Annotated in this window: 209 protein-coding genes, 1 other RNA gene, 2 pseudogenes and 1 riboswitch (2 of these 213 only partly in view); of the genes and pseudogenes, 88 read left to right on the forward strand and 124 right to left on the reverse strand. The window is 36.9% G+C overall.

Features of this window, described 5'->3' with window-relative positions:
* From rpsA to GZH82_RS07660, 24 genes are all read left to right on the forward strand, one after another.
* Positions 1-1,147, forward strand: the 3' portion of a protein-coding gene (gene rpsA / locus GZH82_RS07545) for a 30S ribosomal protein S1 (protein ID WP_162683028.1). Its footprint begins 35 nt before the window's first position; only the last 1,147 of its 1,182 coding nucleotides appear in the window; the start codon falls outside the window, past its left edge; it ends in the stop codon at positions 1,145-1,147.
* A gap of 379 nt (positions 1,148-1,526) precedes the next feature.
* On the forward strand, positions 1,527-2,837 hold the full coding sequence (der, locus tag GZH82_RS07550; protein WP_162681972.1) for a ribosome biogenesis GTPase Der: 1,311 nt from the start codon (positions 1,527-1,529) through the stop codon (positions 2,835-2,837).
* A 15-nt stretch (positions 2,838-2,852) separates the two neighbouring features.
* On the forward strand, positions 2,853-3,851 hold the full coding sequence (locus GZH82_RS07555) for an NAD(P)H-dependent glycerol-3-phosphate dehydrogenase (protein WP_162681973.1): 999 nt from the start codon (positions 2,853-2,855) through the stop codon (positions 3,849-3,851).
* Positions 3,852-4,021: 170 nt separating this feature from the next.
* Complete coding sequence (locus GZH82_RS07560) at positions 4,022-4,294, forward strand: HU family DNA-binding protein (RefSeq protein WP_162681974.1); 273 nt, start codon at positions 4,022-4,024, stop codon at positions 4,292-4,294.
* Positions 4,295-4,771: 477 nt separating this feature from the next.
* Positions 4,772-5,341, forward strand: coding sequence for a heptaprenyl diphosphate synthase component 1 (locus tag GZH82_RS07565; RefSeq protein WP_162681975.1), 570 nt, complete (start codon positions 4,772-4,774; stop codon positions 5,339-5,341).
* A gap of 9 nt (positions 5,342-5,350) precedes the next feature.
* Positions 5,351-6,064 carry a demethylmenaquinone methyltransferase gene (locus tag GZH82_RS07570; protein WP_162681976.1) on the forward strand — a complete coding sequence of 238 codons (714 nt, stop codon included), beginning with the start codon at positions 5,351-5,353 and terminating at the stop codon, positions 6,062-6,064.
* 17 nt (positions 6,065-6,081) lie between these two features.
* Positions 6,082-7,038 carry a polyprenyl synthetase family protein gene (locus tag GZH82_RS07575; protein WP_162681977.1) on the forward strand — a complete coding sequence of 319 codons (957 nt, stop codon included), beginning with the start codon at positions 6,082-6,084 and terminating at the stop codon, positions 7,036-7,038.
* A gap of 81 nt (positions 7,039-7,119) precedes the next feature.
* Positions 7,120-7,572 carry a nucleoside-diphosphate kinase gene (gene ndk, locus GZH82_RS07580; RefSeq protein ID WP_162681978.1) on the forward strand — a complete coding sequence of 151 codons (453 nt, stop codon included), beginning with the start codon at positions 7,120-7,122 and terminating at the stop codon, positions 7,570-7,572.
* Positions 7,573-7,853: 281 nt separating this feature from the next.
* On the forward strand, positions 7,854-9,020 hold the full coding sequence (aroC, locus tag GZH82_RS07585; RefSeq protein ID WP_162683029.1) for a chorismate synthase: 1,167 nt from the start codon (positions 7,854-7,856) through the stop codon (positions 9,018-9,020).
* A 16-nt stretch (positions 9,021-9,036) separates the two neighbouring features.
* Positions 9,037-10,110, forward strand: a complete 1,074-nt coding sequence (gene aroB, locus GZH82_RS07590) for a 3-dehydroquinate synthase (RefSeq protein ID WP_162681979.1) — start codon at positions 9,037-9,039, stop codon at positions 10,108-10,110.
* Positions 10,111-11,400, forward strand: a complete 1,290-nt coding sequence (aroA, locus tag GZH82_RS07595) for a 3-phosphoshikimate 1-carboxyvinyltransferase (RefSeq protein ID WP_162681980.1) — start codon at positions 10,111-10,113, stop codon at positions 11,398-11,400.
* Position 11,401: 1 nt separating this feature from the next.
* Positions 11,402-12,643 (forward strand): tetratricopeptide repeat protein, encoded by a 1,242-nt coding sequence (locus GZH82_RS07600; protein WP_162681981.1) that lies wholly within the window; start codon positions 11,402-11,404, stop codon positions 12,641-12,643.
* Positions 12,644-12,654: 11 nt separating this feature from the next.
* Positions 12,655-13,212, forward strand: a complete 558-nt coding sequence (locus tag GZH82_RS07605) for a YpiB family protein (protein WP_162681982.1) — start codon at positions 12,655-12,657, stop codon at positions 13,210-13,212.
* Between the two features lie 28 nt (positions 13,213-13,240).
* Positions 13,241-13,834 carry a DUF1405 domain-containing protein gene (locus GZH82_RS07610; protein WP_162681983.1) on the forward strand — a complete coding sequence of 198 codons (594 nt, stop codon included), beginning with the start codon at positions 13,241-13,243 and terminating at the stop codon, positions 13,832-13,834.
* Between the two features lie 38 nt (positions 13,835-13,872).
* A complete protein-coding gene (locus tag GZH82_RS07615) occupies positions 13,873-14,571 on the forward strand; it encodes a zinc metallopeptidase (RefSeq protein ID WP_162681984.1) in 699 nt (232 codons plus the stop codon).
* 181 nt (positions 14,572-14,752) lie between these two features.
* On the forward strand, positions 14,753-15,076 hold the full coding sequence (locus tag GZH82_RS07620) for a nucleotide pyrophosphohydrolase (protein WP_096541089.1): 324 nt from the start codon (positions 14,753-14,755) through the stop codon (positions 15,074-15,076).
* A gap of 15 nt (positions 15,077-15,091) precedes the next feature.
* Positions 15,092-16,216, forward strand: coding sequence for an N-acetyl-alpha-D-glucosaminyl L-malate synthase BshA (bshA, locus tag GZH82_RS07625; RefSeq protein ID WP_162681985.1), 1,125 nt, complete (start codon positions 15,092-15,094; stop codon positions 16,214-16,216).
* A 3-nt stretch (positions 16,217-16,219) separates the two neighbouring features.
* Positions 16,220-17,422 carry a CCA tRNA nucleotidyltransferase gene (locus GZH82_RS07630; RefSeq protein ID WP_162681986.1) on the forward strand — a complete coding sequence of 401 codons (1,203 nt, stop codon included), beginning with the start codon at positions 16,220-16,222 and terminating at the stop codon, positions 17,420-17,422.
* Positions 17,406-18,377, forward strand: a complete 972-nt coding sequence (locus GZH82_RS07635) for a biotin--[acetyl-CoA-carboxylase] ligase (protein ID WP_162681987.1) — start codon at positions 17,406-17,408, stop codon at positions 18,375-18,377. Before GZH82_RS07630 ends, GZH82_RS07635 begins: the two co-directional genes overlap by 17 nt.
* Before the next feature lie 27 nt (positions 18,378-18,404).
* Positions 18,405-21,107, forward strand: a complete 2,703-nt coding sequence (locus GZH82_RS07640; RefSeq protein ID WP_162681988.1) for a helicase C-terminal domain-containing protein — start codon at positions 18,405-18,407, stop codon at positions 21,105-21,107.
* Between the two features lie 67 nt (positions 21,108-21,174).
* Positions 21,175-22,467 carry an asparagine--tRNA ligase gene (gene asnS / locus GZH82_RS07645; RefSeq protein WP_162681989.1) on the forward strand — a complete coding sequence of 431 codons (1,293 nt, stop codon included), beginning with the start codon at positions 21,175-21,177 and terminating at the stop codon, positions 22,465-22,467.
* 185 nt (positions 22,468-22,652) lie between these two features.
* On the forward strand, positions 22,653-23,345 hold the full coding sequence (locus GZH82_RS07650; protein WP_162681990.1) for a DnaD domain-containing protein: 693 nt from the start codon (positions 22,653-22,655) through the stop codon (positions 23,343-23,345).
* Positions 23,335-24,009, forward strand: coding sequence for an endonuclease III (nth, locus tag GZH82_RS07655; protein WP_019165308.1), 675 nt, complete (start codon positions 23,335-23,337; stop codon positions 24,007-24,009). The genes GZH82_RS07650 and nth overlap by 11 nt, the downstream gene beginning before the upstream one ends.
* Positions 24,006-24,341: a YpoC family protein gene (locus GZH82_RS07660; protein WP_162681991.1), complete on the forward strand. Its 336-nt coding sequence runs from the start codon at positions 24,006-24,008 to the stop codon at positions 24,339-24,341. The genes nth and GZH82_RS07660 overlap by 4 nt, the downstream gene beginning before the upstream one ends.
* Before the next feature lie 115 nt (positions 24,342-24,456).
* Here GZH82_RS07660 and GZH82_RS07665 read toward each other — a convergent pair whose 3' ends face one another.
* On the reverse strand, positions 24,457-26,682 hold the full coding sequence (locus GZH82_RS07665; protein WP_162681992.1) for a transglycosylase domain-containing protein: 2,226 nt from the start codon (positions 26,680-26,682) through the stop codon (positions 24,457-24,459).
* Positions 26,679-27,305, reverse strand: coding sequence for a Holliday junction resolvase RecU (gene recU / locus GZH82_RS07670; protein ID WP_162681993.1), 627 nt, complete (start codon positions 27,303-27,305; stop codon positions 26,679-26,681). Before recU ends, GZH82_RS07665 begins: the two co-directional genes overlap by 4 nt.
* A 194-nt stretch (positions 27,306-27,499) precedes the next feature.
* Between recU and GZH82_RS07675 the strand changes: the two genes are divergently transcribed.
* The 8 genes from GZH82_RS07675 (at position 27,500) to GZH82_RS07710 (ending at position 36,295) form a co-directional block, all read left to right on the forward strand.
* On the forward strand, positions 27,500-27,832 hold the full coding sequence (locus GZH82_RS07675; RefSeq protein WP_162681994.1) for a DUF1798 family protein: 333 nt from the start codon (positions 27,500-27,502) through the stop codon (positions 27,830-27,832).
* A gap of 1 nt (position 27,833) precedes the next feature.
* Positions 27,834-28,391 (forward strand): SLOG family protein, encoded by a 558-nt coding sequence (locus tag GZH82_RS07680; RefSeq protein ID WP_162681995.1) that lies wholly within the window; start codon positions 27,834-27,836, stop codon positions 28,389-28,391.
* Positions 28,392-28,410: 19 nt separating this feature from the next.
* On the forward strand, positions 28,411-28,746 hold the full coding sequence (gpsB, locus tag GZH82_RS07685; RefSeq protein ID WP_014613910.1) for a cell division regulator GpsB: 336 nt from the start codon (positions 28,411-28,413) through the stop codon (positions 28,744-28,746).
* Positions 28,747-28,787: 41 nt separating this feature from the next.
* An RNA gene (rnpB, locus tag GZH82_RS07690) (RNase P RNA component class B) lies at positions 28,788-29,174 on the forward strand.
* Between the two features lie 539 nt (positions 29,175-29,713).
* Positions 29,714-30,841: a THUMP domain-containing class I SAM-dependent RNA methyltransferase gene (locus GZH82_RS07695; RefSeq protein ID WP_162681996.1), complete on the forward strand. Its 1,128-nt coding sequence runs from the start codon at positions 29,714-29,716 to the stop codon at positions 30,839-30,841.
* A 90-nt stretch (positions 30,842-30,931) separates the two neighbouring features.
* On the forward strand, positions 30,932-31,792 hold the full coding sequence (gene rarD, locus GZH82_RS07700) for an EamA family transporter RarD (protein ID WP_238989695.1): 861 nt from the start codon (positions 30,932-30,934) through the stop codon (positions 31,790-31,792).
* Positions 31,793-31,953: 161 nt separating this feature from the next.
* Entirely contained in the window at positions 31,954-35,409 is a 3,456-nt protein-coding gene (locus GZH82_RS07705; RefSeq protein WP_162681998.1) for a dynamin family protein, read from the forward strand.
* 4 nt (positions 35,410-35,413) lie between these two features.
* Positions 35,414-36,295 (forward strand): 5'-3' exonuclease, encoded by an 882-nt coding sequence (locus GZH82_RS07710; RefSeq protein ID WP_162681999.1) that lies wholly within the window; start codon positions 35,414-35,416, stop codon positions 36,293-36,295.
* A 139-nt stretch (positions 36,296-36,434) separates the two neighbouring features.
* Here GZH82_RS07710 and GZH82_RS07715 read toward each other — a convergent pair whose 3' ends face one another.
* Entirely contained in the window at positions 36,435-36,833 is a 399-nt protein-coding gene (locus GZH82_RS07715) for a ribonuclease HI family protein (RefSeq protein WP_162682000.1), read from the reverse strand.
* 55 nt (positions 36,834-36,888) lie between these two features.
* On the reverse strand, positions 36,889-37,587 hold the full coding sequence (locus GZH82_RS07720) for a queuosine precursor transporter (RefSeq protein WP_162682001.1): 699 nt from the start codon (positions 37,585-37,587) through the stop codon (positions 36,889-36,891).
* A gap of 225 nt (positions 37,588-37,812) precedes the next feature.
* On the opposite strand from GZH82_RS07720, the gene GZH82_RS07725 reads away from it, so the two are divergent.
* The 14 genes from GZH82_RS07725 to GZH82_RS07790 all read left to right on the forward strand — a co-directional run bounded on the left by GZH82_RS07725 (position 37,813) and on the right by GZH82_RS07790 (position 47,685).
* Positions 37,813-37,998, forward strand: a complete 186-nt coding sequence (locus tag GZH82_RS07725) for a zinc-finger domain-containing protein (RefSeq protein WP_162682002.1) — start codon at positions 37,813-37,815, stop codon at positions 37,996-37,998.
* A gap of 31 nt (positions 37,999-38,029) precedes the next feature.
* Complete coding sequence (locus GZH82_RS07730) at positions 38,030-39,148, forward strand: virulence factor (RefSeq protein ID WP_162682003.1); 1,119 nt, start codon at positions 38,030-38,032, stop codon at positions 39,146-39,148.
* Positions 39,149-39,172: 24 nt separating this feature from the next.
* The gene (gene brxA, locus GZH82_RS07735) at positions 39,173-39,613 is read left to right on the forward strand and encodes a bacilliredoxin BrxA (RefSeq protein ID WP_162682004.1); all 441 of its coding nucleotides are present in this window, start codon (positions 39,173-39,175) and stop codon (positions 39,611-39,613) included.
* A 238-nt stretch (positions 39,614-39,851) separates the two neighbouring features.
* A complete protein-coding gene (locus GZH82_RS07740; RefSeq protein ID WP_162682005.1) occupies positions 39,852-40,805 on the forward strand; it encodes a thymidylate synthase in 954 nt (317 codons plus the stop codon).
* An 18-nt stretch (positions 40,806-40,823) separates the two neighbouring features.
* Positions 40,824-41,303 (forward strand): dihydrofolate reductase, encoded by a 480-nt coding sequence (locus GZH82_RS07745; RefSeq protein WP_162682006.1) that lies wholly within the window; start codon positions 40,824-40,826, stop codon positions 41,301-41,303.
* Positions 41,304-41,321: 18 nt separating this feature from the next.
* Positions 41,322-42,176 carry a DegV family protein gene (locus tag GZH82_RS07750; RefSeq protein ID WP_162682007.1) on the forward strand — a complete coding sequence of 285 codons (855 nt, stop codon included), beginning with the start codon at positions 41,322-41,324 and terminating at the stop codon, positions 42,174-42,176.
* A 17-nt stretch (positions 42,177-42,193) separates the two neighbouring features.
* On the forward strand, positions 42,194-42,712 hold the full coding sequence (gene msrA / locus GZH82_RS07755) for a peptide-methionine (S)-S-oxide reductase MsrA (protein ID WP_162682008.1): 519 nt from the start codon (positions 42,194-42,196) through the stop codon (positions 42,710-42,712).
* Between the two features lie 2 nt (positions 42,713-42,714).
* Positions 42,715-43,143: a peptide-methionine (R)-S-oxide reductase MsrB gene (gene msrB, locus GZH82_RS07760; protein ID WP_162682009.1), complete on the forward strand. Its 429-nt coding sequence runs from the start codon at positions 42,715-42,717 to the stop codon at positions 43,141-43,143.
* A 13-nt stretch (positions 43,144-43,156) separates the two neighbouring features.
* A complete protein-coding gene (locus GZH82_RS07765) occupies positions 43,157-43,657 on the forward strand; it encodes a PTS sugar transporter subunit IIA (RefSeq protein WP_162682010.1) in 501 nt (166 codons plus the stop codon).
* Positions 43,657-43,878, forward strand: coding sequence for a YozE family protein (locus GZH82_RS07770; RefSeq protein ID WP_096541162.1), 222 nt, complete (start codon positions 43,657-43,659; stop codon positions 43,876-43,878). The genes GZH82_RS07765 and GZH82_RS07770 overlap by 1 nt, the downstream gene beginning before the upstream one ends.
* Positions 43,879-44,030: 152 nt before the next feature.
* Positions 44,031-45,458, forward strand: coding sequence for a S41 family peptidase (locus GZH82_RS07775; RefSeq protein ID WP_162682011.1), 1,428 nt, complete (start codon positions 44,031-44,033; stop codon positions 45,456-45,458).
* Positions 45,458-45,970: a GNAT family N-acetyltransferase gene (locus tag GZH82_RS07780; protein ID WP_162682012.1), complete on the forward strand. Its 513-nt coding sequence runs from the start codon at positions 45,458-45,460 to the stop codon at positions 45,968-45,970. Before GZH82_RS07775 ends, GZH82_RS07780 begins: the two co-directional genes overlap by 1 nt.
* 9 nt (positions 45,971-45,979) lie before the next feature.
* Positions 45,980-47,050, forward strand: a complete 1,071-nt coding sequence (locus GZH82_RS07785; RefSeq protein WP_162682013.1) for an undecaprenyldiphospho-muramoylpentapeptide beta-N-acetylglucosaminyltransferase — start codon at positions 45,980-45,982, stop codon at positions 47,048-47,050.
* An 11-nt stretch (positions 47,051-47,061) separates the two neighbouring features.
* Positions 47,062-47,685, forward strand: coding sequence for a phosphatase PAP2 family protein (locus GZH82_RS07790; protein ID WP_162682014.1), 624 nt, complete (start codon positions 47,062-47,064; stop codon positions 47,683-47,685).
* Positions 47,686-47,953: 268 nt separating this feature from the next.
* Here the strand turns inward: GZH82_RS07790 and GZH82_RS07795 are convergent, their stop codons facing one another.
* Positions 47,954-49,648, reverse strand: a complete 1,695-nt coding sequence (locus GZH82_RS07795; RefSeq protein ID WP_238989540.1) for an IS1182 family transposase — start codon at positions 49,646-49,648, stop codon at positions 47,954-47,956.
* Between the two features lie 265 nt (positions 49,649-49,913).
* Positions 49,914-51,113 (reverse strand): IS110 family RNA-guided transposase, encoded by a 1,200-nt coding sequence (locus GZH82_RS07800; RefSeq protein WP_343236280.1) that lies wholly within the window; start codon positions 51,111-51,113, stop codon positions 49,914-49,916.
* 485 nt (positions 51,114-51,598) lie between these two features.
* Between GZH82_RS07800 and GZH82_RS07805 the strand changes: the two genes are divergently transcribed.
* The 12 genes from GZH82_RS07805 (at position 51,599) to GZH82_RS07860 (ending at position 64,959) form a co-directional block, all read left to right on the forward strand.
* Entirely contained in the window at positions 51,599-52,276 is a 678-nt protein-coding gene (locus tag GZH82_RS07805) for a response regulator transcription factor (protein WP_162682015.1), read from the forward strand.
* Positions 52,273-53,640: a HAMP domain-containing histidine kinase gene (locus GZH82_RS07810; protein ID WP_162682016.1), complete on the forward strand. Its 1,368-nt coding sequence runs from the start codon at positions 52,273-52,275 to the stop codon at positions 53,638-53,640. Before GZH82_RS07805 ends, GZH82_RS07810 begins: the two co-directional genes overlap by 4 nt.
* Before the next feature lie 94 nt (positions 53,641-53,734).
* Positions 53,735-56,521, forward strand: a complete 2,787-nt coding sequence (locus GZH82_RS07815) for a 2-oxoglutarate dehydrogenase E1 component (RefSeq protein WP_162682017.1) — start codon at positions 53,735-53,737, stop codon at positions 56,519-56,521.
* A 14-nt stretch (positions 56,522-56,535) separates the two neighbouring features.
* Positions 56,536-57,813 carry a dihydrolipoyllysine-residue succinyltransferase gene (gene sucB / locus GZH82_RS07820; RefSeq protein ID WP_162682018.1) on the forward strand — a complete coding sequence of 426 codons (1,278 nt, stop codon included), beginning with the start codon at positions 56,536-56,538 and terminating at the stop codon, positions 57,811-57,813.
* Between the two features lie 580 nt (positions 57,814-58,393).
* Positions 58,394-58,633 (forward strand): hypothetical protein, encoded by a 240-nt coding sequence (locus GZH82_RS07825; RefSeq protein WP_162682019.1) that lies wholly within the window; start codon positions 58,394-58,396, stop codon positions 58,631-58,633.
* 64 nt (positions 58,634-58,697) lie between these two features.
* Positions 58,698-59,522: a VOC family protein gene (locus GZH82_RS07830; RefSeq protein ID WP_162682020.1), complete on the forward strand. Its 825-nt coding sequence runs from the start codon at positions 58,698-58,700 to the stop codon at positions 59,520-59,522.
* Between the two features lie 3 nt (positions 59,523-59,525).
* On the forward strand, positions 59,526-59,729 hold the full coding sequence (locus tag GZH82_RS07835; protein ID WP_014613937.1) for a DUF6501 family protein: 204 nt from the start codon (positions 59,526-59,528) through the stop codon (positions 59,727-59,729).
* 100 nt (positions 59,730-59,829) lie between these two features.
* Entirely contained in the window at positions 59,830-60,627 is a 798-nt protein-coding gene (locus GZH82_RS07840) for an ATP-binding protein (RefSeq protein ID WP_162682021.1), read from the forward strand.
* An 11-nt stretch (positions 60,628-60,638) separates the two neighbouring features.
* Positions 60,639-62,528, forward strand: a complete 1,890-nt coding sequence (locus tag GZH82_RS07845) for a vWA domain-containing protein (protein ID WP_162682022.1) — start codon at positions 60,639-60,641, stop codon at positions 62,526-62,528.
* Positions 62,529-62,646: 118 nt separating this feature from the next.
* Positions 62,647-63,993: a branched-chain amino acid-like transporter carrier protein BrnQ3 gene (brnQ3, locus tag GZH82_RS07850; protein ID WP_162682023.1), complete on the forward strand. Its 1,347-nt coding sequence runs from the start codon at positions 62,647-62,649 to the stop codon at positions 63,991-63,993.
* A 360-nt stretch (positions 63,994-64,353) separates the two neighbouring features.
* A complete protein-coding gene (locus tag GZH82_RS07855; RefSeq protein ID WP_238989541.1) occupies positions 64,354-64,686 on the forward strand; it encodes a BCCT family transporter in 333 nt (110 codons plus the stop codon).
* A 105-nt stretch (positions 64,687-64,791) separates the two neighbouring features.
* Positions 64,792-64,959, forward strand: coding sequence for a hypothetical protein (locus tag GZH82_RS07860; RefSeq protein ID WP_203232797.1), 168 nt, complete (start codon positions 64,792-64,794; stop codon positions 64,957-64,959).
* Positions 64,960-65,007: 48 nt separating this feature from the next.
* Here the strand turns inward: GZH82_RS07860 and GZH82_RS07865 are convergent, their stop codons facing one another.
* From GZH82_RS07865 to GZH82_RS07875, 3 genes are read right to left on the reverse strand one after another with little or no spacing between them, the layout of a single operon-like run.
* Positions 65,008-66,174 (reverse strand): toxic anion resistance protein, encoded by a 1,167-nt coding sequence (locus GZH82_RS07865; RefSeq protein WP_162682025.1) that lies wholly within the window; start codon positions 66,172-66,174, stop codon positions 65,008-65,010.
* A complete protein-coding gene (locus tag GZH82_RS07870; RefSeq protein ID WP_162682026.1) occupies positions 66,171-66,809 on the reverse strand; it encodes a 5-bromo-4-chloroindolyl phosphate hydrolysis family protein in 639 nt (212 codons plus the stop codon). The genes GZH82_RS07865 and GZH82_RS07870 overlap by 4 nt, the downstream gene beginning before the upstream one ends.
* Positions 66,810-66,821: 12 nt before the next feature.
* Positions 66,822-67,094 (reverse strand): acylphosphatase, encoded by a 273-nt coding sequence (locus GZH82_RS07875; RefSeq protein WP_162682027.1) that lies wholly within the window; start codon positions 67,092-67,094, stop codon positions 66,822-66,824.
* Positions 67,095-67,252: 158 nt separating this feature from the next.
* Between GZH82_RS07875 and msaA the strand changes: the two genes are divergently transcribed.
* Positions 67,253-67,561: a regulatory protein MsaA gene (msaA, locus tag GZH82_RS07880; RefSeq protein WP_162682028.1), complete on the forward strand. Its 309-nt coding sequence runs from the start codon at positions 67,253-67,255 to the stop codon at positions 67,559-67,561.
* A gap of 192 nt (positions 67,562-67,753) precedes the next feature.
* Positions 67,754-67,954 carry a cold shock protein CspA gene (gene cspA / locus GZH82_RS07885; RefSeq protein ID WP_014613945.1) on the forward strand — a complete coding sequence of 67 codons (201 nt, stop codon included), beginning with the start codon at positions 67,754-67,756 and terminating at the stop codon, positions 67,952-67,954.
* 311 nt (positions 67,955-68,265) lie between these two features.
* On the opposite strand, the gene lysA is transcribed toward cspA, so the two are convergent.
* The 7 genes from lysA to GZH82_RS07920 form a co-directional block, all read right to left on the reverse strand.
* Positions 68,266-69,531, reverse strand: coding sequence for a diaminopimelate decarboxylase (gene lysA / locus GZH82_RS07890; protein WP_162682029.1), 1,266 nt, complete (start codon positions 69,529-69,531; stop codon positions 68,266-68,268).
* The gene (gene alr / locus GZH82_RS07895) at positions 69,532-70,608 is read right to left on the reverse strand and encodes an alanine racemase (RefSeq protein ID WP_162682030.1); all 1,077 of its coding nucleotides are present in this window, start codon (positions 70,606-70,608) and stop codon (positions 69,532-69,534) included. It abuts the gene before it with no gap.
* Positions 70,605-71,759, reverse strand: coding sequence for a M20 metallopeptidase family protein (locus GZH82_RS07900; protein WP_162682031.1), 1,155 nt, complete (start codon positions 71,757-71,759; stop codon positions 70,605-70,607). The genes alr and GZH82_RS07900 overlap by 4 nt, the downstream gene beginning before the upstream one ends.
* 187 nt (positions 71,760-71,946) lie before the next feature.
* Positions 71,947-72,666 (reverse strand): 2,3,4,5-tetrahydropyridine-2,6-dicarboxylate N-acetyltransferase, encoded by a 720-nt coding sequence (gene dapD, locus GZH82_RS07905; RefSeq protein ID WP_162682032.1) that lies wholly within the window; start codon positions 72,664-72,666, stop codon positions 71,947-71,949.
* A gap of 19 nt (positions 72,667-72,685) precedes the next feature.
* Positions 72,686-73,408 (reverse strand): 4-hydroxy-tetrahydrodipicolinate reductase, encoded by a 723-nt coding sequence (gene dapB / locus GZH82_RS07910; RefSeq protein WP_162682033.1) that lies wholly within the window; start codon positions 73,406-73,408, stop codon positions 72,686-72,688.
* On the reverse strand, positions 73,405-74,283 hold the full coding sequence (dapA, locus tag GZH82_RS07915; RefSeq protein ID WP_162682034.1) for a 4-hydroxy-tetrahydrodipicolinate synthase: 879 nt from the start codon (positions 74,281-74,283) through the stop codon (positions 73,405-73,407). The genes dapB and dapA overlap by 4 nt, the downstream gene beginning before the upstream one ends.
* A 3-nt stretch (positions 74,284-74,286) precedes the next feature.
* The gene (locus GZH82_RS07920) at positions 74,287-75,273 is read right to left on the reverse strand and encodes an aspartate-semialdehyde dehydrogenase (RefSeq protein ID WP_162682035.1); all 987 of its coding nucleotides are present in this window, start codon (positions 75,271-75,273) and stop codon (positions 74,287-74,289) included.
* A 202-nt stretch (positions 75,274-75,475) separates the two neighbouring features.
* Positions 75,476-75,655: riboswitch (Lysine riboswitch) on the reverse strand.
* Positions 75,656-75,916: 261 nt separating this feature from the next.
* Between GZH82_RS07920 and GZH82_RS07925 the strand changes: the two genes are divergently transcribed.
* Positions 75,917-76,165, forward strand: coding sequence for a type IV toxin-antitoxin system AbiEi family antitoxin domain-containing protein (locus tag GZH82_RS07925; protein WP_162682036.1), 249 nt, complete (start codon positions 75,917-75,919; stop codon positions 76,163-76,165).
* A gap of 668 nt (positions 76,166-76,833) precedes the next feature.
* On the opposite strand, the gene GZH82_RS07930 is transcribed toward GZH82_RS07925, so the two are convergent.
* Positions 76,834-78,444, reverse strand: coding sequence for an ABC-F family ATP-binding cassette domain-containing protein (locus GZH82_RS07930; protein ID WP_162682037.1), 1,611 nt, complete (start codon positions 78,442-78,444; stop codon positions 76,834-76,836).
* Positions 78,445-78,644: 200 nt separating this feature from the next.
* Here GZH82_RS07930 and GZH82_RS07935 point away from each other — a divergent pair, with 200 nt between their 5' ends.
* From GZH82_RS07935 to GZH82_RS07945, 3 genes are all read left to right on the forward strand, one after another.
* Entirely contained in the window at positions 78,645-79,556 is a 912-nt protein-coding gene (locus GZH82_RS07935) for a CvfB family protein (protein ID WP_162682038.1), read from the forward strand.
* 281 nt (positions 79,557-79,837) lie between these two features.
* Entirely contained in the window at positions 79,838-79,984 is a 147-nt protein-coding gene (locus tag GZH82_RS07940) for a YSIRK-type signal peptide-containing protein (RefSeq protein WP_162682039.1), read from the forward strand.
* 103 nt (positions 79,985-80,087) lie between these two features.
* Positions 80,088-80,252, forward strand: coding sequence for an LPXTG cell wall anchor domain-containing protein (locus GZH82_RS07945; protein WP_162682040.1), 165 nt, complete (start codon positions 80,088-80,090; stop codon positions 80,250-80,252).
* Between the two features lie 62 nt (positions 80,253-80,314).
* Here GZH82_RS07945 and pepF read toward each other — a convergent pair whose 3' ends face one another.
* Entirely contained in the window at positions 80,315-82,114 is a 1,800-nt protein-coding gene (gene pepF, locus GZH82_RS07950) for an oligoendopeptidase F (RefSeq protein WP_162682041.1), read from the reverse strand.
* 128 nt (positions 82,115-82,242) lie between these two features.
* On the opposite strand from pepF, the gene GZH82_RS07955 reads away from it, so the two are divergent.
* Positions 82,243-82,563 (forward strand): hypothetical protein, encoded by a 321-nt coding sequence (locus GZH82_RS07955; protein WP_162682042.1) that lies wholly within the window; start codon positions 82,243-82,245, stop codon positions 82,561-82,563.
* A 695-nt stretch (positions 82,564-83,258) separates the two neighbouring features.
* On the opposite strand, the gene GZH82_RS07960 is transcribed toward GZH82_RS07955, so the two are convergent.
* From GZH82_RS07960 to GZH82_RS07970, 3 genes are all read right to left on the reverse strand, one after another.
* A complete protein-coding gene (locus tag GZH82_RS07960; RefSeq protein WP_162682043.1) occupies positions 83,259-84,518 on the reverse strand; it encodes an aminoacyltransferase in 1,260 nt (419 codons plus the stop codon).
* 29 nt (positions 84,519-84,547) lie between these two features.
* The gene (locus tag GZH82_RS07965) at positions 84,548-85,813 is read right to left on the reverse strand and encodes an aminoacyltransferase (RefSeq protein ID WP_162682044.1); all 1,266 of its coding nucleotides are present in this window, start codon (positions 85,811-85,813) and stop codon (positions 84,548-84,550) included.
* Positions 85,814-85,988: 175 nt separating this feature from the next.
* Positions 85,989-87,023 carry a M42 family metallopeptidase gene (locus GZH82_RS07970; protein WP_162682045.1) on the reverse strand — a complete coding sequence of 345 codons (1,035 nt, stop codon included), beginning with the start codon at positions 87,021-87,023 and terminating at the stop codon, positions 85,989-85,991.
* A gap of 141 nt (positions 87,024-87,164) precedes the next feature.
* On the opposite strand from GZH82_RS07970, the gene GZH82_RS07975 reads away from it, so the two are divergent.
* Entirely contained in the window at positions 87,165-88,256 is a 1,092-nt protein-coding gene (locus GZH82_RS07975; protein ID WP_162682046.1) for a prephenate dehydrogenase, read from the forward strand.
* 542 nt (positions 88,257-88,798) lie between these two features.
* Here GZH82_RS07975 and GZH82_RS07980 read toward each other — a convergent pair.
* Together GZH82_RS07980 and GZH82_RS07985 are read right to left on the reverse strand one after the other, a co-directional pair.
* On the reverse strand, positions 88,799-90,061 hold the full coding sequence (locus GZH82_RS07980; RefSeq protein ID WP_162682047.1) for a Y-family DNA polymerase: 1,263 nt from the start codon (positions 90,059-90,061) through the stop codon (positions 88,799-88,801).
* 187 nt (positions 90,062-90,248) lie between these two features.
* The gene (locus GZH82_RS07985; protein WP_162682048.1) at positions 90,249-90,656 is read right to left on the reverse strand and encodes a sporulation protein; all 408 of its coding nucleotides are present in this window, start codon (positions 90,654-90,656) and stop codon (positions 90,249-90,251) included.
* A gap of 112 nt (positions 90,657-90,768) precedes the next feature.
* On the opposite strand from GZH82_RS07985, the gene GZH82_RS07990 reads away from it, so the two are divergent.
* A complete protein-coding gene (locus GZH82_RS07990; protein ID WP_015729095.1) occupies positions 90,769-90,954 on the forward strand; it encodes a 2-hydroxymuconate tautomerase in 186 nt (61 codons plus the stop codon).
* 55 nt (positions 90,955-91,009) lie between these two features.
* Here the strand turns inward: GZH82_RS07990 and GZH82_RS07995 are convergent, their stop codons facing one another.
* Complete coding sequence (locus GZH82_RS07995; protein WP_162682049.1) at positions 91,010-91,981, reverse strand: LCP family protein; 972 nt, start codon at positions 91,979-91,981, stop codon at positions 91,010-91,012.
* A 138-nt stretch (positions 91,982-92,119) separates the two neighbouring features.
* On the opposite strand from GZH82_RS07995, the gene msrA (GZH82_RS08000) reads away from it, so the two are divergent.
* A complete protein-coding gene (gene msrA, locus GZH82_RS08000; RefSeq protein WP_162682050.1) occupies positions 92,120-92,638 on the forward strand; it encodes a peptide-methionine (S)-S-oxide reductase MsrA in 519 nt (172 codons plus the stop codon).
* Between the two features lie 232 nt (positions 92,639-92,870).
* Here the strand turns inward: msrA (GZH82_RS08000) and mprF are convergent, their stop codons facing one another.
* The 7 genes from mprF to parE all read right to left on the reverse strand — a co-directional run bounded on the left by mprF (position 92,871) and on the right by parE (position 106,126).
* The gene (gene mprF, locus GZH82_RS08005; protein WP_162682051.1) at positions 92,871-95,384 is read right to left on the reverse strand and encodes a bifunctional lysylphosphatidylglycerol flippase/synthetase MprF; all 2,514 of its coding nucleotides are present in this window, start codon (positions 95,382-95,384) and stop codon (positions 92,871-92,873) included.
* A gap of 96 nt (positions 95,385-95,480) precedes the next feature.
* Complete coding sequence (locus tag GZH82_RS08010) at positions 95,481-96,683, reverse strand: AI-2E family transporter (RefSeq protein WP_162682052.1); 1,203 nt, start codon at positions 96,681-96,683, stop codon at positions 95,481-95,483.
* A gap of 273 nt (positions 96,684-96,956) precedes the next feature.
* The gene (ptsG, locus tag GZH82_RS08015) at positions 96,957-98,996 is read right to left on the reverse strand and encodes a glucose-specific PTS transporter subunit IIBC (protein WP_162682053.1); all 2,040 of its coding nucleotides are present in this window, start codon (positions 98,994-98,996) and stop codon (positions 96,957-96,959) included.
* A 109-nt stretch (positions 98,997-99,105) separates the two neighbouring features.
* Positions 99,106-99,957: a glucose PTS transporter transcription antiterminator GlcT gene (gene glcT / locus GZH82_RS08020; RefSeq protein WP_162682054.1), complete on the reverse strand. Its 852-nt coding sequence runs from the start codon at positions 99,955-99,957 to the stop codon at positions 99,106-99,108.
* Between the two features lie 194 nt (positions 99,958-100,151).
* On the reverse strand, positions 100,152-101,615 hold the full coding sequence (gene alsT, locus GZH82_RS08025; RefSeq protein ID WP_162682055.1) for a glutamine transporter AlsT: 1,464 nt from the start codon (positions 101,613-101,615) through the stop codon (positions 100,152-100,154).
* Between the two features lie 102 nt (positions 101,616-101,717).
* Positions 101,718-104,129, reverse strand: a complete 2,412-nt coding sequence (gene parC, locus GZH82_RS08030) for a DNA topoisomerase IV subunit A (protein ID WP_162682056.1) — start codon at positions 104,127-104,129, stop codon at positions 101,718-101,720.
* Positions 104,129-106,126, reverse strand: a complete 1,998-nt coding sequence (parE, locus tag GZH82_RS08035) for a DNA topoisomerase IV subunit B (protein ID WP_162682057.1) — start codon at positions 106,124-106,126, stop codon at positions 104,129-104,131. Before parE ends, parC begins: the two co-directional genes overlap by 1 nt.
* A 290-nt stretch (positions 106,127-106,416) precedes the next feature.
* Between parE and plsY the strand changes: the two genes are divergently transcribed.
* The gene (gene plsY / locus GZH82_RS08040; protein WP_162682058.1) at positions 106,417-106,998 is read left to right on the forward strand and encodes a glycerol-3-phosphate 1-O-acyltransferase PlsY; all 582 of its coding nucleotides are present in this window, start codon (positions 106,417-106,419) and stop codon (positions 106,996-106,998) included.
* Between the two features lie 82 nt (positions 106,999-107,080).
* The gene (locus tag GZH82_RS08045; protein WP_162682059.1) at positions 107,081-107,386 is read left to right on the forward strand and encodes a HesB/YadR/YfhF family protein; all 306 of its coding nucleotides are present in this window, start codon (positions 107,081-107,083) and stop codon (positions 107,384-107,386) included.
* A 137-nt stretch (positions 107,387-107,523) separates the two neighbouring features.
* Here the strand turns inward: GZH82_RS08045 and menI are convergent, their stop codons facing one another.
* The 3 genes from menI to GZH82_RS08060 form a co-directional block, all read right to left on the reverse strand.
* Entirely contained in the window at positions 107,524-107,976 is a 453-nt protein-coding gene (gene menI, locus GZH82_RS08050; RefSeq protein WP_162682060.1) for a 1,4-dihydroxy-2-naphthoyl-CoA hydrolase MenI, read from the reverse strand.
* 335 nt (positions 107,977-108,311) lie between these two features.
* On the reverse strand, positions 108,312-111,017 hold the full coding sequence (gene acnA / locus GZH82_RS08055; RefSeq protein WP_162682061.1) for an aconitate hydratase AcnA: 2,706 nt from the start codon (positions 111,015-111,017) through the stop codon (positions 108,312-108,314).
* Between the two features lie 298 nt (positions 111,018-111,315).
* Positions 111,316-112,950, reverse strand: a complete 1,635-nt coding sequence (locus tag GZH82_RS08060) for a BCCT family transporter (RefSeq protein ID WP_162682062.1) — start codon at positions 112,948-112,950, stop codon at positions 111,316-111,318.
* 239 nt (positions 112,951-113,189) lie between these two features.
* Between GZH82_RS08060 and mscL the strand changes: the two genes are divergently transcribed.
* The gene (gene mscL / locus GZH82_RS08065) at positions 113,190-113,549 is read left to right on the forward strand and encodes a large conductance mechanosensitive channel protein MscL (RefSeq protein WP_019166560.1); all 360 of its coding nucleotides are present in this window, start codon (positions 113,190-113,192) and stop codon (positions 113,547-113,549) included.
* Positions 113,550-113,831: 282 nt separating this feature from the next.
* Here mscL and sbcC read toward each other — a convergent pair whose 3' ends face one another.
* The 7 genes from sbcC to sosA form a co-directional block, all read right to left on the reverse strand.
* Positions 113,832-116,864 (reverse strand): exonuclease subunit SbcC, encoded by a 3,033-nt coding sequence (gene sbcC / locus GZH82_RS08070; RefSeq protein ID WP_162682063.1) that lies wholly within the window; start codon positions 116,862-116,864, stop codon positions 113,832-113,834.
* A 2-nt stretch (positions 116,865-116,866) separates the two neighbouring features.
* Positions 116,867-117,994: an exonuclease subunit SbcD gene (gene sbcD / locus GZH82_RS08075; RefSeq protein WP_162683030.1), complete on the reverse strand. Its 1,128-nt coding sequence runs from the start codon at positions 117,992-117,994 to the stop codon at positions 116,867-116,869.
* Between the two features lie 150 nt (positions 117,995-118,144).
* The gene (locus GZH82_RS08080; protein ID WP_162682064.1) at positions 118,145-118,612 is read right to left on the reverse strand and encodes a CcdC family protein; all 468 of its coding nucleotides are present in this window, start codon (positions 118,610-118,612) and stop codon (positions 118,145-118,147) included.
* 253 nt (positions 118,613-118,865) lie between these two features.
* On the reverse strand, positions 118,866-119,093 hold the full coding sequence (locus GZH82_RS08085) for a YneF family protein (protein WP_014613986.1): 228 nt from the start codon (positions 119,091-119,093) through the stop codon (positions 118,866-118,868).
* A gap of 157 nt (positions 119,094-119,250) precedes the next feature.
* On the reverse strand, positions 119,251-121,236 hold the full coding sequence (gene tkt / locus GZH82_RS08090) for a transketolase (protein ID WP_162682065.1): 1,986 nt from the start codon (positions 121,234-121,236) through the stop codon (positions 119,251-119,253).
* Between the two features lie 104 nt (positions 121,237-121,340).
* Entirely contained in the window at positions 121,341-121,577 is a 237-nt protein-coding gene (locus GZH82_RS08095; RefSeq protein ID WP_162682066.1) for a DUF896 domain-containing protein, read from the reverse strand.
* Between the two features lie 271 nt (positions 121,578-121,848).
* Positions 121,849-122,082, reverse strand: a complete 234-nt coding sequence (gene sosA, locus GZH82_RS08100) for a DNA damage-induced cell division inhibitor SosA (protein ID WP_096541314.1) — start codon at positions 122,080-122,082, stop codon at positions 121,849-121,851.
* Between the two features lie 144 nt (positions 122,083-122,226).
* Between sosA and lexA the strand changes: the two genes are divergently transcribed.
* Complete coding sequence (gene lexA / locus GZH82_RS08105) at positions 122,227-122,850, forward strand: transcriptional repressor LexA (protein ID WP_162682067.1); 624 nt, start codon at positions 122,227-122,229, stop codon at positions 122,848-122,850.
* Positions 122,851-123,066: 216 nt separating this feature from the next.
* Here the strand turns inward: lexA and GZH82_RS08110 are convergent, their stop codons facing one another.
* The 3 genes from GZH82_RS08110 to rpsN form a co-directional block, all read right to left on the reverse strand.
* Positions 123,067-124,083, reverse strand: a complete 1,017-nt coding sequence (locus GZH82_RS08110; RefSeq protein ID WP_203232879.1) for a CAP domain-containing protein — start codon at positions 124,081-124,083, stop codon at positions 123,067-123,069.
* A 6-nt stretch (positions 124,084-124,089) separates the two neighbouring features.
* Entirely contained in the window at positions 124,090-125,067 is a 978-nt protein-coding gene (gene guaC / locus GZH82_RS08115; protein WP_162682069.1) for a GMP reductase, read from the reverse strand.
* 80 nt (positions 125,068-125,147) lie between these two features.
* Positions 125,148-125,417: a 30S ribosomal protein S14 gene (gene rpsN, locus GZH82_RS08120; protein WP_014613993.1), complete on the reverse strand. Its 270-nt coding sequence runs from the start codon at positions 125,415-125,417 to the stop codon at positions 125,148-125,150.
* Positions 125,418-125,588: 171 nt separating this feature from the next.
* On the opposite strand from rpsN, the gene rpmG reads away from it, so the two are divergent.
* From rpmG to GZH82_RS08135, 3 genes are all read left to right on the forward strand, one after another.
* On the forward strand, positions 125,589-125,738 hold the full coding sequence (gene rpmG / locus GZH82_RS08125; RefSeq protein ID WP_014613994.1) for a 50S ribosomal protein L33: 150 nt from the start codon (positions 125,589-125,591) through the stop codon (positions 125,736-125,738).
* A 353-nt stretch (positions 125,739-126,091) separates the two neighbouring features.
* Entirely contained in the window at positions 126,092-127,543 is a 1,452-nt protein-coding gene (locus GZH82_RS08130; protein WP_162682070.1) for an amino acid permease, read from the forward strand.
* A gap of 174 nt (positions 127,544-127,717) precedes the next feature.
* Positions 127,718-128,032: a hypothetical protein gene (locus tag GZH82_RS08135; protein ID WP_162682071.1), complete on the forward strand. Its 315-nt coding sequence runs from the start codon at positions 127,718-127,720 to the stop codon at positions 128,030-128,032.
* Between the two features lie 156 nt (positions 128,033-128,188).
* Here GZH82_RS08135 and GZH82_RS08140 read toward each other — a convergent pair whose 3' ends face one another.
* From GZH82_RS08140 to GZH82_RS08155, 4 genes are all read right to left on the reverse strand, one after another.
* The gene (locus GZH82_RS08140; RefSeq protein WP_162682072.1) at positions 128,189-128,992 is read right to left on the reverse strand and encodes a Cof-type HAD-IIB family hydrolase; all 804 of its coding nucleotides are present in this window, start codon (positions 128,990-128,992) and stop codon (positions 128,189-128,191) included.
* Between the two features lie 190 nt (positions 128,993-129,182).
* Positions 129,183-130,100, reverse strand: a complete 918-nt coding sequence (thrB, locus tag GZH82_RS08145) for a homoserine kinase (protein ID WP_203232880.1) — start codon at positions 130,098-130,100, stop codon at positions 129,183-129,185.
* Positions 130,100-131,164, reverse strand: coding sequence for a threonine synthase (thrC, locus tag GZH82_RS08150; RefSeq protein WP_162682074.1), 1,065 nt, complete (start codon positions 131,162-131,164; stop codon positions 130,100-130,102). Before thrC ends, thrB begins: the two co-directional genes overlap by 1 nt.
* A gap of 5 nt (positions 131,165-131,169) precedes the next feature.
* A complete protein-coding gene (locus tag GZH82_RS08155) occupies positions 131,170-132,453 on the reverse strand; it encodes a homoserine dehydrogenase (protein WP_162682075.1) in 1,284 nt (427 codons plus the stop codon).
* Between the two features lie 191 nt (positions 132,454-132,644).
* On the opposite strand from GZH82_RS08155, the gene GZH82_RS08160 reads away from it, so the two are divergent.
* Positions 132,645-133,997, forward strand: a complete 1,353-nt coding sequence (locus GZH82_RS08160) for an aspartate kinase (RefSeq protein WP_162682076.1) — start codon at positions 132,645-132,647, stop codon at positions 133,995-133,997.
* 45 nt (positions 133,998-134,042) lie between these two features.
* Here the strand turns inward: GZH82_RS08160 and GZH82_RS08165 are convergent, their stop codons facing one another.
* Positions 134,043-134,630, reverse strand: coding sequence for a hypothetical protein (locus GZH82_RS08165; protein WP_162682077.1), 588 nt, complete (start codon positions 134,628-134,630; stop codon positions 134,043-134,045).
* Between the two features lie 513 nt (positions 134,631-135,143).
* Here GZH82_RS08165 and GZH82_RS08170 point away from each other — a divergent pair.
* Together GZH82_RS08170 and GZH82_RS08175 are read left to right on the forward strand one after the other, a co-directional pair.
* Positions 135,144-135,506, forward strand: a complete 363-nt coding sequence (locus GZH82_RS08170; RefSeq protein WP_162682078.1) for a transcriptional regulator, SarA/Rot family — start codon at positions 135,144-135,146, stop codon at positions 135,504-135,506.
* A 427-nt stretch (positions 135,507-135,933) separates the two neighbouring features.
* On the forward strand, positions 135,934-136,803 hold the full coding sequence (locus GZH82_RS08175; RefSeq protein WP_162682079.1) for a hypothetical protein: 870 nt from the start codon (positions 135,934-135,936) through the stop codon (positions 136,801-136,803).
* 65 nt (positions 136,804-136,868) lie between these two features.
* On the opposite strand, the gene nucI is transcribed toward GZH82_RS08175, so the two are convergent.
* Complete coding sequence (gene nucI / locus GZH82_RS08180; RefSeq protein WP_162682080.1) at positions 136,869-137,375, reverse strand: thermonuclease NucI; 507 nt, start codon at positions 137,373-137,375, stop codon at positions 136,869-136,871.
* A 135-nt stretch (positions 137,376-137,510) separates the two neighbouring features.
* On the opposite strand from nucI, the gene GZH82_RS08185 reads away from it, so the two are divergent.
* On the forward strand, positions 137,511-137,711 hold the full coding sequence (locus tag GZH82_RS08185; RefSeq protein WP_162682081.1) for a hypothetical protein: 201 nt from the start codon (positions 137,511-137,513) through the stop codon (positions 137,709-137,711).
* 75 nt (positions 137,712-137,786) lie between these two features.
* Here the strand turns inward: GZH82_RS08185 and GZH82_RS14285 are convergent, their stop codons facing one another.
* The 6 genes from GZH82_RS14285 to GZH82_RS14610 form a co-directional block, all read right to left on the reverse strand.
* On the reverse strand, positions 137,787-138,056 hold the full coding sequence (locus GZH82_RS14285; RefSeq protein WP_473964382.1) for a CRISPR-associated endonuclease Cas9 REC1/REC2 domain-containing protein: 270 nt from the start codon (positions 138,054-138,056) through the stop codon (positions 137,787-137,789).
* Positions 138,057-138,148: 92 nt separating this feature from the next.
* Complete coding sequence (locus tag GZH82_RS14290; RefSeq protein ID WP_238989543.1) at positions 138,149-138,343, reverse strand: hypothetical protein; 195 nt, start codon at positions 138,341-138,343, stop codon at positions 138,149-138,151.
* Between the two features lies 1 nt (position 138,344).
* On the reverse strand, positions 138,345-138,680 hold the full coding sequence (locus tag GZH82_RS14295; RefSeq protein WP_238989544.1) for a hypothetical protein: 336 nt from the start codon (positions 138,678-138,680) through the stop codon (positions 138,345-138,347).
* Positions 138,681-139,038: 358 nt separating this feature from the next.
* Positions 139,039-140,412 (reverse strand): APC family permease, encoded by a 1,374-nt coding sequence (locus GZH82_RS08195; RefSeq protein WP_162682082.1) that lies wholly within the window; start codon positions 140,410-140,412, stop codon positions 139,039-139,041.
* Complete coding sequence (locus GZH82_RS08200; RefSeq protein WP_162682083.1) at positions 140,409-141,143, reverse strand: gamma-glutamyl-gamma-aminobutyrate hydrolase family protein; 735 nt, start codon at positions 141,141-141,143, stop codon at positions 140,409-140,411. Before GZH82_RS08200 ends, GZH82_RS08195 begins: the two co-directional genes overlap by 4 nt.
* A gap of 247 nt (positions 141,144-141,390) precedes the next feature.
* Entirely contained in the window at positions 141,391-141,654 is a 264-nt protein-coding gene (locus GZH82_RS14610; protein ID WP_238989545.1) for a thermonuclease family protein, read from the reverse strand.
* A gap of 374 nt (positions 141,655-142,028) precedes the next feature.
* Here GZH82_RS14610 and GZH82_RS08210 point away from each other — a divergent pair, with 374 nt between their 5' ends.
* Entirely contained in the window at positions 142,029-142,127 is a 99-nt protein-coding gene (locus GZH82_RS08210) for an excalibur calcium-binding domain-containing protein (RefSeq protein WP_238989546.1), read from the forward strand.
* A gap of 215 nt (positions 142,128-142,342) precedes the next feature.
* On the opposite strand, the gene GZH82_RS08215 is transcribed toward GZH82_RS08210, so the two are convergent.
* Positions 142,343-143,623, reverse strand: coding sequence for an MFS transporter (locus GZH82_RS08215; protein WP_162682084.1), 1,281 nt, complete (start codon positions 143,621-143,623; stop codon positions 142,343-142,345).
* A gap of 30 nt (positions 143,624-143,653) precedes the next feature.
* Positions 143,654-144,400: a glycerophosphodiester phosphodiesterase family protein gene (locus GZH82_RS08220; RefSeq protein WP_162682085.1), complete on the reverse strand. Its 747-nt coding sequence runs from the start codon at positions 144,398-144,400 to the stop codon at positions 143,654-143,656.
* Positions 144,401-145,373: 973 nt separating this feature from the next.
* On the opposite strand from GZH82_RS08220, the gene GZH82_RS08225 reads away from it, so the two are divergent.
* A complete protein-coding gene (locus tag GZH82_RS08225; protein WP_238989547.1) occupies positions 145,374-145,868 on the forward strand; it encodes a PH domain-containing protein in 495 nt (164 codons plus the stop codon).
* A gap of 1,138 nt (positions 145,869-147,006) precedes the next feature.
* Here GZH82_RS08225 and GZH82_RS08230 read toward each other — a convergent pair.
* The 6 genes from GZH82_RS08230 to hflX all read right to left on the reverse strand — a co-directional run bounded on the left by GZH82_RS08230 (position 147,007) and on the right by hflX (position 152,144).
* A complete protein-coding gene (locus GZH82_RS08230; protein ID WP_457852976.1) occupies positions 147,007-147,204 on the reverse strand; it encodes a hypothetical protein in 198 nt (65 codons plus the stop codon).
* The gene (locus GZH82_RS14525; RefSeq protein WP_343236257.1) at positions 147,188-147,313 is read right to left on the reverse strand and encodes a hypothetical protein; all 126 of its coding nucleotides are present in this window, start codon (positions 147,311-147,313) and stop codon (positions 147,188-147,190) included. The genes GZH82_RS08230 and GZH82_RS14525 overlap by 17 nt, the downstream gene beginning before the upstream one ends.
* A 425-nt stretch (positions 147,314-147,738) precedes the next feature.
* A complete protein-coding gene (gene glnA / locus GZH82_RS08235) occupies positions 147,739-149,079 on the reverse strand; it encodes a type I glutamate--ammonia ligase (protein WP_162682086.1) in 1,341 nt (446 codons plus the stop codon).
* Between the two features lie 23 nt (positions 149,080-149,102).
* Positions 149,103-149,471, reverse strand: a complete 369-nt coding sequence (locus GZH82_RS08240; protein WP_162682087.1) for a MerR family transcriptional regulator — start codon at positions 149,469-149,471, stop codon at positions 149,103-149,105.
* A 175-nt stretch (positions 149,472-149,646) separates the two neighbouring features.
* Positions 149,647-150,894 (reverse strand): methionine gamma-lyase family protein, encoded by a 1,248-nt coding sequence (locus tag GZH82_RS08245; protein WP_162682088.1) that lies wholly within the window; start codon positions 150,892-150,894, stop codon positions 149,647-149,649.
* A 17-nt stretch (positions 150,895-150,911) separates the two neighbouring features.
* A complete protein-coding gene (gene hflX / locus GZH82_RS08250) occupies positions 150,912-152,144 on the reverse strand; it encodes a GTPase HflX (protein WP_162682089.1) in 1,233 nt (410 codons plus the stop codon).
* 105 nt (positions 152,145-152,249) lie between these two features.
* Here hflX and GZH82_RS08255 point away from each other — a divergent pair.
* Positions 152,250-152,564: pseudogene (locus GZH82_RS08255) on the forward strand (glutathione peroxidase); the annotation flags it as partial.
* A gap of 111 nt (positions 152,565-152,675) precedes the next feature.
* Here GZH82_RS08255 and GZH82_RS08260 read toward each other — a convergent pair.
* Positions 152,676-153,875 (reverse strand): IS110 family RNA-guided transposase, encoded by a 1,200-nt coding sequence (locus GZH82_RS08260; protein ID WP_343236280.1) that lies wholly within the window; start codon positions 153,873-153,875, stop codon positions 152,676-152,678.
* Between the two features lie 291 nt (positions 153,876-154,166).
* Here GZH82_RS08260 and GZH82_RS14305 point away from each other — a divergent pair.
* Positions 154,167-154,289, forward strand: a pseudogene (locus tag GZH82_RS14305) (glutathione peroxidase); the annotation flags it as partial.
* 127 nt (positions 154,290-154,416) lie between these two features.
* Here the strand turns inward: GZH82_RS14305 and GZH82_RS08270 are convergent.
* The gene (locus GZH82_RS08270; RefSeq protein ID WP_162680749.1) at positions 154,417-154,794 is read right to left on the reverse strand and encodes a Panacea domain-containing protein; all 378 of its coding nucleotides are present in this window, start codon (positions 154,792-154,794) and stop codon (positions 154,417-154,419) included.
* Between the two features lie 248 nt (positions 154,795-155,042).
* Between GZH82_RS08270 and GZH82_RS08275 the strand changes: the two genes are divergently transcribed.
* The 3 genes from GZH82_RS08275 to hfq are packed head-to-tail and all read left to right on the forward strand — an operon-like array spanning position 155,043 to position 157,138.
* Positions 155,043-155,996 carry an alpha/beta fold hydrolase gene (locus GZH82_RS08275; protein ID WP_162682091.1) on the forward strand — a complete coding sequence of 318 codons (954 nt, stop codon included), beginning with the start codon at positions 155,043-155,045 and terminating at the stop codon, positions 155,994-155,996.
* Complete coding sequence (miaA, locus tag GZH82_RS08280; RefSeq protein ID WP_162682092.1) at positions 155,983-156,939, forward strand: tRNA (adenosine(37)-N6)-dimethylallyltransferase MiaA; 957 nt, start codon at positions 155,983-155,985, stop codon at positions 156,937-156,939. The genes GZH82_RS08275 and miaA overlap by 14 nt, the downstream gene beginning before the upstream one ends.
* Positions 156,932-157,138 (forward strand): RNA chaperone Hfq, encoded by a 207-nt coding sequence (gene hfq / locus GZH82_RS08285; protein ID WP_019165427.1) that lies wholly within the window; start codon positions 156,932-156,934, stop codon positions 157,136-157,138. The genes miaA and hfq overlap by 8 nt, the downstream gene beginning before the upstream one ends.
* Positions 157,139-157,432: 294 nt before the next feature.
* Here hfq and GZH82_RS08290 read toward each other — a convergent pair whose 3' ends face one another.
* The 16 genes from GZH82_RS08290 to GZH82_RS08365 form a co-directional block, all read right to left on the reverse strand.
* The gene (locus tag GZH82_RS08290) at positions 157,433-159,103 is read right to left on the reverse strand and encodes a glycerol-3-phosphate dehydrogenase/oxidase (RefSeq protein WP_162682093.1); all 1,671 of its coding nucleotides are present in this window, start codon (positions 159,101-159,103) and stop codon (positions 157,433-157,435) included.
* Between the two features lie 129 nt (positions 159,104-159,232).
* Complete coding sequence (gene glpK / locus GZH82_RS08295; RefSeq protein WP_162682094.1) at positions 159,233-160,732, reverse strand: glycerol kinase GlpK; 1,500 nt, start codon at positions 160,730-160,732, stop codon at positions 159,233-159,235.
* 298 nt (positions 160,733-161,030) lie between these two features.
* Complete coding sequence (locus GZH82_RS08300; RefSeq protein WP_162682095.1) at positions 161,031-161,846, reverse strand: MIP/aquaporin family protein; 816 nt, start codon at positions 161,844-161,846, stop codon at positions 161,031-161,033.
* 235 nt (positions 161,847-162,081) lie between these two features.
* The gene (locus GZH82_RS08305; RefSeq protein WP_162682096.1) at positions 162,082-163,110 is read right to left on the reverse strand and encodes a S66 family peptidase; all 1,029 of its coding nucleotides are present in this window, start codon (positions 163,108-163,110) and stop codon (positions 162,082-162,084) included.
* A 27-nt stretch (positions 163,111-163,137) separates the two neighbouring features.
* A complete protein-coding gene (locus GZH82_RS08310) occupies positions 163,138-163,671 on the reverse strand; it encodes a glycerol-3-phosphate responsive antiterminator (RefSeq protein WP_162682097.1) in 534 nt (177 codons plus the stop codon).
* Positions 163,672-163,682: 11 nt separating this feature from the next.
* Positions 163,683-165,623 (reverse strand): DNA mismatch repair endonuclease MutL, encoded by a 1,941-nt coding sequence (gene mutL, locus GZH82_RS08315; RefSeq protein ID WP_162682098.1) that lies wholly within the window; start codon positions 165,621-165,623, stop codon positions 163,683-163,685.
* A 14-nt stretch (positions 165,624-165,637) separates the two neighbouring features.
* Positions 165,638-168,235, reverse strand: coding sequence for a DNA mismatch repair protein MutS (gene mutS, locus GZH82_RS08320; RefSeq protein ID WP_162682099.1), 2,598 nt, complete (start codon positions 168,233-168,235; stop codon positions 165,638-165,640).
* An 896-nt stretch (positions 168,236-169,131) separates the two neighbouring features.
* Positions 169,132-169,641, reverse strand: coding sequence for an energy coupling factor transporter S component ThiW (gene thiW, locus GZH82_RS08325; protein WP_162682100.1), 510 nt, complete (start codon positions 169,639-169,641; stop codon positions 169,132-169,134).
* 55 nt (positions 169,642-169,696) lie between these two features.
* Positions 169,697-170,074 (reverse strand): YlbF family regulator, encoded by a 378-nt coding sequence (locus GZH82_RS08330; protein WP_162682101.1) that lies wholly within the window; start codon positions 170,072-170,074, stop codon positions 169,697-169,699.
* The gene (miaB, locus tag GZH82_RS08335; RefSeq protein WP_162682102.1) at positions 170,075-171,625 is read right to left on the reverse strand and encodes a tRNA (N6-isopentenyl adenosine(37)-C2)-methylthiotransferase MiaB; all 1,551 of its coding nucleotides are present in this window, start codon (positions 171,623-171,625) and stop codon (positions 170,075-170,077) included.
* A 103-nt stretch (positions 171,626-171,728) separates the two neighbouring features.
* Positions 171,729-172,028 (reverse strand): thiamine-binding protein, encoded by a 300-nt coding sequence (locus GZH82_RS08340; RefSeq protein ID WP_162682103.1) that lies wholly within the window; start codon positions 172,026-172,028, stop codon positions 171,729-171,731.
* A gap of 272 nt (positions 172,029-172,300) precedes the next feature.
* Positions 172,301-173,167 carry a 2-oxoacid:ferredoxin oxidoreductase subunit beta gene (locus GZH82_RS08345; protein WP_162682104.1) on the reverse strand — a complete coding sequence of 289 codons (867 nt, stop codon included), beginning with the start codon at positions 173,165-173,167 and terminating at the stop codon, positions 172,301-172,303.
* Positions 173,168-174,928, reverse strand: a complete 1,761-nt coding sequence (locus GZH82_RS08350) for a 2-oxoacid:acceptor oxidoreductase subunit alpha (RefSeq protein ID WP_162682105.1) — start codon at positions 174,926-174,928, stop codon at positions 173,168-173,170.
* A 151-nt stretch (positions 174,929-175,079) separates the two neighbouring features.
* Positions 175,080-175,874 (reverse strand): TIGR00282 family metallophosphoesterase, encoded by a 795-nt coding sequence (locus GZH82_RS08355; protein WP_162682106.1) that lies wholly within the window; start codon positions 175,872-175,874, stop codon positions 175,080-175,082.
* 329 nt (positions 175,875-176,203) lie between these two features.
* Positions 176,204-178,378, reverse strand: coding sequence for a heavy metal translocating P-type ATPase (locus GZH82_RS08360; protein WP_162682107.1), 2,175 nt, complete (start codon positions 178,376-178,378; stop codon positions 176,204-176,206).
* The gene (locus GZH82_RS08365; protein ID WP_162682108.1) at positions 178,362-178,742 is read right to left on the reverse strand and encodes an ArsR/SmtB family transcription factor; all 381 of its coding nucleotides are present in this window, start codon (positions 178,740-178,742) and stop codon (positions 178,362-178,364) included. Before GZH82_RS08365 ends, GZH82_RS08360 begins: the two co-directional genes overlap by 17 nt.
* 198 nt (positions 178,743-178,940) lie before the next feature.
* Here GZH82_RS08365 and GZH82_RS08370 point away from each other — a divergent pair, with 198 nt between their 5' ends.
* Positions 178,941-179,159 (forward strand): hypothetical protein, encoded by a 219-nt coding sequence (locus tag GZH82_RS08370; protein WP_096540850.1) that lies wholly within the window; start codon positions 178,941-178,943, stop codon positions 179,157-179,159.
* Between the two features lie 170 nt (positions 179,160-179,329).
* On the opposite strand, the gene rny is transcribed toward GZH82_RS08370, so the two are convergent.
* The 21 genes from rny to GZH82_RS08475 form a co-directional block, all read right to left on the reverse strand.
* The gene (rny, locus tag GZH82_RS08375; RefSeq protein ID WP_019165445.1) at positions 179,330-180,889 is read right to left on the reverse strand and encodes a ribonuclease Y; all 1,560 of its coding nucleotides are present in this window, start codon (positions 180,887-180,889) and stop codon (positions 179,330-179,332) included.
* Positions 180,890-181,115: 226 nt separating this feature from the next.
* Positions 181,116-182,159 (reverse strand): recombinase RecA, encoded by a 1,044-nt coding sequence (gene recA, locus GZH82_RS08380; protein WP_019165446.1) that lies wholly within the window; start codon positions 182,157-182,159, stop codon positions 181,116-181,118.
* A 138-nt stretch (positions 182,160-182,297) separates the two neighbouring features.
* Positions 182,298-183,473, reverse strand: a complete 1,176-nt coding sequence (locus GZH82_RS08385; protein WP_162682109.1) for a CinA family nicotinamide mononucleotide deamidase-related protein — start codon at positions 183,471-183,473, stop codon at positions 182,298-182,300.
* 220 nt (positions 183,474-183,693) lie between these two features.
* On the reverse strand, positions 183,694-184,278 hold the full coding sequence (pgsA, locus tag GZH82_RS08390) for a CDP-diacylglycerol--glycerol-3-phosphate 3-phosphatidyltransferase (protein ID WP_162682110.1): 585 nt from the start codon (positions 184,276-184,278) through the stop codon (positions 183,694-183,696).
* 41 nt (positions 184,279-184,319) lie between these two features.
* Positions 184,320-184,715 carry a helix-turn-helix domain-containing protein gene (locus GZH82_RS08395; protein WP_162682111.1) on the reverse strand — a complete coding sequence of 132 codons (396 nt, stop codon included), beginning with the start codon at positions 184,713-184,715 and terminating at the stop codon, positions 184,320-184,322.
* Positions 184,716-184,733: 18 nt separating this feature from the next.
* A complete protein-coding gene (locus GZH82_RS08400) occupies positions 184,734-185,567 on the reverse strand; it encodes a DUF3388 domain-containing protein (protein WP_162682112.1) in 834 nt (277 codons plus the stop codon).
* Between the two features lie 56 nt (positions 185,568-185,623).
* Complete coding sequence (gene ymfI / locus GZH82_RS08405) at positions 185,624-186,328, reverse strand: elongation factor P 5-aminopentanone reductase (protein WP_162682113.1); 705 nt, start codon at positions 186,326-186,328, stop codon at positions 185,624-185,626.
* Positions 186,325-187,614 (reverse strand): EF-P 5-aminopentanol modification-associated protein YfmH, encoded by a 1,290-nt coding sequence (gene yfmH / locus GZH82_RS08410; RefSeq protein WP_162682114.1) that lies wholly within the window; start codon positions 187,612-187,614, stop codon positions 186,325-186,327. Before yfmH ends, ymfI begins: the two co-directional genes overlap by 4 nt.
* On the reverse strand, positions 187,607-188,881 hold the full coding sequence (yfmF, locus tag GZH82_RS08415) for an EF-P 5-aminopentanol modification-associated protein YfmF (RefSeq protein ID WP_162682115.1): 1,275 nt from the start codon (positions 188,879-188,881) through the stop codon (positions 187,607-187,609). The genes yfmH and yfmF overlap by 8 nt, the downstream gene beginning before the upstream one ends.
* 33 nt (positions 188,882-188,914) lie before the next feature.
* A complete protein-coding gene (locus GZH82_RS08420; RefSeq protein WP_162682116.1) occupies positions 188,915-189,631 on the reverse strand; it encodes a GntR family transcriptional regulator in 717 nt (238 codons plus the stop codon).
* A gap of 5 nt (positions 189,632-189,636) precedes the next feature.
* Positions 189,637-191,991 carry a DNA translocase FtsK gene (locus tag GZH82_RS08425; protein WP_162682117.1) on the reverse strand — a complete coding sequence of 785 codons (2,355 nt, stop codon included), beginning with the start codon at positions 191,989-191,991 and terminating at the stop codon, positions 189,637-189,639.
* Between the two features lie 136 nt (positions 191,992-192,127).
* The gene (rnjB, locus tag GZH82_RS08430) at positions 192,128-193,801 is read right to left on the reverse strand and encodes a ribonuclease J2 (protein WP_162682118.1); all 1,674 of its coding nucleotides are present in this window, start codon (positions 193,799-193,801) and stop codon (positions 192,128-192,130) included.
* A 511-nt stretch (positions 193,802-194,312) separates the two neighbouring features.
* Positions 194,313-196,406, reverse strand: a complete 2,094-nt coding sequence (gene pnp, locus GZH82_RS08435; protein WP_162682119.1) for a polyribonucleotide nucleotidyltransferase — start codon at positions 196,404-196,406, stop codon at positions 194,313-194,315.
* Positions 196,407-196,564: 158 nt separating this feature from the next.
* Positions 196,565-196,834 (reverse strand): 30S ribosomal protein S15, encoded by a 270-nt coding sequence (gene rpsO / locus GZH82_RS08440; protein WP_014614062.1) that lies wholly within the window; start codon positions 196,832-196,834, stop codon positions 196,565-196,567.
* Positions 196,835-196,934: 100 nt separating this feature from the next.
* Positions 196,935-197,906: a riboflavin biosynthesis protein RibF gene (ribF, locus tag GZH82_RS08445; RefSeq protein ID WP_162682120.1), complete on the reverse strand. Its 972-nt coding sequence runs from the start codon at positions 197,904-197,906 to the stop codon at positions 196,935-196,937.
* A 14-nt stretch (positions 197,907-197,920) separates the two neighbouring features.
* Positions 197,921-198,838 carry a tRNA pseudouridine(55) synthase TruB gene (gene truB, locus GZH82_RS08450; protein WP_162682121.1) on the reverse strand — a complete coding sequence of 306 codons (918 nt, stop codon included), beginning with the start codon at positions 198,836-198,838 and terminating at the stop codon, positions 197,921-197,923.
* Positions 198,839-198,923: 85 nt separating this feature from the next.
* The gene (gene rbfA, locus GZH82_RS08455; protein WP_014614065.1) at positions 198,924-199,268 is read right to left on the reverse strand and encodes a 30S ribosome-binding factor RbfA; all 345 of its coding nucleotides are present in this window, start codon (positions 199,266-199,268) and stop codon (positions 198,924-198,926) included.
* A 650-nt stretch (positions 199,269-199,918) separates the two neighbouring features.
* Positions 199,919-200,230, reverse strand: a complete 312-nt coding sequence (locus GZH82_RS08460; RefSeq protein ID WP_162682122.1) for a PTS lactose/cellobiose transporter subunit IIA — start codon at positions 200,228-200,230, stop codon at positions 199,919-199,921.
* Positions 200,231-200,235: 5 nt separating this feature from the next.
* A complete protein-coding gene (locus GZH82_RS08465; RefSeq protein ID WP_162682123.1) occupies positions 200,236-200,547 on the reverse strand; it encodes a PTS sugar transporter subunit IIB in 312 nt (103 codons plus the stop codon).
* A 25-nt stretch (positions 200,548-200,572) separates the two neighbouring features.
* Positions 200,573-201,472, reverse strand: a complete 900-nt coding sequence (locus GZH82_RS08470; RefSeq protein ID WP_162682124.1) for a DUF7916 family protein — start codon at positions 201,470-201,472, stop codon at positions 200,573-200,575.
* A 57-nt stretch (positions 201,473-201,529) separates the two neighbouring features.
* A complete protein-coding gene (locus tag GZH82_RS08475; protein ID WP_162682125.1) occupies positions 201,530-202,798 on the reverse strand; it encodes a PTS sugar transporter subunit IIC in 1,269 nt (422 codons plus the stop codon).
* A gap of 189 nt (positions 202,799-202,987) precedes the next feature.
* On the opposite strand from GZH82_RS08475, the gene GZH82_RS08480 reads away from it, so the two are divergent.
* Positions 202,988-203,824, forward strand: a complete 837-nt coding sequence (locus tag GZH82_RS08480) for an AraC family transcriptional regulator (RefSeq protein ID WP_162682126.1) — start codon at positions 202,988-202,990, stop codon at positions 203,822-203,824.
* Between the two features lie 1,174 nt (positions 203,825-204,998).
* On the opposite strand, the gene infB is transcribed toward GZH82_RS08480, so the two are convergent.
* The 21 genes from infB to topA form a co-directional block, all read right to left on the reverse strand.
* Positions 204,999-207,137 (reverse strand): translation initiation factor IF-2, encoded by a 2,139-nt coding sequence (gene infB, locus GZH82_RS08490; protein ID WP_162682127.1) that lies wholly within the window; start codon positions 207,135-207,137, stop codon positions 204,999-205,001.
* A 16-nt stretch (positions 207,138-207,153) separates the two neighbouring features.
* A complete protein-coding gene (locus GZH82_RS08495) occupies positions 207,154-207,459 on the reverse strand; it encodes a YlxQ family RNA-binding protein (protein WP_162682128.1) in 306 nt (101 codons plus the stop codon).
* Positions 207,456-207,743: an RNase P modulator RnpM gene (gene rnpM / locus GZH82_RS08500; protein ID WP_162682129.1), complete on the reverse strand. Its 288-nt coding sequence runs from the start codon at positions 207,741-207,743 to the stop codon at positions 207,456-207,458. The genes GZH82_RS08495 and rnpM overlap by 4 nt, the downstream gene beginning before the upstream one ends.
* 11 nt (positions 207,744-207,754) lie before the next feature.
* Positions 207,755-208,936, reverse strand: coding sequence for a transcription termination factor NusA (nusA, locus tag GZH82_RS08505; protein WP_162682130.1), 1,182 nt, complete (start codon positions 208,934-208,936; stop codon positions 207,755-207,757).
* Between the two features lie 20 nt (positions 208,937-208,956).
* Positions 208,957-209,424, reverse strand: a complete 468-nt coding sequence (gene rimP, locus GZH82_RS08510; protein WP_162682131.1) for a ribosome maturation factor RimP — start codon at positions 209,422-209,424, stop codon at positions 208,957-208,959.
* Positions 209,425-209,548: 124 nt separating this feature from the next.
* On the reverse strand, positions 209,549-213,811 hold the full coding sequence (locus tag GZH82_RS08515; protein WP_457853119.1) for a PolC-type DNA polymerase III: 4,263 nt from the start codon (positions 213,809-213,811) through the stop codon (positions 209,549-209,551).
* Positions 213,812-214,756: 945 nt separating this feature from the next.
* A complete protein-coding gene (locus tag GZH82_RS08520) occupies positions 214,757-216,460 on the reverse strand; it encodes a proline--tRNA ligase (RefSeq protein WP_162682133.1) in 1,704 nt (567 codons plus the stop codon).
* Between the two features lie 24 nt (positions 216,461-216,484).
* Positions 216,485-217,765 carry an RIP metalloprotease RseP gene (gene rseP, locus GZH82_RS08525; protein WP_162682134.1) on the reverse strand — a complete coding sequence of 427 codons (1,281 nt, stop codon included), beginning with the start codon at positions 217,763-217,765 and terminating at the stop codon, positions 216,485-216,487.
* Positions 217,766-217,771: 6 nt separating this feature from the next.
* Complete coding sequence (locus GZH82_RS08530; RefSeq protein ID WP_162682135.1) at positions 217,772-218,902, reverse strand: 1-deoxy-D-xylulose-5-phosphate reductoisomerase; 1,131 nt, start codon at positions 218,900-218,902, stop codon at positions 217,772-217,774.
* Between the two features lie 16 nt (positions 218,903-218,918).
* On the reverse strand, positions 218,919-219,701 hold the full coding sequence (locus GZH82_RS08535; RefSeq protein WP_162682136.1) for a phosphatidate cytidylyltransferase: 783 nt from the start codon (positions 219,699-219,701) through the stop codon (positions 218,919-218,921).
* Between the two features lie 14 nt (positions 219,702-219,715).
* On the reverse strand, positions 219,716-220,477 hold the full coding sequence (locus GZH82_RS08540) for an isoprenyl transferase (protein ID WP_162682137.1): 762 nt from the start codon (positions 220,475-220,477) through the stop codon (positions 219,716-219,718).
* A gap of 243 nt (positions 220,478-220,720) precedes the next feature.
* Positions 220,721-221,275, reverse strand: a complete 555-nt coding sequence (gene frr / locus GZH82_RS08545; RefSeq protein WP_162682138.1) for a ribosome recycling factor — start codon at positions 221,273-221,275, stop codon at positions 220,721-220,723.
* Between the two features lie 17 nt (positions 221,276-221,292).
* Complete coding sequence (pyrH, locus tag GZH82_RS08550; protein WP_019165475.1) at positions 221,293-222,015, reverse strand: UMP kinase; 723 nt, start codon at positions 222,013-222,015, stop codon at positions 221,293-221,295.
* 150 nt (positions 222,016-222,165) lie between these two features.
* Positions 222,166-223,044: a translation elongation factor Ts gene (gene tsf / locus GZH82_RS08555; protein ID WP_162682139.1), complete on the reverse strand. Its 879-nt coding sequence runs from the start codon at positions 223,042-223,044 to the stop codon at positions 222,166-222,168.
* A gap of 89 nt (positions 223,045-223,133) precedes the next feature.
* Complete coding sequence (rpsB, locus tag GZH82_RS08560; RefSeq protein WP_162682140.1) at positions 223,134-223,931, reverse strand: 30S ribosomal protein S2; 798 nt, start codon at positions 223,929-223,931, stop codon at positions 223,134-223,136.
* A gap of 166 nt (positions 223,932-224,097) precedes the next feature.
* Positions 224,098-224,871 carry a GTP-sensing pleiotropic transcriptional regulator CodY gene (codY, locus tag GZH82_RS08565; protein WP_162682141.1) on the reverse strand — a complete coding sequence of 258 codons (774 nt, stop codon included), beginning with the start codon at positions 224,869-224,871 and terminating at the stop codon, positions 224,098-224,100.
* Between the two features lie 19 nt (positions 224,872-224,890).
* Positions 224,891-226,300: an ATP-dependent protease ATPase subunit HslU gene (hslU, locus tag GZH82_RS08570; RefSeq protein WP_162682142.1), complete on the reverse strand. Its 1,410-nt coding sequence runs from the start codon at positions 226,298-226,300 to the stop codon at positions 224,891-224,893.
* 14 nt (positions 226,301-226,314) lie between these two features.
* The gene (hslV, locus tag GZH82_RS08575) at positions 226,315-226,857 is read right to left on the reverse strand and encodes an ATP-dependent protease subunit HslV (RefSeq protein ID WP_019165478.1); all 543 of its coding nucleotides are present in this window, start codon (positions 226,855-226,857) and stop codon (positions 226,315-226,317) included.
* Between the two features lie 6 nt (positions 226,858-226,863).
* The gene (gene xerC / locus GZH82_RS08580) at positions 226,864-227,724 is read right to left on the reverse strand and encodes a tyrosine recombinase XerC (protein WP_457853120.1); all 861 of its coding nucleotides are present in this window, start codon (positions 227,722-227,724) and stop codon (positions 226,864-226,866) included.
* Between the two features lie 149 nt (positions 227,725-227,873).
* Entirely contained in the window at positions 227,874-229,178 is a 1,305-nt protein-coding gene (trmFO, locus tag GZH82_RS08585) for an FADH(2)-oxidizing methylenetetrahydrofolate--tRNA-(uracil(54)-C(5))-methyltransferase TrmFO (protein ID WP_162682144.1), read from the reverse strand.
* A gap of 27 nt (positions 229,179-229,205) precedes the next feature.
* Positions 229,206-230,686: the 3' portion of a type I DNA topoisomerase gene (topA, locus tag GZH82_RS08590; protein WP_162682145.1), read on the reverse strand. Its footprint extends 589 nt past the window's final position; 1,481 of the gene's 2,070 nt are visible here — the last part of the coding sequence; its start codon lies beyond the right edge, outside the window; the stop codon is at positions 229,206-229,208.

Consider the following 230,686-nt stretch of genomic DNA (forward strand, 5'->3'; position numbering starts at 1 on the left):
CATTAAAGAGGGCGATAAGATTACAGGAGAAGTACAACAAATTGAAGATAAGCACGTTGTTGTTCATGTCAATGGTGGTAAATACAACGGCATTATTCCAATTAGTCAACTTTCCACTTATCATGTTGAAAATGCAAACGAAGTGGTCAAAGTCGGCGACGAAATTGGCGCTTATGTGACTAAAATTGAAGTTGATGAAGAAAACGAAACAGGTAGTTACATCCTTTCTAAACGTAAATTAGAAGAAGAGCAATCTTATGCTTATTTACAAGAGAAATTAGACAACAACGAAACGATTGAAGCTAAAGTGACTGAAGTCGTTAAAGGTGGTTTAGTTGTGGATGTAGGCCAAAGAGGTTTCATTCCTGCATCATTAATTTCAACTGATTACATTGAAGATTTCTCAGATTATGAAGGACGTGTGCTTGAACTCAAAGTTGAAGAGCTTGAACCTGAAAAAAATCGCGTCATCTTAAGCCGTAAAGCCGTAGAAGCAGAAGAAAACGAAAAGAAAAAAGCAGCATTATTACAATCGATTAAAGCTGGCGACGTAATTGAAGGTAAAGTTGCGCGTTTAACTAACTTTGGCGCATTTATTGACCTTGGTGGCGTTGATGGTTTAGTCCATGTTTCTGAGTTATCTCACGAACATGTAAAATCACCAGAAGAGGTTGTTTCTATTGGCGATACTGTCAAAGTCAAAGTTCGTTCAGTTGAACAAGATTCTGAACGTGTGTCATTATCAATTAAAGATACATTACCAAGTCCATTTGAAACAATTCAAGAAAAATATAGTGAAGGCGACATTGTTGAAGGTAAAGTGATGCGCTTAGCTTCATTTGGTGCATTTGTTGAAATTGGCAGTGGCTTACAAGGCCTTGTGCATATTTCAGAAATTAGCCATAAACATATCGGTACACCTGGCGAAGTTCTTGAACCAGGTCAAATCGTTCAAGTTAAAATTTTAGGTATTAATCCTGAAGAAGAACGTATTTCACTATCAATTAAAGCAGCAAACCCAGAAGAAGAAACTGAAGAAGCTTCTGAGGAAACCACACAACACTATACACAACCAACTGATGAAAACGAAAGCAACCCAACTTTAGGTGACGTTTTCGGTGATAAACTGAAAGACTTAAATTTATAATCCATTTCGAACTAAGGTTAAATCACATAACCTTAGTTCTTTTTTATTTCTTTATTTAGCGAATCAAACTTTATTACAGCCTCATTGACACCACTTCTCAAACTTTTCATTCATAGCTATTCACGCATTAAATACCCTCATAACACTTGAATCACTACATCACATTTTTAACTCAAATGCCAAAACCCATCATTGTATCAATATTAAAGCAAATAAAAATGTATTCCTAAACTTTGTAAGGAGATACTTTTCACCAATTCTTTTGTTCGCTACACTTCACGTGATATAATAGCGGTGTTATGTATCGAACAATGCGAAATATACTTGCACAGACTGATATATTCAATATTTAAGTTATTCATAGAGAGGAAGAACAAGCATGACGAAACCTGTAGTTGCTATCGTGGGGCGTCCTAACGTAGGAAAATCTACAATTTTTAACCGCATCGTCGGAGAACGTGTATCCATTGTTGAAGATACACCCGGTGTGACGCGTGACCGTATTTATTCAAGCGGTGAATGGCTCACACATGAATTTAATGTGATTGATACAGGTGGTATCGAGATTGGTGACGCACCATTCCAAACTCAAATTCGCGCACAAGCTGAAATCGCGATTGACGAAGCTGATGTCATCATATTCATGGTCAATGTACGTGAAGGGGTCACACAAAATGACGAACTTGTGGCTCAAATACTTTATAAATCTAAAAAACCGGTTGTGTTAGCTGTCAATAAAGTCGACAATCCAGACATGCGCAATGATATTTATGACTTCTATTCACTCGGGTTTGGAGAACCTTTCCCACTTTCAGGTTCACACGGCCTAGGTTTAGGTGACTTATTAGAAGAGGTCTCAAAACACTTTAAAAAGGATTCTTCAGATCCATATGATGATGATACAATTCGTTTGTCATTAATCGGTCGACCTAATGTAGGGAAATCTAGCTTAATTAATGCCATTCTCGGTGAAGAACGCGTTATCGTATCTAATATTGCCGGCACAACACGAGATGCCATCGATACGGTTTATAGCTATGACGGACAAAATTACGTACTGATTGATACAGCGGGTATGCGTAAAAAGGGTAAAGTCTATGAGTCGACTGAAAAGTATTCGGTATTACGTGCGTTGAAAGCCATTGAGCGCTCAAATGTGGTCCTCGTTGTATTAGATGCAGAACAAGGCATTATTGAACAAGATAAACGTGTTGCTGGATATGCCCATGAAGAAGGAAAAGCGATTGTAATTGTCGTTAACAAATGGGACACTTTAGAAAAAGATAGCAATACGATGAAAAAGTTTATGGATGAGGTACGTAAGAACTTCCAATTTTTAGATTATGCACAAATTGCTTTCGTATCAGCAAAAGAAAAAACGCGTTTACGTACACTTTTCCCATTAATTAACGAAGCAAGCGAAAATCATAAAAAACGTGTTCAAAGTTCAACGCTAAATGAAGTGATTACGGATGCTATTGCAATGAATCCGACGCCAACAGATAAAGGTCGTCGACTCAATATTTTTTATGCAACACAAGTGGCTATTGAACCGCCGACGTTTGTTGTATTTGTGAATGACGTCGAACTGATGCATTTCTCATACAAACGTTATCTTGAAAATCAAATTAGACAAGCATTTGGATTTGAAGGAACACCAGTACACATTATTGCACGTAAACGAAATTAGATGGAGGGGATAAACATGACGAACATTACAGTGTTTGGTACAGGAAGTTTTGGTACTGCATTGGCTAATGTGCTTTCAGACAATGGCCATAACACATTAATGTGGGGTAAAACATCAACAACTATAGACGAAATCAACCATGAACATACAAATCATAATTATTTAAAAGGGGTTACGCTTAATGCGACGATTCAAGCGACAACAGATATTCAAGCAGCGATTAATCACGCAGATATTTATTTAATCGCATTGCCAACAAAAGCGATTAGAGAAGTCATGTCGCAAGTCAATCAATTGCTCACTTCAAAAAAATCTTTTATTCATGTTACTAAAGGGATTGAAAATGCAACATTTAAGCGTGTTTCAGAAATGTTAGAAGACTCCATTTCACCAGAATATAACGTTGGCATTGGTGTGCTTTCTGGTCCAAGTCATGCCGAAGAAGTGGTCATCAAACAACCGACAACCGTATCAGCGGCTTCAAGTAATCCAGAATTGCGTAAATTGATACAAGATTTATTTATGACGGATTATTTACGTGTTTATACGAATGATGACCTTGTCGGCGTAGAACTCGGCGGTGCACTCAAAAATATTATTGCCATCGCGAGTGGCGTCCTTGCCGGCATGGGCTTTGGTGATAATGCAAAAGCAGCTTTAATGACGCGTGGTTTAGCAGAAATTACGCGTTTAGGTGTTACACTCGGCGCCGATCCGCTCACATTCCAAGGTTTAGGTGGCATTGGAGACTTAATTGTAACGTGTACTTCAACACATTCAAGAAACTACTCTCTCGGTTACCAACTTGGTAAAGGGAAAAGTTTAGATGAAATCATGAATCATATGAACATGGTCGCTGAAGGGGTATACACAACCGAATCGGTGTACAATCTTTCTAAAAAAGAAAATGTTGAAATGCCAATTACTGAAGCGTTATATCATGTTTTATTCGAAAATCAACCTGTTGAACAAGCTGTCAAAGCGTTAATGGGACGTACAAAAAAATCAGAATAAAGTTAGAAATTGACCATTTTCATGACAAAATTATAAAAAAATCAACAAAAAGCGATTAAATCAACGTTTTTCTTGTATAAATCGTTGCAGTCTTGCATTCGCTTGTGTTAAAGTCATACCATAATGATAATTGAATTATCATTACATAACCTTTGAGGAGGTGAATTGACATGAACAAAACTGACTTAATTAACGCTGTTGCAGAACAAGTTGATTTAACTAAAAAAGAAGCTGGTTTAGCTGTTGATGCTGTTTTTGAAGCAATTCAAACATCATTAGCTAAAGGTGAAAAAGTACAATTAATCGGTTTCGGTAACTTTGAGGTACGTGAGCGTGCCGCGCGTAAAGGTCGCAACCCTCAAACAGGTAAAGAAATTGACATCCCTGCAAGCAAAGTTCCAGCTTTCAAAGCAGGTAAAGCATTAAAAGATGCTGTGAAATAATTCAATTATTAGGAAAGAGGCTGGGACACAATGGCGTTCTCCAGCCTTTCCTATGATTAATACAACCATAACATTGTAATATCAAATCTGTTTAGACGATTTGAAATAAAATATTTACTTCTTTTTATTTCCATCTTTTCAAAATTTTATCCACTTTATCCCGATTTATAAACTTTTTTAAAAAAAGTAATCCTTCATTCTTTTTGTATCATTCCACTTGGTATGTCCTATTATTGTGATCAATCTATCTCAATTGTTCTGCAAATAAATTTTTGTTCCATACTTTTTAAATAAAATTTATTCATTTCAGACAAAGAATGCCCAGTAACTCCTATTGGTCTTACTATTTTTCAACAACATCAAATAAAGCAACATTAAACTTCATTCACGGCTTTTATGACAAAAAAAGCAAATCAGATTTAATTTTTAGGTTGATAGTGTTAAGATAGAGAGTGATTAAAATTAGAGGTGTGTCAAATGGAGAATACTTTTGAATGTTTACAACAACAACTTGATAAACGATTGAATCAACTCAATCGCCCCCAAAATATACATATTAATCGAACTTTAAGTCAATTGTTAGATCAACTTGATGTGCCTTTAAATGCAAAACTTGCTTGCCTCTCTATTGATACATCAATGAAACATCTTGATAGTATCAGCTATTATCATTATGAACGTGATGCCATACTCATAGGTGATTTACTGAGTGCACACTATTATCAATTAATTGCTGATTTGAAAGATGTTGAATTACAACTCCAAATGAGCCAAGCGATTGTAAAAATAAATGAATTAAAATCTTATATTCAATATCAAAAGGATATATGCTCAAATGCAAATATAAAAGATATGATGATTACGATTGAAACATTGTTAATTCAAGTATTGTTGAAACATTACCGTATTGAACATTCTTTTGATGATATACGCCATCAACTGATTCAACAACTTGATGTGCAAAAACTGAGTTATTTAATTGATTGGCAGACAGATGAGATCAACGACATGATTATTGCATTACAAAACTATACAAAAAGTAAATGAGGTTTCAAAATGACTAAAAACAAGGCAAATAAAGCACAAGTCCATGAAGTGTTTCAAAATATTTCTGGCAAATATGACCGTTTAAATAATATTATTAGCTTCGAACAACATAAAGTGTGGCGTAAAAAAGTAATGAAAGAAATGAATGTGCAAGCAGGGACTATTGCTTTAGACGTATGTTGTGGGACTGCTGATTGGACGATTGCTTTAAGCCAAGCAGTAGGGCCAGAAGGTGAAGTCACTGGACTGGATTTCAGTGAAAATATGCTTAAAGTGGGCGAAGAAAAAACGGCACATATGGATAATATCAGACTTGTTCAAGGTGACGCTATGGCATTGCCGTTTGATGACAATTCATTTGATTATGTGACGATCGGGTTTGGTTTACGTAATATTCCAGATTATTCGAAAGCATTGTCAGAAATGTATCGCGTCCTTAAACCAGGTGGTATGGTCGTATGTTTAGAAACAAGTCAACCGACTATGCCTGTCTTCAAGCAAGGTTATCGTTTGTATTTTAAATTTGTGATGCCAATCTTCGGTAAAATTTTTGCGAAATCAAAACAAGAATATGAGTGGCTCCAACAGTCTGCATTCGATTTCCCAGATCGCGAAACTTTAAAGAAAATGTTTGAAGATGTCAACTTTGAAAATGTCAAAGTCCGTAGCTTCACAGGTGGCGTGGCTGCCATGCACTTAGCTTATAAACCCAAAACGAACTAATTAAAAGGTGATTATGCATGTCGAAATTAAATTTGAGTCAGGAAATTAAAAAAATTGAAAATACTTTGAAACAGTTGATTCAATCAGAGGATTCAACACTCCAAAGTGCTGCAGATCACCTTTTATCATCAGGAGGTAAGCGTGTTCGACCGTTATTCGTGATTTTGAGCAGTTACGTTGGTGAAAATCCTGCTAATGATGCGGCATACCGGGTTGCTACAGCATTAGAGTTGATTCATATGGCAACGCTCGTCCATGATGATGTAATTGATTTCAGTGATAAAAGACGTGGAAAGTTAACAATCGAAAAGAAGTGGGGCCAATCGACTGCAATTTTAACCGGTAATTTTTTACTTGCACGTGCGCTAGAACATTTATCTTATATTCAAGACAGCCGTATCCATCAAACGCTGTCTCATGCGATTATCGAAGTGTGTCGTGGTGAACTCTTCCAATTCCAAGACCAATTCAGGGCAGAACAGTCGATTACGAACTATTTGCGTCGTATCAATCGTAAAACTGCACTATTAATGCAGCTCGCTACTGAAGTGGGTGCGATGAGTTCGCAGACTGACGACCAAACGATTCGAAAAATGCGTGATATCGGCCATCATATCGGCATGAGTTTCCAAATTGTTGATGATGTTTTAGATTTTACAAGTACAGAAAAGAAACTCGGCAAGCCTGTCGGAAGTGACTTGCGCAATGGTCATATGACGCTCCCTGTACTATTAGCATTGAAGCATAACCCACAATTAAAGGAAAAAGTTGCAACATTAACGCCGGATTCACCAACTGAAGATTTTGACTGGTGCATTGAACAAATACGTCAATCTGAAGCGATTTCTCAATCTTTAAATGTGAGTCAAAAGTATCTCGATAAAGCTTCCACGCTACTTGAAACGTTACCTAAAAACGAGATTAAATCACATTTCAGAAAATTAATAAAAAGATTACAAAACAGAATGAATTAATCACCTTTCCTGTTGAAAGCGCTTTAAACAAATGATAGGATAATCTTGTAATACATAAAAACACAGGGGGCATTGCGCAACATGGAAAAAAGTTTTGTAATGATTAAACCGGACGCGGTACAACGTAAATTAATTGGTGAAATTGTTCAACGCATCGAACAAAAGGGATTAAAGCTTGTAGGGGCTAAGTTAATGACAGTACCTCAATCTTTAGCTGAAACACATTATGGTGAGCATGAAGGAAAACCGTTTTACGATTCACTCATTTCTTTCATTACATCAGCACCCGTTTTTGCGATGGTTGTGGAAGGTGAAAACGCTGTGGCAGTTGCACGACATATTATCGGCAGTACGAATCCTTCTGAAGCGACACCTGGTTCTATTCGTGGTGATTTAGGTTTAACGGTTGGGCGTAATGTCATTCACGGTTCGGACTCAGTGGAATCTGCTGAACGTGAAATTTCACTTTGGTTTAAAGACGAAGAAATTAGTTCATACAATACACCAGATGAAACATGGTTATATGAAGCGTAATATTTAAACTCATTTTATGGGGCTCGGACATTCAGTTGTCTGGGCCCCTCGATTTGTTTCTACACATCAATCAGTCATCATTATTTTGTGAAGTATCATTGTATCCTCGCATTGATTAAAACGGTTGTCGCTATCTAGGCACTTATATGAACGGATCATATCGAACACACTTTACTAATTAAAAGCGGTGAATAACAAAAGTATTTTCTATTAATTTATTTTCCATTTTATGCTATGATATGAAACATATGAACTAAAAGGTAGGGGGAGTGCTCATCATGTTGAGATTTTTAACGTCTGGAGAATCACACGGTCCACAATTAACGGTCATTATTGAAGGACTACCAGCAAATATGACCATAGATATTGATCAAATTAACGAAGAAATGTTTAAGCGTCAAGGTGGTTACGGAAGAGGCCGTCGTATGCAAATTGAAAAGGATACGGTAGAAATCGTTTCAGGTGTACGCCATGGTTATACATTAGGCAGTCCTGTCACGATCGTCATTAAAAATGATGATTTTACACATTGGCGTAATATTATGGACGCTGCACCTATTTCAGAAGAAGAGAAAGAAAATATGAAACGTGTCATTACGAAACCAAGACCTGGTCATGCAGATTTAGTGGGTGGCATGAAATATAACCACCGTGATTTACGTAATGTACTTGAACGCTCATCTGCACGTGAAACAGCCGCGCGTGTTGCTGTTGGTGCGCTTTGTAAGCAATTATTGAAACAATTAGGCATTGACGTTTATAGCCGTGTCGTTGAAATCGGAGGCATTAAAGACGAGGGCGTTTATGACATTGATACCATTATTGAAAATGTTGATAAAAATGATGTCCGTGTCATTGACGACAATATTGCACAAGCGATTCGCGATAAAATTGATAGTGCCAAAAAAGAAGGTGACTCTATCGGTGGTGTCGTACAAGTCATTGTTGACCATATGCCAGTCGGAATCGGTAGTTATGTCCACTATGACAGAAAACTTGATGGCCGTATTGCACAAAGTGTCGTCGGTATTAATGCATTTAAAGGTGTAAGTTTCGGTGAAGGTTTTAAAGCGGCAGAAAAATTAGGTAGTGAAATTCAAGATCCGATTTTATACTCAGAAGAACAAGGTTACTACCGTGCATCTAACCATCTTGGCGGTTTAGAAGGTGGTATGTCAAACGGTATGCCGATTATCGTTAATGGTGTGATGAAACCTATTCCAACGTTGTATAAACCACTTGCGTCCGTAGACATTGACTCTAAAGAACCATTCAAAGCGACGATTGAACGCTCAGACAGTTGTGCAGTACCTGCTGCAAGTATTGTTTGTGAACATGCTGTCTCATATGAAATTGCGAGAAGTATTTTAGAGGAGTTTGGTTCTCATGACTTTTCACGTCTCGCACAACAAGTCGCTGAAAGACGCGAGCTGAACCAAACATTTTAATGATAGGTGATGAACAATGCAATTAACAACGACATATCCGGACCACAATTATCCAATTATTATTGAAAATGCCGCATTCGACCAATTAGATGCATTGCTGTCTAATTATCAACATGTGTTTGTGTTTATCGATCAAAACGTCTATGCAGTATGGGAAAACAAAATTTCTCGGTTCGTTAATGATCATTCATATACCACGTTTCAAATCCCTTCAGGTGAACAAGTTAAGTATATGGCACAATATGAACATTATATTGAGGCGCTACTTGCTCATCAACCTACTCGTAATACATGTCTAATCGCGATTGGTGGCGGTGCAACAGGCGATTTCGTTGGCTTTTTAGCAGCAACATTATTACGCGGTGTTGATTTTATTCAAGTACCTACAACTATTCTTGCCCATGATTCTAGTATTGGCGGCAAAGTTGGTATCAATACGACACACGGTAAAAATCTTGTCGGTGCTTTCCATCGTCCAAAAGCGGTCATTTATGATTTAGAATTTCTCACTTCATTACCTTATTCAGAAATATTAAGTGGCTATGGTGAAGTGTATAAACATGCATTGTTGAATGATGCACAGTCAGTAGAAACACTTGAAAATGCTTATCCTGATAGCGCACATTTAAAAGTACTGCATGCGATTGAACAGTATTTAATTAACGGGATTCAAACGAAACTGCAAATTGTATTGAATGATGAAAAAGAACGCGGCCAACGTCAATTTTTAAACTTAGGTCATACGTTTGGTCATGCAATCGAGTATCAATATCAACTTCCACATGGTCACGCTGTCATGATGGGGATCGTATATCAATTTATCGTTTCAAATCTATTATTGGACACACATTTTGATGTTCCGCATTACTTAAACTATTTGAATGATTTAGGTTATCCGTTAGAAGTGATTCGCCAATTTGAATTCGAACCATTATTGAAACTTATGCTAAATGACAAGAAAAATGACGCAAATGGTGTGCGTATGGTACTGTTACAAGCTATCGGCGACCCTATCGTTAAGCACGTCGAAACACCTATATTAGAGCAAGCACTTGAAACATTTAAACAACAATATCTTGAGGTGATATAGATGGAAAAAATTATGATTAACGGTCCACTGATTGGTGAAATAACGGTACCTGGCGATAAATCTATGACACATCGGGCTATTATGCTCGCTTCTTTAGCACAAGGTCACTCTGTCATACATCAACCTTTACTTGGTGAAGATTGTTTACGTACAGCGAAAATATTTGAAAAGTTAGGCGTTAAAATGGACATTACAGATGAAACCATTACGATTGACTCACCTGGTTACGCTCATTTTCAAATCCCGCATCAAACGTTATACACTGGAAATTCAGGAACAACAACACGTTTGATGGCTGGCTTACTTGGCGGACTAGGCATTCAAAGCGTCCTGTCCGGAGATGCGTCCATCGGCAATAGACCTATGGACCGCGTGCTTCAACCGCTTCACCAAATGAATATCAACATTTCAGGTGTAGATGATAATTACACGCCGCTCATCATTGGTCCTAGTGAAGTAAAGGGGATTCATTATGATATGCCGGTCGCAAGTGCACAAGTGAAGAGTGCCATTTTATTTGCAAGCTTATTTGCTCAAAATACAACAACGATTCGTGAAATGGATATGTCACGTAACCATACTGAGACGATGTTTGCACATTATGGTATTCCTGTTCAAACACAGGATTTAACAGTGACATTACCAGGTGGGGGGATTCATCACATTCAACCGCGTGACTTCGAAGTGCCTGGAGATATTTCATCAGCTGTTTTTCTCATCGTAGCGGCATTAATTACACCAGGTAGCGACATTACACTTCATAACATCGGAATTAACCCAACCCGAGATGGTATTATCGAAATCGTCGAACGAATGGGCGGGAATATTTCACTTTCAAATCAAACAGATGGGCCTGAACCAACTGCGACGATTCGTGTACAATATACGCCTGACTTAAAAAGCATCGAAATCGGTGGTGGTCTCATTCCAAAATGTATTGATGAGCTGCCGACAATTGCGTTACTCTGTACACAAGCGAATGGTTCAAGTATCATAAAAGATGCTGAAGAATTAAAAGTGAAAGAAACCAACCGTATTGACACAACAGCAAACGAACTCGGTAAGTTAGGTTTAAAACTGCAACCTACTGACGACGGACTTATCATTGAACCGTCAACAATTAGTCAAATTCAACCTGTTGACAGTCATAACGACCATCGTATCGGTATGATGTTAGCAGTCGCTTCACTCATGACATCAGAACCGATTGAAATTGCACAATTCGAAAGTGTCAATGTGTCATTCCCAGGGTTTTTACCACTACTCAAACAATTAGAAAATGAGGGATAGTATGCAAGATATCTACAAATTAATTGACGATATCAACTTACAAAAATTAGATCAACTAGATTCTCGCGTTCAGGAAGCGTTGCAATCAGATAATGATGATGCATTGTTTGTACTTGGTGAGACATTATATCAGTTTGGACTTACACCACAAGGTCTTGAAGTCTTTCGTACGCTTTACATGAAATATCCGGATGAAGATGAAATTTTAATCTATTTTATTGATGGGCTTATTTCAGAAAACCAAACAGATGAAGCATTAGAATTTTTAAATGAAGTGCCACTCACACCTGAACGTTTAATGTTAGAAGCTGACTTATATCAACAAATTAATATGATAGATATTGCGATTGAAAAAATTGAACAAGCAATCGAATTACAACCTGCTGATCCAATTGTCCATTTCGCATTAGCCGAATTACTTTATTACGATGGCCAATATTTACGCGCATCAAGAGAGTATGACACTGTACTCGAGAGCGGGGAGTATGAAATCAATGGTGTCAACTTATTCTCACGTTTAGCAGACAGCAGTCTTCAAAGTGGAAACTATACCGATGCGTTACGTTGGTTTGATGAAATAAATGACAATGAACTTACATCAGAAGACTATCTTAAAAAAGCGATTGCGTATGAAAAGAATGACATGACGCATGAAGCGATTAAGTTGGTGAAAACATTACTCCAAAAAGATCCAGACTTCATTCAAGGTTATTACTATTTACAGCAACTTTATGAAAACGAGAAAACATTTGCGGATGCGATTGAAATTGGTCAAGAGGGGTTACGTCTAAACCAGTTTTATAAAGAATTGATGTACAGTACTGGTGCATTGCAAATCGAACATGGGGATCAAGATAAAGGTGTGACATTATTAAAACAAGCACTTGAAGTGGATCCTGGTTATCAAGAACCTTTACTTATGTTGGCTGACTTTTTACGTAATGAAGAAGATTATGAAGCATTAATTGAATTAGTTCAGTATGTCGATGAAGAAGACATGGACCCTCAATTTATATGGCAACTCGCATATGCATTAGGACAAGAAGAACGTGATAAAGAGGCACAACATTTCTACGGGTTAGCATTTGAATCGATGCGTGACAACATTGATTTCTTAAAAGATTACTACTATTATCTCATCGAAATCGGTCAAATTGAACAAACCAAATCCATTCTTCAACTACTGTTGCAAAAAGATAGTGGTAACCCTGAGTGGGATGCAGAACAAGGACGATTACTTTAAGGTGATAACATATGCTAGATACGCGTTTAAATTTTGAAAAACGTGACTTTATCGAGTATTTACTCTTTCACTATCAGTTTAAATCTCGTATCAGTGTATGGTTACTCAATTTCATTAAAACGAACCATGCACTGATTGAAAAAATTCATTTTGTCGACCAAATCGTAGCAGAACATCCTACTTTAGAAATGGCTGTGTCGGATGCTTCCGTCATAGCCATTCAATATCATGAGGGTGAGACTTTGTTGATGAACACCAATGAAATATTTAACCAAGTGATTCATCATTCACAGCAACTGGATATTAAAATTCATTTTAATCATGAAGCTGATCGTGATTCACGCCTCGATCATTTATTATTGCAACAACTGCTCGCAACTCAAAATGGCGATGCTTATTTAAATGATATGTATCATATCGAGTTATCTCATAGTACAGAGCAGCAATTAATTCACTTATTAAAATCGCATATTGACTTAAGTTTAAATTTGAAAGATATTCAATCATTTAATCACTATACAAAAATATTAAATCTCATTAAATTGAGGCACATTACTGACGAAACTTAAATATTGATTGACGAAAGGTACCTAAATCATGTGGACAGCTTTACAAAATATGTTGTTCTATCAACGCCCGATACTCATATTGATTATCATTAGTAATATTTTGGGGACGATTTATGGTTATATTTGGTATGCACCGCAACTTTTCAGATCAGCGTGGTATTTCGGGCCATTTATTCCAGATAGTCCAACTGCGACGTTATTTTTAGTCGTTAGCTTAATCTTACTTTTGTTTAATAAAAAGAATGCCATCATTGATACACTTGCTTTCGTCACATTATTGAAATATGGCGTTTGGGCAGTCATGATGAATTTCCTTTTATTTATAGAGGACGAGACGATTTACATTTTGGGTGTGATGTTAATTATTTCTCACGGTATTATGGCGATGCAAGCTTTATTGTTTTTACCACAATTCAAATTTACGTTATTGAGTTTAGTAGTCACTATCATTTGGGTTTTCCATAATGATGTGATAGATTACGTTTTTCATCAATATCCAGTCTACGGCGGACTCGGGCATTATGAAGCACAAATTGGTTACCTCGCATTTTGGTTATCAGTGCTGCCAATTTTGTTCGTGATTTATCGGCTCGGCATGGTTAAAAAGATTGACCAAGTTTGATGAAGCCAGTACAATAATATTATAAAGGAGTGAGCATAATGTCGTTAATGTCTTTAATTATTTATTTTGTAATTATTATGATCCTCCCAATGTATGCACAACATCAAGTTAAATCTAACTACGAAAAATATGCTCAAGTTAGATCAACAAGTGGCAAGACGGGACGAGAAGTAGCATTAGAAATTTTACACGCAAATGGCATTTATGATGTCGAAGTGAAAGAAGGTCAAGGGTTTTTAACTGACCACTACGACCCTAAAAACAAAGTCGTAGTGTTGTCACCTTCAAACTACAACAAACCAAGTGTTGCTGGTACTGCAATTGCCGCTCACGAAGTTGGTCACGCAATTCAGCACTACGAAGGTTATTTCTTTTTACGTTTCCGTTCTGCGTTAGTACCAATTGCAAACATTGGTAGTTCAATGTCATATATTTTCATTATGGCTGGGATTATCATGACGGCTTTACACATGGCAATCGGTTCAACTGCATTATGGATTGGTATTTTCTTAATGGCATTTGCTGTATTGTTCTCCATTGTCACGTTACCAGTCGAATTTGACGCAAGTAAACGTGCAATGAATCAAATACAACGCATGCATATCGTTAATGAAAAAGAATATAAGCATGCAGGTCGCGTATTAAGAGCAGCAGCAATGACCTATGTTGCAGCGACAGCCGTTGCAGTTGCTGAGCTCGTTCGTTTAATTTTAATCGCACGTTCAGCAGATCAATAATATAGCGTTAAAAGAGTTGGGGAATTGATACCTAGCTCTTTTTTTTGCTTTTGTAAAAATATGTTGATAATCCGATGCCATAAAAAATAGTGTATCACATATCAAAAAGGTGCATAGATTGCTCAACGCCACACATTTCATGTAAGATAAAGAAGAATGAAAACAGAAAGGATGTCATATCATGAATCGATCACTCTCCGATATGCAAAAAGAAGTAGATACATACATATCACAGTTTAAAACAGGTTATTTTTCTCCTCTTGCAAACCTTGCCCGCTTAACAGAAGAAGTTGGCGAACTGGCACGTGAAATCAACCATTATCACGGAGAGAAAAAGAAGAAAGCGAGTGAGGCAGAAAATACAATCGAAGCCGAATTAGGTGACAATCTTTTTGTCCTCCTCTGTCTTGCAAACTCGCTCGATATCGATATGACAGAAAGCTTTAACCAAACTATGGAAAAATTCAACAAACGCGATAAAAATCGTTTTGAAAGAAAGACATAAAGGAGTACGACCTATATGAAGATTGGCATTACTTGTTATCCCTCAGTTGGTGGTTCAGGGATAATCGCAACAGAACTCGGAATTTTAATGGCTGAACGTGGGCATGAAGTTCATTTTATTACTTCAAATATGCCATTTCGCTTAAACAAACCAGTACCTAACATTACTTTTCATCAAGTTGACGTAAATCAATATGCTGTATTCCAATATCCACCTTATGATATTTCGTTAAGTACGAAAATCGCAAACGTCATTAATGAGTATGACTTAGATGTACTGCACATGCATTATGCGATTCCACATGCGATTTGTGGGATTTTGGCAAGACAAATGTCTGGTAAAGATATTAAAATTATGACGACTTTGCATGGTACAGATATTACAGTTCTAGGCTATGACCACTCGTTAAGAAATGCGATTAAATTCGGCATCGAACAAAGTGATATTGTAACGAGTGTCAGTGAATCTTTAAAAGCCGAAACGATTGAGATTATTGCACCTCAAAAAGAGATTGTGCCGATCTACAATTTTGTAAGGGAATCCGAATTTCCGACGGGTTACAATACAGATTTAAAGGAAAGTTATGGCATTGCTCAAGACGAAAAGGTTTTTATCCATGTGTCGAATTTCCGCAAAGTAAAACGAATTGATACGATTATTGATACATTTGCACGCGTTCGTGAACACGTTAAATCCAAATTGTTGCTCATTGGTGACGGTCCTGAATTGCAAGAGATGCGAGTGAAAGTACGTGAAATGGGGCTTTCTGAAGATGTACTCTTTTTAGGTAAGCAAGATTGTATGAGTAATTTTTACCAAATGTCAGATATTGTGTTATTAATGAGCGAAAAGGAAAGCTTCGGTCTTACATTGTTAGAAGCGATGAAAACAGGGGTCGTTCCTATTGGTACACGTGCGGGTGGAATTCAAGAAGTCATTCAACATCGTGAAACAGGCTTCTTAGTGGATATCGACGACAGCCAAACGGCAGCTGAATATGCGTTAAAATTACTGACAGATGATGCATTGTATCAATTATTGCGTGAAAATATGTTAAAAGATATTGCAAAAAGGTTCGATTCACAAATTATCGCAGACCAGTATGAGCATTATTATAAAAAGATGATAGGGGATTTGTAATTCATGAATCAATCTCAATTTGAATTAGCTAAACCTATTTTAGAACGTTTGATTCAACATGGATATGAAGCTTATTTTGTCGGTGGCTCAGTGCGAGATTTTATTATGAATCGTACTATCCATGATGTGGACATTACGACAAATGCGACACCTGATGAAATCGAGGCGCTCTTTGAACATACGATTCCAATCGGTAAAGAACATGGCACCATCAATGTCGTATGGGAACACGAAAATTATGAAGTGACGACTTTCCGCGCTGAAGCAGAATATGCGGACCATCGTCGGCCGACAGAAGTTTATTTTGTAAGAGATTTGTATCAAGATGTGGAACGTCGAGATTTTACGATGAATGCCATTGCGATGGATATCAACTATGAACGTATTGACCATTTTGAAGGTGAGCGCGATATTGAACAACGTGTTATTCGTACGGTGGGTGATGCAAAGACACGCTTTGACGAAGACGCACTAAGAGTATTGCGAGGTTTACGTTTTAAATCACAGCTCGGATTTACAATTGAAGAGGCAACATTTGAAGCAATGGTACACCAAATGGCGGATTTAGAATATTTATCCATTGAACGCATTATGAATGAACTGACGTTATTAGTTAAAGGGACCTTTGTTGCAGACACCTTTCCAATACTCGAACCATTGCAATTGTGGCGTTACATCCCTTACTTCAAAGATGTCGATGTCGCAGCGATAAAATTGAATGCACCGATTGATATTGAATCGTTTTTAGCCATTCTCAGCTATCGTACAGACCATCAAGCGTTCAAACCTTTGAAACTCAGCAATGCACAAGTACGAACAATTCAAACGTTAATATCGGCCATTCAAAGTGCGCAAACAATAGATACTAAAGTTCGCCTCCAGCAATTTGTGTACGATTTTGGCATTGAGGTTGCACTGAAAATCAATGAACTGCGACCGATATTAGAAGATAACCAAATTGATTTACCATCACCGATTATCTTTAACGCAGCAAGTATCCAAACTGTGTGGGAAGATTTACCAATTCAATCACGAGAAGATTTAGCAATAGATGGTAAATGGTTAATGCAAGCGTTTCAATTAAAAGGTGGACCGTGGATAAAGGACGTATTACGTCAAGTCGAATGTGCTGTGATTCAACGTCAAGTCAACAATCAAACAGAAGCTATCATTGAATGGGTGAGAACACATGTCAAAATATCTTGATCAAATATTAGAATTATTAACAGATGCAAGACCCGACTATATTTCGGGGCAAACGATTGCAGAAAAACTAAATATTTCACGGATGACGGTCAAAAAAACAGTTGATCAACTAAAAGCAGAGGGATTTTCAATCGATTCAATTCACAATAAAGGGCATCAATTGAAAGCTTTGCCACAATCATGGCATAAAGGGGTATTGACCTCAATTTTCAAACATCAATCCTTTATCGATCAATTTCAAACATATCCATCCGTAGACTCTACACAACAAGTCGCTAAAAAGGCAATTTTGAACGATGACCGTACAATGCTCATTTTAAGTGATGAACAAACGGCAGGAAAAGGACGCTTCAAACGTGTTTGGCAATCATCAAAAGGAAAAGGTTTATGGATGTCGCTCGTTTTAAGACCAGACATTCCTTTTTCAATGCTGACTACGTTTAATTTATTTATGTCATTAGCGATTAGTGAAGCGATTCAGTCATTTAGCCCATCAAAGGTTGAAATTAAATGGCCAAATGATATTTACATAGAAGGTCAAAAAGTATGCGGGTTTCTTACGGAAATGGTAGCGAATGCAGATGGGATTGAGGCTGTCATTTGTGGTATTGGCATTAATTTAAATCATGACGTTGAAGATTTTGATGAAGCACTACAACAAACTGCAACAAGTGTCAAATTGCATTATGGTAAAAACGTCAATCGCTATGACTTTTTAGAACAATTAATGCAACGTATTGAAGTGCGCTATCAACAATTTTTGACTGAACCTTTTATGACCATTAAAGAGGAATACATTCAGCGTTCAAATATTTGGAATAAGCAATTACGTTTTACAGAAGGCAAACAACAATTTTATGGTAAAGTAATGGAAATTGATGACCAAGGGTTTTTACTTGTCGTTGATCGTAATGGTGATTTCCACCGTTTAATGAGTGCAGATATTGAATTTTAATCCATTAAGAGAGAAAGGAGGGGGCATATGGCGCATCAGCCCTGTTATGCTGTTGTCGATCTTGAAACGACAGGCAACCAAGCAGATTATGATGAGATTATTCAAATTGGGATTACTTTTGTTCGTGACAATCAAATTATTGACCATTATCACTCAATGATTAAAACTGATTTGACAATTCCGACTTTTATTCAAGCATTGACTTCCATTGAAGAAGAAATGTTAAATCAAGCGCCTTATTTTAAAGAAGTCGCAGATGAAATTTATACGAAAATTAAAGATTGTATTTTCGTCGCACATAATGTGAATTTCGATCTTAACTTTTTAAAACGTTCATTCAAAAAATGTCATATTCATTACCAGCCGAAAAAAGTCATTGATACATTGGAACTATTTAAAATTGCGTTTCCAACAGAGAAAAGCTATCAACTGATGGAGCTTGCCGAATCGTTAGGTATTCCGCTTACCCAAGCACACCGCGCAGATGAAGACGCGTATACAACAGCTCGAATCATGATTTTGGCGTTTGAAAAGTTTAAGGTTTTACCGATTAACACGAAGAAGCAACTCTATTATTTAAGCAAACAATTAAAATATCAACTGGACGACTATTTTTTCGAACAAGTACGTTTACATGATGTTGCAAAAGAAATGACTGGATTGAATCAGTTTGAACAAATTTATTATCAAGTCCCACCTGATTTTGAAGTCAGTCACGTTCAGTTTGACGGTGATTTGACAGCTTTGTATCAAACGATAGTTGACGCTTGTCATTACCAATATCGTGAAGAACAACTTTATATGACACAAATTGTGTTTGACCAGTTAATGCATAACGAAAAAGCACTGATTGAAGCTGATACTGGCAGTGGAAAATCATTAGCCTATCTTGTCGCTTCATTAATGTATTATATCGAAACAGGCGAACACGTCATGATTTCAACGAATACAAAAATGTTACAAAATCAATTGTTATTACAAGATATTCCGAAAATTAATGAAGCACTTAATGTATCAATCAATGCGACGTTGATCAAAAGTAAACAAGACTATATTTCGTTAGGTCTCATCAGCCAAGTGTTAAAAGATGAAACGACCAATTATGATGTCAATTTATTAAAAATGCAATTACTCATCTGGATATTAGAAACACGCACAGGTGATATTCAAGAACTGAATTTACGTGGTGGCCAAAAAATGTATTTTGAGCAAAAAATCGAAACGTATGTCCCTGTACGTAAAGATTTTCATTATTACAACCATATTCGTACGAATGCATCCAAAATTCAAATAGGGATTACAAACCATGCACATTTGTTATATTCATCACCTGATCATACACTGTATCAAATGTTTAATCATTGCATTATTGATGAAGCACATCGATTGCCAGATTATGCGATTGACTGTGCCATTCGTGCGTTCGGTTATGCAGATATTAAGTATCAATTAGGATTAATCGGTAAAACAGAAAATGAAAAACTGTTAAAACAAATCGATCAACTCGAACAACAACGTATTTTACAAAAATTAGATATTCCACCGATTGATGTTTTTAGTATTAAACAGGACATTATTGAAATTCATGACATGAATGAACACTTTTTTGACCATATTTTCTATCAAGTGCATGAAGGACAGTTGTATGATGATGAAGCATCAAAATTACATTATGCCTATGATATGGAACGTGATCAGTTAATTCCTTTGTTACATCAATACATTTCAAAAATTAATGTCACACTTGAGCATTTCAATAATATGAAACATAAAGTGGTTAAAACGTTGCGTAAACATTTATTGTATATTGTGGATCAATTGCGAGAAATCGAAACGGGACTGAAAGCAGGGCATTTGTTTTATATTACGTTAAAAAATGTCCAACAAAAGTCGACGATTAAAATTCATCTTAAAGATGCATCGATTAAAGAACTATTAACAGAGAAAATTTTAAAGCAGTTCAAATCAATTTCGTTCGTTTCAGGCACACTGACGTTTAATGGCTCCTTTAAAAATTATCAAAAGTGGTTTGAAGAGGATGTCCATTTCCAAACGTACAAGATTACGTCAGAACATACGCATAACGCCAATGCACACATCTTTGTGCCGAATGATATTAAACGTTACAATTATCAAAATCAAGAGGAATATATCCAAACGATTGTGGAATATATTGCACGTTATGTCACGACTGTGGACAGTAAGTGTCTCGTTCTCTTCACGAGCTATAAAATGTTATACAATGTGATGGATTATTTAAATCAAATGGCTGAATTTGACGATTATGTCATTTTATCGCAGCAACAAAGCCAAAATTATAAAATCGTGCAACAGTTCAATCATTTTGATAAGGCGATATTATTAGGAACAAGTACATTTTTTGAAGGGTTTGATTATCAAGCACATGGTATTAAATGTGTCATGATTGCAAAATTACCATTTATGAATCATCATGCCGTCAAACCGATGTTACTTGCCAATGAGTTTGACAATGTCTTTAAAGATTATGTCTTACCTGAAGCTGTACTACGATTTAGACAAGGACTAGGGCGTCTATTGAGAAATGAAAGTGATCAAGGGATTGTCGTTTCTTTTGATAATCGCTTAATGCACAGTCAATATCGTCACTTTTTCCAAAATACGTTCACACATTTCCAACAACATCAAGGCAACATACAAAAATTTGGACAATTACTCCATAAAATGCAATCTCAGCTGGATCACACATGATGTGGTAGAAGTTCGGCAATAGTTTTGTTAAAATAATAACAGTATTAAAACATATAGGAGAATGGTTATGAAAACAACGATTAAAGAAGCAAAGAATAAAATTGGCCAAGAAGTCACGATTGGTGCTTGGCTAGCGAATAAACGTTCAAGTGGTAAAATCGCATTCTTACAATTGCGTGACGGTACAGGATTTATGCAAGGTGTTGTCGTTAAAGCGGATGTTGACGAGGACATTTTCCAACGTGCGAAATCATTAACACAAGAAACATCATTGTATGTAACTGGTGAAATTACTGAAGACAACCGCTCAGACTTAGGTTATGAGATGCAAGTCAAACATATTGAAGTGATTCAAGAAGCACACGACTATCCAATTACACCTAAGAATCACGGTACTGAATTTTTAATGGACCATCGCCATTTATGGTTGCGTTCTAAAAAACAACATGCTGTGATGAAAATTCGTAACGAAATCATCCGCGCAACATATGAGTTCTTTAATGAAAATGGCTTCACAAAAATTGATCCACCTATTTTAACAGCAAGTGCACCAGAAGGCACAAGTGAATTGTTCCATACGAAATACTTTGATGAAGATGCATTTTTATCACAAAGTGGACAACTTTACATGGAAGCTGCTGCAATGGCATACGGTAAAGTATTTTCATTCGGCCCAACATTCCGTGCTGAAAAATCAAAAACACGTCGTCATTTAATCGAGTTCTGGATGATTGAACCTGAAATGGCATTTACAACACATGAAGAAAGTTTAGAAGTACAAGAGGCTTATGTCTCATATGTCGTACAATCTGTGCTTAAAAACTGTCAAATCGAACTTAAATTATTAGAACGCGACACATCAAAATTAGAAAAAGTACAAGCGCCATTTCCACGTGTTACTTATGATGATGCGATTAAATTTTTACATGAAGCAGGTTTTGACGATATTGAATGGGGCGATGATTTCGGTGCACCACACGAAACAGCTATTGCCAACCATTATGATTTACCTGTATTCATTGTTAACTATCCAACAAAAATTAAACCATTCTACATGCAACCAAATCCAGAAAATGAAGACACAGTGCTTTGTGCGGATTTAATTGCACCTGAAGGCTATGGCGAAATTATCGGTGGCTCTGAGCGTATTAACGACCTCGAGTTATTAGAACAACGTATCGATGAACATCAACTTGATACAGAAAGCTATCAATATTACTTAGATTTACGTAAATATGGTAGTGTGCCGCACAGTGGTTTCGGTTTAGGCTTAGAACGTACTGTCGCATGGATTGCTGGTGTTGAACACGTGCGCGAAACATCACCATTCCCACGCTTGTTAAATCGTTTGTATCCATAATAGATACCGATGCAATGATGTTGAGTGATGTTGATGGGCTTAACGTCGGCACATCTTTTACGGGGGTGAGAGGATGAAATTCTTTGACAATAGGGATTTCACACTCACTCTCTTTTTATTCTAACTATAACGGTGCGTCGAGAATACATTGTTGTTACATGACTGGCGAAATAGGAGGGGAATAAATGAACCAACGAGAACTGCAAACACGGCCTGTCGTGATTCGCTATGAATTGCTTGAGCATTATCAAGAATTAGGCCTTAACGAAAATGATTTAGTGATTTTAATTAAAATTTTATATGCTTATGAAGCTTCTAACGAGCAGCCTTCTATTGATATGTTAAAAAAGGGGACAACGATGCAATCATCAGAAGTGACCGCGATTATACAAAAATTGATTCAACTCGGTTTATTAGCGATGCGCGTCGAAAAAAATAATGAGGGTAAATTCACTGAATATATTAATCTTGATGGCTTTTACGAACAATTTGCTTCTGTATTTAAACAAATCGAACAATCCAATGAAACGATGTCTGAAGAAGAAGCGTTTAAAATTGTGTTCAAAAAAATCGAGACTGCATTTGGACGTGCATTATCACCGTTAGAAATTGAACATTTAAACCAATGGATTGATGTCGACCATTATGCCATTGAACTGATTGATGCTGCGATTGATGAAGCACTGGCACATCAAAAAACATCACTCAAATATATCGATCGCATTTTACTCAATTGGCAAAAAAATAATGTCACAACAGTTAAAGACGCACAACCGATACGGGCAAAATTTAAAAAACAACCTCAACAACCTTCTCAAAAAACAAAACACATTCCGAAATTTAATTGGCTGAAAGGAGAGAATCCTTTTGATAAGTAAAAAGAAAGCACTTGAAATGATTGATGTCATTGATCAAATGTTTCCGGATGCACAATGCGAACTTGTACACCAAAATCCATTCGAATTAACCATAGCTGTATTACTCTCAGCACAATGTACCGACAATACAGTGAATCGTGTGACAAAAGACTTATTTCAGAAATATCATACGCCTGAAGACTATTTAGCTGTAGATTTAGAAGAGTTACAACAAGATATTCGTTCAATCGGGCTCTACCGTAATAAAGCAAAAAATATTCAAAAATTATCGCAATCCTTACTCGATCAATATGATGGAACAGTGCCGCATACCCATGAACAACTTGAGGGTTTAGCTGGCGTAGGGCGAAAAACGGCCAATGTCGTCATGAGTGTAGCATTTGGGGAACCTGCACTCGCGGTCGATACGCATGTCGAACGTGTGTCGAAACGTTTAGGTATTTGTCGTTGGAAAGATAGTGTGACAGAAGTAGAACGTCGACTCACTTCAATCATACCGAGAGAACGTTGGACGAAAAGTCATCATCAATTGATCTTTTTCGGTCGTTATCACTGTTTAGCGAAAAAACCAAAGTGCGGTGTCTGTCCATTATTTGAGGATTGTCGTGAAGGGCAAAAACGTTATCGCGCATCATTGAAAAAAGCGGCAGGTGCATCATCATGAATCATCAAGAAATCATTGCAAATATGTCAAAATTAGAAGAAGCATTAGATGAATACGCAAAACAGCGCAAAATAGGTCGTGACGCATCGATAGCTCTGTTGGATAATTATTATGAGTCGTTGTTTCGTTACTTTAATATAATTAATGAAGTGAATGATTATCGTCTCGTGAATCAGGAGGCTTTACGTATTGTTCCGTTCAATATTGATGAACGTTTTGCATATATTGAAACACGTAAGCATCATTATATGGGATATCAGCAAATGAAGACGTTGAAATCTGAATTAGTGAAGATGTATGCGGCATATCGTGCGCGTCATCGCTTAAAGTAAGTTTTTCATTATTTGCTTGCTTTATAGGTTTTATATTCATTTGTAAAAGAGAAGAGATAAATATAAAAAAGGAGCGGGGCGCTAATACTTTCCCTGCTCCTTTTTGTATGGCATTTTAACGACCAAATAAGTTGCCGAAAATACCGTTACCATTATTATTGCTGTTATTGTTGTTGTTACCTTGTTGTGAATTGTTATTGCCATTGCTCAAATTCTGACCATTGTTGCCATTTCTGTTGTTGTTAGAACTTGAACCACTGTTTGTACCATTGCTTGATTCTGTAAAGTTACTTGTTGTATTACCATCAGGTGACTTCGCAACGTATAAGCTCTTACCACTGCCTGCAACAGAGTCTGGACGTGTAAAGTCTGAACCGTCACGTGGACTAATATCACTCATCACATCTTTAAAGAGTAATTGAGGATATTTTTGTTCATTACTGCCGACAAATGAGTTTTGACCGTATTGTTTCACTTCACTAAAGCCCATCCATACAGACATTGTATATTTCGGTGTAAAGCCTGAAATCCATACGTCTTTAGCAGCTGAATCAGGTAAATTATACTGTTGATATGTTTCTGCACCATAAGTACCTGTACCTGTTTTAGCAGCCATGTTCACTCCGTCGACTTTGTTTCCATAAGCAGAACCGTAAGCTTCAAATGTACCTTTTAAAATCTCAGTAATCATGTAAGCAGTGTAATCATTCATTGCTTTATGGCTCGTAAAATCAAATTCAATCGTATTACCATTCGCTTCTACAACTTTTTTGATTGAATGTGCTTTGTTGTACGTACCACCATTCGCAAATGATGCATATGCTGAAGCAAGCTGAGTAGGTGAGAATTCAGAAGATGAACCACCTAATACTTCTGAAGGTCCAATATCTGTATTTTCATACTCTAAACCCACTTTTTTCGCAAAATCAGTCGGTGCATTGTTACCCGCTTGAGATTTGACTTGTTGCCATGTTTTCAATGCTGGAATGTTAAAACTTTGACGTAATGCATCATAAATTGATACGGTACCGTGACTTTGTTGGTCATAGTTTCTAAATATTGCACCATCAATATTGTACGCTGATTCGTCTTGGATAGAGTGGTTTGTTGCCCATTGCATATTGTCAATTGCAGGACCATACGCTAAGAATGGCTTCAATGTTGAACCTGTTGGATGTGCGTCAGTCGCTTGGTTACGCTCAACGACATCTTTATAGTTACGACCACCTGAAATGGCAACTAATGCACCAGTTTGGCTGTCTACGATTGTTGAACCAACCATCTGATCTTCATTTTTGTAATAACCACCATTATCAATACGGTTTTGTAAACTGTTTTGAGCATCTTTATCCATGTAAGTGTAAATTTTAATACCACTGTTAAGAATGTCAGATAAATTTTGTCCTTTAAATTCAGGATTGTTCATCAACTCTTGTTTCACAAAGTTCACATAAGAATTGTATTGCTCTGAATCATCATCTGGTTTAATTTGTCTATCTTCCGCTGAACGTTGCACGAGATTTTCAGTGATTGGCGTATCTTGCGCTTCTTTTTTCTCTTTTTCAGAAATGCGATGATGATATGCCATCAAGTACAATACTGTATCTTTACGTTTTTCTGCTTCTTCTGGATGGTCATAAATGTTATATGTGTTAGGGACTTGCGGCAGACCTGCGAGATAAGCCGATTCAGCTAAGTTCAGATCTTTTAAATCTTTATCAAAGTAGTATCTTGCTGCAGCCTTAATACCATACACACCATCAGAGTAGTAAATTTTGTTGAGATACATTTGGAAAATTTCATCTTTAGAATATTCCTGTTCTAAACGATAAGATAGGTAGGCTTCTTGTGCTTTACGTTCAATCGACTTTTGGTCTGTTAAAAACGTACGTTTAACCACTTGTTGTGTTAACGTAGAAGCACCTTGTGAACCAAAGCCACCCGTAATATTTTTCAATACGGCACCGAATAAACGTTTGTAATCGAGTGCACCGTGATCATAAAAACGGTTGTCTTCAGTTGCAAGCACTGCATCTTTCATCGTATCTGGAACATCTTTTAAATCCACATGTTCTCGTCTTGCACCATTATCAAGCGTCTTGACTAATTCATCATCTTTATCATAAATTTTTGCTGGACTGGGATCTTGGAGTTTAGACTCGTTAAATGCAGGTGCTTTCCAGGCATAATATGCGAAAAGCAATACAGATAAGAGTGCTAAGATGACAAATGCTAATACTAAAAAGCTCAACACTTTAATGATCGTACGCTTGATGTTCTTATTCTTTTTTTGACCGGACTTCTTTTTCGTTTGCTTAGAAGTCCCTTTCTTTTCCGTCATAAGCGGTCCTCACTTTCATCTAATATCAACTTATCAACTGCACTGAGGTAATCTAATCTTGGTTGATACTGATAAGGAATATAGTAACCATTTTCTTGAATTTCTTCAACCTTAATTGATTTTTTTCCATTTTTTAAGTAGCGCTCCCAAAACGGAAAAAATCGCTTAAATGATAAGAGATAAACTTCATTGATTCCTTTAAAGCGGAGTAGAAAAAAGACAATTCCTCCATGAGCCACTGCTTGTTTCATATGTTCAACTTGATGTGCACGGATGTTTTGTAACGGAAAAGATGTTTTATTTTTCGTTTCCTTTGCCTCAAAATCAATGTAATAGCCCTTATAAACACCATTATAGTCAGTAGTTGAAGGCGTTCGAAAATAAGCCTCTTTAATTACAGCTTGACTGCGTTTTGGATAATCCACATGGACAATTTGCACAGGTGTTGGTTTCTTATGAATTACAGCGCGTTCTGTCTTCAAATAATATTGGTTGGAGCTTTCAATATCATTTTCCAATGTCATGCCGCGCCCACCGTATTTAATTTTACTCGATTTGTTTGTCCTCGTACTTCCGTCTTGAGTCTGACTCGGCTTAAAAGGCTTACCGTTTGGATAATTCATTTGTCTCACCTACAATCCATGTTTTTTGTCCTATAAACATGATAGGATAGGCGTTTTATAAATCGAAAGGATTCATAAACTGACATTATTGTAACATACATAGTCGTTTAACGTGACCTAAAATCAATTCCAGTTAAAATATTTCAACACATTATGATAAAATTAATTTAGTTTAATGAAAGGTGTTTAGATTCATGCAAATTGTCATACAACAATTGATTCACGATTTAGCAACCATTTCACAACGTTATGAAGCAGCTCGAGCAGGGAGACCATATGATTTTTATAAAGAAGTGCAGCCGTTCTTCCAACAAGTTGATGAACACTTGCAATCATTACAACGCTATCAACACACCATTTCAAAACAAAAATATTTCAATGCACGAAAATTACAACGCATGTCATCTTTAATGGCAGAGCTCGCCGTCGCATGCCATCAATCCACAACGAGTAAAAAATTGTTTTTAGATCAATTTAAAGCAGTACAACACGATCTGAACTACTTATCACAAATGGAGCGTAACTAACATGTTTAAGACAATGTATTTGACGGGTTACAAGTCTTACGAGCTACAAATATTCAATGATAATGCACCTGAAGTGACCTATTTAAAAAAATTTATAACGCAAAAATTAATTCAGTATATAGAGGAAGGTTTAGAATGGGTGTTAATTCAAGGTCAATTGGGTATTGAATTATGGGGTGCCGAATGTGTGATTGCATTGAAAGAAGATTATCCTGAGCTAAAATTAGGCGTCATCACACCATTTTTAGAACATACATCTAAATGGAATGAACAAAATCAGCTCAAATATCAACAGGTGATCGAAAAAAGTGATTATGTCAATAGTGTGCATCAACTTACATACAAAGGTCCGTTTCAGTTTCAACAAGCTGATCAATTTATGTTGGACCATACGGATATCACAGTATTAATCTATGATGATGAACAACCCGCAAGCCCACAATTTTTCAAAAAGAAGTTAGTTGATTTTGTTGAAAAAACAAACTATACTTGTGATATTGTGACGTTTGACGAAATTACGAACTTTATCAATGATTTACAATGGTCCGAAGAAATTTAAATCAAATGAGGTGGAACAAATGTCAGATGTTTCGTTAAAATTATCAGCAAAAGACATTTACGAAAAAGACTTTGAAAAGACAATGGTTCGTGGCTATCGTCCTCAAGAAGTGGATGCTTTTTTAGACGATATTATTGCGGATTATCAAAAAATGTCAGACCTAAATAATGAAGTCATCAAATTATCAGAAGAAAATCACAAATTAAAAAAAGAAATTGAAGATTTACGTATTCGTGTTGCCTCTAGTCGACCACAAGATAATAAGAGTTTCGCAAATCAAAGTTCAAACCAAAATAATAATGTAGATATTTTAAAACGAATTTCTAACCTTGAAAAAGCAGTCTTTGGAAAATAGGGATTGTTTTTTAATTGAAAAATGCTATAATTTTTTGAGGATATTTCGTGTAATCGCTATATGTTATGACATATAGAGGAAAGTCCATGCTCACACAGTCTGAGATGACTGTAGTGTTCGTGCTTGATGAAACAATAAGTCAAGGCAATATTCGATATTGACGGCAACGACCTAACCTAAGTCTTTCGATAGGGTTACATTAGTTTGAAAGTGCCACAGTGACGTAGCTTTATTAGAAATAATAAAGGTGGAACGCGGTAAACCCCTCGAGTGAGCAATCCAAATTTGGTAGGAGCACTTGTCTAACGGAATTCAACGTATAGACGAGGAAAAGTTCAGCATACTTTTCAGACAGATGATTACAACTGAAGTACCAGTGTAACTAGTGCACGTAACGAGTACATCAGTACAGAACATGGCTTACAGAAATATCTCAGACTAGTCACCTTAGGGCTGGAACAAGACGTTCCAGCCCTTTAATTTGTCTTGACATCTCATGAAATAAGAATCAGTATCAATATAGAAGTAGTATGTTTGATATAGAAACATAGTGACAGTTTGAGTAGAAGACTGTAGAACGGTTCTTTCGACTTGTAGTTAGAACTGAATTGTAAGATTGCAAGACAAGGCGAGACTCTTGAGTCATAGAGTTAAAAGCAAAATGACCCCTTTAAACTTTGATAGTGGCTACTGTTTGACGCAGTAGCTGTCTGACTTGCGGGGGGCAGTACTGCGAAATCTTTGTTGTACATGAGATTTCTGTACTACTCCCCAAATGCACCAACGCTACTACAAATGTAATAGCCCAATCAAAGCGTTGGTTAGTTGAGACAAGACTCCTAGGAAACGCGAGTTCGAGGTGTCAATCAATAAAGACAAGAAACTATTATGAAAGAAAAAATCGCTACAATCTAAAAACAAATATAAAAAGATATACATAAACTGATATTCAAAAGGAGGAATTTTCGTGTATCAACTATTAGCAGTTTGTCCGATGGGGCTTGAATCTATTGTCGCAAAAGAAGTCCAAGACCTGGGCTACGACACACGCGTAGAAAATGGACGTATTTATTTTGAGGGAGACGCATCTGCCATCGTTAAAGCAAATTTATGGTTGCGTACTGCAGACCGTGTCAAACTTATCGTAGGGCAATTTGAAGCCATAACATTTGATTCATTATTCAAACAAACGAAAAATTTACCTTGGGAACAATTCATTCCAGTAAATGGTCAATTTCCAGTGCAAGGGCGTAGTTTAAAATCAAAGTTATTTAGTGTTCCTGATGTTCAAGCGATCACTAAAAAAGCGATTGTCGAGCGGTTGAAAAATGCACATCAAGTGTCAGGTTGGCTTGATGAATCAGGCGCAAAATATCCTGTTGAAGTCGCTATTTTAAAAGATAAAGTCTTGTTAACGATTGATACATCAGGCTCCGGTTTGAACAAACGTGGTTACCGTCTCGCGCAAGGTGAGGCGCCGATTAAAGAGACACTCGCTGCAAGTTTAGTCAAGTTAGCCAATTGGACAGGTGATACACCGCTTATCGATCCATTTTGTGGTTCTGGGACAATTGCGATTGAAGCTTGTTTAATTGCGCAAAATATTGCACCTGGTTTTAATCGCTCATTTATTTCAGAACAATGGGATATCATTCCGGAAGGGCTATATGACCAAAAACGTGCAGAAGCTGATGAACTAGCCGATTATGATAAAGAAATCGAAATTTATGCTTCTGATATTGATCCTGAAATGGTCGAAATTGCAAAACGCAATGCAGATGAAGTCGGTGTAGGTGATATTATCCGCTTCGAAGTCAAAGATGTGAACACACTTACCATTGATCACGACGGTCCTATCGGTTTAATAGGTAACCCGCCGTATGGTGAACGTATCGGTGACCGTGCAGAAGTTGAAGAAATGTACCGTAATCTCGGCATCCTCATGCAAGATCACCCGAATTTATCACTTTACATTATGACAAGTAACAAAGAATTTGAATATCTTGCGAATCGTAAAGCTACGAAGCGTCGTAAGTTATTTAACGGATATATTGAAACGACTTATTACCAATACTGGGCAAATAAAAAATATTAAGCCAGTTTAATTTTTACGAAAAGAGGGAGTACGTTGTATCAAGATAAAGAATTTAAAAAAGGCATTCTTTTCGCTTTATTGGCTTATGTGATGTGGGGCACGTTACCGTTATATTGGTCACTCATTCACGATGTCGATCCTATTGAAACACTCATGTACCGTATCATTTTATCGCTCATTTTTATGCTGATCCTTTTACCAATCATTGGGCGATGGCAGCGATTTGCTCAAGATATGGCGCAACTGATAGCGAAACCGTTCAAACTGTTGATTATCATTTTAGCGGGCTATATCGTGACAGTGAACTGGGGAACGTTTATTTATGCGATTGATGCTGGTTTTGTATTACAAACAAGTTTAGGTTATTATATCAATCCACTCGTAAGTATTTTATTATCCATGATATTTTTTAAAGAACGTTTCAATCGTCTAGAATGGGTGGCGATACTCTTTGCTGTACTTGGCGTCGTTTATATGACTTTTAAAGTGGGAGAATTTCCATACATTTCGTTAATTTTAGCTTTTTCATTTGGCATTTACGGTTTATTGAAAAAACTCGTTCCTATGCCAGCATTGAGTAGCATTACAATTGAGTCACTTGCGACGGCACCCATGGCGATCATTTATTTAATTATCGTCGAACAAACAGCTAATTTAAGTATCGGATGGAATATGTCGACGTTCTGGTTGCTCTTCTCAGGTGCTGTCACTGCATTACCGTTACTCTCATTTTCAGAAGGGGCTATCCGTATTCCGCTATCATTAATGGGTTTTATTCAATATGTAGGGCCGACACTTATCTTTATACTCGGTATTTTTGTGTTTAAAGAACCATTTAATGTCGACCAATTTATCACATTTTGCTTTATTTGGGTCGGTATAGTGATTTATGTTATTTCTCAAATCATCAAAATTAAAAAACGCTCACAACCATTCCAATATCAAAATTAATCAAAATATAAGCTAACATCGTACGTTGACTGTGCGGTGTTTTTTTACTTTCAATTCCATATTATAAATGCCATTATTTTAATCACTGCAATAGCATTTATCGCCATAAACTCATATAATATTTAAATATAGACGCTTAAAACAAGGGGAATCAAATATCTATGCAGAACCAAGAACAACTGGATATTTTATATAAACTAAAAAAAGAAGTGGAAAAATCTGATCATTCCGCTTTTATACATACCATTAACCAAATGATTAAAAAAGTGTATTTAAACCACTACACAATGACCTTTGTCGGCCATTTTTCAGCAGGTAAATCGACGGTCATTAATCGTCTCATCGGCCAAGACATTTTACCGAGTTCACCCGTTCCGACAACAAGTAATACCGCATTAGTAACGATTGCAGATACGCCAGGAATTACAGCGAACATCGAAGGTCAAAAGTATACACAATTGAACTCTTATGATGACGTTAAACAAATGAACCGCGAAAATTTCCAAGTTGAGTCCATCGATATTCGTGTTCAAAGTGATGTGTTTCATAACGGCTTTACATTCCAAGATACACCTGGTGTCGATTCCAATGTACAATCACACAGTATGCAAACAGAGCAATTTCTTTATACGAGTAATATCGTTTTCTATACTGTCGATTATAACCATGTTCAATCCGCGCTGAACTTTCAATTTATGAAGCGTTTGAATCGTGCAGGCATTCCTGTTGTTTTCGTAATTAACCAAATTGATAAACATGACGAGAACGAGCTCACATTTCAAACATTTCAAGAGCGTGTGGTACAATCAGTTAATGAATGGGATATTGATTTACTCGCCACATTTTATATTACAAAGTTTGAACATCCACAAAACCAATTCGATGAGTTGCGTGCTTTTATTATAGAACAAGACCAGCACCGTGAAGCTGTTGAAGACTATGTCGCACGTATGAAACAATTTATTCATCAACATCAATTGGACTATTTACAACATGAAATGGATGGAATTTTAGAACAACTTAACATTGAAGCGACACAATTCGATCAAGCGTATCAATCACATCAGCAAAATGAAATGATCAGCGAGGAAGCGCAATTGTTGAATGATGCGACAGCGTTGAAACATTATTTGAAAGATAAACGTCGCTCCATTATTGATAATGCTTATATTATGACTCATGAGATGCGCGAAACGATTCGTTATTATTTGGAAAGTATGACGAAAGATTTTAAAGCGGGTGGGTTGTTTAATAAAAAGAAAAAAACAGAAGAAGAACGTCAAACACGCCTTAATCAGTTAATGACAGACCTTCAAAGTAAAGTCGATCACCAAATTATTAAACCGATGCAAGAGGATTTGTCATTTCTCACACGTTTTATTAATGACACCGATTTGAATCAGCGTATTTTAAACCAAAAATTGACATTACCGACATCCATTGTAACTGACCTGTATCAGACACAAATTCAAATTACGAATCAATATGTGTTAACTTTCTCAAATGATATCATGAAAGCAATCAAGCAATATATTTTAAAAGAACTCGAACCGCTCGATGATACAATTATTGACAATGTACACGCAGAAGAACACTTAGTCGATGAGTCAAATGATAGTTCGTCGTATACACGTTATATTGAACTACGCAACTTGTCTCAGTCGTTAAAGACGGAAAATTATCGTCATTATTATATTCATATGGAAGATTCGCTCGACCGTTTAATTGATCGCACAGAAATTCAATATCAAGTGAAATCAGATGGAGATAATGAAAAAGACGCGAAACAACAAGAGGTCGCTGTAACTGCTCATAAAGCGACAATTAACGACGCACAAATTGCTCAATCATTAGAAATTGTCAAAAATATACCATTGTTTAAATCGAGTGTGAAAAACATCGAGGAAACGCGGGAAAGAATGCAACATCAAATCGTTAAAATAGGTGTTTTTGGTACATTCAGTGCTGGTAAAAGTAGCTTGATTAATGCGTTGTTAGGCGACAGTTATTTGACGAGCTCACCTAACCCAACGACTGCCGCAACAACTGAAATTGGCTATGGTGACACGCATCACATTACGTTTAAAACACCTGATATGTTACTCCAAGAAATTAATGATGTATTCGAACTCGAAGGCCAACAATTTGATCGTATCGAAGCCTTTTTAGAAGCAAATACGGATAAATTAAAAGGGCGTATCGACAAAAGCCGTTTGGCATTTATTCATGCGATTGAAAAAAATTATGCGCTGTATCAATCCTATATCGCAGAAGGGTTAAAACATGAAATCCAAGCTGTTGACGTACAAAAATGGAGTGCTGAAGATGAATATGCGACATTCGTCCAAACGGTGCATTTAAGATTGCCGCTGGATTGGTTAAAAGACAAAATTATCGTGGACTCATTAGGATTACATTCGAATAACCAGCGTCATACGAACGAAACAGAAAAAATACTGACAACTTCGGATTTAATTTTATATGTGAGCTACTTTAATCACGCTTTTACCGATAATGATAAAGCATTTATCGAACATATGAAAAATATGAACCAGTTAAAAGAACATCAAGCTTTCAAAATGGTCATTAATGCAACTGACTTAGCTGAAAATGAAGCTGACAAACGTGCTGTGCGTGACTATGTGGCTGATGCATTAATACAAGTACAAATGCAACCTGAAATTTTTGCTGTGTCGAGTCGTGCTGCTTTAACTGGAGGGGACAACGGTGTGCAACAATTGAAAGCAAGCATTTCACAGTTTTCAGAAGTAGAATCCAAACATATTTTAGAGACCAAAATGTATGACCAGTTGCGTTACATTGGGCAGTCTTACACACAGATGATTGAAGACCATACTTCAAATGCTGAAAAAATGCAGCATGTTAAACAACAATTACAACACATGCGACAAAAAACGATTTTTAATTCGCAAGGCCTAAATGCCATTCGTCAAAAACTGATTAACGAAATAGAAGATCAAATGTATCACTTGAATGAGCGTTTAAAAATTCAATTATTAGATAACGTTAAAGCCATTTATAATACACAAATGACGAATACAACACGTTTCAATGAGGAGAAACGTCTATCGACAAAAGCGTATTTGAATCAAATCCATCAAAAGTTATATTTAGAACAAACTTTGATGATTGAACGTATTAAATTTTTCTTTAATCAAGCGTTACAACAAGAAATGGCACCGAAAATTAAATCGTTCCATCAATATCACATACTTTTGCCAGATATTGAAACGCTTGAAGTTGCGCCTATAGACCAATCATTTTTAACGATTTCTTTAGATGCCATGGTCAACGCACTTCCTAAACAATTGACGAAGAAAAATATTATGCAGCCACAAGTGCAAAAACAAATACAAGCTGACATTAAAGATGAAACGGTGACATTACTCCAACCCCGATTAGCCGATTTACGACAAGCGCTTGAAAGTATGCTCGACACATTAACAGCAAAAGCACAACAAGCACTTGAACAGATTGAGTCACAAGCACAACGTGAAATCGATACTGCGTTAGCTGTCGATGTTGATGATGCACTGATTGCTCAACTACAAGCAGAAACACCAAAATTATTTACAATACTGAATTCAAAGGACTGAAAACATGACACACAAACTTTTATTAATTGATGGCATGGCGTTATTATTTCGTCATTTTTATGCAACGAGTGTACACAAAAATTTTATGCGCAATACGAACGGCACACCGACAAACGGCACGCAAGGCTTTGTGAGACATGTTTACAGTGCAATTCGAGATGTTGAACCGACGCACGTTGCAGTATGTTGGGATATGGGGAAAGCCACCTTCCGTAATGACATGTTTGACGGTTATAAACAAAATCGGCCTGCACCACCTGAAGAACTTATCCCGCAATTCGACCATGTCCAACATATATCTGAATCGCTAGGCTTTTTAAATATTGGTGTTGAAAACTATGAGGCTGATGATGTCATAGGGACATTGACACATGCATATGCAGAATCACCTGATCATGAAGTGTATGTGATTACAGGGGATCGCGATTTATTACAATGTGTAAGTGACAACGTTTTTGTGTGGCTGATCAAAAAAGGCTTTACAGAATATAGTAAGTATGACAGAGCACGATTCGAATCTGAATATCAGTTAGAGCCGCCGCAACTCATTGATGTCAAAGCGTTTATGGGGGACACAGCAGATGGTTACCCAGGTGTAAAAGGCATAGGAGAGAAAACTGCGATCAAACTCATTCAACAATATGGTTCTGTTGAAAAAGTCATTGCGAACATGTCACAGCTCACGCCTGGGCAACAGAAAAAGATAGTGCAGGACATGCACAATTTACGTTTGTCAAAACAACTAGCAGCGATTGAATTGAATGTCCCTTTATCCATTGACACTTTATTTGAGGAAATGGCCCATCATGTCGAGTTAAATCACGTGTTGGCAGTATTAGATCAGCATGAATTGTTTGTTTCAAAACGTTTTGTACAAAATTTGTAATTTAAACAAAAAAATAATAGGAAAAGTCGGAAGTGGCAATACCAACAATCGTTTATTTCCATATCTAAACAAAAATGTCGAAGTGAGTGGCATGTGTGAGCATGTGCATAACACTTCGACATTTTGTATATTTTTAACACTACGAACGACCTAACGCTTGATACAATGCATCTTGTGCTAATTGATTCGCAGCTTTATTCTGTGCCCGTGGAACCCATTTGACAAATGCCAATTCAAAGTCATTCGTCATTTGTAAATAACGCTCCAAATAAGGTTTAAAACGTCCATTTTTCACAAACTCACGATTCACTGCGTCTTCAATTAACTGTGAATCCGTCAAAACTAAGGCATTCGCAACTGCTAATGTTTTCGCTTGCTCTAACGCAAACAGTAACGCTTCCCATTCAGCACTATGATTGTCTAACTCATCTAGCACTTTTGTAAATGTATAGCGTTCATTTTCTGTTACGATAACGACACCACATGCACTTAATCCGGGATTGCCTTTCGTTGCTGCATCAAAATATATTTTAGCCAACTTCACGACACCACACTTGAATGTATTTTCGTATTTAAGCTTAACATATCATGCGTTATAGCATATCGTCTTTAATTTTGTTGCGACGATAAAGTGACTTTGCCCAATAACCGAATGGGACGTTCAGTACAGTCGTTAATAATTTTAATAAATATGTCGAGATGAAAATTTCTAGCACGACACCGTTTGGTAAACTACCATAAAAAGCAATCAGTACGAAAAGCGCTGTATCCACAATCGAACTTAACGTCGTACTCCCATAAGCGCGAATGAAAAAAGTACGATCTGAACGAAATACTTTTTTAATCATGTTAAAGACGAGTACATCAATATGTTGCCCGATAATGTAGGCGATAATTGATGCGAAAGCGATACGTGGTACGACATCAAAAATTACTTTCATTGCATCTTGCGCCATGTCGACTTGACTCGGTTGAAACGCGAGCGAAACTTGCATGACAATAATCATAATAAAAGTAGACGAGAAGCCGAGCCAAACCGCTTTTTTCGCGACTTTACGTCCATAAATATCATTCAAAATGTCTGTTGCAAGATAAATCGATGCGAACATCACATTGCCTAATGTTGCAGAAATCGTAAATATATCTACTGTTTTAAGCACTTGGATGTTGGCGATAATCGTGCCTATCGCAACCCAAGCATACAAACCTGATTTACCAAAAAGTCGAAACATCACTACCATGAGTACGAAAGTAACGATAAATGACCCTAAACCTAACCATTCATTATACAATTGAATTACCTCCTAAATTTTGTTGCAGCGGGTGTTTAGAAACCGCTATTCACGATAACTTTTCCATTATAATCAACAGCTTTATATTTTTCAATAGCCATTCGTTATCATTTACAAGCGTGACATTTTTCTTGATGTCGCTGAAGATTAAACACTTCAATGTCCATAAAAATCATGTTACGATAGTGAATATTGTACGCACTATATTTAAAAGAGGTGACTGTCGTGCTAACAGACTCTGAGAAGAAGGCCATTGCTTCAATCGATCAATTGTCTCAACAATATTGTGAACACTGCTTGGTTAAAGCACACCTTCGAAAAACAAAAGGGAAAACGCAAGCACATCACTTCTGTATCAATGCGTGTTCAATCGGCAAACAAATTCAACAATTAGGCAATGAGCTACAATGAGGGCTGTAGTACATTGACGAGGAGGTTTAACATGGAAATCATTAAGGTCGAACCTACGCCTAGTCCGAATACAATGAAAATTATTTTATCCGAAAAAAGACAAGACAATCATTCAAAAACTTATACGGAAGTCACAGACGGTCAACCACACTTTATCAACGCCATATTACAAGTTGAAGGTGTGAAATCTGTCTTTCATGTATTAGATTTTATTGCCGTTGATAAAACACCTAAAGCAGACTGGGAGACTGTGTTACCTCTCGTTACGGCGTCACTCAATCAAGACCAACAACAAAGCGACACGACGCAACCTGAACCGGATACACATTTTGGTGAGGTCAACGCCGAGGTACTTAAGTTTAAAAATATTCCTTACCAAGTGAAATTGACGACACCTAAAGAAGAAAAGCGTCAACAATTGAACGACATGTTCGTCAATGCAATGCTCGAAACACAAGAACCGCATGATAATGTTGTCTTTTTACGTAAATGGGAAACATTAGGTGTCCGATATGGCGATTTAGACGATGTCATGCAAAGTGTTGTAGAAGAAGTTAATGCGCTTTATCCTGAACACGTTTTAAATCAACTCGTAGAAGAGGCGAAAAATACTGATGTGACAGTGCCACAAAAACAATATGTGCATGTGACATTAGAAACATATCAACAAGAATCTGATTGGAAAGCACGTTTACGTATGTTGAAATCTTTTCCAACACCTACAACCGATGACTTTCCATTACTTGATTATGCGTTGAATGAGGATAAAGTACCATTACGCCGTGAAGCAGTTGTATTGCTCAGCATGATTGAAGATCGAGAAACTTTGCCATACTTATATAAAGGACTACACGATAAAAGTCCTGCAGTGAGACGAACAGCTGGTGATAGTTTAAGTGATTTAGGCTTTAAAGAGGCTTTACCTGAAATGGAAAAAGCATTGAATGATCCACAAAAAATTGTGCGATGGCGTGCAGCAATGTTTCTTTTTGATGAAGGCGGACCAGGACAACTGGCAACACTGAAAGCACATCAAAATGACCCAGCTTATGAAGTGAAGTTGCAAATTGAAATGGCCATTACACGTATCGAAAACGGGGAAGAAGCACTTGGATCAGTGTGGAAACAGATCGCAAATCGTAATCAATAAATCAATGTAAGGGAGCGCTATAACATGAACGCATATGATGCATATATGAAAGAACTCGCTGCTCAAATGAGAAGCGAATTGACACAAAATGGTTTTGAAAGTTTAGAAAGTGAAGATTCCGTTTCACAATATATGGACAATGTAAAAGATAAAGATACGACATTTGTTGTCATTAATTCAACATGTGGCTGTGCAGCTGGTTTAGCACGTCCAGCAGCTGTCGCCGTAGCAGAACAAAATGAAAATAAACCAACGAATAAAGTCACTGTTTTTGCAGGTCAAGATAAAGAAGCGACTGCCAAAATGCGTGAATACATTCAACAAGTGCCTTCAAGTCCTTCGTTCGCATTATTCAAAGGGTCTGAGTTAGTTCACTTTATGCCACGTGAACATATCGAGGGCCGTGATATAAATGATATCGCAATGGACATTAAAGACGCATTCGATACACATTGTCGTGCATAATCAAAAAGCTGGAACATGCTATGAAGTCATTGTTCCGGCTTTTTTACGTTTCCAAATCAATAGGTAGTGCTTTACGCAAAATGTAGCTGTTCGTATCATTTTCAATATTTAAACGATGGAGACACTGAATACATTCCGGTTACTCACCCATACATAAATGGCTATGAAAACGTTGATATCGTTTTGAAAATGGCGCAAAATCGTCTATTATAGATACTAAGAGAAAGAGGTGAATGTCATGAATCCGTTTGATGCAGCTTATCATGATTTATGTAAAGAAGTATTAGAAATTGGCAATCAACGTGATGACCGAACAGCTACGGGAACAATTTCAAAATTTGGACATCAGTTGCGTTTTGACCTTTCAAAAGGCTTCCCATTGTTAACAACAAAAAAAGTCTCTTTTAAACTTGTTGCAACTGAATTGATTTGGTTTATTCGTGGCGATACTAATTTAAGATATTTATTACAATATAATAACAATATTTGGAACGAATGGGCCTTTGAAAAATATGTACAAAGCGAGGATTATAACGGTCCTGATATGACTGACTTTGGTCATAGAGCACAAAGTGACGCAGCATTTGCTGAAACTTATCGTGAGGAAATGGCAAAGTTTAAACAACAGATTTTAACTGATGATGATTTTATGAAAAAACACGGTGATTTAGGCAATGTCTATGGTAAGCAATGGCGTAACTGGGTCAGTGCAGAGGGTCAACAATATGATCAATTGAAAACGTTAATTGAACAAATTAAAACGAATCCTAACTCGCGTCGTCATATCATTAGTGCTTGGAATCCTACAGAAATTGAGACAATGGCGTTACCTCCTTGTCATACACTCTTTCAATTTTATGTACAAGACAATAAGCTGAGCTGTCAACTCTATCAACGGAGTGCCGACATTTTCTTAGGTGTCCCGTTTAATATTGCAAGCTATAGCTTATTAACACATTTAATTGCGAAAGAATGTGGCCTTAAAGTAGGCGAATTTGTGCACACATTTGGCGATGCACATATTTACAGTAACCATTTAGACGCTGTAAAAACACAATTGGCACGTTCAAGTTTCGCACCGCCTGAATTAAAAATCAATACAGATCGTTCCATTTTCGACATTGAATATGAAGATTTAGAGATTGTAAATTATGAATCTCATCCAGCAATTAAAGCGCCTATCGCGGTATAAACAAAAAGGAGTAATCATATGATACTATCTATTTTAGTCGCACATGACCAACAACGTGGCATTGGCTTTGAAGGACAGTTACCGTGGTATTTACCCAATGACTTAAAACATGTTAAAAAACTCACAACTGGACATACACTCGTGATGGGACGCGCAACATATGAATCTATTGGTAAACCGTTACCTCATCGTAGAAATGTCGTTATTACAAGCAATCCCGATTTCAAACCAGAGGGGGTGGAGGTCATTCATAGTATTGAAGAAATTGATACGATTGACGACGACCACATCTTTATTTTTGGCGGTCAAACGTTATTCGAAACTTTTATTGACCGTGTTGACGATATGTATATCACTGTTATTGACGACAAATTCCAAGCGGACACATTTTTCCCACCTTACACATTTGAAGATTGGGAAGTAACATCTGCTGTAGAAGGTGTTGTGGATGAAAAGAATAAATATCCGCACACTTTTTTACATCTCACTCGAAAGTAATTATTGGAGGTTAGCATTATGCAACAACGTATTATTGTTACAGATTCTACATCTGACCTAGATCACGCTTTTCTGAAGCAACACAATGTCCATATTGTTCCGTTGAGTGTTACAATTAACGGAGAATCTTATGAGGATCAAAAGGACATTTCATCTGAGTCTTTTTCACAATATTTAGGAGACAGTAGCTATGATTTTAAAACGAGCCAACCTCCAATTGGAAGATTTGTAGAAACATATGAAAAGCTAGGTCAAACCGGCGCTGAAATTATCAGTATTCATCTTTCATCGGGTTTAAGTGGCACGTATCAAACCGCTGTACAAGCGAGTGAAATGGTTGACGCTAAAGTGACAGTCATTGATTCTAAATCGATTTCTTTCGGCTTAGGCTATCAACTTCAAAATGCGATTCGCTGGGTTGAAGAAGGCGTTCCAACAGAGGAAATTGTCTCAAAACTTCAAAACTTACAAAAAAACATTAAGCTTTACGTTATTATCGGTCAATTAGATCAGCTCATCAAAGGTGGCCGTATTAGTAAAGCAAAAGGTTTAATTGGTAACCTCATGAAAATCAAGCCAATAGGTTTATTGATTGACGGCAAACTAGAAATGATTCATAATGCGCGTACACAAAACGCTTGTATTAAATATGTACTCAAAGATTTAAAACCGTTTGTTGGTGATACATCCATTAAATCTATTGGTATTTCACACGCAAAAGCAAAAGATTTCATGGATAAATTTAAGGAAAAATTAGATGAAACTTTTACTGTTCAAAATTTTGATTTCGGACATACCACACCAGTGATTTCGACGCATACAGGTGCGGGTGCCATTGGTTTAGTTGTCCTTAAACATTCATCTGATTCATAACAATGGAGGTGTCAAGCATGGCTTTAGCAACTTTAGCAGGAGGATGTTTTTGGTGTCTCGTTAAACCTTTTGATACATTTGACGGTGTTGAACGTGTCACATCAGGTTATAGCGGTGGGACAGTAGTAAATCCAACCTATGAACAGGTTTGTACAAATACAACAGGCCATGTAGAGGCTGTACAAATTGAATACGATGACAATGTTATCAGTTATGATGATATTTTAGATATATATTTTAAAACGTTTGATCCAACAGATAAAAACGGTCAATTTTTTGATAGAGGCGACAGTTATAGACCTGTCATTTTTTATCACAATGAAGCGCAACAACAAGCCGCTCTGAATAAAATTGATGCGTTAAATCAATCCCAAATTTTTAGTAATCCTGTTGTGACGCCTGTCGAAGCATATCGCAATTTTTATCCAGCAGAAGAAGCACATCAAGATTATTATAAAAAACATCCGCTTCACTACGCACAATATCAACGCGGATCAGGACGTAAAGCGTTTATTGAAAAACATTGGGGGGATTAAGCATGATTAAAAAAGATAAAAAAGATTTAACAGACTTGGAGTACCTCGTCACACAACAAGACGGCACAGAACCACCATTTCAAAATGAATATTGGAACCACTTTGAAAAGGGTGTCTATGTGGACAAACTTTCGGGCAAACCGTTATTTACGTCAGATGATAAATTTGAATCTGACTGTGGCTGGCCAAGTTTTTCAAAAGCTATCGACGACCAAGACATTATTGAATTGGTAGACAAATCGTTTGGCATGTTGAGAACAGAAGTCCGCTCTGAAGGAAGCAATAGTCATTTAGGACATGTGTTCAACGACGGCCCGAAAGAGCGTGGTGGCTTGCGCTATTGTATCAATTCTGCTGCAATCCAATTCATACCGTATGAAAAGCTCGAATCGTTAGGCTATGGTGATTTAGTCAAACTTTTCGACCAATAAAGGAGCGAGTTTTATGTTTAAGAAATTATTCGGAAAAAGTGAAGAAGCAAATAAGGAAATTCAGGTTTATGCACCAATGACTGGAGAATATGTCAAAATTGAAGACATTCCAGACCCTGTTTTTGCTCAAAAAATGATGGGTGACGGTTTTGGCATACGTCCAACTGAAGGTAAAGTCGTTTCTCCAATTGATGGTGTGGTCGACAATGTTTTCCCAACCAAACATGCGATTGGTTTAAAAGCAGACAATGGTTTAGAGGTCCTTGTTCATATCGGTTTAGACACTGTTCAATTAAATGGTGACGGTTTTGAAACATTAGTCAATAGTGGGGATACGGTAAAAGTAGGCGACGCACTCGTTACATTTGACGTTGATTATATTGACCAACACGCAAAATCTATCGTATCACCTGTTATCATTACAAATACAGATCAAACAGCAGCCATTGATATTCAACAAGCAGCGCAACTGAACAAAGGCGAGACATCAGTGATTGAAGTGACAATGAAATAATGAAAGATGTCTCATTCTATCAATTTGCATTAACTGTTCGTGGTCGTAAGGATGATGCAGGACAACTAGCAGAGCAAATTTTCCAAGATTTATCCTTTCCAAAATACGATAAAGATTTCGATGCGTTATCTGAATACATTGAGACAGAAGGCAATTTCACATTACCGATGTCTGTTTTTGATGACTTGTATGAAGAATATCAGGAATGGCTTCAATTTTAAGTGATTGCTGAAGATTTGACACGCATAAATTTTGAGGGTGCTGGCAGAAGATGTCTCACCCTTTTTCTTCATGCCACACCGTTAAATCGACTGTTGTCTATGGGCACGATCTTAAAGCAAATATTGATTAAACGAGAAGGGCGGAAAACGGATTGAAAGATTCACCAAATCAAAGAAAAACACCTAGATATGTCTCATTAAAAACATTTATTTTAAGTATCATCCTTACAATATTGTTGACAGGATTGATTGTTTTTGGCTTCAATCACTATTTCCATCAATATAGTAAAGATCAAAAAATTAGCGAAAATGCTCAAAAATTAAGTGAAGTTTATGAAATTTTGGCATCAGATTTTTATCAAAAGCAAGATAAAGATCAATTGCTGGACGAAGCCATTCATGGGATGACCAAAAGTTTGAAAGACCCCTATACAGAATATTTATCAAAAGAACAAACAGCTTCTTTTCATGAAGATGTTTCCGGAGATTTCGTCGGTATCGGTGCGGAACTACAACAAAAAGGAAAGCAAATTATCATTACGAGTCCCATGCAAGATTCACCCGCTGAAAAAGCAGGTTTGAAACCGCGTGATGAACTCATTGCAATCGATGGTAAGTCGGTCAAAGGACAAGCGCTTGATGCAATTATTCCTAAAGTCCGTGGTAAAAAAGGGACTGAAGTGAAATTAACGGTTAAACGTAACGGTGAAGAAAAGGAACTCACTGTGACACGAGATAAAATTCATGTCAAAAGTGTGAAATATGAGAAGCATGGCGATGTCGGTGTGTTTAAAATTAATAAATTCCAAGAAGGCACAGCGGGAGAGTTAAAATCAGCAATACAGCAAGCACAAAAGTCAGGTATTAAAAATATCGTCCTTGATTTACGCAACAATCCGGGTGGTCTCCTTGATGAAGCTGTAAAAATGGCGAATATTTTCCTTGATAAAGATGAAACGGTCGTTAAATTAGAAAAAGGCGATCAAAAAGAATCGATTAATACATCAAATGAACCTTTAGAAGGTGTGAAAGATTTAAAAGTATCGATTTTACTAAATGAAGGTTCAGCAAGTGCTTCCGAAGTCTTTTCTGGAGCATTACATGATCATAAAGTAGCCAAAATTTATGGTGAAAAATCATTCGGTAAAGGGATTGTACAGACAACGCGTGAATTTGAAGACGGTTCATTATTAAAATTCACTGAAATGAAATGGCTCACACCAAATGACCATTACATTCACGGTAAAGGGATTCAACCCGATGTTCTTGTTAAAGGTGCGGATTATGAAAACATCTCTATGATTCCTTCTAAAACAACATATCAACTCGGTCAACAGGACAAACATATTAAATCGATTAAAATCGGTCTTAAAGCACTCGGCTATGACGTCGGTACCATTGATGAACATTATGACGAACAATTGACTGCCGCAGTGAAACAGTTCCAACAAAAAAATGATTTAACGGCAAATGGTATGTTTAACAAAGAGACAAATGGTGTATTTACAGAAAGACTTGTCGAGAAAGCATCGTCTGAAGATCCGATGTTAGAACAAACATTGAAAAAAGTAGAGGAGTGATGGCCTTGTTAAGAAAAGCAACATTGCAAGATCTCGATACGATTGAACAATTGACTGAAGAAGCAAAAACACTCATGATTAAAGATGACAACCCACAATGGGACCATCGCTATCCTTTAAAGACACATTTTAAAACGGATATTGAATCAGGTAGCCTTTTTGTCTATGATGATGATGTGATTCAAGGCTTTATCGTGATTGATCAACAAGCACCAGATTGGTACGATACACTCGAATGGCCGGTCGACAAATCACAAGCATACGTGATTCATCGCCTTGTAGCCTCGCCACAATATCGTGGAACAGCTCAAGCGTTGATGACCTTTGCGATTGCATTAGCAAAAGAGCACGACATTGATATTCTATTAACGGATACTTTTTCACAAAATCAACGTGCACAACGATTATTTGATAAATATGGCTTCATTAAAATCGGTGAAATGACAAGTACAGAATTCCCTTTTGATAAAGGCAAACCATTTTACGCATACTATAAAAAATTAACAGAATAGAGGGTTATTATGGTAAAAATTGCATTTACAGGTGGCGGTACAGTTGGGCATGTATCCGTGAATTTAAGTTTGATACCTACTGCGCTCGAAAAGGGGCACGAAGCATTTTATATTGGTTCAAAACAAGGGATCGAACGAGAAATGATTACATCTCAACTCTCTGAAACGACTTATTACCCGATTTCAAGTGGTAAATTACGTCGCTACTTATCTGTTGAAAATTTGAAAGATATCTTTAAAGTCGTAAAAGGTATTGGAGATGCACGTAAAGTATTAAAACGCGAACGACCTGATATCGTATTTTCAAAAGGCGGCTTCGTATCAGTTCCTGTCATACTCGCAGCGAAGTCACTGAACATCCCAACCATCGTTCATGAATCAGATGTCACACCAGGACTTGCCAACAAGATTGCAATTAAATTTGCGAAACGACTCTATACAACTTTTGAAGATACTCTAAAATATGTGCCACGCGAAAAATCAGATTTCGTCGGCGCAACGATTCGTGAAGATTTAAAACACGGTAATCAACAAAATGGTTATGCATTGACAGGCTTTACACCTAATAAAAAGACATTACTCGTGATGGGGGGCAGTATGGGAAGTTTGAAAATTAATGAAGCCATTCGTCGTCATTTAGATGAATTACTTCAAACTTATCAAATTATTCATCTAACAGGGAAAGGTCTAGTCGCTTCAAATATTGATCAAGAAGGCTATGTGCAATATGAGTTCGTTAAAGAAGAATTAACAGACTTATTAGCAATTACAGATACCGTCGTGTCAAGAGCGGGTGCAAATGCGATCTATGAATTTTTAACATTACGCCTTCCAATGTTACTCATCCCACTTGGTCTCGACCAATCACGTGGTGACCAAATCGACAATGCGAAATACTTTGAAAAGCAAGGATACGCGACGATGTTAGATGAGTCGGAATTATCGAGTGAAACGTTATTACCTGCATTAGCAGAACTTGAAAAAAATCGACATCAGTACATTCAAAATATGGAAAGTTTTACAGAAAGCTATACGCGTCATGATTTACTAGACAAAATCATTCAAGACGCACTTCAATAGGAGGTTGGCGCATGACACATTGGAAAAAAATTTCTTTGTTAATCGTCTTCACATTAATATTTTCAATGATTGCGATGTTTCATGAATCGCGTCTCGGTAAATGGATTGATAATGAAGTATACAATTTGATTTATGCGTCAGAAAGCTTTATTTCAACGTCAATCTTTTTCGGTGCCACTCAAATTGGTGAAGTGTGGGCTATGATTGCATTATCACTCGTTATGGTTGCATTATTGATGCTCTACCGCTATAAATTGGAGGCACTCTTTTTCGCATTAACGATGCTGTTATCGGGCGTGTCGAACCCAATTTTGAAAAATATTTTTGACAGAGAGCGTCCAACTTTATTACGTTTAATTGATATTTCAGGGTTCAGCTTTCCAAGTGGTCATGCGATGGGATCAACTGCCTTTTTCGGTAGTGTGATTTACGTCGCACACCGCATCCTAAAAGGAAAAGCAAAAAGTGTGGCTAAGACATTAAGTGTATTGATGATCGTTCTCATCTCGAGTTCACGTGTCTATCTTGGGGTACATTACCCAACAGATATTATGGCTGGTATTGTCGGAGGACTTTTCTGTATCGTATTGACACAACTCATCCTACGACATCCATTAGAGCAAACTAAAACTTAATGAATAAAGAACTGTCTTTCATGAGGAGAGGCAGTTCTTTTTATATGCGAAAATTACATTGATGTCACAGCCTCTTATTTCTTTCATTTCATACGCTAAATTTCACTCTTTAAAGCAATATCATTAGATTGCTGACAAAAATATGACTGTCTTCATGTATTGTTCGTTTGCATTATCTTTCTCTTCAAAACAAGGATACCTATGTGTACAAAAGGGATGATACGACATCACCATTTTTTCTCTCGTTCTACTTAAATTTTGCATCCTCTTATTCAAACACGCACAATAGAAGGGGCTGGGCCATAGACTTCAGCTCCTTTAAGAAAAAGACGTCAAAATTCATTTTTTTAGAATTTGACGGCTTTTTTCTTATTAACGAACGAAAACGAACACTTATTTTAGCTAGTTTTCGTATATTCACTGCCATGAGTGCGATGCCAAGTTCACACTCAACCTTTGATTTTGTGCGAACCGATAATCTTTGGAAACCCAAATTAGCCTTCAGATTTCCAAAAGTTGATTCAACATCTATCTTTCTCTTTTGATAAATGTGTTTCGTCTTTGGATCTGAAAGCTGTTGATTTGTGAAGGCTTTAAAATAGTCCCAAGTTAAATTTTTAAATAAGCGTTTATTTGTGTTGGGGTTCGTACTTTGCTTCATACATTGACTTCGTAATGGACAGCCCACACACGCTTCACATGCATATAATTTAAAATCTCTTTGAATACCGTATCCGTCTCTTTTCTTTCTGTAACTTTGGAAATGTAATTCCTTTTTGTTAGGACATATATAGTAATCATCTATCTCACGGTATTCCCAGTTAGCAGTAATCAATGGATTGTTTTTATATTTGCGCTGCTTCTCTTTGAGATACATACTATAAGTGATTAAAGGTGTTTTCTCAAATTCATCGAGTATCATGGTATAGTTGTATTCACTTCCGTAACCCGCATCTGCCACAATATACTCTGGAATGTCACCATATAAATTGTGGATGGATTTTAAAAATGGTTCGAGCGTTCTTGTATCACCTGGATAACTGTAAACACCAAAAGCTAAAACGAATTGATTATGGGTTGCGATTTGTAGGTTATAACCCGGTTTCAATTGGCCGTTTCTCATATGATCATCTTTCATTCTCATGAAGGTCGCATCGTGGTCGGTCTTTGAATAACTTTTTCTGTCACCATAAATTTCCATTTGCTTGTCATATTTGATTTTACGGTCTTTAAAATCTTGGATGGCTTTCTTACTTTGTCTCACCTTACTTCTTTCTTTTCTAAGGGTTTTTCTTGTCTCTACATCTTGAGTCGTTTCAATTTCAGACGTGAGCGCATCATTTTTATGACCTAAATGCGTCTCTATTTGATTCAGTTCTTCACTTGTTAATTCATGCCCAGATTCACGTTTGATTTCAGGAATAATCTCTTCAGAAACGAGTTGCTCATATAAAGCCGTTGATTTTTCAATGACAGACTGACTAAAACGCTTCGTATTAGCCAGCCACTGGAATGTGTACTTATTCGCATTTGCTTCTATTTTTGTGCCATCAATATAAATGACATCCTCTGTAATGAGTTTATCTTCTAATAATTGGGCTCTTAAACCGACAAATAAAATATGTAGAAATTCCATCATGTGGGGATTCACTCTAAAGCGATTGATGGTTCTATAAGTTGGCGTTTGACCTTGCGCAAGCCACATCATTCGACAACTATCTTTTAACAGATGCTCGATTCTTCGTCCTGAAAAAACAGAATGGGCATAACTATACAGTATGATTTTTAACATCATTTTTGGGTGATAAGATGAAGGACCTCTTTGGCTATAATATGGATTAAAAGCTTCTTGGGGAACAGATTCTACAAGTTTGTTAATAATGAATACAATATCATTTTCAGGAAAAGACATCTCAGTTTCTATTGGAAGTGTAAGTTGAAACATGTTATAATTTTTATACATATAAAGTTCCTCCGTATTTATGTTTGTGGTTATTCAATATTATACGCGAGGACTTTATTTTTTTTAAATAATATCTAAAAAAGAATCGATTAAGTAAATGATTTCTTACTTAGTCGATTCTTTATTTGAGCCGGGATTTATGTCCCAGCCCCTTTCCTACGATTTGTCAAGGGTTCAATAAGTGAAATTGACATTACTGAACTAGACCGTCCAATTTTTACTTTTTTGAATAAGGTGTTATGATGTATATGATTATGTGGTTTCGTTAGTGTGGTGCTTTCTGATAATCATATAATTTATCATTGACTATCAAGTAGTGAATGGTCTTTAATAAGCGATTGATACTCGCTATTACGGCAGTCTTGTGGGGTTTCCCATGAGGCTGCTCTCTTAATTTATAATAATAATCCACAATATGGCTTTGATAATGATTTCTTCCCCTAAGAATGTTCATAGTGATTAAATACAATAAACGCCTTGCTTTTTTATTTCCTCTTTTATTAATCGTATCTCGACTCTTTGAAGTTCCTGATTGGTAACGTTTAATATCAATGCCTACAAATGCATTCAGTTGTTTATTTGTTTTGAATTCTCTAATATCTCCAAGTTCCCCAATAAGCAATGTAGCTGTGAGTTCTCCGATGCCAGGAATTGAAATAATATTTTCAAACTCAGTTGTATTTTTAGCTAAATCAATCATTTCCTGATTAAATGCTTTCATTTCTTCTATCCCAATAAGCAGTTTGTCGCATAAGTATTGGACTTTTTGTAGGAGGAAAGAAGACTTGCGCACATTCGGAAAACTATTATTCTTTATTTCAATTAATTTTTTGGCATACTTGTGCGCTTTTTTAATTGAAATGCCTTTATCAGTTGAATGAAGTACTTTTTCCACCAATTCATCATGAGTCAAAATACTTACATAATCAGGATGAGGAAATGCTTTAGCTATATTTAATGCGATTTTTGAATATCTGTTAGTAAATAACTTTTCTAACCCTGGAAATGTTTGATGTAGTGTTTCGACTAACTCAACTTTGAGACAATTTTGGTTGATCTCCATTTCTAAGTGAAAGCGCGCACGTTCTCTCAGTTCAAAGTAGATCTCTTCAGGATGACGTTGTACCTTTGAATCTTTCATTCTAAAGGCAAGAAGTGCGAGTTTATGTGCGTCTGACTTATCTGTTTTCCATGATCTTAACGAATTTGTTTTAAACTTGGCTTCTAGGGGGTTCATTTCTAAGTAATTTATTTTGTGAATTTCACAAAAGTGTTTCATACCTCTTGAATAAACACCTGTTGATTCAAAGAGGATAAACAGGGAATCAAGATGCTTGATATAATTTTTAAGATAACGATAGCCATTTTGATTATTTTGAATGACCAATTCTTTAACGAAAACTTCATCCTTATAATGTGCGACCACACTTTCTGACTTACTGATATCAATACCAAAACAGTTAATAAAAATCATACCTTTCTCTATTGAATTGAGAAGATTTTAACTTTACTTAGCCTTTTTCATTTCATTTTCCTATACACGGTTTCTAAAACCCAACATACTTCAATCGAATTTCAAAAGGAGAGTAAAGCTGATCAGTTTACATTACGGATTCAAAGATCCAAGGGACTGCGCGATCTACTTCTCTCTACAACTATAAAAAATAGCTGTGAAGAAATCTATCGTCATAAATTTCTTCACAGCTAATCTTAGTATGTTTTATTAAACGTTTAATATCAACGAATTTTTATACGGGCATATAAAAGGGGATATTATTGAAAATGACTCAATCATAAGAACGAATTGTAGTGGGGGGTCGTTGGGATTGATAATCATTTTCAATTACATTATAACGCATTGAGAATCATTGTCAATTAAAAATACAAAATTTTTAAAAAAACTTTCGTGTTCTTTATTTTTAGCATATGATTAGGGGAGAGGTGGCTAATATGAAAAAAGTACTTATTATTGAAGACGAGCAAAATTTAGCACGTTTTATTGAACTTGAATTTAAACATGAAAATTATGAAGTAGAAGTAAAATATGACGGCGTATCTGGTTTAAACCGTGCATTACAACATGACTTTGATTTAATACTCTTAGATTTGATGTTACCAGAAATGGACGGCTTAGAAGTCTGTAAAAGATTAAGGACACAAAAAGATACACCTATTATTATGATTACTGCGAAAGGTGAAATATACGATAAAGTCACTGGATTGGATATCGGTGCAGATGATTACATCGTTAAACCATTTGAAATTGAAGAACTGTTAGCTAGAAGTCGCGCGCTCATCCGTCGTTACTCAGACGAAAACGTGTCCGATACAAATGTGGTTGAAATTGATGGCATAAAAATTGATAAGAGTGCTTTCCATGTCACTTATCAAAGCGAAAAACTAGAATTAACGAAAACGGAATTCGATTTATTATTACTACTCGCTGAAAATAAAAATCGCGTCCTTCATCGTGAACAAATTTTAGATCACGTCTGGGGATATGAATCTGAAGTCGAAACAAATGTGGTAGATGTGTATATTCGATATTTAAGAAATAAGTTAAAGGGCATTGATAAGCAAAAATTGATTGAAACTGTGCGTGGTGTCGGCTATGTGATTCGTCAATGAAACAATCAACACTCAAGACAAAGTGGACTTTTGTAACGACACTCATTACATTTCTTATTATTTTCATCTTTTGTTTACTCATCATTTATGCGATTAGCAGCTTGTTGAAACAAAATGAATTTGATAAAGCAGAAAGAAGCGCTGATGATCTATACAATTTGCTTGAAACGAAACCAGTGAAAAACATTACTGCATTAGAATTCAGCTCCGTACTTGATAACTATCAAAAAGTCATCTTATACGATAAACGGGGCAAAAAAATATTTGAAAATATCAGTACAACAAATGTGAAGTTCACACCACCGTTTCAAGCTTATGATACACGTAATATTAAAATTTTACGCACAGATAAGGGCTCATTCATCATCGTATCGACACCGATAAATACGCCTTATTTTAAAGGACACGCAACAATTGTCCATTCACTAGAGGAATACGATGATTTATTGAACTTTATAACGTATCTCGCCCTGACATTTGGACTTATTGCATTATTTGTGACCGCATCACTCAGTTATTTCTTTTCATCTCAAATTACCCAACCGATTAATATTATTACTGAAAAGATGACGCAAATTCGACGTAATGGGTTCCAAGAAAAACTTGAAGTCCCGACCAATTATGAAGAAACAGATGCACTCATAGATACTTTTAACAGTATGATGATGAAACTGGAAAGCTCATTTAACCAACAACGTCAATTTGTTGAAGATGCTTCACACGAGTTGCGCACACCGCTTCAAATTATCCAAGGGCACTTAAATTTAATTCAGCGCTGGGGCAAAAAAGATCCTGACATTTTAGAAGAGTCTCTGAATATCTCAATCGAGGAAATGAATCGGATCACGAAACTCATTGAAGAATTATTGCTACTCACTAAAGATGATACGAGAACAACTGAAAATCAAACTGAAAAAGTCGATGTGAATAATGAAATTAGAGGTCGACTTCATGCACTACAACAAATTCATCCAGATTATCAACTCGACTTTCATACGAGTCAAGACTTTATATACTTAGACATTAACTCTTTCCACTTAGAACAAATTTTACTTATTTTTCTAGATAACGCGATTAAATATGATACACAAAATAAGCATATTTCTATTGAAACGAAACTCATTAGCAATCAAGTCGTGATTAAAATTACGGACCGTGGTTTAGGTATCCCTCAAGCAGACCAAGAGCACATTTTTGACCGGTTTTATCGTGTAGACAAATCCCGTTCCCGTCAACAAGGAGGAAACGGTTTAGGACTCTCCATTGCCCATAAAATGGTGACGTTATATCATGGCCGAATTTCAGTCGAGAGTGAAGTAGGCTATTTTACAACGTTTACCATAAGTTTTGATTCGTACGGATAAGTACAATTATCTGGCTTTTTGCCTTTAAATGTTCACATTTTAATGCTATTATTGACCTGTAAGCGTTTTTATTTTTTTCTGTGGAGGGTGGATTATGAAGAACGATAAACAGGTGACAGAGGCACCTGTAAACTTCGGCACAAATTTAGGACTCATTTTAGAGTTATACGATCAATTTTTAGAAGATCCAAGTTCAGTGACTGAAGATTTACAAGTTCTCTTTAGTACAATTAAAGATGGTGAAGCGACAACATCATCAACAACCGAATCAAGCTCAGGAGATAGTACGATCAAGCGTGTGATGCGTTTAATCGATAATATTAGACAATACGGTCATTTAGAAGCTGATATTTATCCAGTGAACGCACCAGAGCGTACAAATATTCCTAAATTAAATCCAGAAGACTTTAACTTAGATCAAGCAACATTAGAAAACATTTCAGCTGAGATCGTTTCTGATCATTTTAAAGATATTTACGATAATGCCTATGAAGCTATTGAACGTATGGAAAAACGTTATAAGGGGCCAATTGCTTTTGAATATACACATATTAACAATAATAAAGAACGTGTATGGCTAAAACGTCGTATTGAAACACCATATAAAGCAAGCCTTAATAAAGAAGAAAAAATCAATCTTTTCAAACTTCTGGCACACGTTGAAGGCTTTGAGAAATACCTTCACAAGAACTTTGTAGGTGCAAAAAGATTTTCAATCCAAGGCGTCAATACCCTCGTACCTATGATCACTCAAACAATTAAACGTGCTGCTGAAGAAGAAATTGCTCATATTCAAATTGGTATGGCACACCGTGGACGTTTAAATGTTTTAACGCACGTTCTGCAAAAGCCATATGAGATGATGCTTTCAGAATTTATGCATACGGATCCGATGAAATTTTTACCAGAAGATGGTAGCTTATCTATCACTTCAGGTTGGACAGGTGACGTTAAATATCACTTAGGTGGGGTTAAAACGATTAATGACCATGGTATTGAACAAAAAATCACTTTAGCCAATAACCCAAGTCATCTTGAAGTTGTTGCACCCGTAGTGACAGGTCGTACTAGAGCTGCACAAGACCAAACGGATTATGCAGGTAAAGTGCAAACTGATTTTTCAAATGCGATGCCGATTATTGTACATGGTGATGCTGCTTATCCTGGTCAAGGTGTGAACTTTGAAACAATGAACCTTGGTAATTTAGACGGGTTCTCAACTGGTGGTACATTGCACATTATTACGAATAACCGTATCGGATTCACAACAGATCCAGAAGACGGACGTTCAACAACGTATGCAACAGATGTGGCTAAAGGATATGATGTGCCGATTATGCATGTGAATGCTGATAATGTTGAAGCGACAATTGAAGCGATTGATATTGCAATGGAATTTAGAAAAGCATTCAATAAAGATGTCGTGATTGACTTAGTCGGTTACCGTCGTTTCGGTCATAATGAAATGGACGAGCCAACATTAACGAACCCACTACCATATAAACAGATTCAAAAGCACGATACGTCTGAAGTGATTTATGGTAAACAACTTGTAGATGAAGGCATCATTAGCCAAGACGAAATGGACGAAGTAATGGAAAACGTTCAAAAAGAAATGCGTACAGCGCATGACAAAATCGATAAAAACGACAAAAATGATAATATAGATATGAGCATTCCTGATAGCATCGCTCAACCTTTAAAAAGCAATGAGTCTGAACTTTCATATGACCGCTTAAAAGAGATTAACGATGCGATGTTTAACTATCCAGAAGGTTTCAACATTTTCAAAAAGTTAAATCGTATTCTTGAACAACGTAAGCAACCATTTGAAAGTGAAGATGGCTTAGTGGATTGGGCACATGCGGAACAACTTGCATTTGCGACAGTCATGCAAGAAGGAACTCCAATTCGTATGACAGGTCAAGATTCAGAACGTGGTACATTTAGCCATCGTCACGCAGTGTTACATGACCAAGAAAATGGCAACACATTTACACCGTTACAACATGTGCCAGATCAAAAAGCGACGTTTGACATTCATAACTCTCCATTATCAGAAGCTGCAGTTGTAGGCTTTGAATATGGCTATAATGTTCAAAATCCGTCATCATTTAACATTTGGGAAGCACAGTTTGGTGACTTCGCGAACATGGCGCAAATGTATTTTGACAACTTCATTTTCTCTGGTAATGCAAAATGGGGCGAATCTTCAGGTTTAACTTTCTTATTACCACATTCATTTGAAGGACAAGGACCTGAACATTCATCAGCACGTCTAGAGCGTTTCTTACAATTGGCAGCCGAAAACAATATGACCATTTGTAACTTATCCAGTTCAGCCAACTACTTCCACTTATTACGTGCCCAAGCAGCAAGCCTAGGAACTGACGCAATGAGACCATTAGTTGTAATGTCTCCAAAAGGTTTATTACGTAATAAAACAGTAGCACAACCGCTTAGTGCGTTTACATCTGGTGGATTTGAATCGATTCTCCCAGAAGCACACGAAGCAAAAAATGTTAAAAAAGTCATTCTCGCATCAGGCAAAATGTTTATCGACTTGAAAGAAAAATTAGCTGAATCACCAAACGAAGCGATTTTACTTGTAGCTGTTGAACGACTCTATCCTTTCCCAGAAGAAGAAATTCAATCAGTTCTCGAAACACTTCCAAACCTTAAAACAGTCGCATGGGTTCAAGAAGAGCCGCAAAACCAAGGAGCATGGCACTATGCTTATCCGATCTTGAGAGACATCGTTGGAGATCAATACGAATTGACTTATCACGGTAGAAAACATAGAGCTGCACCTGCCGAGGGTGATGGTGAAATTCATAAACTTGTTCAAAATAAAATTATTGAAAATAGTTTAAATATTTAGGGGGCATATGAAAAATGGCAGAGGTAAAAGTTCCAGAATTAGCAGAATCGATTACGGAAGGTACCATTGCAGAATGGTTAAAACAAGTAGGTGACACTGTTGAAAAAGGTGAAGCTATCCTTGAATTAGAAACAGACAAAGTTAATGTCGAAGTTGTTTCAGAAGAAGAAGGCACAATTCAAGAATTACTTGCTGAAGAAGGCGACACGGTAGAAGTCGGCCAAGCGATTGCTGTAGTGGGTGAAGGTGACGCTTCTAAACCTTCAAGTGATGATTCAAAAGCTGACTCAAAAGACGTTTCAGACAAATCAGAACAAAAAGAGTCAGACAAACAAGAGAAAAAAGAAGAAAAATCATCTTCTGACAAAGAAAGCCAAAGCACTTCTTCAAACGAACGCATTAACGCAACACCTTCAGCACGTCGCGCGGCACGTGAAAAAGGAATTAGCTTAAGCGAACTTAGTGGCAAAGCAAATGATGTCGTACGTAAAGAAGATGTTGAACGCGGCTCACAACAAAAATCAACGGGTACTACTCAATCTAAAGAAAAAGAAGCAGCTGCACCACAAGCACCTAAAACACCATCAAAACCAGTGATTCGTGAAAAAATGAGTCGTAGAAAACAAACTGCAGCTAAAAAATTATTAGAAGTAAGCAATAACACTGCAATGTTAACGACATTCAACGAAGTAGACATGACAAACGTGATGGCGCTCCGTAAACGTAAAAAAGACAAGTTTATGGAAGATCATGATGGTACTAAACTTGGCTTCATGTCATTCTTCACCAAAGCAGCGGTTGCCGCATTGAAACGTTATCCTGAAGTGAACGCTGAAATCGATGGCGAGTACATGGTAACAAAACAATACTACGATATCGGTATTGCAGTATCGACACCAGGCGGTTTATTAGTACCGAACGTAAGAGATTGTGATAAGAAAAACTTTGCAGAAATCGAGCAAGAAATTGCAAACTTAGCGACAAAAGCACGTGATAATAAATTGACACTTGATGACATGATGAACGGATCATTCACAATCACAAATGGTGGTATTTTCGGTTCAATGATGTCTACACCGATTATCAATGGTAGTCAAGCTGCAATTTTAGGTATGCACTCTATTATTACGAGACCGGTTGCGATTGATCAAGATACGATTGAAAACCGTCCAATGATGTATATTGCATTAAGTTATGACCATAGAATTATCGATGGAAAAGAAGCCGTAAGTTTCTTGAAGATGATTAAAGAGTTAATTGAAAACCCAGAAGATTTATTATTGGAGTCTTAATTGTTTGGGTTTTATGGAGAGAAATCTGTGATGGGTTTCTCTCTTTTTTGATTGACAAATTTTATAGATTGCTGAAACCATTCTACACTTTCTTAGGAGACTTGCCTCAACTCAATTCGGCTAGATTGAGGTGTACACGGGATGGAGGCCGAATTGGATTTTCGGGAGCAGTGCAGAAATCGGATGTTCAACAAAGATTTCGTCATACTGCCTCCCAAGGCTGACTAGGCTTCTTAACAGTGGAAGCATTGGAAAGTCAGACAGCTACTGCGTTAAACAGTGACCACTATTAAACTGAAAAGATGTTTACTTGGGCTGTATCCATTACCTCAAGAGTCTCGAATGGTTCTTGCAATCTATCATTCATTCACTAAATTTTAAACAGATCGAATCAGATTTCTTCTCCTTTTCCTTATACTCTATTAAGTCATCTTGGTTTTGTGTGGAGATGATTTGTTTTGCTTACTGAGTGAGCTAAAAATATAGGAAATATTTAAAATGTATAGCACCTCATGTCAATTGAGGTGAATTTGTATTAAAATAAATAAAACATAACATTTTATCGAAAGAAGTGAATTTGATGAGTCGAAATTTCATATACATATTAATTGTGATTGGTATTGCGAATATTATCGCGCAATTGGGCTTTATCATCGCAAGTTTGTTCGGTTTCATTCATTATTATCCATTTTTCCAGTTAATCGGGAGCTGTTTGTTAGTTCTTTTCGCGATAGATACTTTGAAGTTCAATCGCTCTAAAACGATATATTTAATTGCTGGATTGGCGTTTGTTGTAGCAGGCGTACTTTTAAAGTTATAAAGGCATCAACTCTGATTCGATTGTTCATTTACGTTATAATAAATGTGAAAAGGAGTGAGATGATATGGCGCAATTTCGTAGTGTGACATTAGGCACTAAAAGTATAGACAAAACGATTGATTTATTTCATAATATGTTAGGTATGGCGTACGAAAGAAAGGGCAATCGTGTTCAATTTGGAGATGCGCAACTCAGCCCTGGTACACGCCTTCAATTTGTTGAAATAGCAGAAACCATTGAGCCTGCACATCAACATTTTGTAAGTGTTGCATTACGTACACCGAGTAACGATGGTGTTGATGAATATATGGCCATTTTACAAGAACAGCAACATTCATTTGAAGGGCCTGCACATTTGGATGGTCATCAATTGATACATTTTTCCGATGCCAATGACCAACAATTCAACATTTTTTCAGACGAAGCGAATGTAGGCATTGGATTGGGAATGCCTAATGAAGAGAGTTCTGTCAGTCCGCTACATCAAGTACAAGGACTCGGCCCAGTGATGTTGCGCACACATGAACCGGCTGTGACGATGACGTTACTAAGCGATTTATTTGGTTTTAAACCTATTGCTGAATACACTTCACCTAAAGCAAATCAACGTGTCATAGTTATGGAAGGTGAGGGCGGTGGTTTAGGTGCTGAAGTGCATATTTATAAATCAGACACAGTACAGATTCCACCTTATGGCATCGTTGAACAACTCGAATTTACGGCACAACACGAAGACGAATTTAATTATGCGTTGAATCAACTGACACATCACGATATCCCTTTTCAACAACTTAAAAATGATCAACATGAGACGCGTTCTATTCGTGTCAATGATATTAGTGGTTTAGCATTGATTTTAACATTAGCGCATGCAACGAAAGGAAGTTAAACTATGTTACATGAAACTTGGAAAACGCGTACACCACTTAAAAAAGTGAAAGTCGTTCATACAGATGCAAAGAAATTTACTGTCAGCGATATGTTAACTGTTGGCGAAACATATGATGTCGTTAACGAGACTGAAGAATACTATCAAATTATTGATAATTCAGGACACGTAGGCGGTTATTACAAAACTTATTTTGAAGAAGTATAAGCACTTCTTTCGTTATAACGATTTAAAATTTCAAAAAGCGGGGGTATCTCGTCGATACTCACGTCTTTTTTCATGCACTTTAACAGAAAGGGAAATGACAATGGTTAAAGAATTTACTGGTTATATTAACTCCGATGAAACTGTTCTTGGAGATGCAATCAAGCTGTTCGAATTGAATAAAAATATTTTGTTAAAAGGGCCAACTGGTTCAGGAAAAACAAGATTAGCTGAAACTTTAAGCGAAATCACTGAATTACCGATGCATCAAATTAACTGTTCTGTTGATTTAGATGCAGAAAGTTTACTCGGCTTTAAAACGATTAAAACATCAGATGAAGGCCATCAAGAAATTGTATTTATCGATGGGCCAGTCATTCGGGCGATGCGTGAAGGTCACATTTTATACATCGACGAAATCAATATGGCGAAACCTGAAACGTTACCAATTTTAAATGGTGTGTTGGACTATCGTCGTCAACTGACAAACCCATTTACAGGTGAAGTCATCAAAGCCGCACCTGACTTCAAAGTCATTGCAGCCATTAATGAAGGCTATGTCGGGACACTACCGATGAATGAGGCGTTAAAAAACCGTTTCGTCGTCGTCAATGTAGATTATATTGACGGGCAAACTTTACATGATGTCATAAAAGCGCAAAGTTTATTGCAAGACGATCCATTAATTGACCAAATTATTAAATTCAATGCTGATTTACGTACGATGACACAACAAGGGCAATTGTCTGAAGAGGCAGCAAGTATTCGTGCTTTAATCGATATGAGTGATTTAGCGACTGTGATGCCGATTGAACGAGCAATTCAGCGTAGTATCATTGATAAATTAGAAGATGAACGTGAACAACAAGCGATAATGAATGCGGTAGAACTTAACTTTTAGAAGGTGATATTATGAGCGATCGCTTTATCATGTTTAACGACGAACAACTTGATGCCATGAAAATGATGATGTTACAAGATTTGGCACGCTTGTTGTTGAAAAATCCAAATACACAAGTGAAAGTCCACAAATTTCCGTATTATGATGCAATCAATGATGAGTTAATTTGTAGTTCTTTTTGGGCTCATCGACCTGAACATATTGAACATATCGGACTGAAGACAGACGTTTTACTTGCGACTTATAGTTATTTTGATATGGAACCACAAATTGTCAGTGAAGTCGTGGCGAATGAAGAAGGATTCAATCATCCGAAACTATATCGTCAACTTTTTAAGATGATGGAAGAGATGCGTATTTTAAATTTAATAGAACGCGAACGCCCACGTACACAAAAAATGATTCAACTTCGCAAGCAAATACGGCAACAATATAGTGCGTCACAAATTAATGTGTATCAAACAAAAACATTATTTACAGATTTGTTCTTTTTAAATTTAGAATATTCATTTTTACGAGATGATTTTTATACAATTCCGCATATTCATCCTGATTTTCAGCCGACATTAGAATTTATTTATCAATATTTGCCGGATGCCTTTCAACTTCAGTCAAGTGAAGAAACCATGTATTTAACGCAAAGGATGATGTATCAAGTAGATGACTGGTTAGACGAAGATATGTTAAATGAATATTATCACATCCCGCGCCACGTCTATGAAGCATTATGCCAATTTACACTTGAAGATTTGAAACGTGTCGATGCCGCAAATACGAATCAGCATAATGGAACTGAAGAGGACGATGTCGAAACTGAAAAAATAGAGTCTAAAAATATTGATAGCGAATCTGCTGGTGGTGCTTATCTCGAAATGGAACTCCATGAAGGCGAAAACAGTGATGTACTGGGTGATGATAGTGCACGTGAAGGTGACAGCACTGATGATATGACAGACATGATGAGTAAAAAAGGCAAAGGTTCAAACGATACTTTAAATGATCAAGAAGGTGGCGAACAAGGGCCTTCAAATGCATTACTGAGTCTTAAAGGTATTAACCAATATGTGGATATCAAGTGGAATGTGCCAGATATTTTACCAGAATACATTGAAAGTTATCGTCAAGTTCAAACATCTGTCCAATTTGAAATCAAGGATCTTATTCAAATTATTAAAAAGACGATTGATCGTGAATATCAAGACGTGCGTACGAATTTAACGAAAGGCCGTTTGCAGCGTAACTTGGTCAATTGGTTTATAGATGATCAGTACAAACTATTTTATAAAAAAGCTGACCAAAGCCGTACTTTTGACGCTACTTTTACATTATTAATTGATGCATCAGCAAGTATGCACGACAAAATGGACGAAACGATTAAAGGCGTTGTGTTATTCCATGAAACATTGAAAGCACTCAATGTAAAACATGAAATACTTGCGTTTAATGAAGATGCGTTTGATGCAGATGCACAATATCAACCGAATATTATAGATGAGATAATTAATTACCATCAGTCAACATTCAATACCGAAGCACCGAGAATAATGTCACTGACGCCTCAAGACGATAATCGCGATGGGGTAGCGATTCGTGTCGCAAGTAATCGCTTATTGTCTCGTTCGGAACTACAGCGTTTTCTCATTGTCTTTTCGGACGGTGAACCTTCTGCATTTAACTATAGTCAAGACGGCATTTTGGATACGTATGAAGCTGTTGAAAACTCACGCAAACTCGGTATCGAAGTGTTCAACGTGTTTTTAAGTCAAGAGCCAATGACTGAATCGATCGAACAGACCATTCATAACATTTATGGACAATATGCCATCTTTGTCGAAGGTGTCGAACATTTGCCAAGCTTACTTTCACCACTACTGAAAAAGTTGTTATTGAAGTCGTTTTAGTCATTTTTTGTCTATTTTGTAACAACAATTTTCAAATTTTCAGAAATTTTATAGACGGCTACACGTTCTTGTGATAGAATGAATCATATTTTATTTAGAAATTTTAAGGAGTAGCGTTATGAATAAAAACACTTTATTTATTGGGTTTATGTTATTTGCCATCTTTTTTGGTGCAGGGAACTTGATTTTCCCACCAAATTTAGGACTAGAAAGTGGACAATTCTTTTGGCCGTCAATTTTAGCTTTTGTCATTACGGGTATTGGTCTTCCGTTGATGGGCGTGATAGTAGGTGCCTTAGACAAACAAGGTTACATTGGTTCAATTAACAAAATACATCCCGTTTTCTCAGTTGTATTTTTAGTTTCGATTTATTTAACGATCGGACCGTTATTTGCCATTCCACGTACAGCATCAACGTCTTTCGAGATGACTGTGACACCGATTATTCATTCGAGTAGTCCAGTTTGGTTATTCGTTTTCTCAGTTATCTATTTCTTAATCGTGTTGTACTTATGTTTGAACCCTGGCAAAATCGTTGACCGTATCGGTGCCATTTTAACACCACTTCTTTTAATCACGATTATTGCGATGATTATTAAAGGTTTCGTAGATTTTGGAGGTAGCGCACAAAACACTGCTAACCCTGAGGCATATACTTCTGCGTTAGGTGGTTTTTCTAAAGGTTTCACTGAAGGTTACTTAACGATGGATGCGATTGCGGCAATTGCGTTTTCAATGATTGTTGTAAATGCAATTAAAGCTACAGGGATTAAACACGCGAATGATATTTTCAAACAAACTGCAATGGCAGGTATCATTGCTGCCATCGCTTTAGCAATCATTTACATTTCTTTAGGATTCATTGGTAACCATATGATCATTCCTGAAGAAACAATGAAAAAATTAGTTGAAAATGACCAAAACATCGGCGCTTACTTGCTCATTACGATGGCGGATACAGGTTTTGGTTCATTAGGCAAATATTTACTCGGTATTATCGTGGCACTGGCTTGTTTAACGACAGCTTGTGGTTTAATCGTATCAGTAAGTGAATATTTCAACAGTATTTTACCTAAAATTTCATATAAAGTTTATGTCTTCATCTTTACAATCATCAGCTTTATTTTATCGAACTTAGGTTTAAATGCAGTAATTAAACTTTCAATTCCTGTATTATTGATTGTTTATCCAATCGCCATTACAACTGTACTTTTAATTTTAATCGCACGTCTTGTACCGACACGTCCGATTACACAACAAATTACTGTCGCAGTCGTAACGATTGAGTCAATTCTTAGTGTCATCAATGCAAATGGTTGGGCGAAAATTGGTTTTATCAATCAATTGCCATTACATGAACATTCATTAGAGTGGTTCCCAATCGCTGTCATTACGATAATTATCGGCTACATTATTGGTGCATTTATGAAAAACTCTGATATCATCGTGTACGAAAAAGAATAAGATGAACATCAATAACAAGACAAGTCGCATTTCTGTGGCTTGTCTTTTTTATATCGTAAAATTCCATATACTTCTCATTCCATTAAACCCAATCATTTGTAAATGACGTTTATTTTATTGATAGGGTGGTGAATGAAAAAAGTTGAACGATATAGTTTCATTCACAATTTTATTTCAACTTTCAACTTTCATTATCATCTTTTAAATTTGCAATCGTACTTTAAATCAATATGACTTCCCACTATCTCACGTACGCAATAAATAAGAGATGAAATTGAATGTTACTGTTCATTTAAAGCACCATTGTTATATTGAAGTTATCAGATGATGACTTATGTTTAGAGGAGATGTTCATTTTTTATGAAAGAAAACCAAAAATTGTCAAAAGCTTTTCTGTATTCTGCCATTCTTGTTTTCCTGATGTTGTTATTAGGCGTATTCTTCCCAAAGCAGTTTGGTAAAGTGTCAGGACAAATCGGCAGGTGGATTATTAATACATTTGGCTGGTACTACATGATGACGATGACTTTTATTGTGTTTTTCAGTTTATTTCTTATTTTTAGTCCAATAGGGAAATTGCGTTTAGGAAAACCAGATGATGAGCCAGAGTTCAAAACAATATCTTGGCTCGCTATGTTATTTAGTACGGGGATGGGGATTGGTCTCGTTTTTACGGTGCCACTGAACCGATGACACACTATTTAACGCCACCGAATACGTCACCTGAAATAAACGCAGCGATTATGGATGCGATGCGTTCAGCCTTTTCCATTCCATTAGGGGATACATCCTTGGGCCATGTATGGTATCGTGGCACTATCCTCGCATATTTCCAATTTAGAACGTCGTCATCTCGGCTTAACACTTACACCAGATAAAGAAAGTATGCGTGAATATATCTCTGAATCGAGAAAAGATGAGAATGATGAACTCGATCGTAAAGAAACAGATGATTATGTATATTAACAAAAAACAGGCTTGGACACAGTTACCAAGCCTGTTTTTTGTGGTTTTTTACTGACCGTCGCGCTGAACTTTCGCTGTTGTTAAACGTGCTTTCAAATCTGATTCTAATGCGAGTAAATCTTTCTCAGCCTGTTGACGCTTTTCACGGCCTTCTTGTTGAATTTGTAATGTTTCTTCAATCGTTTGAATAATATTATCTTGTGTCGTCTTCAATGTTTCAATATCGACAATACCGCGCTCATTTTCTTCTGCAGTGACACGCGCATTTTGACGCAACATTTCAGAATTACGTAATAAAATTTCATTCGTTGTATCTGTCACTTGCTTTTGTGCTATCGCAGCCTTTTGTTGACGCTGCAATGTTAATGCGATTGCCATTTGATTTTTCCATAACGGAATACTTGTTAAAATAGAACTTTGAATTTTTTCAGCTAATGCTTGGTTTACATTTTGAATCATCCGTATTTGCGGTGCAGATTGTAAAGAAATTTGGCGTGATAATTTTAAATCATAAATCCGTTTATCAAGGCGGTCGACAAACTGCTCCATATCCGCAACATCTTGGACAGCCATTTGGTCGTCGGCATCTTTCACTCTCTGACGCATATCTGGCAAAACGTGTTGTTCAATTTCTGTTTTCTTTTGTTCTGCCGCTGCAATATAAAGATTAAGTACATCAAAATAGTCTTTATTTTGCTGATACAAGCCATCCAACAGCTGAATATCTTTCACCAGCAATGCTTTATTTTTATCTAGCTCTATTGAAATACGATCGACTTGTGAGCTCACAGATTGCATACGTGAAAAAAGTTGCTGCATCGAATTTTTTGAGCGTTTGAACAATTTTTTGAGGAAATTGTCGTTTTGTTGTGATAGCTCATCCGGATTTACTTCTTTCAACTTTTTCATCAACTGTTCCAATGTTTCACCAATTGGTCCCACATCTTTCGACTGAATTTCATCCAACATTTGATGTGAAAAATGAGAAAGATGCGTTTGTGCATTTGAACCAAATTTCAATAAGCTATCATGATTTAATGGTTCGATTTGCTCTGCTAAACTTTGAATTTTTTGGCGATCTTGATCATTAAAATGTTGGTTTAAATATTTTGTTTCTACTTCCGTCACTTCTGCTGTCTTTGGATAATCAAAATCATTAAAATACGCATCTAATGGATGAGTACTTGTTTCACTCGTGAGATCATTTGACTTCATGAATCATTCTCCATTTCTTTAGTATTTCTTCTTTGGTACATTTCATTGAGTCGCATTTCAGTATCCAACTGTTCATAATCTTGCGCATTAATTTGCTTTAAATCTGCAATGAGTGTACGCTTCACTTCTTCTAAAGTAATTCGTGTTTGTTGTAGCATTTGTCGTTCGTTGTCCGCTTTAAGTGGCATTTTAGCAAGCCTCGTATAACTTTCAACTAAGTTCAACGCATTATCAATATGCGAGTAGTAAAAGCTTTCAATATTGAAAAACTGAAAAGGTCGTTGCTTAATAGCTGAATTAATTGTACGAGATAATCGGTAAATATCATTCACTAACTTGAAATCTTGTATCGATCTTATTTTTATAAATGACTTTAAAATACGCTTATTTTTGCTTTGAACTAAGTTAATTTGATGTATAATGTAGTGATAATCTTTACGCGTCAAATTCATTTCTTTCAAATAGGCACGTGAAGTCAGACGTTGTGTAGGTACATAACCGACCACAAAACCAGCGATACCGATGACGAAATCTATTAAAAATGTATAATCTAAAATGACACTTGTAAAAAAGGCGATAACTGCAACAGGCACCCCAACCATGGCGCCCCAAACCCTCGATAATAAATATCTCATATTCATCTTCCTTTATGAAATCGCTCTAAAGTTATGATATTGTTCGTTAATTTCAAGTTCATCTATTGTATATGTTTCCACACGTGAAGCAGGGGAGGCCCCATTAATGACTGCCTGAGTAAAGGACTCAAGTGACGCATCATCACCTTGTGCGTGCACCTCTACATAATCCTCAATATTTCTCACTGTGCCTTTGATTTGATACTTCAAGGCTAATCGTTCTGTAAAATAACGAAATCCAACCCTTTGAACACGTCCATATACTCGGATTAAATAATATTTCATGCATTTCACCCCTCCACTTAATTATAAGTATTTTCAGTGCAAAAGACTAATATTTAAGTTTCATATCACTTATTTTTAGGTCTTTTAGCTTGCTTTTTAAATTTAAAGATACTATCTTTTTTAGTAAGACTTTTTTTACCTATAGGGGGACGTTAGTTATGTGGGAAGTTGCTAAGGTTCGTGCAGACTATGAAGGTTGGTGGTTATTCGATGATTGGCCAGAACACATCATTGATTCGCAAAAATTTGATACATTTGAAGCATTTGAACAAGCTTATCAACGTATGATTCAACAAGCCAAAACGGATTATGATAATTTTATTGTTGGGAAATATAACATTTATGCATTTTATAATAATTGTGATCTAAACTTTTGTGAGGATTGTGATGAAGATTTACAGATTTTTTATAGCTTCATTACTTTAAAAAATGAAAAAATATATTTGAATTTGCCAATTATAGACTAATCAATAAATTTTAAATTCTATATTGCAAATATTGTCACATTACCTTATAATAGGGGTAAGCAATGGCATTATTCCATATTGCAAAGAATATTTTTCAGTTTTTATTTATCGAATTTATAAAGAATGAATCAGTATTTTTTGTAATATGCGAATAGCGCATATTGAATTTTAGTCTTGGAGGTTTCACAGATTATGAAACAAGGTACAGTAAAATGGTTTAACGCTGAAAAAGGTTTTGGTTTTATCGAAGTAGAAGGAGAAAACGACGTATTCGTACACTTCTCTGCAATCAACCAAGAAGGTTACAAATCATTAGATGAAGGTCAATCAGTTGAATTTGAAGTAGTTGAAGGCGACCGCGGTCCTCAAGCTGCAAACGTTGTAAAACTATAATAAATAGATGCAATATTGACTTAGAAAAAAGCAGTGAAGTTCGCTTCGCTGTTTTTTTGTTTTTTTATAAATGTTTTTATCCTGTTATAAAGAAGATGGTCCTTTTGAAACATTCGAATCTCCAGAAGGCTTTGACGATTTAACAGACGAAGAAATCAGATATTTAGCCTTTGGAATTAAACCCGAATAAGCACCTAACCGATAAAAAGGTAAGGTGCTCTTTTTTTAACTATTACATCGTCGAAAATCAACACGTAAAAAGCGTCGGTCCTAGGAAGCAATCATTTCTTGCCTCATATGATGATTGGCATTTACTTCACATCATTAATAATCAATTGGCGTAACGATTGACGTTTCACGACTTCTCTCGCTTTCCCATTTTGTACAAAGAACACGCTAGGTTTCTGCATTTGGTTATAATTTGAAGCCATACTGTAGTGATACGCACCTGTCGTTAACACGGCTAAATAATCGCCTCGTTTCACACTAGACGGTAACTTTGCTTCGTGAATAATAATATCTCCTGATTCACACAGTTTTCCTGCAATTGTTACTGTTTCGTCAGGTGTTTCATTACGATTAATCAATAATGCTTGATATTGCGCGTCGTATAATGCTGTACGGATGTGATCGCTCATTCCGCCATCGATGGACACGTACTTATTGACACCAGGAATGTCTTTAATCGTACCGACTTCATAAAGTGTTACGCCCGCTTCTGCCACAATAGAACGCCCTGGCTCAATACTCAATGTCGGAATAGGGTATTTTAATTGCTGACATTCTGCTTTAATCGCTTGTACGATTTCTGTCATACCTGCTTCAATGTCGAACGATTGGTCACCATCAATATATTGCGCACTAAAGCCGCCACCTAAGTTGAGTAAATCAATCGCAATCGCATGTTCGTCGAGCCAATTCAGCACCATTTTAGCAGTTTCAATCATACCTGTTGTTTCTTCAATTTGCGAACCGATATGGAAATGAATGCCTTTCAGCACGATGTTATTTGTGTTACGAATTTTTTCAACCGCTTCTAAAGCTAGACCATGTTTTAAAGAAAGACCGAATTTACTTTTCTCTTGACCTGTTTGGATAAATTCATGCGTATGTGCTTCAACACCTGGATTAACGCGTAATAGGACGTCTACAGGTTGAGTGGCATACTGTTCAATAAGATCAATCTCATCTAATGCATCGACAACGAAATAACCAATACCACTCTCAAGGGCATATTGAATTTCATGTTTCGTCTTATTGTTGCCATGAAAATGGATGCGTTGTGGGTCAAATCCTGCTTCTAATGCTGTGTAAAGCTCTCCCTCTGATACGACGTCTAATTCGAAATCTTCTTCGGCCGCAAGTTTAACCATTTGAAGACATGTAAATGCTTTTGAGGCATATGATAACACATAGCCTATATCGTTTTGTTGAAATGCACTGTGATAGCGTCTCATTTGTTGACGAATTTGATCTTCATCATACACAATCGTCGGCGTACCGAAACTTTGTGCTAACGTTTTTAAACTTGTTCCTCCCATTGTTAATTCACCATTTTGATTATAACTGACTGTCATTTATACATACTCCTTTATTAACGAATTCAAATTTAATGCACTTAGTTGTTCAGAATTAGCACCGACACCTTTAAACGTGTAGTCATCAATACGCAAATCTGAATTATATAAAATGACGCTATCTTTTGCTGATACTGTGTCATCTACTTCCACAAACATATGACTCATCATGAGCGCGCGAATTGGGTAACGCTTGCCATTGATTGAGACGTCATGTTGCGCTCTTTTCCGCAAAATGCCATCTCCATATCCGACATCTACAACAGCTAAACGTGTATTCGGTTTATCAACGGTATAAGCAAAACTGTACCCACAATGATCGCCTTGTTGTACATCGCGCACTTGAATCACATTTGCTTTTACTGTCAAAGCTTGTGTAATACGATCAGATGACAGTCTAGAGTAGGGGCGTGAACCATATAACGCAATGCCAATACGTGCATGTGTATGATGATTAAATACACGTTGACCTTCTCGATAATAACTGGCGCTATTTTGGGCATGAATGAGGTCGAAATGATACCCTTTTTGATGCACGAGTGTCTCCACAATATCCAACCATGCCTCACGTTCTTGTTCATACATATCGACATCAAATTCATCCGCATAACCGAAATGTGTCCACAAACCTGTTATTTTCATCTTAGGTGCCGGATTGTTCTCATGATCATCTAAAACGGCGAGTAATTCATCTTTTGTTTTAAAGCCAGAACGATGGAGTAGGTTTTCATATTCCAAATGCACTTTCACACCTGCTAAAGCTGTTTTATGTTCAAAATAAAACGCTAAAGACGGCAATGTTATTTGGATATCATTTGCTCTCAAACGTTCAAATTCATCAGTCGCATTCATTAAAAATATCGTTGCTGCTGGCGCAAGTTCTCGAATACGCACCGCTTCAACTAACGATGTCGTACTAAACGTATCAATACCTGCTTGTTGAAACGTATGTACGGCAAAATCTAAACCGTAATTGTACGCATTATTTTTCACAACCGCCATAACAGATTGTTTTTGCGTTACTTGTTTCACATTTTGAAGAAATTGGGCTGTATCGACTTGCCATAATGCTGTCATGCTTCCACCTCATTGTAGTTCATTAATAATCGTTCGTAATAATCTGCAATACGAATCAACATGCACTCATCAAAGTTTAAATGCGGTGTATGCAAACCTGTCACGAACTGCTTTTCTTCGTTACGTGTACCGACAAAAACGAAATACGCCGGTGCGATTTGATCATAAAAGCTGAAGTCTTCACCAAATAAATAGGGCAGTTCATTTTCGATGACATTGAGTTGATTGTATTCGAGACTTTCGACGACATATTTTTTCAATGCAGGATGATTCATTGTAGGGGGATAGCCTTCCGCAAAACGAACTTCACATTTCACACCGAATAACAGTTCTGCACTGTCACTAATTTTTTTCATTTGACCTTGAATGATACTTAAATCATCTATATCATACGTACGAATGGTGCCTTCTAAGTAGCCATTGCTCGGAACTGTATTAATCGCTTCTCCAGCATGAAAATGACCGATATGGACGATATTTCGTTGCAATCCATTCAAATGATACTGTTGTATTTGAGACAATTGCGTCATAATGTGTTGTAACGCTTCTCCGGCTGATTTACCTTGTTCTTTGTTGGCAACATGACTCGATTCACCTTCAATAAAAAAGCGGAATTCTGTCGCACTAGCCGTAATTTCATTGTCACGAATTACAACCGAACCTTCTTCAACAAAAGGCATCACATGAACACCATAGATTGCTTTAATGTCATATGGTGCAAATGCGTTGGCTTTAATTAATAAATTCGCGCCACCACCGGATTCTTCAGCAGGTTGAAAAATGAATAAGACATTGTGTGGTAGCTCACCTTTGTCATACAATGCTTTACAACGTTGTGCAAATAGCATAAGCGCTGTCGTATGACCATCATGACCACAAGCATGCATGCGATCATCTACTGTACTACGATAATCGACATCATTTTGTTCATGAATTGGAAGGGCATCAATATCTGCCCTAAAGGCAATCGTTTCATCACTTTGACCTTTTAAAAAACCGATAATGCCAGTTTCAAGAGGACGTTCATAAGGAATATCTAATGACTCTAAAAAACGTTGTAAGTATTGTGTTGTTTCATGTTCTTGAAGACTCAGCTCGGGATGTTGATGAAGATATCGACGGTGCTGAGTGACAAATTCAAGTTCATTCATATGCTTTCACTCCCATCATTATGTATAAAAAGAGAAGCTGGGACATGATGTTTGTCTCAGCCATAAAAGCAGCATTATGTTCATCATTAGCAGAAGATGCCCAAACTGAATACATACGTTATAAAACGCTATCAGTTTGAGTCATCATCGCCGAAACAGGACGCCGATATGAAATCCCATGGACTTATTACTGATCTAACTGACGTAACGCTGCTACAATTTCACGTTTTGAATCTTCTACTTCATGCGCTTGTTTAATCACTTTCGCTGGTGTCCCTGCAACAACAGCACCTGCTGGCACATCTTGCGTCACAATGGCACCTGCAGCTACAATCGCACCTTCACCGACACGTACGCCTTCAAGAATAACGGCATTCGCACCAATTAACACGTTATCCTCAATCACAACCGGAGAGGCACTTGGTGGTTCAATCACACCTGCTAGTACTGTACCGGCACCGACATGGACATTTTTACCTGTAGTTGCACGACCACCTAATGTTGCATTCATATCAATCATCGTTCCTTCACCAACGATGGCACCAATATTAATCGTTGCACCCATCATCACGACAGCGCCATCCCCAATCACGGCGTGTTCACGAATAAATGCGCCTGGCTCAATACGTGCATTCGTATTGATTAAATCTTTCAATGGAATCGCCGAATTACGTCGGTCCATTTCAATTTCTATATCTTCAATGCGCATTTGATTTTCTTCATAAAATGCATGCCAATCTGATGCTTCACAAAAAATGACTTTTGAATTTTCTGAACCGAATACTTTAAATTGATCAGGAAATTGCACGTCACTGAATTCACCGTTGATATAAACTTTAATCGGTGTAGATTTTTTCGCATCACTAATATATTGAATGATTTCTTCAGCTGTAAAATTTTTAACCATAACGTTTTATACGCTCCTTTTATAAGTTATCAAATGTATAATACCCTGGTTGACGGTGAATTAACTTTTCTGCTGCACCTAACGCGCCATTCGCAAAAATATCTTTCGACTGGGCACGGTGAGAGAGGGTAATCGTTTCATCTGTTCCTGCAAATAAGACATCATGTTCACCGACAATTGTACCCCCACGCACGGTGTGAATACCGATTTCATTTTTCGTACGTTTGGCATCATGTTGACTCCTGTCATAAACCGGTGTGACATCTTGTCGTAGCGATTCAATTACATCATAAAGTTTAACGAGCGTGCCACTTGGTGCATCCACTTTTTGATTATGATGCGCTTCCGTTAATTCAATATCAAAGTCTTGGAGTAAAGGCACTGCCGCTTCTAATATTTTAGTAAGTACATGGACACCATAACTCATATTGGCACTGAAAAATACTGGCATCTTATCACTTAACGCTTGAAGTTTATCAGTAATTTGTGTCTTTTCACCCGTTGTTGCAATGACAAGGGGCAGTGTGAAATCTTCTTCTAATAATGGCAGTAACAATTGAGGATGTGAAAAGTCAATCGCAACATCCGCATCTGTCACTTCACTGATTTTTTGATAAATCGGATAGGGCACATGATCCGTTGAACGACCTGCAATCACTCCTACAATGTCATGTCCGTTCGCTTCAGCTAATCGCGCGACACGTTGGTTCATTGCACCATATCCAATTAATAGAATTTTCATGTACGAACACCTGCTTTAAATTGATGGTAAACTGCTTTTAACTGTTGTTGTTCTTCGTCATTCAGTGGTACTAATGGCAATCGAACCTCATATTGCCCAAAGCCTTCTAACGCTGCCAAATATTTAATCGGAATGGGATTAATATCGACACTCATCGCATCAAGAAGGGTAGCAATCGGTTCAAATCGCGCTTCTCGATCCTTAACGTTTGTATAAATTTGTTGGAATTCATTCGGAATGACATTCGCAACGACCGAAATGACACCATGACCACCTTGTTCATAATATGACACAATATTATCATCGTTTCCACTATACAATGCAAACTTGTCTGTATCTACACGTTGTCGAAGTTCTGCTAAATAATTAAAATCATCGGTCGCATCTTTTAATGCAACGATATAAGGATTCTCACTTAAACGAACAACTGTATCCACTTCGATTGTTGAGTTTGTTCTTGATGGCACATTATAAAGGACTACAGGCAGTTCTGTCGCATTCGCAATGGCTTCAAAATGGGCGATTAACCCACGTTGACTCGTTTTTAAGTAATACGGTGTGATGAGCATAATCGCATCTGCACCTAATGCTTTTGCATGTAACGACGCTTCGATTGATTTTTTCGTGTTATTCGTCCCAGTTCCAACAATAATCGGAACACGTTGCGCATTTTCTTCTATTACTGTTGTTAAAATACGATCTTTTTCTTCATCTGTTAAAGTTGGATTTTCAGCTGTCGTACCGTTAACTACAATGGATTGAATACCATTATCGATTAAAAATTGGACCTGGCTTTTTATCGCTTCATAATCAACTTCACCATTCGAAAAAGGGGTGATTAAAGCGACACCTGTACCTTCAAAAATATGTGACATAATTTATGCTCCTTTCAATTTAAGTACCTGTTCTAACACTTGAACTGCATTGAGCGCAGCACCTTTTAATAAATTGTCTGAAGTGACCCAAATGTGGAATGTATTATCTAACGAATCGTCTTTACGAATACGTCCAACAAACACTTCATCACGACCTGTTGAATGAATCGCCATTGGATATTCATTTTTTGCTGGGTTATCTACGAGGACAACACGCGCATCTTGTTCAAAAAGCGCTTGAATAGCTTCCACTGTTGCCGGTTGGTCTAGCGTCACATTCATATGGACACTATGGCTATCTTGTACCGGTACACGTACACAAGTTGCTGTGACATTTAAAGTCGGTTCATTTAAAATCTTTCTTGTTTCATCAATCATTTTTTGTTCTTCTTTTGTATAGCCATCTTCTAAAAAGACATCGATGTGTGGTAATACGTTGTTATATATCGGATGTGGGTAAGCTTGAGGTGCCACACCTTTTGGACCGTCTTCCAAATCTTTTTTACCTTTCATACCTGAACCCGATACCGCTTGATAAGTCGTGTATGCCACGCGCTTTAACCCATATTTTTCTTGCAATGGTTTTAGTGGTACGACCGATTGAATCGTTGAACAGTTAGGGTTAGCAATAATACCTCTTTTAAAAGTAGGGGCGTTGACTTCAGGTACGACAAGGTCAACATCTTCCGTCATACGCCATTGACTTGAATTATCAATAATGATTGCACCGTGTGATTCAAACAGTGGGGCAAAATGGGCACTCGTACCGCCACCCGCACTCATTAAGACGTAATCAAAACCACCATCCGTTGCTTCATCAGTTAATTCTTGTACGACATATGTCTGACCTTGAAACGTTACTTCTTGACCTGCTGAACGCGCTGAAGAAAAAAGCACGAGTTCATCAAAGGCGATGCCTTTACGATCAAGTGTTTCTAAAATCTTTGTTCCTACTAATCCTGTTGCACCTACAACTGCTAATTTTGTCATTCCACTTCACTCCATTTTTTTCAATTCACAAGTATTGTAATGTTCTTAAAATTTAGACAATAATTGAACGATTTATATTACAGATTGGCACATTACGTTTGTAAATAGAGCACATTTCAGAAAGTGGGGGATGTCACATCTGTACCACTTCAAAAAGGATAAATAAAAAACAAGCTCGGCGTGCGAACTTGTTAACTCTATATACAAGTGATGCACTCCATTATTTAAACAATAATGACAGATTCTTAGCTCTTAACCAGAGAATCCAACAAACAAGCACCTGCAATACTGTTCGTTTCGGCATCTCACCCTTTCGATATACAATGCTTGCAGACATGATTTCAATATATCTACTTATGATCGATGCGCCTCATCAGTAACTATTCAATTATTATGGATACCATTATACATAGAATGTCATCACGTGTAAACAGAAAAACGTAAAATTTTAAAATACATCAAGATTTTCAGTATTCTTTTTGATTCTATTGACGACTTTTCAATAAGCAACGTGTTGTTGAATCGAGTTTGAAAGGCAAACATTCAAAGATACAAAATGAATTGTTGATATGTTTTCATTACACATTTGTGCGTTAATATTTTTATAATTAAAGCACAAATGTGTACTAAAGAAGCATGACAAATGATAGATCAAACAATGATTTTAGAAAAAATTTCAGATGAGAAGGGGTTTATCTCTATTCATGAAGCCGAAAAACATGGTGTAAGTCGCTTTAAATTGTCGTATCTTGCAAACCAAAATAAAATCCAACGCGTAAAACACGGCGTCTATGCTCTATATGAAGAAATGACAGATGACTATGCGCTTTTGCAACAGCGAAGTGACAAGGTGATATATTCTTATCATACTGCCTTACAAGAAAACTCATAAAATATGGAGGAAAACTGAAGATTGAGAAAGCAATACGCAGGTATATAGAGGTGCTCGTATGAGATCAAGGGAACAAATCAAAGGAAAAATCAAACATATAGCTAACACAAAACATTTAAAAGCTCAAGAAGTCTTACATATGTTCTTTTTAACGCGTTTTAGAAAGAATTGAAAAATCTAATTATCGCCACTCATTTATTATGAAAGGGGGTTTCTCATATCATCCTTAATTGGTATTGATAACAGGACTACAATGGATATTGATGTGACCATTATGGGTCTCCCTCTAAAAAAGAAAACATAACGAATATGATTAAAGACATATTCTCTATCGATTTAAAAGATGGCATAAGCCTAAATATCTTAAAGAAAGCACTTCAAACCACATCTAAAGTCAGACATTCACAAGAAAATATAGACGACTCGAAAAAATTTTAAAAAGATATTAGTGAAGATGAAAGTTTAAAGCAAAAATGGCGAAACTATATTAGAGAAATCCATATATAGGGAACATATAATATAAGGAGGTTACAAGCGTCTTGGTAGAAATATTTAAACAATTAAGCTCATTCTCTCAATAACCTAAAGATAAATTCTCATTATCCATTTCAATGAATCAATGATAAATTAAAAACGAGATGACATCATATCATCCCGTTAAAAAAATTTTATGCTTTAGATTTTAAAATACCTTTTTCTTCTAAGTACGCCTCGTAAGAAATTTCTTTCGATAAACCACCAGGCACATCTAAATCGATAACACGGTTCGCAATCGTATTAATAAACTCAAAGTCATGAGATGTGAAAATCATAGACCCTTTAAATGATTTCAAACCTTCATTGACAGATGTAATACTTTCCAAATCTAAATGGTTCGTTGGCTCATCTAATAACAATACATTCGCACTAGAAAGCATCATTTTACTTAACATACAACGCACTTTCTCACCACCTGAAAGAACGCTTGCTTTTTTCTTCACTTCTTCACCACTGAATAACATACGTCCCAAGAAACCACGTAAAAATGTTTCAGTTTGTTCATTTTCTGGCGCATATTGTCTTAACCAATCTACTAAGTTCATGTCAACGCCTTCAAAATACGCTGAGTTATCTTTAGGAAAGTAGCTTTGAGAAGTTGTCACACCCCATTTATAGCTGCCTTCATCCGGTTCCATTTCGCCTGCTAAAATTTTAAGTAGTGTCGTTTTCGCGATTTCACTTTCACCCATTAATACAGCTTTGTCGTTCGGATTCATCGTGAATGACAATGAATCTAACACTTTTTCACCGTCAATTGTTTTAGAAAGGTTTTCAACAAATAATAAATCATTACCAATCTCACGTTCTGGTGTGAATTTTACGAAAGGATAACGACGTGAAGACGGTTGAATGTCATCCAATTCAATTTTCTCAAGTTGTTTTTTACGGCTCGTAGCTTGTTTAGACTTAGATGCATTGGCAGAGAAACGTGCAATAAAGTCTTGTAACTCCTTAATTTTCTCTTCTTTTTTCTTATTTTGTTCTTGTGCCATTTTTTGCGCTAATTGACTTGACTGATACCAGAAGTCATAGTTTCCGACATAAACTTTAATTTTACCGAAGTCTAAGTCAGCAATATGCGTACATACATTATTTAAAAAGTGTCGGTCATGGGATACAACGATAACTGTATTTTCAAAGTTAATTAAAAAGTCCTCTAACCAACTGATCGCTTGAATGTCCAAACCGTTTGTCGGCTCATCCAGTAATAGTACATCAGGCTCACCGAATAAACTTTGCGCGAGTAACACTTTCACTTTTTGGTTATTTTCAAGCTCTGACATTGTTTTATCGTGCAAGTCCGTACCAATTCCTAGACCAGATAATAATGTTGCAGCATCAGATTCCGCGTTCCAACCATTCATTTCAGCAAATTCGCCTTCAAGTTCAGCTGCACGAATGCCATCTTCGTCACTGAAATCAGGTTTCATATAAATGGCATCTTTTTCTTGCATCACTTCAAATAAACGTTCATGACCTTTAATTACCACATCTAACACGCGTTCATCTTCATAAGCAAAGTGATCCTGTTTAAGGACTGCCAAACGCTCATCTTTACCGAGTGACACGTGACCTGTTTGTGAATCAATTTCACCTGATAAGATTTTTAAGAAAGTAGATTTTCCGGCACCATTCGCACCAATTAAACCGTAACAATTTCCTGGTGTAAACTTAATGTTCACATCTTCAAATAATTTACGATCACCAAAACGTAAACTTACATCCGTAACTTGTAACATGCATTTTCTCCTTTAATTCATTTATTCTAATGGATGCATTATATCATGAGAATGCCTTATAAATCTAATTTCTATTGTATTTTCTATCGTAGTCTTGGCTAAAAACATATACATTGTTCAAGAGATTTCATTATTTCACTGCTTATCACTCATCGACATGCTATAATAGCAATAACTTATAAATTAAAGAGGAGTAAGTTATGTCATTTAAAGAAAATGAAATTATTGGGACGATAGAATTTCTAGAAGTGAAGTCACTTGAAGGTTCTACGTATCACTTAGAAGGTCCAAACCGAGAAAAGATTAAATTAAATGCATCTGAAGTTAATGAAGATGATGATTTAGAAATAGGGGAGTCGTATAGCTTTTTCGTTTACCCTAACCGTTCTGGCGATTTGTTTGCGACTCAAAACATGCCAGATATTACTGTTGGACGTTATGATTTTGTACGCGTGTTAAACACAGATCGTGATGGAGCTCGTGTAGATGTTGGATTGCCTCGTGAAGTATTAATACCATGGGAAGATCTACCTAAATTGAAGTCATTATGGCCAGAAAAAGGCGACGAAGTATTGTGTACATTGCGTATTGACCGCGACAGACAAATGTTTGCACGTTTAGCTTCAGAAACGACAGTCCATCAAATGTTTACACCTGTCGCAGCAGACAAACATGAAGAAATGCGCAATCAAATGATGAAAGCACGTCCTTACCGTTTATTACGGGTTGGCACATTTTTATTATCAGAAGACGGTTATAAAATTTTTGTTCATGAGTCAGAACGTCAAGAAGAACCTCGTTTAGGCCAAGCATGTGATGTCCGTATTATTGGCGTGAATGATAAAGGGGAGTTAAACGGTTCATTTTTACCACTTGCACACGAACGTTTAGATGACGATGGCGAAAAAATATTTAACCTACTCGTAGAATATGAAGGTGAGTTACCATTCTGGGATAAATCTAGCCCTGAAGCAATTAAAGAAGTATTCAATATGAGCAAAGGTGCATTCAAACGTGCAATTGGTCATTTATACAAACAACGCCTCATCAACATTGAAACAGGTAAAATCAGTTTGACACGTAAAGGTTGGTCACGTGCAGAAAATAAATAGTTAATGATTCATTAGAGGCTTGCCTTAAGTGGTGAGTCTCTTTTTCACTTTAAATACCACATATAACACTCACACAAATGTCAAATCAACCTACAACCATACCATTTTTACACTAAAATTCACTTAGTTTATCTCTATCAACTTCATTCTTGAAATCCTTAAATGTTTATTAACTTAGAGTTCTTATATTATCGTTTAAAACAGAACAATATATAATAGCGATTAATGTGTTAATAAATGTTGTATAAAACATGAGATAAAGAAAAAAAGAGGTGAATAAATTGATTACAAACAAAAACATATATAGTATACGAAAACATAAACTTGGCGTCGCATCATTCTTATTAGGGACATTATTTATTGTAGGACATGCACATGATGCCGAGTCTTCAGAACTGAGCACAGCAGCACAAGAGGACAAAGTATAACTAACGAAACTCTTAACATTCAATATATCGACGGTGTAAAATTCATTCAATCTAACATGGGATAACGGCGTCGCTTTCTATTCTAGAAAAAGCGCATAGCAAGATGACGGAATCAAACAAATCATCATCGTCTACAACTGACGAAGTGGTTCCTGAAACAGGTGAATCATCATCACAATCATTTGCTTTAATCTTCGGTGGTTTACTCAGTCTATTAGGACTTGATTTATTACGTCGATCATTTAAACGAAATCCGTTCTTCGATTAAATAAGCTTGACATTAAAACCCCTTATTACGCTATGATGTGCAATGAGGGGTTTCACTATATATTAAATTTCAGTCGTTAATGATTCTAATTCGTCCACCAATTCGCCAATATAAGCAATCGTATCTTTAAGTGGTTGATCTGTTGTGACATCAATACCAGCGAGTTGTGCCAATTCAACAGGGGACTTACTTCCACCTGCACTCAGTGTGTTCAACCAATCTTGAACAGCAGGCTCACCTTCATTTTTAATACGTTGTGCCATAATCGTACCAATTGTTAAACCGGCAGAATACGTGTATGAGTATAAGCCCATATAGTAATGAGGTTGACGCATCCAAGTCAATTCAGCACCATCTGTAATAGTCACTGTATCTCCCCAGAATTGTTCGATGACATGTCGTTTAATCGCATTTAAAGTAGGGGCGCTGAGTGATTCGCCTTGATCGACACGTTGATATACTTCACGTTGGTATGCAGCTTCAAGTAAGTGTGTCACCATATTATGATAGTACGTACGAGAAATAATCGATGCGATTGCCCAACGTTTGAAACGAGCATCATTACTGTTTTTAAATAAGTAATTCAACATTAACATTTCATTCATTGTCGATGGCGCTTCAACAAAATACATAGACGCATCAGATTGTAAATAATTTTGATGCTTTTGCGCAAATGTAAAGTGTCCGGCATGGCCTAGTTCATGTGCTAAGACAAACGCTTCAGTCATTTTACCTGTCCACGAAATAAAGATATAGCTATGTGATGCATAAGGGCTCGCACAATAAGCACCTGTTTCTTTTCCTTTATTTTGAGGAAAGTCAATCCAACGCGCTTCATACGCTTGGTGCAACATGTCGACATATTCTGAACCTAATACATCTAACGCACCAAAAATGTATTTTTTAGACTCTTCAATTGTAATTTCTGGTTCAAAAGTAGGATCGATAGAGATTTTTAAGTCTTCAAATTTTAGTTCATCTAAATCGTTAGCTTGTTGAACAAGTTTCGCATATTTACGCATCATTGGCGCTAAATCGGACATGATTAAATCAATTTGACGGTGATACATTTCTAAAGTAACATCTTGTTCTTCCAATAAATATTCAATGACCGAATCATAACCACGCAAGTCAGCCTCGAGCTTTTCACGTTGAACTTGTGCATTATACGCTGCAGCAGTCGTATGTTCATACTTTTTAATTGTATCGCTAAAATGACGGAAACTTGCACGACGAAGCGCTGTATCGTCATGATCTTCGTAATAACCTTCAAATGTCGTATAATCCATATCATATGTTTTACCGTTGACTTCAAATGTACCGAAATCAATATCTAACATTTTCGTCACACCATAAATATCATATGGCACGTCTAAAGCTGGCGACATACTCGCAAGTGCTTCTTCAGCTTTAGGATGGAGTTGATGTGGCTTTTTCTTTTGTAATTGTGTTAAATAATAGCCGTAATCTAACTCTGAAATCGCTTGTTGCATTACAGCATCATCGAGATTTAATAATTCTGATTCAACAAATGTAAGCTGGCTTAAAACTTTGCCGTATTGTGTAGAAAATAGGGCATTTAAACGTTGTCTTTCAGCATCTGACGTATCGACGCTATGTAGTAGTTCCGCATAGTTACCCGCACGCTCCAATTCAACGAGCAATTGCGCATATGTATTTAAACCTTTTTCAATATTTTCAACTGTATTGAGCTGGTTTTCGTATTGGGCTTTAAATGCTTGAGCTTCTTGTGGCAATGATTTGAGCGCTTGTTCATAGCTTTCCGAATTAGGATATAAATCAGTCAAATCCCAAGTTTCTGCTGTAGCAACTTCTGAACGATGTGGTAGTTTTTGTGACATAATAAAACCTCCTTAGTATATATAATTTCATTATAACGTTTTTTAACATCTTTTCACATGTGAAATCATTATCCGAGCCATTAAAAATCTAGTATAATGAATGCAAAATACAAAAAGGAGGTTCATACATGGCCATTTTAGACATGCCAAACTATCTTTGGATCACACTTCTCATCATGGTTCTTTTAACATTGTTTTGTACACTTGTCCTTAACAAATGGTTCATTACAGCCATCATCATGTTCATTGTACTCGGTGCTTTAGCATTCATTTTGCCAAACTTTAAACCAATTCGTTATGAACCTTTATTAGGTTATGCCGCATTCGTCGCAATATTGAGCTTAATTTTAAGTCTCATTTTATGGTTTATTACACGTGACTGGCGCAAAAAACGACAATTGAAAAAATACGAGAAAGAACGCGCACGCTTTGAACAACATCGTCCATAATTTAAACAAACCCAGTGATGAACTCAAGTCATTGGGTTTTATTCATATCATAAGTAATAGGGCTAAAATGATAATCCATACATAACTTCCTATAATATATATTATGTAAACTAAAAACTGCATTCAAATTTAACACTTCTTTAGACAGTATATTTAGCACTTTAATCATTATGGTACATATATGCTTGTATATGTGTGGATCTATGTTCGTTATTTACTATATATGTAGATATAACTCTCGATTTATTCTGACTGAATCAAATCCTCAGTTATAAGCAGTCAAACCCATTTTCGCAACTTAAACATAAAAAATGTATATCAAACAGTTTTCATAGTATGCATACAAATTTTGATGTTAAAGAGTGAATCATATATACAGATACATTGTTGCAACGACATTGTATAAAATCCATATGCCAGATTCTATCTATTAAAAAAACATATAATGATTATTTAACCACTCAAACACACGAATTTACACTTAAAATGTTTGCTCTAGTAACTCCTCAAATGACCGGTTTTTAAACTCCAATACATTTAATAATAGGTTGACATAACATAAATATAGTTAATCTATTTTTTCACTATATCCCATCAAAATATCTATTAAAACTCTCAAATTGGGCATTATTTGTCCAAAAATTAAAAAGCCGGTAGCTTTGCATTGCACAAAGTACGGGCTTTTTATCATTCGTTTATCGTTTAATTTTTGAGCGTAATCGATTGAACACATCAAACACGAAATATTTTACTTTATGGATTGGTTTATAGAAGTCACCAACGAGTTCTTCAATTTGCACACCAAATCCACGTTTAAAGCGATACACACCATAGTCCTCACTATTCTCAGTGAAATCGCCTGATACGCCGTAAAAATTATAACGTTCATAACCATGGTCAAAGCAGTAATTAATCATAAACCAATGCATGGCGTAAGGACCCATAAAGTGATTGTATTTCTCACTTGAACCACCAGAGAAGTAATTAATTTCGTACGCATTCGCAAAATAAACACCTGCTGCTAAGTTTAAAACAGAGCCATCCGTTTTGCGCAATTCACTTGCTTTTAACATCTCTTGTTGATTATGGTCGATTTGTTTATCTAATTCTGCAATTTTCTTAATCTGCTTATCAGATTTGTTTTCATTCGCCATCATTTGGTCACGGCGTGTTTCTTTGTCATTTAAACTTTCTTGTAATGACATAATATACTCATCCAAATCAATATACGCTAATGGTACGAGTGCTTTATGACCGTATGTGTTGATAAAGTTTTTGAAATAATCGTCTGTTTTAGACACAAAACCTGCACGTTCTTCAGTTTCGCGGTATAACTCTAAAAATTGTTCAAATTCATCCGCTTCAAGAAATCTTACTTTCACACCAAAATTAGTCGCTTTATTAATATTACGTTTACGCTGGCTATCGAATTGCTTCTTCAACGTTTGTGGTGTGTGACCTTTTAAATCCAACACACCCATCCATCTCACTTGGCTAGACGTATCATAGGATGTTGTAAAACCATGATGACGATAACCGTGTGATTTAAATAGTTGCACAAGTTTATCGTTAGGCATTTTGTCGCCGATTGGATGAATATCTTTGTCATACACTTGATAAATCCAATACGGGTCCATTTTGACGTATAAGCATTTGTTTCTATTTAAATATTGGTCTAATTCCTTTAAATAAAAATCGGCTAACCCTAAATCGCTATAATCCATGACCGGACCACGATTCGAATAATATACATAACTTCCTGCTGTTGGAATTTTGGAAAATAAGCTCGCTGCTAAAACTTGGTTGTTGTCATCTTTCACGCCTAACAGTACCACTTGAAAATCGTCTGCTTCTCGTGTTGCAATATTTTCTTTCACCTGAAAATAATGACTTTCTAATGCAGGATTTTGAACAAATTGGTCGTATTCTTCAACTGTTAATTCTGTAAATTTCATACCAATAAATCCCCTTCTCTTCACTCATCTTATCTTTTAATCTTCTCTTTAAGCTGTTTTAATGTCGTATAAATCTTATAGACCGGTTTTTGAACGGGTTTAATAAAATCACCTACGTACTCAATGACATCTGCGTTATATCCTTTTTTGAATTTGACCACACCAGCGTCTTCTGCATCTTCGGTAAAGTGACCACTAATGCCATAAAAGTTATAGCGTGGAATATGGTGTTCAATTGCGTAGTTAATCATTTCCCATTGAACGGCATAGCTTCCTGCAAAGTGACGGAATTCATTTGCTGTTCCACCCGCATAATACACCACTTCAAACGGATTAATAATAAAGAAACCTGCTGATATCGGTAATATGTCACCATGTTTCGATTGTAATTGTTCCGCTTCTTGAATTTTAGCTTGATTCGCTTCTAACTGTTGCATTAAATTTTTCTTTTTATTCAATGCTTTTGGGTTATCTGGGCGTTTCTCAAGTTCTTTTTCAGTTTTAGCAATTTGTTTATGGAAATCTTGCTCTTCAGATTTCAGCTCTGGTATATACGTTGTAAAATCGATGTAAGCTAAAGGTACGAGTACACGATCTTTATAGTGTTTGAGGCGGTGATAGTAAAAGTCATCTTCGCGGTCTACAAAGTCTTTTGTTTCCGACGTCTCTTCCATGAACGAGCGGAAAATATGTAACTCATTCTCATCCAAAAAGCGCACTTTCACACCATTTTTCTGCACTTTTTTCGTATTACGCTTTCTCAAACTATCCATATTGTTCATTATATCTTTCGCCGTTTTACCTTCAACATCTAATACAGAATGGAAACGAATTTGTCTCACTGTGTCAAATCCCGTTGTAAAGCCTTCATGTTCAAAACCGAGTTGCGTCATTTTGTCAAAGAACCAATCATTTTGGAATCGTTCAATCACTTCGCCATCATGATTGCGCTTTAACATTGGCAAGTATGGGTCGACTCTTACATATAACGCATTGTATTTTTTTACATATTTCGCGAGTTCATTAAAAAAGAAATGAACGAGTTCTTGATTTTCATAATCCATCACAGGTCCGCGGTTCGTATAAAAGTATTTGAACACTTTCATGACTGGTACTGCAGTTAATAAACAAGCGGCTAATACTTGGTTTTGATTATCTTTAATACCAACGAGATGTGTCTCGACACCTTCTGCCACCTTGAGCTCGTAGTTCCCTACCATTTGTGTAAAATGGCTGTATGGCATACTATCCGTGAATGCACCGAATTCTGCCGTCGTTAAATTTGTAAACTTCATTTTTAATACTCCTATTTCTCTTTATATCTTTTAGCGATATTACATTTTCTGATATACCCTTATTACATTATCTTTAAAAGACATACAATCTTTTTCATTTCCATCATATACACTCTTATAGTCTTTCTACATTTTAACGTATTGTATCAGAATTCGCCAACAAGACGTGGTGCGACTACACTAATTTCGAAAAACAATAAGCTTCTAATAATGCTTGCGCTGCTTTAATAGAATCCAAATGCGTCCGTTCCATTGCGTGCGAAGACTCAATACCTGCACCGAAAAGGCCATGCTTCACATCTGCACCTGCATTTAACGCCGCTGAAGCATCTGAAGCATAGAATGGATAGAGATCCACTTTATACCGGATTTGATGTTGTTGACATAACGCTACGAGGTGGTGACGTAGTTGTTTATGATACGGTCCTGAAGCATCTTGTGCACAAATCGACACCGTATATTCATCAGACGCTTGACCATCTCCTAATGCGCCCATATCAAATGCAATAAATTCAACTATTTGGGGGTCAATACTTGAATTTGCGCCATAACCAATTTCTTCATTATTCGAAATATAAAACTGAATCGTATGTGGTAAACGGTCCTCACGATGACGATACTGTTTTAAAAATTCGATAATTATTGCAACACTGACTTTATCATCTAAATGACGCGACTTAATAAAGCCTGAAGCTGTCACTTCTGTACGCGGATCAAAGCTTACAAAATCCCCCACTTCAATACCTAGCGCTCGCGTTTCATCGGCTGACGTCACTTTTTCATCAATGCGGACTTCAATATGATCTTGATCACGAGGAATTTCATGGTTATTCGCATAAACGTGTGGCGACGTTTCATGCAGTAGTATTGTCCCTCGGTACGTCTGACCTGTTGCTGTTTCAATCGTACAGTATTCACCTTCAATCGCGTTATAACGGAAACCACCAATTAATGCTAAACGAAGTCGTCCATTGTCTAAAATTTCTTTGACCATTGCCCCTAACGTATCTACATGCGCCGTAATACATTTTTTCTCTGTATCATCGTCGCCTTTTACTTCAATTAATAACCCCCCCTTTCTCGTTAACCGTGTTTCATAACCATAAGACTCCACCGTTTGCTGTACATACGATATCGCACGGTCCGCATTACCTGATGGGCTATTAATCGCAGTCAGTGCTGTTAATGTTTCAATCACAGGTTCATTCATTGTTATGTCCTCCCTTACATCTTTACTTCTATTGTACCGATGATTCTATAAAATCTCACGTATTCATATAAGCACTATTGCAATTAAACGCGTTAAAATGTTAAACTATGGCATATTTATAAAAATAGAGGCGGTGTTAGCATGACCCACGTGTTTTTTGTTGGTTTAGGCTTAATAGGAGGAAGTTTAGCTAGTAATATTCAATATTTTCATCCAGACATCACGATTTCTGCTTATGATGCACATGACGTGCAATTAGAACGTGCCTTATCCATTGGCATTATCGATCAAGCGTCTTCAGATTATGAAACGACTTTACAAGAAGCAGATATCGTTATCTTTGCTACACCCGTACAAACGACAGTGCAATATTTAAGACAACTTCCTCAAATGAAAACGAAACCTGGTTTAATTGTCACTGATACAGGGAGTACAAAATCTACCATTCAAGCATTTGAAAAGGAACTACTCTCGGCAGACATCCATCTTGTCGGTGGACACCCCATGGCAGGTAGTCATAAATCTGGCGTTCTAAATGCGAAAAAACATCTCTTTGAAAATGCCTACTATATCCTTGTTCATCAGTTAACAGAAAATCAAGAGGCCGCTCAACACATTGAACAATTGCTTGCACCGACACGCGCGCGTTTTATTCATTTAACTGCTGATGAACATGATCAAATTACAGGGGTTGTCAGTCATGTCCCTCATCTCATTGCTTCGAGTCTTGTTCATTTGAATGCCTTTTACGCAGCGGACGCACCATTAATCCAAGACTTAGCTGCAGGGGGCTTTAGAGATATTACACGTGTTGCAAGTAGTAACCCTGAGATGTGGCGTGACATTTCGATTGAAAATAAAGCACATATTGTCTCATCATTGAAGCAACTTCAACAACAACTCACGCAAACCGTAGATATGCTTGAGCAAGGTCATGAGGAGGCGTTATATCAATTTTTCGATCAAGCTAAAACGTACCGTGATGGACTGCCTATTCGTGGTAAAGGCGCGATGCAAAGTACGTATGATCTTTACGTCGATATTCCTGATAAACCGGGGATGATTTCGAAAGTGACTGAAATATTAAGTCAGCATCAAATTTCTATACGAAACCTTCGAATTTTAGAAGTGCGCGAAGATATTTATGGTGCTTTACGTATTAGTTTTAAAAAAGCTGAAGATCGTGACGCAGCAATGACCGCGCTTTCTGATTTTGATACGTATTTAAGTTAAAGACTCATGTTGATATGTGTAGGAACGGAAATGGGACATAAAAATTTTTATGCTATTGATGGCGTTAGTGGATTTTGGGAGCAGTACAGAAATCTCATATTTAACAAAGATTTCGTAGTACTGCCCCCGCAAGGCTGACTAGACTTCTCGAAAGCTTGAGTATTGAGAAGTCAGACAGCTACTGCGATAAGATAAACAGTTATCACTATTTAAAGTAAAGAAGTGACTGTTAGCAGTACGCACTCATCCCCTCAGGCGTGTCAGCCTTCTGGGCAATCTTACATTAAATACAGGAAACTGAAGGCAAGTTACAGAAATGAAGCAAATCAATAGCATTTTTTTCACCAAACTCATCCTCATTTTTGTGTTATTACTATAAATGAATCATAAATCCATGAGCAGTAGCGGCTGAAAAACTTAATGTCCCAGCCTACAACTATAAAAAACAACTATGAAGAAGTCTATCATCATAAACTTCTTCACAGCTAATCTCATCTTATTATGTTCCATATCATCATGATAGGACTCTGCCAAAGTTATTTTTACATTTGATGCCCTGCCATTAATCCTAAACGGCCGTATTTGGTGCCTGGCTCAGTCAAAGAAATCGCTTTTGATACGACGCCTCTTCCATATTTGGCTTGTAATGCATCAATCGTTTTCGCCAACTTCTCTTGACGTAGCCGTTGAAATTCATCCGTAAACAAATCTAGATTGCGCTCGTTTTCATTCATCAATTGTGTGAGTGATACACTGAGCGTCCGATACAACGCCCCTTGATCACAATGCATATCCGCTAAACGCTTCACCTCTTTATAAATGTCTTGGTCTAAATTCGTTCCCGTATGTAACGTATACTGTTTCGTCACATGGCCTCCCTCTTTGTAACCCATAGAAAAATGAATCGTTCGTGCAATTTGCTGACGCGCTCTCAAACGTTGGACAACATCTTCAATCAACTCTTGCATGACCACATGTGCTTCACGATATGTATAATCACGCAGTAAAATTTGACTTTTACATATCGAAGGATTAATGATCTGATACGTTTCATTCATCCGACTTTGATCTATCCCATGCGCATGTAGATGCCAATCCACCCCTAAAATACCGAAGTCCCGCTTCAAATATTCATACGGATATTGAGCCAGTTGTCCAATTTTAAATATCCCTCTTTGATTTAATTTCTTCTCTGTCTTTTTACCAATGCCCCAAAACGAACTGAGCGGTTTAATTTCCCACACTTTGTCAGGCACATCTTGATAACGCCATTCCGCAATATAATCCGGACACTTTTTCGCCTCATGATCTAGCGCTAATTTACTGAGCAGCATATTCGAGCCAACCCCTATCGCACAATGCACTTTCGTTTCATCATAAATTTCTTTAATCAGACGCTCACAAAACGTATGTAACGTCGTATTGAAGCGGTAGTAACTCTTCGTCACATCCATAAAAAACTCATCAATGCTGTACTGATGTAAATCTTCAGGTGGCACATAGCGGAGTGCAATTTCAGAAATTTTAAGCGACACTTCTAAATAACGCCGCATACTCGGATTAATAATATAAATGTCATTATGATGAGGAATTTCAAACAAACGTGAACCTGTCTGAATCCCCATCGCTTTCAGAGGAGGTGTCGCAGCAAGTACAACAGACCCTTGTCTTTTCGTATCTGCAACGACTGCGAGTTTTGTCGTCAGTGGATCGAGCCCTTTCTCAATACAAGACACACTCGCAAAAAAACTTTTTTGATCAATACATAAAATGTCCCTATCTTCTAATAAATGATAATCATACATCACATTTCACCCTTACTTATCAACCTGATGTTCTTAGTATAAACGAACACTTGTTCTATAATCAAGAAAAAAAGAATATATGTTCTGTTAATCATTTAAAAATAAATGCTACTGCTGTATATAGCGCATCAAAAAAGCAGGTACGTCAAAATATGAATCGCACCTACCTTAAAATCATTCAATTCAATTAACGATGATATGGAATAACCGCTTCAGTTTCTTCATCAACGCCATAATCAATATAAACATGTGTATTGAGATAAACATGACTTTTATCAGATTTGAAGTTCAATGTATCAGGGTGAAAATGAAATGGAATCTCTTTTTCTTCACCGACATCAATTGTAAACGCTTCGTCTAACTCAAAATGATTCAATTCATGTGAAATCGTTGAAAAATCACTCGTTTCATCATCATTCTCATATTTTTCAATCATCGTTAACACAATATGATTCACTTTTTGATCACTTTGACCTGCTTTTAAATGGATTGTTCCGGCAATCGCATCAGATACATCAAACGTTTGCTGTTCTAATCGAATAAACACTTTCATACCATTGATGCCTAGAGATGTTAATACGTTGTCAAAACCCATAAAATCCCTCCATGTTTCATTTCTTTACTCTTATCATACCGGGTAACGATTCTATCGTGCAACTATGAGCAAAAATGGTATAATAAAGGCAAAGTGATAGGAGGTAAGAACGATGCCAATAGTAACAGTTCAATTATTAGAGGGTCGCAGTGACGAACAATTAAAAAATTTAGTTAAAGAAGTGACAGATGCCGTAGAAAGTACAACAAACGCTGACCGTAGTGCAATTTCTGTAGTCATTCAAGAAATGAAAAAAGAACATTACGGTGTCGCTGGCGTACGTAAATCTGACCAATAAAATAACAACAAGCACAAAACGAGCCTGAGCTAAACACTCAGACTCGTTTTATACTTTAATCTTCCAAAAAGGCTTTAATTCTCTTTTTATTTTCAGCTTTATCAATACCTAAAGCTGATCCCCCATCATTAGTCGTAATATTTTCATAGCTGCCTTTTACGGGTACACTGAGGGTTTTAATATCTTTATCTCCTCGAACGATAAAACTGAATCCTGTTTGATAAATCGCTGAATCCGGCATATCGGTACTCACATAACCACGCATAATACCTGCGAGCTTCGGTGCTTTGAAAATAGATGAAGGTTGAACCAATTGCTGCTTTAATGCCGTCATGACTTGTTGTTGTCTTCGCACACGCCCAAAATCACCTTCTGGGTCATTACGGAAACGCGCATAACCAAGTAACTCTTTACCATTTAAGCGATAATTCCCTTTTTTCAAAGATACACCAATTTTTTCGGACATATCTTTTTCTACGTTAATCGGTACACCTTTTGGCGCAAGTTCATCAATCATCGCTTCAAAGCCTTTAAAATCTAAAGTGGCGTAATACTCCGGATCAATCCCTAAATTCGACTTTAACGTTTGGCGCAATAGCTCAGGGCCACCTAACGAATAAGCCGCATTAATTTTATAACTATTGTATCCAGGAATATCGGCATAAATATCACGCATAACAGAGACGATTTTCATATCTTTCTTAATATAGTCATATTGCGCGACCATAATAGAGTCTGTACGTGATACACCACCATCTTCACGGTCAGCACCTAAAATAAGTACGGTTGCTTTACCATCATTTTTAGATGCACCATTGAATTTGTGTATCTTTGGAGCTTGATGCTTGTCCTTAGCAACTTCAAGTCCGTTTTTGTAACTTGAAATAGCATACACGACAAAAACAAGAATGATAAGGATCAACGCCAATATCACAAATGGCAATTTTCGTATCTTTCTCTTTTTTCGACGTTTCAATGTTTTCTCAGAAGAGTTTGAGGTGCTACGATTCAAATTGTTTTCTTTCATCTTATCAACCTTATATCTTCAAAATTGTGTACTTATGTATTATAATTAATACACACTAACGTTATATAAATTTATTTTAAAAATCAAGTAAAAACAATAAAAATGGTACCAAGGTCTCATATAGGGAAGGATGTTTAGATGAATATCAACACAGCATATTTCGCAGGTGGTTGCTTTTGGTGTATGACGCAGCCGTTCGATCAAAACGAAGGCATTGAGAAGGTAAGGTCTGGTTATATGGGAGGCCACGTGAATCATCCCACATATGAACAAGTGAAATCAGGCGATACAGGGCACTATGAAACTGTAAAAATTGAATATGATGTTGCTCTTTTTTCTTACCAAAAGCTGTTAGAAATCTTCTTCTCAGTAATCGATCCGACAGATGACGGTGGACAATTCCAAGACCGCGGTTCACAATATCGTACTGCAATTTTTTATACTAATGAAGATCAACGTCAAGTGGCTGAATCGTATATTGCTTCATTAGAGGGCACTTTCAATCACGATAAAGCGATTGCAACAAAAGTGTTACCCGCTTCAGAATTTTATGAGGCAGAAGCCTACCACCAAGACTTTTATAAAAAACAACCTGAGCGTTTTGCGCAACAAGAAGCAGAACGTGAAGCATACGCTAAAGAACAAGGCATTCAATAAAATACGCAAAAAGGCTAGGATATCGGTTGTCCTAGCCTTTTTCTGTTAAGCACCATGAAAAACGCCTCCATGATACCAAGTTAAAATTGTACACACCCGTTTAAATACGCCCGCTATCATTCGAAAACCATCTAAAGGGGCTGGGGAAGCTTAATGACCCAGCCCCTACTACTCATGGATTTATGATTCATTTATCATTAGAGGATGAATAGGACATCAATTAAATCTATTTTTATTTTTTACGAATAACCCGTGTCACTTTCAACAAGCTTTCCCATGCGCTTTGACCTCGGTGATAAATGAGAAAGCGTGATTCCCATTCCGGATTAAATTTACTTTTATATTGACGCAAACCTTGGAAACTATACAAACCATTAAAATGTTCGTAAAAACGGCCAGCAAACTTTTCTCGTAAATGACCATATGGCACTTGACCGACATTTGACAAAGTTGCCATTCCCATATTAAAGCGTTCGTAACCTTCTGCTTGTGCCCACAAAATCATATGCAAATAAAGGGCATCCATAAACGGCAATCCTAGTGACTTATCCCAACGAATTAAGTCGACCGACACTGTTGTCGAACCTTCTACAGGCATTAATGTACAAAACGTATCGATACGGCCTTCTTCATTTTTCAACACAGCAACTGGTGCCGCATTGACATAAGACGGTGTAAAGCGACCGACTGAAAAATAAAACTCTTGTTGTTCCCCTAACCAATCACGACTAATGTCATGGAGTCGTTCGTATGTCGCTTCATCTAACGGTGTATCGAGAATTTCGAACCGATAACCTAACGACTCTAATTTATTCAATGTCGCACGGAAACCACGTCGCTTCTTCCCTGCAACGGTAAAGTCAGACACTGGAATGAGCGCTTCTTCACCCAATTTAAAAAACTGATTACCGAATTCATGATATAACGTCAAATAATCTTTAGAGACTTGATAAAAAATGACATCGCCACCTAAATACGTTGCATATTCATAAAACTCGGTTAACAGTGAATAGAAATCTGAACTGTTACCGACTGGATCTCCGAGTACAATAAATGAACTTCGATCGTGACGGTACATGACAAATGCCGTTTTTTGTTCGTTCACAAACACAAACTTGTCTTCACTATACAGCAAATGACTCAGTAGATGACCGCCATATTCCTTTAAAATAGCACTGGCGATTTGTCGGTCGTGCAACTCTCTTGGACGACGATAATTCCATTCAAAGATATAAATCAGCACAACTACCAAAATCGTCATACCGATAATCGACAACCAAAATGTCGAACGGAGCAAAAAGAAATCAACTTTAGGCGGTAAAACATCAAGTGCCAATAAAAACTCACGTACAAGTACTTGATTAAAGTACAGTAAAATCACACTAATGACGACCATAGCTAACATACTTTTCATGCGTACAGGTCGTTTCAATACACGTGATTTACGATAAGCAAAAATCAATGCAGCTAAAATCAAGACGATGATTACGACTAACAATGATAATCCATAAACGTATAAATTAGACAATAACAAGATGACCATAGCTACAATCGCAAATAAAATCGCGCGTTTACTTCGTGCAACAATCCCTCGTAAATTCAGTAATAAAATCACACTCGCACTAACGTTAAATATGTACAACAATGTAAACAATAAATGATGTTTCTTGTTGGCCGCATCAAAAATAATGGAAAAATTGTTAAGTAATAAAATCAGACTCATCATAAAGACTAACGTACTTAATGCTAAAGATGGCACTAATCCAACTAAGTCTTTTTGGAACGATTTTAAAAAACCAGACAATTCTTTAGCCGGTATAAAGTATTTGGATTCGAGCATATATTTACGTGCAACTGTACCAAATTCAAATACAGTTAATACAAGCGCAATGAGTAACGGGAAGAAATAATAAGCAAAACGATAAAGTAATAACCCTAAAACGACCTTTTCTTCCGCTACACCGAGTTGTTGTAGTCCGAGTAAGACGATGAGGTCAAACGCCCCAAAGCCTCCAGGAATAAACGACAACAGACCCGAAATCGCAGCAACGATGAAAATACTTAACACGATTGGAAATGAAACGTTTACCCCTACAAGCATAAAAGAACAGTAAAGAACGATACTCGCAAACAACCATTCCATGCTCGATACGAAGGTAAATACTGAACCTAACCAACGCGCAGACCGATCAACCGGTGATACCCATGAAATAATAATAAAAACGGGTAATAAAAACGCTACAATATATAGAAAAACAGTAAACCATACCGATGTACGATCTAAAAAACTAACATCTAATACGTGTGTCACAATGAGTATTGATAAAAAACTCAAACCTGTTAACATGGACGTCAACATGTAAGAGACGAATTTCACCAACTTCTTACGTTCAGTCGTATAAGTACCATAAAACCATAATCGCACGCTCGCACCAATAAAACCGCCAAAACCGATAATATTGTTGAACGCATTAATAATATAGCCGACACGTAACGCTTTAAATTTTGATAACGATAACTTAAAGCGTGCCGTCAAAATCACATCATAAAGTGATAACAAAATCACCGAACTACCACCGAGTAAAAAGAGACTGAACGTCTCCATTCGGCTAATTTCATTAAATAAAAGAAAGACACGTTTAAAATCAATATGTGCTAATTCTCGTCCTAATATGATAGAAATCGTTACAATCAAAAAGAGAATAAACGCAATTTTGAAATATTTTAACCAATGCTGTTTTGTCATGAATAGGGGGTCCTTTCTTTAGTGTAATGACTGTGCATTCTTATAAAAAGAGATTGAGCTTCACAAAACCGCCCAATCTCGTCGTGCTACACTCAATTAATCTTTACTATATTCCTCTTTAGGCATCTCATAAGGGCCTACATCATCCGCATAATATTTATTATAACGACGTTTGAACAGCAGGAAGATATGCGAGACGAGCACTTTTAAAATCGCATAACTTGGAATACCTAAAATCACGCCAACAACGCCGAGTAAGTTCCCAGCACTTAAAAGTACAAAGATGATCGTTAAAGGATGAATCTTAAGCGTTTTACCCATAATATTAGGTGAAATAAAGTGCCCTTCAATAAACTGCACTGCCGTCCACACCACAATCAATTTAATCAACATGAACGGTGATGTAATAATTGAAATGATAATCGCTGGCGAAATGGCAATCGTAGGTCCTAAATAAGGCACTACACTCGTTACAGCTGCGATACTCGCTAAAATTAAAGCATAGTCTAAACCGATAATCGAATAACCAATAAAGAGTAAAATACCGATACAAAATGACACAATAATTTGTCCTTGAATGTATGAGCCGACTTGTTCACTCATTTTATCCAACAAATCATGCACATCTTTACGGAATTTTGGCGGCACAATTTTATTTGAAAACTCTTTAAAACGGTGACCATCTTTTAACATGAAGAATAACACAAACGGTACCGTAACAATAACGACTGTAATATTCACGACAGCTTCAGCGAAAACACGAATTTTAGAACTCAAGCCATCCGCAAAAGTAGGAATCTTCTCCTGTAAACCTGTCACAGCCTTTTCAATTTGTGAATAGTAATCGGATAAAAATGGAATGTGCATCATGTTATTGGCAAATGATGTCACTTTGTTTAAATAATTCGGGAAGTTGTCCATCAAGCGCTCAAATTGGAAAGATACAATCGGAATCAGCAAGTTCACTGCGATAGTGATGATACCAATGATTCCTAAAAATAAAATCGTAATGCCCCAAATACGGTTAATATTGTACCGTTCCATCAAATTAATGACAGGATTGAATAAGTAATACAGAATGAGCGCGATAATAATCGGTGCTGCAATCGTATTAAAAATGATAATAAAGGGCTGAAAAATATATGAAACGCGATCGAATATAAAAATCACAATTCCAACTAAAATAAAAACGAGTAACGCAAAAATGAGATCTTTGCCTCCGAAAAATTTCATGAAGCGGCTTTCTCGGATATCAATGTTTTTTGAAACACCATTTTGCTTATGTTGATTTTCAGACATATCATTCACCAAGCCTTTTCGAAATTACTTATAGTTTATCGTTTTTCACGTAAGATTGAAACTTAAAACCTATTATATCAAAGTATTTTTCTAGGTGAACAATTTTAATGACATCGCTTATTCATTTCAGTCATATGTATCTCTCAAATGATTGGACGAGATCTCGAACTTTCATCATGTACACACCAAATGAAGGCACTGTAAGTACGGAACGAAGAGGATAAACGCAAAAAAAGACTAGGACATCATCCTAGCCTTTCAGTTAGTTTCAACTTAGATTTCAAATAACTTTTCACCATGTTTGACATCTTTTGCCTCTGTAAATTTCAACGCTGTCACTTCTGATTGCGTCACAATAATCGGCGTGATATCACTTTTCGCAGATGCGCGGATAAGATCTAAGTCCACTGTCATTAAATTATCGCCCGCTTTCATCGTTTGACCTTCTTCAACGTGAACTGTAAACCCTTCACCGTTTAATTTTACAGTATCTAAACCAACATGAATCAATAATTCTAAACCATTGTCAGACACTAAACCAAATGCATGTTTCGTTGGGAAAATCATTTGAATCTTACCATCAAATGGTGCATACACTTCACCACTCGTTGGACGGATTGCAATCCCTTCTCCCATCATTTTTTCACTAAACACTTGGTCAGGCACCTCAGATAATGGCACAACTTCACCATCCATTGGTGCGACAACTTGTCCTGTTTTCGTAACAGCAGTCGTGTCTGTAGCTTCATCAATCACAACTGCTTCGTCCTTATCTTCATCTAAATCTACAGGATGTTGTACAGCTTGACCTGACATAATTTGTTGCATTTCATGTTTGATTTGGTCTGATTTCGGTCCAAAAATCGCTTGCATGTTGTTACCGATTTCTAACACACCAGAAGCGCCTAAATCTTTCAAACGTGCTACGTCGACTTTTGATTTATCGTTCACTTCAACACGTAATCTTGTAATACATGCATCTAAATGTTTGATGTTATCTTTGTCACCCATCGCTTGTAATACGGCATAAGGCAACTCACTTGCAGTCGTTTGCGTCGTCTCTGTTTGTTTATCCTCACGTCCTGGTGTTTTGTAATTCATCTTCGTAATTAAGAAGCGGAAGATTGAATAGTAAATGACACCATACACAAGACCGACTGGAATCACGAGCCACCAATGCGTTTTGTTTGGCAAGATACCGAGTAATACAAAGTCGATAAAGCCACCAGAGAATGTGTAACCTAAATGTAAATCAAGTAAGTATAAAATTAAGAAACTTAAACCGTCTAATACTGCATGAATGAAGAATAATAATGGTGCTACAAATAAAAATGAAAACTCTAAAGGTTCTGTAATACCTGTTAAGAATGATGTTAATGCTGCTGAACCCATCAAACCTGCAACCACTTTTTTATTTTCAGGTTTTGCAGTATGATAAATCGCTAATGCTGCAGCTGGTAAACCGAACATCATAACTGGGAATTCACCTTGCATGAATTTACCTGCTGTTAAGTTTGTACCTTCACGAATTTGTTCGATAAAGATACGTTGGTCACCACGAATAATTTCACCAGCCATATTTGTGTAAGAACCAAATTCAAACCAAAATGGCGCATGGAAAATATGGTGTAAACCGAATGGAATTAATAAACGCTTAATAAAACCAAATAAAAAGACTGCTAAACCTGTGTTGGAATCTAATAATCCTTCACTGAATGCGTTTAAACCATTTTGAATCACTGGCCAAACAAGCGCCATAGGGAATGCAAGTAAAAATGATGTTGTAGCCATCACAATCGGTACAAATCGTTTTCCTGCAAAGAAACCAAGATATGACGGTAAAGAAATGTTATAAAACTTGTTATAACACCATGCCGCGAGTGCACCGATAATAATACCGCCGAACACCCCTGTTTGTAATGTCGGGATACCTAAGACACTCGCATAACCTTTCGCTGCATCACCTACATTTTCAGGTGTCACCCCTAAAAATTCACCCATCGTTTTGTTCAAAATGATAAAACCAACGAAAGCCGCAATTGCAGCAACCCCGTCACCGCCTGCTAAACCGATAGCGACACCCATAGCAAAAATAATCGGTAAGTTTTCAAAAATGATACTGCCGGCTGCTGCCATCATTTCTGCAACGTTTTGTACTCCATCAGCTTGAATAAATGGTAAGTACGATTGCAATTGTTCCCCTTGTAATGCTGCACCGAATGCGAGTAACAAACCGGCAGCTGGTAAAATCGCAACAGGTAACATTAATGCTTTACCGATACGTTGCAATTGTCCAAATAGTTTTTTCCTCACTGTAAGCCCTCCTATTTTGTTGACACAACACAAAAAAGGCATGAGTAAAAGCTGCGAACGTTTTGCTCACAATTTTCAACTCATGCCTAATCTCACTTAGTAACACGTTTTATGATTGATTTTGAGATGTCAGTGAGAGTTGCTGAATGTGCATCGTTAAATATGCGACTTCTGCTTCATCCACACGAACATCGATTTGTGATTGTATCATTTTAACTATTTTAACAGCTACATTATAGCACAACGGATATTGCGTCTTCAATAGGTTTTCAAAACTCCGTTCAATTGTCGTACGCTCGCCTTTTTTCAAACGCTGTAAAAGAAAATGAATATGTCTCACAAAACGTTGATACTGAATGGATGCGACTGGAATTTGAATCTCCATATCATGTTCAATCATTCGAATCGCATTGTTAATCAACTTCGGTACATTTTGCATTTCACTCAAATCAATATCATCAGTTTGAGATGCAATATGCAAAGCAATAAAACCGACTTCATCTTCTGGAAAGTCTGTGTTCAATTGCAAGTTAATACGCGCCACTACTTTTTTAGCAATTTTATACGCTTCTGGATAACTGTATTTCGTCTCACTTAAAAACGGATTTTTAATTAACTGCCCCTTTTCCAAGCGTTTCAATGCAAAAATTAAGTGATCGGTTAAGGAGACGATAAATGATTCTTCATGATGCAGTTCAAAATGCGTCATAATGATTTGTACAGAATCAATGACCGCACGTAAGACACGTTCATCGGTATGCGCCACTAACATCTTGTAATGGTCTTGTTCGTTTTTATTTTCTAGCTTAAACACTTTTTCAATCGTATCAGGATCATTGATTTTCATCCCTGGTTTTTTGTTAAATCCAAGGCCTTTACCAATGATAACGACTTCTGATTGTTGGTATTCGCAAATCAGCACGTTATTGTTGAGGACTTTTTTTATCGTATATTGATTCACTTTTATGTCACCTCTTCAAAGTACAATTCAAATCATATAACGAAATGACTAGAATTGAAAGCACTAATTTTCGAAGTTGAGATTTGTACGACACTTTTTATTAATTAACAAATATGATAGTTCGCTTCATCATTGTGGAAAACGTCTATAAAATAAAAGGGCTGTAGACAAATGCTGCCCCAGCCCTCTTCAAATTAATCTTCTTTTTTATTTTTATGAATGGCGTTGCCCCAAGATTCAATACCAAATAAATTGATTTCTAAATCTTCTGGTCTAAAAATCGGACGCTTGCCTTCTTTACGTTGACGTTGGTAGTCTCTCATGACCGCTAACGCAATATTGGACAAGCCGATAATGGCGATAATGTTAACGATAGCCATTAATCCCATAAACACGTCAGCCGTGCTCCAAACTGTTTCAGTCTTTACAACTGCACCCACGAATACAAGAATAACGACAAGACAACGGAAAATGAATAACACAATTTTATTTGTTGATAAAAATTCGATGTTAGATTGTCCATAGTAATAGTTACCGACAACAGATGAAAACGCAAATAATGCGACGGCTATAGATAAGAAAATACCACCTGCACTACCTAAATGTTCGTTTAACGCAGATTGTGTCACTGCAACACCTTGTGCTTCACCTTCACCAAATCTCAAGCCTGAATATAATAAAATCATGATCGCTGTCGCTGTACAAACTAAAATCGTATCAAAGAATACACCTAATGATTGAATTAAACCTTGCTTGACAGGGTGTGATACTGCGGCAGTTGCAGCTGCGTTAGGTGCAGAACCCATCCCTGCTTCATTTGAGAAAAGACCACGTTTAACACCTTGTAATACAGCGAAACCAACTGCGCCACCTGTTGCTTGGTCGATACCGAAAGCACTTTTAATGATTGTAGAAATCATCGGGAAAATTTGATCGATGTTCATCACTAAAATAACTAAAACGATTAAAATATAAATAATCGCCATCACCGGTACAATGACTGATGATAATGTTGCGACACTGCGCACACCGCCGAAAATAACAATCGCTGTAATGACTGCTAAAATGATACCTGTCACAACAGGACTAATGTGATATTGCGTATTTAATGACTCGGCTATAGTGTTCGATTGTACTGTGTTAAATACAAATGCGAATGTCACAGTAATCAATATCGCAAATAAAACACCTAACCAACGTTGATTCAGCCCTTTTGTGATGTAGTAAGCAGGGCCACCACGGAAGCCCCCTTCTTTGTCAGGCACTTTATAAACTTGTGCTAACGTTGCTTCGATAAAGGCACTCGCTGCACCAATGATTGCAATAATCCACATCCAAAATACCGCACCAGGACCGCCAAGTACAATCGCAGTTGCAACACCGGCAATATTCCCTGTACCTACACGCGAGCCGGCACTAATAGCAAAAGCTTGGAATGACGAAATCCCCTTCTGACCACTTTCTAAAGTTTCGGATTTATCGGTTAATGCACGAAACATCTCAGGAAGCCATCGAATTTGAACAAACTTTGAACTAATCGAGAAAAACAAGCCTACTGTCAACAGTAACCCGATTAAGTATTGTGACCAAATCAAGTCGTTCCCTATTTGAATAAATGCTTTAAACCAATCCGGAATTAAACTATCAAAATCTCTCACTCGAACCCCTCTTTACTCTTCAGTTTAAATGTCAGTGTCATTTTAAAATAACTAGTCTCATTTTATCATCATTGTACAAAAGTGACTATCTATTTTTTAATACTAGTCCACATACAAGTCTTCAATTTCACCGAATGTACTCGTATCTACCACAAAACTACCATTAGTGTACTGTTCTGACAAATGAATGTCTTTAATCAATCCTGTTGTCTCATCTTGTTGAGATACAAGTCGATATTGTAACTGCTCAGGGCGACATACACGTGCTGCAACGACGCGATGTGGTTGCTTTTTCAACTCTTTTAATAACGTAATACCGCGTTGTGCACGTTTCGCTTGTTGTAACACTTTAAAACCAATGCGCTTCAATGCACCGCGTTGTGTCGCAATTAAAATCGTATCTTCTGTTTGAATGTAATCAACTAGGACGACATGATCTTCGTCTTTTAAATTAATCGCTTTAATTCCTGCTGCACGCAATCCATTATCTGGCAGTTCAGACATCGGATACGTCAGAGACATGCCTCGGTGTGTTAACAATGTAATGAGTTGTGACGACGCATCAGTTGGCACAAGCATCACTGAAATCAACGCATCGCCTTCTTTCACTTTCATCGCTACGAGTGGCTTCGTTGTCCTTGTTGACTTAAAGCCAGACAATAAACTTTTCTTAATCATACCTTGGCGTGTAGCTGTAATGATCGCACGCTCATCATTAAAATCAGATACAGTGTAACAATCTACCACGCGTTCGTCTTCTTCAATTGGCACGATTTGAGACACATGTTGACCCAAATCTTTCCATTTCACGTCAGGCAATTTATGCACAGGTATGAGCAAGTAACGTCCTTTGTTTGTAAAGACCATCGCGTAATCTTGTGTATTAGTTTCAATCATTTTCAACACACCATCACGCTCTTTTAAGCCAATTTCTTCTTTACCACTTGCATTGAAACTTCTTAACGACGTCCGTTTAATATACCCTTCTTGCGTCAGACTTAACATGACTGTTTCACTTGGGACAATCACTTCTTTATCGATTTTAATTTCAGAAATTTTCTCTTCAATGATCGAAAGACGTGGCTGTTTAAATTGCTTTTTGATTTCAGATAACTCTTCTTTAATCACATCGAGTAACGCATCGTGATTTTCTAAAATATGTTTCAATGCCGCAATTTTCTGTTTGAGTGCATCATACTCTTCTTGCAATGCCACAATGTCGGTATTCGTTAAACGGTAAAGTTGTAACATCACAATGGCTTCTGCTTGAGCTTCTGTAAAGTCATACGTTTCAACTAAATTATCTTTCGCATCACGCTTATTTTTTGAATTTCGAATTAATGTGATGACTTCATCTAGAATAGAAAGTGCCTTCATCAGCCCTTCAACAATGTGCATACGTTCTTCTGTATGTTTTAAATCAAAGTTTGTACGACGTGTAACAACCTCAATTTGGTGGTTAAGATAACTACTAATAATCGGTTTAATACCCATCAATTTCGGGCGACCTTCCGTAATTGCAACCATGTTGAAGTTGTACGCCACTTGTAAATCTGTATTTTTGTATAAGAAGTTTAAAATCGATGTTGCATTCACATCTTTTTTCAATTCGACAGCGACACGTAAGCCACTTCGATCCGTTTCATCACGTACTTCTACGATACCTTCTACCTTTTTGTCCGCACGCAATTCATCAATCTTTTTCACGAGACTACTTTTATTCACTTCGTAAGGAATTTCTGTCACGATAATTTGACTACGCCCATTACGCAACGTTTCGATGTCAGCTTTTGCACGTACAACGACTTTCCCTTTACCTGTTTCATAAGCCTTTTTAATCCCATCGATGCCTTGTACAATACCGCCTGTCGGAAAATCAGGCCCTTTAATATATTTCATGAGCTGTTTCACTGTCAATTCAGGATTGTCGATATATTTCAACGTCGCCGTAATGACTTCAGCTAAGTTGTGCGGAGGAATGTCAGTCGCATAACCCGCTGAAATCCCCGTCGAACCATTCACCAATAAATTTGGAAAACGTGCCGGCAATACCATAGGCTCCATTTCGGTATCATCATAGTTCGGTACAAAATCGACAGTATCTTTATTAATATCACGTAAAATTTGTTCAGATAACTGACTTAATTTCGCTTCAGTGTAACGCATCGCAGCAGGAGGGTCATTGTCAATACTCCCGTTATTCCCGTGCATTTCAACGAGCACATGACGCAATTTCCAGTCTTGACTCAAACGGACCATTGCATCATACACAGAACTATCACCATGCGGATGCAACTGACCAATCACGTCCCCAACTGTTTTGGCACTTTTACGAAAATGTTTATCGTACGTATTGCCATTCGAATACATAGAATACAGAATACGACGCTGCACCGGTTTCAATCCATCGCGTACATCAGGCAAAGCACGCTCTTGAATGATGTATTTACTGTAGCGACCAAAACGATCACCAATAACATCAACTAAAGGTAAATTTTGGATGATTTCAGCCATTATGCATCCTCCTCTGCGATATCGTCATCTGATAAAATTTGGATTTCTTCATTTTCTAAAATACTTAAATCTTCTTGCATACCGAACTGAACATGGTGCTCAATCCACTCACGTCTCGGTGCTACTTTATCACCCATCAATGTTGAAACACGTTGAGACGAGCGGACTTCATCGTCTATCTGAACACGAATCAATGTACGCGTTTCGGGATTCATCGTTGTTTCCCATAACTGATCTGGGTTCATTTCACCTAAACCTTTGTAACGTTGAAGAACGAAACCTTTGCCCATCTCACGTTGTAACTTTTCTAATTCTTCATCTGTCCAAGCGTATGCAATCTTTTTGTTTTTGCCTTTCCCTTTTTCTAACTTATAAAGTGGTGGTAAAGCGATGTACACGCGTCCTGCCATCACAAGCGGTCTCATATATTTGAAGAAGAATGTCAATAACAACACTTGAATGTGCGCACCATCTGTATCCGCATCGGTCATAATAATAATGCGGTTGTAATTGCTGTCTTCTAAGTTAAAATCATTACCCACACCTGCACCAATCGTATGAATAATCGTATTGATTTCTTCATTTTTAAATATATCTTCTAAACGTGCTTTTTCAGTGTTAATGACTTTACCGCGTAATGGTAAAATCGCTTGGAATTTGCGGTCCCGGCCTAGTTTAGCAGAACCCCCCGCTGAGTCCCCTTCGACTAAGTAGAGTTCATTTTTTTCAGTATTTTTACTTTGTGCTGGAGTTAATTTACCCGATAATAACGTATCTTTACGTTTATTCTTTTTACCAGAACGTGCATCTTCTCTCGCTTTCCGTGCTGCTTCACGTGCTTGTTGTGCTTTGATTGCTTTTTTAACGAGCGATTTAGACAATTGACCCTTTTCTTCTAAATAAAACGGTAATTTCTCAGCGACAATCGCATCAACTGCACTTCTAGCTTCTGGTGTACCCAGTTTGGACTTCGTTTGACCTTCGAATTGTAATAAATGTTCAGGGATTCGTACTGAAATAATGGCTGTTAAACCTTCACGAATATCATTACCTTCTAAATTTTTATCTTTCACTTTTAAATCACCAATTCGACGTGCATATTCATTAAACACACGTGTCATCGCAGTTTTAAAACCGACTTCATGCGTCCCGCCATCTTTTGTACGCACATTGTTAACAAAGCTCATGATACTTTCAGAGTACTGATCGTTATATTGGAATGACACATCGACCTCGATTTCATTTGCTGTACCTTGGAACAAAGCGACATCATGCAACACTTCTTTACCTTCATTGACATAGCTCACAAAAGCTTTAATGCCCTCTTCATAATGATACACTTCGCTACGTTCTTTCCCTGCACGACGATCTTCTAATGTAATTTTTAAATTTTGTAATAAAAATGCTGACTCTTGAAGACGCTCGCTTAAAGTTTCAAAATTAAAGCTTGTTGCAGACTTGAAAATCTCAGGATCCGGCTTAAACGTCACAGTCGTACCCGTTTTTTTCGTCTTCCCTTTTTTAATCAATTTCGTCTGAGGAACGCCACCGTGAGCGAACTGTTGTTCAAAAATTTGGCCGTCACGATGAATTTCTACAGTCAATGATTCACTTAAAGCATTCACTACAGATGCCCCTACACCATGAAGGCCACCTGACGTTTTATAGCCACCTTGACCAAATTTACCACCTGCGTGCAATACAGTAAAAATCACTTCAACAGTCGGCTTACCCGAACGGTGTGTCCCTGTTGGCATACCACGACCGTTATCCGCAACAGTGATGCTTTCGCCTTCATTAATCGTTACGTTAATTTCGTTACCGTAACCATTTAAAATTTCATCTACAGAGTTATCCACGACTTCATATACTAAATGGTGCAAACCGCGTTTATCTGTAGAACCTATGTACATGCCTGGTCTTTTACGTACGGCTTCAAGTCCTTCTAATACTTGAATCGCATCATCAGAGTAATTATTAACCTTTTTTGCAGACACTCAATTCCCCTCCTACAAACATACGTTCGTTTATCAAACTATACAATAGCTATTCTTATATAAATCAAGGTAAAATGCAAGCCTAATCTAAATAGCAGCAAAAATTAATATTATTTTTATGTGTATCGACTATTGATTACAAACTGCTAACTATGTAAAATCATAATGAATAAATGATACATTTTTAAATTCATTAATAGCATAAAGCAATTCAATAAAATATAAAAATACCTCATCTTCTCTTAAATTATGTTAAAATAGGAGTAGGTACTAAAAGGATGTGAAGAATCATGGTGTTAATCCTACTATTCATCGTTAGCTATTTAATTGGTTCCATACCAAGTGGCTATTTAATTGGTAAGATTTTCTTCAAAAAAGATATTAGAAAATATGGTAGTGGTAATATGGGAGCCACAAATAGTTTTCGTGTACTTGGGAAGCCAGCTGGTTTTGCAGTCACATTTTTTGATATATTCAAAGGCTTTATCGTTGTATTTTTACCTGTCATCTTTAACGTAGAAATACACGGTTTACTCGTAGGAATTTTTGCAATTCTAGGACATGTTTATCCGATTTACTTAAAATTCCGTGGTGGAAAAGCTGTTGCAACAAGTGCTGGCGTGATGCTTGCGGTCAATCCAATTTTGTTATTAATTCTTGCAGCTATCTTTTTCGCTATTTTGAAATTAACAAAATACGTTTCTTTATCAAGTATTATTGCGGCTATTTGCTGTGTTATTGGCTCTTTCTTTGTGAGTGACTATATTATGCTTATTACAAGTTTTGTAGTGGCGATATTGCTGATTTATCGTCATATGAGCAATATTAAACGAATTATTAAAGGCACAGAACCGAAAATTAAATGGATGTAATCATAAAGTTTTAAATTTCATTGAAAACCCCTTACAATAAGGTTGAATAACATTAACCTTAATATTGAAAGGGGTTTTTTACGTGAAAATTGAACTTACAGATGACGCTGTCCAATGGTTCAAAGACGAGTTAGAGTTACCTGAAGAAGGAAAGGTATTACAATTCTATGTGCGTTATGGCGGCGAATTTCAACTCAAACAAGGCTTTAGCCCCGCTTTTAATGTAGAATTTGAAAGTGATATTGATGAAATTGGCTTTGAGGAAATATTTAACGACATTCGCATCGTTATTGCCGAAAAAGACGTTTGGTACTATGAAGATCATAAACTTTCCATCGATATTAACGACGATGAAGTCATTTACAAAGCTGAAGCAATCGAAGCATAATCATGTTCCATCAAACATAAAAAGGTGTCGACTAGGAATCTTTTTTGTTATAGAGATTTCTATCCGACACTTTTTATATTTTAATTCATGTGATATTTACCATAGTGCTCAGCGCAACTATTTTTATAGCATATGTCCTAGCCTTTCACTTCTAAATCTTCACCGGCTTGATTACGTTGGTCCACATCATGATACACTGCATACCAATTCGGAAATGCTTTATCTAAACGGACAGGTTTCCCCGCATCTTTCGTAATGATAACGTTATCTGTATATCCAGTTGTAACGCGTTCACCTTTTGCATTATAGATTTCATATTGATAACGAGAACGTAAACGTGAAAATCGAGATACCCACGTTTTAATCGTCACTTTTTCAGGATATGTCACACTTTTTTTATATTGAATGTTGAGTTCAGTCACTGGTGAAACAATGCCTGCTTGTTCCATTTCTGCATAGTCTAGGCCAAGCTTGCGTATGTAATCCGTACGTGCCACCTCAAACCAAGTCGCATAATTCCCGTGATAAATCACACCCATTTGATCCGTTTCTTGGTATCTTGCTTCAATTTCCGTTAATGCATAAATCATTCTTTAACCTTCTTTCTATATTAGAGAGAAACATGCTGCATTTGAAAAGTAATAGTCGGTTCAAATCAGCGCTATCTCACAAATTGAAACTTTATCTTCATTCATCTATATTACATTATCGCATATTCTGATCAATTTCATACAGTGCGGACCCCTTACCGTTTAGTTTTAAAAGTCGTTTTGTAATATTAAGGTTGACATAAAATAATTACGATAAAATTATATACTTTACTCGTTTTGCTATGAGATTTCTCTCGTTTCCTCAACACACAATAAAAAGGGATAAGCGCCAATAATGACCTCATCCCATATAATTAAAAGTCTATATCATGCTATTACTCTGAAGCTAACTTCTTACGTAATACAAGTTGTAAAATACCGCCGTGACGATAGTAATCAATCTCAACATTTGAATCGAAACGTGCAGTCACATCGAATTCAACTGTTGTACCATCTTCTTTAGTCGCTGTCACTTTAACCGTTTGACCTGGTTGCACATTTTCATCTAGATCAACAGCAATTGTCTCTGTACCATCTAAGCCTAATGTATCCGCAGATTCTCCTTCTTTAAATTGTAAAGGAAGCACCCCCATCATCACTAAGTTTGAGCGATGAATACGTTCGTAACTTTGTGCGATAACTGTTTTCACGCCTAAAAGATTTGTACCTTTAGCCGCCCAGTCACGAGAAGACCCCATACCATAGTCGTTACCTGCTAATACAACTAAACCAGTACCGTCTTCTTTATATTTCATTGCAGCATCGAAAATCGGCATCACTTCACCAGTTGGCCAGTAAGTTGTGAATCCACCTTCTGTACCTGGTGCAAGTTGGTTTTTAATACGGATATTCGCAAATGTACCACGTACCATTACTTCATGGTTACCACGACGAGAACCATAAGAGTTGAAATCACGTGGCGATACACCATTCGCTGTTAAATATTGACCTGCTGGTGTATCTTTACCAATCGCACCTGCTGGAGAAATATGGTCCGTTGTCACTGAGTCACCGAATTTACCCATCACACGTAAGTTAGATAACGGTTGAATCGTACTAGGCTCTTTCGATAAACCTTGGAAGAATGTTGGATTTTGAATGTATGTTGATTGTGGATCAAAGTCGTACAATGGTTGATTCGTTGTATCGATTTGGTTCCATAATTCGTTGTTGTCATACACGCTCTTATATTCTTCTTTAAATAATTCAGGTGTTACAACGCTTTCAACTGCATCTGCTACTTCTTGAATGGATGGCCAAATATCTTTCAAGAACACATCATTGCCTTGTTGGTCTTGACCTAATACTTCGCTGTGAAGATCGATATCTACAGTACCTGCCAATGCATACGCAACAACAAGTGGTGGTGAAGCAAGATAGTTTGCTTTCACTAATGGGTGAATACGACCTTCGAAGTTACGGTTACCTGATAATACAGAAGTGACAAGTAAATCTTCGTCAACAATCGCTTTTTCAATTTCTTCTAATAATGGGCCTGAGTTACCGATACAAGTTGTACAGCCATAACCAACTAAGTTAAAGCCGAGTTGATCTAAGTAACTTTGTAAGCCTGAGTCACGTAAATAACCTGTTACGACTTTTGAACCAGGTGCTAAAGATGTCTTCACATAAGATGGCACCTCTAAACCTTTTTCAACTGCTTTTTTCGCTAATAAACCCGCACCTAACATCACGTATGGGTTAGATGTGTTCGTACAAGATGTAATCGCTGCAATCGCAATATCACCTGTCGTCATTTCAGTTGTTGAGCCGTCTTTAAAGTTCACTGTCGCTGTTTTATCGAATTCCGACTTATCTAAACCATGACCTTGGTTACCCGCTGGAGCTGTAACAGATTTTTCGAATTCTTTTTTCATGTCGCTTAAGAAAATTAAATCTTGAGGACGTTTAGGACCAGATAAAGACGCTTCAACAGTTGATAAGTCTAAATCTACCACATCTGTATAGTTCGGTTCTTCATTTACATCAAAGAACAAGTGGTTTTGTTTTAAGTATTTCTCGACTGTTTCAATATGCTCATCAGAACGACCCGTTAAACGTAAATATTTTAAAGTTTCATCGTCAACTGGGAAGAAACCACAAGTCGCACCATATTCAGGCGCCATATTCGCGATTGTCGCACGGTCAGCAAGTGGTAATTTGTCTACACCAGGACCAAAGAACTCAACGAACTTACCTACAACGCCTTTTTTACGTAATAATTCAGTTACACGTAATGCTAAGTCTGTTGCATTAGCACCTTGAGGTAATTCGTTCGTCAAACGTACTCCAATCACTTCTGGAATTGGGAAATATGAAGGTTGACCGAGCATACCCGCTTCAGCTTCGATACCACCAACACCCCAACCGAGAACACCTAAACCATTGATCATTGTTGTATGAGAGTCAGTACCTACTAATGTATCAGGGAATGCAACTTGTTCGCCATTCTCTTCACGTACGTGGACAACATTAGCTAAATACTCTAAGTTAACTTGGTGAACGATACCTGTTGCTGGCGGTACTGCGTTATAGTTATCAAACGCTTTTGTCGCCCAGTTTAAAAATTGGTAACGCTCATAGTTACGTTCAAATTCTAATTTCATGTTGCGTTCTAACGATTCAGGATTCGCATAGCTATCAACTTGTACAGAGTGGTCGATAACTAAGTCTACAGGTACTTCAGGATTGATTTTAGTTAAGTCCCCACCTACATCATCCATCGCTTTACGTAATGAAGCCAAGTCCACGACAGCTGGCACACCAGTAAAGTCTTGCAAAATAACACGTGATGGCTTAAATGGCACCTCACCTTTTTCGTTTTCTTTACCGAAAGATGAAAGTGCTTTAATGTGTTCATCTGTAATGACAAAGCCATCCTCTTGACGTAAAACAGATTCAAGTAACACACGAATTGAGTATGGCAAACGACTAATTTGTGTGTAACCTTGTTCTTCTAAAGTGTTTAAATCGTAATACGTTAAGTTCTTACCATTTAATTGGAATGACTTTTTTGCTTGTGCTTTTAAATTTGAAGCCATTGAATATCCCCCCTGATATTTTTATATGCCGTTTATTTAATTGTATAATTAACGCTTTATGAAAACAACTAAATGGAGAGCAAAAGTAATCATTTGGAGTTTTGACTTTCTAATCAGTTATTATAAGCAAAAGTTATAATGATGATATAGCGTTATAAGTATATGTTATTAATTGAGAATGATTTTCAATAACACATTTGATGGGCTAGGAATATCCGAGTGAGATAATGACACTTTGCGTGCAACAACGTAAAAAACGGCTGATGATATGCAGTCACCAACCGTAAAAATTTACTTTTTATTTTTCTTGTTCGCGTATGCCTTTACGTTTTGAAATCAATTCGTCTTCATAATCTTGTTGTGAATTCGCGACGTATTCTTTCAAACGATGCTTATTCGGTGTTAAAGTGAGACCTAAGAATTTACGCTCTTTATTTGCATCTTTATAAAAACTAATCATCATCAGTATCACGATAAAGGAGAACGGCAATGCACTAATAATCGCAGCACTTTGCAAGGCGTTTAAACCTGTTTCTCCGTCACCGCCACCTGAAAGTAACAAGACGAACGCGATTAATGATTGTGCAATCCCCCAAGTGACTTTAGTGAAAGCACTTGGATTAAGCGAACCATTCGTTGTTTGCATACCTAAGACGAATGTCGCCGAATCTGCTGATGTAATAAAGAATGATGCAATCAGTAATAACGCAATGATTGATAAAACAATGCCCAGCGGGATATGGTTGAATACGCCAAACAGTTGTGTTTCTGCTGACAGATCAAAAATCTCTTTATGTTTCTTAGCCGTTTCAATCCCTAGTACACCAAACACGCTAAACCAAATGAAACTTACGATGACAGGTACAAGTAATACACCTGAAATAAATTCTCGAATCGAACGTCCTTTTGATACACGCGCGATGAAGACACCAACGAATGGGCTCCAACTTAACCACCAACCCCAATAGTAAAGCGTCCAGTCAGACATCCACTCACGCTTTTGTGGATTCGTAGCTGCTGCATCAAAACTGTTGAATAAGAATGAATTTAACAGACTACCTGTTGAACTCGTAAACATATTTAAAATTAACACTGTCGGTCCAACAATCAGACCAGCAAGCAATAATAATGTACCAAGTCCAATGTTTAAATTACTTAAATATTGAATCCCTTTACTTAAACCTGACCATGCACTCATGATAAACAAGATGGTTACGATAACAATAATGATAGATTGCGTCACAATTGTATTAGGTAAACCGAATAAGTAATTTAAACCACCTGAGATTTGTAATGCCCCCATACCAAGTGAAACTGCAACACCAATCACTGTTGCAAACACTGCCAACACGTCGATAATTGTTCCAATGACGCCATCAACATGATCTCCCAAAATTGGGCGCAACGTTTTAGAGAGTAATCCTGGCTCTCCTTTTCTAAATTGTGCATATGCTAACGCTAATGCAACAACGCCATAGACTGCCCACGCATGAAAACCCCAATGGAAGAAAGTCGAACGCAATGATTCGGTAAATGCTTCCGTAGATTGCGGATCTGCATTAGGCGGAGACGCAAAGTGAGAAATAGGTTCAGCTGCCCCGTAGAAGACTAAACCAATCCCCATACCTGCACTAAACAACATCGCAAACCAAGAAACTGTATTAAATTCCGGTTTGTCGTTTGGACGTCCCAATTTTAACTTTCCGATTGGGCTAAAAATTAAAAAGATACAGAAGAATACGATAATCGTAGTTAAAATAAGATAATACCAACCCAGTTTATCTGTAATCCAAAGTTTAATCGTATTCGTAAATTCACCAAATTGCGTTGGGATGAATACACCAATGAGTACAATCGCAAAAATGATAATCGCACTAATTAAGAATACAGGAGAAAACTTCTTACCGTTTGGTTCTGGAGTTGAAGAATTCATAAAATAACATACTCCCTTTCCTCATATTAAATTTTAAGTATCACACACTAATAATTAAAAAAACTCAATAATTAAATTAAAAGTGCAATCGACATATATACCATAACAAAACATTATCATATAATCAATGTGCTGAGAAATGTATGGATTTTTACGAAAATTTTGTATTGCAATAATTATGCTTTAGTGTATAATCGTTTTTGTTATTCAAAAATTTTGCGAGTAGAGGTGAATTGGACATGCTACAAGAATTCAAAGACTTTGCTTTGAAAGGTAACGTGCTTGACCTAGCAATCGCTGTTGTCATGGGGGCCGCTTTTAATAAAATTGTTACATCTTTAGTTGAAAACATCATCATGCCATTAATCGGTTTATTATTTGGCGAAGTTGACTTTGCGAAAAACTGGTCAATGTATGGCATTAAATATGGTATTTTTATTCAATCTATCATCGACTTTATTATTATTGCATTTGCATTATTCATTTTCGTTAAAATCGCCAATACGGTTGTGAAACCTAAAGAAGAAGAAGTTGTCGTAGAAGAAAATATTGTATTATTAACTGAAATTCGTGATTTATTACGTAAAGACAGTAAATAATCAGTGCTAAAGTGAGGCTGTGTCATTTATTTTTCTCAGCTTCTTTTTTATATCCAATGGTAGTTTGAAACTGAAATCTCGCCTATATTTTTAAGTTAGCGACACGAACAAAATTTCTAAAGTATTAATGAAAACTGCCACCAACACCTTTGAATACAAAATATTGGTGGCATTTTCATGTGCGTACGGAGAAAATAGACGCAATCCCCTTATTCATCACCGTTTTTTGTTAGTGAAAATACATAGTAAAACTGGTTACATCTCAATAAAGCGCATCATCATTTATTCATTACTCTTTAAATGCGTTGTACTTTGGTAGTTTTTAGAGACAACTTCTAAAATAATGGGAATTCGATTTTTTAATTCTGAAACGTGCGAAATAATACCGACTAATCGGCCACTCGATTGCAATTGAATTAAAGTATCGAGGGCTGTTTCTAGCGTTTCTTGATCAAGTGTACCAAATCCTTCATCAATAAACATTGCATCTAAAGCAATGCCCCCATGTTCGCTTTGAACGACTTCACTTAATCCTAACGCCAACGCAAGAGAGGCTTGGAACGTTTCACCACCAGACAATGATGTAATGTGACGCGCTTGGTTAGAATAGTAATCAAACACCTCAATCTCTAGACCACTAAAACCTCTTCCTTTTTTCTCATTTCTCACTAATTCATAACGTTGACCCGTCATACTGAGTAGTCGTTGATTCGCTTTCAACAAAATCTGTTCTAAATAATGCATTAAAACGTAATTTTCTAACGTTAGGTTATGTGCATTTTTGCCACTCAAAATTTCAGCAAGTTGGAATAATTCGATTTGTTCATTCAATGTGTTTTTTAAATAAGTCACTTCATCTTTAATTTTTTGCGCTGTCTTTTGATTTTGTGTCGCTTGAAATGCATATTCATTATAACGTCTTTGGACATCTTCAAAAGCTTCACGTTGTTGCTGTTGTTTCACTTTTAAAACATCTAAATCTTCAACGGTGATTGTTGAAAGTTGCTGAGAGACATCTTGTATTTTAAGTTCTACCGTCTGTTTTTCTTGATAATACATTTTCACTTCTTGTTCGTACGCTTCTTTATGGACACTGTCTTGTAAAATATCGAATAATGTTTCACGATTTTGAATGTTTAATGCTTTCAATGCTTCATCAATATCGGCATTCAAAGTTTGCACTTGCTTCGTACGTTCAGAAATTTGATGTGCGCGCAATTGTATCTCATATTGTTGTTCTTTTAACTTTGTTGCAAGTTGATCACATCGTTCAGTTAATGTTGTCTTATCTTGATTAAATTGATCAACAACTGATTTCAATTTGGCAAAGGCTGTTTTGAACGTCTCAATATCCTCATATTCGGTTTCAGCTATAAATCTGTCCATACGCTCTTGAATGTATTCTTGTTCTTTCTTTAACAATTGTATTTGTTGCTTATTTTCATCTATCACTTGATGAATACGGCCAACTTCTTCTTGGATTGCTGCAATGCGTGAATTTTCTTTATCGATGGCCTCTAGTTTTTGTTTTATGTCGCGTTGTTCCGCTTCTGCCTTCTTGAGGTGTTCTTCATTAAAATCGGCTTCACCCATTTCAACAAGCCGTGCTTTCGTGTGCGTGATATTTGCATCACATTTAATCTTTTGTTCTTTGAGCGTTTCAAGGGTTTGCTCAATGGTACGATTTTTTTGTTGAATTCTTTTAATTTGCTCTATATCAGCATCTGTTTCAAGATGATGCACCGTTTGCCCACATACCGGACACGGATCATTTTTGCTTATAGTCGCACGTAATGTCATAACAGCTTGTTCATGGTTCAACAACTGTTGTTCATTTTCTGATATGACTTGAATATTCGCCTGCTTTTGAGCGATCTCCGCATTGATTCGATTTAATTCCTCAGTGTAGTTTTGAAGCTGTTGCTGTTGACGTGCTTGAATGGTTGCATGATTTTGTGCGATTCGTAATGTCGCAATTTTTTCTACTATCACTGCCTGTTCAGATTGTAATTGTGATTTTTGTTCATAATCAGCCTGACGTTCTAAATCGTCCTTATCAATCGCTTCAAGTTTTTGCATTGCTTCTTCATTATGTTCCGCTAACTTTTGCATCGTTTGCTTAATACTTGTCATACGTGCATATTTTTCTTTCAGTTGATCACACTCTTGATAAAAATGACGTGTACGCTCAAGATAGTGTGCTTTTTGGCTCATCTCATCTTCTTGTAATAAATGCGTTTCAAGTGCTTTTTGCTGTTCAATCTGTTGTGTTTCTAATTTTTCGTTTTCATTTTGAAGTTGTTCATGCTCTTTTTGTTGCTGCTTTAATGTCGCTTCTATTTCTTGAAGGTTTTGATACATTTTAAGCACCATTTTACTTTCATTCATTAACTTTAATTGCTGTTCAAGTTGCTGAATATGTGCTTGACGTACTTCAAATTGCCCAAGTTTTATCTTCAATTGTTGCTGTTGTTCAGATAATTGTTGGCGTAAAATTTGACGATCTACTGCTTCATTCACACTGTTTAAAGCTTTTTCTACCTTTAATTTTTCTTGTTGCACTTCTGAAACTTGTTGTTCTGCAATTGTTTCAAATTGAGGTAATGCTGCCATCATCAAATCATACTGTTCACTTTTGCGTCCTTTTTCCTGTAACAAACCAGGATGGTCTAGTGTATACAATTCGTCCCAAGCACTTTGTATTTTGGTATAGATTTGATCTATTTCAATTTTCATGTTTTTCGTTTTATCAGTGAGTCGATTTTTTAACATATCGTATAATTGCGTATTAAAGAGCGTTCTTAAAATTGTTTGCTTATCTGTACTATTTGAAACTAAAAATTCTTTAAACTCACCTTGAGGCAATACGAACAGCTGTCTAAACTGATTTTGCTTTAGTTTAAGAAGTTCTAAAATAAAGCGTTCCCCTGCTTGAATCGTACTTTCTATCAGTTCATAACGCCCTGCATCATGTCGGTACACTTCAAGCTTCGGTTTCGTTTCATTTTTATTGCCAGGTTTTAAAAATGATGCTTCACGAACGACTTTATACAATCTGCCAGCTATTTCAAATTCAAATGTGACGGTTAAAGGTTGGGTAGCGTCTGCAAAATGACTTCTTAAATGCTTGACTTCTCTTTTTTCTGTGGACGCACGCCCATACAATGCATACACAATACCATCAAAAATCATCGTTTTACCAGAACCTGTCTTACCACTAATCAAAAACAGTTGATTGGATGGGATACGGGAGAAATCAATCGTCTCATCTAAAAATGGGCCGAAATTTTGAAGGTGCAATTTTAATGGTTTCATGATTATTCCTCCTCATTCATCGTTTCTAACAACTGTACTACATTACTTTTTTGCGTTTCTGATAGTGTATCGGTCGTCATTTCAGAATAAAATTGACTCACGATATCTAATGGTGACAACTTTTTAACATCTGTCAGTACTTTAGACTGATAAGATGACGGTTGCGTTTGTTGTGTTAAAGACAGTGTGTTCGGATAAATTTGTTTCAACTTTTGCATAGGATCTTTGACGTGCGTTAATTGTTCAACATTAAAATGAAAATAACTGTCATCATTTTTACGCTTAAAACGGCCATTCATAATATCATCAAAACTTGCTTCCACGACTTCTAACTCACGAGCTGGCTTTAACGGGATAAAACTTTGTCGCATCTCTTGATCGGATTCAATGTGAAATAGACGAACCCCTTTAGCTTGTTGCACTTCAGAAAATGAGTATTGCAACAGCGAACCACTATACACGACATTTTGATACTGACTCGCAAAAGGATGATGAATATGTCCAAGCATGACTGCATCAAAATCTAATAAAAATTGTGGTGATACCGCTTCAATAGTGCCTATCGTAATGTCACGTTCTGAATCACTTTTTGGCGCACCTGTAAGTGTAAAATGCCCCACTAAAATATTCGTCATAGCAGGATTTAACTGTGGACGTAATTGATCGACTAATTTTTTCACAGCCTCTTCGTAATATTCTACAGACACTTCTAAATACTCACGTGCTTCAGATAATGTAAAAAATGGCAGGGTATACACGGCCACGTTCCCGAAAACAACTGGCTCAAAAAATTGTTCAATTTCCGTAGTAATATAAAGTTGATTATGTCGAAACCAGGAGGCACCGTAGCGCAAACGTTCTTTACCATCGTGATTGCCATTAATCATCACTATAGGAATTTGCATGTCTAAATTAATTTTCGCAATCGTTTCTTCCATCAGTTGAATCACGTATTTACTTGGATAAGCCGTATCATAAATATCTCCTGCAATAATGAGCGCATCCGGTTGTTCACGTTCAAGGACCTCAAACAATTGTTGTAAGACGTATTGCTGATCTTCCAAAAACGAATGACCATTTAAAACTTTGCCTAAATGCCAATCGGCCGTATGTATTAATTTCAATTTCATCACCTCAGAACAAATGTTCGATTCTATTTTATAGCATGCTTCAGTTCATTTCAAGTGACTGACGGCGCTTTTTATCATCATTTTGCACTTGCCGTAACTATAGAAAAAGACCTCGCAGCACCATCACTGCAAAGGTCAATAACATACTCATTATGCGACAATTTGATTTTTGATTTTTTTATATCGATAAAGCATCGCAAGTCGCCAAGGTACAAGCATACTAAACGCTAGCAAGAAGAACATCCCTGCTAACTCCCCAGGGTCTACAGAATTGCCTAAAAAGACTTTCAGTACTGTACGAATCAGTAATAGCGTGACTAACACAAATGGGAATGCTTTAGATTTTTTTAAATAAATTTGGCTACCTTTGACTTCAAAATGAGAGGTCATGATGAGTACACTTGAAAAAACAACCCCTAAAACGACTGATTCTATGATTTCAAAACCAGTTAATCTAAAGTAAGGGATGACATACATCAGTGCACCCGTAGCCATAAAGAAAGGAGGCAAAATAATTTTCTTTGTATTTACTGGATATTTTTGCGCCTTCATTCTAATGACAATGACACCTGCACCCATTACAAACGCAACGAGTATGGATAAAACTAAATATGTCAACGCTGCTCCTCCTAACATCATCCAAAGATACCAATAAGTATATCATATGACAACTAAAATGAGTAATGGTCTATACTTGTCGTTTTGAAATGGGAAATAAATATTTTCAACAGTTTACCAAAGTGAAAAGTATACTTTAACTGATGACTTCAAAAATATTTTGTCCCAAATTCATTCCAAAAGCAAAAATAGCAAGGATGTGCGCTTTTCTATTTCCAGCACAAATCCTTGCTATCGTTAACGTTAAAGAACATTACATTTTTTTATCCATGTTTTTGTTCATCATTGTCATCATTTGATTAATTTTCTTTTGAGATGGTTTTTGTCCCATCTGCATCATCATCATGCGTAACATTTCTTCATTGATTGGTGGGTTTTTCTTTAAATAATCCATCATATATTTACGCGCTAAGAAAAAACCTCCAACTAATCCACCGATAAGTGCAATAACAATTAATAAAATTGCTAACCATGTAGCCATAGTTTCACCCACTTTCTTTATCCTTTTGCATTTTACTAAAATTATGTATGCTTTTCAAGATATGGAAGACAAATTTATACCAAATCCAAAAAGAAAAGCCGAGCTCAAAATCGACTAATCGAGCTCGACTCTATATTTGACAATATTTTAGAGGAAATTATAATTTTTCAATTTCTGCTAAAACATTTTCTTTAGTGAAGCCGTATTTCTCAACAACTAAGTCGCCAGGCGCACTTGCACCGTAACGGTCGATACCTACAACCACACCGTTCATACCAACATATTTATGCCAACCTAATGAAGCTGCCATTTCAACAGCTGCACGTTTTTCAACATGTGGTAATAAAATTTCATCTTGGTATGCTTTTGATTGATTTTCAAATGCGTTCCAGTTTGGCATTGAAACGACACGTACACCTTTACCTTGTTCTTCAAGCGCTTTAGCGACGTCTACTGTTAAGCTTACTTCTGAACCAGATGCTAATAAAACATATTCTGGAGATTTTTCAGTTTCGAATACAATGTAAGCACCTTTTCTTACGCCTTCTTCAACTGTTGATTCTTCTACATCTAATACAGGTAAACCTTGACGTGTTAATACTAATGCAGTTGGTGTACCGTTTGATTCAACAGCTACTTTCCATGCTACACGTGTTTCGTTACCATCAGCTGGACGAATTACGTTTAAGTTAGGAATCGCTCTTAAACCAGCTAATTGTTCGATTGGTTCGTGAGTAGGGCCATCTTCACCTACAGCAATTGAATCATGTGTGAACACGAATGTTGAACGTAAGCCCATGATTGCTGCTAAACGTAATGCTGGTTTTAAATAGTCACTGAATACGAAGAATGTCGCACCATATGGGTGTAAACCACCGTGTGCAGCCATACCGTTAACAGTTGCTGCCATTGCGAATTCACGTACACCGAACCATACGTTTTTACCGACGCCATTTTCAGCAGAGAAGTCAGTTTCGTTTTTAACATTTGATTTGTTTGATGAAGCTAAGTCAGCTGAACCACCAAATAATGTTGGTACTGCTTTACTTAAAGCTTGAATCACATCACCAGAGTCTGCACGAGAAGCCCCTTTGTGACCAAGTTCAAATTTAGGAAGTTCATTTTCATAGCCTTCAGGTAATTCACCTGCTATAGCATCTTTGAACTCTTTATATAATTCAGGGTATTTCTTAGCATATTGTTCTACTTTTTCTTTCCATGCTTTTTCATTTTCATCAGCACGTTGAATCATTGTTGAATTGAAAATGTCATAAACTTCATCTTCAACATGGAAGTGTTTAGATGGATCAAGGTTATAACTTTCGAATGTTAAGTTACGTTCTTCTTCACCTAATGGCGCACCATGTGACGCGTTACTGTTAGATTTGTTAGGTGAACCGTAACCAATGATTGTTTTCACTTCAATGATTGTTGGACCTGCTTGACCTTTAGCTTCTTCAATCGCCTTATCAATAGCTTCGATGTCGTTACCATCTTTAACAAGAATGTGGTTCCAACCATAAGCTTCAAAACGTTTTTTAATATCTTCAGAGAATGCTTTTGAAGCTTCCCCGTCTAGAGAAATATCGTTTGAATCGTAAAGTGTAATCAATTTGTCTAATTTTAAGTGACCTGCAAGTGAAGCTGCTTCATGTGAAATACCTTCCATTAAGTCACCATCAGATGCCAATACATAAGTGTAGTGATCGACAACATCGATATCTTTGTTAAATTTAGCAGCTAAATGTTTTTCAGCCATTGCCATACCTACTGACATTGCAAAACCTTGTCCAAGTGGTCCAGTCGTAATTTCTACACCTTTTGTATGGTGATATTCTGGATGTCCAGGCGTTTTAGAATCCCATTGTCTAAATTGTTTTAACTCATCAAGTTCAAGTGAACCAGACACATGTAATAAACTATAAAGTAATGCTGATCCATGACCTGCTGATAAGATAAAGCGGTCTCTGTTGAAATATTCATGTGAATTTGGATTAAAGTTTAAATGGCGTGTCCATAAAGTATATGCCATTGGTGCTGCCCCCATTGGTAAACCAGGGTGACCTGAATTTGCTTTCTCAATAGCGTCAATACTTAATCCACGTATTGTATTTATAGCTAAGCTATCATTTCGTTGAGTCATTTGAAAATCCTTCCTTTCTCATTCCATATCATAATTACATTATAACCGAAACAGTGTTCGAAACCTAATAAATGGTACCGCGTTATCCATTATATTCAAAAATACTAACTACGTAATTGATTTTGCTTTTGAACTTCTTTTAATTTTTCAGGCGTTACGTCATTGCCATTTGGATCAATCACTTTTGTATTTTCGATTTGGCTTTTAAAACTGCTTCTAAACACTTCTAAATACTCACTTCTTAATTGAGATTGTTCTTTTGCTTCCGTTTCAGTAAGTCCTTCACTTTTTTTCTTATTTGCGAGTTCATTGATTCGATTTAACTTTTCTTTACTAAGCATATGAGCTCCCCTCCGTGATTTTCTTTACAAAAATATAACAGAAAAATGTTATAAAACCAAATGCTTGAACTTGGCATAAAAGTAAGCGTTATCATGGTTTGAACGTTTTTCTGTTCTAACACTTTTTTGTCGTATAGCATTTCATTTCATCTACTAAAAAGACCATCTCGTGTCGTTTAATCCATTCACATATATTTAAACAAGAAACTAGAAAAGACCATAGAGAAGATGACCTGAACCTTTTTCTCTCTATGGTCTTTGTATTGGTTATTTAATGACTCAGCGTCACGGCTACAACGGACTGTTCGTTTGTATGATTGCGCTGCTGTTCGTATTTTTGTTGTTGTTCTGTTTGTGTCGTTTTAAGTTGATGATCTGTCATTTCGTACGTTTGTTCTGTTTTGCTTGCATCAGTGGCGAGTAAAAAGAATGATAAAAATAAGATTAAAGAAATGATAAACACTGACAAGAACAAGTAAACCTCTGAACTTTTAATGTGAAGCATCTTCGTCACTCCTCGAACGTTTGTTTGTATTAATAATCTAACAGAACGAATGTTCTCTGTCAACACCAAAACGAACAAACGTTTGTTAACGTTCGCGTGGTATGTTATAATATCAACAAATAGTACTGAGAAGGAGTGTGGAAAATGAGAGAATTAACTAAAAGACAAAGTGAAATATTTGAATTTATTAAACATGTCGTGCAAACAAAAGGGTATCCACCGAGTGTTCGTGAAATTGGTGAGGCTGTGGGATTAGCTTCAAGTTCGACTGTACATGGGCATTTGTCAAGATTAGAAGAAAAGGGCTATATTCGACGAGACCCTACCAAACCCCGCGCTATAGAAATCGTGAATGAATTGATGGGCGAACCTGTGAATATGGAAGAAACAATCTATGTACCTGTCATCGGTAAAGTTACAGCAGGGACACCTATTTCTGCTATTGAAAATGTTGAAGAGTATTATCCGTTACCCGAACATTTTACATCAACACATAACGGTCAGATTTTTATCCTTAACGTTGTGGGAGATAGTATGATTGAAGCTGGTATTCTAGACGGAGATAAAGTCATTGTAAGAAGTCAATCGATTGCTGAAAACGGTGACATCATTGTTGCAATGACTGAAGAAGATGAAGCTACTGTAAAACGTTTCTACAAAGAAAAAAATCGTTACCGTTTACAACCAGAAAATAGTAGTTTAGAACCTATTTATCTAGAACAAGTTACAGTATTAGGTAAAGTCATTGGCTTGTTTAGAGAAATGTAATCTTGCGTCCACCACTCCTTCAAAAAAATGGACCTTACAAATTAAATGTAAGGTCCGCTCTTTCTAATTTTTATTCAGAATTTTTTTCACTTGTATTAAAATATCATCTGGTGTTTTCTTTTTATTCACTGTATTTTGTTGCTTTGAATTATTCTGCTTTGATGTCATTTGAATCACTTCCATGAGTGATATTCCCCAAAATTACCATTCAAAACATTAACCAATATAATTTTCTGTCCAATACGGTTGGCGTTTCTCATTAAAATCTACACCAATACCGATTGTTTTGACGTTTTCATTCAAAATATTTTTACGATGACCACTTGAATTCATTAAGCCATGGTGTGCAAAAATCGCACTTGTTTGACCATATGCCAAGTTTTCTGCTGCTGTCTGATATTGATGGCCGTCTTTTTCCATACGATCAAATGGTGATTCACCTTTAAGATTAGTATGGTCAAAATATTGATTTTCAGCCATGTCAGTACTATGTTTGCGTGCAGTGTCAGCTAATTTGTCCGAATAGTTAAGGGGTTGCAATCCTTTTTGAACTCTCTCAGCATTTAATAAATAATAATCTTCCTTCTCAAAACTTTCTTGTAAATATTGAGAAGGTGCCGCATATTGACTGTTCAATCTGTTTTCCATTTGATGACTGATTTGCATCAACCCTGTTAATTGATTGTTTTCATGTTGATCATAAAATGCAGTGGTATAAATCCCGTCTTTATCAAAAATATCGTATTCATCATTGTCATTTTCATAAATAGTGCGGCCTTTTTGAATACCTCCAATTGGTTGACCAAGTTCTTTACGTACCGCTTTTTTAGGTGTTCCGTATTTCACACCACTTTTTGATGTAACCATATTTTGATTGGTATATAAACCATGCACCTTATTGTCAATATAGCTAACCATGACAAAGTTGCTAAAATCTTGATGATAAACTTCCCATTTTGTCCCGTATTCATTACCAATTTCTGACTCAGGTTGACCCAGTTTTTGTTCGACTTCATCACGACTCATGTTCATCTGAATATTTCTAATTGCAAAATTTTGTGATTTGGGCTTTTTAAGTGTTGGTTCGTTCGTTTTACCTTCTACAAGTTGATCGATTTGTTGTGTAATCGATGTAGCAATTTTAGAAAATGTTTCATTCGGCTGAAGTGGTATGAGTAATAAAAGAATGATACCAACAACGGTGATTGAGAGAAATTTTTTGATAACGAACAGCTCCTTTTAGTCACGATCTCCGTTAAAGATAGAATTGCGTACGATGACATAATCTACTTTTCTTAAGGCATCTACATCTTTACCACCTGCGTATGAAATCGAACTTTGTAAATCTTCCTGCATCTCTACAAGAGTATCTTGAAGTGAGCCTTTATGTTCTACAAACATCTTTTTGCCTTCAACATTTTTACGTTCGCCTTTTTGATATTCTGATGCACTACCAAAATACTCTTTATATTTTTTACCTTCTATTTCAACTGTTTCACCAGGTGATTCTTCATGAGCAGCAAAGAGGGAGCCAATCATGACCATTGATGCACCAAAACGCACTGATTTTGCAATGTCACCATGTGTACGGATACCACCGTCAGCAATAATAGGTTTACGGGCAGCTTTACTACAATGATTGACCGCAGCTAATTGCCATCCGCCTGTCCCAAATCCAGTTTTAATTTTCGTAATACAGACACGCCCAGGACCAATACCGACTTTCGTTGCATCAGCGCCAGCATTTTCGAGTTCTCTCACGCCTTCTGGTGTACCAACATTACCTGCAATTACAAACGCTTTAGGTAAATGCTCCTTAATATATTGAATCATTTCAATCACTTGATCTGAATGTCCATGCGCAATATCAATTGTAATATATTCTGGTGTAAGATTCTCAGCTTTCAATGCATCAATAAATTCAAATTCACCTGGTTTAACACCTACAGAAATTGAAGCATATAACCCTTTACTTTGCATCTTTTTAACAAATGGTAAACGCGCTTCTTCTTCAAATCGGTGCATAATATAGAAGTAATCATTTTGCGCAAACCATTCAGCCAAAGATTCATTCATGACTGTTTGCATATTGGCAGGCACAACTGGCAACTTAAAACGTTTCGGTCCAAATTGTACAGACGTATCGATTTCTGAACGGCTTTTCACAACACTTTTATTCGGGATGAGTTGGATATCTTCATAGTCAAAAATTTTCATAAAAAAAGCCCCTTTATCTTTTTATTCCTTTGATAATATACTACCTTTAAGGAACAAAGTAAAATAAAGAGGGGATTGATTTACCAACTTGATTTTTTAACGCCAGGAATTTGACCTTTATGTGCATGTTCTCTAAATGCAATACGAGACATTTCAAATTTACGTAACACACCACGAGGTCGACCTGTCACTTTACATCTGCGTGTTAAACGTGTTGGTGAAGAATCTCTTGGTAATTTTCTTAACGCTTCATAGTCACCTTTTGCTTTTAATTCTCTACGTAGTTCAGCATATTTTGCGACTAATGCTTCTCTTTTTTGCTCTTTTACAATTTTCGACTTTTTAGCCATATATATGAACACTCCTTACAAATCGTAATCATTTCGTTTTATATATTAGCACATGCTTCTTCTACTTGGCAAGACTTTAATTGGTGAAAATAAAAAAGAGTTGGCAAAACGCCCTGCACGTGCTAAAATAATAAATCGTAATAGTTTCAATTTGAAAAGGAGGGACTAGTCATGCGCGTAAATGTAACATTAGCATGTACTGAATGTGGTGACCGTAACTACATCACAACTAAAAACAAACGAACTAATCCTGAGCGTATTGAAATGATGAAGTATTGCCCAAGATTAAACAAACACACTCTACACAGAGAAACAAAATAATCATAGTGAACAATCAGTGGCATTGATTTTGCGACGCTTATTTCGCAAGTGCATCAATGCATTAGCGAGCACGTCACCTTGCTTATAATTAAAATACGACATAAGTCAAATGATTCGAATATCATTTGACTTTTTTATTTATCTTATCATCATACAACTTTTCTACATATTGACCACAAAACTGCTTACGCGCTTTGTATCATGATGAAATTTCTCACTTACATTTTCTATTTTCCACACCCTATTTTAATTCTCTAAACATTTTATCGCTTTAAAGTCGAAAAATTTTATTGAAACTCATCCCCTTAACAAGTAAAATATATAGAAAGCTAATTGTTGAGGAGAAGATATGTATGGAAGAAAAAAAATTAAGTAGAGGCCTCCAATCAAGGCATATTACAATGATTGCCATTGGAGGCGCGATTGGTACAGGGCTCTTTGTCGCAACTGGCGGCGTAATTGCTCAAGCTGGTCCAGGTGGCGCGATACTTGCCTATTTGATTATCGGGGTGATGTTATACTTTTTAATGTCATCAATAGGAGAAATGGCAACTTTTTACCCTGTGTCTGGGGCATTTAGTAGTTATGCCAATCGTTTTGTAGACCCATCTTTAGGTTTTACGATGGGCTGGTTATACTGGACAATTTGGTCTCTAGTAACAAGTGTTGATATTATCGTTGCATCAAGTGTCATTAATTATTGGGATGCATTTCATTTCTTCTCACCGCTTGTATGGAGTTTAATCTTTTTAGCATTATTATTTTTAGTGAACATCTTTACCGTCAAAGCGTTTGGTGAAGCTGAGTTCTGGCTTTCTTTAATTAAAGTCGTCACAATCATTATTTTCATCGTATTAGGTATTTTAATGATTTTCGGTATTTTAGGAGGGCATTATTACGGTTTCAAACACTTTACAACTGGTGAAGCACCATTTGTTGGTGGCATTTCTGGGTTCTTAAGTGTCTTATTAATTGCAGGTTTTTCCGTTGGTGGGACTGAGGTCGTTGCAGTAACAGCTGGTGAATCAGATAATCCGAAAGCGTCTATGCCACGTGCCATCAAGCAAGTTTTTTGGCGAATTTTATTATTCTATGTATTGTCTATCGCGGTGATTTCTGCCATTTTAGCTTATACAGATCCAACATTACTCAATCAAAGTGGTTCAATCGCTCAAAGTCCATTTACGATTGTTTTTGATAGAGTCGGTATCGCTTTTGCAGCTTCTGTGATTAACGCGGTGATTTTAACATCATTACTTTCAGCTGCAAATTCAGGTGTCTTTACAACAAGTCGTATGTTGTTCTCATTAAGTCAAGATGGACAAGCACCAAGATTTTTAGGTCAAATTCATTCCCGTTCACAATTGCCATTACGCGCTTTATACACAACGTTTATTTTCATTGCATCCGTAACGATTTACGCAAACTTTAATCCACAAAGTGTCATGGGCTTACTCAATATTATTGGTGCCCTCGTTACATTTGTTTGGGCGTCAAGTATTATTGCTCAAATCAGATTACGACGTGCCATTAAAAAGCAAAATAAAGATATCAATCAATTGTTACCATATCAGGCGCCATTTTACCCTGTTGGACCAATTATCGTTATCGCAACGTTGCTATTCTTAATTTTTGGTAGTTCAGCAGAAGCATTTGTTCATTTTGATTTAGCTAAATTAGCACAAAACTTTTTACCTATTTTCATTTTATTACTTGTCTATATCGTTCATAAATCGATTCATAAAACACGTATCATCCCACTTGAAAAGATTGACTTAAGTGAACATGAATCTTATCGAGAGTAGACTAGAATTAAGGAGCCTTCTATGTAGGGCTCTTTTTTTCAGCTTCCCTACTTCCATTATGATGACATCGCGTTTGAAAGTGTGAATTTCAATAAAAAAACTTGTATATTCCATTTCCTACATATTGCGATTTCATGTATAATTAAATTAATAAATTGTAAAGGTGGGCACGTGATGATAGGACAAACAAACCTTTTCGATGATGTTTTAAAAACTGAAGAACGCTTTGTCATTGTGGTACAAGTTTTAGAAGAGAAAAACGGAAATTTGTTGAAACGTACGTTAAGAGAGTACAGCAGCTTAACTCATGAACAAATGGAAAGTTTATTTCAACATTTAAAAGAGTTGTATTTGGAGACCGAGTTTGAAGTGTCTCAATCGGCATTTGCCATCACTGTGTACACAAATTTAGATTATGCTGCAGACCAAGTATATGCACATATTAAGCGTCATCGCGGCAAACATGAGTGGACGCATACCGCGAAATAGTTAATCATTTGAAGTGCTCTGTTTAGGAGTGCTTCATTTTTTTACTGCCAAACATATTCAAATGACAACATCACCTGACACGATTTAAGAACAAACAAAAAGCAAGGTAGAAATCGTACATTGTTCAACGATTCCCTCTTGCTTTAATTGGATGGTTTATGACAATATTTGATCTAACGCGTACGGAATACCCTCTTCATCGTGACTTTTTGTAACCATATGTGCATAAGATTTCACTTCATCTGACGCATTATCCATCGCAACGGCTTTTCCGACAACTTTAAACATTTCAATATCATTTGCACTGTCACCGAATGCCACCATTTTATTAACGTCTAAATCTAAACGTTTAGCTAATTTTTTTATCGCTTCTCCTTTAGATACACCTTTACTCATAAATTCAAGGAAAAATGGCTTACTTGTTGTCATATCAACCTCGTTGTCAAATTCACCATTCATTTTTTTAATCAGTTCTGCAATATGTTCTTCATAATCGACACCCATCACTTTAGGTACAGCGTCTTGAATATAGTCTTTAATATCGTCCACTTTTTTCATTGGCAGTCCTGTCAACTCTGATTCGATATTCATATATTCATGCTCGCCTTCATAAATAATCGTATCAGCATGGTAAGTTAATACAAAAAGTTCATATTCACGGCAAAAGTCTACAATTTTATCGAATTCTGCTTTTTTAATGACTTTTTTCGAAACGACTTCTTCGCTAGAGAGTTCAATCGTTTGAGCCCCGTTGTAACTCATAATATAACTTCCAAATTCATCCATCTTTAATGCCTTTGCAGTCGGTAACATCCCCGCTGTTGGACGACCTGAGGCAAGTGCGATTTTCACGCCATTTTTTTGAAGTAGCAATAAATATGCTTTTGTTTTATCAGAGACACGGTTTTCGGAAGTCATTAACGTGTCATCCATGTCCATTACGACTAAATCTGGTTTCATCTCCAAAACTCCTTTCAATTTGATTTTATCTTACACTAAACGGCAGTAAATTCAAAATGATAGAAGCCTAAATCAAAGCGCGCACATCAAGCTTTTTGACACCATTCTTCCTCATTCTGAATGTCAATTAACAGGAAAAAGACTAGGAAACCATGAACGTCCCCCAGTCTTTCCGAAAGATATGAATGACTTAAAAATGATGTGTCACTTTCGATACGACACCCGATGTATTCACAGTCGCAAGTTCAGAATGACAATCTTCAACATGTTGACGCAATGCACGTACCGTTGGCCCACTGTTTTCTTTTTTAATCATTGTTAGAATTGTTGGACCAGCACCGGAAATCACGGTCGCATATGCGCCATGTTCGTGTGCAATTCGTTTTACCACTTCAAAATCCCGAATCAAATGTTGACGATACGGTTCATGCAACCCATCTTGTTCCATCATCTGGCCAGCGAGTTCGTAATGATGTTGAATGAAAGCACTGATCATCGTATTGCTAATTGCACTATATTTAACAGCATCTTGATGGGTAATACTGTGAGGTAGAACTTTACGTGCCTCTACTGTTTCAAGCTCATACTCGGGTATGGAAATAATGAAGTCAACATCTGGCACTTCAATATGCGCAATACTTGTCACTTTTGTTTCAGCGTTATGATAGCCCACGACTAAGCCACCATAGATCGTTGGTGCAACATTATCTGGATGCCCTTCAATTTGTGTCGCCAATTGCAATAATTCGTACTGCGATAACTCAATATCTCCAAAATAATTGGCGATAAATAAGGCCCCCACTAACGCTGAAGCAGACGAACCTAAGCCACGTGCTAATGGAATATCGCTATACATGTTAATTTCAAGCGCGGGCAAAGTCACATCATATTCAGCAGCGACTTGTTGCGCAATTTTATAAATGTAATGTGTTTCGTCTTCAGGCAAGCCAACGAGATGTGGGCCATTGTGAATAAAACGCCATTTTTCCCCCTCAATCATATGGGCGTCAATGCGTAAAAATTTATTCAGCGCCATACCAATGGAATCAAACCCACAGCCTAAGTTCGCTGTTGAAGCCGGAATCTCTAAATGTAGTTGTTTTTTTATCATTTTAACGCATCCTTAATGTATTGAACGATACTTTCTTTATGATTTGGTAATGCTTGAATTGGATTTTCTAATAAACCAATCGCCGTATCTGGATCTTTTAAACCATTTCCAGTTAAAACTGCAACCACTTTTTTACCTTGAGGCAATTTTCCTTGGCGATGTAATTTAATGAGTCCGGCAATAGATGCATTACTTGCGGGTTCGCTAAAAATACCCTCTTTAGAAGTCATCAGTTGATACGCTTCTAAAATTTCTTCATCTGTGACCGCTTCAATCAAACCGTCAGACTCTTCAATCGCTTGAATCGCTTGCTTCCAACTTGCAGGATTACCGATACGAATCGCTGTTGCTATTGTTTCAGGGTTTTTAACGATTTGGTTGTTGACGATAGGTGCTGCACCAGCCGCTTGGAATCCAAACATATGTGGTAAGCCTGTTTGATATTTTTCTTCATACGTTTTAAAGCCTTTCCAATATGCAGTAATATTTCCAGCGTTACCTACTGGGATAGCTAAAATATCTGGCGCTTTGTCTTCTAACTGCTCAACAATTTCAAAAGCACTCGTTTTTTGACCTTCAATACGATATGGATTTACTGAGTTGACTAATTCGATTTCTCCATCTTCAGCAACTTCTTTAACGATTTCTAGCGCTTCGTCAAAGTTTCCTTCAATAGAGATGATTTCAGCACCATACATGACAGCTTGCGATAACTTTCCTAAAGCAATCTTACCTTCAGGAATGACGACAATCGCTTTCAAACCTGCACGCGCCGCATATGCCGCTGCAGAAGCCGATGTATTCCCTGTCGAGGCACAGATGACCATTTTCTTGCCTTGCTCTTTCGCTTTTGTGACGGCCATGACCATCCCACGATCTTTGAATGAACCAGTTGGATTGGCCCCTTCATATTTAACATAAAGTTCAATGCCTAACATCTCTGAAATCGTGTCACAATAAATGAGTGGTGTGTGCCCCTCATTTAACGTCACTTTCGGTGTATTTTCATCAACTGGTAAAAATGCTTTGTACTCTTCAACAAGACCTTTCCATAACTTCATACGTATCAAACTCCTTCAACTGGATAAATTTTTTCAACTCGATAATCGGCTTCTTGTTCAACATAAGATGTCGGATCAGTGTCAATCCCAACAACAATCCCTGCAAATGTTGTCGGTGAAAGTTCAATAACTTGAAGCGATTTATGGAAAGGTAAATGACTTTTTATAGTGGCTTCCACTTGTTTGTGTGAAGTTTCAGGTGTATTCACTACAAAATAATAACTTTCCTTTTCTTTTAATGTCACTGTCTCACCGTCGTCCATCATTTCTTTCGTTGCTTCCGTTTTTAATTCAAAATGAGGTGGCAATGTGTGCAAGTTCGATTCGAATTGTAATGCAACATTGAGTAAATCACTCACAACTGCTGAACCTGTAGCTAGACTTCCAGCGCCTTTACCGTAAAACATCGTCTCACCGACTGCATCACCAATGACGTAAATCGCGTTGTACTCATTCTCGACAGCTGCGAGTTGGTGTGCGTGTGCAATAAGTGTTGGACGAACGGAAGCGTCAATTTTACCTTGCACATATGCTCCTTTACCAATCAATTTAATTTTGTACCCTAACGCTTTTGCAGCATCGATATCTTGCGGTGTCACACCACTGATGCCTTCCGTTTTAACGTCATTTAACGTAATAACCTGATTAAATGATAAATAAGATGTGATGACTACTTTACGTGCTGCGTCAATACCTTCAACGTCATCAGTTGGGTCTGCCTCAGCAAAACCTAGATCTTGCGCTTCTTGTAATGCTGTTTCATAAGGTGCGCCGTCCTCTGTCATCTTAGTCAAAATAAAATTGGAAGTCCCATTAAAAATCCCCATAAATTTACTAATGTTATTTGCGTTTAATCCGCTGTTAATGGCATTGACAATTGGGATGCCCCCTGCAACACTTGCTTCATATTTGAGCGCGACACCGTTTGCTTCAGCTAAATATTCTAAAACACGAAGGTGCATCGCTAATAAGTCTTTATTGGCAGTAATCACGTGTTTCTTTTGGCTTAATGCTGCTTTTAACCAGTCAACAGTCGGCTCAATACCACCCATCACCTCAATGATAATATCCACATCGTCATCATTTAAAATGTCATTCACATCTTCTGTCAAATGATAACGTGAAATGTTTAGCGGTCGCTTTTTGGATTTATCTCGAACCAAAATATGCTTAATCTGAATATCTTTTTGAATTGTTTCTTTAATTTGCTGATGGTTCTCTTCAATAATCTTAACGACTCCTGAACCGACAGTCCCTAATCCTAATAATGCAACATTAAGTTGTTTCATTTATCTTCCCTCCGAATCAAATCTGATGAAATTACTCATGTTCTATTGAAATATATGTAAATATGGTTTAGTATAAATTCATTCACAAAGTTTGTAAAGTTCTAAAAATTTAGAAAAGATAGTTCTATTTTACCATTAGTATTGGTTAATTTGAATAGATATCTCATATTATAGAAAGGTTGTCTAAGGTTATGAAAGTATCAAAATTTGGAGGCAGTTCAGTCGCATCAGCTGAACAAATTAAAAAAGTTTTAAATATCGTAAATAGTGATTCTGAAAGACGAATTATTATCGTATCCGCACCTGGTAAACGATATAGTGATGATGTCAAGACAACCGATTTACTCATTAGGTTGTATGAAAAAGTGGTTAACCAACTCGATTATACACATAAAAAACAAGAGATCCTTAATCGCTTCAAAGATATTATTGATGAATTACCGCTAGAAACAGATATTCTAACTGAGATTGATCGTACGCTCGAATCACACATTGCAACTTTAAAAGATACACCTGAACGATTGCTCGATGCATTAAAATCATCAGGCGAAAACTTCAATGCACAAATCATTGCTGCATACAATAACGAACAAGGCGTACCTACCATTTATTTATCGCCTCAAGAAGCAGGTATTATTGTGACAGATGATCCAGGTAACGCACAAATTTTAGAATCGAGTTACGATAAAATTAAAGAAATTAGAAATACAGACAAAAAAATTATTATTCCTGGCTTTTTCGGCTATTCAGAAACGGAGCATATAGTGACGTTCCCACGAGGCGGCTCTGATATTACAGGGGCAATTGTCGCAAGAGGTGTCAAAGCGGATTTATATGAAAACTTTACGGATGTATCAGGTATTTTCCGCGCCAATCCAACAGTCATTAAACATCCTGAAGTCATTCATGAAATTACATACCGCGAAATGCGTGAATTGTCTTACGCTGGCTTTGGGGTATTTCATGACGAGGCTTTACAACCGCTTTATCGTTATCGTATCCCTGTAGTGATTAAAAATACGAATCGACCGAGTGATAAAGGGACATATATTGTGCATGACCGTGAAATCAACCATGACAAAGTTGTTTCAGGAATTAGTTGTGACAAAGGCTTTACAAGTATTAACATTAAAAAGTATTTGATGAATAGACAAGTGGGCTTTACAGTTAAAATTTTGGAGATATTGGCAAAACATAACATTTCATTTGACCATATGCCATCTGGAATTGACAACATTAGTATTATTATGCGCTCGAATCAACTTGCTGGCAAAGAACAAAAAGTTTTAAAGGAAATACGCCACTATTGTCAAATTGACGAATTGAATGTTGAACATGACTTAGCGATATTAATGATTGTCGGTGAAGGTATGAGTTCCACAGTCGGTACTGCCAATAAAATTACCGACGCTTTAGCACAAGCCAATATCAACTTAAAAATGATAAACCAAGGCTCTTCTGAAATTTCGATGATGTTCGGGATTTCAACTAATGATGCTGAAGCTGCTGTAAAAGCTTGTTATGAACATTGTTACAAACGTTAAAAATTTAAAAGAAGTACTTAGCGTAGAATCGCATTCGCATTCACGTTAAGTACTTCTTTCTGTAATGACTCGTTTTAATAAATCTTCCCCGACCGCCACTTTCAACGTTACAAATTGAAAGTAACTCATTTTATCGATTAAATGACGATAAAACGGTACTTTTTTATCATTAAAAGGTTCATGTAATAAATACATGAGCACAATTTCAGGTTTAATATAGTCGACTTTCCATTTAAGCGAATGATAGTAAATATACTTTTCAGGAATTCTGACATTATGATTGAGTCGAAACAGCCAATGCTCATTATCTACATCATAAATAATAATGTTTATCAACAATTCATTTTGATCATAAACTTCTACAGAGGACATTTGGTGAAGTTGCACATCATCACACGGCAGCGACTCTCCCTTTTTATTTATACCAGTAATCGTAAAAGACTTTGGAATCACACGTAAAATTTTCGATAGCTCATTTCGCTTTACACAAATTTCAATTTTTTCATCAAAGTAAAGTTGATCAGTTAAAAATAAATGGGTTGCCATCTCACCATGAAATTTAAACGCATGAGGTTCCTTATCAATCAACGTATGTACCAAATATTCCATCCGTTCTTTTTTTGACGCATTCATGTCATTTCACCTCCTTGGAAAACGCTTACAATTATATATTATTATACTAGATTAATTGTGTTTTATCAATGAATGACCAACATTTAACATGAATGAATTCAACTTAAAATATAATACCACTTCATTTTAATAAACACTCTCATATATAATGATTAAAAACCCGAATTTAACAACATCTTTATTACCTATATGACAAAAAGGTTTTTAGTTTCGACAAATTTAATAATAAAAATCATTAATATTCATACTTTTGCGTTGAATTATATCTAATTTCATTGTAAGCTATTAAAAATATCTCTCCTACATTCGAATTATAACTATTTTACTTTAAAAATAATTGAATTTCTATTTAATAACAGTTAAAATTTTACATGTGTGGATGTGATATTTTATGCACTTTTAAATGCCATATACTGTTTTTTTGAATTGCTTTAAGAATATTCTTTTAAAAGTATAATTTTTTTAATATAATATATCTTAGGGTAATAGGAAAGTTGATAAAGGAGTGAAATTATGAACAACCATTTTGATATGGAGACAGAAGCTATCTTCTTTTACGAATCAAATAGAAAGAGAATTATCAGTGAACTTAAGAAACAACATGGCCTAAAACTGAATGACATTTTGTTTTTATATCACCTGAAAACGACAAATAGTCGTCGTATTTCATTACACAAAGTCAAACAATCTATTGATTTTAGTTTAATGGAGATACATAAATCGTTAACGGCCTTAACAGAAAAAAATATCATTGGTAAAGAACGTTCTACTGAAGATGAACGAAAAGTCTTCATTACAATTGATGATGCACAGGCAGAAAATATGCAACAACTACTTGATAACTTCAATCAAATTCAAAAAGATATTTTACAATAATTGGCTATCCTTGAATTGGTAAACTCCAAATTACAGATATCATTTCGATGATATCTGTAATTTTATAGGACATTGTTTGAAGTGATATGCCTGGTATATCACGATATGATCACTACAGTTTTAACGCAGTAGTGACCTTGTACTATATGAATAAACCAGTCAGTTTAGTCTGTAATTGAAAAAGTTAATTACAGACTAACTTGAACCTCCATCATAGACTAAGATGACACACCTTTAGCAATAACTTTCCAATGGCTTCAGCCTTTTTACGTGTTGAACTCTACAACAAGTCCCCATCAAAATGCACAAAATTAGACATTCATGAATAATTAACATATGATTAAGATTAATTATACCCTTTCATCTGTTGACCGCATATGCGATGAGCATGACTCGCGTTTTAAACTATAGGAAGGAGGATACATAGATGTCATTGTTATTATGGTTTTTAATTTGCATACTATTTATTTTAGTTTTATTAGCGCTCCTACGTCTAAAGTTTTATCAACATCAACTCGATGTAGAAGCTTATACAAAAATACAACTGCTTAATAAAATTTCAATCTTAAAACAGGAAAGATATCAATCTAAGGAGAAACGGGCGATTACAACGACGTATCATCTTAATTTGAGAAATACACGGCAACTGTTAAATCACTTGCTGGAAGATTTCAAAAGTGATGAAAAAATTAAGGATTTCCGCATTATTACAACGAGCCAAATTGCACCAAAAAATCCGTTATTTCTATTTATCGCAGAATTTGATTTTATTGTGATTACGAACGTCGGCATGATTTTAATGAATATCAAGTCATTGAAATCGAAAACATTTTATCATTTTGATAGTCGAATACCTTCAACGGATGAACATGATTTGAATCGCATTGTCGGTCATTATATTGCACATCAATATCACAATCAATTTCAATCTGACTTAAAAACATCATACACTTTTAATGAAATCATTTCTGAAAACAAAATCACGTATGAATTTCACGAATATGATCCGTATCAAATTGCTGAAAGAGCAACACAAAACATCCAAGAAGCTGTTGAATCATTTGTGCAAGTGCCTGTATCGACAATCGGTGTAATATATTGTGTTGATCAGCGTGGAGAACGTATTGATGGTGACGCGCAGCCGTATAGTCGCATTTATACGAGTGAAAATGAAACAGACATTCAATATGCGATTCAAGAGCTGATTGATACGTCTCATACACAACTCGAAAGTCATACGATGCAACAATTGATTTCAGCGTTCGAAAACCATCACGAACCGTCGAAACATCAATAAACCTTATTCATCAATATTAAAGACACTTTGAGATTTTATAACAACCTCAAAGTGTCTTTAATGTATTAGCGTTCCCAAATGTTCAGTTGTTTCTTTTGTGCTTCTTTTTGCGCTTGTTCAATCAAAATACGATATTTATCATTCGGTGGATAAAATTTGGCTCTTGCTAAACCTTCTTTTGCTAATTTTACATTAAACATTTCATCTCCTAACCAAACATAAGCTAATGTACGTCCATACTTATCTTTTGGTTCACGATCATATTCTAGTCTAACGCGTTGATTTGTTAAATATTTCTTTGTAAAATTTGACGCAGCTTTTCCGTATGGTTGCACCGGCGTATTCGGTTTAACCGTTTCTGGAGTATCAACACCGATTAAGCGCACACGTTCATCTTGGCCATCTTTATCAATAATAATGGTATCCCCATCTATCACGCGTTTAACGAGATATGATTCGCCTTTTACATCAGTTGTAGACTTTTTAAAAGGACCATCTCCATTGATAAATTGAAAGACTAAAACGACAATGGCAATGACGAGGATCAAAACGCCTGTTGTAATTTTTTTCATAGCGACTCCTTTTTTGTAAGATTAACACCATCATATCATATGTGATTCCAAGTATAAGCGTCAATTTTACACACCTCTGACACTGTTCTTTTCAGTGAAAAATGTTATAATCAAAACGATTAGGAGTGAACCATAATGAAGACTTTTAGTGAAAATCGTCTGTCTTTTATCATCGTGATTGTTGCAGTTATTATCGGTTATGGCTTGCAATATGCATTCAACTTGCCTCTCATTGCAGGCGCATTTATCGGCGTATTACTCGGTGTTTTAGGTGGGTTTATTACGCAACTCATTAAATCCAAAAGAGAACGCCATAATTCCAACAATTCACAATAATATCACATGATAAAGCTAACAAATTAGATCAATATGAAGGGGAGTCTCAAAAATAAGCAACTCCCCTTTTTTAACTCATACACATTGATTTCGAGGTGTCTGCCACATCTTATCGATTAATAGATGTAAACATTTTAACGATAACCGGTGTGTTCTTGTATATCCACTCAAATGAGCAATTGCTTCTTTCTCAGACTCTGTTAATAAATCCTGAAGTTGATCCAAGGCTTCTTTAATACTGAATGGAACTTGATAAAGCGTTAAAATAAATGCAATTTCATCCAGTAATTCGGTGTTTTCTAAATTTTTCTTATCCATAAGTATTTTATTTAAATCATGATACAACTTAAATGATGTAAATTGTGGTTTCCCGCTTTTGGTGATTCTATAGCCTTTAATATCAGATTCTTCAACACCTATTTCTTTTGCAATTTGTTTTATGTAGGTGTTTTCTTTTGCTTAAAAACATTTTCAATGATGTGATATTTTTCGTAATATTCTAATTTTTGATTTTCATCTCTTGTAATGACTAAATTATCCAAATCATTTAATGCATTAATTAAGTCTGCTGAATATGCGTGCTTAACACTTCTTAATTCGTCTGGAAAGTAGGTACATCTGCCTATCAACATTTCATACCATTGTTTTTAAATCGCCATTCCAACCGTATGGATTTCCTTTCCCGGTCTTCATAATATTCTCTTCTCGTTTGGCTAAATGTAATAAAGCAATGGCTAACTCGCTCTTAGTTAATGAGGCTGATAATCCTTTAACTCTAATTTCATAGGGGTTTGTACTCTTAGGAATTTCACAGTCATTAATCAGGTGATATTGTGAGAGTAAATGTTTAACTCTATCTAATCTATGAATTCTTCTTCGTTTTAAACGTCTTGCTCCCCTTTCCCCTCTCCTTCCCTCGTTATTTTCAACATTCGCTTCAGGGAACAATCTCACATCAGCATCAATCACTGCTTTTGTTTCACTTATGAATTAAACCGTAACCAACTGATGTAATTCTTACATCTAAGCCGAAAATATAATAATTTTACATTTTCATACCACTTTTATTATATTTATTACATTATAATACACTTCAAAACGAAAAAAATCCCACTAATCAATGAGTGGGATAAACACGACATATTGTCTTATTTTAGTAGATTCTGTAATTTTAGGTATAAATACAATAGATATTATAATTTAATTTCACCCTATTTTAAGCAGTTGCGTCAAGCTTTTTTATTTCACCTCTCACTCTTCAAAAATAAGTGAACAAGCTTTTTGATTATTAGAGATTTGTACTTTAAATCATTTCAAATTGTATTTTTTATTCTTTTGTGACAGACTCTCGTAGTCTCATTTGATTATATATAAATAAAATTACAGGTAATACAATGTAGCCGATAACCATAGCAGAAATAGCAAAATAATTTAATGTTGTATGTTGACCTTCAACAATTGAAAATTGCCCCTTCCAATTGAATTTAACTAGCAATATGATTGTGAGCAAGAATGAAAACACAGGAAGTATAACATCGGTAAAAATATTTTTCTTAACATTTTCTAATACTATTCCTCTATTTTTATTATAGTAAAATGCGATTACACCTATTGGCACAACTAAAAACTGAATAAAACGTGAAATTGAACTTATAACAATGATGCTTGTCATATTATATTGGAATGCCATAGGAATAATAATAGCGATTAAAAATGTAACGAGAAACGCATTCAAAGGAAAATCGTACTTTGTTCGTTTTTTAAACCACGGAGATATTTGTTGTTGATTCGCAATAGCTTCAATAATTCTTGGTGTTGAAAATGATGCAGCCACGTTAATTCCAAACATAGATATAAGCGCACCATATAAAATGATATTCTGAAGAATGGGTGAGTGAAAAACTGCTACTAAGGAAACAACTTGCTTCGATTCAATTAAAGCTTGTGGATTCAATGCCATTGTGACTAAAATAATGCCTAAATAGATAGCAGCAATTGAAAGAATAGCAAATGGAATCGCACGCGGTAAATTTTTTTCTGGATTTTTCATATCTTCAGATCCGCTCGCAACACTTTCGAAGCCTGCAAAAGCATAAAATGCAGCAATAATCGCTATTACTAAAGTTGTTGAATTCATTTTAGAAGTGTCAACAATTTGTTTAACTTCTGAAAAATGTACCTCACCTGTTGTTACAATCATTACGATCCCAACTACAATCGTTGTTACTAATGCCAGTAGTTTGCCTATTGTTGAAAGATTGTTAATGATCTCAAACAGCCTGTTTCCTGTAATATTAATTAAAAGTAATGTTATCATTAATATTAAAAAGCCTATTGTAATTAGCGTTGTATTCGTATTATCACCACCGAATATCGTAATAACTGTTTTCACAACTGCTGTAGACAAAACTCCCCAAGCAATACATGCCGCTATGAAGCGCGTAATCCCTACATAAAATCCTATATTCTCTCCAAAAGCCGCTGTTGCATAGGCATATGCCGCCCCGCTTTTATTGACATATTTTGATGCAGCAGCAAAAGTGACTGCAAGTACTGAAGCAAATATTGCTGCTAGTATATAAACATAGGGCGTGTAAGACCCAGCAATGGATATGACTGTACCTGGAGATAAGAAGATCCCTGATCCGATAATTGAGTTAATTGCTAATAAGACGATTGACCAAAATCCTAATTTTTTCATTTTAAACCACTTTCTTTCGCATTTTTAATAAAATCTATAAATAACTTATCCATTGCTTTTTCTCGCCATAACATTTCAGGATGCCACTGCACCCCCACTAAATAAGGATAGTTTTGAGCTTCAATGCATTCAACAACACCATCACTTGAACGAGCAGTCGCTTTGAAATCTGACGCAATATCTTTTATTAATTGATGATGAAATGAATTAACAAAAATTTCTCGTTCTTCAAACACACGTGCTAAATGACATTGTTCTAATATCTGGATACGATGTGTTTTTTCAATTGGATTTGTTCCTTGCATATGCCTTAAAGTTTCCTGTTCTCGATAAGAAACATCCTGGTATAAAGTACCACCATGATACACATTGATAAGTTGGGCCCCTCTGCAAATCCCTAAAATAGGAATACCACGTTTTATCGCCTGTTCTAGCACCGCATATTCAAATAAATCTCGCTTTAACAACGTTTCTCCTATTCGTTTTCTCGGGTCCTCTCCATACAAATGAGGACTTATATCATAACCACCACTCAAAATGAGACCATCTAATTGTTCAACCTGTTTTCTTATTGTATCTTTATCTGAATGTATAGGAAGTACAACTGGTACACCTGCATGCTTAGTAACAGAATAAACATAATCTTGGTTGATATAGCAACGTTCGTACCCAGGAAACATACCATCTTTATCACGTAAAATATTTGCGGTAATTCCTATTATGGCTACCATATACATCCCTCCATTACAATTGAGTTATTTTAATTATAATGTGGGAGTCGATTTTGTCAATAACAATTTCTGATTTTTCTGATTTTTTAATTCGGACTTTTCATTTTTTTATCAATAACAGTTAAATGCATAAGTCTTTATAAAACAAAAAGCTGAAGTTATCACAGTATACATTCAATCTGTAGATAACTCAGCTTCTTAGTCAATTTGCACATGATAAATTAAAGTTTTACGCTCGTCTTGTGATTTAAAATTCGGTCTCACATGAGCAATTTATCCAATTACGCTCCACTCCAAATGTTGAGCTTTTTCTTTTGTGCTTGTTCAATTTGATAACGATATTTATAGTTTGGTGAGTAGAATTTTGCTTTGCTAATCCTTCTTTTGCAAGTCTGACATTAAACATTTTGTCGCCTACCCAGACATAAGCAAGTGTACGCCCATATCTCTCTTTCGGTGCACGAACATACGCCAGTGTTACACGTTTACCAGTAAGATGCTTCTTTACCATATGGTTAAACCGGAGTATTAGGTTTAACTGTTTCCGGAATATCAACTCCAATCATACGAAACCGTTTTTCCTTACCATCTTTATCCACTATTATAGTATCACCATCAATGACACGTGTAAGGAAGATTTAGCCAAGGTAGCTTATGTCTATCCACCTGATACAAGATATTTAAGTGAGTTAGAAGCTTCTCAGGAAAGTGCAAAAGCTGAAAAGTTAGGTATATGAAGTTTAACTTCCGCCTTTGAAAAAGAAAATCATCAGCATCCTGCATCATCTGAACCTGCTAAAAAAGACAACACAGCACAACCTGTAGCTCAACAACCGCTTATGGAACCAACAGAAAGCAATCAGTCTACTTGACAATTGTACACAGTTGCGCACAGTTTATCCAAACGATGTTCCAGAAGGACACCCAGCATATCAAACAAAATTCGATAGAGATAGTGATGACTTTGCATGTGAACGTAATTAAATCTCAAACTTTTTTAGTATGACAGATACTTAACAATCGTCTTACTACATGATAAAAAATGTATTTTCAGTGTAACGATATTAAAAGCAGTTGTGAAAGATGTAAAATCTAACACAACTGCTTTTAATTTTAATATCGTTTTATAAATCGACCAGCTATTACCTTTTCATTTTGAATAGAACCTTGGCTCGTTTCCCCTAATGTATTACTAAAATCTATGAATGGGATTTACGATTTAAAAAGATTAAGAGTAAAGTACATAGACTACCTAAAAGTGATACGATTATGCCAATTTCAAATATCATACGGTATGCGACTACAACGTTATCTTGATATGCATCCAGAAACTTCCCATTCATCGTATAAACCCAGAAAATTGGTGCATAAGCTGCAAAAGAGCCAACACTCATCGCCGAACCTGCATATTTTTTAGGGATATCAAATTCAGCAATAGGTGCAAGAATAACACTTTTCGCTAAGAATGTCGTAACTGAAAATGCGATTAACAATGCCATACTTACAAAAAGACTCCCTTTAATAAATACAACACCTAGTAAAATTATTGATGATAACAACAATGCTGCGAAAATCATTTTAGATGATGATTTGAACACATAGTCAGAGATAATACCTGCTGACACACCCATCAGCACACCCATTAAACCTGTGTTGAAAATACCAAAAAGTGCCGTTTGTGTTGTCGATAAATCAAAAGTTTTTTGTAAATATGGGACACTGTAAATCAAAATGATATAACCCCAGTAAATAGACATCGCACTGATTGATGCAAGCCATACTTTTGGTTTCAATAACACATAAAATAAACCTTTTAATGCTTCTAAAGATTTATTACCACTAATTTCAGTTTTTTCTTCTTCATCCATTGCAGCAATCCCGTTTTTAGGGACATATTTGATAATGAGTAAAATCAATGGAATGATAAGCAAGTTGTATGCCAACATACCACCTTTGAATACAACAATACCACTGACTAATGACATGATACCGACGATGAGTAAGTTCATGAGCATCTCTTCTGCACGGCGCACTGATTCTAATAGACCAAATCCCATACCACGCTTAGTTTGATCCGTGAAAAAGATGACACCATTTAGTACAGCTGGCCAGAAAAACGAGTCAACAATCCCCCAAATAATCGCGATAATTTTCAGCACTTGGAATGTTGGACTGAAGAAAATAATGACAGAAATTGTAATAAATCGAATCAATAAACCGACAATTAAGATTGATTTGATGGAGAAACGGTTATTAATCCAACCACCTGGAATATAAAAGAAAATTGAAATACCAATTAATCCAAAAATCGCACCTAACTCTGCATTACTCACATTCAAAACTTCTAACAATAAATTGTAGAATGTCCCTTTAAAAGCTTCAAAACTAGAATAGATTAGTTGTCCTGCCGTCACGACTGATAAAAATCCAATCAGTGTTTTACGGTCTTTAAAATTTAATTTATCAAGTATTTTTTGCATACCGATGTTCCTTTCATTAAGTTGTCAATTCTATGCTTTTTGTAAATGAATTAAATCGTTTGCACAGTCCGTAAAGATGCCATCTACACCCCAATTGATAAGTGTATTTGCACGATCTTTATCATTCACCGTCCATACGTTTAAAGTATAGCCTGATGATTTAATTTCTTGTACGACATCACGTGTTAAATTGATATCTTCTAAATGAACGATAGACGAACCACAAAAATCAACAATGGTACGCCAATCTGGATAAAAAGCACAGCGTTCAAATAACACAGCTCTCGTATACTGTGGCACATGTTGTTCTGCCAACTTAAGTAACGCAAAGTTGAAACTTGAGATGAGTACTTCGATATTCGAATCCAATTGTTTAATTTGTTCTTTAAACAATTGAATCATACGCTCACTGAGATACGACCCATTTGGACCTGTAATCCCTTTAAGTTCAATGTTCAAATTCATTTGATAGCGATTCGCAAAATCAATGAGCTGTTCAAAGGTCATCACGCGCTCATCTTTGAACTCAGGACCGAACCACTCTCCAGAAGAAGCATGTTCAATTTTTTCATATAGCGTTTCACTCACTTCTCCTGTCGTATCCGTTGTACGATCTAAATCATCATCGTGAAAAATGATTAACTGCTCATCTTTCGTAATCGCTAAATCCAGCTCGAGCCATTTCACGCCTTCTACTTTTCGAGCCAAATCAAATGCTGTAAGTGTATTTTCTGGTGCCTTACTTGACAAACCCCTGTGCGCAAAAATTATTGTCATAACGATGCCTGACTACTCAAACCTTTAAATTTCGTCTGTATGAATAATGACTTTTTCTAAAATCACGTTTAACATGCGCCTAATGCAACTCTAATGAGGACATGTTTTTTGTTCATACAGACTTCGTAATTAAAGTTACTGTTTAAGTAGTTTTCCTTTCTTAGTTTTTACATTAAAGTTTATGTTTTTGACTGTACTAACAAAAACATGACATCGCGTTTTCATCATATTGCTTGGATTTTAAATTTTCGGTTGTATTTTAGGAATTAGAAATGACCACTTTTTGTAGTGACAGAATTCACACACGTTGTCATTTATTTTTCTCAAATAGCAAAACAATAATTTATCCATATCAAACAGCATGCATACAACATGATGATACCGCATATGTAAAGGTTTCCATTAGACATTTTCAATATTATAATGTGTTAATATAATTATGACAATAGTTTGACGAAAAATTTTAACGTATTATCATCATATTTTTACATATAGTTAAAATTCCATCGTTTTTTCGACATAGTAAATTAAAAACACCCGATGACTTTTACAGTTAAAAATCATGAGTGTTAAATTAAAAGTTGATTTAATTGTTGATAAATATCGGTTCATTAAACATGCGCTAACGGCAATTTGAATAAAACATCAATAACACTTGTATGCTGCTTTATCTTAGCCATTCATACCACTTGTACTTTTTATCCCCCATTTTTCATAATTGATTATGACTAACATATTTGAATCCTAGGTGTTTTAAATGTAAGATGCGTGTTACTTTTATTATTTGTGGTAACGCCAATATAAAGAGCACTAAACAAATTTTGAGTATCATGACACATTTCCCTATTCATATATTAATGGCAGCAATTGCAATTGATTAAGAATTTTTCATCATTTCAAAACTGTGTTTATCCACGTTTGCATCCATATCTATCAACGTGCAATTCATATAAATAAAAAGAAAAATTTAGAATTGATCACAAACTCGTTTTTACATGAAAACGAGAAAATAGCACATGCAATTTTTGGTGTTTATGAAGCAAAAACTTTAGGAACTGATACAATTAGACATGGTGTTTTAGCAGCGACTGATGAAAGAGTTATATTTTACGCTAAACGGTTAAGTGGTTATGATTCAGAGATTTTTCATTACCATAAAATAAGTACATTTGAACTGAGTAAAAAAGTAATGGGTAACATAATCACTTTTTATTCAAGTGGAAACAAGGTTTCTATAAAGTGGATTAGGGATGATGAATTAGATAATTCTATTGAATATGTAAATAAAAAGATAAATGGCAACGAAACAAATTCTAAAAATAATACAGTTCCTAATCATGACACTTTTAATGACGATAATGAATTAGAAAATCTTAAAAAATTAAAATTATTAAAAGAGTTACTGGAAATTGATGCTATCACTCAAGAAGAATTTGATGACAAAAAGAAGAAATTACTAAATTTATAATTTTATTTTCTTTCGCTTAAGTAGAGTCCTAGTTCTGGCATAATATAAGGATATCTATTAGGCTCCGTTAGATTATTCTTCGTTATTTTTCATTCGGTCAATGTAACAGACAAGCCATTTTTGAATCTTTTTTAATGAACCTGGAATTATCAGTACCGTAATTACTGGATAATCCAGGATCATTTTTACTTTTTCTCACTTTCCTTAAATACATTTTTAATACTTAATCGAAATATATAAATAAACCATTTCCAACAAAAACTGTCCATTCATATACTATTATCCTAATTAGACTACTTTCATATTTATTTCAACTTGTTGCTATCGAAATTGAAAATTCATTGAACAAGATAGGAAATAAACTAAGAACTCTCTTCTTGATGAATGGTTGGAATACTATTTAAAAACGTAGCGCAATGATACGTAAAGTGAAAGTACGATAGAGATCGAATCTTTTTCTAAAATGTGCGTGCTAAAATTTTACGGCATTGCCCCGAACTGTATATTGTGGAACATCACCAGTCATTTATTTCCAACCACATTTTCGGATAGGCCTGCACCCAAAAACGAAATTTTAGAAAAGTAGATGCAGAAATTGGGATGAGCACCCGTCAAATCTATTTTCAAGCGCGATGCTTTTTTATAAAAATATAATCAGGATAACTAAAATCAAAATCCATATAGATAAAGCAAAAGAAATTTTCTGTTTTGTTTCTCTTTTCATTTTTACTACTCCTTTCTAAAATGAAAAGTATGATTCCCTTATCAGAATCTTGCAATAAAACACCCTGTCGTAGATGAATGATAAGACTAATAGCATAAATGTGGCAATCCTTATTTTGAAATCAACATCTTCTCGGTGTTCTTTTTTTGCACAAAAAGGCTAACCGTAAATCGAATTTGCTCTCAATTTTTGTCTTGAATAACATTTTTAAATTTTAGATTGCAACCGCACCCAGCCAATTCACAAATAAATTAAAAACTGGATGTAAAAACAAAAACCTCAAAGTAGTTCTATGGTTTTCTTTGTATTGATATTGTCATAAATCTTTATTTCTCATTTAAAGATAATGTTCATTTATAAATGAGAAATAAAATGAATTTATTTTAAGCGCTTTAAGTTATTCCCTCACAATGCTTAATCTTGTTTTTCACGTTCTTTTTGATAGGTATAAAGTTTTTCTGCAGTATCTAGAGAAATACCTCCTAAATCTCTAATCCCTCTTCGTAAATCAGATATGCGCGCTTGTGATATGCCAGTTTCTTTATAAACTTTATATCCTGAAACATCACTATTTAACAACTTTTGAATCGTTGCTCTAAATTCTATCATCATTTTTTCTCTCATTCTTCTCATCTAAGTAATAAAAGTGTGTTTTTCGTCCTAAAATTAACAGTAATGGCAAACATAATAACAACAGAGTGAAATAATTTAAAATAGTCAAATTTCAAACCTCCAATATTAAGCATTTCTTGTTGTTTATCATTTGATCAATACAATCATGTTGTTTCATAGTAAAAACCTCATCGCAAGGAGTTTGTGACAATCAAAATTCAAATATTATTATACTACAAAATAAATATATATGAGCAGATAACTTTCTCTAGTTTCGTTTTTTAAGAACAAACTGAGATCAATTTGAGACCAAAATATTAATTAAATACAAATTGTTCTCAGAAAAGTACAAAATAATGCCCCCTATTTTTTGAATAAAATTTAAAATAAGGGGAGCAAAATCCAATTTTTAAGTGGAAATAAAACGAATTTGCTCCCCATTTCTTCTCCAAAACACCATTTCCAGTCTTTTTGGGCAACTTCAAACCCCAAAACAAAAACCCTCAAAGCGCATAGCTTCAAGGGCTCTTCATATTAATATTGCTTCATATACTGTTCAACTTCCCATTCAGACACTTGCGTGCGGTAGTAATCCCATTCGATAGATTTTGAGTTGATAAACTGGTTATAGATGTGTTCACCTAATGCGTCTTTTACGATTGTGTTTTCACGCATTGCTTTTAATGCTGTATACAGCGTTGAAGGTAAGTCTTCTATACCAACAGCTTCACGCTCTTCACGGTTCATTTCATAGATGTTTTGGTTAACTGGTTCTGGTACTTCTAATTTATTTTTGATACCGTCAAGACCTGCTTGTAAGATTGTTGCTAATGCCATGTATGGGTTTGCTGCTGGGTCTACTGAACGGATTTCTATACGTGTGGATAAGCCACGAGAACTTGGTACACGAATTAATGGTGAACGGTTTTTACCACTCCATGCAATGTAACTTGGTGCTTCGTAACCTGGTACTAATCGCTTGTAAGAGTTTACTAATGGATTACATACTGCAGTGAATCCACGTGCGTTTTTCAAAACACCTGCGATAAAGTGGCAAGCATCTTCAGTTAATTGCATATCTCTGCTTTCATCATAAAAAGCATTTTCTTTACCTTTAAATAATGAAACGTTAAAGTGCATACCGCTTCCGTTCACACCAAATAATGGTTTTGGCATAAATGTCGCATGTAAATTATGTTTACGTGCAATTGTTTTAACGACTAATTTAAATGTTTGAATGTTGTCACAAGCTGTCACTGCATCTGCATATTTAAAGTCAATTTCATGTTGTCCTGGTGCAACTTCATGGTGTGATGCTTCAATATCAAAGCCCATGTCTTCTAACTCAAGTACGATATCACGACGGCAGTTTTCACCTAAGTCTGTTGGGGCTAAATCGAAATAACCACCATGGTCATTTAATTCCATTGTAGGTTCGCCCTTTTCGTCTAACTTGAACAAGAAAAATTCTGGTTCAGGCCCTAAGTTGAAATCTGTAAATCCAAGTTCTTCCATTTCTTTTAATACACGTTTTAAATTATTACGAGGATCCCCTGCAAATGGCTGATGATCCGTTGTATAAACATCACAGATTAAGCGTGCAACTTTCCCTTGCCCTGCTGTCCATGGAAAAATCACCCAAGTGTTTAAATCAGGATATAAATACATATCTGACTCTTCAATTCGAACAAACCCCTCGATTGAAGATCCGTCAAACATCATTTCGTTGTCTAAAACTTTTTCTAATTGACTGACTGGTACTTCAACATTTTTAATTGTTCCTAAGATATCAGTAAATTGTAGACGTAAGTAACGTACGTTTTCTTCTTCTGCAAAGCGTCGGATATCATCTTTAGTGAAATTTTGTTTTGGCATGGATAAATGTCCTCCAATATGAATTATTTAAAAAATCGTGATAAGTCTCCACGGTTAAGCGGTATCGACTCACGCTGTGGTTTTTGTGTCGTATCCACTAGCATTTGTTTTCTTAACCGTTCTTCCTCTTCGTTTAGCGCGTATGTACTTTCTGACAACATAATCTGTTTAATTCCTTTCATATTAAATCCTTTTTCTAATAAATGTTTTATTGAAAGTAACGTTTCTAAATCATTCAAGGAAAAAAGCCGTTTGTTCCCCTCTGTGCGCGAAGGTGTTACAAGTTCATGTGTTTCATAATAACGAATTTGTCTCGCGGACAGTTCCGTTAAACGACTGACAACACTCATCGGAAATACAGGCATGTTGCGGCGAATTGTATCCTTATCCATCTCCTACATCTCCTTGACTTTTTGAACTTGATTTAACCATAGCATACCCGAATGGACATTTCAAAAATATGTCAGAAAACCTGACATGATGCTGTCAAACCCCGATATAACAACATTTCTGACAATTCAGACCTCGATTTTGACGTGTCAATCGCAATAAAGGTGTAAAATTTACCTATTTTAATGTAATGAGACCGTCTTTAATTAATTTTTCAACTGCACGTGTAACGGCAATTTTCACGTGTTCGTACGTTAAGCCACCTTGAACGTATGCTTCATATGGCGGGCGGATGGGTCCATCAGCTGATAACTCAATAGAAGAACCTTGTATGAAGGTGCCTGCTGCCATAATGACATCATCTTCGTAACCCGGCATATAACTCGGTTCTGGACTAAAATGGGCATTAATGGGCGATGCATGTTGAATGCTTTGGCAAAATTGAACCATTTGTTCTTTCGTATCAAATGAGACTGTTTGAATTAAATCCGTTCGTTTCACATCATAGCGTGGCGATGTGCACATGTTTAGTCGTTCCAACAGCAGACTTGTAAATAATGCTCCTTTTAAACTTTGACTCACGACATGTGGACTTAAGAAGAAGCCTTGGTACATCTCTTGTAATGCAGACAGTGAGGCACCAGCTTCTTTACCAATACCAGGCGCTGTTAAACGATAGCCACACCGTTCGACTAAATCGCGACGTCCGACGATATAGCCCCCTATTTTTGCTAGACCACCGCCTGGATTTTTAATGAGTGATCCAGCCATTAAATCTGCGCCGACTTCAATCGGTTCTTTCTTCTCGACAAATTCACCATAACAGTTATCTACAAATACAATCATTTCAGGATGGTGCGCTTTAATCTGTTGAATGGCTTTACCGATTTCATCAACATTAATCGACGGACGCTGATCATACCCTTTTGAACGTTGAATCGCAATCACTTTCGTTGTGTCGTCAATCGTCGCTAAAACCCGTTCCACATCGATATGACCTGATTTTAACGCGACTTCTTGATAATGAATGCCGTATTCTTTTAAACTTTCAACACCGTTACCCTGAATACCAATCACTTCTAATAGCGTATCATATGGGCTGCCTGTAATGTACATCAAACTGTCCCCAGGCTTAAGTGTACTTTGTAAAGCGACAGTAATAGCATGGGTACCCGAAATGAGCTGTGGACGTACGAGAGCATCTTCAGCTTTGAACGTCTCAGCATACACCGCTTCTAAATGGTCGCGGCCGTAATCGTCATAGCCATATCCTGTTGACCCAACGAGATCTGCTTCCGTTATTTTTACTTTATGAAAAGCATCTAAGACACGTGCTTGATTTTCAAATGCACGTGCCTCAATGTCTTTAAAATAAGGTGCTAAAGTTGTTTCTACTTCTTCAATGAGTTTGGTTAATTGTGTCATGTTCCCGCTTCTTTCTGTTATTTTTGATAACCTTCAATGTGATATTGATCTGTTTCTTCATCGTAATCTAATTTTGTCACTAACGTATGTTGCTTGAGATAATACAATTGGTCCGCAGCTGAACTTGGCAGTTGTACCGTATAAAAGTCAAATTGTTTTTGAATCGCTTCAAAGAGTAAGTTTTTCACTTTCGCAATATCTGCTTCATTTTTTGATGAGACAAATACGGATGGATGCTGTGCGACAGGTGTGGATGTGCTAGCATATAAATCTTTTTTATTAAAGATGACGACTTGTGGAATATCTTGCATTTCAAGCTCTTGCACGATTTCATTTACTGTATCGTATTGTATTTTATATTCAGCATGACTCGCATCGACGACATGAATGAGCAAATCCGCTTGTCGTGCTTCTTCTAATGTCGACTTAAATGCTTCGATCAATGTCGTCGGTAGCTTTTGAATAAAACCGACCGTATCTGAAATGACCATCTCGAATCCATCGTTAATTTTAAGTTGACGTGACTTCGGATCAAGTGTCGCAAAAAGTAAATCTTGTTCATACGTATCAGCTGCTGTTAACGTATTAAACCATGAAGATTTCCCCGCGTTCGTATAGCCAATGAGCGCGACTTGAAACACTCGATTTTGTTCTCGTTGATTACGATAACGTTCACGATGGGCTTCCACTTCTGCTAATTTACGTTTAATTTCGTTCATCCGTGTTCGAATATGACGACGATCCGTTTCGAGCTTTGTTTCACCTGGACCACGTGTCCCAATCCCCCCACCGAGACGGGATAAACTTTTACCATGCCCTGTTAAGCGCGGTAACAAATAGTCCAATTGCGCATATTCGACTTGGAGTTTCCCTTCTTTACTTTTCGCTCTTAACGCAAAAATCTCTAAAATGAGCTGCGTTCGATCAATGACTTTAACGCCTAATCGTGCATTAAGATTTTTAGACTGTGCTGTCGTTAACTCGTCATTTGCAACGACCACATCAATATCGTGAAAATCTATAAAATCTTGAATCTCTGTTAACTTACCACTGCCGACATAATATTTATAATCCACTTGATTTTTCTGCTGTGTCCATAGTCCTTTAACATCTAAATCGCACGTATAAGCTAACGCATTCAATTCATTCATCGTATTTTCAAAATCATAATGCGACTGATACAAATCGACGCCAATCAGTACCGCCGTTTCTTTCACTTTTTCAGTAGAGTGAAGTTCCGTTTTCCGCATATTATCACCGTTTTCTAATTGACATATCATCACGTATTCTAACATAGTGTGTGAATAAAGACTATACGTACTGATTGTGCTATAGTAGATTTAGAGGTGAAGACAATGCATTTATATGATATAGAAGTCCCAAAAATTGATGGTTCTACATACCCACTTTCACAATATCAAGGTGATGTCTTATTGATTGTGAATACAGCAAGCGAATGCGGATTGACACCACAATTTGAAGGGTTACAAAAACTATACGATACGTATCACGACAAAGGATTTACGATTTTAGGTTTTCCAAGTAATCAGTTCGGCAAGCAAGAACCTGGTAATGGTAAAGAAGCAGCGACGAATTGCCAATTGAACTATGGCGTGACATTTCCGATGCATGAAAAAATTGAAGTGAACGGCGACAACACCCATCCCCTTTCCTACGATTTGTCAAGGGTTCAATAAGTGAAATTGACATTACTGAACTAGACCGTCCAATTTTTACTTTTTTGAATAAGGTGTTATGATGTATATGATTATGTGGTTTCGTTAGTGTGGTGCTTTCTGATAATCATATAATTTATCATTGACTATCAAGTAGTGAATGGTCTTTAATAAGCGATTGATACTCGCTATTACGGCAGTCTTGTGGGGTTTCCCATGAGGCTGCTCTCTTAATTTATAATAATAATCCACAATATGGCTTTGATAATGATTTCTTCCCCTAAGAATGTTCATAGTGATTAAATACAATAAACGCCTTGCTTTTTTATTTCCTCTTTTATTAATCGTATCTCGACTCTTTGAAGTTCCTGATTGGTAACGTTTAATATCAATGCCTACAAATGCATTCAGTTGTTTATTTGTTTTGAATTCTCTAATATCTCCAAGTTCCCCAATAAGCAATGTAGCTGTGAGTTCTCCGATGCCAGGAATTGAAATAATATTTTCAAACTCAGTTGTATTTTTAGCTAAATCAATCATTTCCTGATTAAATGCTTTCATTTCTTCTATCCCAATAAGCAGTTTGTCGCATAAGTATTGGACTTTTTGTAGGAGGAAAGAAGACTTGCGCACATTCGGAAAACTATTATTCTTTATTTCAATTAATTTTTTGGCATACTTGTGCGCTTTTTTAATTGAAATGCCTTTATCAGTTGAATGAAGTACTTTTTCCACCAATTCATCATGAGTCAAAATACTTACATAATCAGGATGAGGAAATGCTTTAGCTATATTTAATGCGATTTTTGAATATCTGTTAGTAAATAACTTTTCTAACCCTGGAAATGTTTGATGTAGTGTTTCGACTAACTCAACTTTGAGACAATTTTGGTTGATCTCCATTTCTAAGTGAAAGCGCGCACGTTCTCTCAGTTCAAAGTAGATCTCTTCAGGATGACGTTGTACCTTTGAATCTTTCATTCTAAAGGCAAGAAGTGCGAGTTTATGTGCGTCTGACTTATCTGTTTTCCATGATCTTAACGAATTTGTTTTAAACTTGGCTTCTAGGGGGTTCATTTCTAAGTAATTTATTTTGTGAATTTCACAAAAGTGTTTCATACCTCTTGAATAAACACCTGTTGATTCAAAGAGGATAAACAGGGAATCAAGATGCTTGATATAATTTTTAAGATAACGATAGCCATTTTGATTATTTTGAATGACCAATTCTTTAACGAAAACTTCATCCTTATAATGTGCGACCACACTTTCTGACTTACTGATATCAATACCAAAACAGTTAATAAAAATCATACCTTTCTCTATTGAATTGAGAAGATTTTAACTTTACTTAGCCTTTTTCATTTCATTTTCCTATACACGGTTTCTAAAACCCAACATACTTCAATCGAATTTCAAAAGGAGAGTAAAGCTGATCAGTTTACATTACGGATTCAAAGATCCAAGGGACTGCGCGATCTACTTCTCTCTACAACTATAAAAAATAGCTGTGAAGAAATCTATCGTCATAAATTTCTTCACAGCTAATCTTAGTATGTTTATAACTATCTTAAATCGCAAAGGTCAGGCATTTTCGGCGATAAAATTAAATGGAATTTCACTAAATTTTTAGTCGATCGTGACGGTCAAGTCGTTAAACGCTTTTCACCACAAAAAACACCGGAACATTTAAAGCACGATATTGAGAAGTTATTATAGATAGAAGAAAACATCACACTTACACGTCATGCACGTTGAAAGCAGTGATGTTTTTTAATATTTGACGTATTCATCTATACTAAAAGCTTCCTGAATATCGGAAATTTGGTACAATGGGCATTGAATTTCAACTCTTATTTCTCGTTCGTGTTGTTGCCAAAAGTGATGTTGTTGACTCATTTCCACTATTTTTAAATGGATTAACTTGAATTAAAATATCGATAATCATATTGATGCGGTCAGTATTCAACACATCACATACATCTCCCTCATCTGTAATACCTCTTTTGCGATATTGTTGATATTGTGCATCAATATTTGGCACAACAGGACCATACAGCCAGGCTTGCTTTTCATCATGTTCGAATAAATCTCTAGCAAGCTTTTGATCGTGTTGCAACATGAATCCTATCGTAAAATACAACACCTTTTGGAGATGAATTTGCGTCACTGGACATTCAATAACGCTCGCTCTATGTAAAATATGTCGTGCCAATTTTTGCATCACCATCACCCCCTTCTTTTAGCTTTTATTATTGATGCCCTACCAACTTATTGTCACGGATTGATATGATACTTTGTACTCATTCATGACTTGCCATTGAGTCATCTCAATTCTTATCACACTTTCATTATATTGTATATTATTATTTCGTTTATAGAGTTATATGTTGCAAGTGTGTTTTAATGTGTTTCAAACTGATGGATGTGGTAAAGTTGAAGTAAGTGATTTGAACTTGAGAGGTGGAAAAAATGGTAAAATCAGAAGCTATGAAAATTGCAGTGACTGATGGAACGATGATTGAAGCAAGAGTCGATCGGGCTGATTTTGAAGCAGTCGGTATCGTGCATATTTTTCACGGTATGGCAGAACATATGGATCGCTATGTAGCCTTAGTTGAAAAGTTGAATCAACAAGGCTATCATGTCATTCGCCACAATCATCGTGGACACGGCTGTGATGTCGACGGTGTTCGCGGCCATTTTGATTCAATTGCACAAGTCGTTCAAGATGCTTTTGAAATTCAAAGTACGCTGAAAGCTCAATTCAATCTTCATTTGCCTCTAATCATCATTGGGCATTCGATGGGTTCTATTATTGCGCGTCAGTTTGTACAAACGTTCCCGCAAGCAGTACAAGGTCTTGTTTTGAGTGGTACAGGCTACTTTCCAAAATGGTATTATTTCGTCAACTTACCTTTACTTAAAATCATTACGCTCGTATGTGGCAAGAAGCGGCGAATGAAATGGCTCAATCATATGACAACCGGACGCTTTAATAAAAATTTCAAGCCGATGCGTACGACGAGTGATTGGCTCAGCTCTGATAAGACAGAAGTCGATCAATTTATTCAAGACCCGCACACTGGTTTTCTCGTCTCCAATCAACTTATTTTCAGTGTGCTTCAAACGATGATGCGCACGTCACGTGTTAAAAATATTTCGCAAATGAATCTCGAGTTACCGATTTTACTCATTTCAGGCAAAGATGATCCGTTTGGAGGTAGTGGTAAAGGAATTCGGCGTTTCGGTAAAATTTTAAAAAGAGGCGGCATTCATCATATTACAGTTCAACTATACAAAAATAAAAGACATGAAGTTTTATTTGAAAAAGATAAAGAAACGGTATGGCGACATATGTTAGACTGGATGAGTCGACAAATTATTAAAAAGCAAAAAGTAGGTGAACGGGGTGTCACAAAATAAACCCTTTATCGTAGCCATTGTAGGTCCAACCGCAAGTGGCAAAACGGAACTCGGTGTCGCACTCGCTAAAGCTATCGATGGTGAAGTGATCAGCGGCGATTCAATGCAAGTCTATCAAGGCATGGATATCGGAACTGCCAAAGTAAGTGCGGATGAAACGGATGGTATCCCCCACCATCTCATCGATATTTTAAAACCGGATGAAACGTATTCAGCGTATGATTTTCAACAACAAGCCCAACATTTAATCACGGACATTACAGCGCGTGGTAAAGTGCCGATTATTGTAGGTGGCACAGGGTTGTATATTCAGTCCGTGATTTACGATTATCAATTTGATGATGAAACCATTTCTCCTGAAACTGAACAACGTGTTGCTAAACAAATGGCGGAATTGAAATCTTACACAAATGAAGCATTACATGACTATCTTGGTACTTTTGATCCTGATTCACAGCGAGAAATTCATCCTAATAATCGCAAAAGAGTGGAACGCGCCATTAGCTATTACTTAAGTACAAAAAAAGTTTTAAGTAATCGCAAGAAAAGTACCCAATTGACTGAAAATTATGATACATTATTAGTAGGGATAAAAACGTCGCGCGACACCTTATATTCTAGAATAAATAGTCGCGTAGACATGATGTTGTCTCATGGTTTATTGGATGAAGTGCAAGAACTTATTGAATTAGGTTATGAATCGTGTCAAAGTATGCAAGCGATCGGTTATAAAGAAATCATACCGGTTATTAAAAATGAAATGCCATTAGATAAAGCTATCACATTATTGAAACAGCATTCTCGTAATTACGCAAAAAGACAAATGACTTGGTTTACAAATAAACTTAATGTTCATTGGTTAGATAGAGAGAAGATGTCACTTACTTCAATGTTATCTGAGCTTATACCCCTAATAAATAAAAGGAGAAATGAACATGATTGAGAAACGTAACATTCAAGATGAGTACCTAGAAAAATTTAAAAGTGAGGGTAAAGAACTGACGGTATTTTTAACGAATGGTTTCCAATTACGCGGTACAATTGTTGATTTTGACCAATATGTAATTGATATACTCTCTCAGGGGCGTCATCATTTAATTTACAAACATGCGATTAGTACGTTTTTAGAAGGTACTAACTAAAACATGTTAATCGAAGTAGAGCAAGGCTTGGAGCACGAGGTGTTATTGATGTGAGGGCATCATTATACATATTATTGATGTATCAATCACAAATAAGGGAGAGGTGTACAAGCCTGCACCACTTCAATTTTCCATTCATTTCTTCACTCGTATAGGGAAGTCATTACTATCTTAAAAGTATTTATATAGAGAAACGGTTGGTGTTTGACATATCGGCCGTTTTCTTTTGTTTATGGGGAAAAATAAAACGCCTGAGATGATGCCACCTCAGACGTTTTGTTATCATTTCTTCAATTATTTTTCAGCCGGTTGATGTTGACCGTGTCTCGCTTCTTGAATCGCTTCTTCTAATTCTTGTTTGTAGACAGCTTTAATGTTGACATCGTAACCAAGTAAGTCAGCCAATACATCAACAACAGTGTCTTTATGACGAAGCACTGTATTGATATCGAAGTATAATGCACCGATACGACGTACTAAGAAGTCAGTTGGTTTAACGACTAATTCATTTTGTACACCATAAACTAATTCAACATAAAGTTCTAATGGTAGACCTGTATTTTGATGTTGTGCTGCTTGTGCAATGGCGAACAAATCATCTACGTTTGAACCATATTTAGTAGCAAGACGACGCGCTAAGTCTGTATCTAAGTTCATTGCTTTTGCTGCTGCAACTTTATCTTCAACAAATTGTTCGAAGTTTGCACTACCACCTACATCTCCACCAGAAATTGGAATGTGTTTCGTGTCAACTTCTTTAAATTTTAATTTGTATTCTTGTTTAAGACGTTTTTCAACTAAATCCACAATTTCAAGCGCCATGTGACGGTAACCTGTCAATTTACCACCAGCAATTGTAAGCAAGCCTGATTTACCTTCCCAAATTTCGTCTTTACGTGAAATTTCTGAAGGGTCTTTACCTTCTTCAAAAATAAGTGGACGTACCCCAGCCCAAGTTGATTCGATATCTGCATCTGTAATATGAACTGTTGGAAACATGTAGTTGATTGCATCCACTAAGTAATCACGGTCTTCTTGGTTTACAAGTGGTTTTGATTTATCGTTGTTATAGAATGTGTCAGTTGTTCCTACATATGCTTTGCCTTCACGTGGAATCGCAAAAATCATACGACCGTCTTTTTCTGTATCAAAGTACACAGCTTGACGTAATGGGAATTTAGATTGGTCGATAACAACGTGAACCCCTTTAGTTAAACGTAATTGTTTGTTGTTTTTAGAGTAGTCTGCACTACGCACTTCGTCTACCCAAGGACCTGTTGCGTTAACGACTTTTTTACCTTTAATTTCGAACGTTTCGTTACCAAGGCGATCCACGACAGCAACACCGTTTACTTTTTCTTTATTGTCATATAAGAAGTTTGTCACTTTCGCGTAGTTCATAATGTCAGCGCCTTGTTCTGCCGCTTTTTTCATGACTTCGATTGTTAAACGTGCATCATCAGTACGGTACTCCACATAGTAACCGCCACCTTTTAAGCCGTCTTGTTTCACGAGTGGTTCTTTAGCAGAAGTTTCTTTTTTGCTCAACATTTTTTTACGTTCAGATTTTTTAACACCTGCTAAACGGTCATACATTGCTAAACCGATAGAAGTTGAGAACTTACCGAATGTACCGCCTTTATGCATCGGTAATAACATCCATTCAGGTGTCGTCACGTGTGGTCCATTTTCATATACAATGGCACGTTCTTTACCTGTTTCAGCTACGACGCCGACTTGTAATTGTTTTAAATAACGAAGTCCACCGTGTACTAATTTTGTTGAACGTGAACTTGTACCTTGTGCAAAGTCTTGCATTTCCACTAATGCAACTTTCATACCTCTAGCAGTTGCGTCTAAAGCGATACCTGCACCTGTAATGCCGCCCCCGATAACAATCAGGTCATACGCTTCATTTTGCATACGTTTTTTAACCGCATCTCTTTTCAAAGTTGATAATCTCATATACTTTCGCCTCCTAATTTCATAAAAAAGAGAGACTCCACCTACATACTTTCATCAAGTTGTACGTACAAAGTCTCCCACTATCTCGCGTGAAGTTATTAACTTAACTCAAGTATATCACACGGGTTATTATTCGTCTAATTTAAAAACTTGCGTTGCTTCTACTGCTTTTTTCCATCCTTTGTATAAACGATTGCTTTCTTTTTGATCCATTTCTGGTTCGAAAGATTTTTCTAATTTCCAATGTCTTTGAATTTCAGATTTATCTTTCCAGAAACCTGTCGCAATACCTGCTAAGTATGCTGCGCCAAGTGCTGTTGTTTCATTGATTTCTGGACGTTCAACTTCAATGTTTAATAAGTCTGATTGGAACTGCATTAAGAAATTATTTTTCACTGCGCCACCGTCAACACGTAAACTATTCACTTCGATGCCTGAGTCTTGTGCCATCGCTTCGATGACGTCACGTGTTTGATAACATAATGATTCTAATGTCGCACGGATAAAGTGTTCTTTTTCAGTACCACGTGTCAAACCGAAAATAGCGCCACGTGCATCAGAATCCCAATATGGTGTACCTAGACCAACAAATGCAGGTACCACATACACACCTTCAGTTGAATCGACACGTTTCGCATAGTCTTCTGATTGAGGTGCTGAGTTAATCATACGGAGACCATCTCTTAACCATTGAATCGCAGAACCTGATACGAAGATTGAACCTTCAAGCGCATAGTTCACTTTACCATCGATACCGTAAGCAATTGTTGTTAATAAACCGTTACCAGATTTAACCGCTTCTTCACCTGTGTTCATTAACATAAAGCCACCTGTACCATAAGTGTTTTTCACGTCACCACGTTCGAAACATGCTTGGCCGAATAATGCAGCTTGTTGGTCACCTGCAATACCAGCAATCGGTACGTTTTGACCGAAGAAGTGATAATCAATCGTTTCACAATAAATTTCACTTGATGGTTTGACTTCAGGTAACATCGCTTTAGGGACATCTAATAATTCAAGTAATTCGTCATCCCATTTTAATTCATGGATGTTGTACATTAACGTACGACTCGCATTAGAATAGTCTGTCACATGCGCACGACCACCTGATAACTTCCAAACAAGCCAGGTATCGATTGTACCGAATAAAATCTCGCCTTTTGCAGCTTTTTCACGTGCACCGTCAACTTTGTCAAGAATCCATTTAACTTTTGTTCCTGAGAAGTATGGATCGAGTAATAAACCTGTTTTATCTCTAAATGTTTGTTCATGACCTTCTTGTTTTAAAGCGTCACAAATCGGTTGCGTTTGACGAGATTGCCATACGATTGCGTTATAAATCGGACGACCTGTTTCTTTATCCCAAACCACCGTTGTTTCACGTTGGTTGGTAATACCGATCCCTTTAATTTCATTTGCAGATACGTTGTTTTCAGTCATCACGGATGCCATGACTGATAAGACTGATGACCAAATTTCATTCGCATCGTGTTCTACCCAACCTGATTTTGGGAAATGTTGTTTAAATTCACGTTGTGCTACACCGACGATTTCCCCTTCCTCATTAAATAGAATCGCTCTTGAGCTTGTTGTACCTTGGTCAATAGATAAGATGTAATTTCCCATAATATTGTCTCCTCTCAACTCTTCATCTCTATGTCATTATTAACTTGTTATATATCATTCATGATCTGTTTTTCAGTAAAAGTTCTTTATATATTTAGCCACTTTCAGTCCTACTTTAAACATTCGGCTGGATGTCTATTGATTAAATCACCGTATGCTTCACTTTAACATCTCATAAGGCATACAGATGCTTCTCAATTCGACAAGAATGACCAGGCCTCCATCAATCATAGTCGAAAAACGATAGAAACCTCGTCATTCCAATTCTTTCTATATCTTTTTGAAATATTTCATTGCGTTAAATTTTAGCAATTTCATCTTTAGGTGCTTTTTTATTCATAGCGACACCTAATGATAATGTTAAAACTATAGCAATCAAAGTCACGATTGTCCATACATCAAAAATACCTTTAAATGCAAGGCGATAAAGGACGGCACCTAACATACCACCCACCATTGGGCCAAGAATAGGTACAATCGCATAACCCCAACCGCTACCACCTTTACCAGTGATTGGCAAGATAGCATGTGCAATACGAGGACCTAGGTCACGTGCAGGGTTAATGGCATAACCAGTTGTACCACCTAAACTTAAACCAATCGCAACGATCAGCGCACCTACAATTAATGGATTTAAACCATCAGTAAATTTATTGGCACCAATGTATAATAAGCCAGAAGTTAGTACAGCTGTTCCGATAATCTCAGAAATAAAGTTCGCTGTATAGTTTTTTAAAGCTGGACCAGTTGCGAAAACACCTAATTTTGTCGCTTGATCTTCAGTTGCACGCCAGTGTGGTAAGTACATTAACCAAGTGAGCATGCCCCCGAACACACCCCCGATTAATTGCGCAATGATATAGCCTGGTACTTGTGCCCAAGCAAAGTCACCGTTCATGGCTAACGCTAATGTTACAGCAGGGTTTAAGTGTGCGCCAGAAATTTGCCCAACAGCGTAAACACCTAACGTTACACCGAGACCCCAACCAATAGCGATAACAATCCAATCAGCGCCATTCGCATTTGTTTTTTTCAAATTCACGTTTGCAACAACACCGCCACCCATGAGTAAGAGCAATGCTGTTCCGAAAAATTCGGCTAAATAGACGTTCATTCTTTTTTCCTCCCTTTAAATAGAAAGAGACTCCAATCCGCATGAAAAAATTCAAACGCGAGCAGAAGTCTCCTAGTCTCTAGCTAAATATCAACTTGAGATAATATTACAATGACGTGAAAGCGTTGTCAACATTTAAGATCCTATTAATAATATCAATATTTTTTATACTGCAACAATGCACTTTCACAATTATTTTCAATTTTGCTTTTTAAATATGACAACTATTGGAGGTTTAATCCACTACCGCAGCTTCGTCAATACTTAACATCAACGTATCTGCTGATAATGTGGCTTGAACGCCATAGGGTAATGTACATTTCGGCTCGTTATGTCCAAAACTTGCATTGCCTATAACGGGTAGTGCTTCTTGATGAAACTCCTTCATAATGAGGCGCAATTTGTCATGATATGCTTCTTGATGGACACCATTTTGAGGACGTCCCAACACGATTCCCGCTACAACATCAAAAATACGCATTAGACCGAATGCACGTAATGTTTCATCAAAACTCATAGGATCCACTTGCACTTCCGACGTTTCTAAAAATAGAATCTTCCCTTTGAACTGTTCGAGGTCCGGAAAATATGGGGTACCCCTCAGTTTATCTAATGACTCGAAACACCCACCGATGAGCTGACCTTTCACTGTACCGTGACCGCTAATGTGCATATAATCACCATTAGGAATCTTTTCACGTGCAATATGGCGCTTCTCTTCATCCCAACGTAATCCGAACACACGCACCTCATCAGAAGTTGAAATGGCGCCAATGGGTTGTGCATCGCCTATCGCTGAAAATAAATGCTCCACTGTATATGCATCCAATTCAACATTTTCCGCAAAATCAGTGAGTAATGCTGGTCCGTAAAAAGAGGTGATACCCAGCTTGTACATGTGTAAATGAAGTGGCGTAATGTCAGAATAACCGATGAAAATTTTAGGATGTTGACGTATGACTTCATTATCTAAAAATGGAATAATGCGCACAGACTCATAACCACCAATTGTACATAAGATCGCTTGTACTTCAGGATCAGCAAATGCCGCTGTAAGAATTTCGGCCCGTTCTTTCGGATGCTCAAAATTCCACGCGATTCCATTTAAGCTATTGTCCATCACTTTGACACGATAACCGAGTGCTTGAATGTTCTCAATCCCTTGTTCCGTCCGCCAACGAATTTGAGGTTCACCGGCCAATCCTGACGAAGGTGAAACAATCGCAATCGTATCCCCTTTTTTTAATTTCTGTGGTTTAATCATCACAATCCCCCTTTGTTCATATAGCTTTTACCATAATGATTTATCGCTTGTCGTAATGTAAGCAGCACCACTATTGATAGCACGTTCAACTTCTTCTGATGTGTTAATTAAGCCACCTGCAATAACCGCTGTGCCTGTTTTTTGATGAATCTCTTGAATCACTTTATCTGCAATGCCCGGCAACACTTCAACATAATCCGGTTCTATCCGTTGAATGAGTTCGATACTGCGCTCTAATGCATGACTATCGATAATAAACACACGAAAAATTGTTACAACACCTAATGCTTTTGCCTTTTTAATCACTTTTGTTTTTGTCGACACGATACCACGTGGACGATAAGTTTGGATAATATATTCACAAGCATACTCGTCATGACTCATCCCTTTGATTAAATCGATATGCATAAACGGTTTTACCTGATATTGGCTAATTAATTTCATAATGCCATTCAAATGACCGATATGCGTATCTAGTAGGACACACGTTTCATAATCTGTTTTCAATAACTTTTCTAAATCTTTCGTCGATCGTATCGCTGGTAAAATATGTGGCTTCATGACGTCCTCCTTTATTGAATCCTTTTAAATAACCGTTCTAACTCGTAATTCGAAAAATTAATAATGACCGGTCTGCCATGCGGACAAGTGAACGGATCTTCCATTTCGCCTAATTGATTGATTAAGTCAGCCATTTCATTCAGTTTAAGATAATGATTGGCTTTAATTGATCTTTTACAGCTCATCATAATCGCTGCTTCTTCTCTAAATTTCGCAATATCTACCTTTTTATGACGAATCACATACTCAATCATGTCATTAATCATTTCTTCTACGTTTTCTTGCGGGAACCATACAGGATAACTGTCAACAATGTAATCATGACCGCCGAATGGTTCTAAAAAGATGCCTGCTTCTCGTAACTGGTCAAGATGTTGTTCAATAATCAGTTGCTCATCTTTTGAAAAGTTAAAAGTTAATGGAATGAGTAAACTTTGATTTTCATTGTTCACTTCACCAATTTTGTCCCGATAATACTCATATTTAATCCGCTCTTGTGCTGCATGTTGGTCAATCAAAAACATGCCTTCATCATTTTGAGCAATAATATACGTACCGTGGACTTGACCTACAATTTCCATGTATGGCACACGTCGCTTTGGTTTGTCGGATGGCTGTGGATCGTTTTGTTGAACTTCAGAAACGGTTGCTTCCTCTGAAATATCGTCAGTCGTCTCTCCTTGATTTGGAGTCGATGGCACATCCAACAAATCATTTAACAATGCACGTTGACGTTCAGCGTAATCATCGTTTAGTTCTGATGTTGCTGGTGTTTCAGCCGTTTCTGGCGTTTCTGTTGTATGTGTGTATGGTGCTGGTTCTTCGTCAATCGTCATTTCTTTGTTTGAAGATGATGTCTCTGTTTGTGATGCTTGTTGTTGATCAAATGCCATTTTTTGTTGTTCAAATTGTTCTAGAACTTTTTTCGGCTCATATTTTGATTTCAAATCATTTTTCGGAATAAGCAATTGGTCTTTAAACGCTTCACGAATTTTCTCTACAATTAAATCAAACAACTGCTCTTCTTTCGACAATCGTACTTCTAATTTTGTCGGATGCACATTCACATCAACTAAAATCGGATCCATTTCAATATTTAAATAGACAATCGGATAACGTCCTATCATCATGAGCGTATGATAGCCTTCTTGTACAGCTTTGTTTAATAAAAAATTTTTAATATAACGACCATTTATAAACAATGAAATGTAGTGACGGTTGCTTCTAGAATGTTCCGGTTTCGCGACATAACCTGTTAAATGATAGTCACTTGTATCCCCTTCAATGCGGATTAAATCACGCGCGACTTTCATACCGTAGATTTCAGCCATCACTTCATTCGTACGTCCTGAACCATTCGTCTGTAAAATCCTCTTTCCATCATTCGATAAGGCTATGCGAATATTCGGATGACTCATTGCCATACGGTTGACAATATCTGTAATTTTGCCCAGTTCTGTGTATAAACTTTTAATATATTTCAATCGTGCTGGCGTATTATAAAATAGTGCATCTACACGAATGTCTGTGCCTTTTCGCGCTTTGGCAGGTTTTTCTGAAATGATTTCCCCTTCTTCAGCATAAACTTCATAACCTTCCACACCGTCCGTCGATGTTTGTAGCGTCACTTTTGCGACAGAAGCAATACTCGCCAGTGCCTCACCACGGAAACCTAACGTACGAATATGGAACAGGTCATCATCTTCAACTAATTTACTCGTCGCATGTCGATGAAATACAAGCCCTAAATCATCTTGTAAAATACCCGAGCCATTATCGACTACACGAATGGAGGCAACCCCTGATTCCAACACTTCAATATTAACTTCAGTCGCGCCTGCATCAATACTATTTTCTAACAACTCTTTCACGACAGAACTTGGCCGTTCGACCACTTCACCGGCTGCAATTTTATTCGCTAATGAGGTGTGTAACGTTCTAATGATACCCATAAGCTCTTCACCTTCTATTGTAATTTATTTTGGAGTTCGCTTAATTTCACTAATGCTTCAATCGGTGTCATTTGAGAGATATTCATTTGTTTAATCTCGAGTTCAATTTCACTCGCTTCAGCTTTAGACGTAAACAAATCAAACGTCGGCTGTTCAAATTGAAGCGTCTCTTCAGCAACTGTCGACGCTTTCATACTTGTTGGACTGACTTGTTTTTGGTCAACGGTCGATGTGTACGTCACCTGAGCTTTTTCATGCGCTTCAAAAGTATCCAAAATCACTTGCGCACGTGAAATGACTTGTTCTGGTAGGTCTGCGAGTTGTGCCACTTGAATGCCGTAACTGTTCGCGACCGCACCATCTTTCACTTTATGCAAGAAGATAAGTTCACCTTGATATTCATCCGCCGCCACGTGTACATTTTTCAGGCTTGGCAAATGTTGTTCAAGCTCAGTCAATTCATGATAATGCGTTGAAAATAACGTCTTCGCTTGTGAGGTTTCTGCAACATATTCAATCATCGCTTGTGCTAAAGCTAAGCCATCATATGTCGAAGTACCACGTCCAATTTCATCAAAAATAATTAAACTGTCAGCTGTCGCATATTTTAAAGCTTTTTGCGCTTCTAACATTTCGACCATGAACGTACTTTTACCAGACACTAAATCATCGGCAGCACCAATACGGGTAAAAATTTGATCAAAAATCGGTAACGTCGCGGATTGACACGGAATGAAAGCGCCCATCTGTGCCATAATACTAATAATCGCAACTTGACGCATATACGTTGATTTACCTGACATGTTCGGCCCAGTTATTAAATAAATGAACTGTTCTGTGTTTAACAGACAATCATTTGGCACATAATCATTATAGTCCATCACACGTTCAACAACGGGATGGCGTGAATCGACCAAGTTTAATGTTTTATCCTCACTAAATTGTGGACGCACGTAATTATACTGTTGCGCAATTTCTGCAAAACTTTGTAAACAGTCAATTTCTGAAATAATTTTTGCTTGTTGTTGCAAACGCTCAATATAAGTTTTCACCTTTTCACGTAACGCCACGAACAATTGATATTCGAGTTCAATCGCTTTATCTTGAGCACCGAGAATGATTGCTTCTTTTTCTTTCAATTCATCCGTAATAAAACGTTCTGCATTTGATAATGTTTGTTTACGTTCATAACCAAATGCACTCGGGTCGAATTGTGATAAATTGGCACGTGTAATTTCAATATAATATCCAAACACTTTATTAAAACTAATTTTCAAAGATTTAATGCCTGTGCGTTCACGTTCTTGTGCTTGCAATTGCGCCAACCATTGTTTACCATTTTTCGAAGCATCCAAATACTGATCGAGTTCTTCATTAAACCCTGATTTAAACAAACCGCCTTCTTTCACTGAGAGCGGTGGTTCATCGACAAGACTGTCTGACAACACTTGTAGTAAGTCATCCAGTGGTTCTAAAGCGTTAAAATGGGCAATGGCTTCATGTTCAATCGATTGCAATAACGCTTTAATCGCTGGAATTTGTGCAATAGAATGTTTGAGTTGTACTAAATCTTTCGCGTTGACGTTTCCAAAGCTGACACGTCCGACAAGTCTTTCAATGTCATATACTTCCGTTAAATAATCACGTAATGTATCACGCTCAATGAAATAATGTAAAAATTGATCCACTGCATCATGACGTTGAGCAATTTCAGCTTGTTGAATGAGCGGGCGATCAATCCACTGTTTCAACCTTCTGGCGCCCATAGGTGTTTTCGTCTTATCCATTAACCAAAGTAATGTCCCTTTTTTCGACTTCAAACGAATGCTTTCCGTTAATTCAAGATTACGTTTCGCATAGTAATCCATTTTCATGTAGTCGAGTGCTTTATATTCAATAGCCGCTTCAATATGAGACATATCTCGTTTTTGCGTATCATAAATATAATCTAACACAATTTGTACCGCTTGATGCATTAAAGGATGTGACAAACCGTTCACTGCAGAATTTTGATCTGACACTTGTTCAACGACAGTAATCGTTTCTGTAATCATATTCAATTGACGTTGTAACGCTTCTGATAAAGGTTCAGTCACGACAATTTCATTTGGACGAATCGTTGTAATTTCATTAATTAATGTACTTTCATCTTCAAAATGCGTCACTTTTAATTCTCCAGTGGACACATCACAATAGCTTAACGCATAGTCGTCCGCTTTTACAAAACTTAAAATGTAGTTGTTTTGTGTATCATCCACGCCACCTTTTTCCATCACCGTACCTGGCGTAATGACACGAACAACCTCACGTTTGACCATCCCTTTCACTTGGCGCGGATCTTCCATTTGTTCACAAATCGCGACTTTATACCCATTCTGAATTAATGTTTCAATATAACTATCTGCAGAATGATAAGGAACACCTGCCATTGGAATCGGATTATCTTTTTTAGCGTCGCGTTTCGTTAATGTAATTTCAAGTATACGAGACGCCGTAATCGCATCATCATAAAACATCTCATAAAAATCACCAAGTCTAAAAAACAGCAAAGCATCTTGATGTTGTGCTTTAATACTCAAGTATTGCTTCATCATTGGCGTGACATTTGACATATATTTCTCACATTCCTTTTATTAGAGTTTATGTATCAGTGTGCTACAAAAGCAGCTATCTATGTATGATTGTTCGTAACTATAATGATAAAATCGTGCATTCCAGCAAAAAACATTTATGTACAGCCGTGCTTGACAATTTAATCACTATTGAAAAATCCAGCACTTCTCATTTTCCTACCATTCAAAAATTTGCTCAGATTTTAGCCGATTATTTTATTGATTGCACATATTCTAGATTGCAAGAACCGTACGCGACTCCCGAGGTCATAGCGTATAAACCTTACAATCGTCTCTTCATTCTTTTGAGTGGTGACTGTTTAACACAGTAGCTGTCTGACTTCTCAATGCCTATGCTTTTGAGAAATCTAGTCAGCCTTGCGGAGGCAGTACGACGAAATCTTTGTTGCACATCAGATTTCTGTACTGCTCCCGAAAATCCAATTCGGCTTCCATCAAATGTACACTTCTATCAAGCCAAATTGAGTTGAGGTGCTAGCCCCTGGGAAAGCAAATATGGTCCAGCACCATATTTTTTCATCCCATTCAATATCACTCTCAGCCTTTCACTGATCATCTGATTGGTGAAACCATCCAAGTTTGCAAGAATCTTCCGAGACTCCTGAGGGAACAGCTGACCCGGAAAATCCACCAATGCTTCCGTCAATGTATCATTACAATCAAAGCGTTGGTTAGTTGTAGGGTCAGCCCCTAGGAACGCGAGGAATGATTCTGCAAACTGGAAAGTTCAGCAAACTTAAAATCAACCAATAAGAAGATTAAGCATAAAAGGCTGAGAGTATAAACGCGTTGTTTAAGCCCCCAGCCCCTCATTTATCATGTGTTCTGCTTCTAAGTCAATCCTACCCAAACACACTGCTTTCATCGTTCAATTGTTATTTTCGATACTTTCGATTTAAATCTAAATGCTTCAATACACCTCGTCGTTTCAACAAAATGAGCAACGCATAACTCACGGATGCACCGATCAAGCTTGAAACGATAAACGCCGCCATTAAAGGTTTGATTAAAAAGTGATCTACATTTAAAATCCAAGCGAGTGGAATACAAACTAAACTTCCAATGATACCTGTGCCAATCACTTCACCAATTGCGGCGACAAACAGGTGACGGTTCACATAGTAAAATAAACTTCCGAGTAAGACACCAATCATGCTTCCTGGAAAGGCAAACGGTGTCCCCGTACCAAACATTACGCGTATGCTAGATGATAAAAATGCTTGCGCGAGTCCATACCATGGTCCAAGAATGACGACGCTGAGTACATTCACGAAATGTTGTACAGGTGCTGCTTTAATCGCCCCTAATGGTATGACAATCACTGTACTTAATACAACATTGACTGCAATAAAGAGAGCGGTCAGTGTTAGTTTACGTGTGTTCAAACTTATCACTCTCCGACAGGGCTGAGGACTTATTTGACCACTGTATCCACATATGTCATTCGTGTGTTTGATCGTCCCCAGCCTCGATGTTTTCTTGTTCAATTCTAGCTGATAAAGTCCCAATCACAACGTGCAACAATTCGTTTGCTTCTTGTAGTGCCGTTTTAAATTCATTCACAATTGGGATTTCATCAATTTTTGTTTGTATTTCTTCAATTTTTTCTTCAGAGCGCGCAAATGCTACAGGTTTATCGTAATTTTGTAGATTGACGGATTGCTTTTGATTTTGCTTTAACTCTGCCATGTATTGCGAAATTTGCTCATTTTGATGAATTTGTGTTTCGATACGTTGGTAATGTTGTATCGTTTCTAATGATTGAATGGATGCACTTAACTTTTGAGCCGCTTCCAAAATCATCTCACGAGAGTCCATTTACACAGTCACCATCGTAGGTTCACTCACGCCAACAAATTCACCATTTAATGAATATTGTTTCGCTTCAACAATTTTTACATCTACAATTTTACCGATAACAGATTTTGGTGCACGGAAGTTAACTAATTTGTTCTTTTCAGTATAACCCGCTAAAACTGCTTCATCTTTTTTACTTGCACCTTCACATAATACGCGAACTGTTTCACCTTCATACGCTTTTAATGCACGTGAAGAATATTCACCTACAAGACGATTTAAACGCTGTAAACGCTCTTTCTTCACTTCAGTCGGTACATTGTCTTTCATTTTAGCAGCAGGTGTACCGTCACGTTGCGAATAAAGATACGTATAAGCGTGTTCGAAACTGACTGCTTCATATAAAGATAACGTTTCTTCAAATTGTGCTTCTGTTTCGTTTGGATAACCTACAATTATGTCTGTTGTTAATGCGACATCTGGCATGGCTGCTTTAATACGTGACACGAGATCAAGATAGCTTTCACGTGTATATTTACGCCCCATAATTTTCAACACTTGATCATTACCTGATTGAACCGGCAAGTGAATGTGTGGCACAATATTACCACCTTCAGCAATGACTTCAATCATACGGTCTGTAAAGTCCCATGGATGGCTTGTAGTAAAACGAACACGCGGAATATCAATTTTTGAAATGTCCGCCAATAAATCGCCTAAACCATACTCAATATCTTCTATGTCTTTCCCGTATGCATTCACGTTTTGACCGAGCAATGTAATCTCTTGATAACCTTGACGCGCTAAATCACGCACTTCTTCAATAATATCTTGCGGGCGACGACTACGCTCTTTACCACGCGTAAATGGCACAATACAATATGTACAAAACTTGTCACAACCATACATAATGTTCACCCATGCTTTAATACGGCCTTGACGTACTTTAGGCAAGTTCTCAATAACATCGCCTTCTTTAGACCATACTTCCACAACCATTGCTTTAGATAAATAAGCTTCTTCTAAAATTTGTGGTAAGCGGTGAATATTATGCGTACCAAAAATCATATCGACATTTTGGTATGATTTTAAGATTTTATTCACAACTGATTCTTCTTGTGACATACATCCACAAACGCCAATTAAGCAATCTGGGCGCTCTTGCTTAATATGCTTTAAGTTCCCAATCTCACCAAACACTTTATTTTCCGCATTTTCACGAATTGCACACGTATTTAATAAAATGACGTCCGCTGTATTCACATCTTCAGTCGGTGTATAACCTAGAGCTGTCAAAATCCCTGCCATGACTTCTGTATCATGCGCATTCATTTGGCAACCATATGTTTTGATTAAAAATGTACGACCTTTCCCCATACCACGATATTTTTCATCAATTTGGAAATCACGGTTATATTGCACAGTTTCTTTTCCACGTTTTTTCGCATCTTTGAGACTTGGTGGCTGATAAACGTGTTCAAAATTAAAATACTTACTATAATCTTTTTCTTCTTTACTGTCACGTTGCGCTAAGACATCAATCGTTCCAGCTTTTCTTTGTTCTTCATTCACATGCAAAACCCTTTCTGCCCATATATCATTAGTTCATTATATTAAAAATCTAGGGAAAGTGCAAAATGATATCTTCTAAATTCAATTGAAGTTGTGCAATTGATTAAGCCATTTCGTCATACTTACCCGTCAACGTTTCAATACTGATTCCTTCAGTCACATGATAAAACTTCACTTGGCTAATAATGCTTGGTGATTCAAGTTCGACCATACGTTCGTTCATTTTTTGAATTAAGATCAACAAACTACTCATGTCACCTTCAATCGTTGTTTCCAATGGTCCGACGCGATAATTTAACCCTGATTCATCTATCACTTTAATGGCTTCATCTACAAAAGGAATGACATTTTCTCCATTAGGTGTTTGCGGGATAATTTGAATGCTCATTAACGTATCTATCATATGAAAACCTCCTTAATACATTTTATTATGACTTTGATTTCATAATGTTGCAAAAATAAAGGTCTTTCAGTCAATGGGTTTGTTTTTGCCATTTTATTTGACTTCTATTTTTAGGCTACAAATAACTACACCTTTCTTCACTTTCATTTAATAGCAAAAACTGACACAAAAAAATAAGACTAGGAGGTTGTGATGATATGCTCCCAGCCTTACTAAAAATAACGTATATCCAATAAATTTGAGTGAATGCGCTTAAAATTTTCATACTTTTATTATACAAATTGCTTTGTAAATGACTCAAACTGTTCTTCTGTTAAACTCAAGTCTTGATGTGCTAATGGTGTTTCTGCTAAGCCGTCAATTTGTGACTCATATGAAGGTGTTGTCGTATCTTGGTATACAATCCCTTTGACTAATGAATCATGTTCGAGCACGGTTTGTAATGCAGCTTGTTTATTGCTGACGTCATAATTTTCAATATCATCAATAGCAGTTAAATTCTCTTTAAACCAGTCATACGTATTGATTTTATTGTATGTGACACATGGTGAAAAGACGTTTACAAATGAAAAACCATCGTGATTAATCGCGTCTTCAATTATTTTCGTTAACGCTTTAATATCACTAGAGAAACCTTGTGCAACAAATGTCGCCCCTGATGATAATGCCAGCTCTAATGGCGCAACGTTTTGTTCGATATTACCTTTAGGTGTTGTTTTAGTCACAAATCCTGGTGCTGATGAAGGTGATGTTTGTCCTTTAGTCAGTCCGTAAATTTGGTTGTCCATCACGATATAAGTGATATTCATATTTCGGCGTAACGCATGAATCGTATGCCCCATACCGATAGCATAACCATCGCCGTCACCACCAGAAGCAATCACTGTAAGGTCACGGTTTGCCATTTTCACACCTTGTGCTAATGGTAATGCACGCCCATGAATGGAATGGACACCGTAAGAGTTCACGTAACCTGATAGACGTCCTGAACAACCAATCCCTGTAATGAGTGCCACTTCATCTGGTTCTAATCCAACGTTTGCAGCTGCTTTTTGGATGGCCGCTTGTACTGAGAAGTCGCCACAACCGGGACACCAATTGGGTTTCACATTATTTCTAAAATCTTTAAATGTAGCCAATTACACTCTCTCCTTTAATGCATTCAAAATTTCTAATCCTTTATGCTCAATTTCGTGTGGTAAAAATGGTGTACCGTCATATTTCGTTTGTTTGACGAGTTTGTCACCTAAGTTCACGTTCATTTTAATAATATTCGCCAGTTGGCCTTGATAGTTATGTTCGACAACAACGACTTTTTTCGCTTTATCTACAGCGTCTTGAATGACTTCTGTTGGGAATGGATGTAATTGTCGAATTTGTAAATGGTTAATACGGTGTCCTTGTTGTTCTAAACGTGATGTCCCTTCTTGGATGGCACCTTTTGTTGAAATAAATCCAAGGTATAAAATGTCTGCATCATCATGTGTCGCTGTACCTTCTACCGGTTTTGGAATGACTAATTTTTCTGTCTTGCGCATACGTTTATCCATTTGATTTTGACGATTTTCTGCCGCTTCACTCGGCTTACCTTCTTCATTATGCTCGACACCTGTCACATGGTGAATGCCGCCTTTAACACCTGGAATTGGACGTGGTGACACACCAGATTCTGTAATAGCATAACGTTTGAAGTAATCTTTGTCGTCCTCGTCTCTTTCTATATCTTCAGTAATCGTTGCGCCTCGACGAATTTCAATTTTCGAATGGTCGAGTGCTTTCACAGTTTGCTTACCTAATGACAGTTGTAAATCACTTAATAAAATAACTGGACATTGATATTCTTCAGCTAAGTTAAATGCCTCTACCGTTAAGTAAAATGCGTCTTCTGCATCTGTCGGCGCAAGAACAATTTTCGGAATATCACCGTGTGTGCCGTAAATCATTTGCATTAAATCGGATTGTTCTTGTTTTGTCGGTAAACCTGTCGATGGGCCCCCACGTTGCGTATTGATGACTACAAATGGTGTTTCAGTCATCCCTGATAAACCAATTGCTTCCATCATTAATGATAAACCTGGGCCTGCTGACGCTGTAAAGGCACGTACGCCCCCGTAGTTTGCACCAATCGCCATCGTTGCAGCTGCAATTTCATCTTCTGTTTGAATGACTGAACCACCTACTTTAGGTAAATTGTCAATCATATACTCCATTACTTCTGAAGCTGGCGTGATAGGATACGCTGCCATAAATCTTGAGCCCGCTGAAATGGCACCTAAACCAATCGCATCATTCCCAATCATATAGAGGTGAGGTACGCCGCTACTTTCTTCTAATTCAAAGTCACCGCTCACTTCACCCATTTGTGCTTGCATTAAACGATAGCCTTCATTTAATGCTTGAATATTTAAATCGACTACTTTTTCACCTTTTTTCTCGAACATATTCGTAATTAACGATTCAAAAGTATCAGTATTCAAGTGCATTAATGCTGCTGTTGCACCAATCGCTACCATGTTTTTCATTAAAGTCGTCCCTAATTCTTTAGCCACTTCTGTAAATGGTAGGACGATAAGTTGTGCCTTACTCTCTTCCGGCTTCTCTGGTTTTGCCTTACTATCTGCTAAAATGACACTATCTTCACGCATTTCGTGATGGTTCAACACAATCGTTTCTTGGTCGAACGCTACCAGAATATCTAAATCATCACTAATGGCATGCACAGGTGTTGTCGAAACACGGATTTTATTATTAGTATGACCACCTTTAATACGGCTTGAGAAATGACGATAACCGTATAAATAATAGCCTTTGCGGTTCATAGCAGTAGCGAAAATTTCACCCGTTGATTCGATACCTTCGCCTTGCTGACCTCCCACTTTCCATGATAATTGAGATTTCATAGATTTAGCCTCCTACACGTTTGAATTCACTCAATATTTTATCAAAATAACCCACTATTTGCTCTACAAAATAGTGGGTTTGAAAAAAATTCATACTAATGGCGGATAGGGATATATCACAATTCAGCCATTTTTTAACGAACCTATTTCATTATGCTTCAAATGGATGATCTTCATTAATTAAAATACGATCAATCTTTTTCGCTGTGCCATCTTCTTTCAAATCAATGATGACACCTGACAACACGCTTCGTCCTTCATCCGGTACGACATGGCGTTGCGGCAAACTCGTAATAAAACGTTTAATGACTTCATCACGGTTAATACCTAATATACCATCGTAATAACCCGTCATCCCTACATCTGTAATATATGCCGTTCCTTGTGGCAAAATACGGTTGTCTGACGTTTGAATATGGGTATGTGTGCCCACAATTGCACTGACACGCCCATCTAAATACCACGCCATCGCATTTTTTTCTGAAGTCGTCTCAGCATGAAAATCGACAAAAATATAATCTGCCTCTTTTTTAGCTTCTGTAATCAACTGGTCTGCTTTTTTAAATGGATCGTCAATCATAGGCATAAAACTACGCCCTTGTAAGTTGATGACTGCCAATTTTTTAGCATTAAGTTGAAGGATGCGCATCCCAATACCTGGTGCTTCATCTGGAAAATTGGCAGGTCTCACGAGTCGTGTCGCTTCATGGATAAAGTCATAAATTTCACGTTGTCCATACGTGTGGTTACCCATCGTCATAAAATCGACACCTTCACGTAACAACTGCTTATATATTTTTTCAGTTAACCCTTTGCCGTGTGCCGCGTTTTCAGCATTCACAATCGTTAACGTAGGGCGATAATGTTGTTTAAGTTTCGGCAACAGCTCTGAAATCGTTTGGCGACCGACCTTCCCAACAATATCACCTATAAATAAAATCCTCATATTTTTCGTCCTCTCTAATCCCCCTTCTTTGTATTTTATATCGTTTTTAAAATAGAAAACTTTACATTGGGGAGATGCAAAAACATTTTAAAGGGACATCCATTAACATTATTGTCATGACATGTCCCTGGTTCATCGTCATGCTTGAACTACTTTACATCACGATTTTACATGTATGTTGATACGTTTTATTGTACCGTTCTCACCATCGATGTCAACGTATGCGAGCAAAATTATAGCCTGAAGTTGACTTAACCCCTTCATCATACTTCATAAAGGCTGCGTTAACGCCATTTTGAAGATTTTATTTGCCAATACAAATTCATCATTTAATCCGTCGTAGCTTCAGGCCTACCCGCTTTAACATACAGTAAACGAATGGCATTTAAAGCGACAATCAACGTTGCCCCCATATCAGAAAATACGGCAATCCATAACGTTAACCAACCTGGAATTACAAGTAACAACGCCAATAATTTAATCGCAATCGCAAAGGTAATATTCGCCTTAATGATGGTCATCGTTTTCTGACTCAAACGATACGTAAAAGGTAATTTCGACATATCGTCACTGAGGAGGGCAATATCCGCAGTCTCAAGTGCTGTATCTGTACTCGCACCTCCCATCGCAATGCCAACTGATGCGCTCGCCAGTGCTGGTGCGTCATTCACCCCGTCACCGACCATTGCAACTGTACTATATTGCTGTTTAAGCTGTTCAATTTCATTTAATTTATCTACAGGCATCAGATCTGCTTTAACATCTGACATGTGAAGTCTTTGAGCAATCGCTCGTGCTGTTTTCTCATTGTCTCCTGTCAACATAACAGTGTGTTGAATGCCAAGTTCACGAAGCATCTGTATCGCTTTTTGAGACTGTTCACGCACTTCATCACGCACAGCAATCAACATACGTAACGCATCATCCATTGACACGAGAATGACCGTATGCCCTTGTTCTTGTAATTGTTGAACCTGGGTTGTCATAGCAGGTTGAGCTACATTAAACATTTGCGGTTGTCCAATGACGAAATGATGCCCGCCAATATTTGCCGTCACACCTTGACCTGTTTGTGAATGAAAATCTGTCACATCATATTGTTCAAAATGGTGATGATTGGATTGTGCATAACGAACAATCGCACGTGCAAGCGGATGATCCGAACGACTTTCAATTGCTGCAACTTGTGCAATCAAATTGGGGTCATCACGATCTTCTGTTAAAGTCATAACAGTTGTCACTTCAGGTTGTCCCATCGTCAGTGTCCCTGTTTTATCAAAAGCTAATACACGAATACGACTCATTTGTTCTAGGTGAATCCCCCCTTTAATGAGCACACCATTTTTCGCTGCATTACCAATACTCGATACGATAGAAATCGGAGTTGCAATGACTAACGCACAAGGACAGCCAACGACAAGCACGGCTAAACCTTGATAAATCCACGTTAAAAATGATTGATGTAACACTACTGGAGGCACTATCGCAACAAGTAACGCGATGACCATAATGGCCGGTGTATAATAACGCGCAAACTTTTCAATAAATGCTTGTGCCGGTGTTTGATTTAATTGAGCTTTTTCAACGAGTTGAATCATTTTCGCTAATGTCGTATGTGCTACTGTTTTCGTGACACGCACTTCAAGGACGCCATCTTCATTCAATGTTCCTGCAAAAACTTCTGCACCTTCCACTTTTTCAACCGGCATCGACTCACCTGTAATGGCGGCCTGATTAACTGCAGCACGCCCAGCGACTACAACACCATCTAACGCAATTTTTTGTCCCGGTTTAATATATAAGGTTTCATCGATTACAATGTCATCAACAGGCACCTTTACATATTGGCCATTTCGTAAAACTGTCGCTTCATCTGGCGCAATATCCATTAAAGATTGCATCGACTGACGTGCTTTATCCATAGAAAATGTTTCAAGCGCCTCACTCATCGCAAATAAAATGACGACAGCTGCCACTTCTCCCCATTGACCGATGAGTGCACCACCAATGACCGCAATCATCATCAATGTGTGCATATCAAATTCGAGATGCACTAAATTTTTAACACCTCGGATGAGTAACGCACTTCCACTTAATAAAATCGAACAAGCGAATAATAAAATCGTCATCACATAGTTTTCACCACTCATCAAATGTGAGATGTAACCAAGTAGCATGAACAACGTCGCCACACATATAGATTGATGCGCTTTATAAAATTGTTTCGACTTATCAAACCAAGATGTCGGGTGATCCGTTTTTCTTTGGTCAGCCTTCGTACCACCCTTTTTCCGATCATCTAACGTCAATTTTAAATTTTCAAAAGCGCCCGCCCCTTCTAATTCTTCAACAGTGGTGTCGCCCGTCACATAAATTTTTGAAGCACCAAAATTCACTTGTGCCTCTTCAACTGACGCAAGATCTCGGACATTTCTTTCAAATTTACCAGCACAATTGGCGCATGATAAACCTTCTATTTTGTATGTTTTACGACTTTGAATCATCTTCATCCACTTCTTTCTTATGTTCAATAGATATCATCATCAATTGTCGAATATGTTCATCATACAAACGATAAAATGCACGTTTACCCGATTTGCGGTATGTCACAATGCCGTTTTTATAAAGAGATCTCAAGTGGTGAGACGCATTGGCTACGGTTACATTTAAAATTTCCGCAATATCACAAACACACAATTCATCATGGTGGCAAAGCGCGAGCACGATTTTAGATCGGTTAATGTCAGCAATACTCTTAAACATTCGACTCACCTGCTCAATATTCGAAGCGGCAATCTCCTCTTTCGACTGTTGTACAGCTTCAACGTCAATACTAAACGTATCACAAGTTGCAATTTTTTGAGTCATTACATCTTCATATCCTTTTTATACATTAATTTTATATTAAAATTATAACTTCTTTTTGCATATCATTCAAGCGTTCGTTTGAATGAAAAATATGATTAATTTATAACGAAGAGGGTAATGCACTTTTAGGAAGACTTATGGTGCGATTCAATCATAAGTGATGTATAAAACAAAAAACTAGGAGATGTTTTTTAATTTATGTCAATTCATATTGATCCAGAAAAATTTGCAGAACTTGTAGTTAGCGCAAATCCGTCTAAAAAGTTAAAACCTGAAGAAATAGCGAAAGAAAGTATTGATTTGTATATCCACGCATATCGTATGGCAGAACGCTACACGAATATTTCTTCAAATTGCTATGATACCGCAAGTGCATTGGAAGAATTGAAAGAGACAGAATTAAATCTTTATAGATAAGACATCGAATTTTATTGAAATCATCCTCATTGATAACGATTTTGAATTTTACAATCGCTATCATGGGCGCGGGTTTTAATGTTAAAGTCAACATGTATTTAAAGCATATAAAAAAGCAAGTATCTTTATACCCTTTAATAAAGATACTTGCTTTTCGTTTTCATACGCAATTATTTCGCATATTCAATTGCTCTCGTCTCACGAACGACTGTCACTTTGATATGACCCGGATATTGCAGTTCACCTTCAATTTGATTTTTAATATCTCGCGCTAAACGGTGAGATTTTAAGTCATCAATCGTATCAGGTTCTACAATAACGCGAATTTCTCGACCTGCTTGAATCGCAAAGGCCTTTTCAACACCTTCATAATTCTCAGAGATTTCTTCTAAACGCTCTAAACGCTTGATGTAGTTCTCTAATGTTTCTTTTCTTGCCCCTGGTCTTGCAGCAGATAATGCATCAGCTGCAGCAACTAAAATTGAGATGATAGAAGTTGGCTCCACATCACCATGATGAGAATGTATCGCATTAATCACTGTTTCAGGTTCGCCATATTTTTTGGCTAACTCAACACCGATTTCTACGTGACTGCCTTCCACTTCATGGTCAATGGCCTTACCAATATCATGTAATAAACCTGCACGTTTCGCTAATGTCACATCTTCATTCAGTTCTGCAGCAAGCATACCTGACAGATGCGCAACTTCAATAGAATGTTTCAATACATTTTGGCCGTAACTTGTACGGTAATGCATACGACCTAATATTTTAATCAAATCTGGATGCATATTATGAACATTTAATTCGAATGTTGCATGTTCACCAGCGTCACGAATAATTTCGTCTACTTCACGTCTTGATTTTTCAACCATATCTTCTATGCGTCCAGGATGAATACGCCCATCTGACACTAGATTAATTAATGCTGTTTTCGCAATTTCTCGACGAATCGGATCAAAACCTGATAAAATAACTGCTTCTGGCGTATCATCAATAATTAAATCAATACCTGTAAGCGTTTCTAACGTACGAATATTTCGACCTTCACGACCGATAATTCGTCCTTTCATTTCATCATTAGGCAAGTTTACAACTGAAACTGTTGATTCAGAAGTATGATCTGCAGCAAAACGTTGCACTACTGTAGCGAGCAACTCTTTAGCATTTTGGTTTACTTTTTCTTTTGCTTCATTTTCTTTTTCTTTAACAAGTACTGCAATATCTTGTGACAACTCATCTTCTACACGTGATAATTGTTCTTTACGTGCTTCTTCTTGTGTGAGACCGGAGATGCGTTCTAGTTCTTGTTCGTGCTTCATTATTATCGATTGAACACTACTCTCTTTTGCATCTACTTGTTGTTGTCTTTCTTCAAGTTTAGATTCTTTTTGCTCTAAAATCTCATCCTTCTTATCGAGTAGATCAGATTTCCGCTCCAAGTTTTCCTCTTTTTGAAGAAGTCGGGATTCTTGCCTTTGAAGCTCAGTACGTCGTTCTCTAAGTTCGTTTTCAGCACGTTCTCGGAGAATTTGGTTTTCTTCTTTCGCTTCGATTAACTTCTCTTTTTTAAGGTTTTCTGCTTCTTTGTTTGCTTGTTCAAGAATATCTTTCGCAGTTTGCTTAGCTTGCAACTGCTTTTGGTAAATCAAGTTTTGGGCGATAAAATACCCTACAACAACTCCTAGAATGATACCCAGCAAAATGAGTAAGAGGCTTAATAAATTCACACAAACACCTCCTTTTTCTAGGATTTCGTTCTGTATGTTAATAAATCTATATGATTATATGGATAAAAATAAGAATCATACAAGTTCAATTGTACGTTTTGAACAACGAAAAATCAAGGTTTCTGTCGCGATAACAAATAAAAAGCGATAGACACAGAATTGACGAATCCTGCCCACATCGCTTATTATTGAAGTATGTTTCTTTTTAAATGAATTATATTTATTATTATTCATCAAAAAGTGTTTGTGTTTCTTCTTGTTCAGGTTCTTCTACATCACCATCATAAATGCCGAGTTTTTCACGTAATTTACGGTCAATTTCATCTTCAAGTTTAGGGTTTTCAAGTAAAAATTGTTTCACGTTCTCTTTACCTTGACCCATACGTTCACCGTTGTATGAATACCAAGCACCTGATTTATCTACAATGTCGTATTGTACACCTAAATCAATCAATTCGCCTTCTCGTGAAATCCCTTTACCATACATGATATCCACTTCTGCTACTTTGAATGGTGGTGCCACTTTATTTTTAACAACTTTAATTTTTGTACGGTTACCTACAATATCTTGGCCTTGCTTCAATTGTTCCGCACGACGTACTTCTAAACGAACTGAACTGTAGAATTTCAGTGCACGGCCCCCTGGTGTCGTTTCAGGGTTACCGAACATGACACCTACTTTTTCACGGATTTGGTTAATAAAGATAGCTGTCGTTTTTGATTTTGAAATAGCTGCAGAAAGTTTGCGCAATGCTTGAGACATTAAACGCGCTTGTAAACCAACATGCGTATCACCCATTTCACCCTCAATTTCAGCTTTAGGTGTCAATGCCGCAACTGAGTCGACAATGATAATGTCCACTGCGCCACTTCTGACAAAGGCTTCTGCAATTTCAAGTCCTTGTTCACCGTGGTCTGGTTGTGAAAGGTACAAGTTGTCAATATCTACACCTAATGCTTCAGCGTAAACTGGGTCGAGTGCGTGTTCGGCATCAATAAATGCAGCAATACCGCCATTTTTTTGTACTTCAGCAATGGCATGTAAAGCAACTGTTGTTTTACCAGAACTTTCGGGACCATAAACTTCGATGATACGACCTTTAGGATAGCCGCCAACCCCTAATGCATGGTCTAGCGTTACCGAACCACTTGAAACACTTGAAACGCGGCGATCTTTATTCTCGCCCAGTTTCATGACGGCACCTTTACCAAATGATTTTTCCATATTTTTAATTACTGTATCTAGCGCTTTTTGACGTTCATTATCCAATTTAGGACCCCCTACTTGATCGAAATTTCCTTTTAATTTAATTCTACTATACATGGTATTAAATCAAATTACAAGTGTTTTGCGAATGTTTGTTCGTTATTTTTGAAGCATAATTCCTTCGAAACAGAACGCATGTACTTATATTTTATCAATTATAGATCGGTTTTCAGGATGTTTTAACCAATTTAACCACGTAATTAAAATATAGTTTTGACTTCTGTCACGCTGTAAATGTCTCATTTGTGCCATTTTAAACGTTTTAATGTGGAACGCATCACCTGCTAATAATCCTATATAAACTGTGTTATCTTGAGAGAGTATGCTGATGGCCTGTTCACTCTCATAAAGCGCTTGAACAAACAGTGCCGCTGAATAAAGTTGCTCTTCTATAACATCTGATACATCTAAAAATTGAGGATGATGCAACATATATCCTTTCAGTAAATGTTGGGCATCTTCTTGCTTCAATCGGGCATGAAATAACCCTTCTGTTACTTGGTCATATACTGCAAATGTTTGATGTTGTAGTTGTAAAACAGCTCGTTCAGGTGTCATGTCATCAGAACCATAGTAATACAAACCGATACGCTTTAGTATTTCTTGTTTTATCGGTGCAATCAACTGTTTTGTCACTTCAGTGTTTTCACCACTTGCTGTTATGCGAATGGTCACTTCATGCGCTCCTGCTAGTGGGGCAATCGTTGGGTTTGACTGCGCATCAATCAAGTCCATCAGTTCAGTTTCAACTTGTGATTCACCAATGCCACAAAAACGTAAAACTTCTGATCCAATCGTTTGACCGCTTTGAGAGAAGTACGGCATCAATTCATTCACGACCATAGGCTCAAGTTCTTTAGGTGGTCCAGGCAACATCACGATATGCTTATTGTCATGTTGAACATAAATACCTGGTGCCATACCGACTTGATTCGCCAAAACTTCAGCGCCTTCAATAACTAAAGCCTGTTGTTTATTGTTTGGTGTCATGACTTTACCATGTTGTTTGAAGTAATCTTCTATATCATCCATTGCTTCTTGATTCATGACAAGTTCTTTGTTCAACACTTCTGCCACTGTTTGTTTCGTTAAATCATCTTTCGTCGGACCAAGTCCCCCTGTAAATACGAGCACATCGTATTGTTGTAAAGCACGTCTTGTCACATTTTCAAGACGTTGTGCATTATCCCCAACTACGATATGTTCCAATACATGATGACCTGATTCGTTAAATTTTTGCGATACAAATTGCGCATTCGTATTAACAATTTGGCCTAGCAGTAGTTCTGATCCCACTGCAATAATACATACTTTCATATTTTCGTCCCCCATCTTTCGTTCATGTTGATTGTCGTATTCATTACATTTTATTTTATCTTACATCGCTATTTTATAAAAAGAAAAACGCCAAAAACAGTTAAAAAAATGACTAGGATACTTACCCTAGCCATTTATATTTGCTATTTAGTAAAAACGAATGATTATAAAAAACGATGGTTCAACCATTGTCATCATCTTTCTTAAATAGGTGCGTTGCTTATTTTTTATCTTGTAAAAATACGTCACGGCCTTTGTAAAAGTACTCAACACCAGAAAGCACTGTGAAAAAGACACCGATGTATAATAAAACTTGTCCTAAGCTGAAACCAATCCACTGGCTGAAAGGTTCACCTAATAAAATTAAAATCAATGCAACCATCGTCACTGCCGTTTTAATCTTTCCCAATTGACCCGCAGCACTGACAAAACCTTGTTCGATTTGCAATAAACGTAATCCTGTAACTGCAAATTCACGTGCAATGATAATCACTGCGACAACTGAGTTCGTTAAACCGAGTTCGACTAGAACAATCAGTGCAGCAGAAACGAGTAGTTTGTCTGCAAGTGGGTCTAAAAATTTCCCCATATTCGTAACAATTTGCCATTTACGTGCTAAATAACCATCTAAAAAATCACTTAACGACGCCAAAATAAAGATGATACCGCTGATTAAAAATTCAATACGAATCGGCTGTCCTCCCAAAAATGTCACTTGCCCCATTCCAAAATCTACAAGTGCGAATAACATAAAAATAGGGATTAAAATAACACGAAAGACGGTAATCTGATTCGGTATATTCATGTTTGCTCCTCTTTTCACTCAATCTATATCTGATGCTCTTATTATAACATAAGGGTCATGAGCACCCAAAGTACAGCTGTGACACCTGTCAATAAACCTATTAAAATCGCCACTTTTTTAGGTTGTTGATCTGATTGTGTAAAATTCAGCACCTCTTTTTGTTGGGCAATTTGTTCTAAAATTACATGGGCTTGGCGTTGGATTGCAGGTAATTCTTTATCATGCTTCTCCATGAGCAGACGCCCATCGATATTGACAGACTGTGCATATTTTTGAATAAACCCACGGATGTGATTCGGATGTTCGAACTGGTCAAAACGGTTTTGTTCAATATTCACGAGTGTCTCTCGTTGAATTTGCGTTCTTTTTTCTAGTTCAGTTAACGTCATACCTAAACGTTCTCTTTTGCTTTGTAATACTTCTCCAATGGTCCGCACCTGTCATTCCCCCCATCGTTACAGTGAACCGAAACCGTCACCAAAGCCGCCAAAAGTATCACCAAAATCTAAGTTATTTTTACTTCTAACGGTTTGCTTTTTCATTTCTTCATATTCAATTTCTTGGTTTTCTTCGGCACGCAATTCGATAATATAATCAAAATCATCCATAATATAGTCACTCGCTTCGACAAATAAGTCCGGATGTTCCACGACTTTAACAGATGGTAAGGTCATGACTTCTTTGACGAGTTCCTGATGTTTCGGATTCGTTTCTCTTGCTGTCACTGCACCATCTATAATGTATACATGATCTTTATCATATTCACCTTTAATTAAAGAACTTCGCACAGTTTGTTTAATGAGTGTCGAACTGATAAACAACCATTTTTTATGCGCCGAAACACTGCCCGCCACGATAGATTCGGTTTTTCCGACACGTGGCATGCCTCGAATACCAATCAATTTGTGACCCTCTTCTTTAAATAGTTCTGCCATAAAGTCAACGAGTAACCCTAAATCATCTCTTTCAAAACGGAATATTTTTTTATCATGTTCGTCTTGTTTCACATATCGTCCGTGTCTTACTGCAAGTCTATCTTTCAGTTCAGGTTCACGTAACACTCTTAACGAAATGTCATCAATTTCTTTTAATAATGTCTCAAAGCGTTTAATCTTTTCTTCGCTATCCGATTTAATAATAAAGGCACGAATGGACTGATCGATACCGTTAATCGTTCCAATATTAATGCCCATCATCCCTAATAAACTCGAAACGTCACCTAATAACCCTGCACGATTCACATTAATTTGATATTCTAAGTACCATTCGCGTTTTTCTCGTGTAATCATCAAAATCCCCCTTAATGTCGACAGTGGCTTTTATCTTTAATCCCCATTATATCAAACTAGCAATACCAACCACCATTAATACGTTGAACTGTGCCGGTCACACTTTGTGATAATGGCGATAACAAAAAGCGTGTGGCGTGTGCAATTTCATCTGGGTCAATCCAACGATTTTGAGGCAATTCCTCTAACAATGCTTCACGTGCCTCGTGATCGAGTGCATCCGTCATTGAACCAACGACGACACCAGGGGCAATCGCATTGACTGTCACTGATGTACGGGCTAATTCTTTGGCTAATGATTTCACAAAACCGATTTGTGCCGCTTTCATACTAGAATAAATCGTTTCAAAACTTGCACCCGTTTCACCCCAAATGGACGAAATCGCCACAACTCTGCCATGTGGACTTTGAATTAATTGATTAACAAAATATTGTGTGATTTTAATGAAATGAAAAACGTGCACTTGATAAGCTTCATGAATATCGATATCCGTCATATCTTGCAACATGCCAAATAAACTATGACCACTCGCATAAACCATTACGTCTAAATTATGTACAAAACCTAACTTTTCTTCTAGATTCACAGGTTGAGCCAAATCAAGTTGTACAAATTGGACAGGTTGCCCTTGAAATTCACCCATCAAAGTTGCTAACGGGGTTTGATGATACGTCACAATCACTTCATAACCATTTGAAAGAAGGTCATGCGTAATTGCACGACCTATTGTTCCAGAACCACCGATGACGATTGCTTTCATGACGTTTTAATCTCCAAACGGCTATCGACGAGTGCATTCATATCTATACGACGGCGAACCGTTTCATTCATCGTATCTAACGTAATACTATCGATCACATTCAATAATTCAAATAAGCTCACACCATCAAAATAAAACTTTGTGGATTGATTTGCAATATATTCTGGTGCATTTAAACTCGAAATATATTCACCAATAAATTGACGTTTTAACAAATCGAACGCGTGCTGATCATCTAAAGTACCAATACGTGCATGTAATTCATCCAATAGTAATGTTTTTAACTGTTCAGGTTCTGTCGTTGCCGATGTAATCAATGAAAAACTGTATGTCGGCTCAATGACTGTTTGATAACTGAACGTATCGTCGATTATATCTTGGCTCAATAACGACTGATAAAAATTCGTTTCTTCACCATAAATCATCTCAAAGAAAAATGACATTTCGATATCTTCTTTGACACCTTGATGTAGTGACATATCATAAACCGGATGCTTCAAACCGAGCATAATTCTTGGTGATTGAAGGGGCATCGATTCAACCACTTGATGCTCAATGACTTCAGTAGGTTCACTGAGTGGATCACGTTCAATTTCTGGTTGTGCCACAATTCTACGTGCATCTTCATGCGTACGGACTAAATTTTCAATATGCTCCGGATCAACATCACCAACGACAAATAACACCATATTAGAAGGATGATAAAATGTTTCATAGCATAAATATAAATCGTCTTTCGTAATTTCATAAATGCTCTCAACCGAACCTGCAATATCGACTCGTACGGGATGATCTTGATACATCGCACGTAACGTATTAAACATCAAACGGTATCCCGGTTGCTCTTGATACATTTTAATTTCTTCTGCAATAATTCCTTTTTCTTTTTCTACTGTTGCTTCTGAAAAGTATGGTGACTCTACCATTTTCAATAAACGTATAATGTTGTCGTCAATATGGTTCGTCGCGCTAAATAAATAACTCGTACGATCGAAACTTGTAAACGCGTTCACTTGGGCATCATGTTCTGCAAATTCTGTAAATAAGTCGCCTGCTTCTTTTTCAAACAACTTGTGCTCTAAGAAATGTGCAACACCATCCGGAACAGAGACGAATTCTTCTGCGCCATGTGGTTTAAAACGATGGTCTAATGAACCAAACTGCGTCGTGTATGTGACAAATGTTTTTTGAAAATCCTTCTTTGGAATAATGAACAGATTCAGCCCATTCGCCAAAGTAGAATGATAGACCGTTTCATCAATTTGTTGATAATATGTTTCATTCATCCATATCATCCTCCTTTGTCAAAATATAAATCGTATCGAGATGCGCATTTTGACAGAGACGTTGAATGTCTTCATGTTTAACTGCTTGTATACGCGCTTCATATTGGACATCCGTTTCTGGTACTTCGAGCAACAATTGATTATGCATCATTTCAATCATATTTTTTGGACGGTCTTTAGATTCCTTACGTCCTGATAAAATGATTTTTTTCGCTAATTCCATTTTGTCATCTGTAAATTCGCCTGATTTAAAACGGTTAAATGCCTCGATAATCGTTTCTTTGGCTAATCGGTAATCTTTAGCTGAAACCCCGCTCATAACGAATAGGAAACCATTTTTGCCATCAATTTGTGAATGAATCGAGTAAGCGAGACTCTTTTGTTCGCGGACTTCATTGAACAACACTGATGAAGGATCTCCACCAAACATCATATTGAACACGAGAAATGCATAAAAATCTTTTTCGCCATAATGCGTTGGAAAACGAAAACCCATGTTTAATTTCGCTTGATCCACATTGTCATGTTCAATCACTTCATTAACAGGTGCATCATACTGGATATGTTGACCAAATTGTGTCGCTTGATATGTAAAAGGTTGAATATTGAATTCTGATTGTATATGTTGAATTGTCGCTTCTTCCTCAACATTGCCTACCACGTATATTGAACAGTAGTCATTGTCTAACATCGAACGATATGTATCATATAAATCTGTTGCTGTAATGTCGTCAATTTCATCAAGGTCGCCTGCTGCCATATAACGGTATGGATGCTCGCCAAACATATACTTAAGTAAACGTAAATACGCAATTTGTGATTTATTATCTTCAATCGCTGTCAGTTTTTTCTTCAATAAACTTTTCTCTTGTGCGACAAACGTTTCATCAAAGGCGCCGTTTTTAACAAGCGGATTAAGAATGACCTCTTTTAATAATGCGAGCCCTTTGTCAAACAATGGTTCATCATCTAACAAATAACGTTCATTGACAATTTCAAGTGTAACAGTGATGACGTGACGGTCTTTATACTTCGACACGTAACTATTCACATAAGCACCATACAATTCAGAGAGATATTGATTGAAAGCTTTATCTGTCGGAAATTGTTGTGTGGCACGGACGAGTAATTTGCTCAACAATGAACGTTGGGTCATCGTCTTTTTATCTAATGGGGCCATGAATTTAAATGTCATTGTCGTCGTTTTAAATTTGTTTGTGGATAAAACAGATATACGTTGATCCGGGTGTTCTTGAAGTTGTTTCATGCAACTCCTCCTTTAACAATGGTTTTGATATAGTTATAGACGTTTTCGAATTGTTCGAAACTTCACTAGGCTACTTTTAAAATAATTTAAAGAATAGAGTATCGGTGTGCCATCTTCTGTGTAATGGACTTGTTTTAATAACATAAGGCCATCTTGTGGGTCTGCTTCAAGTGCATCTGAAATATAAGGTTCATAACTAATAGCTTCCATTTCAGTTTCAGCATAAGCAATCGTTTGATGACTCTCGGCTTCAATCGCTTTTAAAATAGACGTTTGCTGATTATGTGTCCCAAAATGAGATAATACGTTTGTTGTCACTTTATCCAAACAATATACGACAGGCTGACTATTAGCAGTGCGTATACGTTCAATGACTGTAATAGGTGAATTCGGTTCTAATTGCATCACTTTACAGTCGTCGAGAGAAGCGATTTCTTCATCAAGACTTAAAAATACCGTTCCACTTTCATAACCTTTATCAGAAATCATACGACCAATGCTCATCAACTCATCTAAAGGATAGAAAAATGGTTGCGGAATTTTGACACGTGCACCCTCTTCAAAATTTTGTGTAATCATTTGTTCAGTCACAAGTTCATGAATTGCCACTTGTACATTATCTGTTGTGACATTGAGTTGACGCGCAATGGCCAATAAACCTGGTAACGATTCACCAGGTTTAATGTTTTCTGCCTCTATTTCTTTAAGAATCCATTCTTTTACAATATTAACATCAGGATTTACAGACATTTGGGTTACACCTCTCCATCATTTAAATCAACTAAAATCTGTCTCGGTTTACTGCCTTTTTGCGGGCCTATCACTTGATTACGTTCTAAATCATCCATAATTCTTGATGCACGATTATAACCAATTCTAAACTGGCGTTGAAGCAGTGACGTACTCGCCTTTTGTTGTTCAAGAACGAATAAATAAGCTTCTTTATACAGTGGATCATCACTTTCACTTTCTGTACTACCTTCTGTCACCGCATCTGGTTCCATCTCTTTCACATAATTCGCCTTTTGTTGCGCCACGACGTAATCGACTATTGTTTGTACTTCTTGGTCACTTAAAAAGGCACCTTGGACACGCGTTCTCGTCGAACCACCATTTTTAATAAAGAGCATATCCCCTTTACCTAGCAGCTTCTCAGCACCACCACTATCAATGATTGTACGAGAATCTGTTTGCGAACTCACGGCAAATGCGATACGAGACGGGATATTGTTTTTAATTAAGCCGGTAATGACATCGACTGACGGACGTTGTGTTGCGATAATCAAATGAATCCCTGCAGCACGTGCCATTTGTGTAATACGTGTAATGGCAGTTTCAACATCTTTACCTGCTACCATCATTAAATCAGCTAACTCATCGACAATGACGACAATATACGGTAATAACGCCTCTTTTTCTCCAAGCTCTTTATTTTTACGTGTAATAAAGTCATTATACCCTTCAATATTTCGCGTACCTGAATGTTGGAATAAATCGTAACGTCTTTCCATCTCTGCCACAACTTTTTCAAGTGCTTGTGCGGCTTTATGTGGATTTGTGACAACTGGCGTTAATAAATGCGGAATACCGTTATACACATTTAATTCTACCATTTTAGGGTCAATCATCATGAGCTTGACTTCATGTGGCTTAGCATTCAATAAAATACTCGTAATGATACCGTTAATACAAACTGACTTACCACTCCCCGTCGAACCTGCGACTAATAAATGCGGCATTTTATTCAATTCTGCTGTTATCGGTTCACCTGAAATATCTCGACCTAATGCCACTTCTAATTTATTTTTAGCTGGGAATTTTTCGTCCAATACTTCTTTTAATGTGACAATCGCCACTTTTTGATTGGGTACTTCAATCCCTACAGCTGATTTACCTGGAATAGGCGCTTCAATTCGAATATCCTTAGCTGCAAGTGCAAGTGCAATATCATTATGTAAATTGACAATACGACTCACTTTGACGCCTTGCGCAGGTTGAACTTCATATTGTGTTACTGCCGGTCCAATTTTAATTTGCGTCACTTTCGCATCGACACCAAAGTTTTTCAATGTCGTCTCGAGCAACTTCCCTTTACGTTGAACTTCAGCTTTAGAAGTCGTATGTTGACGTTTCGGTTCATTCAATAGCGTCAGTGGCGGGATTTCATATTGTTGATTTTCCGCTGCACCCGCTTCAGTAATACTACCTTCTGATTCGCTTCCCTTTACTTCACTGTGCGTTTGAGTCTCAGCTTTATTACGTTTTGGTATATCGGGTTGCATCGACTCTTTTTGTACTGGTTGGGTTGGTGTGTCCACTTCTACAGATTTATGGCCGAAAATAGGAATCGATGGATAATCAGTCGGTTCATCATCTGGAATATCGACTTCAGGAAAATCTGACACATCTTTTGGTTCTGCTGCACGTTGTTGTTCGCGTTCAAATCGCTTTTGTTCTTTTTTCTCTTTTCTTGTCATACGTCGTTCAGATTGATGCGCCTTCACCTTTTCATATGACGAGGCTGTAGATTGTTTAAATTGTTCCAACCATATTTTTGCGACATCACGATGACGTTTTTTCAGTAATAAAATACCACTTGAAACGAGTAATACAAGCGTCAAAATCACAACACCAACGAGCGAAATGAGTGGTAGTAACAAATGCATCAAATAAAAACCGAATACCCCTCCGCCAAATTGCATGTGTTCTGCCGCATCATAGCTTTGGAACACGTATGATAAAACAGGCTCCCGTTTCGTTCTCATACCTCCTGTTGCCATAAAGTATAATTGTGCGACAAATAAAAGCGCAACTTGTAAGACAATCGAACCAGTCAATCGACGCGTTTTAGGTAATTTGCCATTATATGCGATAAAACCAATCGCTAATAAAAGTAAAAAGTATGTAAGATAACGTGTTAAACCAAATAAGTAATTAAAAAAGCTATCAATGGCAATTCCAACGAGGCCGAGTTGAAACACGCCTAACATGATGACAATGACCATCACTATCGCGAGTATGAATCGAATAGGCGTATCATTCTGTTTCTTTTTCGAAGTACGCTTTCTGTTGCGCGTCGTTTGGGATTTCCGTTTCTTGGTTTGCGCCATGCTTCGTCACCTTCTACTTTCTAAAAAATGATATCATCAACCTGTATGATGAAAAAAGCGAATCTCCTCTTTAAAATGGCGTGGCTTTCAAAGAGTAAGATTCGTTTTCTTGTTTGAACTTCACACTGATTTTAAACTATATTTCTGAAATCACTGGAATAATCATTGGTCGTCTACGTGTACTTTCAAAGAGTAATTTACTCACTTGATCACGCATATTTTGTTTCATTTCAGACCATTCAATACGCTTTTCTTGTAAACCAGCTTCTACAATTTCACGTACCTTTTCCTCAGCTTCTTTAAGTAACGCTTCACTTTCACGGACATAAACAAAGCCTCTTGATTGAATTTCAGGGCCAGCCGCAATTCTTCTGTTTTTTGGATCGAGCGTAACGACAGCGATAAAAATACCATCTTCTGCTAGTAAATGACGATCACGTAACACAATATTACCGACATCGCCGACACCAATACCATCGATGAGGACATTACCCGCATTCACTTTTTCATTTAAGCTCATATCCTTGCCATCATAATGAATGACGTCACCTGCTTCAGCTAAGAAGATTTTTTCTGGATTCACACCCGCTTCACTCGCGAGTTTCGCATGCGCAATCTGCATCTTAAACTCACCTTGAATTGGAATGAAGTACTCAGGTTTCATCATATTGAGCATTAATTTCAACTCTTCCATACAACCGTGACTTGATGCATGAATCTTTTTGTTGTTTGGAATAATATAGGCACCCGCACGTACAAGTTCATTCAACGTATTACCGATAATGACTTCCATATTGGCTGAAGCGGTAATAGCTAGAAATACAGAATCACCTTTTTGGATATTCATAATTTTATGTTTTTGACGTGCCATTTGACTCAACGCTTCTACAGGTTCACCTTGCATCCCTGTCGCAATAATAATCACTTCATTTTTCGGATAATTTTCAACTTCGCTCATAGGAATTAATAGATCTTTTGGAATGTTGAAATAGCCCATCTTACGTGCAATGCTAAATGAACTTTCTAATGAACGGCCTAAAAATGATACTTTTCTATTTAATCTATTTGCGATATTTAACACTTGTTGAATGCGAATAAAGTTAGATGCATAACATGACACGATGAGACGTCCAGTCACTTTCGCAAACGCATCAAACATATGACTTTCAATGACATTTTCAGGGGTATTATAGCCTGGCTTTTCAGCTTCAGTTGAATCACTTAATAATGCGAACACACCCTCTTCGCCTAATTCAGCCATTTTCTTCATGTCAGGTGCATAATGACCGTGTAAACTTTGATCGAATTTAAATTCGCCTGTATATACGATTGCACCGTATGACGTATGAATACATACACCTAAACTATCCGGAATACTGTGCGTCGTATTAAAGAATGTGATATTTACACCTTTAAAACGCATGACAGATTCATTATTGACCACATAATAACGGATTTTCTTATTAATTTGACGTGCTTTTAAGTTTTCTTTCACTAAACCAACCGTTAATTTAGAACCATAAACCGGAGCCTCAACTTGTTCTAAAATGTATGAAACTGCACCAATCGCATGTTCATGACCGTGTGTTAAGAAAATCCCTTTTAATTTATGTTTGTTTTCTAATACATATTGGATGTCAGGAATCACGATATCAATTCCTAACATTTCATCTTCAGGAAACTTTAACCCTGCATCAAGCATAAACATTTCATCATCAACTTCGACGATATACATGTTTTTGGCGATTTCTCCTACGCCACCAAGGGGGATAATGCGTATGTCTTTATTTTTCTTCTTTACTAAATTCAAAATTTTACCTCCTAATAAATATAGCCCGTCCATTTTACATTCATATTTTATTATAGTGGATAATGGAAACTCTGTACACTATTAAAGTGATTCACGGAGGACAGGTTGAGGATTTTGTATACACGATAATTGATTGATGCTACTCTACAAATTATCCTCCTACATTAGAAAAATATGTATTAAAGCATCACGCTCAGTCTTAGCCATTGATAACTATTTCAAAATCAATCCTTAATTCCGAGATGCATTCCAGAAAAGTAACACGACTATGACAACCGTAATAATGTTATACATCACCACTATAGATTCAGAGTGATGTAAAAAATTCAACAAAATCCCACCGAATAATAGGATAAGAATGATAACACCCGACAAAATGTTTATTTTCCTCAAATATACCACTTTCCTCAGAATTGTCTCTCCCTATACAAAAAACAGAAGTCAATGCCAATACGTCACATCTACTTCTGTTTTTTAAGTTCATCTATTCAAATGTCATGCTTTGTTAATTTTAAAGTAACACTTTATGAGAAGCGTTCACACGACCTTGTTTGTCAATCTCAGTCACTTTGACTTTCAGTGTATCACCCATGTTCAACACATCTTCCACTTTGTTAATGCGTTCATTCGAAATTTGTGAAATGTGAACTAATGCATCTTTACCTGGGAACAGTTCAACAAAGGCACCGAATTTTTCAATACGTTTCACTTTCGCATGATACACTTGACCGACTTCTGCTTCACGCACGATACTTTCAATCCATGTACGTGCTTGATTGATCATGTCTTGCTCCGTTGAACCGATGTAAACTGTACCATCTTGTTCGATATCGAGTTTAACACCTGTCGCATCGATAATTTCATTAATTTGTTTACCACCTGGTCCGATCACATCGCGGATTTTTTCAGGTTTAATTTGCATGATTTCTACTTTAGGCGCATAAGCACTTAATTCTTTTCTTGGTTGGGCAATCGTTTGCATCATATGATCTAAAATAGCTAAACGACCTTTACGCGCTTGTTCTAACGCTTCTTCAATGACTTCTTTCGTTAAGCCATCGATTTTAATGTCCATCTGAATCGCAGTAATCCCTTCAGTCGTACCTGCAACTTTAAAGTCCATATCGCCAAGTGCGTCTTCCATACCTTGAATATCCGTTAAAATCGTGTAGCTTTCTTCACGTGTGACAAGACCCATCGCAATCCCTGCAACCGGTGCTTTAATCGGCACACCCGCATCCATTAACGCTAATGTTGAACCACAGATAGACGCTTGTGATGAAGAACCGTTAGACTCTAACACTTCACTTACGATACGTACTGTGTAAGGGAATGTTTTCTCATCTGGAATAATGTATTTTAATGCACGTTCACCTAATGCCCCGTGACCTATTTCACGACGACCTGGCGCACGTACTGGACCTGTCTCACCTACCGAGAAGTTCGGGAAGTTGTAGTGGTGCATGAAACGTTTGTGCTCCTCTTCGCCTAAACCATCGATAATTTGATATTCAGAAATAGAGCCTAACGTTAACACAGACAATGCTTGAGTTTGTCCACGTGTGAACAATCCTGAACCGTGTGCACGTGGTAATAAGCCTACTTCTGATGATAATGGACGGATTTCGTCTGGTTTACGACCGTCTGGACGAATTTTTTCATCTGCAATCAAACGGCGTACTTCATCTTTAATTAACGTATTAATGATTGTGCCGACTTCTTTTAATAACGCTTCATTTTCTGGATCTTCTTCGTTTTCAAAGTTTGCTAAAATACGTTCTTTAATCGCATCAAGATTCTCGTCACGCTCTTGTTTATCGAACGTTTGAATGGCACCATTTAAATTCTCATCTTTTGTCATTTGCGTCACTGAATCGATGAGCGTTTGATTTTTCTCTTCAGGAATAAATTCACGCTTTTCAGGCTGTAAATGCGCAATAATTTCTTCTTGGAATGCACATAAACGTTTGATTTCTTCATGTCCAAATAAAATCGCTTCTAACATTTCTGCTTCAGTAATTTCACTCGCACCCGCTTCAACCATGTTCACCGCATCTTTATGACCGGCTACTTCTAGATCAAGACGTGATTTTTCGCGTTGTGCTAAATTCGGGTTAATGACATATTCACCATCAACATAACCCACATTAACCCCCGCAATTGGGCCTTGAAATGGAATATCTGATACACTTAACGCCATTGATGAACCGATCATCGCTGCCATTTCAGGTGAACAGTTAGGATCCGCACTCAATACAGTGTTAATGATTTGGACATCATGACGATAGCCATCTGGGAATAATGGACGGATAGGACGGTCGATTAAACGTGCAGTTAATGTCGCTTCATCACCTGGACGTCCTTCACGCTTTTTGAAACCACCTGGAATTTTACCCGCAGCATACATTTTTTCCTCATAGTTGACAGTTAGTGGGAAAAAGTCGCCATCACGTGGTTCTTTTGATGCAGTCGCTGTAGATAAGACAACTGTGTCCCCGTAGCGTACGAGCACAGCACCATTCGCTTGTTTTGCGAGTTGTCCTGTTTCTATTGTTAACGGCTGGTTTGCCCATTCCGTCTTAAAAACCTTCTTTTCTTGAGACATTATAAATCTCCTCTCCTACCTCTTTAAACGTTTCGTAGCCTTTTACATTTCAATTATATCTTACATCATCATCTTTTAATAGTTAAAAAAGGAGCCGGATACGATAAATGTCCCAGCTCCTTCCTGTAATGCCACTAGTACGTGCGCAATCATTAAAATTAACGACGAATACCTAATGACTTGATTAATTCACGGTAACGTTGGATGTCTTTGTCACGTAAGTAGTTTAATAAGTGACGACGACGTCCTACCATTTTTAATAAACCACGACGTGAATGGTGGTCTTTTTTGTGAATACGTAAGTGATCGTTTAATGCAGTGATTTCTGCAGTTAACACAGCGATTTGAACTTCTGGTGAACCAGTGTCTGTTTCGTGTGTACGATATTCTTTAATTAATTCGTTTTTACGTTCTTGTGAAATTGCCATTTGTCAATTTCCTCCTTTAAATTTTTCGTGCCTTTATCTGAGTGAGGCGTCGGAGTTTCAACCTACCAAGATAAAGGTCGTGTGCTAATCATTATTAGACTCATACATTATATGATACATCATCACCAAAATCAACCGCTAATAAATGTTTTGCACGTGCTTTGTCATCGTTCATTTGCGCAACGAGTGGATCAATACCATCAAATTTCAACTCTGGTCGAATGTAGTGATGCCAATAAATCGTGACACGTTCTCCATAAATATTCTCTGCAAAATCAAAAATATTCACTTCAATAACAGCTTGTGGAAGATCATCATGAAACGTCGGCTTCACACCAATGTTAGCAACACCGCGATAAATTTGCTCACTTGAACCAATCATCATACTTACCGCATAAACACCGAGCGTTGGCCAAACATAGTCATCACTTGGTTCAATGTTCGCTGTCGGAAAACCAATCGTACGGCCACGTTTTTCTCCTTGTACAACAGTCCCTTTCATACGATAACGATAACCTAATTGCTCATTCGCTTTCGCAAGATTACCCGTTTTTAATGCTTCACGAATCGCCGTCGTTGAAATTTTTTCACGGTTTAAATCTTGCTTGCCAATTGTAATACTTTCAAATTGATCTTGATATTCTTGAAGCATCGCCATATTTCCTTTGCCATACTTACCGAATGTAAAATCAAATCCAGCAATAATGACACGGGCCTGATTTTTCACTAAATAGTCTTGAACAAATTCATCAGGTGTCACTTCTGCAAATCGTGAAGAAAAATTTACTACAAGGCAATAATCAATATTTTGTTCACCTAATAATTCAATTTTATCATTTAACGGCGTAATATAAGTTGTGCGTTTTTGTTTAGGATTTAAAACAACTGACGGATGTGGATCAAAAGTCATGACCGCTTTCTTCAAATCCTTTTCCTTTGCCACGCGATCTAATTCATCAAATAATGCTTGATGCCCTCTATGTAGCCCATCGAAAAAGCCAAGAGCCATCGCTACATCCTCTTGAATATATTGTTCAGCTTGAATAGGATGTGTAATTTCGATAACTTCCATAACCAAGTCTCCTTTTAATTGAATACCTTTTTCGGTTTAATTTCATCTTGTCGTGATGGATGTACTTCATAAATTGCTAATACATCGCCATTGTCACTATCAATCATGACAAGTTGGTGCTCAAATGGAACATTAAAATAACCTTTAGCAAACTTTTGTCCATTCTTTATCTTCATTTTATCACTTTCATTTTGAACAAGGAAAGATGGAAGTCCTTTCAAGCCGTATGCAAGTGGTAATAATTGATTTTGGAGTGTATCGTCATGATGTGCCTGTTCAATTGCTGCTAAACTAAGTGCCTCTTCTAAACTGAAGCCACCACTCATCGTCCGCGTCAACAATGACATGTGCGCTGGTACATTGAGTGCAAGGCCAATATCCGTTGCGAGTGTTCGAATATACGTCCCTTTGCCACAAGTCACTTCTATTGAAAAACGTGCAGTGTCATTTTCAAAAATCAATTCCGAAATCCGTGCAATATGTGAAATATGGATTTGGCGTTCGGGACGTTCTACCGTTTCACCATTGCGTGCGTATTCATATAATTTTTTACCATTTACTTTCACAGACGAATACATCGGTGGAATTTGTGTCGTCCGCCCTACAAATGATTGTAACACTGCATCGACTTGAACCGGATCGAATTGGTCAGCCGTAACGATTTCACGCGTCAAGATGTCACCCGTTTGATCTTCTGTCGTCGTTGAAAAGCCTAACGTCACTTCAGCACGATATGTTTTACCCATTTCCATCACATAATCGCTCACTTTTGTCGCTTGGCCGATACAAATAGGGAGGACACCATCCACTTCAGGATCTAATGTTCCTGTATGGCCGATTTTTTTCGTCTTTAAAATTTTGCGCAATTTGAAAACGACATCGTGGCTCGTCAATCCTCGTTCTTTATAGACAGGTAAAATACCATGATACATCCACTATCGCTCCTTTTTCATAAAATAAGCTAGACTACGTGGACTCTACAATTGCAGATCATCTCACGCACTCTAGCGCACATTGTTAGTCGTTATGATTTAAATCTTGAATCAATCGTTCGATACGGTTACCATATTCAATCGATTCATCATATTCAAATTGCAAATCAGGGACAATTCTGAGTCGCATACGTTGACCAATTTCAGATTTAATAAACCCTTTTGCCTTTTCAAGACCTTTGAATGTATTTTCGCGTTCTTTATCACTACCAAGTACTGTTAAATAAACCTTTGCTAGTGATAAATCGTTCGTTGGCTGTACATCTGTAATCGTTAGAAAACCCACTCTTGGATCTTTTAATTTGTTATTAATAATATCCATTAATTCTTTTTTCATTTGTTCGCCAACACGTTCTGCACGCATATTCATATCATGTGCCTCCTTTCAACATAGTGTCGTAGCGTTATCCTCAATACATCATTATAAAGGAGAGTATGAAGAGGCGTCAATGAAACTGAGCGCGAAAGATGATTTGTTTTCATTCATTTTCAAAAGGTGCTGTGGAAAGTGTTTTGATTGTTGGTGATTGAAGCAACTTGTTTAATTATTGTCTTGGGTTTACTTTTTAAGAGCTCAACTCAAGTTAATGATATTCCACCTACTTTCTATGAGTCTCACCCTAAAATTCAACTCAACATTTAAACACGATAAACATCTCGTATTTCAAACAACTCAAAAAGTAGAATGAAACTTAATAAAAAACTTCACCACTAACAATCAACGTATTTATCTGATATGATTGCGTGATTTTGCTTATATTGTAATTTCACAACACCATTCTTGTCTTTATATCAATCTCGTGATATGATTTAAAAAACTTCTAACCAACTTTGTGAGAGCAGATTAGGGGCTAAAAACATAGCAACATATGAGTGAGTGCTAGCTCAACATATGTTTTACTCTTACAGCCTATTATTGGATACCCTCGTTCATTCAGGTTAACGGGTTTGTTTTTTTCTATTTTTATATGTTAAAAGTAGAGCTGAGTCAACTTTATTCCTCAGCTCTTTATTCTTTTATCAATCTATTTTATTGTACAATGTTACAATTTCTTTTGCTAACTCAATGAAATTCATAGCAGTCATTAAATGGTCTTGACTGTGCACGACAAGGAGTGAGACGTCTGTTTTTTCACCACTCGCTTCTTTCGTCAACATTTCAGTTTGATAACGATGTGCTTCAACAATTGTTTTGTCAGCTTCTTTCAATTTTTCAAACGCTAGCGCTTTCTTACCTTCTTTAACGACGTGAATCGCTTCCATCGCATAAGATTTCGCATTGCCACTATGAATGATAAGCTGCATCACTGTTTCTAGATTCTTATCCTCCATCGTCATCACCCAATCATATCGATTGCTTTTTCTAATACAGATTGACCATTCATCATGCCATAATCAGACATATCAATGACATGAAGCGGAATATTTTTAGGCTCTAATTTTTCTTTTAGTTTTCTTTCTTCGTATCTCACTTGTGGTCCTAACAGTACAATATCAATGTCATTTTGTTCTACTTCTTTATCAACTTCGGGCACGGAAACGGCATAGATTTTATAGTCGCCTTCCATGTCTTGCGCTGCCTTTTCCATACGTTGCACGAGCATACTTGTGCTCATACCTGCTGCACATGCTAAAAGAATTGTTTTCATGATGTTTCCTCCTTGATATCAATGATTATCTTAAAATTGAACGTGTCATTTTTGAAACTGTATGACGTAAACCTCTGATGGCGACACCGAGTTCATAAATATTTTCTACTGGCGCTAATCCACCGTACCCGGCATCACCAATATGTTGAATGTCTACGCCTGCTATTTTGTTTTGAAGACCAAAAAATCTGATTGTTTCTTTTGTGGCACTTTCCTGACTTGTCCCAATCGCACTCATGACAAGTACACCATGGGCATGACACAATTGAACCGCTTCACTCACCATATCTAATGTGATTCCCGGAACGCTACCAATGGATGGTACAAGAATGACATCCGCACCCGAGTCAATTAAACGTTGGATCAATTCTAAGTTGACAACTGGTTCGTCTACACCTGCACTGTGCATTTTTCCAGCAAAAACGAGTCCATCAAACAAACTTTTTGCACGTTTAACACTTTCCACGATGGCATCATTTGACACACCTGTACCAGGGTTTCCTGTGAGACACACAAAATCCATACCGAGCGCATTCAATTTTTCAAACGTTTCTTCTCTTGCAATACGCCCAACTTCTAATTCAAATCGTTCTTCCATCATGTCAGCATTTTGATCAACTGGCTCTAAATTCACACCAATCGGACGACCGCATAATCGTTTTAAAGACTGAATCGGGTTGTTTTCAATATCGAGTAGTCCTGCAATTTTTACATCTAATACGTCTACACCATTGAGTAAAATTAAATCTGCCCCAAAAGATGCTGCCATTTCTGCATTCGTTACTTCATGAATCCACGGATTTCTCGTTGCCACATTTTCTGATAATACAACACGTCCTTCTGATGCTTTAATACTCTGTTTAAGTTCTTCAGCGGTCATTTGTCTGATTTCAGAGGTATCTGCACTGATTAATCTTTTTACCATTTTTTATCCACCTCAACATCTTTCAAAATTTATCTTACTTTATTTAAATAATTGGATTTATTTGTCTCGTTCTTCTTTCAAATATGACTTTTCAATTGCTACGTAGAAACCGATATAAATCAGTATATCTATCACAATTAAAATTGCTTGAAGAATGGATGCACTGATACTTCCTGTCGTTAAGAACCCTGAAATAATCGGTGGCATCGTCCAAGTCGCAGTCGCTCTCGTATAGGGTACTAAACCAGCAAGTGTCGCAAAATATGCAATAAAGAGATTGATCACTGGTGTTAATACGAACGGAATTAATAAAAACACATTTAACACGATAGGTAAACCAAACATTGCAGGCTCATTAATATTAAACAAACCTGGTACTAACGTGATTGGTGCAAGTGCTTTTGTACGTTTACTTGCTTTTCTTCTACGTGCAATAATCGTAATTGCGATAACAAGACCTAATGTGGCACCACCGCCACCCATGTAAACATAGTTATCCATAAATGGTTGCGTGAAAATATACTGCATCGGTTCATTCGCTTTGTACGCTTCCATATTCGCTTGTAAGTTACCTAACCAAACAGGCGCCATAATTGAGTTAACTGCACTACCACCGTTAATACCAACAAACCAGAATAAACTGTTGAGCGCAACGATAATCGCTGTACCGAACACTGAGCCACCAAGAAAACCAATTGGACCACCTAAAGCTGTAGTGATTAAGTCATGTGCGTTTGGTAAGTGAAAGGCATCTAATACGGCATAAATCGTTAACCATAACGTAAAAATCACAATACCAGGAATAATGGCTACGAAAGAACGTGATACTGCTGGAGGCACAGTATCTGGCAATTTGATTTTAATATCACGATCAATAAAGAATTTATAAATGTGAACACTCACCAATGCAATAATGATAGCCGTGAACATCCCTTTAGCTCCTAAATAACCTAACGTAATACCTGATGCCGTATCTGTCTTAATAAATGGTGTCACTGTTAAAAATGAGCAAAGTGCAATAATACCAATTGCTACCCCATCTTGTTGATATTGTTTGGCATAACTCCATGCCACCGAAAAACTCGCGATTAATCCGACTAAGCTAAACGTACTGTCTACACCTTTCCACAAATATTGACTGATACCAATCTTGTCTAAATATTCAGGCCAACCTGGTATCGGCAAACTCGCAATCAACATAAAAATGGAACCCACAATAGCAAGAATCATCGTTAGAGAAAGACCATCACGAATAGCAACTAACACTTTATTTGTAGAAAACTTCACTGCAAGAGGCATTATTTTTTCATCAATCAATTTATTCATAAGCTTCTCCTTTTCAATAAATTCAAATTTAATGATTTAAGATCGATCTCTAGTGAATGAGGCTGCCTCAATTTGAGTACTTTTTGTATACGAAAGCGCTTTCTATACTTTCATTTTAGAAGTTCGAATCGCGCATGCATATGTTATAATGTTTGAAAAATATGTCGAAAAATGTAATGAGGTGAGAAAATGAGAGAGGTTTGGAAACATTTTGATATATCCTTTGATAATATCGTCATCTCCGAATGTGGAATTCAACAATTTTTACCTGAACAAACGTATAGTTATACGGTAACTGAAAATTTTGTATTACATTTTGTGGAAACTGGGAAAGGCCTGCTGAGGATTAATCATAAAACTTTTTCTTCTAAAGATTTTAATGGCTTTATTTTAAAAAGAGGACAAAAGGTGACGTATAAAGGTGACAAAAATATACCTTGGAAAACGTTTTGGGTAGGCTTAAAAGGAACACACTTACAAAATTTTTTAAAGACGAATCAACTCAACCATCAAGATATACTCAAATTTCATAAAGACAGTGAAGCCGTCAACATCATTAAAGAAATTTGTTATACGACGAAGCAAAATATTTCGCAGTCTGATTATTGGTACAAATATAAAACGTACGAACTGCTTTTTTGTTTAGAAAATGAATTTAAACAAACGGACATGATTATTTTGAACAACCATCAAGACATTATTCATCATATTTATGAATACATATGTAACAATTATATGAAGCCCCTCAAAATTCAAGAGATTTCACTTCAATTTGGTATGAGTAATAGCCAGTTATTCACCAAATTTAAAAATAACTACGGCAAAACTCCAAAACAATTTATTTTAGAAGCAAGAATCGATAAAGCGACACAACTATTGAGAGAAACAGATCACCCTATTAATGTGATTAGTCAGCTCGTCGGTTTTAGTGATTATTTTGTATTTGAAAAGGCGTTTAAGAAACTTGTACATCGTTCTCCTAAAGATTACAGAACTGAGAAAAGAAAACACAAAATGATTCATTAGACTTTGTGTGTTCTTCAGATTTTTGTATCACGCTTAATCGTTCATTGCTGAATCACTGTCTGGCGTTTATTGGATGCGATGCTTGTATTTATTTTAAGCACATGCTATGATTAAAAAAAGAAAAAACTTCTAACCAACTTTGTGAGAGCAGATTAGGGGCTAAAAACATAGCAACATATGAGTGAGTGCTAGCTCAACATATGTTTACTCTTACAGCCTATTATTGAGTACCCTCGTTAGTTGCGATAACGGGGGTTATTTTTTTGTCTTTTTATTATGGTATTTTATCAGAAAATAGACAATGATACTTAAACAGATAGATATATCTAAGTGTATAGTTATCGTCACCATATGTATCACCCCCTACTATTACAGATTTAACAAGCTGTAGGTGAAAACATATGACTCAGAGGCTCCTATGTTTTTATAGATGTATTAAACGCGCATTGCATTTATTTCGAAAGTATATTGATGACTACAATGTAATTTTATATATATCCTTCCACCATTAAGCGTCACTTATCATTTCTAAATATACCTTGATGTACGTATATAAGTATCAAACAGATTTTTAGATCTAGAAAAATACAAAGACTCGGATAACTCAATATCCAAGCCTCGAATTATAAGTTTTCACATCATCAGTAAATTATGTTTTTATCTACTGACGCATTAGATAGACATTAGCAGAATCCTAGTGAAACCTGACTCTATACTTACTTGTCCTCTTTCTTTGAGCTACCTACATCAAACACAGTGACTACAATGGCAAATAAAAATGCAATCATCAACCAATTGTCATAAATATGATTCTCAAAGAAATGCGTCACAGTGATCTTATCTACAACATTGAATATTCACGGATTCGATGGCACGTAACCTATCCAATACATTAATAAAATACCGGCTACACCGATGATAAAAGTGATGAAAAAATCCTTTAACAACTTTCCCATAAACTTCCTCCTTTGTTTGTCTTTATTATACAAAAGTTTAAAATTTAAAGGAATAAAGTTTTAGTTTTTTGCTACTTTAAAAAGTTTCATATATAAACGCTATATTAACAACAAAAAGCAAGTGAATGAAAAACGTTTTTAAACTTCATGAGTCATTTTTTTACACAACAAAACCTCCTTCAATCCATCACAGACTAAAGGAGGTTTCATTCAGTTCATTATCTTTCTACTTCTACCATCACAAACGCTTCAATAATATCGCCTTCTTTAATATCATTGAATTTTGCGATTGTGATACCACATTCGTAACCTTGTGCGACTTCTTTCGCATCGTCTTTGAAACGTTTCAATGTATCTAATTCGCCTTCAAATAATACGACACCGTCACGGATAACACGGACACCCGCGTCACGTGTGATTTTACCTTCAGTCACATAACTTCCCGCAATTGTACCGACTTTCGATACTTTGAATGTTTGACGTACTTCTGCTTGACCGATAACTTTTTCTTCAAATTCAGGATCAAGCATTCCTTTCATCGCGGATTCGATTTCTTCAATCACGTTATAAATGACACGGTGTAAACGCATATCGACATTTTCAGCGTCTGCTGCACGTTTTGCACCTGCATCTGGACGGACGTTAAAGCCGATAATGATACCGTTTGACGCATGTGCTAATGTCACGTCAGATTCGTTGATGGCACCTGTTGCTGTGTGAATAATACGCACGTTTACGCCTTCAACATCGATTTTCATTAATGAAGCGGCTAATGCTTCCACTGAACCTTGTACGTCACCTTTGATGATGACATTCAAGTCTTTCATTTCACCTTGCTTCATTTGTTCGAACAAGTTATCCAATGTCACATTTTTGCTTTCTTGACGTTGTTGGATAATGTTTTCTTGTTCACGTGCTTCACCGATACGGCGTGCTTTTTTCTCGTCTTTGAATACGACGAAACGGTCACCTGCTTGAGGTACGTCGCTTAAACCAGTAATTTCAACCGGTGTTGATGGACCTGCAGTTTTAATACGTTTGCCAAGGTCATTTACCATCGCACGCACTTTACCATGTGTATTACCTACAACAAGTGCATCACCGACATTTAATGTACCGTTTTGCACAAGTAATGAAGCGGCAGGACCACGTGATTTATCTAACTCAGCTTCGATAACCGTACCGACAGCTGCTTTATTCGGGTTCGCTTTCAATTCTTGTACTTCAGAAACTAAGATTAACATTTCAAGTAAATCATCAATACCTTCACCGCTTAACGCTGATAGTGGTACGAAAATGGTATCGCCCCCCCAGTCTTCAGGGATGAGGTTGTATTCTGCTAATTCTTGCATCACACGGTCAGGATTCGCTGTTGGTTTATCAATTTTGTTGACTGCTACGATAATCGGCACATCAGCTTCTTTCGCATGGTTGATCGCTTCAATCGTTTGAGGCATGACGCCATCATCAGCTGCTACAACTAAAATTGTAATGTCCGTCACTTGAGCACCACGCGCACGCATTGTTGTGAAAGCGGCGTGCCCTGGTGTATCTAAGAAAGTGATCTTTTTGCCGTTGTTCGTAATTTGGTAAGCACCGATATGTTGTGTGATACCGCCTGCTTCTCCTTCAGTTACACGTGTATTACGAATTGAGTCAAGCAATGTCGTTTTACCGTGGTCAACGTGTCCCATGATTGTAACAACAGCTGGACGTACGATTGCTTCTTCATCTTCTTCAACGTTTTCGAAATAAATCGATAAATCGTTATCATCAATAACTACTTCTTCTTCAAGTTCAACACCGTAATCTGATGCGACTAATTCAAGTGCTTCAATATCTAAAGATTGGTTGATGTTCGCCATAATTCCAAGCAAGAATAGCTTTTTAATAATTTCTGATGAATCTACACCGAGTTTGTCTGATAATTCACCAACTGTAATGCCTTCAGTATAAGTAATTTTTGAAGGCAATTCTTTAGGTTCGCTTGGTTGTTGTGGTACATTTTTCTTATTTTGTTTTTTATTTTTATTACCTTTGTTGTTTTTCTTGTTTTGTTTAGGGGCGTTGTATTTACCCTTTTGCTGATTATTGTTGCCTTGCTTTTGGTTATTACTTTGTTTTTGGTTGTTACCTTGTTTTTGGTTTTTGTGATTTGATTGAGTATTTTTTTGCTCTTTTTGTTGTTTCGGAGCTTGGTCTTTTTTGAATACTTTATCCAACGCTTTCACTTGGTCATCTTCTAAAGTTTGCATGTGGTTGGACACTTCAATTCCCGTTTTCTTCAACTCATCAATTACATCTTTACTTTTAATATTTAATTCTTTGGCATACTCATAAATTCTTTGTTTACTCATTAAACCACTCCTAACATTATTCATCTATCATTGACATCAACTTTTTTGCAAACCCTTGATCAGTAATTCCGACATTGACACGTGCACCTTTACCTAACGCATCTCCTAAATCGTTACGGTCGCTGACAATGCGATATGGTGTTTGATAACTGTTACATTTATTGATGATATTATTTTTCGTACTCTCAGACGCGTCACTTGCAATGAGCACAAGCTTTAAACGACGCTTTTTTACTTCAGTAATGATGACAGATTCGCCTGTTTTCACTTTTCCAGCACGCATCGCCAAACCTAAAAAATTTAAAAATTGTTGTTCATTCATTTTGTCGGAATCTCTTCTCTATAAATCAGACGTATAATTTCTTTGTAAACCGGTTCTAGTGTTTCTTCTGACGCTTTAAAATAATCCTCTAATTTGTGCGCCTCTTGTGCCTTTTCAATTAAAGCAATGTCTTTTGAAACGTATGCCCCACGTCCTGGCATTTTTCCTGTGACGTCAGCTGAAATTTCGCCTTCTTTATTTTTGACAACACGAATCATATCTTTTTTAGGTTTCATCTCATTAGATAAAATACATTTTCGCATAGGAATTTTTTTCTTTTTCATAAAAATCCCTCCTAGTTCTCTTTACTTTCATCCTCTAAGCTTGCGTTGTCTTCAATGTGTTCATCCGTCGTTGCTTCTAAATCAATATCTTCAGCTGTCATCGCTACAGGTTCAGTTTCACCTGTTGTCGTCGCTTCTTCTTCACCAATACCTAACGCTTTTGCATCTGTTTCTGATTTAATATCGATTTTCCAACCTGTTAATTTCGCAGCAAGACGTGCGTTTTGACCACGTTTACCGATTGCTAAAGACAATTGATAATCTGGTACAATCACTGTTGTCGATTGATTTTCTTCGTTTACAATGACATCGATGACTTGTGATGGGCTCAATGCATTACGTACGAATACTTTCGGATCTTCACTCCATTGTACGATATCGATTTTTTCGCCGCCTAATTCGGCAACAACTGCTTCTACACGTGCACCTTTCGCACCAACACATGCACCAACTGCATCGATATCTGGGTTTTCTGAGTACACACTAATTTTCGAACGGTCTCCCGCTTCACGTGCAACAGATTTCACTTCAACAGTCCCTTCAAAAATTTCAGGTACTTCTTGTTCAAAAAGACGTTTTAACAAACCTGGATGACTACGTGATACGAAAATTTGAGGCCCTTTTGTCGTTTGTTCCACTTTGTTCACATACACTTTAATGCGTTCATTTGGAAGATACGTTTCATTCGGGCTACGTTCTGCTTCAGATAATACTGCTTCCGTACGACCTAAATTCACGTAAACATAACGATGGTCCACACGGTCGATCACACCTGTCATGATGTCATCTTCTTTATCAATGAACTCTTCGTATAAAATTTCACGTTCTGCATCACGTAAACGTTGCATTACAGCTTGTTTTGCTGCTTGTGCACCGACACGACCAAAGTCTTTAGGTGTCACGTCTTCTTCGTAAATATCCCCAATTTCGTACGCTGGGTTTTTCACTAATGCTGTCGATAAATCGATTTCTTCACGGTGATCAAACACTTCTTCTACGACCTCTTTACGAGAAATCACTCGGAATGTACCACTGTCTAAATTCAATTCAACACGGACATTACGTGCGCTGTCGTAGTTTTTCTTATATGCCGTAATTAAAGCTGCCTCAATTGCATCTACTAAAACTTCTCTAGGAATCTTTTTCTCTTTTTCTAAATATTCAGTTGCTAATAATAATTCGTTACTTTCCACTCATTTTCCTCCTTACGTCTTTAAAGCATAACTGCGTGACGTGCTTTAGCGATTTTATCACGTGGGATAGTGATGGTTTTCGTCTTCGCTTTGACTTTCACTTCCATAGTAATCGTGTCTTCAGTGACTGATTTCAAATGACCTAACCATTCTTTGTCACCTTCAATAGGCGCATACAATGATACAAATATTGGCTGTTCAATTGCGTTTTGAAAGCCTTTTTCGTTTTTAATTGGGCGTTCTGCACCTGGTGATGAGACATCTAAATAATATGCTTGTGGAATCGGGTCATGTGCATCCATCACTTCGCTAATACGTTCTGATGCGCGCGTGCAATCGTTCAAATCGACGCCGCCTGGTTTGTCAATGGCAATACGTAAATAATGATCGCGACCTTCTTTAGCAAACTCAACGTCTACTAATTCAAAGTTCAATTCATCAAGGACAGGTTGTATTATGGTTTCAACTTGCTCTGTAACTTTACTCATACGAGCCCCCTTATGACTGACAAACAAATAGAAAAGAGCGGGTAATACCCACTCTTCCTACTTGAGTCTAATTTTATAAGCAATAACATTATACCATAGATTGCATTTTCCGACAAATTTATCTCTACATATCAAAGATTGACAACTGTGCTTTGTCTGGCATATTCGGTAATGAACCTAAATCATCCAGATATTCAATGATCTTTTGAGAGACGCCGGCCTTTTTGTTCAAATCTTCTTTCGATAAGAACGGCCCTTCTTCACGCGCTTCAACAATACGTTTCGCTACGTTTTCACCGAGACCAGGAACAGCTACAAATGGCGGAATTAATGCGTCACCTTCTATAATGAATTCGTATGCCTGACTCTTCTCTAAGTTTACAGGTTGCATCCGATATCCACGATGCGCCATTTCGTTCATAATTTCTAATACGGTCAACACGTCTTTTTCTTTTTTACCTAAATCCATGTAACGCCCATACATATCTTTAACAGTTTGACGTATACTGTCTTTGTCTTTTACCATCGTAATTAAATCAAAGTCTGATGCACGTACAGTAAAGTAACTTGCATAATAATAAAGTGGATGATGGACTTTGAAATAAGCAATACGAACAGCCATTAACACATAAGCTGCGGCGTGGGCTTTCGGGAACATATATTTAATTTTTTTACATGAATCCATATACCAATCTGGCACGTTATTTTCTTTCATCACTTGTTCGAATTCCTCTGTTAAGCCTTTACCTTTACGTACTGCTTCCATAATTTTAAAAGCGAGTGACGGTTCTAAACCAGCATACATCAAGTACACCATAATATCGTCACGACAACCGATACAGCTAGATAACGTACAAGTTCCACTACGAATCAATTCTTGTGCATTTCCAAGCCATACGTCGGTACCGTGTGAAAGCCCTGAAATTTGTACGAGCTCTGAAAATGTCGTTGGTTTCGTATCTTCTAACATTTGACGTACGAAGCCTGTCCCAAATTCTGGCACACCGAACGTTCCGGTTTTTGCTAAAATTTCCTCTTCTGTCACACCGAGCGCTTCTGGAGAACTGAAAATCCCCATCGTCTGTTGATCATCAACAGGAATGGTTTTCGGATCGATACCTGACAAGTCTTGTAACATCCGAATCATCGTTGGGTCATCGTGCCCGAGAATATCGAGCTTCAAAACATTGTCATGAATCGAATGGAAGTCAAAGTGCGTCGTCATCCAACTTGAACTTTGATCATCTGCTGGATATTGAATCGGCGTAAAGTCAAAGATGTCCATATAATCTGGAACAACGATAATCCCACCTGGGTGCTGACCTGTTGTTCGTTTGACGCCCGTACACCCTTTAACGAGACGATCCACTTCCGCACCACGCTTATGAATGCCTTGATCATTTAAATACCCTTTCACAAAACCAAATGCCGTCTTTTCAGCGACTGTACCAATTGTTCCTGCACGATAAACATATTCCTCACCGAACAAGACTTTCGTGTAGTTATGGGCTTTCGGTTGATATTCACCACTGAAGTTCAAGTCGATATCGGGTACTTTATCCCCTTTAAAGCCTAAGAACGTTTCGAACGGAATATCTTGTCCTTCTTTAATCATCTCAGTGCCGCATTCACACGTTTTATCAGGTAAGTCAAAGCCCGAACCGACCGAACCATCATCGAAAAACTCGCTCTTTTTACAACTTGGACAAATGTAATGCGGTGGCAGTGGGTTGACTTCTGTAATTTCAGTCATCGTCGCAACAAAGCTTGAACCGACCGAACCACGAGAACCCACTAAATAACCATCTTCTAACGATTTTTTAACGAGTCGTTGCGAAATCAAATAAATAACCGCAAATCCGTTACCGATAATACTTTCTAGCTCTTTTTCTAGACGGTCAATGACAATTTGCGGCAAGTCTTCACCGTACAACTCTTTCGCATGACGATAACTCATTTCACGAATTTCTTCATTTGCCCCGTCCATATTTGGCGTATACAGTTTATCTTTAATTGGAACGACCTTTTCAATGCGATCTGCCAACGCACGTGTATTTTCAACAACGATTTGATGCGCGCGTTCTTCCCCTAAGAAATGAAAAGCATCTAGCATTTCATCTGTCGTTCTAAAATGTGCTTCTGGTAACGTCGAACGGTTTAGCGGGTTGCCTGGTTGAGCTGCAATTAAAATGCGTCGTGCAATCGCATCATGTTCATGCAAATAGTGCGTATTTCCTGTCGCAATTACTGGAATTTGATTCGTTTCTCCCACTTTTAAAATACGCTCATAAATCTCGACAAGCGTTTCATTGTCACGAATCAAGTCGCGGTCAAGTAAATCCTGATACAAAGCAGGCGGTTGCACTTCAATATAATCATAATATTTCGCAATCCGTTCTACTTCAGATTGATCACGTTGCATGACGGCAGTAAACACTTCACCTTCATCACATGCAGTACCGACTAACAATCCTTCACGATGTTCATCTAATAATGAACGTGGGATACGTGGTGTCCGGTAATAATATTGCACGAGTGACGCACTGACAATTTTGAACAAGTTTTTAAGACCTGTTTGATTTTGCACGATTAATGTGACATGTTGTGGGCGCGCACGTTTATAAGCATCTTCATTCGATAATTTTTTGTTAATATCTTGATGGTTGTACACATCTAATGCTTTTAATTGCGCCAACATCTTCACAAAAATATAAGCTGTTGCCTCCGTATCATAAATCGCACGGTGATGTTGTGTGAGCTCAACGCCATATTTTTTAGCTAAAAAGTTCAAGCCATGTTTGCCGTAACTTGTGTTAATCGTACGTGACAATTCAAGTGTATCAATAACAGCATTTGTCGATGGGCCAAAACCGAGGCGTTCGTAACCTGTATCGATAAAGCCCATGTCGAACGATGCATTATGCGCAACGAAAATCGCGTCGCCTACCCATGTTTTAAATTCTGTAAGCACTTCTTCAATTTCGGGGGCATCTTTTAACATATCATCTGTAATATGCGTTAGATTTTTAATCGTTTCAGTTAACTTTTCATGCGGATTACTAAAACGTTCAAATTTATCAATGATTTCGCCATTTTTCACTTTCACCGCTGCCAACTCGATAATTTTATCGTATTGATTGGATAATCCGGTTGTCTCGACGTCAAATACTACATATGTCGCATCTTGCAGCATGATATCAGACGGTTTGTACGCAATCGGCACACCATCATCAACGAGCATGCCTTCCATTCCGTAAATCATTTTAATGCCATGCTTTTCAGCTGCAGCATGCGCATCGGGATAAGCCTGTACGACGTTATGATCGGTCACCGCGATCGCATCGTGTCCCCATTGTGCAGCTTGTGCGACATAATCACCAATATGCGTCACACCATCCATTTGGCTCATTGTTGTATGCAAATGGAATTCCACCCGTTTTTCCGAAGCTTTATCCATTTTGGGTGTCCGTTTGATTGCTTCAATGTCAGACATCATCATCACGAGGTCGCGAATGAACATGTCTTCTTCAATACGACCTTGTGCACGCACCCATTGACCTTCTTTTAATGATTTGAAATGGTCTAAGTCGTTTTTATTTTTACGCGTAAACATTTTAAGTACGAGTGAATCGGTATAGTCTGTCACTTTTAATTCGACGATGTGACGGCCACTTTTCAGTTCTTTTAAATTAATATCGAAAATGACACCTTCAATGGCCACTTTAAACTCTTCTTCAATAATCGATTCAATCGGTCGAACATTCTCAACTTGAATCGGCTTACCAATTTGACAACGTTCGACAGCTACATCATCGTCTTGTTGCGCACGTTGTTCTTTCATTTTTTCAATTTTAGCTGTCGCTTCACGGGCGCTTTGTTCGTCTTCTTCTTGAATGTGTGCTTCTAATGACGCTAAATCTTCATCGTGACCACTTTCGTCCGTTTCAAATACAACTTTTTGAATATTAAAACCACATCGTTGCATCGCGCGCACTAAGCTACCGTTGCACACTTTATTGAAATGGTCCCCTTCGATATCATTTTGGACGAGGATTTTAACCACATCGCCTGAGACAATCATACGTTTCTGTTTTAATTGCCCTTTCACTTTAGGCGATAATTGCGTTTGTTCGATACAATCACCCAAATATTTCAGTAAATATTCATCTTGTTGTGATGCATCATTGACGGTAATTTGCCAATCAACATCTGCAATATGTTGGAAACTTTCTTTCATCGCATGCGTAAAGACTGCATAATCTTCATATTTTAACAATCGTGGCAACTGTATATGAAACGTCCACTTTCGAGATTTTTGGGATACATCTACACGTGTCAATTGGCCTTGATCAATGAATTCCTGATCAAAATGGTCTAACATATTCATTTGTTTGAGAAGAATCTTAAATTTTTCTTGATTCTGTAATGTCAATTTTCTAACCACCTTATTTGAATTGCCGTGTATGCGTTGGATACGATAATGTTGAACACTTGTGAATGTTATTTTTTCACATTGATATCAAACCAATAGAAAAGGCTGGACAAACTGAATGTCCCAGCCTCTAAAATAAATTTGAGTCTTAAACCACACTAGGGCTGTTCGCGTTATTAAAAATTCAGCACTTCACCCTATAAACTTTTGATGGATAATCACAACTTTTCACGATTTCACGAACTGCCCAAGACGCCAAATTACTCATTTCACTCATCACATCTGTTAAAAGTTGTGAGATGAACACTTCTCCACAGTCATCAAGGTCTTAGCTGATTGATTTGTAAAACTTGGCGAGACTTTTGAGCCAATCTATAAATATCACAATAAGTCAAATGCTGTTAAACTCACTATGAAATTCAAAAAAACTCGAATTGTTTCTTCTCCAAAATTGTGAGAACTGACCGAGACTCCTGAGAGATGAATCAAAGGCTTAAATGTGGTTTCTGATTATTAACAGAGACTACTGTTTAACGCAGTAGCTGTCTGACTTCTCAATGCTCGTGCTTTTGAGAAGTCTAGTCAGCCTTGCGGGGGCAGTACTACGAAATCTTTGTAACACATGAGATTTCTGTACTGCTCCCGAAAATCCAATTCGGCTTCAAAATAGTGGTTTCACTTAACAAGCCGAATTGAGTTGAGGCACCAGTCCCTAGGAAAGCGAGGGCAATCAAAAACACAAATTATAGGGAGGGAGCAAGTTAAACAAAAATACTGCATCAATAGCATCAAAAATTTTTGTCTCCTATCTCCAACAATCAAAGCATTAAATTGTCATTCATCAAATCTCAATCTGTTCAACGATTAATCGTATTATAACAAATTCAGCCGTTATTGCTACTAAATTTGTTCGTATAATTTTTCAAGGTGTGCTACTAAATCATCCACATGCACATCTTCGCTATCGCCTGTATCACGACGCTTCACTTCTACGATACCTTCTGCTGCATTTTTACCTACAACGACACGAACTGGAATACCGATTAGGTCTGCATCGTTAAATTTAACGCCTGCACGATCATTTCGATCATCATACAATACATCATAAGTACCTAATAATTGATCGTACAATTGATCTGCACATTCACGTTGTTCGTCTTTTTTAGGGTTCACTGTAATTAAATGTACATCAAATGGCGTCACTGATTTCGGCCAAATCATACCGTTCTCATCATGGTGTTGTTCAATAATCGCACTCAATGTTCTTGAAACACCAATACCGTAACAACCCATCGTTAAGTTTTGTTCACGCCCTTGTTGATTTAACACTGTTGCTTTCATCGCTTCAGAATATTTTTCACCGAGTACGAACACTTGACCAACTTCGATACCTTCCGCAAACTTCGCTGGACCAGAACCGTCTGCAAGTGGTTCACCTTCAAGAATGAAACGGAAATCACCATAACCTTCAATTTGGAAATCACGCTCAACATTTGCATTCACGTAATGGGAACCATCTTCATTTGCACCAATAGCTAAGTTGCGTAGTGATTGAACGAATTGGTCTGCATACACTTTGACATCTCGATCCGTCACAGGACCTAATGAACCTGGTGATGCACCTAATAAATTACGAATTTCATCATCCGTTGCCATAGTAACATCATCTGTTTTAAAGTAATCTTTAATTTTTACGTCATTCACTTCATGATGGCCGCGAACGAGTAATAAAATAAATTCACCGTCTACTTTATAGACCATCGTTTTAATGATGCGATCTAAAGGTTGACCTAAAAAGTCAGCAAGTTCTTGTGCAGTTTTAACATTTGGCGTTTCCACTTTTTCTAACGGTTGTAACGCTTCTTCAATATTTGCTGTTTCATAATATAGCACTTCTGCTTTTTCAATGTTCGCAGCATAATCACTGTTGTCGCTATATACAATCGTATCTTCACCAATGGCACTTAATGCATGGAATTCATGAGTATGATTTCCACCAATGGCACCTGAATCTGCTACAACTGGACGCACATTTAAGCCGACACGTTTGAAAATTGTACTGTATGCATTGTACATATTTTGATACGTTTCCATCAATGATTCTTCATCTGTGTGGAATGAATACGCATCTTTCATAATGAATTCTCGCCCACGTAATAAACCGAAACGCGGACGCTTTTCATCACGGAATTTTGTTTGAATTTGGAACAACGTTAATGGAAGCTGCTTGTATGAACGTAATTCGTCGCGTACGAGTGATGTCACGACTTCTTCATGTGTTGGTCCTAATGCAAATTCACGTTGATTGCGATCACGTAAACGCATCAATTCCATACCGTATGCATCCCAACGTCCTGATTCTTTCCATAGTTCAGATTGTTGTAATACTGGCATCACAACTTCTACCGCATCAATACGTTCCATTTCTTGACGAATAATATCTGAAATTTTATGGATGACACGTGTTGCTACTGGTAAATAGCTGTATACCCCCGCAGCATTTTGTTTAATTAATCCTGCCTTTAATAACAACTGATGACTTATCGCCTCAGCTTCAGCAGGTACTTCTCTCAATGTTGGAATAAAAACTTTTGATTGCTTCATCCTAAATTGTTCCTCCTTGTCCTATCATAAGAAATAACGTTGTATATCATTCCAAGTGACGAGCACCATGATGATTAATACAAAAATTGCACCCGCAGCAATAATAACTGTTTCTGCTTTTTTATTGGCAGGTTTTCTAAATATTGCTTCATAAATGACGAATAAAATACGTCCGCCATCAAGTGCTGGAATTGGTAATAAATTCATAATCCCTAAGTTGACACTCAATACAGCTGTCCAACTAATTAAATTAATAATCCCTGTTTTGACTACCGTATCGACATTTTTATAGATACCTACTGGACCGTTTAACATATCAAAACTAAAGTCACCTGTGAAAATACTGGCAATCATGCTTGCTACAGCAACGAAAATAATTTTACCGTATTCTATCGTCTGTTGGATACCGAATAGAAGTGGTTCAAACAGTGAACGTTCTCTTTCAGGCATAAAACCGAGTTGATAATTTGTTTGTTTACTCGTTTTTGTCGTTTGAACTTCTACTTTTTTCGGAGAGAATTCTTTTTCAATCGTTTTACCGTCTCGCTCAATGACAATCGTTGTCGGCTTGCCTTCTGTTGCTTCAAGTTGTTTTCTCAAATCATTAAAGCGATGAATCTCATGATTACCGATTTTTTTAATTTCATCACCTTTTTGCAACCCAATTTGTTGCGCTGGTGAATTTTCTCCTATTTGCGCAATTTTAGGCACAGGGGCACCTTGATAATACGTCAAACCGATGATTAACACAAAAGCTAAAATAAAATTGAATAATGGACCGGCAAAAAGTGTTAAAAACTTTTGGTATGGTTTTTTATGTGTAAATTGACGATGGCGTGGCGCAATTTGAATTAAACTCCCATTTTGTACGAAAAATGCTTTTTCAGCAATGTTAAAACGATGGCGTGCTTCATCATCAGCAGTCACACCTTCAATATATAAGTCTTCTGTTAAGTCGACTTGTTTCACTTCTAGCGCTTCGATTTGTTGAAATTTATGTTGATCATCTAAAATGATGTGCGTCACTTCATTCACGTCATTTGTTTTGATTCTCACATGCATACCAGGTTGAACAGGTTGCTCTTCCATTCCGTCACCCGCCATACGTACATAGCCACCTACAGGCAATAAACGAATGGTATAGAGTGTTTCATCTTTTCGAAAACTAAAAATCTTTGGACCCATACCAATCGCAAACTCTGGACACATAATGCCCGCACGTTTCGCGAAATACATATGACCAAATTCATGTACAAATACGAGGACACCAAAGACAATAATAAATGCAATAAGGGTTATGAGCACAGTTTCTTACACCTCATATTCTTTCGTTTTATAGTAATGATCTAATTCTAAAATTTGTTCAAGTGTCGGATTTTGAATGACTTCATGTGCTGCCATTTCACGTTCAATCATTTTCTCAATATCTAAAAAGGCAATTTCACAGTTTAAAAACTTAGCGACCGCCACTTCATTGACGGCATTTAAGACAACCGGCATCGTGCCACCGATACGCAATGCATCATACGCATATTGTAAACAGCGATAACGATCAAAGTCCATAGGTTTAAAGTTCAACTGCGCCACTTCTGCAAGGTTTAACGATGGCGCTTGATGCTCGATACGTTCAGGATATGTGAAAGCATATTGAATCGGCATGCGCATATCCGGTGTACCTAATTGCGCCATCACACTTGTATCGACAAATTCTACCATTGAATGAATAATGCTTTCTTTATGAAGAATGGTTTGAATTTGATCAATATCTAAGTCAAATAGCCATTTCGCTTCAATCACTTCGAAGCCTTTATTCATCATCGTTGCAGAATCGATCGTAATTTTATGACCCATAGACCAGTTCGGATGATTTAATGCATCTTCTACCGTAACTGAAGCCAATTGATCACGTGTTAAGTCACGGAATGAACCACCACTTGCAGTAATGACCACGTTTTTCACTTTACGCATATCTTCACCATTTAAACATTGAAAAATCGCAGCATGTTCTGAGTCGACTGGCAAAATATTGACCCCATGTTGACGTGCATGGGCCATCACCAATTCACCTGCAACGACTAACGTTTCTTTGTTGGCTAATGCGATATCTTTCCCTGCTTCAATTGCTTTCATCGTCGGTTCGAGCCCTACACTACCAAGCAATGAATTTAACACTAAATCATTTTTATCGTAAGTCGCAACTTCAATTAATCCCTCACGACCAATGACAATATGGCTGTGATAAGGTTTTAATTTTGCTACTGCACTTTCTTCCTGTACAGCAACAATCTCAGGATTAAATTTTTGTATCACTTCAATGGCAAAATCAATATTTTTTCCTACTGTGAACGCAATTAAATTAAAGTTTTCAGGATGACGTTCAATAACATCAATAGCTTGTTGGCCTATTGAACCTGACGCTCCTAAAATGGCGATATTTTTCATTATTTCTCACTTCTCTTTACATTTGAATTAAGAAAATATTCATTAATGGTAATACGAACATAAAGCTGTCAAAGCGGTCTAAAATCCCACCATGTCCTGGTAGTAAACGTCCCGAATCTTTGACACCAAAATGACGTTTAAACCCTGATTCTACTAAATCACCCAATTGTCCGAACATACTCAATACGACTGTGATGAATAAAAGTCCTACCACTGGATAATCAAAATCAACGAAAAACATAAATGCGATCGGCACAATTAAACTACAAATTAGCCCACCGATGAAACCTTCAATCGTTTTGTTCGGGCTAATCGTTGGCCATAATTTACGTTTTCCTAAAAGGCGTCCAAATATGTATGCCCCAGTATCTGTCAACCATACGATCAATAAACCAAATAAGATAAACTCTAACCCTGCTTCTCGCGTAACATAAAAATACATAAAACCAATACCTACGTATGCGACAGACATCAAACAAAAAGCAGAGTCCATAAAGCTAAATCTATTTTTTGACATCACGGTATAACTTAAAATAATAAAACTCATCGCAATCAGTGATTTTTGTTGCAACACGATAACCCAATCCCCAAAATCTTGCGGGAGCATCATGATGACTAATGCCAATGCACTCAAAAGACCAGGTATTGACAATAATTGGATTCTATTCATGTTTAAAAGTTCTTTTAACGCAATTAATGCAAGTAAAAATGTAAAATACATCCATGTTGATCCACCAATGAGCAAAATAGGTAAAAACACAATAAGTGCCACTATCGTTGTGATTGTTCTAACCTTCATCCCACTACTCCTATCTACAATCCTCCAAATCTTCTTTGTCGCGATTGATATGTTTTAATACATGCTTTTAACTCTTCCTCATCAAAATCTGGCCACATTTTAGAATTAAAAATAAATTCACTGTAGGACAATTGCCAAATCAGAAAATTACTAATGCGTTGTTCCCCAGACGTACGAATCAATAATTCTGGATCAGGATAATCACGAGTCATGAGATACTTTTGGAAATGTTGTTCTGTTAATGTATCAATATCTTGATCAGACGCATGACGCATCTCTTTCATCAATGTTTGAATACCGTGAACAATCTCTGCACGACCACCATAATTAATCGCAAATATTAAAGTCAATCCTGTATTGTCAGCTGTTTTAATTTTCGCTTCTTCAATCGCCTGAATCGTTTTTTCTGGCAATTCCTCAATAAAGCCAACCGTTTCGACTCTCACATTTTTCTCAATCAATTCTGGTAAAAACGTATTTAAAAAGTTAACAGGTAAACCCATGATGTAATTGACTTCTTCATCCGGTCGCGACCAATTCTCCGTTGAAAAAGCATAAAGGGTCAAATACTTGATCCCTAAGTCACTTGCCGCACGCGTAATCGTTTTGATCGTTTGCATGCCTTGATAATGCCCTTTAATTCTTGGCATTTTACGCTGTTTCGCCCAACGCCCATTGCCATCCATAATAATTGCAATGTGCTCAGGTATATTATGTAAATCGAGCGCTTCGATATGGTTTTGAGTGTCATTTTTTTTCTTAAATTTCTTAAACATGCGCGTTCCTCCGAGCCTATTTCGTCTCTTAAAATATTATAATCTCATAAGCGTACAATTATCTACCATTTTATCACACTCAATACCTGCATTGAATAAACAAAGAAAAAAACTGTACCAAAGTCGTATTCGGTACAGCTTAAAAGTAGACAAACTTTTTCTACAGTCTTCCTATTAAATTGGACTGAGTTCACACACCTTAATTGAGTTTATACAACATCATAAGGTGGATGACAGCGCGATTTAGACTGACATAATATCTTTTTCTTTGTCTGCCACTAACTGCTCGATTTCTTTGATAGAGCTATCAGTAATTTTTTGCACTTCGTCAGATCCATTACGTAACTCATCTTCAGAAATTTCGCCATCTTTTTCTTGTCTTTTTAATGTATCGTTCGCATCACGACGAATGTTACGGATAGAAACTTTCGCATTTTCACCTGTTTTCTTCACTTCTTTAACAATCTCTTTACGACGTTCTTCAGTTAAAGCAGGCACCATAATACGAATGACATCACCGTCACTTGTTGGATTGACCCCTAAATTTGCTGCGATGATTGCTTTTTCAATGTCAGCCAAAGACGTTTTGTCATATGGAGATACAACGAGTAAACGTGCTTCAGGAACGTTAATACTTGCAAGTTGTTGTACAGGTGTAGGCGCACCATAGTAATCGACTTGAACACCCGCAAGTAAGTTTGAGTTCGCACGACCCGCATTGATTTGAGCTAATTCACGAGATAAATTCTCAGTTGACTTTTTCATACGCGTTTTTGCATCTTGAATAATTTCTTTCATTGTTTCGCACCTCTATATTATTTTGTAATGATTGTACCGATATCTTCACCTTGAACAGCACGTTTAATATTGCCTTCTTCCATAATAGAGAAGACTTTTAACGGTATATTGTTGTCCATACAGAATGAAGAGGCTGTTGAATCCATTACTTGTAAACCTTCTTGTAATAATTGGATGTAAGTTAAGCGATCATACTTTTTAGCATTCGGGTCAACTTTAGGGTCTGCTGAATAGACACCATCCACATTGTTTTTACCCATTAAAATCACATCTGCTTCTACTTCGGCTGCACGTAATGCTGCAGTTGTGTCTGTTGAGAAATAAGGGTTTCCAATACCTGCTGCAAAAATAACGACACGGTTTTTCTCTAAGTGACGAATTGCACGACGTCGAATGTACGGCTCGGCAACTTGTTTCATTTCGATTGAAGTTAATACACGTGTATCACAATCCAATTGCTCAAGACTATCTTGTAAAGCTAACGCGTTCATCACAGTTGCTAACATACCCATATAGTCAGCAGTACCACGATCCATACCTAAATCGCTACCTGTTTTACCACGCCAGATATTACCACCACCAACAATAACAGCAATTTCAGTGTCCATTTTGGCTACTTCTGCCACTTGCTCTGCGATGCTCTTGATAATCATTGGATTGATACCAAAACCTTTGTCACCTGCTAATGCTTCTCCGCTTAATTTCAAAACTACTCGCTTATATTTTGAAGTTTCAGTCATTATTTTAACCTCTCTATTCGTAATATGTAAAACAATACAAGTAAAGAAGACACAATAAGTATCTTCCTTGCACACGGCTTCAATCATGCATTGAAGTCATGCAAAGGAGGACACGAAAGGTGTCTTCTTTCTTATACAAAACCGTGTTAATTATTTCATTTGTCCTTTAACTTCATCAGCAAAGTTTTCTTGGCGTTTTTCAATGCCTTCACCTACTTCGTAACGTACGAAGTCAACAAGTTTGCCACCTTTAGATTTAAGGAATGCTTCAACTGTTTGATCAGGGTTTTTAACGAAGTTTTGATCAACTGCACAAATTTCTTGTAAATATTTACGTAAACGACCTTCAACCATTTTTTCAACGATGTTTTCTGGTTTACCTTCATTTAAAGCTTGTTGTTTTAAAACTTCTCTTTCATGGTTAAGTTCTTCTTCACTTACTTGCTCAGAAGATACATATTTAGGGTTGATTGCTGCGATGTGCATTGCAACGTCTTTCGCTGCATCTTCATCAGTTGTACCTTCAACAACAGAAAGTACTGCAATACGACCACCCATGTGTAAATAAGCACCGAATGCATCGTTATCAGATTTAGTTCTGATCTCGAAACGACGTAAGCTTAATTTTTCACCGATTGTTGAAATTGCTTCAGTCATATGTTCAGAAACTTTTTTACCATTTGGTAATGTTGTTTCATTTAATTCTTCTACAGTTGCTGCTTTTGTATCAAGAATTTGGTTAGCAATTTCTTTTACAAGTTGTTGGAAACCTTCGTTACGAGCAACGAAGTCCGTTTCAGAGTTGATTTCAACGATAACTGCTTCATTACCTTTTACTTCAACATGTGTGATACCTTCAGCTGCAATACGGTCAGCTTTTTTAGCTGCTTTTGCAATACCTTTTTCGCGAAGGTAGTCGATCGCTTTTTCAATATCTCCATCAGTTGCTTCTAAAGCTTTTTTACAGTCCATCATACCCGCGCCAGTTCTTTCGCGTAATTCTTTAACAAGTTTAGCTGAAATTGCCATTCATAATTCCTCCAATTTAAAAAATGCTTGATTTATTTTAAAAAAAGGTGATAAGCATATTTATCTTATCACCCATTTCAAGATGCGTCTTAGTTAGATTCAACAGTTGCTTCAGTGTTTTCTGTCGCTTCAGTTGATTCGCTTTCTGCTGTTACATCTTCTGTTAAGTCGATGTCTTGTTCAGCAGCCACTTCTTCGTTTGATACACCTTGTTGACCTTCTAAGATTGCGTCCGCCATTTTACCAGTTAATAATTTAACCGCACGGATTGCGTCATCGTTCGCTGGGATAACGTAGTCAATTTCGTCTGGATCACAGTTTGTATCAACAATACCTACGATAGGAATGTTTAATTTACGCGCTTCTGCAATTGCATTACGCTCTTTACGTGGGTCAACTACGAATAATGCTTGTGGCATTGATTTCATTTCACGAATACCGCCTAAGAATTTAATTAAACGGTCATATTCTTTTTTAAGTTCTACAACTTCTTTTTTAGGAAGTACGTCGAAAGTACCGTCTGCTTCCATTTTTTCAATTTCAGAAATACGTTGAACACGTTTAGAAATTGTTTTGTAGTTTGTTAAGATTCCGCCTAACCATCTTTGGTTTACATAGTAGTGGCCAGCACGTTCTGCTTCCGTCTTCACTGATTCTTGCGCTTGTTTTTTCGTACCTACGAATAAAACTTTACCGCCTTCTTCAGAAACTTGTTTAACAAAGTTGTAAGCTTCTTCAACTTTTTTCACTGTTTTTTGTAAGTCGATGATATAGATACCATTTCTTTCAGTGAAAATGTACTTTTTCATTTTTGGGTTCCAACGGCGTGTTTGGTGACCGAAGTGAACACCAGCTTCTAATAATTGTTTCATTGAGATTACTGCCATAATATAAATTCCTCCTATTGGTTTACATCCGCCACGTCCACTCGTATAAAAACGATAAATTAACTTATCGCACCCTTTTATACTTTGATGCACGTGTGTGTTTTGACTTTTTCAGCCGCATATTAATATATCACAACATGTGACAAATTGCAACAAGTCAAGCTATTTATTCTGTGCGAGATAACTCGTTTAAAAATGCTTCTTTTTTTACTTTAATGAATGTCCCTTTCATACCTAGTGAACGAGACTCAATTACGCCCGCACTTTCTAATTTTCTTAATGCGTTGACGATCACTGAACGTGTAATACCAACGCGGTCAGCTACTTTAGAAGCAATAAGTAAGCCTTCTTTGCCACCAAGTTCTTCAAAAATGTGATCAATTGCTTCTTTTTCTGAATAAGATAATGAATTAATCGCCATAGAAATAGCTGCTTTATCACGTGCTTCAGATTCAATTTCTGAATGTTTTTCACGCAAGATTTCCATACCAATTACTGTTGCAGCATATTCACCAAGTACGAGGTCGTTATCTTCAAACTCGTCAGACACACGTCCTAAAACGAGTGTACCTAAACGTTCGCCACCACCAATGATTGGGAATACAGTTGTTTTTGAATCTTTAAATACTGATTCATTTTCTGGTGGGAACACAGATAATTCATCATCAATTGAAATGTTAGATAAAGTTTCGTAAACATGCATTAACTTTTCAGTATATTCTTCAGGGATATGTTGGTCTTCCAACATTTTCATAATACGTTCGTTCTTAAGTAATTCATTTAAACTAGAACCTAATATTTTACCGCGACGAGAAACAATGAACACATTAGTTACAGTCACTTTACTAATTGTTTGTGCAACATCTTTGAAATCTACTGAGATGCCCTTATGTTTTTGTAACAAACTACTCAATTCTCTTGTTTTCGATAATAAGCTCATGTCATTACTCCTTTTTTTCTTATAATATAAATTCGCTTAAATCTTTGTTTGTCGAAATCGTTTTTAATTTATCATCAACATATTGTGGTGTGATGTCCACTTGTGCATGCGGCATATTGGGTGCTTCGAAAGATAAGTCTTCTAGCATTTTTTCTAAGATCGTATGCAGACGACGCGCACCGATATTGTCCGTTTCTTGGTTGACATGATGTGCCATTTCCGCAAGTCGATAAATAGCTTCATCTGTGAAGTTAACGACAACCTCTTCTGTTTTCAATAACATTTCATATTGCTTAATTAAGGACAATTTGGGTTCTTTAAGAATACGTACAAAATCATCTACCGATAAATCTTGTAATTCTACGCGAATTGGAAAACGTCCTTGTAACTCTGGAACTAAATCACTTGGTTTCGATACATGAAAAGCTCCAGCGCCAATAAAAAGCATATGCTCCGTACTAACAGTACCATATTTCGTTTTTACTACGCTACCCTCAAGGATAGGTAGGATGTCACGCTGTACCCCTTGTCTCGAAACATCTTGGCCACTATTTTGATTCGATGTTGCAACTTTATCAATTTCATCAATAAAAATGATACCCATTTGCTCTGCTAAATCAAGTGCTTCCTGATTCGCTGTTTCATGATCAATCATTTCATCAGCAAATTGGTCGACTAAAATTTTACGTGCTGTTTTCACCGGCACTTCTTTTTCAACCTTTTTCTTTGGCATCAATTGATTCATCATTTCTTGCATTTGCTCATTTTGGTTCGTGCCGAGCATACCTAAAGCGCCCGGATCTTGTTCTACTTTAACTTTAACTTTCTCTTCTTCAAGCTGCCCGTTCAGTAACTGTACACGAATTTCAGAACGTTTTGTTTTAATATCTTCAGTTGGTGGTTCTTCTTCCTCTTCTTCGTTGTGTTGTCCAAAGTTCGGGATTGCGCCACCAAACAAAGATTCTAATGGGTTGTTGGTATTTTGACTTGCTTTTTTCTTCATACTCGGTACAAGCAATTTCACTAATTTATCATTCGCTTTTTGTGTCGCTGCTTCAACGACATTCGCTTTTTTTTGATTTTTAACTAAACGAACAGCAACGTCAACAAGGTCTCGTACCATACTTTCGACATCGCGACCGACGTAACCGACTTCAGTGAACTTCGTAGCTTCTACTTTTAAAAATGGTGCACCGACAATTTTAGCCATACGGCGTGCAATTTCAGTTTTCCCTACACCTGTCGGCCCCATCATCAAAATATTTTTAGGTGCAATTTCTTGTTTCACTTCATCGTCGAGCAAACTACGACGATATCTATTTCTCAACGCAATGGCAACTTTTTTCTTAGCTTCTTCTTGACCTACAATATATTCATTTAATCTACCTACAATATCTTTGGGTGTAAATTTAATCGCATTACGATCCATGCTCGATACCTCCATTAAAGTTCTTCCACTGTGATATGGTCGTTCGTAAATACACATATTTCTGAAGCTACTTTCAAGCTTTCATATGCCATTTCACGTGCGCTTAAGTGTGACGCATGTCTTTTAAACGCGCGACCCGCACTTAACGCAAAATTGCCACCTGAACCGATTGCAATCAAATCATCATCTGGTGCAATGACTTCACCTGTGCCACTCACGACGAGGATATGATCTTTATCCATCACAATGAGCATCGCTTCCAGTTGACGTAATTGTTTGTCGCCTCGCCATTCTTTCGCAAGTTCTACAGCTGCTCTTTCAAGGTTACCGCTGTATTGTTGTAATTTGGCTTCGAATTTTTCAAAAAGTGTAAAAGCATCCGCCACACTACCGGCAAAACCTGCAATGACCTTGCCATTATATAGCTTTCTTACTTTTTTAGCGGTTTGTTTCATAATCACTTTTTCACCTAAAGTGACTTGACCATCACCCGCCATTGCTGCACCACCATTATGTCTCACTGCATATATCGTTGTTGCATGTATTGATGAACTCATGTATGATTACTCTCCTTTTTTTGCACGTGGATGTGCCTGTAAATAAACATTTCTTAATTGTTGATTCGTCACATGGGTGTAACGTCCTGTTGTTGATAAATTAACATGTCCAAGTAGACTTTGAACAGTTCTAAGGTCTGCCCCTTCATTCAGCAAATGTGTCGCAAATGTATGTCGCAATTTATGTGGATGAATCGATGTGACACCCGCCGTACGTTTGACAATATCATTTAACACATAGCGTACACCCCGTTCTGTAATCGGCTGACCTTTTAAATTCGTAATTAAATATGGGTGTTGTACATTTTGAATCGGTGCAAACTCCGCCAAATACTGTTCGATACTTTGCCTACAAAATTCTCCAAAAGGTACGATACGTTCTTTGCCACCCTTACCCAACACTTTTATCCAACACATTTCAAGGTCAATGTCTTCTATTTTTAAAGACACTAATTCAGAGACACGGATCCCTGTTGCATAAAACAACTCTAAAATCACTCTGTCTCTCAATCCTTTGTGCGCGTCTTGCATTACAGTTTGAAACAATGCTTCCATCTCTTCTGTATAAAAAAACGTCGGTAAATAACGTTCCTTTTTAGGGTGGACCAACTGAACAAATGGATTCACTATCTCGTGGTCTTGCGTCATCCAATATGCATAAAAACTCCGTAATGTAGATATTTTTCGCGATACTGTAGTCCGTTGAAGTCCCATATCATAAAGTGTCTGTAAATAATTTCTTGCATCCATATATTTAAATGCCGTGAGCTCTAATTGTTCTTGCGCAAGAAATCGATTAAATTGGACGAGATCATCATGATAAGCTTTCAACGTGTGGTCTGAGAAAAAACGTTCCCTTTTTAACATATCTAAAAATTGTTCTTGGATTTGTTTCAATTCAAAAACCCCTCCATCATTAGCATTGTAGCATAATGATGAGGGGAACTGCATTGATTATACATTGAATTTTTATATTTATCAAAATTTTTCTTATTTTGCCATTAATTACAGTTTCATTACAACGTTTGTTTAAAATGATCCAAATGTGCTAATGCACGATTTGCTAAAGTTTCGTAACGCTCTTTTTTATCTTTAACACGTTGTTCAAGCGGCGGTACGAGACCAAAGTTGGCATTCATCGGTTGGAAGTTTTTATTGTTCGATGCATGTGAAATGTAATAAGCCATACTACCGAGCATTGTTTCACGAGGGAATAAGACATCTGCTTTTCCTAGCATACGATGTGCTAAGTTAATTCCCGCAATCATACCACTTGCAGCACTTTCCACATAACCTTCCACGCCAGTCATTTGACCTGCAAAGAATAAGTTTTTGCGGTTTTTAAATTCATAAATCTCGCTCAACACTTCTGGAGAGTTGATAAACGTATTACGGTGCATCACGCCATATCTAACAATATCGACGTTTTCAAGGCCCGGAATGAGACGAATCACTTCTTTTTGTGCGCCCCATTTCAAGCGAGTTTGGAAACCTACAATGTTGTAAAGCGTGCCTGCAGCGTCATCTTGTCGTAATTGAACGACCGCATAAGGACGTTTCCCAGTTTTTGGATCTTCTAATCCGACTGGCTTCATCGGTCCGAACAATAACGTCTTTTCACCTCTGCCTGCCATGACTTCAAACGGCATACACCCTTCAAAATACTTTTCTTTTTCGAAATCATTCATCGGTGCGACTTCAGCTGCGAGTGCGGCTTCATAAAAACGGTCAAACTCCTCTTTCGTCATTGGACAGTTTAAATAAGCGGCTTCACCTTTATCGTAACGTGATTTCAAATACACTTTATCCATATCGATAGAGTCTTTTTCAATAATTGGTGCTGCTGCATCATAGAAATACAGTTGGTCTTCTCCTGTTAATGCAACGATTTCTTTCGCAAGCGGTTCTGTCGTTAATGGGCCAGTCGCAATAATGGTTGGGCCTTCAGGGATTGACGTCACCTCTTCATTGCTCACTGTCACATTTGGATGATTTCTTAACTTTTCAGTGATATATCCTGCAAAGTCGTGTCTATCTACCGCTAACGCACCGCCCGCAGGTACACGAGCATGATCCGCTGCTGCAATAATCAATGAATCTAAACGGCGCATTTCTTCTTTTAGTACACCGACAGCATTCGTAAGCGCGTTTCCTCTTAATGAATTGGAACATACGAGTTCAGCAAATTGATTCGTATGATGCGCCGGTGTTTGTTTCACTGGTCGCATTTCATAAAGATTCACGTGAATACCACGTTCCGCCAGTTGAAATGCTGCTTCAGACCCTGCTAAACCAGCGCCGACAATATTAACAGATGTCATGGTTTTTACCTCACTTTAATACTCATATTATTTTTGAACTTCTTCTTTGTAGTCACAATTTGAACAAACGACTTGTGTCGCACGTCCTTTCTTATTTTCTGCCAAGTAATGTTGACATTTCGGACAATCACGACCAATCGGTTTATCCCAAGCGACAAAATCACACTCTGGATAATTCGAACAGCCATAGAAAATACGGTTTTTCTTAGATTTACGTTCAACGACATCGCCTTTTTTACATTTCGGACATGTCACACCAATCGGCTTCGTAATCGCTTTCGTGTTACGACAATCAGGGAAATTAGAACATGCCATAAACTTACCATAGCGTCCCATTTTAATGACCATTGGATTGCCACACACTTCACAATCCTCGCCAGCAGGTTCGTCTTTAATTTCAACCTTTTCCATTTCTTCTTCCGCGCGTTCAACGTCTTGTTTAAAGCTGTTGAAAAAGTCACCTACTACTTTTTTCCACGCCACGTCGCCATCTGCAATTTTATCGAGTAACGTTTCCATGTTAACAGTGAAGTCAACATCGATAATCTCAGGGAAGTACTCTTTTACTTGTTCATGGACGATTTCACCCAATTCAGTTGGGACGAAACGCTTACTTTCATTCTTCACGTAATTACGTTTCTGAATCGTATCAATCGTCGGTGCATATGTTGAAGGACGGCCGATCTTAAGTTCCTCTAATGTTTTAACGAGACGTGCTTCTGAATAGCGTGGTGGCGGTTGTGTAAAGTGTTGTGCCGGGTCAATTTTAGTCGCCAACACTTCATTACCTACTACAAGCTTCGGCAAACGATTTTCTTTTTCTTTACCTTTGTCATCATCCGTTTCAACATAAAGCGTCATAAAACCTTTAAACTTAATCGTTTGACCGTTTGCTCTAAACTTCACATCATTTTGTGTTAAATCGACAGCAACCGTATCTAATATTGCGGGTGCCATTTGACTCGCAACAAAGCGTTCCCAAATCAATTTGTATAAACGATATTGATCACGCGTTAAATAGTCTTTCATCTCAGCAGGTGTTCTTAATGTGCTTGTTGGACGAATCGCTTCATGGGCATCTTGGTCACCTTGTTTACCCTTTTTCGTCACTTTAGATAAATATTCACTACCGTATTCTGATTCGATATATTGTTTCGCTTCATTTTGCGCATCTTTCGAAATACGTGTCGAATCCGTTCTCATATATGTGATAAGCCCAATCGTACCTTTACGCTTCAAGTCAATACCTTCATAAAGTTGTTGTGCCACCATCATCGTTTTACGTGCCTTGAAATTTAATTTCCGAGCCGCTTCTTGTTGTAAAGTGGAGGTCGTAAATGGGTTGGCAGGTTTACGTGTTTTTTCTTTTTTCGTCACATTAGATACTGTGAATTGATTACCGTCTAATGCTTTCGTAATGACTGTCACATCATCTTTCGTCGCTAACTTGAACGGTTTATCTTTATAATGAAGAAACTTGGCATTAAACTTTGATTTTCCATAACGAA

The sequence above is a fragment of the Staphylococcus sp. MI 10-1553 genome, assembly GCF_010365305.1.
In the GTDB taxonomy this organism is placed as follows: Bacteria; Bacillota; Bacilli; order Staphylococcales; family Staphylococcaceae; genus Staphylococcus.

Bases quoted from the DNA above. Each gene is read 5' to 3' on its own strand.
- der (WP_162681972.1), top strand. From the start codon at position 1,527: ATGACGAAACCTGTAGTTGCTATCGTGGGGCGTCCTAACGTAGGAAAA.
- GZH82_RS07555 (WP_162681973.1), top strand. From the start codon at position 2,853: ATGACGAACATTACAGTGTTTGGTACAGGAAGTTTTGGTACTGCATTG.
- GZH82_RS07560 (WP_162681974.1), top strand. From the start codon at position 4,022: ATGAACAAAACTGACTTAATTAACGCTGTTGCAGAACAAGTTGATTTA.
- GZH82_RS07565 (WP_162681975.1), top strand. From the start codon at position 4,772: ATGGAGAATACTTTTGAATGTTTACAACAACAACTTGATAAACGATTG.
- GZH82_RS07570 (WP_162681976.1), top strand. From the start codon at position 5,351: ATGACTAAAAACAAGGCAAATAAAGCACAAGTCCATGAAGTGTTTCAA.
- GZH82_RS07575 (WP_162681977.1), top strand. From the start codon at position 6,082: ATGTCGAAATTAAATTTGAGTCAGGAAATTAAAAAAATTGAAAATACT.
- ndk (WP_162681978.1), top strand. From the start codon at position 7,120: ATGGAAAAAAGTTTTGTAATGATTAAACCGGACGCGGTACAACGTAAA.
- aroB (WP_162681979.1), top strand. From the start codon at position 9,037: ATGCAATTAACAACGACATATCCGGACCACAATTATCCAATTATTATT.
- aroA (WP_162681980.1), top strand. From the start codon at position 10,111: ATGGAAAAAATTATGATTAACGGTCCACTGATTGGTGAAATAACGGTA.
- GZH82_RS07600 (WP_162681981.1), top strand. From the start codon at position 11,402: ATGCAAGATATCTACAAATTAATTGACGATATCAACTTACAAAAATTA.
- GZH82_RS07605 (WP_162681982.1), top strand. From the start codon at position 12,655: ATGCTAGATACGCGTTTAAATTTTGAAAAACGTGACTTTATCGAGTAT.
- GZH82_RS07610 (WP_162681983.1), top strand. From the start codon at position 13,241: ATGTGGACAGCTTTACAAAATATGTTGTTCTATCAACGCCCGATACTC.
- GZH82_RS07615 (WP_162681984.1), top strand. From the start codon at position 13,873: ATGTCGTTAATGTCTTTAATTATTTATTTTGTAATTATTATGATCCTC.
- GZH82_RS07620 (WP_096541089.1), top strand. From the start codon at position 14,753: ATGAATCGATCACTCTCCGATATGCAAAAAGAAGTAGATACATACATA.
- bshA (WP_162681985.1), top strand. From the start codon at position 15,092: ATGAAGATTGGCATTACTTGTTATCCCTCAGTTGGTGGTTCAGGGATA.
- GZH82_RS07630 (WP_162681986.1), top strand. From the start codon at position 16,220: ATGAATCAATCTCAATTTGAATTAGCTAAACCTATTTTAGAACGTTTG.
- GZH82_RS07635 (WP_162681987.1), top strand. From the start codon at position 17,406: ATGTCAAAATATCTTGATCAAATATTAGAATTATTAACAGATGCAAGA.
- GZH82_RS07640 (WP_162681988.1), top strand. From the start codon at position 18,405: ATGGCGCATCAGCCCTGTTATGCTGTTGTCGATCTTGAAACGACAGGC.
- asnS (WP_162681989.1), top strand. From the start codon at position 21,175: ATGAAAACAACGATTAAAGAAGCAAAGAATAAAATTGGCCAAGAAGTC.
- GZH82_RS07650 (WP_162681990.1), top strand. From the start codon at position 22,653: ATGAACCAACGAGAACTGCAAACACGGCCTGTCGTGATTCGCTATGAA.
- GZH82_RS07660 (WP_162681991.1), top strand. From the start codon at position 24,006: ATGAATCATCAAGAAATCATTGCAAATATGTCAAAATTAGAAGAAGCA.
- GZH82_RS07665 (WP_162681992.1), bottom strand. From the start codon at position 26,682: ATGACGGAAAAGAAAGGGACTTCTAAGCAAACGAAAAAGAAGTCCGGT.
- recU (WP_162681993.1), bottom strand. From the start codon at position 27,305: ATGAATTATCCAAACGGTAAGCCTTTTAAGCCGAGTCAGACTCAAGAC.
- GZH82_RS07675 (WP_162681994.1), top strand. From the start codon at position 27,500: ATGCAAATTGTCATACAACAATTGATTCACGATTTAGCAACCATTTCA.
- GZH82_RS07680 (WP_162681995.1), top strand. From the start codon at position 27,834: ATGTTTAAGACAATGTATTTGACGGGTTACAAGTCTTACGAGCTACAA.
- gpsB (WP_014613910.1), top strand. From the start codon at position 28,411: ATGTCAGATGTTTCGTTAAAATTATCAGCAAAAGACATTTACGAAAAA.
- rarD (WP_238989695.1), top strand. From the start codon at position 30,932: ATGTGGGGCACGTTACCGTTATATTGGTCACTCATTCACGATGTCGAT.
- GZH82_RS07705 (WP_162681998.1), top strand. From the start codon at position 31,954: ATGCAGAACCAAGAACAACTGGATATTTTATATAAACTAAAAAAAGAA.
- GZH82_RS07710 (WP_162681999.1), top strand. From the start codon at position 35,414: ATGACACACAAACTTTTATTAATTGATGGCATGGCGTTATTATTTCGT.
- GZH82_RS07730 (WP_162682003.1), top strand. From the start codon at position 38,030: ATGGAAATCATTAAGGTCGAACCTACGCCTAGTCCGAATACAATGAAA.
- brxA (WP_162682004.1), top strand. From the start codon at position 39,173: ATGAACGCATATGATGCATATATGAAAGAACTCGCTGCTCAAATGAGA.
- GZH82_RS07740 (WP_162682005.1), top strand. From the start codon at position 39,852: ATGAATCCGTTTGATGCAGCTTATCATGATTTATGTAAAGAAGTATTA.
- GZH82_RS07745 (WP_162682006.1), top strand. From the start codon at position 40,824: ATGATACTATCTATTTTAGTCGCACATGACCAACAACGTGGCATTGGC.
- GZH82_RS07750 (WP_162682007.1), top strand. From the start codon at position 41,322: ATGCAACAACGTATTATTGTTACAGATTCTACATCTGACCTAGATCAC.
- msrA (WP_162682008.1), top strand. From the start codon at position 42,194: ATGGCTTTAGCAACTTTAGCAGGAGGATGTTTTTGGTGTCTCGTTAAA.
- msrB (WP_162682009.1), top strand. From the start codon at position 42,715: ATGATTAAAAAAGATAAAAAAGATTTAACAGACTTGGAGTACCTCGTC.
- GZH82_RS07765 (WP_162682010.1), top strand. From the start codon at position 43,157: ATGTTTAAGAAATTATTCGGAAAAAGTGAAGAAGCAAATAAGGAAATT.
- GZH82_RS07770 (WP_096541162.1), top strand. From the start codon at position 43,657: ATGAAAGATGTCTCATTCTATCAATTTGCATTAACTGTTCGTGGTCGT.
- GZH82_RS07780 (WP_162682012.1), top strand. From the start codon at position 45,458: ATGGCCTTGTTAAGAAAAGCAACATTGCAAGATCTCGATACGATTGAA.
- GZH82_RS07785 (WP_162682013.1), top strand. From the start codon at position 45,980: ATGGTAAAAATTGCATTTACAGGTGGCGGTACAGTTGGGCATGTATCC.
- GZH82_RS07790 (WP_162682014.1), top strand. From the start codon at position 47,062: ATGACACATTGGAAAAAAATTTCTTTGTTAATCGTCTTCACATTAATA.
- GZH82_RS07795 (WP_238989540.1), bottom strand. From the start codon at position 49,648: ATGTATAAAAATTATAACATGTTTCAACTTACACTTCCAATAGAAACT.
- GZH82_RS07805 (WP_162682015.1), top strand. From the start codon at position 51,599: ATGAAAAAAGTACTTATTATTGAAGACGAGCAAAATTTAGCACGTTTT.
- GZH82_RS07810 (WP_162682016.1), top strand. From the start codon at position 52,273: ATGAAACAATCAACACTCAAGACAAAGTGGACTTTTGTAACGACACTC.
- GZH82_RS07815 (WP_162682017.1), top strand. From the start codon at position 53,735: ATGAAGAACGATAAACAGGTGACAGAGGCACCTGTAAACTTCGGCACA.
- sucB (WP_162682018.1), top strand. From the start codon at position 56,536: ATGGCAGAGGTAAAAGTTCCAGAATTAGCAGAATCGATTACGGAAGGT.
- GZH82_RS07825 (WP_162682019.1), top strand. From the start codon at position 58,394: ATGAGTCGAAATTTCATATACATATTAATTGTGATTGGTATTGCGAAT.
- GZH82_RS07830 (WP_162682020.1), top strand. From the start codon at position 58,698: ATGGCGCAATTTCGTAGTGTGACATTAGGCACTAAAAGTATAGACAAA.
- GZH82_RS07835 (WP_014613937.1), top strand. From the start codon at position 59,526: ATGTTACATGAAACTTGGAAAACGCGTACACCACTTAAAAAAGTGAAA.
- GZH82_RS07840 (WP_162682021.1), top strand. From the start codon at position 59,830: ATGGTTAAAGAATTTACTGGTTATATTAACTCCGATGAAACTGTTCTT.
- GZH82_RS07845 (WP_162682022.1), top strand. From the start codon at position 60,639: ATGAGCGATCGCTTTATCATGTTTAACGACGAACAACTTGATGCCATG.
- brnQ3 (WP_162682023.1), top strand. From the start codon at position 62,647: ATGAATAAAAACACTTTATTTATTGGGTTTATGTTATTTGCCATCTTT.
- GZH82_RS07855 (WP_238989541.1), top strand. From the start codon at position 64,354: ATGAAAGAAAACCAAAAATTGTCAAAAGCTTTTCTGTATTCTGCCATT.
- GZH82_RS07860 (WP_203232797.1), top strand. From the start codon at position 64,792: ATGTATGGTATCGTGGCACTATCCTCGCATATTTCCAATTTAGAACGT.
- GZH82_RS07865 (WP_162682025.1), bottom strand. From the start codon at position 66,174: ATGAAGTCAAATGATCTCACGAGTGAAACAAGTACTCATCCATTAGAT.
- GZH82_RS07870 (WP_162682026.1), bottom strand. From the start codon at position 66,809: ATGAGATATTTATTATCGAGGGTTTGGGGCGCCATGGTTGGGGTGCCT.
- GZH82_RS07875 (WP_162682027.1), bottom strand. From the start codon at position 67,094: ATGAAATATTATTTAATCCGAGTATATGGACGTGTTCAAAGGGTTGGA.
- msaA (WP_162682028.1), top strand. From the start codon at position 67,253: ATGTGGGAAGTTGCTAAGGTTCGTGCAGACTATGAAGGTTGGTGGTTA.
- cspA (WP_014613945.1), top strand. From the start codon at position 67,754: ATGAAACAAGGTACAGTAAAATGGTTTAACGCTGAAAAAGGTTTTGGT.
- lysA (WP_162682029.1), bottom strand. From the start codon at position 69,531: ATGACAGTCAGTTATAATCAAAATGGTGAATTAACAATGGGAGGAACA.
- alr (WP_162682030.1), bottom strand. From the start codon at position 70,608: ATGACAGCATTATGGCAAGTCGATACAGCCCAATTTCTTCAAAATGTG.
- GZH82_RS07900 (WP_162682031.1), bottom strand. From the start codon at position 71,759: ATGAATGAACTTGAATTTGTCACTCAGCACCGTCGATATCTTCATCAA.
- dapD (WP_162682032.1), bottom strand. From the start codon at position 72,666: ATGGTTAAAAATTTTACAGCTGAAGAAATCATTCAATATATTAGTGAT.
- dapB (WP_162682033.1), bottom strand. From the start codon at position 73,408: ATGAAAATTCTATTAATTGGATATGGTGCAATGAACCAACGTGTCGCG.
- dapA (WP_162682034.1), bottom strand. From the start codon at position 74,283: ATGTCACATATTTTTGAAGGTACAGGTGTCGCTTTAATCACCCCTTTT.
- GZH82_RS07920 (WP_162682035.1), bottom strand. From the start codon at position 75,273: ATGACAAAATTAGCAGTTGTAGGTGCAACAGGATTAGTAGGAACAAAG.
- GZH82_RS07925 (WP_162682036.1), top strand. From the start codon at position 75,917: ATGATAGATCAAACAATGATTTTAGAAAAAATTTCAGATGAGAAGGGG.
- GZH82_RS07930 (WP_162682037.1), bottom strand. From the start codon at position 78,444: ATGTTACAAGTTACGGATGTAAGTTTACGTTTTGGTGATCGTAAATTA.
- GZH82_RS07935 (WP_162682038.1), top strand. From the start codon at position 78,645: ATGTCATTTAAAGAAAATGAAATTATTGGGACGATAGAATTTCTAGAA.
- GZH82_RS07945 (WP_162682040.1), top strand. From the start codon at position 80,088: ATGACGGAATCAAACAAATCATCATCGTCTACAACTGACGAAGTGGTT.
- pepF (WP_162682041.1), bottom strand. From the start codon at position 82,114: ATGTCACAAAAACTACCACATCGTTCAGAAGTTGCTACAGCAGAAACT.
- GZH82_RS07955 (WP_162682042.1), top strand. From the start codon at position 82,243: ATGGCCATTTTAGACATGCCAAACTATCTTTGGATCACACTTCTCATC.
- GZH82_RS07960 (WP_162682043.1), bottom strand. From the start codon at position 84,518: ATGAAATTTACAGAATTAACAGTTGAAGAATACGACCAATTTGTTCAA.
- GZH82_RS07965 (WP_162682044.1), bottom strand. From the start codon at position 85,813: ATGAAGTTTACAAATTTAACGACGGCAGAATTCGGTGCATTCACGGAT.
- GZH82_RS07970 (WP_162682045.1), bottom strand. From the start codon at position 87,023: ATGAATGAACCTGTGATTGAAACATTAACAGCACTGACTGCGATTAAT.
- GZH82_RS07975 (WP_162682046.1), top strand. From the start codon at position 87,165: ATGACCCACGTGTTTTTTGTTGGTTTAGGCTTAATAGGAGGAAGTTTA.
- GZH82_RS07980 (WP_162682047.1), bottom strand. From the start codon at position 90,061: ATGTATGATTATCATTTATTAGAAGATAGGGACATTTTATGTATTGAT.
- GZH82_RS07985 (WP_162682048.1), bottom strand. From the start codon at position 90,656: ATGGGTTTTGACAACGTATTAACATCTCTAGGCATCAATGGTATGAAA.
- GZH82_RS07990 (WP_015729095.1), top strand. From the start codon at position 90,769: ATGCCAATAGTAACAGTTCAATTATTAGAGGGTCGCAGTGACGAACAA.
- GZH82_RS07995 (WP_162682049.1), bottom strand. From the start codon at position 91,981: ATGAAAGAAAACAATTTGAATCGTAGCACCTCAAACTCTTCTGAGAAA.
- msrA (WP_162682050.1), top strand. From the start codon at position 92,120: ATGAATATCAACACAGCATATTTCGCAGGTGGTTGCTTTTGGTGTATG.
- mprF (WP_162682051.1), bottom strand. From the start codon at position 95,384: ATGACAAAACAGCATTGGTTAAAATATTTCAAAATTGCGTTTATTCTC.
- GZH82_RS08010 (WP_162682052.1), bottom strand. From the start codon at position 96,683: ATGTCTGAAAATCAACATAAGCAAAATGGTGTTTCAAAAAACATTGAT.
- parC (WP_162682056.1), bottom strand. From the start codon at position 104,129: ATGGCTGAAATCATCCAAAATTTACCTTTAGTTGATGTTATTGGTGAT.
- plsY (WP_162682058.1), top strand. From the start codon at position 106,417: ATGGTGTTAATCCTACTATTCATCGTTAGCTATTTAATTGGTTCCATA.
- menI (WP_162682060.1), bottom strand. From the start codon at position 107,976: ATGATTTATGCATTAACGGAAATTGAAGCAAGATACCAAGAAACGGAT.
- acnA (WP_162682061.1), bottom strand. From the start codon at position 111,017: ATGGCTTCAAATTTAAAAGCACAAGCAAAAAAGTCATTCCAATTAAAT.
- GZH82_RS08060 (WP_162682062.1), bottom strand. From the start codon at position 112,950: ATGAATTCTTCAACTCCAGAACCAAACGGTAAGAAGTTTTCTCCTGTA.
- mscL (WP_019166560.1), top strand. From the start codon at position 113,190: ATGCTACAAGAATTCAAAGACTTTGCTTTGAAAGGTAACGTGCTTGAC.
- sbcC (WP_162682063.1), bottom strand. From the start codon at position 116,864: ATGAAACCATTAAAATTGCACCTTCAAAATTTCGGCCCATTTTTAGAT.
- sbcD (WP_162683030.1), bottom strand. From the start codon at position 117,994: ATGAAATTGAAATTAATACATACGGCCGATTGGCATTTAGGCAAAGTT.
- GZH82_RS08085 (WP_014613986.1), bottom strand. From the start codon at position 119,093: ATGGCTACATGGTTAGCAATTTTATTAATTGTTATTGCACTTATCGGT.
- tkt (WP_162682065.1), bottom strand. From the start codon at position 121,236: ATGACTCAACGAAATGATAGCTTAGCTATAAATACAATACGTGGATTA.
- GZH82_RS08095 (WP_162682066.1), bottom strand. From the start codon at position 121,577: ATGCTTAGTAAAGAAAAGTTAAATCGAATCAATGAACTCGCAAATAAG.
- sosA (WP_096541314.1), bottom strand. From the start codon at position 122,082: ATGCTTCACATTAAAAGTTCAGAGGTTTACTTGTTCTTGTCAGTGTTT.
- lexA (WP_162682067.1), top strand. From the start codon at position 122,227: ATGAGAGAATTAACTAAAAGACAAAGTGAAATATTTGAATTTATTAAA.
- guaC (WP_162682069.1), bottom strand. From the start codon at position 125,067: ATGAAAATTTTTGACTATGAAGATATCCAACTCATCCCGAATAAAAGT.
- rpsN (WP_014613993.1), bottom strand. From the start codon at position 125,417: ATGGCTAAAAAGTCGAAAATTGTAAAAGAGCAAAAAAGAGAAGCATTA.
- rpmG (WP_014613994.1), top strand. From the start codon at position 125,589: ATGCGCGTAAATGTAACATTAGCATGTACTGAATGTGGTGACCGTAAC.
- GZH82_RS08130 (WP_162682070.1), top strand. From the start codon at position 126,092: ATGGAAGAAAAAAAATTAAGTAGAGGCCTCCAATCAAGGCATATTACA.
- GZH82_RS08135 (WP_162682071.1), top strand. From the start codon at position 127,718: ATGATAGGACAAACAAACCTTTTCGATGATGTTTTAAAAACTGAAGAA.
- GZH82_RS08140 (WP_162682072.1), bottom strand. From the start codon at position 128,992: ATGAAACCAGATTTAGTCGTAATGGACATGGATGACACGTTAATGACT.
- thrC (WP_162682074.1), bottom strand. From the start codon at position 131,164: ATGAAGTTATGGAAAGGTCTTGTTGAAGAGTACAAAGCATTTTTACCA.
- GZH82_RS08155 (WP_162682075.1), bottom strand. From the start codon at position 132,453: ATGAAACAACTTAATGTTGCATTATTAGGATTAGGGACTGTCGGTTCA.
- GZH82_RS08160 (WP_162682076.1), top strand. From the start codon at position 132,645: ATGAAAGTATCAAAATTTGGAGGCAGTTCAGTCGCATCAGCTGAACAA.
- GZH82_RS08165 (WP_162682077.1), bottom strand. From the start codon at position 134,630: ATGAATGCGTCAAAAAAAGAACGGATGGAATATTTGGTACATACGTTG.
- GZH82_RS08170 (WP_162682078.1), top strand. From the start codon at position 135,144: ATGAACAACCATTTTGATATGGAGACAGAAGCTATCTTCTTTTACGAA.
- GZH82_RS08175 (WP_162682079.1), top strand. From the start codon at position 135,934: ATGTCATTGTTATTATGGTTTTTAATTTGCATACTATTTATTTTAGTT.
- nucI (WP_162682080.1), bottom strand. From the start codon at position 137,375: ATGAAAAAAATTACAACAGGCGTTTTGATCCTCGTCATTGCCATTGTC.
- GZH82_RS08185 (WP_162682081.1), top strand. From the start codon at position 137,511: ATGAAGACTTTTAGTGAAAATCGTCTGTCTTTTATCATCGTGATTGTT.
- GZH82_RS14290 (WP_238989543.1), bottom strand. From the start codon at position 138,343: ATGTTGATAGGCAGATGTACCTACTTTCCAGACGAATTAAGAAGTGTT.
- GZH82_RS08195 (WP_162682082.1), bottom strand. From the start codon at position 140,412: ATGAAAAAATTAGGATTTTGGTCAATCGTCTTATTAGCAATTAACTCA.
- GZH82_RS08200 (WP_162682083.1), bottom strand. From the start codon at position 141,143: ATGGTAGCCATAATAGGAATTACCGCAAATATTTTACGTGATAAAGAT.
- GZH82_RS14610 (WP_238989545.1), bottom strand. From the start codon at position 141,654: ATGGTAAAGAAGCATCTTACTGGTAAACGTGTAACACTGGCGTATGTT.
- GZH82_RS08215 (WP_162682084.1), bottom strand. From the start codon at position 143,623: ATGCAAAAAATACTTGATAAATTAAATTTTAAAGACCGTAAAACACTG.
- GZH82_RS08220 (WP_162682085.1), bottom strand. From the start codon at position 144,400: ATGACAATAATTTTTGCGCACAGGGGTTTGTCAAGTAAGGCACCAGAA.
- GZH82_RS08230 (WP_457852976.1), bottom strand. From the start codon at position 147,204: ATGATGATAGAATTTAGAGCAACGATTCAAAAGTTGTTAAATAGTGAT.
- glnA (WP_162682086.1), bottom strand. From the start codon at position 149,079: ATGCCAAAACAAAATTTCACTAAAGATGATATCCGACGCTTTGCAGAA.
- GZH82_RS08240 (WP_162682087.1), bottom strand. From the start codon at position 149,471: ATGGATAAGGATACAATTCGCCGCAACATGCCTGTATTTCCGATGAGT.
- GZH82_RS08245 (WP_162682088.1), bottom strand. From the start codon at position 150,894: ATGACACAATTAACCAAACTCATTGAAGAAGTAGAAACAACTTTAGCA.
- hflX (WP_162682089.1), bottom strand. From the start codon at position 152,144: ATGCGGAAAACGGAACTTCACTCTACTGAAAAAGTGAAAGAAACGGCG.
- GZH82_RS08270 (WP_162680749.1), bottom strand. From the start codon at position 154,794: ATGCAAAAATTGGCACGACATATTTTACATAGAGCGAGCGTTATTGAA.
- GZH82_RS08275 (WP_162682091.1), top strand. From the start codon at position 155,043: ATGGTAAAATCAGAAGCTATGAAAATTGCAGTGACTGATGGAACGATG.
- hfq (WP_019165427.1), top strand. From the start codon at position 156,932: ATGATTGAGAAACGTAACATTCAAGATGAGTACCTAGAAAAATTTAAA.
- GZH82_RS08290 (WP_162682093.1), bottom strand. From the start codon at position 159,103: ATGAGATTATCAACTTTGAAAAGAGATGCGGTTAAAAAACGTATGCAA.
- glpK (WP_162682094.1), bottom strand. From the start codon at position 160,732: ATGGGAAATTACATCTTATCTATTGACCAAGGTACAACAAGCTCAAGA.
- GZH82_RS08300 (WP_162682095.1), bottom strand. From the start codon at position 161,846: ATGAACGTCTATTTAGCCGAATTTTTCGGAACAGCATTGCTCTTACTC.
- GZH82_RS08305 (WP_162682096.1), bottom strand. From the start codon at position 163,110: ATGATTAAACCACAGAAATTAAAAAAAGGGGATACGATTGCGATTGTT.
- GZH82_RS08310 (WP_162682097.1), bottom strand. From the start codon at position 163,671: ATGAAGCCACATATTTTACCAGCGATACGATCGACGAAAGATTTAGAA.
- mutL (WP_162682098.1), bottom strand. From the start codon at position 165,623: ATGGGTATCATTAGAACGTTACACACCTCATTAGCGAATAAAATTGCA.
- mutS (WP_162682099.1), bottom strand. From the start codon at position 168,235: ATGTCAAATGTCACGCCAATGATGAAGCAATACTTGAGTATTAAAGCA.
- GZH82_RS08330 (WP_162682101.1), bottom strand. From the start codon at position 170,074: ATGGACTCTCGTGAGATGATTTTGGAAGCGGCTCAAAAGTTAAGTGCA.
- GZH82_RS08340 (WP_162682103.1), bottom strand. From the start codon at position 172,028: ATGATAGATACGTTAATGAGCATTCAAATTATCCCGCAAACACCTAAT.
- GZH82_RS08350 (WP_162682105.1), bottom strand. From the start codon at position 174,928: ATGAAATCTCAATTATCATGGAAAGTGGGAGGTCAGCAAGGCGAAGGT.
- GZH82_RS08355 (WP_162682106.1), bottom strand. From the start codon at position 175,874: ATGAGGATTTTATTTATAGGTGATATTGTTGGGAAGGTCGGTCGCCAA.
- GZH82_RS08360 (WP_162682107.1), bottom strand. From the start codon at position 178,378: ATGATTCAAAGTCGTAAAACATACAAAATAGAAGGTTTATCATGCGCC.
- GZH82_RS08365 (WP_162682108.1), bottom strand. From the start codon at position 178,742: ATGACTCAAAAAATTGCAACTTGTGATACGTTTAGTATTGACGTTGAA.
- GZH82_RS08370 (WP_096540850.1), top strand. From the start codon at position 178,941: ATGTCAATTCATATTGATCCAGAAAAATTTGCAGAACTTGTAGTTAGC.
- GZH82_RS08385 (WP_162682109.1), bottom strand. From the start codon at position 183,473: ATGAAAGTATGTATTATTGCAGTGGGATCAGAACTACTGCTAGGCCAA.
- pgsA (WP_162682110.1), bottom strand. From the start codon at position 184,278: ATGAATATACCGAATCAGATTACCGTCTTTCGTGTTATTTTAATCCCT.
- GZH82_RS08400 (WP_162682112.1), bottom strand. From the start codon at position 185,567: ATGATTACACGAGAAAAACGCGAATGGTACTTAGAATATCAAATTAAT.
- ymfI (WP_162682113.1), bottom strand. From the start codon at position 186,328: ATGAAAGCAATCGTCATCGGTGGTTCTGGAACAATAGGTCGTGCAATT.
- yfmH (WP_162682114.1), bottom strand. From the start codon at position 187,614: ATGAATGAAACATATTATCAACAAATTGATGAAACGGTCTATCATTCT.
- yfmF (WP_162682115.1), bottom strand. From the start codon at position 188,881: ATGAAACAACTTCAAGAACACCCGGATCAACGTATATCTGTTTTATCC.
- GZH82_RS08420 (WP_162682116.1), bottom strand. From the start codon at position 189,631: ATGTCTGTAAATCCTGATGTTAATATTGTAAAAGAATGGATTCTTAAA.
- GZH82_RS08425 (WP_162682117.1), bottom strand. From the start codon at position 191,991: ATGGCGCAAACCAAGAAACGGAAATCCCAAACGACGCGCAACAGAAAG.
- pnp (WP_162682119.1), bottom strand. From the start codon at position 196,406: ATGTCTCAAGAAAAGAAGGTTTTTAAGACGGAATGGGCAAACCAGCCG.
- rpsO (WP_014614062.1), bottom strand. From the start codon at position 196,834: ATGGCAATTTCACAAGAACGTAAAAACGAATTAATTAAAGAATATCGT.
- ribF (WP_162682120.1), bottom strand. From the start codon at position 197,906: ATGGAAGTTATCGAAATTACACATCCTATTCAAGCTGAACAATATATT.
- truB (WP_162682121.1), bottom strand. From the start codon at position 198,838: ATGTATCATGGTATTTTACCTGTCTATAAAGAACGAGGATTGACGAGC.
- rbfA (WP_014614065.1), bottom strand. From the start codon at position 199,268: ATGAATATGCGTGCAGAACGTGTTGGCGAACAAATGAAAAAAGAATTA.
- GZH82_RS08460 (WP_162682122.1), bottom strand. From the start codon at position 200,230: ATGGAGGATAAGAATCTAGAAACAGTGATGCAGCTTATCATTCATAGT.
- GZH82_RS08465 (WP_162682123.1), bottom strand. From the start codon at position 200,547: ATGAAAACAATTCTTTTAGCATGTGCAGCAGGTATGAGCACAAGTATG.
- GZH82_RS08470 (WP_162682124.1), bottom strand. From the start codon at position 201,472: ATGGTAAAAAGATTAATCAGTGCAGATACCTCTGAAATCAGACAAATG.
- GZH82_RS08475 (WP_162682125.1), bottom strand. From the start codon at position 202,798: ATGAATAAATTGATTGATGAAAAAATAATGCCTCTTGCAGTGAAGTTT.
- GZH82_RS08480 (WP_162682126.1), top strand. From the start codon at position 202,988: ATGAGAGAGGTTTGGAAACATTTTGATATATCCTTTGATAATATCGTC.
- infB (WP_162682127.1), bottom strand. From the start codon at position 207,137: ATGAGTAAACAAAGAATTTATGAGTATGCCAAAGAATTAAATATTAAA.
- GZH82_RS08495 (WP_162682128.1), bottom strand. From the start codon at position 207,459: ATGAATGAACAACAATTTTTAAATTTTTTAGGTTTGGCGATGCGTGCT.
- rnpM (WP_162682129.1), bottom strand. From the start codon at position 207,743: ATGAAAAAGAAAAAAATTCCTATGCGAAAATGTATTTTATCTAATGAG.
- rimP (WP_162682131.1), bottom strand. From the start codon at position 209,424: ATGAGTAAAGTTACAGAGCAAGTTGAAACCATAATACAACCTGTCCTT.
- GZH82_RS08515 (WP_457853119.1), bottom strand. From the start codon at position 213,811: ATGAATATGTTAGACCATTTTGATCAGGAATTCATTGATCAAGGCCAA.
- GZH82_RS08520 (WP_162682133.1), bottom strand. From the start codon at position 216,460: ATGAAGCAATCAAAAGTTTTTATTCCAACATTGAGAGAAGTACCTGCT.
- GZH82_RS08530 (WP_162682135.1), bottom strand. From the start codon at position 218,902: ATGAAAAATATCGCCATTTTAGGAGCGTCAGGTTCAATAGGCCAACAA.
- GZH82_RS08535 (WP_162682136.1), bottom strand. From the start codon at position 219,701: ATGAAGGTTAGAACAATCACAACGATAGTGGCACTTATTGTGTTTTTA.
- GZH82_RS08540 (WP_162682137.1), bottom strand. From the start codon at position 220,477: ATGTTTAAGAAATTTAAGAAAAAAAATGACACTCAAAACCATATCGAA.
- frr (WP_162682138.1), bottom strand. From the start codon at position 221,275: ATGAAAGAAATTATTCAAGATGCAAAAACGCGTATGAAAAAGTCAACT.
- pyrH (WP_019165475.1), bottom strand. From the start codon at position 222,015: ATGACTGAAACTTCAAAATATAAGCGAGTAGTTTTGAAATTAAGCGGA.
- tsf (WP_162682139.1), bottom strand. From the start codon at position 223,044: ATGGCAATTTCAGCTAAACTTGTTAAAGAATTACGCGAAAGAACTGGC.
- rpsB (WP_162682140.1), bottom strand. From the start codon at position 223,931: ATGGCAGTAATCTCAATGAAACAATTATTAGAAGCTGGTGTTCACTTC.
- codY (WP_162682141.1), bottom strand. From the start codon at position 224,871: ATGAGCTTATTATCGAAAACAAGAGAATTGAGTAGTTTGTTACAAAAA.
- hslU (WP_162682142.1), bottom strand. From the start codon at position 226,300: ATGGATCGTAATGCGATTAAATTTACACCCAAAGATATTGTAGGTAGA.
- hslV (WP_019165478.1), bottom strand. From the start codon at position 226,857: ATGAGTTCATCAATACATGCAACAACGATATATGCAGTGAGACATAAT.
- xerC (WP_457853120.1), bottom strand. From the start codon at position 227,724: ATGTTAAAAAGGGAACGTTTTTTCTCAGACCACACGTTGAAAGCTTAT.
- trmFO (WP_162682144.1), bottom strand. From the start codon at position 229,178: ATGACATCTGTTAATATTGTCGGCGCTGGTTTAGCAGGGTCTGAAGCA.